This is a genomic window from Labrys sp. Lb11, from assembly GCF_057554225.1.
In genome coordinates this window covers 225,747-447,056 of the sequence record NZ_BAAJOT010000006.1, presented here as the reverse complement: position 1 = coordinate 447,056, position 221,310 = coordinate 225,747, and the positions used below count along the sequence as shown (strand labels likewise).

At 68.1% G+C, this 221,310-nt stretch carries 220 protein-coding genes, 5 tRNA genes, 1 other RNA gene and 1 pseudogene (2 of these 227 running past the window's edge); 117 read left to right on the top strand and 110 right to left on the bottom strand.

Annotated elements, in window-relative coordinates:
- From AC27L4_RS24150 to AC27L4_RS24080, 15 genes are all read left to right on the top strand, one after another.
- Positions 1-60, top strand: the 3' portion of a protein-coding gene (locus tag AC27L4_RS24150; protein ID WP_487145020.1) for an aminotransferase class III-fold pyridoxal phosphate-dependent enzyme. It extends 1,224 nt beyond the left edge of the window; the window shows 60 of its 1,284 coding nt (coding positions 1,225-1,284); its start codon lies off the left edge, out of view; it ends in the stop codon at positions 58-60.
- 10 nt (positions 61-70) lie between these two features.
- On the top strand, positions 71-1,693 hold the full coding sequence (locus AC27L4_RS24145; protein WP_487145018.1) for an ABC transporter substrate-binding protein: 1,623 nt from the start codon (positions 71-73) through the stop codon (positions 1,691-1,693).
- A gap of 18 nt (positions 1,694-1,711) precedes the next feature.
- Complete coding sequence (locus AC27L4_RS24140; RefSeq protein WP_487145016.1) at positions 1,712-2,725, top strand: ABC transporter permease; 1,014 nt, start codon at positions 1,712-1,714, stop codon at positions 2,723-2,725.
- A gap of 9 nt (positions 2,726-2,734) precedes the next feature.
- The gene (locus AC27L4_RS24135) at positions 2,735-3,604 is read left to right on the top strand and encodes an ABC transporter permease (RefSeq protein ID WP_487145015.1); all 870 of its coding nucleotides are present in this window, start codon (positions 2,735-2,737) and stop codon (positions 3,602-3,604) included.
- A complete protein-coding gene (locus AC27L4_RS24130; protein ID WP_487145014.1) occupies positions 3,601-4,599 on the top strand; it encodes an ABC transporter ATP-binding protein in 999 nt (332 codons plus the stop codon). The genes AC27L4_RS24135 and AC27L4_RS24130 overlap by 4 nt, the downstream gene beginning before the upstream one ends.
- Positions 4,589-5,575, top strand: a complete 987-nt coding sequence (locus AC27L4_RS24125) for an ABC transporter ATP-binding protein (RefSeq protein WP_487145012.1) — start codon at positions 4,589-4,591, stop codon at positions 5,573-5,575. The genes AC27L4_RS24130 and AC27L4_RS24125 overlap by 11 nt, the downstream gene beginning before the upstream one ends.
- A gap of 130 nt (positions 5,576-5,705) precedes the next feature.
- Positions 5,706-6,422, top strand: coding sequence for a helix-turn-helix transcriptional regulator (locus AC27L4_RS24120; protein WP_487145010.1), 717 nt, complete (start codon positions 5,706-5,708; stop codon positions 6,420-6,422).
- 313 nt (positions 6,423-6,735) lie between these two features.
- Complete coding sequence (locus AC27L4_RS24115) at positions 6,736-7,419, top strand: hypothetical protein (RefSeq protein ID WP_487145008.1); 684 nt, start codon at positions 6,736-6,738, stop codon at positions 7,417-7,419.
- Between the two features lie 299 nt (positions 7,420-7,718).
- Entirely contained in the window at positions 7,719-8,963 is a 1,245-nt protein-coding gene (locus tag AC27L4_RS24110; RefSeq protein WP_487145006.1) for an MFS transporter, read from the top strand.
- A 151-nt stretch (positions 8,964-9,114) separates the two neighbouring features.
- Positions 9,115-10,578, top strand: a complete 1,464-nt coding sequence (locus AC27L4_RS24105) for an L-lactate permease (protein ID WP_487145005.1) — start codon at positions 9,115-9,117, stop codon at positions 10,576-10,578.
- A gap of 592 nt (positions 10,579-11,170) precedes the next feature.
- The gene (locus AC27L4_RS24100; RefSeq protein WP_487145003.1) at positions 11,171-11,680 is read left to right on the top strand and encodes a hypothetical protein; all 510 of its coding nucleotides are present in this window, start codon (positions 11,171-11,173) and stop codon (positions 11,678-11,680) included.
- A 203-nt stretch (positions 11,681-11,883) separates the two neighbouring features.
- On the top strand, positions 11,884-12,204 hold the full coding sequence (locus tag AC27L4_RS24095; protein WP_487145002.1) for a hypothetical protein: 321 nt from the start codon (positions 11,884-11,886) through the stop codon (positions 12,202-12,204).
- Positions 12,205-12,504: 300 nt separating this feature from the next.
- Complete coding sequence (locus tag AC27L4_RS24090) at positions 12,505-13,257, top strand: COG4705 family protein (protein ID WP_487145001.1); 753 nt, start codon at positions 12,505-12,507, stop codon at positions 13,255-13,257.
- A 149-nt stretch (positions 13,258-13,406) separates the two neighbouring features.
- Positions 13,407-13,577, top strand: a complete 171-nt coding sequence (locus tag AC27L4_RS24085; RefSeq protein ID WP_487144999.1) for a hypothetical protein — start codon at positions 13,407-13,409, stop codon at positions 13,575-13,577.
- Positions 13,578-13,965: 388 nt separating this feature from the next.
- Entirely contained in the window at positions 13,966-14,580 is a 615-nt protein-coding gene (locus AC27L4_RS24080; RefSeq protein WP_487144997.1) for a class I SAM-dependent methyltransferase, read from the top strand.
- Between the two features lie 137 nt (positions 14,581-14,717).
- On the opposite strand, the gene AC27L4_RS24075 is transcribed toward AC27L4_RS24080, so the two are convergent.
- A complete protein-coding gene (locus AC27L4_RS24075) occupies positions 14,718-15,686 on the bottom strand; it encodes a diguanylate cyclase domain-containing protein (RefSeq protein ID WP_487144995.1) in 969 nt (322 codons plus the stop codon).
- Between the two features lie 471 nt (positions 15,687-16,157).
- Between AC27L4_RS24075 and AC27L4_RS24070 the strand changes: the two genes are divergently transcribed.
- On the top strand, positions 16,158-16,646 hold the full coding sequence (locus tag AC27L4_RS24070; RefSeq protein ID WP_487144993.1) for a Ros/MucR family transcriptional regulator: 489 nt from the start codon (positions 16,158-16,160) through the stop codon (positions 16,644-16,646).
- A gap of 408 nt (positions 16,647-17,054) precedes the next feature.
- A complete protein-coding gene (locus AC27L4_RS24065; RefSeq protein ID WP_487144991.1) occupies positions 17,055-17,711 on the top strand; it encodes a phosphoribosyltransferase in 657 nt (218 codons plus the stop codon).
- Between the two features lie 111 nt (positions 17,712-17,822).
- Here AC27L4_RS24065 and AC27L4_RS24060 read toward each other — a convergent pair whose 3' ends face one another.
- Both AC27L4_RS24060 and AC27L4_RS24055 read right to left on the bottom strand, forming a co-directional pair.
- A complete protein-coding gene (locus AC27L4_RS24060) occupies positions 17,823-18,353 on the bottom strand; it encodes a dihydrofolate reductase family protein (RefSeq protein ID WP_487144989.1) in 531 nt (176 codons plus the stop codon).
- A gap of 122 nt (positions 18,354-18,475) precedes the next feature.
- A complete protein-coding gene (locus AC27L4_RS24055) occupies positions 18,476-19,210 on the bottom strand; it encodes an MBL fold metallo-hydrolase (protein ID WP_487144988.1) in 735 nt (244 codons plus the stop codon).
- A gap of 425 nt (positions 19,211-19,635) precedes the next feature.
- On the opposite strand from AC27L4_RS24055, the gene AC27L4_RS24050 reads away from it, so the two are divergent.
- The 6 genes from AC27L4_RS24050 (at position 19,636) to AC27L4_RS24025 (ending at position 23,024) form a co-directional block, all read left to right on the top strand.
- Complete coding sequence (locus AC27L4_RS24050; RefSeq protein ID WP_487144986.1) at positions 19,636-20,067, top strand: transposase; 432 nt, start codon at positions 19,636-19,638, stop codon at positions 20,065-20,067.
- A complete protein-coding gene (locus AC27L4_RS24045; protein ID WP_487144984.1) occupies positions 20,064-20,915 on the top strand; it encodes an IS3 family transposase in 852 nt (283 codons plus the stop codon). Before AC27L4_RS24050 ends, AC27L4_RS24045 begins: the two co-directional genes overlap by 4 nt.
- A 143-nt stretch (positions 20,916-21,058) precedes the next feature.
- Positions 21,059-21,220, top strand: coding sequence for a transposase (locus AC27L4_RS24040; RefSeq protein ID WP_487144983.1), 162 nt, complete (start codon positions 21,059-21,061; stop codon positions 21,218-21,220).
- Complete coding sequence (locus tag AC27L4_RS24035; RefSeq protein WP_487144982.1) at positions 21,220-21,774, top strand: transposase; 555 nt, start codon at positions 21,220-21,222, stop codon at positions 21,772-21,774. Before AC27L4_RS24040 ends, AC27L4_RS24035 begins: the two co-directional genes overlap by 1 nt.
- Before the next feature lie 114 nt (positions 21,775-21,888).
- Positions 21,889-22,185 carry a hypothetical protein gene (locus AC27L4_RS24030; RefSeq protein ID WP_487144981.1) on the top strand — a complete coding sequence of 99 codons (297 nt, stop codon included), beginning with the start codon at positions 21,889-21,891 and terminating at the stop codon, positions 22,183-22,185.
- Between the two features lie 158 nt (positions 22,186-22,343).
- A complete protein-coding gene (locus tag AC27L4_RS24025) occupies positions 22,344-23,024 on the top strand; it encodes a transposase (protein ID WP_487144979.1) in 681 nt (226 codons plus the stop codon).
- A 237-nt stretch (positions 23,025-23,261) separates the two neighbouring features.
- Here AC27L4_RS24025 and AC27L4_RS24020 read toward each other — a convergent pair.
- A tRNA-Ser gene (locus AC27L4_RS24020) sits at positions 23,262-23,352 on the bottom strand.
- 89 nt (positions 23,353-23,441) lie between these two features.
- Positions 23,442-23,876 (bottom strand): GlcG/HbpS family heme-binding protein, encoded by a 435-nt coding sequence (locus AC27L4_RS24015; protein WP_487144977.1) that lies wholly within the window; start codon positions 23,874-23,876, stop codon positions 23,442-23,444.
- Positions 23,877-24,027: 151 nt separating this feature from the next.
- On the opposite strand from AC27L4_RS24015, the gene mazG reads away from it, so the two are divergent.
- Positions 24,028-24,843, top strand: a complete 816-nt coding sequence (mazG, locus tag AC27L4_RS24010) for a nucleoside triphosphate pyrophosphohydrolase (protein WP_487145247.1) — start codon at positions 24,028-24,030, stop codon at positions 24,841-24,843.
- A gap of 18 nt (positions 24,844-24,861) precedes the next feature.
- Here the strand turns inward: mazG and AC27L4_RS24005 are convergent, their stop codons facing one another.
- Complete coding sequence (locus tag AC27L4_RS24005; RefSeq protein WP_487144976.1) at positions 24,862-25,053, bottom strand: hypothetical protein; 192 nt, start codon at positions 25,051-25,053, stop codon at positions 24,862-24,864.
- 139 nt (positions 25,054-25,192) lie between these two features.
- Between AC27L4_RS24005 and AC27L4_RS24000 the strand changes: the two genes are divergently transcribed.
- Both AC27L4_RS24000 and AC27L4_RS23995 read left to right on the top strand, forming a co-directional pair.
- A complete protein-coding gene (locus AC27L4_RS24000; protein WP_487144974.1) occupies positions 25,193-25,351 on the top strand; it encodes a DUF3309 family protein in 159 nt (52 codons plus the stop codon).
- Between the two features lie 210 nt (positions 25,352-25,561).
- Positions 25,562-25,870 (top strand): hypothetical protein, encoded by a 309-nt coding sequence (locus tag AC27L4_RS23995; RefSeq protein ID WP_487144972.1) that lies wholly within the window; start codon positions 25,562-25,564, stop codon positions 25,868-25,870.
- Positions 25,871-25,931: 61 nt separating this feature from the next.
- On the opposite strand, the gene hflX is transcribed toward AC27L4_RS23995, so the two are convergent.
- The 4 genes from hflX to AC27L4_RS23975 form a co-directional block, all read right to left on the bottom strand.
- Entirely contained in the window at positions 25,932-27,308 is a 1,377-nt protein-coding gene (gene hflX / locus AC27L4_RS23990) for a GTPase HflX (protein WP_487145246.1), read from the bottom strand.
- 210 nt (positions 27,309-27,518) lie between these two features.
- Complete coding sequence (gene hfq / locus AC27L4_RS23985; protein WP_307271497.1) at positions 27,519-27,776, bottom strand: RNA chaperone Hfq; 258 nt, start codon at positions 27,774-27,776, stop codon at positions 27,519-27,521.
- A gap of 250 nt (positions 27,777-28,026) precedes the next feature.
- Positions 28,027-28,887, bottom strand: a complete 861-nt coding sequence (locus tag AC27L4_RS23980) for a D-amino-acid transaminase (protein ID WP_487144971.1) — start codon at positions 28,885-28,887, stop codon at positions 28,027-28,029.
- A 102-nt stretch (positions 28,888-28,989) separates the two neighbouring features.
- A complete protein-coding gene (locus AC27L4_RS23975) occupies positions 28,990-29,301 on the bottom strand; it encodes a hypothetical protein (RefSeq protein WP_487144968.1) in 312 nt (103 codons plus the stop codon).
- 374 nt (positions 29,302-29,675) lie between these two features.
- Here AC27L4_RS23975 and AC27L4_RS23970 point away from each other — a divergent pair, with 374 nt between their 5' ends.
- Positions 29,676-30,377, top strand: coding sequence for a fatty acid desaturase CarF family protein (locus tag AC27L4_RS23970; RefSeq protein WP_487144966.1), 702 nt, complete (start codon positions 29,676-29,678; stop codon positions 30,375-30,377).
- Positions 30,378-30,574: 197 nt separating this feature from the next.
- On the opposite strand, the gene AC27L4_RS23965 is transcribed toward AC27L4_RS23970, so the two are convergent.
- Together AC27L4_RS23965 and AC27L4_RS23960 are read right to left on the bottom strand one after the other, a co-directional pair.
- Positions 30,575-30,649, bottom strand: a tRNA-Lys gene (locus tag AC27L4_RS23965).
- Positions 30,650-30,843: 194 nt separating this feature from the next.
- Positions 30,844-32,109, bottom strand: coding sequence for a Glu/Leu/Phe/Val family dehydrogenase (locus tag AC27L4_RS23960; RefSeq protein WP_487144964.1), 1,266 nt, complete (start codon positions 32,107-32,109; stop codon positions 30,844-30,846).
- A gap of 260 nt (positions 32,110-32,369) precedes the next feature.
- On the opposite strand from AC27L4_RS23960, the gene gnd reads away from it, so the two are divergent.
- From gnd to sseA, 4 genes are all read left to right on the top strand, one after another.
- Positions 32,370-33,356 carry a phosphogluconate dehydrogenase (NAD(+)-dependent, decarboxylating) gene (gene gnd, locus AC27L4_RS23955; protein ID WP_487144962.1) on the top strand — a complete coding sequence of 329 codons (987 nt, stop codon included), beginning with the start codon at positions 32,370-32,372 and terminating at the stop codon, positions 33,354-33,356.
- Positions 33,356-34,891, top strand: a complete 1,536-nt coding sequence (zwf, locus tag AC27L4_RS23950) for a glucose-6-phosphate dehydrogenase (RefSeq protein WP_487144960.1) — start codon at positions 33,356-33,358, stop codon at positions 34,889-34,891. The genes gnd and zwf overlap by 1 nt, the downstream gene beginning before the upstream one ends.
- Positions 34,891-35,619: a 6-phosphogluconolactonase gene (gene pgl / locus AC27L4_RS23945; protein ID WP_487145245.1), complete on the top strand. Its 729-nt coding sequence runs from the start codon at positions 34,891-34,893 to the stop codon at positions 35,617-35,619. The genes zwf and pgl overlap by 1 nt, the downstream gene beginning before the upstream one ends.
- 147 nt (positions 35,620-35,766) lie before the next feature.
- Positions 35,767-36,618: a 3-mercaptopyruvate sulfurtransferase gene (sseA, locus tag AC27L4_RS23940; RefSeq protein WP_487144958.1), complete on the top strand. Its 852-nt coding sequence runs from the start codon at positions 35,767-35,769 to the stop codon at positions 36,616-36,618.
- Positions 36,619-36,736: 118 nt separating this feature from the next.
- On the opposite strand, the gene AC27L4_RS23935 is transcribed toward sseA, so the two are convergent.
- A complete protein-coding gene (locus AC27L4_RS23935; protein WP_487144956.1) occupies positions 36,737-38,041 on the bottom strand; it encodes a septal ring lytic transglycosylase RlpA family protein in 1,305 nt (434 codons plus the stop codon).
- On the opposite strand from AC27L4_RS23935, the gene AC27L4_RS23930 reads away from it, so the two are divergent.
- On the top strand, positions 38,019-38,297 hold the full coding sequence (locus AC27L4_RS23930) for a hypothetical protein (protein ID WP_487144954.1): 279 nt from the start codon (positions 38,019-38,021) through the stop codon (positions 38,295-38,297). The genes AC27L4_RS23935 and AC27L4_RS23930 overlap by 23 nt on opposite strands.
- Before the next feature lie 519 nt (positions 38,298-38,816).
- Positions 38,817-39,560 carry a class I SAM-dependent methyltransferase gene (locus AC27L4_RS23925; protein ID WP_487144953.1) on the top strand — a complete coding sequence of 248 codons (744 nt, stop codon included), beginning with the start codon at positions 38,817-38,819 and terminating at the stop codon, positions 39,558-39,560.
- Between the two features lie 440 nt (positions 39,561-40,000).
- Here AC27L4_RS23925 and AC27L4_RS23920 read toward each other — a convergent pair whose 3' ends face one another.
- On the bottom strand, positions 40,001-40,783 hold the full coding sequence (locus tag AC27L4_RS23920) for a hypothetical protein (RefSeq protein WP_487144951.1): 783 nt from the start codon (positions 40,781-40,783) through the stop codon (positions 40,001-40,003).
- A gap of 153 nt (positions 40,784-40,936) precedes the next feature.
- Entirely contained in the window at positions 40,937-41,191 is a 255-nt protein-coding gene (locus tag AC27L4_RS23915) for a hypothetical protein (protein ID WP_487144949.1), read from the bottom strand.
- Positions 41,192-41,499: 308 nt separating this feature from the next.
- Here AC27L4_RS23915 and AC27L4_RS23910 point away from each other — a divergent pair, with 308 nt between their 5' ends.
- Positions 41,500-41,949, top strand: coding sequence for a hypothetical protein (locus AC27L4_RS23910; protein WP_487144947.1), 450 nt, complete (start codon positions 41,500-41,502; stop codon positions 41,947-41,949).
- A gap of 1 nt (position 41,950) precedes the next feature.
- On the top strand, positions 41,951-42,595 hold the full coding sequence (locus AC27L4_RS23905; protein ID WP_487144946.1) for a CYTH domain-containing protein: 645 nt from the start codon (positions 41,951-41,953) through the stop codon (positions 42,593-42,595).
- Between the two features lie 136 nt (positions 42,596-42,731).
- Here AC27L4_RS23905 and AC27L4_RS23900 read toward each other — a convergent pair whose 3' ends face one another.
- Complete coding sequence (locus AC27L4_RS23900) at positions 42,732-43,394, bottom strand: DUF4344 domain-containing metallopeptidase (protein ID WP_487144945.1); 663 nt, start codon at positions 43,392-43,394, stop codon at positions 42,732-42,734.
- Positions 43,395-43,450: 56 nt separating this feature from the next.
- Here AC27L4_RS23900 and AC27L4_RS23895 point away from each other — a divergent pair, with 56 nt between their 5' ends.
- The 7 genes from AC27L4_RS23895 to fabI all read left to right on the top strand — a co-directional run bounded on the left by AC27L4_RS23895 (position 43,451) and on the right by fabI (position 52,046).
- Positions 43,451-43,612, top strand: a complete 162-nt coding sequence (locus tag AC27L4_RS23895) for a hypothetical protein (RefSeq protein ID WP_487144944.1) — start codon at positions 43,451-43,453, stop codon at positions 43,610-43,612.
- 356 nt (positions 43,613-43,968) lie between these two features.
- Positions 43,969-45,435: a DUF3300 domain-containing protein gene (locus AC27L4_RS23890; protein ID WP_487144942.1), complete on the top strand. Its 1,467-nt coding sequence runs from the start codon at positions 43,969-43,971 to the stop codon at positions 45,433-45,435.
- A gap of 10 nt (positions 45,436-45,445) precedes the next feature.
- Positions 45,446-46,360, top strand: a complete 915-nt coding sequence (locus AC27L4_RS23885; protein ID WP_487144940.1) for a DUF2950 domain-containing protein — start codon at positions 45,446-45,448, stop codon at positions 46,358-46,360.
- A gap of 273 nt (positions 46,361-46,633) precedes the next feature.
- Positions 46,634-47,611, top strand: a complete 978-nt coding sequence (locus AC27L4_RS23880; RefSeq protein ID WP_487144938.1) for a phosphate acetyltransferase — start codon at positions 46,634-46,636, stop codon at positions 47,609-47,611.
- A gap of 3 nt (positions 47,612-47,614) precedes the next feature.
- The gene (locus tag AC27L4_RS23875; protein ID WP_487144937.1) at positions 47,615-48,814 is read left to right on the top strand and encodes an acetate/propionate family kinase; all 1,200 of its coding nucleotides are present in this window, start codon (positions 47,615-47,617) and stop codon (positions 48,812-48,814) included.
- A 68-nt stretch (positions 48,815-48,882) separates the two neighbouring features.
- Positions 48,883-51,243, top strand: coding sequence for a DUF3141 domain-containing protein (locus tag AC27L4_RS23870; RefSeq protein ID WP_487144935.1), 2,361 nt, complete (start codon positions 48,883-48,885; stop codon positions 51,241-51,243).
- Positions 51,240-52,046: an enoyl-ACP reductase FabI gene (fabI, locus tag AC27L4_RS23865; RefSeq protein WP_487144934.1), complete on the top strand. Its 807-nt coding sequence runs from the start codon at positions 51,240-51,242 to the stop codon at positions 52,044-52,046. The genes AC27L4_RS23870 and fabI overlap by 4 nt, the downstream gene beginning before the upstream one ends.
- 376 nt (positions 52,047-52,422) lie before the next feature.
- Here the strand turns inward: fabI and AC27L4_RS23860 are convergent, their stop codons facing one another.
- Together AC27L4_RS23860 and AC27L4_RS23855 are read right to left on the bottom strand one after the other, a co-directional pair.
- Positions 52,423-53,577, bottom strand: coding sequence for an IS4 family transposase (locus AC27L4_RS23860; RefSeq protein WP_487142026.1), 1,155 nt, complete (start codon positions 53,575-53,577; stop codon positions 52,423-52,425).
- Between the two features lie 228 nt (positions 53,578-53,805).
- The gene (locus AC27L4_RS23855) at positions 53,806-54,231 is read right to left on the bottom strand and encodes a hypothetical protein (RefSeq protein WP_487144932.1); all 426 of its coding nucleotides are present in this window, start codon (positions 54,229-54,231) and stop codon (positions 53,806-53,808) included.
- Positions 54,232-54,608: 377 nt separating this feature from the next.
- On the opposite strand from AC27L4_RS23855, the gene AC27L4_RS23850 reads away from it, so the two are divergent.
- Together AC27L4_RS23850 and AC27L4_RS23845 are read left to right on the top strand one after the other, a co-directional pair.
- Positions 54,609-55,073: a hypothetical protein gene (locus tag AC27L4_RS23850; RefSeq protein ID WP_487144930.1), complete on the top strand. Its 465-nt coding sequence runs from the start codon at positions 54,609-54,611 to the stop codon at positions 55,071-55,073.
- A 4-nt stretch (positions 55,074-55,077) separates the two neighbouring features.
- Positions 55,078-56,313, top strand: a complete 1,236-nt coding sequence (locus AC27L4_RS23845; protein WP_487144929.1) for an HlyD family secretion protein — start codon at positions 55,078-55,080, stop codon at positions 56,311-56,313.
- A gap of 209 nt (positions 56,314-56,522) precedes the next feature.
- On the opposite strand, the gene AC27L4_RS23840 is transcribed toward AC27L4_RS23845, so the two are convergent.
- From AC27L4_RS23840 to AC27L4_RS23795, 10 genes are all read right to left on the bottom strand, one after another.
- Positions 56,523-57,053: a Spy/CpxP family protein refolding chaperone gene (locus tag AC27L4_RS23840; protein ID WP_487144927.1), complete on the bottom strand. Its 531-nt coding sequence runs from the start codon at positions 57,051-57,053 to the stop codon at positions 56,523-56,525.
- A gap of 425 nt (positions 57,054-57,478) precedes the next feature.
- Positions 57,479-58,594 carry an AI-2E family transporter gene (locus AC27L4_RS23835; RefSeq protein WP_487144925.1) on the bottom strand — a complete coding sequence of 372 codons (1,116 nt, stop codon included), beginning with the start codon at positions 58,592-58,594 and terminating at the stop codon, positions 57,479-57,481.
- Between the two features lie 174 nt (positions 58,595-58,768).
- On the bottom strand, positions 58,769-60,136 hold the full coding sequence (locus AC27L4_RS23830) for a DUF2254 domain-containing protein (RefSeq protein ID WP_487144923.1): 1,368 nt from the start codon (positions 60,134-60,136) through the stop codon (positions 58,769-58,771).
- A complete protein-coding gene (locus tag AC27L4_RS23825; RefSeq protein ID WP_487144921.1) occupies positions 60,133-60,810 on the bottom strand; it encodes a hypothetical protein in 678 nt (225 codons plus the stop codon). Before AC27L4_RS23825 ends, AC27L4_RS23830 begins: the two co-directional genes overlap by 4 nt.
- 63 nt (positions 60,811-60,873) lie before the next feature.
- Entirely contained in the window at positions 60,874-61,665 is a 792-nt protein-coding gene (gene ppk2, locus AC27L4_RS23820; protein WP_487144919.1) for a polyphosphate kinase 2, read from the bottom strand.
- A 20-nt stretch (positions 61,666-61,685) separates the two neighbouring features.
- Positions 61,686-62,171, bottom strand: a complete 486-nt coding sequence (locus AC27L4_RS23815; RefSeq protein WP_487144918.1) for a hypothetical protein — start codon at positions 62,169-62,171, stop codon at positions 61,686-61,688.
- A 31-nt stretch (positions 62,172-62,202) separates the two neighbouring features.
- A complete protein-coding gene (locus AC27L4_RS23810; protein WP_487144917.1) occupies positions 62,203-62,745 on the bottom strand; it encodes a hypothetical protein in 543 nt (180 codons plus the stop codon).
- A 196-nt stretch (positions 62,746-62,941) separates the two neighbouring features.
- Positions 62,942-64,633 (bottom strand): SulP family inorganic anion transporter, encoded by a 1,692-nt coding sequence (locus AC27L4_RS23805; RefSeq protein ID WP_487144916.1) that lies wholly within the window; start codon positions 64,631-64,633, stop codon positions 62,942-62,944.
- Positions 64,634-64,683: 50 nt separating this feature from the next.
- Positions 64,684-65,439 carry a helix-turn-helix domain-containing protein gene (locus AC27L4_RS23800; RefSeq protein WP_487144915.1) on the bottom strand — a complete coding sequence of 252 codons (756 nt, stop codon included), beginning with the start codon at positions 65,437-65,439 and terminating at the stop codon, positions 64,684-64,686.
- 168 nt (positions 65,440-65,607) lie between these two features.
- Positions 65,608-65,922, bottom strand: coding sequence for a hypothetical protein (locus AC27L4_RS23795; protein ID WP_487144913.1), 315 nt, complete (start codon positions 65,920-65,922; stop codon positions 65,608-65,610).
- Positions 65,923-66,052: 130 nt separating this feature from the next.
- On the opposite strand from AC27L4_RS23795, the gene AC27L4_RS23790 reads away from it, so the two are divergent.
- The 3 genes from AC27L4_RS23790 to AC27L4_RS23780 all read left to right on the top strand — a co-directional run bounded on the left by AC27L4_RS23790 (position 66,053) and on the right by AC27L4_RS23780 (position 68,550).
- Positions 66,053-66,604, top strand: a complete 552-nt coding sequence (locus AC27L4_RS23790) for a hypothetical protein (protein WP_487144911.1) — start codon at positions 66,053-66,055, stop codon at positions 66,602-66,604.
- Between the two features lie 99 nt (positions 66,605-66,703).
- Positions 66,704-67,567, top strand: coding sequence for a hypothetical protein (locus tag AC27L4_RS23785; protein WP_487144909.1), 864 nt, complete (start codon positions 66,704-66,706; stop codon positions 67,565-67,567).
- A gap of 245 nt (positions 67,568-67,812) precedes the next feature.
- Positions 67,813-68,550, top strand: coding sequence for an alpha/beta fold hydrolase (locus AC27L4_RS23780; protein WP_487144907.1), 738 nt, complete (start codon positions 67,813-67,815; stop codon positions 68,548-68,550).
- Positions 68,551-68,672: 122 nt separating this feature from the next.
- Here the strand turns inward: AC27L4_RS23780 and AC27L4_RS23775 are convergent, their stop codons facing one another.
- Positions 68,673-69,581 (bottom strand): calcium-binding protein, encoded by a 909-nt coding sequence (locus AC27L4_RS23775; protein WP_487145244.1) that lies wholly within the window; start codon positions 69,579-69,581, stop codon positions 68,673-68,675.
- 42 nt (positions 69,582-69,623) lie between these two features.
- Positions 69,624-70,253, bottom strand: a pseudogene (locus AC27L4_RS23770) (calcium-binding protein); the annotation flags it as partial.
- A 901-nt stretch (positions 70,254-71,154) separates the two neighbouring features.
- Here AC27L4_RS23770 and AC27L4_RS23765 point away from each other — a divergent pair.
- Positions 71,155-72,363, top strand: a complete 1,209-nt coding sequence (locus AC27L4_RS23765; RefSeq protein ID WP_487145243.1) for a transporter substrate-binding domain-containing protein — start codon at positions 71,155-71,157, stop codon at positions 72,361-72,363.
- 123 nt (positions 72,364-72,486) lie between these two features.
- Complete coding sequence (locus AC27L4_RS23760; RefSeq protein WP_487144905.1) at positions 72,487-73,113, top strand: ANTAR domain-containing response regulator; 627 nt, start codon at positions 72,487-72,489, stop codon at positions 73,111-73,113.
- Positions 73,114-73,330: 217 nt separating this feature from the next.
- Here the strand turns inward: AC27L4_RS23760 and AC27L4_RS23755 are convergent, their stop codons facing one another.
- The 3 genes from AC27L4_RS23755 to AC27L4_RS23745 all read right to left on the bottom strand — a co-directional run bounded on the left by AC27L4_RS23755 (position 73,331) and on the right by AC27L4_RS23745 (position 79,501).
- Complete coding sequence (locus tag AC27L4_RS23755) at positions 73,331-74,974, bottom strand: purine-cytosine permease family protein (RefSeq protein ID WP_487144903.1); 1,644 nt, start codon at positions 74,972-74,974, stop codon at positions 73,331-73,333.
- 331 nt (positions 74,975-75,305) lie between these two features.
- On the bottom strand, positions 75,306-77,390 hold the full coding sequence (locus AC27L4_RS23750; RefSeq protein WP_487144901.1) for a hydantoinase B/oxoprolinase family protein: 2,085 nt from the start codon (positions 77,388-77,390) through the stop codon (positions 75,306-75,308).
- Positions 77,391-77,428: 38 nt separating this feature from the next.
- Positions 77,429-79,501: a hydantoinase/oxoprolinase family protein gene (locus tag AC27L4_RS23745; protein WP_487144899.1), complete on the bottom strand. Its 2,073-nt coding sequence runs from the start codon at positions 79,499-79,501 to the stop codon at positions 77,429-77,431.
- A 749-nt stretch (positions 79,502-80,250) separates the two neighbouring features.
- Here AC27L4_RS23745 and AC27L4_RS23740 point away from each other — a divergent pair.
- The 4 genes from AC27L4_RS23740 to AC27L4_RS23725 all read left to right on the top strand — a co-directional run bounded on the left by AC27L4_RS23740 (position 80,251) and on the right by AC27L4_RS23725 (position 84,134).
- Positions 80,251-81,381, top strand: a complete 1,131-nt coding sequence (locus AC27L4_RS23740; RefSeq protein ID WP_487145242.1) for an aminomethyl transferase family protein — start codon at positions 80,251-80,253, stop codon at positions 81,379-81,381.
- 94 nt (positions 81,382-81,475) lie between these two features.
- Positions 81,476-82,081: a dimethylamine monooxygenase subunit DmmA family protein gene (locus AC27L4_RS23735; RefSeq protein WP_487144897.1), complete on the top strand. Its 606-nt coding sequence runs from the start codon at positions 81,476-81,478 to the stop codon at positions 82,079-82,081.
- On the top strand, positions 82,078-83,043 hold the full coding sequence (locus AC27L4_RS23730; protein ID WP_487144896.1) for a PDR/VanB family oxidoreductase: 966 nt from the start codon (positions 82,078-82,080) through the stop codon (positions 83,041-83,043). The genes AC27L4_RS23735 and AC27L4_RS23730 overlap by 4 nt, the downstream gene beginning before the upstream one ends.
- 50 nt (positions 83,044-83,093) lie before the next feature.
- Positions 83,094-84,134 carry a heme-dependent oxidative N-demethylase family protein gene (locus AC27L4_RS23725; RefSeq protein ID WP_487144894.1) on the top strand — a complete coding sequence of 347 codons (1,041 nt, stop codon included), beginning with the start codon at positions 83,094-83,096 and terminating at the stop codon, positions 84,132-84,134.
- A 277-nt stretch (positions 84,135-84,411) separates the two neighbouring features.
- On the opposite strand, the gene AC27L4_RS23720 is transcribed toward AC27L4_RS23725, so the two are convergent.
- Positions 84,412-84,501 (bottom strand) — tRNA-Ser (locus AC27L4_RS23720).
- A gap of 173 nt (positions 84,502-84,674) precedes the next feature.
- A complete protein-coding gene (locus AC27L4_RS23715) occupies positions 84,675-85,100 on the bottom strand; it encodes an organic hydroperoxide resistance protein (RefSeq protein ID WP_487144892.1) in 426 nt (141 codons plus the stop codon).
- A 363-nt stretch (positions 85,101-85,463) separates the two neighbouring features.
- Here AC27L4_RS23715 and AC27L4_RS23710 point away from each other — a divergent pair, with 363 nt between their 5' ends.
- Positions 85,464-85,931, top strand: a complete 468-nt coding sequence (locus AC27L4_RS23710) for a MarR family winged helix-turn-helix transcriptional regulator (protein ID WP_487144889.1) — start codon at positions 85,464-85,466, stop codon at positions 85,929-85,931.
- 98 nt (positions 85,932-86,029) lie between these two features.
- Here AC27L4_RS23710 and AC27L4_RS23705 read toward each other — a convergent pair whose 3' ends face one another.
- From AC27L4_RS23705 to AC27L4_RS23675, 7 genes are all read right to left on the bottom strand, one after another.
- The gene (locus AC27L4_RS23705; protein ID WP_487144887.1) at positions 86,030-86,860 is read right to left on the bottom strand and encodes an alpha/beta fold hydrolase; all 831 of its coding nucleotides are present in this window, start codon (positions 86,858-86,860) and stop codon (positions 86,030-86,032) included.
- A gap of 504 nt (positions 86,861-87,364) precedes the next feature.
- Positions 87,365-88,159 (bottom strand): ABC transporter permease, encoded by a 795-nt coding sequence (locus tag AC27L4_RS23700; RefSeq protein ID WP_487144886.1) that lies wholly within the window; start codon positions 88,157-88,159, stop codon positions 87,365-87,367.
- A gap of 11 nt (positions 88,160-88,170) precedes the next feature.
- The gene (locus AC27L4_RS23695; RefSeq protein WP_487144884.1) at positions 88,171-89,034 is read right to left on the bottom strand and encodes an ABC transporter permease; all 864 of its coding nucleotides are present in this window, start codon (positions 89,032-89,034) and stop codon (positions 88,171-88,173) included.
- The gene (locus tag AC27L4_RS23690; protein WP_487144883.1) at positions 89,031-90,131 is read right to left on the bottom strand and encodes an ABC transporter ATP-binding protein; all 1,101 of its coding nucleotides are present in this window, start codon (positions 90,129-90,131) and stop codon (positions 89,031-89,033) included. The genes AC27L4_RS23695 and AC27L4_RS23690 overlap by 4 nt, the downstream gene beginning before the upstream one ends.
- A 137-nt stretch (positions 90,132-90,268) precedes the next feature.
- On the bottom strand, positions 90,269-91,294 hold the full coding sequence (locus AC27L4_RS23685; RefSeq protein ID WP_487144882.1) for an extracellular solute-binding protein: 1,026 nt from the start codon (positions 91,292-91,294) through the stop codon (positions 90,269-90,271).
- Positions 91,295-91,425: 131 nt separating this feature from the next.
- The gene (locus AC27L4_RS23680) at positions 91,426-93,120 is read right to left on the bottom strand and encodes a thiamine pyrophosphate-binding protein (protein ID WP_487144881.1); all 1,695 of its coding nucleotides are present in this window, start codon (positions 93,118-93,120) and stop codon (positions 91,426-91,428) included.
- Positions 93,121-93,187: 67 nt separating this feature from the next.
- Positions 93,188-94,675, bottom strand: coding sequence for an aldehyde dehydrogenase (locus AC27L4_RS23675; RefSeq protein ID WP_487142112.1), 1,488 nt, complete (start codon positions 94,673-94,675; stop codon positions 93,188-93,190).
- A 263-nt stretch (positions 94,676-94,938) separates the two neighbouring features.
- Between AC27L4_RS23675 and hutC the strand changes: the two genes are divergently transcribed.
- Genes hutC through AC27L4_RS23635 form a run of 8 tightly spaced genes read left to right on the top strand, consistent with a single transcriptional unit; the run spans position 94,939 to position 101,751 of the window.
- Positions 94,939-95,727: a histidine utilization transcriptional repressor HutC gene (gene hutC / locus AC27L4_RS23670; protein WP_487142111.1), complete on the top strand. Its 789-nt coding sequence runs from the start codon at positions 94,939-94,941 to the stop codon at positions 95,725-95,727.
- The gene (locus tag AC27L4_RS23665) at positions 95,724-97,043 is read left to right on the top strand and encodes a UbiD family decarboxylase (protein WP_487142110.1); all 1,320 of its coding nucleotides are present in this window, start codon (positions 95,724-95,726) and stop codon (positions 97,041-97,043) included. Before hutC ends, AC27L4_RS23665 begins: the two co-directional genes overlap by 4 nt.
- Positions 97,044-97,055: 12 nt before the next feature.
- Entirely contained in the window at positions 97,056-97,673 is a 618-nt protein-coding gene (locus AC27L4_RS23660; RefSeq protein ID WP_487144879.1) for a UbiX family flavin prenyltransferase, read from the top strand.
- A 27-nt stretch (positions 97,674-97,700) separates the two neighbouring features.
- Positions 97,701-98,441, top strand: coding sequence for an aspartate/glutamate racemase family protein (locus AC27L4_RS23655; protein WP_487144878.1), 741 nt, complete (start codon positions 97,701-97,703; stop codon positions 98,439-98,441).
- The gene (locus AC27L4_RS23650; RefSeq protein ID WP_487144877.1) at positions 98,442-99,557 is read left to right on the top strand and encodes an NAD(P)/FAD-dependent oxidoreductase; all 1,116 of its coding nucleotides are present in this window, start codon (positions 98,442-98,444) and stop codon (positions 99,555-99,557) included.
- Positions 99,541-99,852 (top strand): (2Fe-2S)-binding protein, encoded by a 312-nt coding sequence (locus AC27L4_RS23645; protein ID WP_487144875.1) that lies wholly within the window; start codon positions 99,541-99,543, stop codon positions 99,850-99,852. The genes AC27L4_RS23650 and AC27L4_RS23645 overlap by 17 nt, the downstream gene beginning before the upstream one ends.
- Complete coding sequence (locus AC27L4_RS23640; RefSeq protein WP_487144873.1) at positions 99,845-101,254, top strand: FAD/NAD(P)-dependent oxidoreductase; 1,410 nt, start codon at positions 99,845-99,847, stop codon at positions 101,252-101,254. The genes AC27L4_RS23645 and AC27L4_RS23640 overlap by 8 nt, the downstream gene beginning before the upstream one ends.
- Positions 101,251-101,751, top strand: a complete 501-nt coding sequence (locus tag AC27L4_RS23635) for a TIGR02444 family protein (RefSeq protein WP_487144871.1) — start codon at positions 101,251-101,253, stop codon at positions 101,749-101,751. Before AC27L4_RS23640 ends, AC27L4_RS23635 begins: the two co-directional genes overlap by 4 nt.
- 18 nt (positions 101,752-101,769) lie before the next feature.
- On the opposite strand, the gene gcvA is transcribed toward AC27L4_RS23635, so the two are convergent.
- On the bottom strand, positions 101,770-102,657 hold the full coding sequence (gene gcvA / locus AC27L4_RS23630) for a transcriptional regulator GcvA (protein ID WP_487144870.1): 888 nt from the start codon (positions 102,655-102,657) through the stop codon (positions 101,770-101,772).
- Between the two features lie 174 nt (positions 102,658-102,831).
- Here gcvA and AC27L4_RS23625 point away from each other — a divergent pair, with 174 nt between their 5' ends.
- The 7 genes from AC27L4_RS23625 to AC27L4_RS23595 all read left to right on the top strand — a co-directional run bounded on the left by AC27L4_RS23625 (position 102,832) and on the right by AC27L4_RS23595 (position 108,981).
- Positions 102,832-103,800 carry a DMT family transporter gene (locus tag AC27L4_RS23625; RefSeq protein ID WP_487144868.1) on the top strand — a complete coding sequence of 323 codons (969 nt, stop codon included), beginning with the start codon at positions 102,832-102,834 and terminating at the stop codon, positions 103,798-103,800.
- A 569-nt stretch (positions 103,801-104,369) separates the two neighbouring features.
- Positions 104,370-104,798 carry a hypothetical protein gene (locus AC27L4_RS23620; protein ID WP_487144867.1) on the top strand — a complete coding sequence of 143 codons (429 nt, stop codon included), beginning with the start codon at positions 104,370-104,372 and terminating at the stop codon, positions 104,796-104,798.
- A 143-nt stretch (positions 104,799-104,941) separates the two neighbouring features.
- Complete coding sequence (locus tag AC27L4_RS23615) at positions 104,942-105,721, top strand: calcium-binding protein (RefSeq protein WP_487144865.1); 780 nt, start codon at positions 104,942-104,944, stop codon at positions 105,719-105,721.
- Positions 105,722-106,261: 540 nt separating this feature from the next.
- The gene (locus AC27L4_RS23610; protein ID WP_487144863.1) at positions 106,262-106,795 is read left to right on the top strand and encodes a sigma-70 family RNA polymerase sigma factor; all 534 of its coding nucleotides are present in this window, start codon (positions 106,262-106,264) and stop codon (positions 106,793-106,795) included.
- The gene (locus AC27L4_RS23605) at positions 106,792-107,565 is read left to right on the top strand and encodes an anti-sigma factor family protein (RefSeq protein ID WP_487144862.1); all 774 of its coding nucleotides are present in this window, start codon (positions 106,792-106,794) and stop codon (positions 107,563-107,565) included. Before AC27L4_RS23610 ends, AC27L4_RS23605 begins: the two co-directional genes overlap by 4 nt.
- Positions 107,566-107,587: 22 nt before the next feature.
- A complete protein-coding gene (locus AC27L4_RS23600; protein ID WP_487144860.1) occupies positions 107,588-108,304 on the top strand; it encodes a Bax inhibitor-1/YccA family protein in 717 nt (238 codons plus the stop codon).
- A 137-nt stretch (positions 108,305-108,441) separates the two neighbouring features.
- Entirely contained in the window at positions 108,442-108,981 is a 540-nt protein-coding gene (locus AC27L4_RS23595; RefSeq protein WP_487144858.1) for a DUF2076 domain-containing protein, read from the top strand.
- 249 nt (positions 108,982-109,230) lie between these two features.
- On the opposite strand, the gene AC27L4_RS23590 is transcribed toward AC27L4_RS23595, so the two are convergent.
- Positions 109,231-109,306, bottom strand: a tRNA-Ile gene (locus AC27L4_RS23590).
- A 132-nt stretch (positions 109,307-109,438) separates the two neighbouring features.
- Here AC27L4_RS23590 and AC27L4_RS23585 point away from each other — a divergent pair.
- Entirely contained in the window at positions 109,439-110,158 is a 720-nt protein-coding gene (locus AC27L4_RS23585) for an SIMPL domain-containing protein (protein WP_487144856.1), read from the top strand.
- Between the two features lie 58 nt (positions 110,159-110,216).
- Here AC27L4_RS23585 and AC27L4_RS23580 read toward each other — a convergent pair whose 3' ends face one another.
- On the bottom strand, positions 110,217-110,597 hold the full coding sequence (locus AC27L4_RS23580; RefSeq protein ID WP_487144855.1) for a glyoxalase superfamily protein: 381 nt from the start codon (positions 110,595-110,597) through the stop codon (positions 110,217-110,219).
- 150 nt (positions 110,598-110,747) lie between these two features.
- Here AC27L4_RS23580 and AC27L4_RS23575 point away from each other — a divergent pair, with 150 nt between their 5' ends.
- The gene (locus AC27L4_RS23575) at positions 110,748-111,227 is read left to right on the top strand and encodes an Lrp/AsnC family transcriptional regulator (RefSeq protein ID WP_487144853.1); all 480 of its coding nucleotides are present in this window, start codon (positions 110,748-110,750) and stop codon (positions 111,225-111,227) included.
- 35 nt (positions 111,228-111,262) lie between these two features.
- Here AC27L4_RS23575 and AC27L4_RS23570 read toward each other — a convergent pair whose 3' ends face one another.
- The 4 genes from AC27L4_RS23570 to AC27L4_RS23555 form a co-directional block, all read right to left on the bottom strand.
- Positions 111,263-111,760, bottom strand: coding sequence for a hypothetical protein (locus tag AC27L4_RS23570; RefSeq protein WP_487144852.1), 498 nt, complete (start codon positions 111,758-111,760; stop codon positions 111,263-111,265).
- A gap of 48 nt (positions 111,761-111,808) precedes the next feature.
- A complete protein-coding gene (greA, locus tag AC27L4_RS23565; protein WP_487144851.1) occupies positions 111,809-112,282 on the bottom strand; it encodes a transcription elongation factor GreA in 474 nt (157 codons plus the stop codon).
- Between the two features lie 107 nt (positions 112,283-112,389).
- Entirely contained in the window at positions 112,390-115,707 is a 3,318-nt protein-coding gene (gene carB, locus AC27L4_RS23560; RefSeq protein ID WP_487144849.1) for a carbamoyl-phosphate synthase large subunit, read from the bottom strand.
- Between the two features lie 131 nt (positions 115,708-115,838).
- Positions 115,839-116,756: a LysR substrate-binding domain-containing protein gene (locus AC27L4_RS23555; protein WP_487144848.1), complete on the bottom strand. Its 918-nt coding sequence runs from the start codon at positions 116,754-116,756 to the stop codon at positions 115,839-115,841.
- A gap of 156 nt (positions 116,757-116,912) precedes the next feature.
- On the opposite strand from AC27L4_RS23555, the gene AC27L4_RS23550 reads away from it, so the two are divergent.
- Entirely contained in the window at positions 116,913-117,113 is a 201-nt protein-coding gene (locus tag AC27L4_RS23550) for a hypothetical protein (RefSeq protein ID WP_487144846.1), read from the top strand.
- Between the two features lie 58 nt (positions 117,114-117,171).
- On the opposite strand, the gene AC27L4_RS23545 is transcribed toward AC27L4_RS23550, so the two are convergent.
- The 3 genes from AC27L4_RS23545 to carA all read right to left on the bottom strand — a co-directional run bounded on the left by AC27L4_RS23545 (position 117,172) and on the right by carA (position 121,335).
- Entirely contained in the window at positions 117,172-118,863 is a 1,692-nt protein-coding gene (locus AC27L4_RS23545; RefSeq protein ID WP_487144845.1) for a methyl-accepting chemotaxis protein, read from the bottom strand.
- 173 nt (positions 118,864-119,036) lie between these two features.
- Positions 119,037-120,086 carry an extensin-like domain-containing protein gene (locus AC27L4_RS23540; RefSeq protein ID WP_487144843.1) on the bottom strand — a complete coding sequence of 350 codons (1,050 nt, stop codon included), beginning with the start codon at positions 120,084-120,086 and terminating at the stop codon, positions 119,037-119,039.
- A 10-nt stretch (positions 120,087-120,096) separates the two neighbouring features.
- On the bottom strand, positions 120,097-121,335 hold the full coding sequence (carA, locus tag AC27L4_RS23535) for a glutamine-hydrolyzing carbamoyl-phosphate synthase small subunit (RefSeq protein ID WP_487144842.1): 1,239 nt from the start codon (positions 121,333-121,335) through the stop codon (positions 120,097-120,099).
- Between the two features lie 202 nt (positions 121,336-121,537).
- Here carA and AC27L4_RS23530 point away from each other — a divergent pair, with 202 nt between their 5' ends.
- The 3 genes from AC27L4_RS23530 to rpoD all read left to right on the top strand — a co-directional run bounded on the left by AC27L4_RS23530 (position 121,538) and on the right by rpoD (position 126,245).
- The gene (locus tag AC27L4_RS23530) at positions 121,538-121,993 is read left to right on the top strand and encodes a GatB/YqeY domain-containing protein (RefSeq protein ID WP_487144841.1); all 456 of its coding nucleotides are present in this window, start codon (positions 121,538-121,540) and stop codon (positions 121,991-121,993) included.
- 191 nt (positions 121,994-122,184) lie between these two features.
- Entirely contained in the window at positions 122,185-124,089 is a 1,905-nt protein-coding gene (gene dnaG / locus AC27L4_RS23525) for a DNA primase (protein ID WP_487144839.1), read from the top strand.
- Between the two features lie 155 nt (positions 124,090-124,244).
- Entirely contained in the window at positions 124,245-126,245 is a 2,001-nt protein-coding gene (rpoD, locus tag AC27L4_RS23520; protein ID WP_487144838.1) for an RNA polymerase sigma factor RpoD, read from the top strand.
- A gap of 80 nt (positions 126,246-126,325) precedes the next feature.
- Here rpoD and AC27L4_RS23515 read toward each other — a convergent pair whose 3' ends face one another.
- A complete protein-coding gene (locus tag AC27L4_RS23515) occupies positions 126,326-126,934 on the bottom strand; it encodes an SH3 domain-containing protein (RefSeq protein WP_487144836.1) in 609 nt (202 codons plus the stop codon).
- A 214-nt stretch (positions 126,935-127,148) separates the two neighbouring features.
- Here AC27L4_RS23515 and AC27L4_RS23510 point away from each other — a divergent pair, with 214 nt between their 5' ends.
- Positions 127,149-127,436 (top strand): HlyU family transcriptional regulator, encoded by a 288-nt coding sequence (locus tag AC27L4_RS23510; protein ID WP_487144834.1) that lies wholly within the window; start codon positions 127,149-127,151, stop codon positions 127,434-127,436.
- 19 nt (positions 127,437-127,455) lie between these two features.
- Here the strand turns inward: AC27L4_RS23510 and AC27L4_RS23505 are convergent, their stop codons facing one another.
- On the bottom strand, positions 127,456-128,073 hold the full coding sequence (locus AC27L4_RS23505; RefSeq protein WP_487144832.1) for a DapH/DapD/GlmU-related protein: 618 nt from the start codon (positions 128,071-128,073) through the stop codon (positions 127,456-127,458).
- 95 nt (positions 128,074-128,168) lie between these two features.
- On the opposite strand from AC27L4_RS23505, the gene AC27L4_RS23500 reads away from it, so the two are divergent.
- The 3 genes from AC27L4_RS23500 to AC27L4_RS23490 all read left to right on the top strand — a co-directional run bounded on the left by AC27L4_RS23500 (position 128,169) and on the right by AC27L4_RS23490 (position 132,458).
- Entirely contained in the window at positions 128,169-129,455 is a 1,287-nt protein-coding gene (locus AC27L4_RS23500; RefSeq protein ID WP_487144830.1) for an MFS transporter, read from the top strand.
- A 224-nt stretch (positions 129,456-129,679) separates the two neighbouring features.
- Complete coding sequence (locus tag AC27L4_RS23495) at positions 129,680-130,912, top strand: MFS transporter (RefSeq protein ID WP_487144828.1); 1,233 nt, start codon at positions 129,680-129,682, stop codon at positions 130,910-130,912.
- Between the two features lie 163 nt (positions 130,913-131,075).
- On the top strand, positions 131,076-132,458 hold the full coding sequence (locus AC27L4_RS23490) for an MATE family efflux transporter (RefSeq protein ID WP_487144827.1): 1,383 nt from the start codon (positions 131,076-131,078) through the stop codon (positions 132,456-132,458).
- Positions 132,459-132,482: 24 nt separating this feature from the next.
- Here AC27L4_RS23490 and AC27L4_RS23485 read toward each other — a convergent pair whose 3' ends face one another.
- Positions 132,483-133,910 (bottom strand): caspase family protein, encoded by a 1,428-nt coding sequence (locus AC27L4_RS23485; protein ID WP_487144826.1) that lies wholly within the window; start codon positions 133,908-133,910, stop codon positions 132,483-132,485.
- 179 nt (positions 133,911-134,089) lie between these two features.
- On the opposite strand from AC27L4_RS23485, the gene AC27L4_RS23480 reads away from it, so the two are divergent.
- The gene (locus AC27L4_RS23480) at positions 134,090-134,281 is read left to right on the top strand and encodes a hypothetical protein (protein ID WP_487144825.1); all 192 of its coding nucleotides are present in this window, start codon (positions 134,090-134,092) and stop codon (positions 134,279-134,281) included.
- A gap of 60 nt (positions 134,282-134,341) precedes the next feature.
- Here the strand turns inward: AC27L4_RS23480 and AC27L4_RS23475 are convergent, their stop codons facing one another.
- Complete coding sequence (locus AC27L4_RS23475; protein ID WP_487144824.1) at positions 134,342-134,614, bottom strand: hypothetical protein; 273 nt, start codon at positions 134,612-134,614, stop codon at positions 134,342-134,344.
- A gap of 439 nt (positions 134,615-135,053) precedes the next feature.
- Here AC27L4_RS23475 and AC27L4_RS23470 point away from each other — a divergent pair, with 439 nt between their 5' ends.
- Positions 135,054-135,527, top strand: a complete 474-nt coding sequence (locus AC27L4_RS23470; protein ID WP_487144822.1) for a DUF992 domain-containing protein — start codon at positions 135,054-135,056, stop codon at positions 135,525-135,527.
- A gap of 4 nt (positions 135,528-135,531) precedes the next feature.
- Here AC27L4_RS23470 and AC27L4_RS23465 read toward each other — a convergent pair whose 3' ends face one another.
- From AC27L4_RS23465 to AC27L4_RS23430, 8 genes are all read right to left on the bottom strand, one after another.
- A complete protein-coding gene (locus AC27L4_RS23465) occupies positions 135,532-135,993 on the bottom strand; it encodes a molybdenum cofactor biosynthesis protein MoaE (RefSeq protein ID WP_487144820.1) in 462 nt (153 codons plus the stop codon).
- Position 135,994: 1 nt separating this feature from the next.
- A complete protein-coding gene (gene moaD / locus AC27L4_RS23460) occupies positions 135,995-136,246 on the bottom strand; it encodes a molybdopterin converting factor subunit 1 (RefSeq protein ID WP_487144819.1) in 252 nt (83 codons plus the stop codon).
- Entirely contained in the window at positions 136,243-136,842 is a 600-nt protein-coding gene (gene pgsA, locus AC27L4_RS23455) for a CDP-diacylglycerol--glycerol-3-phosphate 3-phosphatidyltransferase (RefSeq protein ID WP_487145241.1), read from the bottom strand. The genes moaD and pgsA overlap by 4 nt, the downstream gene beginning before the upstream one ends.
- Before the next feature lie 121 nt (positions 136,843-136,963).
- The gene (locus AC27L4_RS23450) at positions 136,964-138,850 is read right to left on the bottom strand and encodes a M10 family metallopeptidase C-terminal domain-containing protein (protein ID WP_487144818.1); all 1,887 of its coding nucleotides are present in this window, start codon (positions 138,848-138,850) and stop codon (positions 136,964-136,966) included.
- Between the two features lie 74 nt (positions 138,851-138,924).
- Positions 138,925-139,149 carry a hypothetical protein gene (locus tag AC27L4_RS23445; RefSeq protein WP_487144816.1) on the bottom strand — a complete coding sequence of 75 codons (225 nt, stop codon included), beginning with the start codon at positions 139,147-139,149 and terminating at the stop codon, positions 138,925-138,927.
- A gap of 245 nt (positions 139,150-139,394) precedes the next feature.
- The gene (locus tag AC27L4_RS23440; RefSeq protein WP_487144815.1) at positions 139,395-139,814 is read right to left on the bottom strand and encodes a DUF1489 family protein; all 420 of its coding nucleotides are present in this window, start codon (positions 139,812-139,814) and stop codon (positions 139,395-139,397) included.
- 94 nt (positions 139,815-139,908) lie between these two features.
- Positions 139,909-140,553, bottom strand: coding sequence for a glutathione S-transferase family protein (locus AC27L4_RS23435; RefSeq protein WP_487144813.1), 645 nt, complete (start codon positions 140,551-140,553; stop codon positions 139,909-139,911).
- Between the two features lie 188 nt (positions 140,554-140,741).
- A complete protein-coding gene (locus AC27L4_RS23430) occupies positions 140,742-141,161 on the bottom strand; it encodes a hypothetical protein (protein WP_487144811.1) in 420 nt (139 codons plus the stop codon).
- 587 nt (positions 141,162-141,748) lie between these two features.
- Between AC27L4_RS23430 and AC27L4_RS23425 the strand changes: the two genes are divergently transcribed.
- The gene (locus AC27L4_RS23425) at positions 141,749-142,441 is read left to right on the top strand and encodes a DUF599 domain-containing protein (RefSeq protein ID WP_487144809.1); all 693 of its coding nucleotides are present in this window, start codon (positions 141,749-141,751) and stop codon (positions 142,439-142,441) included.
- 5 nt (positions 142,442-142,446) lie between these two features.
- A complete protein-coding gene (locus tag AC27L4_RS23420) occupies positions 142,447-142,710 on the top strand; it encodes a DUF3253 domain-containing protein (protein WP_487144808.1) in 264 nt (87 codons plus the stop codon).
- Between the two features lie 113 nt (positions 142,711-142,823).
- Here AC27L4_RS23420 and AC27L4_RS23415 read toward each other — a convergent pair whose 3' ends face one another.
- Both AC27L4_RS23415 and AC27L4_RS23410 read right to left on the bottom strand, forming a co-directional pair.
- Positions 142,824-143,642, bottom strand: coding sequence for a glycoside hydrolase family 25 protein (locus AC27L4_RS23415; RefSeq protein ID WP_487144806.1), 819 nt, complete (start codon positions 143,640-143,642; stop codon positions 142,824-142,826).
- A 161-nt stretch (positions 143,643-143,803) separates the two neighbouring features.
- Positions 143,804-144,595 carry a DeoR/GlpR family DNA-binding transcription regulator gene (locus AC27L4_RS23410; RefSeq protein WP_487144804.1) on the bottom strand — a complete coding sequence of 264 codons (792 nt, stop codon included), beginning with the start codon at positions 144,593-144,595 and terminating at the stop codon, positions 143,804-143,806.
- Positions 144,596-144,982: 387 nt separating this feature from the next.
- Between AC27L4_RS23410 and AC27L4_RS23405 the strand changes: the two genes are divergently transcribed.
- The 4 genes from AC27L4_RS23405 to AC27L4_RS23390 are packed head-to-tail and all read left to right on the top strand — an operon-like array spanning position 144,983 to position 149,577.
- The gene (locus tag AC27L4_RS23405; RefSeq protein WP_487144803.1) at positions 144,983-146,494 is read left to right on the top strand and encodes a sugar ABC transporter ATP-binding protein; all 1,512 of its coding nucleotides are present in this window, start codon (positions 144,983-144,985) and stop codon (positions 146,492-146,494) included.
- Positions 146,491-147,462, top strand: coding sequence for an ABC transporter permease (locus AC27L4_RS23400; RefSeq protein WP_487144801.1), 972 nt, complete (start codon positions 146,491-146,493; stop codon positions 147,460-147,462). Before AC27L4_RS23405 ends, AC27L4_RS23400 begins: the two co-directional genes overlap by 4 nt.
- Before the next feature lie 10 nt (positions 147,463-147,472).
- Positions 147,473-148,417 (top strand): ABC transporter permease, encoded by a 945-nt coding sequence (locus tag AC27L4_RS23395; protein WP_487144799.1) that lies wholly within the window; start codon positions 147,473-147,475, stop codon positions 148,415-148,417.
- A 56-nt stretch (positions 148,418-148,473) separates the two neighbouring features.
- Positions 148,474-149,577 carry an autoinducer 2 ABC transporter substrate-binding protein gene (locus tag AC27L4_RS23390; protein ID WP_487144797.1) on the top strand — a complete coding sequence of 368 codons (1,104 nt, stop codon included), beginning with the start codon at positions 148,474-148,476 and terminating at the stop codon, positions 149,575-149,577.
- A 63-nt stretch (positions 149,578-149,640) separates the two neighbouring features.
- Here the strand turns inward: AC27L4_RS23390 and AC27L4_RS23385 are convergent, their stop codons facing one another.
- Entirely contained in the window at positions 149,641-150,555 is a 915-nt protein-coding gene (locus tag AC27L4_RS23385) for a CmcJ/NvfI family oxidoreductase (RefSeq protein ID WP_487144795.1), read from the bottom strand.
- Positions 150,556-150,771: 216 nt separating this feature from the next.
- Between AC27L4_RS23385 and AC27L4_RS23380 the strand changes: the two genes are divergently transcribed.
- Genes AC27L4_RS23380 through AC27L4_RS23370 form a run of 3 tightly spaced genes read left to right on the top strand, consistent with a single transcriptional unit; the run spans position 150,772 to position 153,349 of the window.
- Positions 150,772-151,725 (top strand): sulfonate ABC transporter substrate-binding protein, encoded by a 954-nt coding sequence (locus tag AC27L4_RS23380; protein WP_487144793.1) that lies wholly within the window; start codon positions 150,772-150,774, stop codon positions 151,723-151,725.
- Between the two features lie 23 nt (positions 151,726-151,748).
- The gene (locus AC27L4_RS23375) at positions 151,749-152,543 is read left to right on the top strand and encodes an ABC transporter permease subunit (protein WP_487144791.1); all 795 of its coding nucleotides are present in this window, start codon (positions 151,749-151,751) and stop codon (positions 152,541-152,543) included.
- Entirely contained in the window at positions 152,540-153,349 is an 810-nt protein-coding gene (locus AC27L4_RS23370; protein ID WP_487144789.1) for an ATP-binding cassette domain-containing protein, read from the top strand. Before AC27L4_RS23375 ends, AC27L4_RS23370 begins: the two co-directional genes overlap by 4 nt.
- A 14-nt stretch (positions 153,350-153,363) precedes the next feature.
- Here AC27L4_RS23370 and AC27L4_RS23365 read toward each other — a convergent pair whose 3' ends face one another.
- Positions 153,364-153,963: a hypothetical protein gene (locus AC27L4_RS23365; RefSeq protein ID WP_487144788.1), complete on the bottom strand. Its 600-nt coding sequence runs from the start codon at positions 153,961-153,963 to the stop codon at positions 153,364-153,366.
- 191 nt (positions 153,964-154,154) lie between these two features.
- Here AC27L4_RS23365 and AC27L4_RS23360 point away from each other — a divergent pair, with 191 nt between their 5' ends.
- Positions 154,155-154,661 carry an OsmC family protein gene (locus AC27L4_RS23360; RefSeq protein WP_487144786.1) on the top strand — a complete coding sequence of 169 codons (507 nt, stop codon included), beginning with the start codon at positions 154,155-154,157 and terminating at the stop codon, positions 154,659-154,661.
- 301 nt (positions 154,662-154,962) lie between these two features.
- Here the strand turns inward: AC27L4_RS23360 and murD are convergent, their stop codons facing one another.
- The 9 genes from murD to rnpB form a co-directional block, all read right to left on the bottom strand.
- A complete protein-coding gene (murD, locus tag AC27L4_RS23355) occupies positions 154,963-156,345 on the bottom strand; it encodes a UDP-N-acetylmuramoyl-L-alanine--D-glutamate ligase (RefSeq protein ID WP_487144785.1) in 1,383 nt (460 codons plus the stop codon).
- A gap of 7 nt (positions 156,346-156,352) precedes the next feature.
- Positions 156,353-157,438, bottom strand: a complete 1,086-nt coding sequence (gene mraY, locus AC27L4_RS23350) for a phospho-N-acetylmuramoyl-pentapeptide-transferase (protein ID WP_487144783.1) — start codon at positions 157,436-157,438, stop codon at positions 156,353-156,355.
- A 143-nt stretch (positions 157,439-157,581) separates the two neighbouring features.
- On the bottom strand, positions 157,582-159,042 hold the full coding sequence (locus tag AC27L4_RS23345; RefSeq protein ID WP_487144781.1) for a UDP-N-acetylmuramoyl-L-alanyl-D-glutamate--2,6-diaminopimelate ligase: 1,461 nt from the start codon (positions 159,040-159,042) through the stop codon (positions 157,582-157,584).
- A complete protein-coding gene (locus tag AC27L4_RS23340; RefSeq protein WP_487144779.1) occupies positions 159,039-160,859 on the bottom strand; it encodes a peptidoglycan D,D-transpeptidase FtsI family protein in 1,821 nt (606 codons plus the stop codon). Before AC27L4_RS23340 ends, AC27L4_RS23345 begins: the two co-directional genes overlap by 4 nt.
- The gene (gene ftsL / locus AC27L4_RS23335; RefSeq protein WP_487144777.1) at positions 160,856-161,209 is read right to left on the bottom strand and encodes a cell division protein FtsL; all 354 of its coding nucleotides are present in this window, start codon (positions 161,207-161,209) and stop codon (positions 160,856-160,858) included. The genes AC27L4_RS23340 and ftsL overlap by 4 nt, the downstream gene beginning before the upstream one ends.
- The gene (rsmH, locus tag AC27L4_RS23330) at positions 161,206-162,240 is read right to left on the bottom strand and encodes a 16S rRNA (cytosine(1402)-N(4))-methyltransferase RsmH (RefSeq protein ID WP_487144776.1); all 1,035 of its coding nucleotides are present in this window, start codon (positions 162,238-162,240) and stop codon (positions 161,206-161,208) included. Before rsmH ends, ftsL begins: the two co-directional genes overlap by 4 nt.
- Before the next feature lie 116 nt (positions 162,241-162,356).
- Positions 162,357-162,608, bottom strand: a complete 252-nt coding sequence (locus tag AC27L4_RS23325) for a GlsB/YeaQ/YmgE family stress response membrane protein (RefSeq protein ID WP_487144775.1) — start codon at positions 162,606-162,608, stop codon at positions 162,357-162,359.
- Between the two features lie 168 nt (positions 162,609-162,776).
- Positions 162,777-163,034 carry a GlsB/YeaQ/YmgE family stress response membrane protein gene (locus AC27L4_RS23320; protein ID WP_487144773.1) on the bottom strand — a complete coding sequence of 86 codons (258 nt, stop codon included), beginning with the start codon at positions 163,032-163,034 and terminating at the stop codon, positions 162,777-162,779.
- Positions 163,035-163,149: 115 nt separating this feature from the next.
- An RNA gene (gene rnpB, locus AC27L4_RS23315) (RNase P RNA component class A) lies at positions 163,150-163,536 on the bottom strand.
- Between the two features lie 195 nt (positions 163,537-163,731).
- Here rnpB and AC27L4_RS23310 point away from each other — a divergent pair.
- Both AC27L4_RS23310 and AC27L4_RS23305 read left to right on the top strand, forming a co-directional pair.
- The gene (locus AC27L4_RS23310; RefSeq protein ID WP_487144771.1) at positions 163,732-164,301 is read left to right on the top strand and encodes a sigma-70 family RNA polymerase sigma factor; all 570 of its coding nucleotides are present in this window, start codon (positions 163,732-163,734) and stop codon (positions 164,299-164,301) included.
- Positions 164,298-164,942 carry an NrsF family protein gene (locus AC27L4_RS23305; protein WP_487144769.1) on the top strand — a complete coding sequence of 215 codons (645 nt, stop codon included), beginning with the start codon at positions 164,298-164,300 and terminating at the stop codon, positions 164,940-164,942. Before AC27L4_RS23310 ends, AC27L4_RS23305 begins: the two co-directional genes overlap by 4 nt.
- A gap of 124 nt (positions 164,943-165,066) precedes the next feature.
- Here the strand turns inward: AC27L4_RS23305 and AC27L4_RS23300 are convergent, their stop codons facing one another.
- Together AC27L4_RS23300 and AC27L4_RS23295 are read right to left on the bottom strand one after the other, a co-directional pair.
- Entirely contained in the window at positions 165,067-166,176 is a 1,110-nt protein-coding gene (locus tag AC27L4_RS23300) for an NAD(P)/FAD-dependent oxidoreductase (protein ID WP_487144768.1), read from the bottom strand.
- Positions 166,177-166,187: 11 nt separating this feature from the next.
- Positions 166,188-166,970 carry an N-acetylmuramoyl-L-alanine amidase gene (locus AC27L4_RS23295; protein WP_487144766.1) on the bottom strand — a complete coding sequence of 261 codons (783 nt, stop codon included), beginning with the start codon at positions 166,968-166,970 and terminating at the stop codon, positions 166,188-166,190.
- Between the two features lie 193 nt (positions 166,971-167,163).
- Between AC27L4_RS23295 and AC27L4_RS23290 the strand changes: the two genes are divergently transcribed.
- Together AC27L4_RS23290 and AC27L4_RS23285 are read left to right on the top strand one after the other, a co-directional pair.
- Positions 167,164-167,373 carry a hypothetical protein gene (locus AC27L4_RS23290; RefSeq protein ID WP_487144764.1) on the top strand — a complete coding sequence of 70 codons (210 nt, stop codon included), beginning with the start codon at positions 167,164-167,166 and terminating at the stop codon, positions 167,371-167,373.
- The gene (locus AC27L4_RS23285; protein ID WP_487144763.1) at positions 167,373-167,945 is read left to right on the top strand and encodes a Fic/DOC family protein; all 573 of its coding nucleotides are present in this window, start codon (positions 167,373-167,375) and stop codon (positions 167,943-167,945) included. The genes AC27L4_RS23290 and AC27L4_RS23285 overlap by 1 nt, the downstream gene beginning before the upstream one ends.
- Before the next feature lie 21 nt (positions 167,946-167,966).
- On the opposite strand, the gene AC27L4_RS23280 is transcribed toward AC27L4_RS23285, so the two are convergent.
- The 4 genes from AC27L4_RS23280 to AC27L4_RS23265 all read right to left on the bottom strand — a co-directional run bounded on the left by AC27L4_RS23280 (position 167,967) and on the right by AC27L4_RS23265 (position 171,456).
- Positions 167,967-168,854: an SIS domain-containing protein gene (locus AC27L4_RS23280; protein ID WP_487144761.1), complete on the bottom strand. Its 888-nt coding sequence runs from the start codon at positions 168,852-168,854 to the stop codon at positions 167,967-167,969.
- A gap of 129 nt (positions 168,855-168,983) precedes the next feature.
- On the bottom strand, positions 168,984-169,844 hold the full coding sequence (locus tag AC27L4_RS23275; protein ID WP_487144759.1) for an MBL fold metallo-hydrolase: 861 nt from the start codon (positions 169,842-169,844) through the stop codon (positions 168,984-168,986).
- A gap of 6 nt (positions 169,845-169,850) precedes the next feature.
- Positions 169,851-170,804 (bottom strand): shikimate dehydrogenase family protein, encoded by a 954-nt coding sequence (locus AC27L4_RS23270; RefSeq protein WP_487144757.1) that lies wholly within the window; start codon positions 170,802-170,804, stop codon positions 169,851-169,853.
- 28 nt (positions 170,805-170,832) lie between these two features.
- Complete coding sequence (locus AC27L4_RS23265) at positions 170,833-171,456, bottom strand: glucose-6-phosphate isomerase (protein ID WP_487144755.1); 624 nt, start codon at positions 171,454-171,456, stop codon at positions 170,833-170,835.
- Between the two features lie 283 nt (positions 171,457-171,739).
- On the opposite strand from AC27L4_RS23265, the gene AC27L4_RS23260 reads away from it, so the two are divergent.
- The 9 genes from AC27L4_RS23260 to AC27L4_RS23220 all read left to right on the top strand — a co-directional run bounded on the left by AC27L4_RS23260 (position 171,740) and on the right by AC27L4_RS23220 (position 182,790).
- On the top strand, positions 171,740-172,708 hold the full coding sequence (locus AC27L4_RS23260; protein ID WP_487144753.1) for a sugar ABC transporter substrate-binding protein: 969 nt from the start codon (positions 171,740-171,742) through the stop codon (positions 172,706-172,708).
- A gap of 61 nt (positions 172,709-172,769) precedes the next feature.
- Positions 172,770-174,278, top strand: coding sequence for a sugar ABC transporter ATP-binding protein (locus AC27L4_RS23255; protein WP_487144752.1), 1,509 nt, complete (start codon positions 172,770-172,772; stop codon positions 174,276-174,278).
- A complete protein-coding gene (locus AC27L4_RS23250) occupies positions 174,275-175,267 on the top strand; it encodes an ABC transporter permease (protein WP_487144750.1) in 993 nt (330 codons plus the stop codon). The genes AC27L4_RS23255 and AC27L4_RS23250 overlap by 4 nt, the downstream gene beginning before the upstream one ends.
- An 18-nt stretch (positions 175,268-175,285) precedes the next feature.
- The gene (locus AC27L4_RS23245; protein ID WP_487144749.1) at positions 175,286-176,788 is read left to right on the top strand and encodes a xylulokinase; all 1,503 of its coding nucleotides are present in this window, start codon (positions 175,286-175,288) and stop codon (positions 176,786-176,788) included.
- A 30-nt stretch (positions 176,789-176,818) separates the two neighbouring features.
- Entirely contained in the window at positions 176,819-177,577 is a 759-nt protein-coding gene (locus tag AC27L4_RS23240) for an SDR family NAD(P)-dependent oxidoreductase (RefSeq protein WP_487144748.1), read from the top strand.
- A 417-nt stretch (positions 177,578-177,994) separates the two neighbouring features.
- Positions 177,995-179,122 carry a glycerol dehydrogenase gene (locus AC27L4_RS23235; RefSeq protein ID WP_487144746.1) on the top strand — a complete coding sequence of 376 codons (1,128 nt, stop codon included), beginning with the start codon at positions 177,995-177,997 and terminating at the stop codon, positions 179,120-179,122.
- 152 nt (positions 179,123-179,274) lie between these two features.
- Complete coding sequence (locus AC27L4_RS23230) at positions 179,275-180,789, top strand: FGGY-family carbohydrate kinase (protein ID WP_487144744.1); 1,515 nt, start codon at positions 179,275-179,277, stop codon at positions 180,787-180,789.
- Position 180,790: 1 nt separating this feature from the next.
- Entirely contained in the window at positions 180,791-181,789 is a 999-nt protein-coding gene (locus AC27L4_RS23225) for a sugar-binding transcriptional regulator (RefSeq protein ID WP_487144742.1), read from the top strand.
- 35 nt (positions 181,790-181,824) lie between these two features.
- Positions 181,825-182,790 carry a squalene cyclase gene (locus AC27L4_RS23220; protein ID WP_487144741.1) on the top strand — a complete coding sequence of 322 codons (966 nt, stop codon included), beginning with the start codon at positions 181,825-181,827 and terminating at the stop codon, positions 182,788-182,790.
- A 155-nt stretch (positions 182,791-182,945) separates the two neighbouring features.
- On the opposite strand, the gene AC27L4_RS23215 is transcribed toward AC27L4_RS23220, so the two are convergent.
- The 9 genes from AC27L4_RS23215 to AC27L4_RS23175 all read right to left on the bottom strand — a co-directional run bounded on the left by AC27L4_RS23215 (position 182,946) and on the right by AC27L4_RS23175 (position 193,672).
- Positions 182,946-183,764, bottom strand: a complete 819-nt coding sequence (locus tag AC27L4_RS23215; RefSeq protein WP_487144740.1) for a hypothetical protein — start codon at positions 183,762-183,764, stop codon at positions 182,946-182,948.
- 450 nt (positions 183,765-184,214) lie between these two features.
- A complete protein-coding gene (locus tag AC27L4_RS23210) occupies positions 184,215-185,090 on the bottom strand; it encodes an SMP-30/gluconolactonase/LRE family protein (protein ID WP_487144739.1) in 876 nt (291 codons plus the stop codon).
- Positions 185,091-185,125: 35 nt separating this feature from the next.
- Positions 185,126-186,004 carry an SMP-30/gluconolactonase/LRE family protein gene (locus AC27L4_RS23205; RefSeq protein WP_487144738.1) on the bottom strand — a complete coding sequence of 293 codons (879 nt, stop codon included), beginning with the start codon at positions 186,002-186,004 and terminating at the stop codon, positions 185,126-185,128.
- A 10-nt stretch (positions 186,005-186,014) separates the two neighbouring features.
- Positions 186,015-186,959 (bottom strand): 3,5-dioxohexanoate:acetyl-CoA acetone transferase, encoded by a 945-nt coding sequence (gene kce / locus AC27L4_RS23200; RefSeq protein WP_487144737.1) that lies wholly within the window; start codon positions 186,957-186,959, stop codon positions 186,015-186,017.
- Between the two features lie 21 nt (positions 186,960-186,980).
- Positions 186,981-187,928 (bottom strand): 3-hydroxyacyl-CoA dehydrogenase, encoded by a 948-nt coding sequence (locus AC27L4_RS23195; RefSeq protein ID WP_487144736.1) that lies wholly within the window; start codon positions 187,926-187,928, stop codon positions 186,981-186,983.
- 45 nt (positions 187,929-187,973) lie between these two features.
- On the bottom strand, positions 187,974-188,774 hold the full coding sequence (locus tag AC27L4_RS23190) for an SDR family oxidoreductase (protein WP_487144735.1): 801 nt from the start codon (positions 188,772-188,774) through the stop codon (positions 187,974-187,976).
- Between the two features lie 16 nt (positions 188,775-188,790).
- A complete protein-coding gene (locus AC27L4_RS23185) occupies positions 188,791-190,863 on the bottom strand; it encodes an ABC transporter permease (protein ID WP_487144734.1) in 2,073 nt (690 codons plus the stop codon).
- Positions 190,860-192,401 carry a sugar ABC transporter ATP-binding protein gene (locus AC27L4_RS23180; protein ID WP_487144733.1) on the bottom strand — a complete coding sequence of 514 codons (1,542 nt, stop codon included), beginning with the start codon at positions 192,399-192,401 and terminating at the stop codon, positions 190,860-190,862. Before AC27L4_RS23180 ends, AC27L4_RS23185 begins: the two co-directional genes overlap by 4 nt.
- A gap of 140 nt (positions 192,402-192,541) precedes the next feature.
- Positions 192,542-193,672, bottom strand: coding sequence for a sugar ABC transporter substrate-binding protein (locus AC27L4_RS23175; RefSeq protein ID WP_487144732.1), 1,131 nt, complete (start codon positions 193,670-193,672; stop codon positions 192,542-192,544).
- 193 nt (positions 193,673-193,865) lie between these two features.
- Between AC27L4_RS23175 and AC27L4_RS23170 the strand changes: the two genes are divergently transcribed.
- The 5 genes from AC27L4_RS23170 to AC27L4_RS23150 all read left to right on the top strand — a co-directional run bounded on the left by AC27L4_RS23170 (position 193,866) and on the right by AC27L4_RS23150 (position 198,959).
- Positions 193,866-194,522, top strand: coding sequence for a GntR family transcriptional regulator (locus AC27L4_RS23170; protein WP_487144731.1), 657 nt, complete (start codon positions 193,866-193,868; stop codon positions 194,520-194,522).
- 55 nt (positions 194,523-194,577) lie between these two features.
- The gene (locus AC27L4_RS23165) at positions 194,578-195,405 is read left to right on the top strand and encodes a polysaccharide deacetylase family protein (protein WP_487144730.1); all 828 of its coding nucleotides are present in this window, start codon (positions 194,578-194,580) and stop codon (positions 195,403-195,405) included.
- Positions 195,406-195,436: 31 nt separating this feature from the next.
- Positions 195,437-195,751, top strand: a complete 315-nt coding sequence (locus tag AC27L4_RS23160) for an EamA family transporter (RefSeq protein ID WP_487145240.1) — start codon at positions 195,437-195,439, stop codon at positions 195,749-195,751.
- 309 nt (positions 195,752-196,060) lie between these two features.
- Positions 196,061-197,239 (top strand): diguanylate cyclase, encoded by a 1,179-nt coding sequence (locus AC27L4_RS23155; protein ID WP_487144729.1) that lies wholly within the window; start codon positions 196,061-196,063, stop codon positions 197,237-197,239.
- A 205-nt stretch (positions 197,240-197,444) separates the two neighbouring features.
- On the top strand, positions 197,445-198,959 hold the full coding sequence (locus AC27L4_RS23150; protein WP_487144728.1) for a calcium-binding protein: 1,515 nt from the start codon (positions 197,445-197,447) through the stop codon (positions 198,957-198,959).
- Positions 198,960-199,163: 204 nt separating this feature from the next.
- Here the strand turns inward: AC27L4_RS23150 and AC27L4_RS23145 are convergent.
- Both AC27L4_RS23145 and AC27L4_RS23140 read right to left on the bottom strand, forming a co-directional pair.
- Positions 199,164-199,248: transfer RNA gene (locus AC27L4_RS23145), tRNA-Leu, on the bottom strand.
- 115 nt (positions 199,249-199,363) lie between these two features.
- Positions 199,364-199,612: a FliM/FliN family flagellar motor switch protein gene (locus tag AC27L4_RS23140; RefSeq protein ID WP_487144727.1), complete on the bottom strand. Its 249-nt coding sequence runs from the start codon at positions 199,610-199,612 to the stop codon at positions 199,364-199,366.
- 79 nt (positions 199,613-199,691) lie between these two features.
- Between AC27L4_RS23140 and lipB the strand changes: the two genes are divergently transcribed.
- Positions 199,692-200,414, top strand: coding sequence for a lipoyl(octanoyl) transferase LipB (lipB, locus tag AC27L4_RS23135; RefSeq protein WP_487144726.1), 723 nt, complete (start codon positions 199,692-199,694; stop codon positions 200,412-200,414).
- Between the two features lie 86 nt (positions 200,415-200,500).
- Here lipB and AC27L4_RS23130 read toward each other — a convergent pair whose 3' ends face one another.
- Positions 200,501-200,794 carry a GYD domain-containing protein gene (locus tag AC27L4_RS23130; RefSeq protein WP_487144725.1) on the bottom strand — a complete coding sequence of 98 codons (294 nt, stop codon included), beginning with the start codon at positions 200,792-200,794 and terminating at the stop codon, positions 200,501-200,503.
- Positions 200,795-201,219: 425 nt separating this feature from the next.
- On the opposite strand from AC27L4_RS23130, the gene AC27L4_RS23125 reads away from it, so the two are divergent.
- Both AC27L4_RS23125 and AC27L4_RS23120 read left to right on the top strand, forming a co-directional pair.
- Positions 201,220-202,587 carry an NfeD family protein gene (locus AC27L4_RS23125; protein ID WP_487144724.1) on the top strand — a complete coding sequence of 456 codons (1,368 nt, stop codon included), beginning with the start codon at positions 201,220-201,222 and terminating at the stop codon, positions 202,585-202,587.
- Between the two features lie 109 nt (positions 202,588-202,696).
- The gene (locus AC27L4_RS23120) at positions 202,697-203,461 is read left to right on the top strand and encodes a slipin family protein (protein ID WP_487144723.1); all 765 of its coding nucleotides are present in this window, start codon (positions 202,697-202,699) and stop codon (positions 203,459-203,461) included.
- Here AC27L4_RS23120 and AC27L4_RS23115 read toward each other — a convergent pair whose 3' ends face one another.
- The 9 genes from AC27L4_RS23115 to AC27L4_RS23075 form a co-directional block, all read right to left on the bottom strand.
- Positions 203,462-203,863 carry a cytochrome C oxidase subunit IV family protein gene (locus tag AC27L4_RS23115; RefSeq protein WP_487144722.1) on the bottom strand — a complete coding sequence of 134 codons (402 nt, stop codon included), beginning with the start codon at positions 203,861-203,863 and terminating at the stop codon, positions 203,462-203,464.
- 8 nt (positions 203,864-203,871) lie between these two features.
- The gene (locus tag AC27L4_RS23110) at positions 203,872-204,594 is read right to left on the bottom strand and encodes a heme-copper oxidase subunit III family protein (protein ID WP_487144721.1); all 723 of its coding nucleotides are present in this window, start codon (positions 204,592-204,594) and stop codon (positions 203,872-203,874) included.
- Positions 204,595-204,604: 10 nt separating this feature from the next.
- Positions 204,605-205,327, bottom strand: coding sequence for a cytochrome c oxidase subunit 3 (locus AC27L4_RS23105; protein ID WP_487144720.1), 723 nt, complete (start codon positions 205,325-205,327; stop codon positions 204,605-204,607).
- 9 nt (positions 205,328-205,336) lie between these two features.
- Entirely contained in the window at positions 205,337-207,097 is a 1,761-nt protein-coding gene (locus tag AC27L4_RS23100; RefSeq protein ID WP_487144719.1) for a cbb3-type cytochrome c oxidase subunit I, read from the bottom strand.
- A 68-nt stretch (positions 207,098-207,165) separates the two neighbouring features.
- Positions 207,166-207,996 (bottom strand): cytochrome c oxidase subunit II, encoded by an 831-nt coding sequence (locus AC27L4_RS23095; RefSeq protein WP_487144718.1) that lies wholly within the window; start codon positions 207,994-207,996, stop codon positions 207,166-207,168.
- 33 nt (positions 207,997-208,029) lie between these two features.
- Positions 208,030-208,845, bottom strand: coding sequence for a DUF2189 domain-containing protein (locus tag AC27L4_RS23090; RefSeq protein ID WP_487144717.1), 816 nt, complete (start codon positions 208,843-208,845; stop codon positions 208,030-208,032).
- A gap of 163 nt (positions 208,846-209,008) precedes the next feature.
- Positions 209,009-209,470, bottom strand: coding sequence for a DUF805 domain-containing protein (locus AC27L4_RS23085; protein ID WP_487144716.1), 462 nt, complete (start codon positions 209,468-209,470; stop codon positions 209,009-209,011).
- Between the two features lie 197 nt (positions 209,471-209,667).
- Entirely contained in the window at positions 209,668-210,342 is a 675-nt protein-coding gene (locus AC27L4_RS23080) for a Crp/Fnr family transcriptional regulator (protein WP_487144715.1), read from the bottom strand.
- 66 nt (positions 210,343-210,408) lie between these two features.
- Positions 210,409-211,182, bottom strand: a complete 774-nt coding sequence (locus tag AC27L4_RS23075) for a class I SAM-dependent methyltransferase (protein ID WP_487144714.1) — start codon at positions 211,180-211,182, stop codon at positions 210,409-210,411.
- A gap of 87 nt (positions 211,183-211,269) precedes the next feature.
- On the opposite strand from AC27L4_RS23075, the gene AC27L4_RS23070 reads away from it, so the two are divergent.
- Both AC27L4_RS23070 and AC27L4_RS23065 read left to right on the top strand, forming a co-directional pair.
- Positions 211,270-211,545 (top strand): hypothetical protein, encoded by a 276-nt coding sequence (locus tag AC27L4_RS23070; RefSeq protein ID WP_487144713.1) that lies wholly within the window; start codon positions 211,270-211,272, stop codon positions 211,543-211,545.
- Between the two features lie 192 nt (positions 211,546-211,737).
- The gene (locus AC27L4_RS23065) at positions 211,738-212,634 is read left to right on the top strand and encodes a hypothetical protein (protein ID WP_487144712.1); all 897 of its coding nucleotides are present in this window, start codon (positions 211,738-211,740) and stop codon (positions 212,632-212,634) included.
- Between the two features lie 12 nt (positions 212,635-212,646).
- On the opposite strand, the gene AC27L4_RS23060 is transcribed toward AC27L4_RS23065, so the two are convergent.
- Positions 212,647-214,662, bottom strand: coding sequence for an acetyl-CoA carboxylase biotin carboxylase subunit (locus AC27L4_RS23060; protein ID WP_487144711.1), 2,016 nt, complete (start codon positions 214,660-214,662; stop codon positions 212,647-212,649).
- A 160-nt stretch (positions 214,663-214,822) separates the two neighbouring features.
- Positions 214,823-215,689: a hypothetical protein gene (locus tag AC27L4_RS23055; RefSeq protein ID WP_487144710.1), complete on the bottom strand. Its 867-nt coding sequence runs from the start codon at positions 215,687-215,689 to the stop codon at positions 214,823-214,825.
- A gap of 257 nt (positions 215,690-215,946) precedes the next feature.
- Here AC27L4_RS23055 and AC27L4_RS23050 point away from each other — a divergent pair, with 257 nt between their 5' ends.
- On the top strand, positions 215,947-216,924 hold the full coding sequence (locus AC27L4_RS23050) for a ring-cleaving dioxygenase (protein ID WP_487144709.1): 978 nt from the start codon (positions 215,947-215,949) through the stop codon (positions 216,922-216,924).
- A gap of 66 nt (positions 216,925-216,990) precedes the next feature.
- Positions 216,991-217,620, top strand: coding sequence for an alpha/beta hydrolase (locus AC27L4_RS23045; RefSeq protein ID WP_487144708.1), 630 nt, complete (start codon positions 216,991-216,993; stop codon positions 217,618-217,620).
- Positions 217,621-217,688: 68 nt separating this feature from the next.
- Here AC27L4_RS23045 and AC27L4_RS23040 read toward each other — a convergent pair whose 3' ends face one another.
- Entirely contained in the window at positions 217,689-217,934 is a 246-nt protein-coding gene (locus tag AC27L4_RS23040; protein ID WP_487144707.1) for a hypothetical protein, read from the bottom strand.
- 211 nt (positions 217,935-218,145) lie between these two features.
- On the opposite strand from AC27L4_RS23040, the gene AC27L4_RS23035 reads away from it, so the two are divergent.
- Complete coding sequence (locus AC27L4_RS23035; protein ID WP_487144706.1) at positions 218,146-218,652, top strand: hypothetical protein; 507 nt, start codon at positions 218,146-218,148, stop codon at positions 218,650-218,652.
- 39 nt (positions 218,653-218,691) lie between these two features.
- On the opposite strand, the gene AC27L4_RS23030 is transcribed toward AC27L4_RS23035, so the two are convergent.
- The 3 genes from AC27L4_RS23030 to AC27L4_RS23020 form a co-directional block, all read right to left on the bottom strand.
- Positions 218,692-220,224: an acyl-CoA carboxylase subunit beta gene (locus AC27L4_RS23030; RefSeq protein ID WP_487144705.1), complete on the bottom strand. Its 1,533-nt coding sequence runs from the start codon at positions 220,222-220,224 to the stop codon at positions 218,692-218,694.
- Positions 220,225-220,326: 102 nt separating this feature from the next.
- On the bottom strand, positions 220,327-221,133 hold the full coding sequence (locus tag AC27L4_RS23025; protein ID WP_487144704.1) for an ATP12 family chaperone protein: 807 nt from the start codon (positions 221,131-221,133) through the stop codon (positions 220,327-220,329).
- Positions 221,130-221,310: the end of an HAD-IA family hydrolase gene (locus AC27L4_RS23020; RefSeq protein ID WP_487144703.1), read on the bottom strand. It continues 503 nt past the right edge of the window; only the last 181 of its 684 coding nucleotides appear in the window; its start codon lies off the right edge, out of view — the gene reads right to left on this strand; its stop codon occupies positions 221,130-221,132. Before AC27L4_RS23020 ends, AC27L4_RS23025 begins: the two co-directional genes overlap by 4 nt.

The following is a 221,310-nucleotide window of genomic DNA, read 5'->3' as shown; positions in this document are numbered from 1 at the left end:
ACGCCGGCGCAGCTCGCGGCCCCGCCGACGCTCAATCCCTTCACCGGCAACCCCTACTGAGGACAGAGAAATGCTCGATCGCGATCATCGGCACGTCCGCCGGTCCGCCGGCCGGGGCTTGGCCCACGGCGTTGCCCTCGCCGTGCTCATCGGTCTTTCGACCCACGCTGCGCCCGCCAGGGCGGACGGAGCGTCCATCGTCGTCGCCCGCGCGATGGACTTCAATTCGCTCGACCCCGCCCGCGGCTGGTGCGATTCCTGCCAGATCTATCTGACGGCGGCCTACGAGCAGCTCGTGACGCTCGGCCCCGACAACAAGACCATCGAGCCCCGCCTTGCCAAGTCCTGGGAATCCAACAAGGACTTCACCGAGTTCACCTTCAAGCTCGATCCCGACGCCAGGTTCGCCGACGGCTCGCCCGTCGAGGCCAAGGACGTGAAGTGGTCGCTCGAGCGCTTCCAGAACATCAAGGGCAGCGCCGCCTTCCTCGTCGATTCCATCGCCTCGATCGAGACGCCCGATGCCTCGACGGTCGTCGTCAAGACCAAGTCGCCCAATTCCGAACTCGTCAGCCTGCTGGGGGTGCCCTATGCGAGCATCCTGAACAGCGATCTCGCCATCGCCCATGGCGCGACGGCCGGTCCCGATGCCGCGGCGACCGATACCGCCGACAAGTGGCTGTTCACCGAGTCGGCCGGCAGCGGCCCCTATACGCTGGTGTACTACAAGGCCGACGATGAACTGCGCCTGCAGCGCAACGAGGCCTATTGGCGCGCCAAGCCCAAGACGGCCACCGTCATCATGAAGCAGGCGTCGGACGCCGTGACCCAGCTCCAGATGCTGCAATCGGGTGCCGCCGATATCGCCATGCAGGTCGATCCGGACACGTCCAAGACGGTGAGCGATCCCAATATCGTCTTCGAGGTCGTGCCTTCGTTCAATTTCGTCTATGCCGCGCTCAGCCCGGCGGCAAAGGACGTGCCGGTCGAGCTCAACAAGGACATCCGCGAAGCCATCGCGCTCGCCATCGACTACAAGGGCATGATCGACTTCACCATCGGCGGACAGGGCAAGTACCAGCCCGTCGCCATCCCCAACGGCTTCCCGGGCACGGAAGGCCTGCCCGAGCCGCAGGAAAATCTCGAGCGGGCCAAGGAGCTCCTTGCCAAGGGCGGCCAGCCCGACGGCTTCACCATCGACGCCCGGTTCGCCACGGGCAACGCTTATGGCGTCGACATCTCGCTCGCGATGCAGAAGCTGCAGCAGGACCTCGGACGCATCGGCGTGCAGCTCAACCTGCTGCCCACGACCTACAATGTCTGGATTTCCGAGGTGGACGATCCCGGCATCCCGCTGACCATCGCCTACTATGCCCCCGACTACTATGGCACGGGCCAGTACATCCAGTTCTTCTCCATGCTCAAGGACATGCCGTGGGGCAAGCGCGCCGGCGTCGGCAAGACCCCCGGGCTGGACGGAGACGCCCAGGAGGCCCTGTTCAGGACCGCGCTCTCCTCCTCCGGGGAACAGCAGACCGAGGCCTATTCCAAGCTCGCGCGCATGATGATCGACGACCGGATCGTGCTGCCGTTGGTCAGCCCCGACCTCGTGCTGGCCTATCGCAAGGGCGTCCAGGGCGTGCGCTACAGCGCCTGCTGCAACCTGCCGCTCTCCGAACTCGACAAGAACTGACCAACGGACTGCCGGTCGATGCTGCAGTTGATCCTCCGACGACTGGTGATGATGCCCTTTCTCATCCTGGGCATCGTCACCGCCACTTTCGTGCTGGCGCAGTATACGAAGGGCAATCCGCTCGTCTCCATCATCGGCTCGCGGCAGCTCGGCAATCCCGAGGCCGTCGCGGCGGCCAAGGCGCGCTGGGGCCTGGATAGATCGGTTCCGGAACGCTATGTCATCTATGTCCGGAACCTGCTCACCGGCGATCTCGGCACCTCGTTCCGCACCAAGCAGCCGGTCTTCGACGATCTGGCGACCCGCCTGCCGGCGACGATCGAACTGGTGATCGCCGCCATGATCGTCGGCACGCTCGGCGGCCTGGGCCTGGCCCTCATATCGGCTCAGTTTCCCCATTCGGGCTTCGACTACGCGGCCCGCTTCGTCGCGCTGCTCGGTTCCTGCGTGCCGGTCTTCTGGTTCGGCCTGCTGGCGCTCTACGTGTTCTCCGTTCAGCTCGGCGTGCTCCCAGGACCCGGCCGCCTGGACATCCGCTCGCTGGCGCCGCCGACCGTCACCGGCTTCATGATCCTCGACAGCCTGATCGCAGGGCGCCTCGACCTCTTCCGCGAAGCGGTTTCCCATCTCGTCCTGCCGGCCTGCGTCCTCGGCTGGTCGGTCATCGGCATCGTCACGCGCATGATCCGGGCCAGCCTGCTGGAAGTCCTGGCGCTGGACTACGTCAAGCTTGCGCGGGCCAAGGGCGCCGGCAGCCTGCGCGTCCTGCTCAATCATGCGCTGCGCAACGCCTTGATCCCGACACTGACCATTCTCGGCTTCACCTTCGCCTACCTGATCACGGGCTCGGTCCTGGTCGAGACGATCTTCTCCTGGCCGGGCATCGGATCATACGCCGTGGATGCCTCTCGCGGCCTCGACTACCCTGCCATTACCGGCGTGACGATCGTCGGCGGCCTCGGCTTCCTCATCGCCAACTTGCTGACGGACATCGCCTATGCAGCAGCCGACCCCCGTATCAGGCTCCGGTGAGGCAAGGCCATGACGCTCTTCGCCCAATCCGCGCCCACGAGCCGCCGAACGTTCCGCCCGCCCTTCCTCCGGGGCGGATCGGCGGCCGCCTATGTCGGCTGCTTCGTGATCCTGGCCTTCGTGCTGGTCGCGCTCACCATCGATCTGTGGACGCCGTACAATCCCGTCGGCCTGGCGGGCCCGCGCCTGCGCCCACCGAGCCTGTCCCATTGGCTCGGCACCGATTCACTCGGCCGCGACGTGCTGATCCGGACGCTCTACGGCACACGCTATTCCCTGCCGCTGGCCGCCCTCGTCCTCGGCGTCAGCGTCAGCGTGGGGGTGATGCTCGGCGCCGTCGCCGGCTTCGTCGGCGGCTGGGTCGACGGCGCGGTCATGCGGCTGGCCGACATCACCTTGTCCTTCCCGCCCATCCTGCTGGCGATGGCCATCGCCGCGTCCCTCGGCCCCGGCCTCGTCAACACCGGCATCGCCCTGATGATCGTCTGGTGGCCGATCTATGCACGCCTCATGCGCGCCCAAGTGCTGAACGTGAAGGCGCTCGAGCATGTCGAGGCTGCGGTGGCCTGCGGCGCCTCGCCCCCGCGCATCCTGTTCAAGCACGTCATGCCGCTTTGCCGGGCGCCGATCCTCGTCAACGCCAGCATCGACGTCGGCCAGGTCGTGCTGCTGGCGGCCGGCCTCAGTTTCGTCGGCCTCGGAGCCAAGCCGCCGACGCCTGAATGGGGACAGATGATCGCCGAGGGCGCCCAGGCCTTCTACCAGTGGTGGATCGCCCTCGGGCCCGGCCTTGCCATCCTCCTCATCTCGCTGTCCTTCAACTTCCTCGGGGACGCCTTGAACGACGCGGCCGATCCGCGCTCGGGCAACCGGGCATGACGGGGAACATCCTCGAGATCCGGGGCCTGTCGATCTCGTTCGAGACGAACGGCCGGCACCTGCCGGTCGTCACGGGACTCGACCTCGATGTCGCCCATGGCGACGTGGTCGGCATCGTCGGCGAATCCGGTTCCGGCAAGAGCCTGTCCATGCTGGCGGTGATGGGCCTGCTGCCGGACAATTTCCATGCCTCTGGTTCGATCCGCTTCGCCGGCGAGGAGCTGGTCGGCAAGCCCGAACGCGCCCTGCGCTCGCTGCGGGGCCGGCGCATCGCCATGATCTTCCAGGACCCGATGACGGCGCTCAATCCGGTGTTGACCGTCGGCGCCCAGATCGCCGAGGCCCTTCGCATCCACAACCCCTCGCTCACCCGGCGCCAGCTGCGCGACAAGTCGATCGAGCTCCTGGAGCTGGTCGCCATTCCGATGCCGGTGCGGCGCTTCCAGCAATATCCGATGGAGCTTTCCGGCGGCATGCGCCAGCGCGTGGTCATCGCCATCGCCATGGCGAACGCGCCGGAGCTGCTGATCGCCGACGAGCCGACCACCGCGCTCGACGTCACCATCCAGGCGCAGATCGTCGACCTGCTGCAGAAGCTGCGCGAGGAGCGCCGGCTGTCGGTCCTGCTGATCACGCACGACCTCGGCCTCGTCGCCACCCTCGCCAACAAGGTGACCATTCTCTATGCCGGTTCCACCATGGAACAGGGGACCGTCGACGCCATCTTCGAGGAGGCCCGCCACCCCTACACCCTGGGTCTGATCGGGGCGACGCCGGAGATCGAGGGCGATGCCAGGCTCGTCGCGATCGACGGGTTGCAGCCGGCGATCGGCAGCAGGGGCCCGGGATGCCCGTTCCAGCCGCGCTGCCCGATGGCCGTTCCGGTCTGCGCCGAACGCCCGGCGCCGGTGCTGGACGTCGTGCCGGGCCTTGCCACGGCGTGCCACCGGGCCTCCGAACACCTGTCGCGAGAAAGGGTCGCCAATGGCCTCTGACGCACAGCCCCTTCTCGCGCTCGAGAACGTTTCCGTCGAATTCCCAATACGGCGAGGCCTGATCTTCGAACGCACGGTCGGCCACGTCAAAGCCGTCTCGGACCTGTCCCTGACGCTCGAAGCCGGCGAAACCGTCGGGCTGGTCGGCGAGTCCGGCTGCGGCAAGTCCACGCTCGCCCGCGCCATCGTCGGCCTGGTTCGCACCGCGCGGGGGCGGATCCTGTTCGAGGGGCAGGATCTCGCCGGGCTGAGCGCCGGGGCGATGCGCCCCTACCGGCGCCACCTTCAGTTCGTCTTCCAGAACCCCTATGCCAGCCTGCATCCGCGCATGACGGTGCATGACATCATCGCCGAACCGTTGCGGATGATCGGCGGCGACCGTGCCGAGCGCGATGCGCGGGTGCGCGAGGCCATGCGGCGGGTCCAGCTCCTGCCCGAGTACGGCGGGCGCTATCCTTTCGCCTTCTCGGGCGGCCAGCGCCAGCGCATCGGCATTGCCCGCGCCCTCGTCGTCGACCCCAGGGTCGTGGTGCTCGACGAATCCGTTTCGGCCCTCGACGTCTCCGTCCAGGCGGGCATCCTCAACCTGCTGAAGGACCTGCAGGCGCAACTGGGCATGTCCTACCTTTTCATCGCTCATAACCTCGCCGCGGTGCGCTATGTCTCCGATCGCGTCGCGGTGATGTATCTCGGCAGGATCGTCGAACTGGCCGGCCGCGACACGCTCTATCACCAGCCGGCGCATCCTTACACCCAGGCCCTGCTCTCCGCCGTGCCGCCGGCCAGCCCCAGGGCCGCCCGGAGCCAGCGCCGCATCGTGCTGGGCGGCGAGGTGCCCAGCCCGGCCGATCCGCCGAGCGGCTGCGGGTTCCGCACGCGCTGCCCGCGCGCCAAGAAGATGTGCGCCGACATCGTTCCCCCGCTCCTGGCGGTCGGCGACGGCCATTACGCCGCCTGCCACTATCCCACCCGCTGACTTCGGCCGCGGCGCAACACATGGCCGTGATTGAAAGGCATTTTAGTACATTCCTTGCTTGTCAGAAATCCGTGGGCGACTAGCATTGCCGCTCCCAGTGGACTGGACGCGGTCACGGGCAAGAGACGACATGGATACGGACATCGAGGAAACTCAACGCTTTACGTTGGCGGCGTTCCGCGCGTCGGCGGCGGTCTTCTATTGGATCAATGATGATCTGGCGATGCATGACGAGGTCCTGACCGGCCTGCCCGAAGACCATATTCTTCGCTACCACGCCGGCATGGCCGATCTCGATCCGCTGAGCGTCAAGCGCCTCGTCTCGGCCGGCAGCACCATCGGTGTGCTATCGCGCGACCGGAACGGCACGACGGATGCACAATTTTCGGTCTATGCCGACTATCTGCTCGACAGCGCGGTCACGGACGTGATGGACCTGATCTTCTACCATGACGGCTTTCCCTTCGCCGGCCTCGGCATCCACAAGACCCGGGCCGATCCGCCCTTCTGCCCGGAAGCCCTGCGCCTCGCGCAGACCATGCAGCCTTATATCGAGTTCAACCTGCGCACCCATTCGCGCATCAGGCCGCGCTACCTGCGCCATGTCCTGATGAATCGCTGCCGCCTGACGCAGCGCGAGATCGAGGTGGCCGAACTGGTGCGGCAGGGCTGCACCAATCACGACATCGCAGACGGACTCGGCATCGCGCTGGGCACGGTGAAGGCGCATCTGTTCCGCGCCTTCGAGAAGCTCGGCGTGGAGAACCGGGCGGCCCTGGTCGCACGTCTCAACCTGATGGAGAACGACAGGCGGATCCGCGAAGCGAGCCCCGCACTTTCTACCTGAGCGCGAGCCATCACGATCATACAACAATTTAACATTCATCTATAAATTTTTGATATTATTGATATTTAGCGCAACATAAGACAATAATTCGATTGCCTGGTACGGCATGGCCGGCGCAGGCCGCGCGGCATGGACCCGCGCTGGCCCGTGCCACCGAAATTGCCAGGCTCGTTCACCCCGATGACGAAGATCGCCTCCCCTGCGGAGCCCAGGTGCGGGCGGAGCACGTGACGCGGCCTGCTGTCCGGGGCTAAGCTGAGCCGTCGACAATCGTATCGCGGCCGGAACGGCCCCGGGACACAACGGCACCGACATGATGAAGCTGCTTCCCGGCATTCTTGCCGGCCTGGCGTTCGCCAGTTCCGCGCTGGCCCAGTCCTGGCCGGGTGATTTCACCGGACGGGTCCAGGCGCTGGCCGTGCTGCAGAGCCTGAACAGCGAGTTGCTGAGCCATGACAGCGCGACGCTCACCCTCGACCGCTGGTGCGACGACCATCGCCTTGCCACGCCCGCCAAGATCGTGGCCCGGCGGCAGACCGATATCGTCAAGCCGATCTCGCAAGAGCAGCGCCGGCTTCTGGACATCGGGCCGGACGAACCCGTGCGCTATCGCCGGGTGCAGCTGATGTGCGGCGAGCGCGTGCTGTCGGAGGCGGACAACTGGTATGTTCCCGCGCGCCTCACGCCGGCGATGAACCAGGCGCTGGACACCTCGAACATCGCCTTCGGCCGCGCCGTGCAGAGCCTGCGCTTCCAGCGCCGGACGATCTCGGCCGAAATGATGTGGTCGCCCCTTGCGAAGGGCTGGGACATGCAGGCGGCCGCGCCGCGTCCCGACTGCTCGCCCCTGGCCATCCCGCCGCAGGTGCTGCAGCATCGCGCCGTCCTGACCCTGCCCGACGGGACCCCGTTCAGCGAAGTGATCGAGACCTACACGTCGGACGTCCTCGCGTTCGAGCCGCCGGCCCGCGCATCCCTCGATCCCGAATGCCGATGAAGATGGGCGCGCAACGGCGCCCGCGGTGTGACGGGACGAAAACGCGGCAGGCGCCGGCACTCGATCCCGGCAAGCTTCGACAGGCCCAAGAATTGTCGCAGGCGGAACCCGGGCGTGTCCCGGGTATCGCCGGCGCGCGCTTCGTCGGTCTGCCGCGCGCGCAACTCGTCGGCCGGCGTCGATGGTTCGATTTGCCGACTGGACCACGCCGTTTGCCGCCGACTGGCTATTCTCCATAGGCCAGTGTGACGATAGCCTGAGGCAAGATCCCGCGAACCGCGAAGCCGACGCCCCCCGAAATGACCCTCCAGTTGAATCCCTCCCGATCCTCCGCCACGCAACCGAGGACATATATGGCCGTTCTGGTCGTCCTCAGTTTGACGCATCTGCTGAACGACCTGATCCAGTCGCTCATCCCGGCGGTCTACCCGATCATCAAGGACGCCTACGCGCTCGATTTCGTTCAGATCGGGATCATCACCTTCACCTTCCAGATCGCGGGCTCGCTGTTGCAGCCGGTCGTCGGGTACGTCACCGACCAGCGCCCGATGCCGTATTCCACCATCATCGGCATGACCTTCACCCTCGTCGGTCTGGCCAGCCTCGGCTTCGCGTCGAGCTACGGCCTCATCCTCGTCTCCGTGGCCTGCATCGGCATCGGCTCGGCGATCTTCCACCCCGAGGCGACCCGCATGGCGCGCCATGCGTCCGGCGGCCGGCAAGGCTTTGCCCAGGGCATCTTCCAGGTCGGCGGGCAGGCCGGCGGCGCGCTCGGCCCGCTCCTGGCTGCCTTCATCATTGTGCCGCACGGCCAGGCGAGCCTCGCCTGGTTCACATCGGTGGCCCTTCTCGCCATGGTGCTGATGGTGTGGACGGCCGGGCAGCACACCGCAATCCGCAAGCATTTTGCGACCACAAAGGCCTCTCTTTCGGGAAGCGCCGCAAGCGGCCGGCCGCACTCGACGACGACCGTCATGGCCGGGCTGGTGATTCTCACACTGCTGATGTTCTCGAAGGTCGCCTATGTCGAGAGCTTCCGGTCGTTCTATACGTTCTACCTGATCGAACGCTTCGGGGTGTCGATACCGACCTCGCAGGTGATGCTGTTCGTCTTCCTGCTGGCACAGGCGGTGGGCGTGCTGATCGGCGGCATCGCCGGGGACAAGATCGGCCGCTATCGCATCATCTGGATTTCGGTCCTCGGCCCGCTGCCGCTCACGCTCCTGCTGCCCTATGCCGATTTCTTCTGGACCGGAGTGCTGACGGTTCTGATCAGCCTGATCATCGCGAGCGCCTTTGCATCGATCCTGATCTACGCCATCGAACTGATGCCGGAGCGCATCGGTCTCATCGGTGGGCTGTTCTATGGCCTCAACTTCGGGCTGGCGGGGATTGCGGCCGCCGTCCTCGGCGGACTGGCGGACAGCTTCGGCATCGAATCCGTCTATCGGATTTGCGCTTTCCTGCCTCTGGCCGGCCTTCTGACCTGGTTCCTGCCTCGTATCGAAGACGGCGCCGCCGCCGGCAAGCCAAAAGGCGGGTGAAGAGCGGCGCCCCCCGGATACCACCCGACAGACATATGCCGGCACGCGCCAGCGCCCCGGAGCGAACGCCGGGCGGGGCTCGCGGATCGGCTGTCCCGACCGGAACGCGACATGCGGCCGGAGCGAGGCAGGGCGCAGGAGGCGGACCCGATTGACCTATCTTCTCTGGACGCTGCCGGCGCTCGCGGTCATTGCGGCGATTGCGAGCGGCCGGCTCGGCACGCTGGCAGCCTCGCTCCTCGGCCTCGCCGCTGCCCTGGTCGTCGCGCTGACCGCCGCGCCACGCGATTTCCACGCAGCCGACGCGATTGCCTCCCTGACGCGCGGCGCCTGGATCGGCTGGATCGTCGTGCCCTATATCCTCGGCGGGCTTCTGTTCTGGCAGATGGCCATCCGGCCGGGCGACGCCGCCATGCCGGTCGAGACCGCATTGCCGGATGCCCGCGCCAGACGCCGGCTGCTGTTCACCGCCTGCTTTCTCATCGGTCCGTTCGCGGAATCGGCCACCGGCTTCGGCGTCGGGATCATCGGCACGATGATGCTGGTCAAGCGACTGGATGTGGCGCCGGTCTATCTCCTGGCATTCAGCCTGCTCAGCCAGACCATGATCCTGTGGGGCGGGATGGGCAGCGGCGCCATCGTCGGCGCCGCCTTTGCACATACGGACCCGACCGAGCTCGCGGTCCATTCCAGCTTCATTCTCGCCATCTTCAACGCGCTCTGGCTGCCGCTCTACTGGCGCCTGGCGGACGAGGCCGGTATCGGCGCCGGCGGACGTGAAAGGTTCGGCGAGGCTGCCTGGCTCGGTGTCAGCCTCGCTTTCGTGATCGGCGCGACGGCACTGCTCGGCCCGGAAACCGCGATGCTCGCGGCCTATGGCCCGATGATCGTGCTGCGCTGGATGGCGGATGAACGCCCCGATCATCGCTCAGTCAGCCTCGCCATCCGGCGGATGGCGCCTTTCGCGCTGCTGATCGGCTGGCTCGTCCTGACCCGGCTTCTACCGCCGCTGAAGCAAGCCCTCGAACATGTCGGCCGCATGCAGCTGTTCGCAGGCGCGCCCGGATGGTCGCCGCTGTTTCATGCGGGCACATGGCTCGTCGTCGGCGCGATCCTGACCGGCCTGGTGCGCGGGCACACATCCGCCTTTCCGGGTGAGATCAGGGCAGCCTGGAAGACCGGACGCCTGGCGGTCCTGACCATCATCACCTTTTCCATGATGGCCGAGCTTCTCTCCGGCTCGGGGATCGCCGAAGGGGTGGCGCGCGGCATGTTCACGGCGCTGGACCGTTGGGCCATCGTCGCGACGCCGCTGATTTCCGCAATGTTCGGGGCCCTGGCCAACAGCAGCAATGCCGCCAACGGATTGTTCATGGCCTCGCAGGTCAGCCTCGCGACGGAAGCCGGCCTCGACGTCGCCGCCGTGATCGCGCTGCAGCACACCGCAGCCCTCTCGCTGAACATGGTCTCGCCGGTGCGGATGTCCATCGTCTGCGGCCTCGCCGGAACGCCGGGGAAAGAGCGCGAGGCCTATCGCATCATGCTGCCCTTCGCGGCCGCGGTCGTCGTCGTGCTGCTGGTCTCCTCCCTTCTCGTCGCCACCCGCCATTTCTAGAGCAAAGCGCGTTTCGGCTGAAACGCGTTTTGCTCCAACTCCTTGTTTTCGACGCGTCTTTGCGACTTGACGCGATTCCGTCAAATCGCAAAACGCTCCAGGCAATCACCGTTTTCCGGCCGCGGGCTCGAGCGGCTGCGGCGCGTCGGCAAGGAGCCGGCCGGCCCTGGGCCGGCCGCCGTCCAGATCGAGCACCGGCACCGTGGCTCAGGATGCATTGTGGCAAGCCAACCGAGCTCCCGGCGTAGTCGAAAGACGGGTTTCGGCATGGCGGATGAAGCTTACAATCCGCTTACACAGGCTATCAGGGTGCCGCAACGCACGAAGCAGTAAGTTGCGGGCATGATTCGCCGTGATCCTTCAGCTGCGTGGCGGAAGTGTGATCTGTTATCTTCCTTGGGTCCTGTGCCGCAGCGCCTGACGAGGGTTCCAGGTTCTCCCGCCTGCCCCTTTCCCCCCTGTGCCATGGGACGTGGTGCGGCTGGGCCGGTCGGTGGGCGGCGTTTCGCGGGACTGCCCCCATCGGTCGATCCAATGCCGGGGGGACACCTTGAGACCTGACAGCGAAAGGCCGGCTCAACACCGGCAATCGATGGCGGGGACCGCGGCGGTCACGCTGGACGCTCTCATCCACCGGGTGGATCTGCCGACGAAAAGCCTCGCCGGCTGGTCGGTTCGATATCGACGCGGCAGGCAGAAATTCCATTTCCTCCTGCAGGACAGGGATTTCGGCGGCGAGGCACCTGCCTATGAGGCCGCGAAGGATCTCGTGGACCGGATTCCATCGGACCGCGACGAGGCGCTTTCGCTGTCCCGCAAGCTCCTGGTCCGCAAGTCCTCCAAGTCGGGAATCCCGGGTGTCACGCGTTATGTGCAGAAGGGGAGCCGGTCCGTCGTCTGGCTCGCCTATTGGACCGACGCCCAGGGCCGGAAGCGGATGAAGAAATATCGGGTCAACCGATTGGGCGAGGACGCGGCCCGGGCGATGGCGATTGCAAAACGCGAGTCGGAGATGGCGTGGTGCTCGATCCGCCTTCGCGAAATACTCCTCGCCCATCAGGAACTGGCGGCGCATTTCAAGGGGTCTCCCGAGACGGTCTGAGGGCGATGCGCCTTCGGGCACCGGCCATGTCGGCGGCACCGGTCCGCAGCTTCGTCCGCCGCCCTCCCGCCGCCGGCCGTCGAAGGCGCCGACGGGCGGCGGCGGCGGAAGGGGCGGGCTCTCATCCCCGTCTCATTCGCCTGCGTTAAGACGGCGCCTCGTGCGTCCACCCAGCATCCCGCAACCTCGTGGAGGACGGAAAAATGCCCCAATCGCCGAAGGAGCAGCCCCGCTCCGCCGCACCACCGCCGTCGGGACTGGCCGGCACCGTCCGGCGCTTGCCCGCGGCCCTGGCCGTATCAGTCGGCGGATGGGCGATCCTCCGTCTCATCGACACCGATGCCGGGCGCAGCGGGGGCTACGGCCATCTCTTCATGCTCGGCTTCCTCGCCGTCGTCACGCTTCCATGGCTCCTGTCGCCGGCGCTGGATGCGCGGCGCCGTCAGATCCGATACGCGCTCGCCGCCGAAAAGCAGGCGGTCGAGGCAGGCCGTCGTTCGCCGGCATCCGGGCGCTTCCCCTGATCGCGTCCGCCGGGACCGGGCACCGGACAGGATGATCCCTCGGCCGGACGGGACGCGCGCAAGGCGCCCGCGAGGCTGCGGCATCACGCGGTCCCCATGCGGGCTCCCTCCCCCGCCGCGGGGCGGCGGGGCGCGAGCGCCGGCCGCCTCCGCCCATCTCAGCCCCAGCTAAGTCTTCGCCCATAACGTCGCGGCCCGATGCTGCCGCGGCTCCCCCTCGAGCCCGTGCGGCCCCGCCTCCAGCAAGGGTCCGACTTGATGAAAGATACAAGCCCAACCGATCCCGGACATGCGCCCCGCATGCACAACAAAGTCCCGGAGGTCACGGCATATTTCTGGATCATCAAGATCATGGCGACGACGGTCGGCGAAACAGCCGCCGATCTCCTGGCCGTCCGATTCGACATGGGCCTTACGATCACGTCCGCGATCGTCACCGCCATGTTCCTCGCAGCCCTGGCCTGGCAGATGAAGCTCGACCGCTATGTTCCGCCGGTCTATTGGCTGACCGTCGTGTTGATCAGCGTGGTCGGCACCCTGATTTCCGACAATCTGGTCGACGGGTTCGGCATCAGCCTGGTCACGACGTCGATCGCTTTCTCCATCTGCCTCGCAGCCGTGTTCGCCGCCTGGTTCGCCTGCGAACAGACCCTTTCGATCCATACGGTCTTCACCAGCCGGCGCGAGGCCTTCTATTGGGCGGCGATCCTGTTCACCTTCGCCATGGGCACGTCGGTCGGCGATCTCCTGGCCGAACAGCTCGACCTCGGCTACCTCCAGGCCGCGATCGTGTTCGGGCTCGCCATTCTCCTCGTCGCCGGCCTGTACGGCGTCGTCGACCTCAGCGCGATCCTGTGCTTCTGGACCGCCTACATCCTGACCCGTCCGCTCGGCGCCTCCATCGGCGACTGGCTGGCAAAGCCCGGGCTCGCCGGCGGACTCGGGCTCGGCACGGTGACGACGAGCATCCTGTTCCTCGGCATCATCCTGTTGACCGTGCTCTATCTGACCGTCTCGAAGGCGGACAGAATTCCGCAACCCGCAGCGGAATGACGCGCGGCCGCCGGCTGTGCCGCGGCTGCAACTTCCCCCCTCGCTCGTGAAGGAGACCCATGATGACTTGCGCACTCAAGACCATTCTTCTGTCGGCCGCCATCTGCGGCGCGGTGGCCGGAGCAGCGCGCGCCGACTGCGAGAGCGACATGATCCAGCTCGAGGACGCGCTCAAGGCGCCCAACCTGAAGCCGGACGCCAAGGCCGCGCTGGATGCCGCCACACCGAAAGCCGTGGCCGCCATGAAGGCGGATGACGACGCGACCTGCCACACGGCGATCGCCAAAGCGCTCGCCAAGGCGGGCATTCCGATGAAATGAGCGCGCTCCAGGAAGGCCGCCGGCCCCTGCAGCAGAAATCGGCGCCCCGGAGGGCGCCGACGACCGATCCGGGGAGGCGCCGTGGGACCGCGAAACGCGGAATGGCAAACCGCTGCGGCGGAGGGAGGCCGAGCCGATGAATGATCAGGATCGCGCCGGGAGCGGGCCCGGCCTGTCGATGGGCACGGAGCCGGCAGCGGCCTTCGCAGGCCGGGCCGGAGCGGGGCCGGAGGAGGCGGAGCCCCGGGCCGACGCCCTGCCCTCCCCGCAGGCTGCCGATGCGGCCGGCTATCGCAGCAGCCATCAGACGGAGGGCTATGGCGCTCACTACGACAGGACCTTCCAGACCGGCTACTACGCCGCCCTATGGCGGAGCGTCGAGAGACCCTTGCTCGAGACCGTCCTTCGTCCGCTCGGAGGAACGGACCGGACGTGCCTCGACTTCGCCTGCGGAACCGGCCGGATCGCGACCGTGGCCGCCACGTGCTTCGGCTCTGTCGTCGGCGCCGACATATCAGCCTCCATGCTGGCATGCGTGCCGAGAGCGCCGAACATGCGCCTGCTCAACATCGACCTGACGCGGGAACGCCTCGGCGAGACCTTCGATGTCATCACCGCCTTCCGCTTCTTCCTCAATGCGGAGGAGCATCTGAGGCGGGAGGTCCTGCGGGCCCTGCACGCGCACCTTGATCGGAACGGACGCTTCGTCTCCAACATCCACGCGAATGCGAGCTCGCCGGCCGGGCTGGCCGCGCGGCTCCTGAATCACGTGCCCGGCATGACGCTACGAAACACAATGGGCGCGCCGGCCTATGAGGAACTCCTGCGGGAAGAAGGGTTCTCGATCGAACGAATGATCTTCTACGGCTACCTTCCGCGCCCCGGCTCCCTCCTGCCCAAGCTCTGTGAAGCCCTGGTCGCACCCACCGAAAGGGCGTGCAAGGCCATCGGGGCACCCGCGGGACTGGCCGAGAATTTCCTGGTGGTCGCGCGCAAGCGCTAGAGCAAAGCGCGTTTTGGTGGAAACGCGCGTTGCTCCAGCTCCTTGTTTCGACGCGTCTTTGCGACTTGACGCGAGTCCGTCAAATCGCAAAACGCTTTAGCGGGACGCTATCCCGACATTCGATCCGTCCCGCCGCCTCAGGCGGCAGGAGGATGGCGGACCGCCAGCGGGACATGCGCCAGCGCTTCACTCTCCCCGAACACCCGCGCCATGTTCCGGCCGCCGGCCTTGGCGGCATAGAGCGCCGCATCGGCTTCGGCGAACAGGCTCTCCGCCCGGGACTGCGGCCTGTTCCGCGCCGGAGCCAGGCCGATGGAAGCGCCGACGTCGATCCGGGTGCTGCGCCAGAACACGGGGCGACACAGCATGTGAAGCGCCCGCGCAAGATCGACATCCGGGAGGCCGGCGCCGAACGGGCCGGTGAGAAGCACCGCGAACTCGTCACCGCCGATCCGGGCGATCAGCGCGGCGCTCTCGAAGGCCTGGCGCAGCCGCGCCGCGGTCTGGCGGAGGCATTCGTCTCCCGCCGCATGCCCGAACCGGTCGTTGATCTGCTTGAAGCCGTCGAGATCGACGAGCGCGAGAGCGCACAGGCTGCCGTCGTCGGATTTCATGAACTCGCCGTAGCGCGCCTCGAATATGGCGCGATTGGCGAGCCCGGTGAGAGCATCATACTCGGCCAGCTGCCTCAGGCGATCCCAGAGCGCCTTCTCATGGGTGATGTCCTGCTTGGTTCCGAACAGGCGGACCGGACGGTCGCCGACGCGTTCGACGGCGGCCGTCACGCGCACCCAGCGCGTCGCATGGCGTTCCGTCTGGATGCAGGCGTCGAACGAGAAGCCCTGGCCGCAGCGTATCGCGTCCTCCCGGATGCTCTCCAGCTCGCGGCGCGACTGACTGGAATACATGTCGACGATCGCCGGACGGTGCAGCCGCGAGCCCCTCGGCAGATCGAACAGGTCGTAGACACCATCGGTCCAGATCAATGCTTCATCCTCGAGGTCGCATTGCCAGGCGCCGATCCGCGCAAGCTGCGCCGCTTCGTCGTAAAGCTGCTTCAAGCGTCGGAGCGACCTGTCGCCCTTGTCTGAAACGATGCGCGCCATGGCCCAGCCTACCCGTCCGAACGAAGCGTCACCCACCCTCGCCTATCGGTAACGGGGAAAAGTTAAGCATCGATTTGGAGCCGCCCGCGCCAGTGAACACGTAGCAGAACCATTCGCTAACCATATGGGCCGCCAGCCGTTTCAAGCGGACAGGCGACGAGACCGGCCGCGCTCGACCCCTGCCCGGCACGCCTCCTTCCGTCCACGCGCACGGCGCGCAGGCCAGGACGTGACGCGGGACACTCGGGCGGAGAGGCGGTGGTGAGAACCGATCATCTGGATCTGCGGAGGCGAAACCGAACAGCTAAGCCACTCGGTCGCCACTTTCAATTTCATGACGCCCATAATTCATCTGCCCTATACTTTTTTCCGGCATTGAAATATAATCACTTGCCACGTCGGATGGTCCTGCGATGCATGACGAGCATGCATCGCGATTAAACGGCCATCTATTGGAGATCAGGGGCAATCATGGACGCGCATTCTCACGGGGACCCGATCGACTTTCTCGATCTGACGGCCCACATCGTCTCGGCCTATGTCGGTAACAACTCGCTCGCTTCGTCCGATCTGGCCGAGCTGATTGACAGCGTGCACTCGGCCCTCAAAAGGCTCACGGTCGGCGAGCCGTCGCCTGCCGTCGAGGCGCCGAAACCGGCGGTTCCTGTTCGGAAGTCCGTCACACCCGACTATATCATCTGCCTCGAGGACGGGCGGCAGTTCAAGTCCCTGAAACGCCACCTCAGGACTGCCTATGACTTGAGCCCTGCACAGTATCGCGAGAAGTGGGACCTGCCGCACGACTATCCGATGGTCGCGCCAAACTATGCGGCCGCACGTTCGCAACTGGCGAAGTCCATCGGCCTGGGGCAGGCAAGGGCCAAGGCAGCCACCGCGGCGCCGAGCGTCGTGGAGGTCGCGAAGCCGGTGCGGGGCAAGAGGAAGGCCAAGGTGGCCTGAATTCGGACCGGCGACGAGCGTCGCCGTGCTCGCGAAGCCGTCGGCCCTTGCGATGGGATCCATCGCGCGGGCCGACATCGCGCAGGGTGCGTTCGAGACCGGCCGGCCCTCGACGCGCGCCGGATATGTTCGCCTATCCTTGCCGGGCTCCCGGGCATGAGGCCCGCCGAAGGCGCGTGCGCAGGTGGCGGCCGGCGAATTCCGGCGGCATCGGGCAGCGGTCGTGCCGCAACCGTGCCTGCGACAGCATGCAATCGCGCCTCGCCCCATTCCCGGGCAGGCCCGTTCCCTCAAAATTTTCCGATCGGAACGCGGAACTCGCAAGTCCTGCATGGGTTGCCGTTGTGCGGCCCCGATCGTTCCTTCGAGCGTGGATCGGGGCGTCCGGATGCAATCGAGCCAAGGACCATGGCAGCCGTCTTCTCGGATCGTCGCGAGGCCGGACGGCGACTCGCCCGCCTCCTCCGGTCCTATGCGGGACGCGACGACGTCGTCGTCCTCGCCTTGCCTCGCGGCGGGGTGCCCGTCGCCTATGAAGTGGCGCGCGCGCTGAAAGCGCCTCTCGACGTCTTCGTCGTGCGCAAGCTCGGCGTTCCCGGCCATGAGGAACTGGCCATGGGGGCGATCGCCGCTTCGGGCGTGCTCGTCCTCAACGAGGAGGTCGTCGACAGCCTCGATCTGCCGCCTCACGTCATGGAGGAGGCTGCCGCCAGAGAGGAAAAGGAACTTCTCCGCCGCGAGCGCCTTTATCGCGGCAAGCGGCCGACGCTCCCGCTTCGCGGGCGGATCGTCCTGCTCGTCGACGATGGACTCGCCACCGGCTCGACCATGCGGGCGGCAATCGCGGCGCTTCGGGAGAAGCAGCCGGCCCGTGTCGTTGCCGCCGTTCCCGTGGGCAGCCGCGACACCTGCCGGGCGGTGGCGGACCAGGCCGACGAGGTCATCTGCGCCACGATGCCGGAGCCCTTCGTCGACGTCGGACGCTGGTACCGCGATTTCTCCCAGACCAGCGACGACGAGGTTCGCGCGCTCCTGGCCCTCTCGCGGGACCATGCCGACGGTTGAACCCGGGCGAAGCCCGCCGAGGCGCAGCACCTCTATACGTGACGTCAGCCGGCATCCTTGGTCCGCGGTCACCAAAGGCGCCGGCCCTCGGGCGGTTTCCGCTCCACCTGATCAGGCTGGGACGTATGTCAACCTGATCACGTCCTCGCCGATCAAATCACTGGCCGCAAGGCGGAGAGGCGGCCGGGGCCCGGCGAAGAACGGCTTGCCGCGACCAAGCACGACGGGGTGGAAGTAGAGTCGATACTCGTCGACAAGACCATGCTCGGTCAGGCTTCGCGCCAGGTCTGGTCCGGCAACCGCGATCTCCCCAGCGAACCGGGCCTTCAGGTCACATATCGCCGTCCTGACGTCCCCCTCGACAAGCGTGGCGTTGGGACCGACCGTCTCCAACGTGCGCGATACGACCCACTTCGGCTGGCTTCGCCATGCCGTCGCGAATTCGCGCTCGTCCCGTGTCCACTCAGGATGGTCTTCGTCCCAATAGCGCATGACCTCGTATATGCGGCGGCCGTACACGCTGCCGGACAGGCCGCGCACGTGCTCTATCCAGTGACGAAAGAGGTCGGGATCCGGCGCGAATTCCCCTTGGTCGACATAACCGTCCAGGGACTGGTTCATTCCGAATACGAGCTTGGCCATGTCCTTTTTCTCTCCCAAGCGTCGCGCGACCGAGGCGCAATGCAAGACGATCCGTGCCTGGGCACGGTGATATTTGAGTTATGTGCTTGCCTCGCCCCGCTAGGGAGCGCCGGCATGATGCCTTATACGGCGCGGGGGCGCCACGGCTCGTGCTCGTGCGCGAGCCAGACCAGATCGGGGTCGAGAGCGCGCACCCGCAACTGGCCTTCGGAATGCGGCTCGTCAAGCTCGCCGAACCAAACCGCCACGTCGCCGCCAACGACGACCGGGCGGCGCCCGCCCATCTCGACGACGACGACCTGCATGCCGGCTGTGTGGCCCGGTGCCGGGACGAGCCGGAGCCCGGGAAGCAGCTCGAGTTCGCCATCGACCGGCACATACCGCACGCCGGGCGCATCGACCCACTCGCGAATGGTGTAGTCGACATCGCCGCGGGCGTCGTCGAGCTCGCGACGCTGAACGTAGATCGGCTTGTCGGCGAAGAGGTGGTTGCCGCCGCAATGGTCGGCGTGCAGGTGCGTGTTGACGACGATATCGATGCCGGCGAGGTCGAAGTCCTGCTCGCTCAGTGGATGGAGGCGGGGATCAAGGTCAGCCAGCGCCGGGTGCAGTTCCGTCATGCCGGTATCGACCAGTATGCGCGCATCGGGATGGTCGATGACGTGCACATAGACCGGCATCCGCTCGCCCTCGGCGAGCAGGTCGGCAACGAGGATCGGCGTGATGGCGATTGAGGCGCCGGCGCTCATCTTTTCATCTCCGTCACCATTTTCTTGCACGCTGCCGGCCAGGCCGCACACGTCCGCGATGAAGCGGCGGAAGAGCGCGGGTTGGCTCGGGCGCCATATGGTCCACATGGCCGTCCGGGGACGCGTTCATTCCGGACACGAGCTTCGCCATGCCACGCACATCCGCTTGCAATTTACAATCACTATGGCTTGTATGCCATCTGCTTGCGTGACGCAAGTTGTTTTGGAAAATCGAACTCTTATGGATCACCGCTCGGGCTGACCGGAATTCCCGAATTCCGGTGACTTTGGGGTGATGGCAGGCGCGTGTTAGGCGCCTGCCTTGCCGGAGCGTTCGAGGCGCTTTCGGCGATGTCCCCCGAGGAACCGAGGAAGCGATGCGAGTTTATGCCGGATTGGACGTGTCCCTCAAGTCGACGCACATCTGCGTGGTGGGCGAGGATGCCAAGATCGTGTGGCGCGGGGTTTGCGCCTGGACTGCCCCCCTCTTGTGAGACTCAGGAATTAGGGTGACAGGGCTTATCGGAGGCAGAATGTCTGACAAGCCCAGGACTCCGACCCGGAGTTTCTCCCCCTCATTCAAGCAGGCGGCGATGGCGCGCCTGGACGCCGGCGCGGCGCTGGCGGCGGTTGCCCGCGACCTCGGTATCAGCCGCAAGGTGCTCTATGGCTGGCGCGCGCTCTGGCGGGCGGAAGGAGCCGCCGGGCTCTGCCACAAGCGCGGCCCGAAGCCGGGCCTGCGCGAGCGGCGCCTGGCGGCGGCTCTGGCGCCACCGCCGGAGCCGGCCGCACCGGATCCGGCCGAGGCCCTGGCCAAGGCCGAGGTGCGGATCGGCGAACTCGAACGCATCATCGGCCGCCAGCAGGCGGGCCTCGATTTTTTTCAACGTGCCTTGCAGGCCTTGGACGCGGGCAAGACGCCCGATCCGTCCGTGCCCGGCTCTACGCGGTCGTCCAAGCGATGACCGGGAACGGCACCCTGCAAGGCGCCCCCGCCGTCGACCAGCTCTGCCGCCTCGCCGGCGTGTCGCGCGCCGGCTACTATCGCTTTCTCGAGCGCAAGGCCCCGGCCAGAGCCGACACCGATCTGCGCGATGCCATTCACCGCATCGCCCTCCAGCACAAGCACTACGGCTATCGCCCCATGACCAGGGAGCTCAAACGCCAGGGCATCGAGGTGAACGCCAAACGGGTGCTGCGCCTGATGCGCGAGGACAATCTGCTCGTCCTGCGCACCAGGGCCTTCGTGCCCCGAACCACCGACAGCAATCACGGCTTTCGCATCGCGCCCAACCTCATCCGCTCGCTCATCCCCACCGGGATCGATCAGATCTGGGTGGCCGACATCACCTATGTCCGCCTGGCCGAGGCCTTCGTCTATCTCGCCGTCATCCTCGACGCCTTCTCCCGCCGTGTCATCGGCTGGGCGCTGGAGGATCACTTGCGCGCCGAGCTCGCGCTCGCCGCCCTCGACATGGCCCTTCACCACCGCAGGCCGCCGCCCGACAGCCTGATCCATCATTCCGACAGAGGTATCCAATATGCCTGCGGCGACGACACCAAGCGTCTCGAAGACCGGGCCATCCGTCTCAGCATGAGCGCGCCGGGCAATCCCTACGACAACGCCAAGGCCGAGAGCTTCTTCAAGACGCTGAAGAAGGAGGAGGTCAACGCAAAAACCTACTCGTCAATCGACGAAGCCAGGAGCAATATTGCTACCTTCCTGGAGACAACCTACAACCGCCAGAGGCTCCATTCCGCCCTCGGCTACAAACCCCCGACCGAATTCGAAGCCGACCTCTCAAACCCATAACCCGACTGGACCCGTCAACACACATCCCCTGTCACCTAAACTCCACTGTCTCATTTCAGGGGGGCAGTCCACGCCTCCGATCCGGGCATTCCGGTGACAGTGCAGTCAATTGACAGGACCCCGGTCCTGCCGCAGGATGGGGCATGGCTCGCCTCCCCCGTGTCGTCATCCCCGGCCTGCCGCACCACGTCACCCAGCGTGGCAATGGCCGCCAGCGCACCTTCTTCGGCGACGCGGACTACCAGGCCTACATGGCCTGCCTGGCCGCGGGCTGCCGGGCGGCGGACGTGCAGGTCTGTGCCTGATGCCCAACCACGTGCATCTCATCCTCGTGCCGTCCGACCCTGACGGCCTGCGGCGGGCCCTGGCGCCGGCCCATCGGCGCTATGCCGGCTACATCCATGCGCGCCGCCGGCGCACGGGCCATTTCTGGCAGGGCCGGTTCGGCGCCGTGGTCATGGACGAGGCGCATCTGGCCGCGGCGCTGCGCTATGTCGCCCTGAACCCGGTGCGCGCCCGTCTGGTGCCGACGGCGCAGGACTGGCCCTGGTCGAGCACGCGCGCGCATCTCACCGGCCTCGACGACGGCCTCACCACGCCGGCGCCGATCCGCGAGCGCTTCCCGGATTTTGCCGGACTTCTCGACCTCGGACCGGACAAGGCGCTGTTCGATCAACTGCGCAAGGCCGAGAGCATCGGCCGCCCCCCCTCGGCAGCGAGGCGTTCCTGGAGCGCATCGAGGCCAGCACCGGACGGCGTCTGCGCCGCGGCAAGCCGGGGCCGCGACCCGGCACGGACAGGGGTGACGACAGCGGATAAATGGAGTGTCACCGGAATCATATTATACGCAGTCCGGTAATCCGAACGGATACTTGTCAGAGGCTTTTGCCGAAAGTTTTGCTAACTATTTTGGAGGAAATGCACAATATGGAATAAATAATCCAAATTTGAATTCTTATTGGAGCGGAGCGCAATGGCATTATTAAAAGTCATATTGGCTTGCCTTTTTATGACGATTTCACAGCCGTGTTTCGCTGCTGAAAGTGAGGTTGATAAGATGTCTAAAGAAGATATCGTTGCTGCGGTCGAGATGACTAATAATAGGTCGATAATTATTCGTTTTCGTGCGAGATCAATCGAAGGTGTTGAGGCGGAGGTGTATAAAGAATATAAGGTTGATGATCCTTTTTACGGAAAGGCACTGGAATATGTTGGCGATATTTCGCCGGGACAGAGTAAGGTAATTGTTAAAAAGCAGATGAATCCGTAATTCAAATCAGTATTACGAGTATTATGGTGACTTTGGGGTGATGGCAGGCGCGTGTTAGGCGGAGCTTCTTTCTTTCGCAGAGCGCAAGCATTTGATCTGGGAATCTCGGTGACAGTGCAGTCAATTGACAGGACCCCGGTCCTGCCGCAGGATGGGGCATGGCTCGCCTCCCCCGTGTCGTCATCCCCGGCCTGCCGCACCACGTCACCCAGCGTGGCAATGGCCGCCAGCGCACCTTCTTCGGCGACGCGGACTACCAGGCCTACATGGCCTGCCTGGCCGCGGGCTGCCGGGCGGCGGACGTGCAGGTCTGGGCCTGGTGCCTGATGCCCAACCACGTGCATCTCATCCTCGTGCCGTCCGACCCTGACGGCCTGCGGCGGGCCCTGGCGCCGGCCCATCGGCGCTATGCCGGTTACATCCATGCGCGCCGCCGGCGCACGGGCCATTTCTGGCAAGGCCGGTTCGGCGCCGTGGTCATGGACGAGGCGCACCTGGCTGCGGCGCTGCGCTATGTCGCCCTGAACCCGGTGCGCGCCCGTCTGGTGCCGGCGGCGCAGGACTGGCCCTGGTCGAGCACGCGCGCGCATCTCACCGGCCTCGATGACGGCCTCACCACGCCGGCGCCGGTCCGCGAGCGCTTCCCGGATTTTGCCGGACTTCTCGACCTCGGACCGGACAAGGCGCTGTTCGATCGACTGCGCAAGGCCGAGAGCGTCGGCCGGCCCCTCGGCAGCGAGGCCTTCCTGGAGCGCATGGAGGCCAGCACCGGACGGCGTCTGCGCCGCGGCAAGCCGGGGCCGCGACCCGGCACGGACAGGGGTGACGACAGCGGATAAATGGAGTGTCACCGGAATCCGGCGGAACGCGTAGATCTTCCAGGACCGTGGCCGCGTCGACCATTGGCAGCTTGCGCCGGGTGACATGCGGGGAGCCTTTCGGCGATCGCCGGCCTCGCTGCCCCGGATCGAAGGTCCAATGCGCCGAACCGATCCGCCCATCCCGCAGCCGCTCCCCGCTACGACGCCGGACACAATTTCCCTGAATTCTCGTCTAATCTCAAAAACTTAAGTGATTGGCGGAGACGGAGGGATTCGAACCCTCGATACCCTTGTGGGGTATGCTCATTTAGCAAACGAGTGCCTTCAGCCTCTCGGCCACGTCTCCATGGTGTGCCCGGATAGACAAAAGCCGCGGGCTTGGCAAGGGAAGGGCACGCTTCTTTCGCAAATTCGTGCGGCAAGCGTGCCTGAGGCTCAGGGCAGGACCGCCAGCCCGGCCCGGGCGACCTGGGCGTCCTGGGCCGAGCTCATGCCGGAGACGCCGATCGCGCCGATGATTCGGCCGTCCTCGATCACCGGCAGGCCGCCCTCCAGAGGCAGGACGTCGGGCATGGCCAGCAGCCGCAAATGCATGCCGCCCTCGGCGACGAGGTCCTGGAACGCCCTGGTCGGCCGGCGGAATCGCAATGCCGTCTCGGCCTTCTGCCGTGCGACGGCAATGCTGCCGAGCTGGGCCTGGTCCATGCGGTGCAGCATCACCAGATTGCCGCCGGCGTCGACGATGGCGATCACCATCGGCCAGCCCTCGCGGGCTGCCTCGGCCTCGGCGGCCTCCATCACCGCCTTGGCCCGGTCCAGGGTGATCGGCGGACCATAGGGCAGGAAAGCGGCGGGCTGCGTCGTGGTCATGGTCTCTGTCTCCGGACGAAGGGACGAGGGCCATACCATATTTTCCGCGGCGGACGGCCGGGATCCGCAAAACGTCTCCCGTCGCGCGCCGGGATCGGATAGAAGGGCGGCCCGGAGACCCGCCATGGATGACGCCACGCCCCCGCAACCGATGCAGCCCGGCCGGGACATCACCCGCCTGATCGCGATCATGGCGGCGCTGCGCACGCCGGTCACCGGCTGCCCCTGGGACCTGGAGCAGACTTTTTCCACCATCGCGCCTTACACGATCGAGGAGGCTTACGAGGTCGCCGACGCGATCGAGCATGGCGACATGGCCGACCTCGCCGAGGAGCTGGGGGACCTGCTGCTGCAGGTGGTGTTCCATGCCCGCATGGCCGAGGAGGCCGGCGCCTTCGCCTTTCCCGACGTGGTCGAGGCGATCACCCGGAAGCTGATCCGGCGCCATCCGCATGTGTTCGGCGATGCGCGCAACCTGGAGCCGGACGCGGTGAAGGCGTTGTGGGCCTCGATCAAGGCCGAGGAGAAGGCGGAGCGGGCGGCGCGCCACGGCGGTGCGCCCACGGGGAGCGGCACTCTCGCCGGCATTCCCGTCGGCATGCCGGCTCTGACCCGTGCGGTGAAGCTGCAGGAGAAGGCCGGCAAGGTCGGCTTCGACTGGAACGACATCCGCACCGTGCTGGCCAAGGTGCGCGAGGAGGCCGACGAGATCGAGGCGGCCCTCGACCAGGGCGCGTCGCAGGACGCCGTCGCCGCCGAGATCGGCGACCTGCTCTTCGCCGTCGCCAACGTCGCCCGCCACGCCAGGGCGGACGCGGAGGGCGTGCTGCGCGGCGCCAATGCCAAGTTCGAGCGGCGCTTCGCCTTCATCGAGGCGGCGCTCGCCCGCCGCGGCCGCACGCCGGCGCAATCCTCGCTGGAGGAGATGGACGGGCTATGGACCGAGGCCAAGCAAGCCGGCCTCTGAGAGCCTGATCCGAGCGGGCTATTTCGCCAGCGCGTCGCGCTCCTGCAGCAGGGCGGCCAGGCTCGCCTCCTGATCGGCGATGCGGTCGGCGATCAGGGTCTCGCTCGCCGCGCCGGAGACGGCGGCAGCCTGCTCGGTCAGGTCGCGGATGTTCTGGCGCAAGGTCGCGATACGGGCGTCGAGCTCTGCGAGGGCTTCACGGTCGACCATGACACCTGCCTTCCTCTGCTGCACACCGGCAAAACTTGCACCTTTCGACCTGTGGTGTCGAGGCCTTCCATCGGATGGAACATGTCGCCGGCCGGGGCGTCCTATTCCAAGTCGGACTGCGAGAAACCCGGAGCAAACCATGAGCTGGATCCTGATCGTCATCCTGCTGATTCTGCTGATCGGCAGCCTTCCGACCTGGCCCTATTCGGCGGGCTGGGGCTATGGCTACTACCCTTCCGGGGGCCTCGGCCTCATCCTGATCGTGCTGCTCGTGCTGGCCCTGATGGGACGCATCTAGGCGGCCAACCGGCCTGATATCGGCCGACCCTGGAACCGGACACCGTCCGGCGCGTTTCGCCGACAGGCCGGCAGCACGGAGGCGGCCGGTCTTCCTCCCATCTCCGGCGGTCTCGGCCGCCGTCTCTTTGCGTGCTTCCGGCCGAGATCGTCCGTCCACCGGAACGGCCGCCGCACGCCGGACAAGGCTTCCAGCCACGAGGAGAGGAGAATGACGGAAACGGTCTTTGAAATCGTCGGTTCCGGTCCGGTCTGGATCTTCGAGCACGACGGCGAGGAAAGCTCCACCTACCCCAGCGCGCGGGCAGCCTTCGAAGCGGCCGCCGATGCAGCCGCGGCGGCCGTCCGCGACGGGCAGGATGTCACGCTTCGCCTGTCGCGAACGGCGGATCCCGGCGAATCGGCCGTCGCCGACGCGCCGGCCGGGAGCGACCGGGGGCAGCCGGGCCTGCAGCGGCCCGAGACCTCTCCCATTTCAGGGAGAAGCGCCCGGATCACGTCGGGCCGGATGTCCGCCTGAGCCCGCTGTCTCGGCTCGATGAACCGGCCATCTCTCCGGGAAACCCGCCCGCCGGCCCTGCTCAGGCCGCCAGGCCGAACCGGCGCCGCACTTGGTCGGCCCGCTCCGGCGCGACGCGCACGCGCACATGCACGGTGCCTTCGTCGTCGGCCTCGCGCGAGAGCACGTCGCAGGTCTGGTGCAGCCAGGCCAGGCCCGCGCCGTCGGAAGGCGGGACGTCGATGTCGAGCGTCAGGCGCCCGGCCGAGACCAGGGCCTCGACGCGTTCGAGCAGCAGGCCGGTCCCCTCCCCGGTCAGGGCCGAGACCACGACCGGCCGGTCGGCGCCATCGCGCTGCGAGGCGTTGACCAGGGCCTCGCGCTCAGCCGGCTCGACCAGGTCGACCTTGTTCCAGACCTCGACGACGACACGCCCCTCCTCCCGGTCGACGCCGAGGCCGGCCAGGATCGAGCGCACGTCGGCCGCCTGGGCGTCGGTGTCGCCATGAGAGATGTCGCGCACATGCAGGATCACGTCCGCTTCCAGCACCTCCTCCAGCGTGGCGCGGAAGGCGGCGACCAGCATGGTCGGCAGGTCTGAGATAAAGCCGACCGTGTCGGAGAGGATCGCTTTGGTGCCGTGCGGCAGCCGGAGCGCCCGCAGCGTCGGGTCGAGCGTGGCGAAGAGCATGTCCTGCGCCATCACCTCGGCATTGGTCAGCCGGTTGAACAGGGTCGACTTGCCGGCATTGGTGTAGCCGACCAGCGCCACGATCGGGAAAGGCACCTTGCGTCGGCTCGATCGGTGCAGCGCTCGGGTGCGCTTCACCTGCTCCAGCTCGCGCTCCAGCTTGACGATGCGGTCCTGCAGCAGGCGCCGGTCGGACTCGATCTGCGTCTCGCCGGGGCCGCCGAGGAAGCCGCCGCCGCCGCGCTGGCGCTCCAGGTGGGTCCAGGAGCGCACCAGCCGGCCCTTCTGGTAGTTCAGATGCGCCAACTCGACCTGCAACGCGCCCTCCTTGGTGCGGGCGCGGCGGCCGAAGATCTCAAGGATCAGGCCGGTGCGGTCGATCACCTTGGCGCCCCAGGCCTTTTCGAGGTTGCGCTGCTGCACCGGCGAGAGCGCCGCGTCCATCAGGACGAGCGTCACCTCCTGCGCCTTCACCAGGCCGGTGATCTCCTCGACCTTGCCCTTGCCCAGATAGGTCGAGGGCCGGATCTCGGAGAGCTGCACGAGGCCGGAGCCGACGACCGCAAGGTCGATCGCGGCGGCAAGGCCTACCGCCTCCTCCAGCTTGGCGGCGGGCGAGCGCGCCGGCTCGCTCTCGGCCGGCCGGCGCGTCAGCACCGGCACGACCACATAGGTGCGCGTGCCCGAGGCAACCTCGAGCTCGTGCGCATCGATGCGTTGAGCGACCTTGGCGGCCGCTTCGGACTTCGATGAGTCAGGCTTCACGATGAACCTTTCCGACGGATTTGCCACCGCCGGCCCGGCCCCTGCCGCTGGCTCGAAGTCCACGATGGCCCTGCCGGCCGGCTCGCGCGAGGGCACACCCATCCGACATGCCGCCAGCGCCACCGCTATCGACGACAGCGGCGGCGGCAGGCATGAGCCGAAACGATGAAACCCCTTCTGCGATCCTCAGCCGTGGACCTCCCGGGTGGACGTTCAGAGCTTGTCGGCGCCCTCGATCTCTCCGCCTTCGAAAAGCTGGATCGGATGGCCGGGCATGATGGTGGATATGGCGTGTTTGTAGACGAGCTGGGAATGCCCGTCACGGCGCAGCAACACGCAGAAGTTATCAAACCACGTCACGACTCCTTGAAGCTTCACGCCGTTTACCAGAAAGATCGTCAACGGCACTTTGTTTTTGCGGACATTGTTGAGAAACGTGTCCTGTAGATTTTGTGCTCGTTCCGCCGCCATCAAGACCCCCGAAATTTCCAGGCCGCAGTTGTCCCGCGAACCTGACGCCATAGCCGCATGCGCCGGCCTCCGGCACACGCGACGAAGCATGAATCCATGCAATCGTCCCCATAGTCGGCGGGGACGTGCGCACACGCAAGCAAAAGTTTCCCCCAGGGCCCGCGCCGGACGCAGGCCGGCCGCCCGGGAGCCGCAGGCCCCACCCCGCCGAAGCGCGTGGCGGACCGGCGCAGGCCGGCTCCGCCTGCCGTCAGGACGCGGCCTCGGCCACCTCATGGAAGGCGGCGCGCATCTTCCCGGCCAGCGGACCGGGCTTGCCCTCGCCCACCGGGTCGCCGTCGATGCGCACCACCGGCATGACCACGTTGGTCGCGGCGGTGATGAAGGCCTCCTTCGCCGCCTTGGCCTCGGCCAGGGTGAACGGGCGCTCGGCCACTGTCAGGTTCAATTCCCGGGCGAGATCCAGCAGCGTGGTGCGGGTGATGCCGCGCAGGATGCCGAACTCGGCCGGGCGCGTCACCAGCGTGTTCTCGTGGGTGACGATCCAGGCGTTGCTGGCGGCGCCCTCGGTCACATAGCCCTCGGCATCGACGAACCAGGCCTCCCGCGCGCCCTGCTCCTTGGCCGCCTGGCGCGCCAGGGCGTTGGGCAGCAGCGACACCGACTTGATGTCGACGCGCTCCCAGCGATTGTCCGGCAGGCTGATCACGGCGATACCGGCGACGGCGACGGCCTCGGTCCGGCTGCGGTCGATCCGGCGGGCGATGACGACCAGAGATGGCGGCGTGCCTTCGGCCGGAAACACGAAGTCGCGCTTGGCGGCGCCGCGGGTGACCTGCATGTAGACCATGCCTTCGGCAACCCGGTTGCGCCGGACGGTCTCGCGCAGGATGACCTTGAGCGCCCGCTCCGACACGGGCAGTGCCATGCGCAGCTCGCGCAGGGAGCGCTTGAGCCGCTCGAGATGGCGCGTCTCGTCGATCAGGCGGCCGAGATGCACCTCGCACACCTCGTAGACGCCGTCGGCGAACTGGAAGCCGCGATCCTCGATGTGCACGCAGGCCTGGCGCAGCGGGACATAGAGGCCATTGACATAGGCGATACGGCTCATGGGTGATCCGGCAATCCCGTCGACGACATGATGAGGCGGCCGGGAGGAACCCTTGCCCGGCCGGCGAGCCCCCCGAGCGAGAGCGGGAGGCCGCCCGTTGGTTCAGCGCCAGCCGCAGACACGGCGGCCGTTGCGCCACCAGCAGGTCCAGCGGCGCTCGCGGCAGATACGACGGCCGCGATGCCACCAGCAGTCCCAGCGGCCCCTGCTCCGGCGGGAGGAGGATACGAACTGGGTCCGGCTCGCGCCATCCCGAATCTCCGCGTCCAAGGCCTCGGGCGTGACGGTGCAGGCCTTGTCGGCTGCTGGCGACGCCGCCTCCGCCGCATCAGGCAGGAAGACCGACCCGACGGTTGCGACGACCGCGCCGCCGAGCAGGCCGGCAAGCATGGTCCTTCGATCAATCGCTGTCATGCTCCTCTCCTTCCGGAATGCCGTGATCCCGGCGGCGTGCCGTCGCCCGGCGAGAAAGCCCGGCGACGGCACGCCGCCGGGCTATAGAACACGAGGAGCCCCCGCGGCGGAAGCCCTCCCGAGAGCCGTCCGGGTGGCTGCGGAGCCTGCCCTCGATCCTGCCCGAGCGCTTTCTCCTCGCCACCATGGCCGGGCATCCCCCGGCAGCGGGCCGAACGCAGCCACGGCCAGGATCGTCGTGGCTCGGACGATCCTCCGTTCGGCCGCCGCTACGGGCTTCGCGCCATCTCCGGGGCTCCACCATTTTCCTCTGGCGCGCGCGGACATATGCTATCGTCCGGCGTCGCCGCCGAAAGACAAGGCACATCCCTCCGATGAAGACGCGCCTGGCCCTGCTTCTCTTCGTCATCTCGCTCCTGGCCAATTGCGCCTGGCTCGTCGGCCCATTCGACTGGCGCATGCCCGTTGCGGCACTGGCGGCCTGGTATCTCGCCGATCTCGCGTCCGGCCTGGTCCACATGTACATGGACTATCGGCCGTGCCCGCCGGGCTCGGGCTTGGCGGAGGTCTATTTCTACAAGGGCTCCCGCGCGTCCGAGCATTATCAGGTCCTCAGGCGCGAGGCCCTCGCCCGTGTCGGCCTGATCGATCGGCTCGCATTCGATTTCAAGTTTCATCACCCCAGGCCCGAGGTGCTCGGCCGGCGCAGCCTGATCTACCAGGTCAAGTCGACGATCCTCGTCGGCACCCTGCCCGCCTCGCTGATGCTGAACGGCGCGCGCCTGCTCTGGCCGGTGCCGAGATGGCTGCTGCTCGGCGCTATCGTCCTCATCGGCGCCTCGAGCCTCAGCCAGTATTTTCACGGCACGCTGCATCGCGACAAGAATCCCTGGTTCATCGGGCTGATGCGCCGGGTCGGCCTGCTGATGACGCCGCAGGCGCATGCGATCCACCATCGGACGCTCGAAAGGGACTTCAGCGTGATCAGCGGCTGGTCGAACCCCCTCGTGAACGTCATCTTCCGGTTCCTGCTGCACCGGGGCGTTCTCAAGGAGGACGGGCTGGAGCCGACGTGACCGGCAGGCGGACGCCGCCGCCGCGGGCAACGGATTACCGGAGTCGCGACGCCGGCGCTCCGGCCTTGGGCGCATGACTGGAACGAACGTCGCACGTGCGGCCTGTGCGATCCTTCTTCCGGAGCGGAAACGGGTCCCAGATCCTCGTCCGGTTTCCGCGCTCCCGGCGCGTATGCCTTGATTTTCTTAGAAATTCTTGGTGAGCCGGGAGGGAATCGAACCCTCGACCACATGATTAAAAGTCACGTGCTCTACCGCTGAGCTACCGGCCCGCACCAAGCAACCGTTCCTGACCCGCAGCGAAGAAGCGCGATCGCCTGGCAGGCCTCGCGTCCCCGCGGTCAAGACACCGCATGGCGGCTGTCTCTAAGCGCCGGGGCGAAGCCGGTCAAGACGGATGTTCCGGGTTTGCCGCCCGGGTCCTGCCGCGGTGCCGCGACAGGATCGCTTGTTCGCCGGGACAGCCTCAGCTCACGAAGAAGCTCTGCGTCCCGTGCGCCTCGATCGCCTCGGCCAGACGGCCGAGCGCATGGACGTAGGCGGCGGTGCGCACCGTGGTGCCCTTCTCCCGCGAGAGGCTCCAGATCGCGCGCCCCTCCCGTTCCATGATGGCGCGCAGGCGCTCATGGATCTCCTGTTCCGTCCAGTAATAGCCCTGGCGGTTCTGCACCCACTCGAAATAGGACACGGTCACGCCGCCGGCATTGGCCAGGATGTCCGGCAGCACCACGACGCCCTTCCCGGCCAGGATGCCGTCGGCATCCGGCGTCACCGGGCCGTTGGCGAGCTCGAGCACGAGCCTGGCCTTCACCGACGGCGCATTGCGCTCGTCGATCATGTTTTCGAGCGCGGCCGGAACCAGGAGGTCGCAATCGACCGTGACCAGCTCGTCGGCCGGCAGGACTTCGTGCCCCCCCTCGCCGGCCGTGCTGGAGACCGGCCGGCCGCCTGCCTTGGCGGCGACCAGCCTGCCGACGTCGAGCCCGGCCTCGGCCTTCACCGCGCCCTCCGAATCCGAGACGGCGACGATCCGGTGGCCGTCGGCGGCCAGGAGGCGCGCAATGTGCTGGCCGGCATTGCCGAAGCCCTGGACGGCGACGCGCATGCTGCGGGCAAGGCCGAGATCCTCGGCCAGATGGCGCACGAGATAGTAGCCGCCCCGCGCCGTCGCGTCGCCGCGGCCGAGCGAGCCGCCGAGCGTGATCGGCTTGCCGGTGATCACCGCCGGCTCGACCTGCCCGACGATCTGGGCGTATTCGTCGGCCATCCAGCCCATGATCATGGCGTTGGTGTAGACGTCCGGAGCCGGGATGTCGCGATCCGGCCCGATGATGCGGGCGAAGGCCTGGATATAGGCCCGCGACAGGCGCTCCAGCTCCGCCTTCGACAGCTTGCGCGGGTCGACCTGCACGGCGCCCTTGCCCCCGCCATAGGGCAGGTTCATCACCGCGCACTTGAACGTCATCCAGAACGCCAGCGTCTCGACTTCGTCGGCCGTCGAATCGGGATGGAAGCGGATGCCGCCCTTGGTCGGGCCGCGGGTGTCGTCATAACGGCAGCGCCACGCCAGGAAGGATTTTCGCGATCCGTCATCCATGCGGATCATCAGGCGGACCTTGGTGGTCTCGCGCGCATATTTCAGTTTCTCGATCACATCCGGGTCGATGTTGAGATGGGCTGCGGCTTCGTCCAGGCGGACGAGGGCATGACCGAGAAGACTCTCTTCCGGCATCGTGGCTCCTGAAAGGTCGGGCATTGCACGCCGTCTGCATAGAAGGCAGGCAGATGAGCTGCAACAGCGAGCGGCATTGCTGATCCTTTTTTGAGCAACTGCCTGCAAACGCGGCAGTGGCGCGCCGCGGCAGGCCGGCCGGGCGCTCCATCGCGGTCGGGCCGGCCGGACCTATCGCATTGACGGGGCTGCGGGAGGCGTTACACCAACCGTGAGCATCGCGCTGTGCGACTGGCGCCCTGCGGACCAGGAGATGCATTATGCAGCTAGGAATGATCGGCCTCGGGCGGATGGGAGGCAATATCGTCCGCCGCCTCATGCAGCACGGGCATGAAGGGATCGTCTTCGACCGCAATCCGCAGGCGACGCAGGCGCTCGCCGCCGAGGGCGCCGTGGCCGCAGACGGCCTCGCCGCCCTCGTCGCCCGCCTGACGCCGCCGCGTGCCGTCTGGGTGATGCTGCCCGCCGGAGCCATCACCGAGGCGACGATCCGCGACCTCGCCGGGCTGCTCTCGCCCGGCGACGTCGTCATCGACGGCGGCAACACCTTCTGGAAGGATGATGTCCGCCGTGCCCGCGAGCTCGCCGCCAAGGGCATCGACTATGTCGACGTCGGCACCAGCGGCGGCGTCTGGGGCCTGGAACGCGGCTATTGCATGATGATCGGCGGCAAGGCGGAGACCGTGAACCGGCTCGACCCGATCTTCGCGGCGCTCGCCCCGGGCCTCGGCTCCGTGCCGCGCACCCCCGGCCGGGCGGGGCGCGATCCGCGCGCCGAGCTCGGCTATATCCATGCCGGCCCGAGCGGCGCCGGCCACTTCGTCAAGATGGTCCACAACGGCATCGAATACGGCCTGATGCAGGCCTATGCCGAGGGCTTCGACATCCTCAAATCCGCCGACATCGAGGAGCGCCCGGCGGACGAGCGCTTCGACCTCGACATCGCCGACATCGCCGAGGTCTGGCGGCGCGGCAGCGTCATCACCTCCTGGCTGCTCGACCTCACGGCCTCGGCCCTGGCCGAGGACGCCAGCCTCTCGGGCTATTCCGGTTACGTGGAGGATTCAGGCGAGGGCCGCTGGACGCTGCAGGCCGCCATCGAGCAGGCGGTGCCGGCCGAGGTGCTGTCGGCGGCGCTCTACACCCGCTTCCGCTCGCGGCAGGAGAGCACCTACGCCGAAAAGATCCTGTCGGCGATGCGCAAGGGCTTCGGCGGCCATGTCGAGCCCAAGAAAGCGGAGCAGTGATGGCCTCCCTGAAGAACGGGAAGGCCGGCAAGCCCGATCCGTGCAGCTTCGTGATCTTCGGCGCGACCGGTGACCTCACCAAGCGCCTGCTGATCCCGGCGCTCTACAATCTGGCGGCCAGCGACCTCATCCCGGACAATTTCTCGATCGTCGGCTTCGTGCGCACGCCGATGACCGACGAGGCTTTCCGGCAGGTGCTGGCGGACGGCCTCAAGCAGTTCGCCACGCGCGCGGTCGACCAGGCGGTTGCCGACCGGCTCTTCGGCTGCGTCAGCTGCGTCGAGGGCCAGACCGAGGACCCCGACAGCTTCCGCCGGCTCGGCGAGCACCTCAAGCGCGTCGAGGCGACGCGCCATATCCGCGGCAACCGCCTGTTCTACCTGGCGACGCCGCCGAACGCCTTCGGGCCGATCACCCGGCAGCTGGCGCAGGCCGGCCTCACCCAGGAGGGCGAGGGCACCGGCTGGCGGCGGGTCATCATCGAAAAGCCCTTCGGCACCGATCTCGCCTCGGCCAAGGCCCTCAACCGCGAGCTCCTCAGCGTGCTCACCGAGGACCAGATCTTCCGGATGGACCATTATCTCGGCAAGGAGACGGTCCAGAACATCATGATCATGCGGTTCGCCAACGGCCTGTTCGAACCGATCTGGAACCGCAACTTCATCGACCACGTGCAGATCACGGTGGCCGAGACGGTCAATGTCGAGCGCCGCGGCAAGTTCTACGACGCCACCGGCGCGCTGCGCGACATGGTGCCGAACCATCTGAGCCAGCTCCTGTCGCTGGTCGCGATGGAGCCGCCCTCCCATTACGACGCCCACTCCGTGCGCCTGGAGAAGGCGGAGGCGCTTGCCGCCATCGACGTCTACACCCCGGAGGAGGCCATCGCCAACTCGGTGCGCGCGCAGTACGGCGCCGGCCGGGTCAAGGACGCCGACGTCGTCGCCTATCGCGAGGCGCCGGACGTCAATCCCGAAAGCACCACCGAGACCTATGCGGCGATCAAGCTCGCCATCGACAACTGGCGCTGGGCCGGCGTGCCGTTCTACCTGCGCACCGGCAAGGCGCTGGCCCGGCGCAAGACCGAGGTGGCGATCAAGTTCAAGGAGGCGCCGATCTCGATGTTCCGCGACTCGCGCCTGGGTGCGGCCGCCGAGGGCGCCATGAGCCAGAACTACCTGGTCCTGAACATCCAGCCAGAGGAAGGCATCACCCTGCATTTCAATGCCAAGGTGCCGGGACCGGCCGTGTCGCTGGCGCCGGTGGCCATGACCTTCAACTACAAGGACTATTTCGAGAGCTCCCCGAGCACCGGCTACGAGACGCTGATCTATGACTGCATGATCGGCGACGCCCTCCTGTTCCAGCGGGCCGACGGCGTCGAGGCCGGCTGGCGGGCGGTGCAACCCTTCCTCGACGCCTGGAGCGCCGCCGGCAGCAACGGCGTCACCACCTACGCCGCCGGCTCGGAAGGGCCGGCAGAAGCCGAAGCGCTGCTCGCCGCCGACGGCCGCAGCTGGCGCAAGCTGGGATGATGCCCATGGCCGAGATCATCGCCTCGCCCGATGCCGATGCGCTGGCCGACCGGGCGGCCGACTGGCTGGTGGAACGCCTCGCCGCCGCCCCCGGCGAACGCATCGCCCTCTGCCTCTCCGGCGGCTCGACGCCGAAGCGGCTCTATGAGCGCCTCGGGCGGGAGCCGCGGCGCGCGAAGCTGCCCTGGCCGCGGCTGCACTGGTTCTTCGGCGACGAGCGCGTGGTGCCGGCCGACGACCCGCGCAGCAACCAGTTGATGGCGCGCCAGGCCCTGCTCGATCACGCGCCGGTGCCCCTCGAGCAGATTCACGCCGTGCCGGTCGCCGGCCTCGACCCCGACGCCGCGGCGGCCGCCTACCAGGCCCTGCTGGAGCGCTACTACGGCGCCGCCACGCTCGACCCGGCCCGCCCGCTGTTCGAGGTGATGCTGCTCGGCCTCGGATCGGACGGCCACACCGCCTCGCTGTTCCCGGGGTCGCCGGCGCTGCAGGAGACGCGGCGCTGGGCCGTGGCCGGGCCGCCAGGGCTGGAGCCCTTCGTGCCGCGCGTCACCCTGACCTTCCCCGCCCTCGCCGCCAGCCGCGCCACGGCCTTCCTGGTCGCCGGCTCCGACAAGCGGCCGGTGCTGGCGCGGGTGCTGGCCGGCGAGGATCTGCCGGCGGCGCGCGCGGCGGCAGCTTCCGGCGTGCGCTGGTTCGTCGACAGCGCGGCGCTGGGCGAGAGCTGAACCGCTCCGGAGCGGGCAAGGGCGCGCGAAGCCCTCTCCGCCGAAGGCGGAAGGGGTGAAGCCGTGCCGGACACCCGCGGCCTGCGCGCAACCCTATCCATGGCCTATGGCAGCCTCTAGAAGGGGATCCGAACAGGAGCCTGCGCCATGCCCTCGCCTCATCTCGTCCCGACCGACTGGCTCGCCCGACGCCTGGGCGATCCCGGCCTCGCCATCGTCGACGCCTCCTGGTACCTGCCGGCCCAGAACCGCAACGCCGCGCAGGAGTTCCAGGCGGCGCATATTCCCGGCGCAGTGTTCTTCGACATCGACGCCATCGCCGACACCGGCAGCGGACTGCCGCACATGCTGCCCTCGGAGGCGGCCTTCGCCGAGGCGGCCGGTGCGATGGGCATCGCCGACACCATGGACATCGTCGTCTATGACGGCGTCGGCCTTTTCTCGGCCCCGCGCGTGTGGTGGACATTCCGGGTGTTCGGCGCCAAGCGCGTCTTCATCCTCGACGGCGGATTTCCCGCCTGGACGGCGGAGGGACGGCCGACCGAGGCCGGGCCGGTGCGCAAGGCCCCTGCCCGCTTCGAGGCCTGGTTCCATGTCGGCGCGGTGGCCACCGCCGCCGGCGTCGCGGAGGCGCTGCGCACGGGCGACGCCCAGGTCGTCGACGCCCGCCCGGCGGACCGCTTCACCGGCGAGACGCCGGAGCCGCGCCCCGGCGTGCGCTCGGGCCACATGCCCGGCGCGCGCAACCTGCCCTACGCCGCCCTGATCGACAATGGCCGCCTCGCCCCCAAGGAGAAGCTGGCGAGCGCCTTCGCCGCCGCCGGCGTGGACCTGAAGCGTCCGGTCATCACCAGTTGTGGCTCGGGCGTCTCCGCCGCCATCCTGGCGCTGGCGCTGGACAGCCTCGGCAAGCCGGAAGTCGGGCTCTATGACGGGTCCTGGGCGGAATGGGGCTCGCGGGCGGATCTGCCGGTCGTCACCGGCAAGGCCGAAGGCTGAGGCGCCGGCCGGCAGCCGCAGAACGGCCGGAACACAACGCAAAAGGCCCTCTCCGTCACGGCGGAGAGGGCCTTTTGCGTTTCATGCATCCGGTCGGCCGGTTCGGCGAACCGCCCCCTCACTCCATCACGTCGGCGCCGGCGGCACCAGCGCTGCGGGCCATGGAGACGATCGCATCCGCCTCGGCGCGATCGGTGAAGGGGCCGGCCTGCACGCGCCAGACGGTCTTGCCGTCGCGCTCATAGGACAGCAACTGCACCTCGCCGGCCTGCGACAGCACCCAGCGCATCTGCTCGGCGCTGGCCTGATCGCGATAGACGCCGGCGTCGATGAAGAGATCGGGGCCCTGCGGCGCAGGCACCGCCTCGGCATAGGCCAGCGCCGGCATGACCATCGGCGTGTCGCCCAGAGTGGCCGCCGTGCCGACGATGTCGGCGATGCGCAGCTTCATCGGCATGGTCTTGATCAGGCGGGCGCCGGCGTCGGCGTTGACCTGCGGCAGCTTGCGCTGGATCTGGGTCGGCTTGGCCTTGGAGGGGATCGGCGTCGCCGCGTTGGGGATGGTTTCGAGGTCGAGCGGCGGCGCCACATTGGCCTGGACCGGCGCGCCGGGCGCAACCACGGGCAGGACCTGAACGGCCTGGTCGATCTCCGGCGGGCGCTCGGGCGGCAGCGGCAACACGCCGGACTGATAGGCCAAGGTCTCGGCGGCGAGCGTCTCGGGCTGGGCGATGGCCGGCGGCACGGCCTGCGCCACCACAGTCGGGGCCGCAACCACCGGCTGCGGCGCCTGGTAGGAGGCCAGCACCACCGGAGCGGCGGGGGCGGCCGGCTGCGGCGCGGCTGCGGGTGCCTCGGCGATCATGGTGTTGGGGTTGCCGGTGCCGTTCAGCATGGCCGGCGAGCCGTCGGTGCGCAGCGAGGCCAGCAGCATGGCATTGTCGGAGCCGGTACGCTGGGCCGGGCCGACATATTCGACCTTCACCCGGCCGGTGCCCTGGGCCTTGAAGGCCAGGAGATCGGCGGCGCGGCGGGATACGTCGATCACCCGGCCGCCATGATAGGGGCCGCGATCATTGACGCGCACGATGATCGAATTGCCGTTGCTCAGATTGGTGACGCGCGCATAGCTCGGCAGCGGCATGGTCTTGTGAGCCGCCGAGATGTCGTGCATGTCGAACACCTCGCCATTGGCGGTCAGGCGACCGTGGAAGGAGTCGCCGTACCAGGACGCGGTGCCGACCGCGGCATAGTTCTTGTTCTCGCTCGGCACATAGCGCTTGCCGGCGACCATATAGGGCTTGCCGACGAGATAGACGCCGCGGCGCGAGACGGACGGGTCGATCGGCTCGGCGCCGGCCACCACCCGCGGGCTGGCATAGACACCGTATTTGGGATCCTTGGAGCGCCCCGTCTTCGTCATCGAGCTGGAAGAGCAGCTGGCCAGCGCCACGCACCCCACCGCCGTCACCGTCATCTTGAACAAGGCCCCCGGAAAAGCCGGTACCGGCGACGCAAACGCCTCGACCTTGGCCCGTAAGGCCCGGACGCCATTCGTCATCGCAAAATCCCTTCCCACGTTCGATAAGACCGGCACGCTGGCCTCGCGGCCCACATGCCACCCGTCTCTCGACGCCGACCCGTTTCACCTGCGCCGCAAGTTATCCCTGCGTGCCTAGCACAATGCCCGACGCGATTGGTCGGACATAGTTGCCTGAATGCGTCAAGAATACGCCGACGCTTCAGTATGGTGAACGGATTGTAATCAAAATCCGGCCGACGGGAAGCAAAAATTTGCCAGGCAAAAGCCTGCGACCAGATCACGCAGATCAGCGTATCCTATTGGAATAACTGGACTTTGCTCTCAAGGCCCAGTCTATCCCAGATCGGGACGAACCATGGTTGCGCGCCGATTCCGCCGCAATCGCCGCCGATTCGAGCCATCGGCATTGTGGAAAAACTGTGCCGTTCAGGTAGAAAAATACCGTCGATACTTTGAGCCCGATTGCCGAGGGGCCGGGAGGCTGCGGCGCCCTCGTCGCAGGGCGGCCGCCGCCGCGACGCTCGGACGAGAGAGGATCGATCCGCCCATGGCCCGCGCGCAACGCACCGTCGGCGCGGGTGCGCGCAAGGCCGCTGCGGCCGCAGGAGGCCAAATGCCTGGACAGGCCGCGCGTCCAGGCTGCACATTGGCCGTCATGAGCAGCGACGACATCTGGGATACCGAAGCCGCTGAAAGCTACGACACGCCGGGCACGGGGATGTTCCCGCCCGACGTGCTGCGGCCGACCGTCGAACGCCTCGCGGAACTCGCGGGGGGCGGCCGGGTCCTGGAATTCGCGATCGGCACCGGCCGCGTTGCGATCCCGCTCGCGGAGCGGGGCGTCCCCGTCAGCGGAATCGCGCTGTCGCCGGCGATGATCGCCCGGCTTCGCCGGAAAGCCGACGAGGCGAGGATCCCCGTGGTCCAGGGCGATATGACCGCCGCCGCCGCGCCAGGGCGATATTCCCTGGTCTATCTGGTGTTCAACACCATCTCGAACCTGCTGACCCAGGCCGAGCAGGTCGCCTGCTTCCACAATGCCGCGCGCCACCTCGCGCCCGGCGGCCGCTTCGTCATCGAGCTATGGGTGCCCGAGCTCCGCAAGCTGCCGCCGACCCAGCAGGCGGTCGTCTGGCAAGCCGAAGCCGGCTCCGTCGGACTGGACGCCTATGATGTGCTCCGCCAGCACGTCGTGTCGCACCACTTCACATTCGGCGAGAACCGCCAGGCACGGCTGTTCCGCTCCTCGCACCGCTACATCTGGCCGGCGGAGCTGGACCTCATGGCGCAACTGGCCGGATTTGAGCTGGAGATCAGGCACGCGGATTGGCAGGGCTCGGAATTCACCGCGGACGCGCGTTCGCACGTATCCGTCTACCGCCTCGCTGCCAGGCCCTGAGCGCTCTGCCCCTTCGCAAGGACGTGCCGATGCCGTCGACGGCACCGGCCGTCCGCGGCGGAACAACGCCGAGATGCGACGGCTCATCCATCCGGCGACCATCGCCCTCGCCGCCGTCGGCCGCAGCCCCTCGGAAAGCGCCGGTTCCTTGCCGGCCGGTCACAGGCGCGGCGGCACGGCGCCTTTTCGCCCGGCCCACGGAGCGGGCCGGCGGCCCGGACCGCGCTCGACTTCGCACTGGAACAGGCGAAAATTTGATCTCCGCAATGATAACCAAGTTTTAATTTGTCTCGCGCCAGTTCCCCCGGCTATGAAACCTCCGTCAAAGGCGCCCCCAAAGCCTGCGACCAAACCCCAGAAGAGGGGTCAACTTCGACACGATGGTGACTAACCTCGCACCATCGTTTTTCGACCCCCCGCTTCGGCGGGGTTTTCGATTTTCAGCATACATACAGTAGGTATCGCGACAGCGAACAGAACTCTCCTCCCCCTGCGAATGCCTGCCTGCCGAGCCGGGAAGAGTGTTTCAAGACCGAGCCGGGCAAAGCGGCCGGCCGCTCGGCAAACATCCTGGCCGCGCAGCATTTGCGCCGCCCCCACGCGAAAGGCACGGTGAAAGCAGTGGGGCCGCCTCGGTTTCCCGAGGCGACCTGCGTGCAGGCCTTGGGCTGGAGCCGACCGAGAGCCAGCCTGCACACCCAGGCAAACGGTCGGCGACGGCAAGTGTTCCGCACCGTCTCGGCCGCAGCGCCCATGCACGTTCGTCGCGCCGCAGCAGCGACCGCACCCGACATCGCCACGCGCCGCCACCTGCGGACATTTGAAGACAGTCCGCTCAGGCCAACGCTATCCGCCGCCGAGGAGCGGCAGCGAGCGCAAGGAGCGCGACAACTCGATCGCGTTCCAGGGCAGGTACTCGGTGATGGCCAGGTCCCCGGTGCAGCCTGGGGATCACGGAACAGGACGAAGCCGCAGAGCGAGGGATCGAGCAGCACGTCGACGTCGAAGTGAACCGCCACCTTCGTCGCGCCCGAGGCGCGCAGCCATTCCAGCACGCGGTCCGGCGCGCCTGCCAGCTCTTCCGGATCGAGCCGGGCAATCGCACGCTCCCGGAGGACCCCGGTCTCGAACAGCGTCGTCCCGGTCAGGCCGACATGGAGGATGCGGATTGATGCGAGGGGACGGCGCACCGTCGCCGTGAAATCGGCATCGCCTTCGCCCATGAGCATCGCAAGGACATGAGCGTGGGCGCACCGGGTCTGGGCCGCCCCATGATGTCCGGATGGGCATCGATCCACAGCACCGCCAGGTCGTCGCCATAGCGCTCGCTGAGATCGGCGATGGGAGCGAGGTCGACGTGGCAGTCCCGCCCAGCGTCACGACGGCGCGTGCCGGTCGATGGCGGCGCGAGCATCGGCGAGTTGCCGGAGCAGGGCCTTTCGCGAGACGATGCCGCCGTCGATGGGCCGCTCGCCGTCTCCGGCCCCGGGCACGGGGACGGTCTCTTCCGGCCCCAGCGGGTCGGGAGCGATCGCGGCAAGCACCCGCCCCCCGATCCGGTAGTTGGGTCGGTCGCCGCCTTGCCACTGCGGCATGTTCAGGCGCAGGATGTTGCGCGGATCAATCGCCATTGTTCGACACCGGTCCTGGTTCGCGGGGCTTGGATGGGGATCGACCTGCGAGGGTAGCCTCCGGAACGGCCGATGTCAGCTCCCGACCACCCCGTACACCTTCGGCGGCGGGGCCGCGGGACTTTCCGCGTTCATGACGGCCAAGGCCAAGCATCCTCGACGGTCGGCGCCGGACGACGGCGCAGACTTTGCCGGATCTTTGATCCAACGCAAGTTTGCGCTGCGGCATTCCTGTTACGCCTTTATCGGCCGCGTCGCTGCAGGCCGCCACCGCCGAGCGATCGCCAGGCCGGAATGGGGAAGGATCCATGCGCGCCATGAAGACGATGACGAGTTTCCTCGCGGGGCTTTCGCTGGCCCTTCTGGTCTCGCTGCCCGGTCAAGCCCAGGAGCAGCTCCGGCGCTCCGGCACCGTCACCATCTCGCAGGGCCAGGCCGGCTTCATCATCACCGCCGGCTATGGCGGCGGCGCGCTGAAGTTCAAGGGGAGGACCTACCCCTTCAAGATCGGCGGCCTGGGCCTCGGCGGCATGGGCGCGTCCTCGGTCGAGGCACGCGGCACCGTCTACAACATGAACTCGGCCCGGCAGTTTCCCGGAACCTATATCGCGGCGCGGACCGGCATGGTCGTCGGCGACAAGAGCGTCGGCAAGATGTGGCTCAAGAACGACCAGGGGGTGGTCATGGCCCTCGTAGCCAAGCGAAGGGGCCTGATGCTGTCGATGGGCGCCGATGGCGTGGTCATCAGCATGCGCTGAGATGAGGCGGGACGGCACCGTCGGCACGAACGAGATCGAACTCAAGTTCGCGCTCGACGCCGCCGCCGCTGCGACGGCGAAGCAGCATGGCCTGCTCGCCGGCAAGCAGCCGTCGACCACGCGTTTCGTTTCCGTCTATTTCGACACTGATGATCACGGGCTGCGGAAGCAGCGCGCGTCCCTGCGGCTGCGCAAGACGGGCGACAAGGTCGTCCAGACCGTGAAGCAACGGATCGGAGGATCGCACGGGCTGTTCATCCGGGATCAGCTCGAAATCCCGATCACCGGGGACAGCCCGGATCTGGCCCCCTTGCGAGCGCGCTTGTCCGGGCCGCTGCAGCAGAGATTGGCCGAGCCGCTGCGGCCGCTCTTCCGCGTCGAGATGGAGCGGACCGAGTGGCGCTTCGTCTGGAACGGCAGCATGATCAGCGTTGCGATCGACGAGGGCTTCATCACCGACGGATGCCGGAGCGAGCCCCTCCACGAGCTCGAAGTGGAGCTTCGCGCCGGCGAGATCGGCTCCCTCTTTGCCGTCGCCCGCCTGCTGGCGGAAGCGGCTGCGCTCCGACCCGAGCCGGAGAGCAAGGCGGACAGGGGCTACAGGCTCGTTCGAAGCGCGGCGATCGAGCCGAGGATCGCGGGCTGAGGATCGGGGGGCTGCGCGTGCCGGTCGTCGGAGGGCTCGCTGCGGCCCCGGTACTCGGGCAGGTGAGCAACGCCCGGGCTCGGCCCGAAGCCGTCATGGCAGATTCAGGCCCCTCCCGGCCGGCCGGCGCCTCACGTCATGAGGCCGCTCGACGCCGGTGCTTGGCGTTGCCGACCTTCTTCCATGCCGGAGCGATCAGGCGGGCAATCGCAAACTCGACCTGCCGGTACTCGTCCTCGCAATGTTCGGCGCGCTCTGCCGGGAGAAAGCTCTTGACCATGTCGCCGAAGGCTCGCGGATCCTTCCCGCAGCCGATGCAGAGGAGGTTGAAGAAGCGCTGCGCCGGCACGCCGTGCTCATCGGCAAAATCCCTGAGCTTCGGCGGCGCCTCCTTCGCCTCGCTGGCATACATGGCCGCGATGCTGGCGACGGCCCTGCGCGCCTCCTGCTCTCCCAGGCGAAGCACCAGGCAGGCCGCGAGCTGATCGGCCGCGTCCTCCTCGCGCCCAAGGATCGGCACCTTGTTCAGGTCGAAGATCGCGTGTGCGACCTCATGCAAGACGACATCGAGAAAGGCGCCCGCGACGTAGTTCTCGGGCGTCAACCCGTGAGCCGCGGCCGCCGGTGGAATATTGCGGGAAAGCTCCTGAATATAGGCGAGATATTCATAGCAGAAGCTCACCGTGGCCTCCTCGGCGTCGTAGGACGCGTCGATGTCCCCGTCGCATCCCTCGGTCCTGATCAGCAACGTCCGGGGGAGCTGCAGCCCCGAGAGGCCGCCGCGGATCCGCTCCAGCACCGCTTCTCGCGCAACATTCGATAGATCGGCTCGTGCGCCCGGTCCTTGGGCGGCACATGGGCGACGCGAACGGAGGCATGCCCGGCCGCAACGGCCGCACCGGCCGCACCGGCCGCAACGGGACCGATCAGGCTCGGCAGCAGGACGACGAGCGGCGCGATCCGGAGCGGCAATTTCCAATCCATGAAGGTCCCCGCCGCCCGTATGAAATCGAATGAGCCGAGCGGTCGGAGATCGGACGAGAGTCGTCGACGCTCGTCAAGATCGAGGCGCCCCGGCCGGATCTTCCGGCCGTTCCTTGCCGCCGGGTTCGCCCCGGTCGAGCGGAGCGGCGAGGTTCGTCCGGCTGCTGCGATCACCTCGAGCGGCTTCGGTCGGAGCGAGGCGGACAGGGGCTACGGGCACGTTCGAAGCGCGGCATCCGTCCCTTGATGTGGATCAAAGACTCGAAACCCGAGATGCGCTCTGCTGATAATGGTTGGGCGCGCCTGCTGCCGGCGACGGAAGCAGGCGAGCACGGCGCAGGCGTCTCATGCCGACCGCTGTAATGCCCTTGGATGATTGAGGTGCGGTCATGGCGCTGAGGATCGGTGGCTGCGCGTGCGGGGTCGTCGGCGCGCTCGCCGCGGCGCTGGTGTTCGGGCAGATGAGCAACACCCGGGCGCAGGACGGGGCCAAGCCGCCGGCCCAGGCGCCCGCTGGTGCGGCCATCCCGGCAGCCACGCCGGCGCCGGCCGCGACCCCGGACAACCCCTCGACGGCCAGCGTCTTCAGCAAGGAAGAGCTGACCAAGCTGCTCGCGCCCTATGCCCTCTATCCCGACGAACTCCTCGCTCAGTTGCTGCCGGCTTGCGCCTATCCCATCGACATCGTGCAGGTTTCGCGCTGGCTCGCCAAGAACAAGAGCGCCGTGGCCAAGAAGGACTTCTCCGGCCTCGACAAGCAGGACTGGGATCCGACGGTCAAGGCGCTCGCGCGCTTTCCCGACGTCATCGAAAAGCTCAATGCCGACCTCGACGCGACGACCGACCTGGGCGATGCCTTCGTCAACCAACCGGACGACGTGGCGGCCGTGATCCAGGAGCTGCGCCGGAAGGCACAGCAGGCCGGATCGCTCAAGACGACGAAGCAGCAGCGGGTCGACGTCTCCAAGCAGGGCGACAAGGAATACATCGTCATCCAGTCGGCGGATCCCGGCGTGATCTACACGCCGACCTATGACCCGAGCACCGTGTACACCGTCGGTGCCGGCCTCATCGGCTTCGGACTCGGCGTCGCCGTCGGCGCCGCCTTCGACAACAATTACTGGGATTGGAACAACGGCTGGGCCTATCCGCCGCGCTGGCCCGGCTATCCCGGCTATCGCCCGGGTTATCCGGGCTATCGGCCGCCGGGCTACGGGCCGGGCAACGGCCTGCGCCCGACCCATCCCATCGCCGGCGGCGACATCAACATCGGCAACGACATCAATATCGGCGGCGGCAACGGCAACAACATCGGCGGCGGCAATCTGCGGCCGTGGCGGCCCGATCCCGGCCGCTATCGCCCGGGCCAGGGCAGCAAGCCCGGCCTCGCCGGCGGTGCCGGCCGGCCGCGCCCGGGCACGCTTCCGGCGACCGGCAATCGTCCAGGCGGCGGGGCGATCGACCGTCCGCAGGCCGGCGGCGGCCCTGCCGGAGGCGTGGCCCGGCCCGGAGGCGGCAAGGCGCAGCGGCCGGGCAAGACCCCGCCGCGCGCGGCGCAGCGGCCTGCGACCAAGCGTCCGGCCGCGCAGCGGCCGGCGGCGAAGAAGCAGGCCCGCAATTCGGCCTTCGGCGACGCCCGCCTCAACGGCGCGTCCAATGCCGCGGCGAAGCGCGGCAAGGCGAGCCGCTCGAGCCCCGTCCGGTATGGCGGCGGACCTTCCTTCGGCGGCGGCGGGTTCCATGGCGGTCCTGCCTTCAGGGGCGGGGGCGGACCCGCGTTCCGCGGCGGCGGCGGTGGTGGCGGAAGAGCCTTCCGCGGCGGCGGCCGCGGTGGCGGCGGCCGGCGTGGACGGTGAGGAGGTGGTCATGCGCAGCGCTGCCAGAACAGTTTGCGGTCTCTTCGCCGGCGCCCTCGTCCTGGCCATGGCCGGCAAGGCTCCGGCGCAGGAGACCTTCACGTCCCCGGAGGATGCGGCCCACGCGCTGGTCGACGCGGCCCATCAGCCGGGCGAGGGACGGCTCGATCAGATCTTCGGTCCCGGCGGCAAGGATCTGCTCAGCTCCGGCGACGAGAGCGTCGACCATCAACGCATCGAGGATTTTCTCGACCTCGCGGCGAAGGGCAGCTCGGTGACCGATGGCGACGACGGCCTCAAGGTGCTCATGTTCGGGGATCAGGGCTGGCGCTTCCCGGTGCCGCTGCGCCAGAAGGACGGAAAGTGGACGTTCGATCTGGCGGCCGGCCGGCAGGAGGTCATCGACCGCGCCGTCGGGCGCAACGAGCTCGCAGCGATCGGCGCCTGCGCCGACTATGTCGATGCGCAGAGGGAGTATTTCGCCTCCCTCCACGACGACCAGCCGGTCCAGCAATATGCCCGCCGCTTCATCAGCTCGCCGTCCCTGCATGACGGGCTGTGGTGGGAGCCGAGCGGCCCGACCGACATGAGCCCGCTCGGGGACAGGATCGCGCCTGCCGCCGCCGAGCAGGCGAGGACGACCGGCAAGCCGACGCCCTATCTCGGATACATCTACCGCATCCTGACCAGGCAGGGCGCCGCCGCGCCCGGCGGAGCCTACAACTACGTGGTCGGCGGGCGCCTGCTGGCCGGCTTCGCGATGGTGGCCTATCCGGCAAGCTGGGGCGAGACCGGCGTCATGACGTTCCTGTGCAGCCAGCAGGGACGGGTGTACCAGCGCAACTTCGGCAAGGAGACCGCAAAGGTCGCCCCCTCGATCGACAGCTTCGATCCCGGAAGCGGCTGGACCGAAGTCACCGAGTGAGGCCCTGCCGATCGGCGGCGGACGCGGGCGGACCGCGCAACGATATCGGGCCGGACAGGAACGCTCTGACCCGCGTTGCCGCACGAGACCCAAAAGCGCAGCATCCACAGAATAATATCCTGTTTGACATAGTTTCGTCATGCAAAACCTGCAATAATAGCAGCAAGCGTCTGTGAAAATTCTCGCCATAGTCGGCGACTTGAGATGTTGATTTGAATCAAGAAACCTCCCGATTCCGGACGCTATTCTCATCGCATCTCGGTAGGAGGGACAATGCCGATTACAACCGCAGCCCAGGACACGCCTGCCCCCGCGCGTCCTGGTGAAAAATACGAAAGGCTCATAGCAGCCGCCAAGGCCCTGCCTCGCCTGAGGACGGCGGTTGTCCATCCCTGCGACGCCGTCTCGCTCGAAGCGGCGCTCGAGGCAGCCGATCTCGGCCTGATCGAGCCGATCCTCGTCGGTCCACCCGGCAAGATCGCGGCGGCCGCATCGGTCCTGGGCAGGGACCTCTCGGCCATTCGCATCGTCGAGGCGCCGCACAGCCACGCGGCGGCCGAACGCGCCGTCGAGCTCGTCCGCGCCGGCGAGGCCGACGCGCTGATGAAGGGCAGCCTCCACACCGACGAACTGATGGGAGCGGCCGTGCGGCGTGACGCCGGCCTCAGGACAGCACGGCGGATCAGCCATTGCTTCGTGCTCGACGTGCCGAGCCACGACAGCGCGCTCATCATCACCGATGCGGCGATCAACATCACGCCGACGCTGGAGGACAAGGTCGACATCGTCCAGAACGCCATCGACCTCGCCCAGGCCTTGCGGGTCGACGCGGTTCGGGTGGCGATCCTGTCCGCCATGGAGACGGTCAACCCCAAGGTGCCGTCGACCATCGAAGCCGCAGCGCTCTGCAAGATGGCCGACCGCGGCCAGATCAAGGGCGGCATCCTCGACGGCCCGCTGGCCCTGGACAATGCCATCGACCTGGGGGCCGCGAAGCTCAAGAACATCGATTCACCGGTGGCCGGCAAGGCCAACGTCCTGGTGGTTCCGGACCTGGAGGCGGGCAACATGCTCGCCAAGAGCCTGACCTTTCTGGCCGACGCCGACGCGGCCGGCATCGTCCTCGGCGCCCGCGTGCCGATCATCCTGACCAGCCGGGCGGATTCGAAGAAGACCCGCCTCGCCTCCTGTGCCGTCGCCTCTCTGGTGGCCGCGTGGCAGCGCTCCAGGCTCGCAGTCCAGGAGGTCTGAGCGATGGCGCCTGTCTACGTGGTGCTCAATGCCGGCTCGTCGAGCCTGAAGTTCCAGGTCTTCGCGGGTCGGGAGCACGGCGACCCCGCCGTGGTCTTCACGGGGCGGTTCGAAGGCCTCGGAGGCAATGCCCGCTTCGTCGCCAAGGACCCGGAGGGGACCACCCTCGACACCGTCGGGTTCGAGGCGGGGGCGGCGCTAGGCCACGAGGATGCCCTGGTGCACCTGGTGGCGTGGTTGCGCCGACATCAGGCCGGTTACACGCTGGCGGCGGTCGGGCACAGGGTCGTGCACGGGGGCGAGATGTTCGCCGGCCCGGTGGTCGTCGACGATGCGGTGATCGCGTCGCTGGAAACGCTGGTCCCTCTCGCTCCGCTGCACCAGCCCCACAATCTCGAGCCGATCCGGATCATCCGCCGGCGCCTGCCCGACATCCCCCAGGTCGCCTGCTTCGACACCGCCTTTCACCAGGGCCAGCCGGAGCTGGCGCGGATGTTCGCGCTGCCGCAGGCGATGTGGGACCGGGGGGTGAAGCGATACGGCTTCCACGGCCTCTCCTACGACTACATCGCCTCGGTCCTGGGCCGGCATGACCCACGGCTGCCGCAGGGCCGAGTCGTCGTCGCCCATCTCGGCAACGGCGCGAGCCTGTGCGCCCTGAAGGCGGGCGCGAGCATCGCGACGACGATGGGCTTCTCGGCGCTCGACGGCCTGCCGATGGGGACGCGGTGCGGCGCGCTCGATCCGGCCGTCGTGTTCTACATGCTGCGGGAGATGAAGCTGAGCCCTGCCGAGGCCGAGCGCATGCTCTACAGCCAGTCGGGCCTCCTCGGCGTCTCCGGGCTCTCCAACGACATGCGCACGCTGCGCTCCGCCGCGGCGACCAATCCCGATGCGCGCCGCGCGATCGACCTCTTCGTCTATCGCATCGTCCGGGAAATCGGATCGCTCGTGTCGGCGCTCGGCGGCCTCGACGGGCTGGTCTTCACCGCCGGCATCGGCGAAGGCGACGTCAGGACCCGCGCCGAGGTGGTCGCCGGCCTCGCCTGGGCCGGGCTGACGCTCGACGAGTCCGCAAACGCGTCCGGAGGACCGCGGATCTCCACGGCCGGCAGCGCCGCCGCAGCCTTCGTCATTCCGACCAACGAGGAACTCGTGATCGTGCGCCAGATGCAGGCGGCGCTCGCGGCGGGCGCGTCATGAGCCCGCGCCATCCAGCGGAGCGGTCCGCCGCTGCGCAGCACAGACGTCTTCAAACCGGAAGCTCATCCATGGATCAGTCCGACGCCACGAGCAAAGAGGGCCGAAGCGACGCTCTCGACGCGTTCCAGCATCTCCTCGGCGCGCACGCGAAGATCGCCGAAATTTATCGCGAGCGATGCTCGGCGGCGCTGAAGCGCTACGGGCAGGCGGCCGGGGACGCCCGCGAGGACTTGCGGCCGCCGGCCGCCCATCCGGCGACGCCCGCGCAGCTCTGGTCGGAGGGCACAGCCTATTGGCTGGACTTCGCCCAGCGGTCGGTCCTGTTCTGGGACACGCTACGCCAGCGCGGCAACAATTGGATCGAGCACGAGAAGGCGGGCAAGCCGCCGCTGCTCGACTTCGAGTGGGAGATCGTGGCGGATGCGCGCCGCTACGAGAACCCGTGCAACTACGCCCTGGCGCGCATCATCCCGCCGGAGGGCGTCGTCACCGTCCCGAACCGCCGGCCGTTCGTCGTCATCGACCCGCGGGCCGGCCATGGCCCGGGCATCGGCGGGTTCAAGCAGGACTCGCAGGTCGGGGTGGCGCTGAGGGCCGGACATCCCGTCTATGTCGTCATCTTCTTCCCCGAGCCGGTCCCCGGCCAGACCATGGCGGACGTCTCGCGCGCCGAAGCGGCGTTCATCCGCCTGGTCCGGGAGCGCCACCCCGGGACCCGCAAGCCCGTGGTGATCGGCAATTGCCAGGGGGGATGGGCGGCGATGCTCGTCGGCGCACTCGATCCCGACCTGCCCGGCCCGATCGTGATCAACGGCGCGCCGATGTCCTACTGGGCCGGCAACGACGGCGAGAACCCGATGCGCTACGCCGGCGGCATGCTCGGCGGCATCTGGCCGGCGCTGCTGGCCAGCGATCTCGGCGGCGGCAAGTTCGACGGCGCCAACCTCGTCGAGAATTTCGAGTACCTCAACCCCGCCAACACCTGTTTCAACAAGTATTACAACCTCTTTTCGAAGATCGACACCGAGCCGGCGCGCTTCCTCGAGTTCGAGCGCTGGTGGGGCGGCTTCTTCATGATGAACCGCCAGGAGATCAAGTGGATCGTCGAGAACCTGTTCGTCGGCAACCGGCTCTCCGCCGGCAAGGCGGAATGGTCGGAAGGCCGCGCCTTCGACCTCCGGGCCATCCGCTCACCGATCATCCTCTTCGCCTCGCTCGGCGACAACATCACGCCGCCCCAGCAAGCCTTCAACTGGGTGGCCGACCTCTATCCGACGACGGAGGCGCTCAAGGCCAATGGGCAGGTCATCGTCGGCATGATGCATGAGAGCGTCGGCCATCTCGGCATCTTCGTGTCCGGCCAGATCGCCAAGAAGGAACACACGCAGATCGTCGACCTGATCGACTATGTCGAGAGCCTGCCGCCGGGGCTCTACGGCATGCAGATCGAGGAGCGCCGGGAGGACGGCGCGATCCGCTACGACGTGATGCTCACCGAGCGCCGGGTCGAGGACCTGCAGGTCCTGCAAAAGCACGGGCGGCGGGATGAGATCCCCTTCGAAGCCGTCGAGGCCACCTCCGAAAAGCTCGCGTCCGCCTACGAGGCGCTGGTGCACCCCGTCCTCGCCGCGACGGTCACGCCCGCGGCCGCGCAGGCGGCGCGCTTCCTCCATCCGCAGCGAGCCCAGCGCTGGCTCCTGTCCGATCTCAACCCGCTGCTGTGGCCGCTCAAGGGCATGGCCGAAGCCGTGCGGGCGAACCGGACGCCACGGGATGCGGACGGACCGTACGCCGCCGCCGAGCGATGGACCGCGGGGATGACCTCCGCCGGCTGGGATCTCTACCGCGACCTGCGGGACGCCTGGGTGGAGACCCTGTTCTTCCGGACCTATGGGCCGGCCGGCTTGCTGGCCCGATCGGACGACGAGGCTTCCGGCCATGCCCCCGACGCCCGGGACACGGCTGCGGTCAGGACCGCCCTCGCCCATATCGAGGACGGCGACCGCACCAGCGGACTGGTGCGCACGGCGTTGCTGGTCATGAAGGCGGGCACCGGCCGGCGAAGGCTCTCGGCGATCAAGCGGGTACGCGAGCTGGTCGGGCGTGACGCCGGCCTGCAGGCCCTGCCGCCGGACACGGCGCGGGACCTCATCCACAGGCAGTCCTACGTGGTCGAGTACGAACCGGACCGAGCCCTGGCGACGCTGCCGCGACTGCTTGCCGGCCCGGGGGACCGGCGGCTCGCGCTCGAACTGCTCGACCGGCTCGACGGCGAGCTCGAGCTCACCCCGGAGCAGGTCTCCCTTCTCGGGAATATCCGCCGGCTGCTCGAGGAGCCTTCGGGTCTCGACGATGCGCCGACGCCCCTCGCCCGTCTCGGCTCGGCACGGGCCCACTCCACCCCGGGCAGCAAGAGGCGAAGCGCATGAGCGGACAGGCTGAAACGCAGGCGACGGCGGAGTTCGGATCGAGAGTGCTCGAAGGCAAGCGCGCATTGATCGTCGGCATCGCCAACGAACACTCCATCGCCTATGGCTGCGCCAGGGTGTTCCGCCGGCTCGGAGCCGAGCTGGCGATCACCTATCTCAACGACAAGGCGCGGCCCTATGTCGAGCCGCTCGCCCGGGACCTGGGCGCGACCATCTTCGCGCCCTGCGACGTCGGCCGGGAGGGCGAGCTCGAGGCGGTGTTCGGGCAGATCGCGAGCGAATGGGGCGGCCTCGACATCGCGCTCCATTCGATCGCCTTCGCCCCGAAGCAGGATCTGCAGGGGCGCCTGGTCGACAGCTCGGGCGAGGGCTTCAAGGTTGCGATGGATATTTCCTGCCACTCCTTCATCCGGATGGCTCGCCTGGCCGAGCCCCTGATGAAGGACGGCGGGACGCTCCTCGCCATGAGCTATCACGGGGCCAACAAGGTCGTGCCGAACTACAACCTGATGGGGCCCGTGAAGGCCGCGCTCGAAAGCGCCGTGCGCTATCTCGCCTTCGAGCTCGGAGACAAGCAGATCAGGGTCCATGCCGTCTCCCCCGGTCCGCTCAAGACCCGCGCCGCCTCCGGACTGAAGGATTTCGACCTGCTCCTGGCTGAAGCAATCGAGCGGGCGCCGGTCGGCGAGCTCGTCGACATCGACGATGTAGGCCTGACCGCGGCCTACCTCGCCACCCCGTTCGCCCGGCGGCTGACGGGAATGACAACCTATGTCGACGGCGGCTTGAGCATCATGGCGTGAGCGACACGAGCCCAGCGAGGCCGGTTCTTCCGGGCGCCCCGTCCGTCCACTGACGGGCCTCGCGGGCGCCCGCGCCGTCATCGCGGCGCAGCTTTTTTCAAGCCTCGTCCGCGAACACGTGCTTCGTTACTCGTGGGGCGCCTCTTCTCAACCGTCATGGCCGGACTTGATCGCATGGGCGCTAAGTTGGCGCCGAACCATGCTGCTGCTGGGAAAGGCGGCGTCCTATCGGCCGTCATGGCCGGACTTGATCCGGCCATCTCGACGAGATCGCATGCGATCTCGTCAGGGAACACGGCGATTGGGGGCTGGCGTCGCCCGATTCTGCATCGTTGCGTGCGCGTGGATGGCCGGATCAAGTCCACGGCTGTCCGGTTCATGTTGGGAGTAAGTCCAGATGGAATTGGCGAGGGTCGCTTTTTGGGATGGTGGGCGGCTTGAGCAATTGGTCGATGCTGCGACGGTGCATGATGTTGGCGCGGACGAGCCTGGCGAAGGCGAGTGGGCTGTCGACGATTTTGACGGCGTCGTTGGCGATGCGCAGCAGCAGGTAGGCGATGAGGGCGACGGCGATCTGGATGCGCACGGCGTTCTCCGATTGCCCGATGAAGTGCTTGATGCGGAGGGTCTGCTTGACCCATCGGAAGAAGAGTTCGATGGCCCAGCGGCGCTTGTAGAGGTCGGCGATCTCCTGGGCTGGGGCGTCCAGGTCGTTGGTGAGGATGCGCAGTGTTTTGCCGTCATCGAGAACGACGCCGATCTCGCGCACGGGATCCTGGAAGGGGTTGATGCGCGTCGTCGTCAGGCGTTCGGGCAGGTGGCCGATCCGATCATAGAGCAGGGTCGATCCGGGCGGCAGAGGCTGTTCGGCGACCGGAGCCAGGGGCGTATTCTTCTTGAGCCGGGTGACGATCCGGCAGCCGGCTGCGTTCAGGCGCTCCCACCAACCGTAATGATAATAGCCGAGATCAAAGACATAAGTGGCGCCGGGCTCGATGGGCATGGCGTGCGCGGCCGTGATGTCGTTGACCTTGGCGGGCGTGACTTCAAGGTAGAGCGGCCGGTCGGCGTCCGGGTCGTAGATGATGTGCGCCTTGGCGCCGACGGCGCTGCGGGAGAAGCGTGCCCAGGCCGCAGCAATCCCCGACAGCCGCAGGCTCGTCGAGTCGATCAGGCGCACCACCTCGGCGCTCGACCGACGAAAGCCCCGGCTGGTCTGGGCCGCCATATGGGCGAACAGGCCCGAGAAGACCTCGTGCGTTCTCAGGGCGTTGGCGTCGGCCAAGGTCGAGCGCGACACCTGACGCACGCCCAGGTGATAGAGCCTGCCCGCGTGGCTGGACATCGCCGTTTCGATCTCGCGCAGCGAGGCGGCGCCGGAAAGCTGCGCGTAAAGCAGCGCCACAAACTGACTCTTGGTGCTCAGCCGCCGAACCCGGGCATCCGTTCCCTGTTCATCCACAAGCCGATCGAACACCGACCACGGCACATGCTTCAGAAGCCCGTGCAATACGCTATTGTGGTGACGCATGGCGTTGGCTCCTTCTCGTGTCCAAAACACCGGCAAGTGCTTGGAAACAAGTAGAATCAATGCCATGCAACCTGTCTACCAAAACCAACCGGACAGCCGTGGATCAAGTCCGGCCATGACGCTCCTGAGAGGTCGAGCCCGTTCCTCCGACGATCGCTTATCTTAGCGCTCATGCGATCAAGTCCGGCCATGACGGCGAGGTTGCGTCACGGATCGACGAACGGCCCCTTACGGAGTGCAGCGCTCATACCGGGTTCCGACGCCGTCGTCCGGGCGGGAATGACGCAGGAGCGCGCCATCGGCGGAAATCGAGAGGATTTCCTTCTTCGGCGTGAACTTCAGCGGCGTGGAGCAGGTCAAGGAGAGCATTCGCCGATCCTGCGTTCCGGACATCGAGCGGATCCGGCAGGACGCCTTCACGGTCGCGATGGACTTCGGCGTGACGATCAGGGCGGGGACATCGAGACGAAGGGGCTTTCGGAACGAAGCCCCCTTCTTTCCCCAGACGAAGATGTCGGCACAGGACACGCCAGGTTTCAGCCAGGCGCCCTCGAATGCAGAAAAGTCGGCGGTCTCGGCTCTGCCCGGGGAAGACATGCCAAGCATCAGGCAGAAGCCGATGCCGAGCACCGGATACGCGCGTACTTTGATCACGGGCAGGCCTCCCCCACCAAGAACCCCACTTCATATCAATGGTGTGCCAAAAAACTTGCGTCATGCAACATAATTCTCCGAATCCACTTTTGCGATGATAAGAGGCAAAGGTCTCGTCAAGTCTCGTCACCAGTGTTATCCTTGACATATAAAAGGCGCCCTCTGCCGCGACGTTCGGGCAAAGCTCGACAGCAATCCTCGAAAGGGGCCGCCGAGGTGAGAGGTACCGGAGGAATGCGTACCTCCCTCACAGGCCGGCGTCGCAGGCATCGAACATCAGGCAGAAAGGCCGCCGTCCTGTCGGCGTGCGAGGCGTTGCGACGGTCGTCGCCCGCGGTCGCGCCGACGGGCGACGAGACATCCAGGAAAGGACCGGTATGACAGCGTCTCTCAATCCCGCCGCCCCGCACCACTTGCCGGTCTTCATCACCGCGCCCGGCGAGACCGACGTGCTCATGGTGGCGATGGCCATCTTCCTGCTTGCCGCGGTGCTGGGCGTCGGCCTCCTCTTCCTGCATCTGCACACGCTGCCGGAGAGGATCGCGCATCGAGGGCACAAGCTTCAGTTCGAGATCGTCGCCGTCCTCGGCCTGCTGGCCCTGTTCACCCACATGCACATCTTCTGGGTCATCGGCCTGCTCCTGGCCCTGATCGACCTGCCCGATTTCAGCGGCGTCTTCGGACGGATGGCGGGCGCCCTCGAGCGGATCGCCGGCCTGCGGTCGGGTGCGTCCCCCGAGGCGGCCCGGCGCGAGGCGGACGGCGGCGACGCCCCCGCCGGCCAGAGCCTGCCGCCGCCTCGAACTTCGCCGGACGCCGTTCCGGCCGTGACGGAGGGATGACCCCATGCTCGAGATCATCCTCTGTTCCATGATCACCATCCTGCCCGACTACCTCTACCGGCGCTACGCGCAGGGCAAGCGGATCGGCAAGGAGATCACCCTCTTCTCGATGTGGTTCGAGCTGCGGTGGGGCATCGTCACCTGCCTGATGCTCACGATCGGGCTGATCACCGTGATCTTCTACAACCACCCCTCGACGAGCAGCGTCACGGCCTTCTTCCGCACCATCCCGATCGTGCCCGAGACCAATGGCCGGGTCGCGGAGATCTACGTCAAGGGCGTCAGCAGCGCGGTCAAGCAGGGCGATCCGATCTTCCGGCTGGACAACTCGGCCCAGCAGGCGGCCGTGGAAACCGCCCGCCGCAAGATCGCCGAGGTCGATGCATCGATCATTGCCGCCCGTGCGGACGTGGCCGCCGCCGAAGGCAAGATCCAGGAGGCGAGGAGCGCCTACCAGCAGGCGCTTGACGAGCTGGACACCAAGAAGGAGCTCAACCGGCGCAACGCCGGGATCGTGGCCACGCGCGATATCGAGAAGCTCCAGGTGGCCGTCCAGGGCCGGCAGGGCACGATCGATGCCGCTGTCGCGGCCAGGGAGCAGGCGGAGACCCGCATTTCGACCCTGCTGCCGGCGCAGCGGGCCAGCGCCGAGGCGGCCCTGGCCCAGGCCGAGGTGGACCTGCGCAAGACCACCGTGCTGGCCGGCGTCGACGGACGGGTGGAGCAGTTCACGCTGCGCGTCGGCGACGTGGTCAACCCGCTGATGCGGCCGGCGGGAGTCCTGATCCCGTCCGGAGCCGGACGGGAGGTGCTGCAGGCGGGCTTCGGGCAGATCGAGGCGCAGGTGATGAAGGTCGGCATGGTCGCGGAAGCAACCTGCGTCTCCAAGCCCTGGACCGTCATCCCGATGGTGGTGACCAGCGTCCAAGACTATATCGCCGCCGGCCAGTTCCGCGGCGGCGAACAACTGATCGACGCCCAGCAGGTCAGGCAGCCGGGCACGATCCTCGTCTTCCTGGAACCCCTGTACGAGGACGGGCTCGACGGCGTCACGCCGGGGAGCAGCTGCATCGCCAACGCCTACACCAGCAACCACGACCTGATCGCCTCGGGCAAGCTCGGCACCGTCCATGGCGCGGCCCTCCACGCGGTCGATGCCGTCGGACTCGTGCACGCCGCGATCCTGCGGATCCAGGCGCTGCTGCTGCCGATCCAGACGCTCGTGTTCAGCGGGCACTGATGAACGGGCCGAGCCCGGGCAGGCTCCGCCGCCGCCCCCCGCCCCGCGTCACGGCAGGCGGGGGAAGGCCCGGTGCGCCAAAGGTCGGCGCCGGCCCCCGGAGCCTGGCTCGAAAATCGGTCGGGCCAGGCTCCCGCCGCGCGGCTTTCGATGAATCCTCGCCGGCCGGCGGAAAGGCGGGCGGCGGGGCGCCGGTCGCGGGCAGCGGCTCACTCGCCGCCTTCCATCTCGTCCTCGAACAGAATGCGCTCTTCGAGGCCGTCCCTCATCTCCCGGAACGCGAACAGCGCCACGAGACCGAGCCGCATCTTCTGGTCCGCATTGAGGGTCTGGCGCAAAGGCTGCCATGCGTCGGCGAGACGCGTCAGCTCCGCGGCCCTTTGCGCCAGGGTGTCGGCGCGTCGATGCAGGAATTCGACCGGATCGCGCTGGATCAGGATCTCGACCGCGTCGCGGTCGCGCAACTCATGGAGCCGCGCCGCGACGTTTGCCAACCGCGCCTGGCGCCCCGCCGCCCGCGAGCGAATGGCCTGCTCGACGGCGGGCCAATATTTTTCCTGCTCGGGCGTCAGCTGCAAAGCCGCCCGGATGATCGCAAGCCGCGCCTCGGTGAGGCTCTGAAGCTCCACGGCGCTGGGCTGCCCCCGTCCCGACTCCATGAGGGGCCCTTCGGCGTGGGCCAGACAGGGCAACCCGGCGATGCAGAGCGCAGCAAAGCCGACACGCAAAATCTTCGTCATGACGATCTCCAATGCGTGAGATGTGAGGAAGGCACCAATCACAGCAAGATCCGTCAGCCGTGTTACGACGGCCGCCGAACCGGTATCGACGACAACAGATGCCAAGCGACATTGGCATCTGGAATAATAGCACTTTATGATGTACTTAACAAGTAAAAATTAAAGTTTATCAAAACTATCGTGGAAATTACCATGATTTTTCGTACACTTCCCCTCAACTCATTTCACATATACGGACAAACAAGATGTTAACAGAAATACAATAGCTCACATCTTCATTTTGTATTTGCAAAAAATCGTGAGCCAACGCCTGCCCAGCCGAACAGGTGTTTCCCCAGTCCGGGCCGATGGCCTCGCCGCCTGGGTTCCGAAGGGAACGGCCGGCGATCGAGGGCGGGCACGCCGAAAGCCCGGGTGGCCGTCGGTCATGGCCCGGGATCGGCCCGTCGGTCGGACAGCCCCGTGCGCCATGCCTGCAGCAGGACGAAGGCCACGGCGAGCAGAGTCGGCCCGACGAACAGGCCGAGGAAGCCGAAGGCGATGAAGCCGCCGAAGACGCCCAGAATCGTCAGGGACATGGGCATGCGGATGCCGAGGCCGATCAGCCACGGCTTGAGGATGTTGTCGACCATGCTGACCAGGACGCCCCAGCCGATGAGGAAGCTGCCCCAGCCGACCTGGCCCTGCCCGAACAGCCACCACGCCGCCCCGCCCCAGATGAGCACCAGCAGGGGCCCGCCGATCTGACTGATGGACAGCAGCAGCCCGACGAAGCCGAGAGTCGTGGCCCCCGGCACCCCGGCGAGCGCCAGGCCGAGCGCCAGCAGCGCCGCCTGGGCCAGGGCCGTGCCGATGACGCCGTAGGAGACGCTGCGTACCGCGCCGGCCGCCGCGAGCAGGCTGGCGCGCGCCGTCGCACCGCCCAGCCGGCCGACGATGTCGTCCAGCTCCCGGACCAGCGCGCTGCCGTTGACCCAGAACATGGTCGCCACGATCAGCGCCAGGATGATCTGCACGACGCTGTCGCCCAGGGCCCGCGCCGCCGCGAGCAGCGACTGCTGCAGGGTCTCGGAATGGGGGGCGAGCACCGTGGCGACATCCCCCTTCGCCCGCAGCAGGCCGTCCCATGCGGAAGCAAGCCTGTCGCCGACGAGCGGCACACCTTCGAGCCAGGCGGGACGCGGCGGCGTTGCGGCGAAGTAGGCCTGGACCCTTACCGCGAAAGCCTTCAGCTCGTCGGTCAGGACCGGAGCCATGATCAGCGCCGGCAGCACGATCACCAGGAGCGAGAGCAGGAGCAGCAGCACCGCCGCGAGGCGGCGCCCGAGACCCCGTCGGACCAGCCATTGCCGGAAGGGCCATGCGGCGATCGCCAGGGTCGCGCCGAACAGGATGGCGGCGGCGAAGGGCCGCAAGATCGCAAGCACGCCGACGAGCAGGACCACGACCAGCAGCAAGGTGATGCTGCGCTCGATCAGGCCGGCGGTGCCGAGCCCGGGCGGGGACCGCGTGTCGCCGGCGTCGGGCGTGTCATCCGGCATCTCGATCTCCGGTCAGGGAGGACGTGGAAGCCGGGAAGCCACGGTCGTTGCAGGCTCCGGCCACCACGGTTCGGACGGTCCGCCGGACCGCGACGGCGCACGGGAAGCGCGCAGCTGAACGCTGCGCTCGCAGACAGCGAAATCGGCCCGCGACGGGACGCGCCTCGCTCCGGCTCATTCCGCCTTCTCCACCCCGGCTGCCGTTTTCGACTCCGCCTCGGCGACGTCGGCCGCGCCGGCAGAGGGATGATCCGGGCGATGCCTCCGGTGGCCGGCCTCCCGCCGGGGAGCATCCCTGCTGAGGCCGAGCCCCTGCGGATCGGCCTGCCGGGCCGTCAGGCGATCCAGGGTGTCGAACTCGGAATTGCGGATCATCCGGTCGAGGTGCGAGCGATAGCGCTTCACGGCCGTGCGCCTGTCGGGGTCGGCAACGACCGCCTGGAGACTGTCCAACGCCGTGCCGAGCCGCCGGACGAGCTGCACGGACTGCATGCCGAACTGGCGCGTCTCGTCGAAGGCGAGCGACAGGTAGTCGTTCCATGTCGGCATCGGCAGGAAGACCCGCGAGCGGCCTTGCCCATCGCCGAGCCACAGGCTTCCCAGCTCCCGCCGCCCGAGGTGGCGCAGCAGATCCTCGATCTGGTCGATCGCCTGGACCGCCGTGGTCGGGTCGTTGATCGCGGGCGAGAGAGCCCTGATCGAGATGTCGACGAGGAGCCGGATGGCGTATTTCGGATCCTGCTCGAAGGTCCTTTCGCGCCCCAGCCCGATCGCGCGGCGCAGCTCCGCTTCGGGCACCGGGGAGACCGCGGTCTCGGCAAGCAGCAGGGTGCTGCCCTCCATGACGGTGTCGCCCACCGCCGCCGTCACGACGAGGACGGCGTCGTGGTCGCGGGCCAGCCGGAGGAGCGCCGGGATGTCGACGGATGTCACGCTGCAGGGCGGCCCTGCGTATGACAGCGATTGCGGGGGCCTCGCCCCGGGGAGCCGCCCCTCCCCCGGCGCCGCGACCCGGTTGGCCCGAGGCTGGTCGAACATCTGCTGCTGGGCCGCGATGACGCGCCGCCCCTCGTTCCCGATCAGGCGCAGCACCTCGGTTATCTGCAGTTGCGACAGGCTCTGCACCAGCCGGGAGAAGATGAGCATGCTGGCGATCAGGAGGATCAGGACCAGCATCGTCGAGAAGAACGGCACCGAGCCCGATCCGTGGCGATCGGTCCACAGCAGGGTCGCCAGGGCATAGGTGAAGGTGGCGATGAAGATGCCGAGGGCATGATAGAGCTGGGGCCGGTTCGCGAACCAGATGACGAGGCGGGGCGAATAGGCGACCGTGCTGAACTGCACGATGACGAAGGCGATGGAGACGACGATCGCCGTGAAGGCCATGATGCCCGAGGACACCGCCGACAGGAACGCCGTCGCCGACGCGACCGACATGCCGTGCGAATAGCCGGGCAGCAGGCTGTCCTCGAGCCGCGGCAGGATGAAGGCGGCGAGGATGCTCGCGAGGGTGTAGATCGTCGGGACCGTCCAGCGCCTCATGGCTCGCCCCCCGCAATTTCCCGGCGCCGCGGCTCGGCGGTCGCCGGCGGGGTCTTCGGCCGCCGGAACTCCTCGAACAGGATGTTGGCGCTGACCACGAGGACCCAGGCCGGAAACACGAAGAAGGTCCAGTCCATGACCTGGCTGCCGATCAGGATCACGGCCGCCGCGAGATAGCCGGCGACCGCCGTCCAGCGGGCGGTCATGCCGGTCCGCAGAACGATGGTCGAGGCCGTCATCAGAAAGACGCCGGCCATCTTCAAGGCGTAGATCGTGGTGAGATGGTAGGCGAGCGAGCGCGCCAGGATGAACGCCGCCGAGCCCCGGAACTCCGTCGGCGCGCTGGCATAGGCGATGAGGATCGCCCCGATCGCCGAAGCCGACACGAACAGCAGGCCGACGAACAGGAGGCCGCTGCCGAGGAAGACCGTCGCGAACAGCTTGTCCTCCGCCCTGCCGAACCGATCGCGCAGCACCCCGATGAACCACAGGAAGGCGATGCCGGCGAACGGCACGAGGTTCAGGGCGAGCGCCACTTTCCAGGACTGGGGACCGAGCCATTCGCCCGGATCCGTGGATCGGTTCTGGATCGAGTTCAGCAGCAGCAACAGGGACGCGAGCAGCAGGACCGAAAACAGGATGCCCGCGATCGCGGCCGCTTTCGGCGTCTTCAAGCCAGCGGGCGGATGTCGATCGGGGGGCACGTCTCTGCCCTTCGGGTCCGCGCTCGCGGCGCGCTAGTGAACTTCCGGCACCCAATGATGGGCAAACCGGTTCTCCTCGTAGTCGTCCGGCTTCTGGCGCTTGGGCAGCTTGATCTTCTCCCGCTTCACCTTCTCGTAGGGGACGGAGGACAGGATGTGCGAGATCACGTTGAGGCGCGTGCGCCGCTTGTCGTCCGAGCGCACGGCAAACCATGGCGCCCAATCGCTGTCGGTCGCCCGGAACATGTCGTCGCGCGCGCGGGAATAGTCGTACCAGCGACTGTACGACTTCACGTCCATCGGCGACAGCTTCCAGATCTTGCGCGGATCGGTGAGACGCTCCTCGATCCGGCGCGTCTGTTCCTCCGGGCTGACTTCGAGCCAGTATTTCAGGAGGATGACGCCGGAATCGACGATCGCCCTCTCCACGGCGGGAACCTGGGCGAGGAAGCGCTGCGTCTGCTCCTCGGTGCAGAAGCCCATCACCCGTTCGACGCCGGCGCGATTGTACCAGCTGCGATCGAAGATCACGATCTCGCCGCCCGCCGGCAGATAGGGCACATATCGCTGAATGTACATCTGCGAGCGCTCGCGGTCGGATGGCGGCGGCAGCGCGATCACGCGAAAGGTCCGCGGGCTGACGCGCTCCGTCATCGCCTTGATGACGCCGCCCTTGCCGGCGCCGTCCCGCCCCTCGAACAGGATGCAGACCTTCGCCCCGGTCTCCTTCGCCCATTCCTGCAGGTTGACCAGTTCGCCGTGCAGCTCCCGCAGCTTGGCTTCGTAGGCCTTTCGCTTCAAACGCTCTCCAACTTGGGCTTCCATCGGCCGCGGCCTCCCCTCCCTCAGGACCAGCTCAGGAAGAAGGCCACGTCCCCGGGCAGGCCGCCCGGCCAGTCGATGATCATCGCCTTCAGCTTGTACTTCTGGGGCTGCAGGTGCTCCTTCCAGAATTCATAGGCCTGGCGCGGCCGGCCGGTGAGCGACTCCGGCCAGTCGCTTTCGGCATTGTTGATCGCCCGCCCGTGGTCGCTGCAGAGCGAATTGGGAAAGCGCATCACCATGACCTCGGTCTCGCCGCGCGAGGCGGCCGCGCGGGTCTTGATGGCGAGGCTCTGCTTGATCTCCCCGATCTTCTGCGGCGTGAGATCGACGCGCTCCCGCAAGGTCCGCTCGAGCTCCTGGCGAGCCTGCTCGGCCTTGTCCATGGCGGTGAACTCTTTCGACATCCGCGCCATTTCCATGTCGGTCATGTATTTGCGCAGGGAGTCCGCCGACATGAAGCTCTCGTCGCTGAGATCGGCAGCATTCGAAGTCGTTGGTGACGCCATGTCGCTTCCTCCGTTGAAGTCCAATACAAACTTATGACCCGCAGCGCCGATACTGCCTGCCGGTCCTGTCCTCGCTGTCGGAGAAGCGGGTCAGCACACCATCCTGTCCCAGCGACATTTCCGTCTTGACGGGGGCGGTATCGACGGCGGTCGTGCAGGACAGGGACAGCTTCATCCGTTCGCCCGCACTCGATACGGAACGGATCCGGCAGACGGCCCCGGGCGTCCGCAGCCGCTTTCCCGAGATGATGAAGCCCTGGGCGAAGACATCCGTCGGATCCTTGAACACCATGCCCTTCTTGCCGGCGACGAAGGTCTCCTTGCAGGCATCGCCTTGCGCCCACGCGCCCTGGAACGCCGCGGCATCGCCCGACGCGCCCCAGACCGGCGATCCGCAGGCGAGGACGAGAGCCAGGCAGAGAGCCCCCTTGGACAGGCTCGACCGGATCGCGTCCATGGCGACCTCCGATCCCGGACACCGTCTCGACGCCCCCAGGCTGTCGACCGAAGCGCCTCGCCGCATGTTCCGCCCCGCTTCCCCTTCGGCCGCAGGATGCAACTCCGGCGGCGCCATGACCGTCCTGAAGCCCCGCCGTTCCGACGGGAGAATCGTCCTCCCCACAGGACAAGGGCAGGTTCCGGTTCCTTCGTGACAATGGCATACGGCGGCGCCAGCGCGTTTGCGGTGGATCAAACTCCCAACCCGGGTTCGCGCCGGCCGCGACGCGCAAGTCCCCTCCCGCAGCGGCGCAGGGGGAAGGCTGCCACGGTCATCGCTGCGACCGCCATTTCTCATAGGCCGGCATGACCTCCCCGAGGTCGGCGAAGACCATCGTCCCGCCGATCTCGTCGAGCACGCCCGCGCGCCTGAAGATCGCGGCGGGTTCGCTGTGCAGCTCGGCGATGCCGAGTTGCAGGCCTCGCTCCGACAAGGTCTTGCGAAGCGTCTCCAGCATCGCGGCGGCGGTGGAATCCACCTGGGTGACCGCGCTGGCGTCGAGGATGAACCAGTCGGTGCCGGCGGGCAGCCCGGCGAGGATCGCCTCCAGGCGGGATTTCACATAGTCCACGTTGAAGAAGAGCAGGCTGCCCTGGATGAGGCACACCGCCAGCCCCGGAACCGGCCGCGCATCCGGGGATCGATGCAGCTTGTGGAAGCCGTCGCGACCGGGAATCCGCCCCAGCAGCGCGTCGCGCGGCCGCATGTCCTTCAGCAGCACGTAGAGCAGGGTCGCGCCGACCGCGAGGGCGACGCCGCTCAGGGCGCCGAGGCTGATGGCGCCCCACATCCCGATGAGAGCGAAGGCGAACTCCATGCGGCTGATGCGCCAGAGCTCGCGCAGGCTGGCGATGTCGATCAGCCCGAGCGCGGCCGAGACGAGGATCGCGCCGAGGGCGGGCGTCGGGAGAAAGCGCAGGGCCTCGTTGAGGAACAGGAGGATCACCGCCAGGGCGGCGGCTGCGACGAGGCCGGCGACCTGGGTCTTGCCCCCCGCCGAAAGATTGACCGCGGTGCGCGAGTCCGACGCGCTGATCGGAAAGCCGCCGAACAGCGCGGAGGCCAGATTGGCCGCGCCGAAGCCGACGAGCTCCCTGTTGGCGTCCACGTCGGTCTTGGTCAGGGCCGCAAAGCTGCGCGCGGTGACGACGCCGGCACCGAAGCTCACCAGCCACACCGCCATGGCGCCCAGGACGAACTCGCGCAGCGGCAGGGCGGAGATCGCCGGCACCGCGAAGGGCGGCAGACCCGGCGGAATCTCGCCGACCATCCTGATGCCCATCCCCGCCAGGTTGAAGACCGCCGACAGCACGACCGCCACCACCACGACCACGACGGGCCCCGGCACCGGCAGCCGCCAGGCCCTCGCGGCCTGCAGCAGCCCGAACATGGCGACGCCGAGCACCAGGGAGGGCCAATGGATCATGTCGGCCTTGCGCAGGAGCTCGACGAGCGGCGGCACCAGCCCGTCGGAGTCGATTTTCACCCCGGTCAGCCGGTTGATCTGCCCGACCATGATCGACAGCGAGATTCCGCCCATGAAGCCGATCAGGATCGGCCGCGACAGGAAGCTCGCGATGACGCCAAGCCGCAGGAGGCTGGCGGCGAAGCAGCAGACGGCGACGCCAGCCGCCAGCGCCGAGGCCGCCATGACGCGGTCGACCGGGGCAATCGCCATGATCGCCGCCAGGGCGGCGGCAAGCGCGGTCATCGTCGCGGCATCCGGACCGACGATCAGCGTCCGCGACGGCCCGAACAGGGCATAGCCGATCAGCGGCAGCAGGCTGGCATAGAGGCCGGTCTCCGGCGGCAGGCCCGCGATGGCCGGATAGGCGATCGCGCTCGGCAGGGCGACCGCGGCGATCGACAGGCCGGCGGTCGCGTCGCTGCGCAGCCATTGCAGCCGGTATGTCGCAAGGGCCCTCGCCAGCGGGACTGCGTCGATAACTTTCCTGAGGGGCATGGCGGCAATGTTCCCGCTCTCGTTCCCGACCTGCCGGGCCATGTCAGCCCCTAGCTCGTCGCGCACCACTCCGGCAGCGAGCCCTCCCTGAGCCTGCACAGCACGGCCTTGTTGAGCAGCACGATGTCGCGCCGCGCTGCCGGCAGCGAAATCACGCACTCCTTGGCAAACTGGGTCAGCGTCCGCGATACCGTCTCGATCGTCAGTCCGAGATAGTCGGCAATGTCGATCCTCGGCATCGGCAGGTAGAAGGAATCGCTCCGGACGCGTTCCGACACGTCGAGCAGGAAGGTCGCGACCCGTTCGGGCGCCGATTTCCGGCCGAGCAGGGTCGCATGCCCCCGCGCGCGGTCGAGGTTGAGAAGCGCGGACGAGACGATGTTGCGCGCCAGCCAGCCGTTGGCCGGTGCGGACGAGACGATGTTGCGCGCCAGCCAGCTGTTGGCCGGCTCGGAGGAGTCGACCGGCTGGCGTGGAAACGACACGACCTTGGCCCTGCTGACGGCTTCCGCGCCCAACTGATGCTCGCCGTAGAACTCGATGCCGAAGAACTCGCCGGCAACGTGGTATTCCGCGATCTGGCGGCGGCCGTCGCCCAGGAACTTGCAGGAGCGCACCGTTCCCGAGGCGACCCTGTAGTAGCTCGTCGCGGCATCCCCCTCGCCGAAGATGACCTCGTTCTTGGCGCAGAGGCGCTCAATTCCCGTCGGCGCCAACCGTTCGTCCACGCGCGCCGTGGTGGCCGCCTTCACCCGATCCGGGCCGGACCGGGCGAGTTCCGTAAACAAGTCAGCCGGTGTGAACATCGAAATCCTCGTTTCGATCCTGGTTCCCGGTCGCATGCATGTCTCGTCCCGCAATGAGCGGGACTCCCCCCGAGATGTCGCAGCGGCCTCCTTTAGACCGCACAGGCGCTGCTCGGCGCCTGCGCCAGGGCGAACCGGCCCCATCGTCGGCGCCCTCCGTCGTGCCGATCAGAGCCTCGGATATTGCTTGCACGGCTTCATCGGGATGACGTTGGCGCGATACAGCGCCTCCTCGATCTCCGCGGTCAGGCGCAAGCTCCACGGCTTCCATTCGAACACGGCTTGCTCGGAGTGCCGCAGGGGCATGACATCGGCCTCCGAGATGGCTCGGTCGATGTCCGCAAGCTCCTCACACATCTGACAAAAGTTCTCATCCTTTTTGAGAAGCTCGTCAATGATCGTACTCATTTCCGGGAACCTGCGCTTGGCTGCACGCTCGCTTGCCGCCCGCCGCTCCGCATCCGAATCCTGTATAGACGTCATGGCCCCCGCCCCGCCCAGGCTCCCGGTCAAATCCCTTGCTTTCCAGACTGCCTCCGCGGCATGCCATCCGAGCCTTTTCTCTCTGCGTAATTTGCGTGGACAATACGCGTAGCCGGCGACGCGAACGTTGATGGGGTCCTTTCCGACGATGCGGTTCAGGCGTGCCGGCGCCAGGCTTCAGACCGCTGCCAGCCCCGGTCCGCCTGAAGCGGAGGACCTCGACGCCGAGAGCATCAGGGGGCAGTTGCAGCGTATCGTCGGCAGCAGCGACTTCAACGCGACGGACCGCATGCGGGCCTTCCTCGCCTATGTGGTGAACGAGACCCTTGCCGGCCGGGCCGATCGCATCAAGGCCTTCACCGTCGCGACCGATGTCTTCGGCCGGGACGCGTCGTTCGACGCGCATTCCGATCCGATCGTGCGCGTCGAGGCCGGGCACCTGCGCCGGGCGATGGAGCACTATTGTCTGACGGCGGGGGTCGGTGATCCCGTCGAGATCACGATTCCGAAGGGTGGATGCGCCCCGCCCCTCCGGCGCAGGGGGCCGCCGCGGGAGACGGCGGCTGCGCCCCCTGCCGCGAGGCGGGACGGCGTCCTTGCCGCAATGATGGCGGCGCCCGTCCTGTTCGCTTTACGCCGGGCATACGGCCGTCCGCGCCCGACCTCCCGCGCCTCCTGGTGATGCCCTTCGACGACCTCACGAGCCAGGGCGGCTCGAAAGCCATCGCGCAGGGCGGCCTGACCCAGGAGGTCATCGGGCAGCTCGTCAAGTTCAAGAACATTGTTCCGGTCGAGGGGACTGCGCCAGCCCGAAGATGCGGGCGAGCGCCCCATCCGCTATGCGCTCGCCGGCCCCCTCAACATCACCGACGACCGCATCCGCCTGCAGGCGCGCGTCCAGCGGCTGTCCGACGGAGCCGTCCTCTGGGCCAGCGACTATGACCGCGACCTCAGCGCCTCGAAGGCGATGGAGATCGAGGTCGATATCGCACAGCAGGTCGCGACCACCCTTGGACAGCCCTATGGCGTGATCTTCCAGGCGGACGCCGCGCAGACGCCGGCCAACGCGCCTGACGGCTGGACGGCCTATGCCTGCACCCTGTCCTGCTATGCCTATCGGACGAACCTGGATGCCGGCGCCCGCGCCAGCGTCCGCAAATGCCTGGAGGCCGCCGTCGCGCAATTCCCGCTCTATGCGACCGCCTGGGCGCTGCTGTCGCAGACCTATGTGGACGAGCTGCGCTTCGGCTTTACCGGCGGCGCGTCGTACCCGGCATCCCTGGAGGATGCTTTAACGGCAGCCAGGCGCGCCATTGCCCTCGCCCCGACAACATCCGCGGCCTGCAGGCGGAAATGCTGGCTGTATTTTCGCGGCGACCAAAAGGCCGCCCTGGAGGTCGGCAGGCGCGCCGTCGCGATCAACCCCAACGACGCCGAGCTCGCCGGCGAGTACGGCGTCCGCGTCGCGGTGGCCGGCGACTGGGCGCGCGGCTGCAGCATGATCGAGCAGACGCGGAACCGCAATCCGGGCTCCCTCGCCTATTTCGAGGCCGCCCTGGCCCTCTGCTCCTATTTCCAGGGGGACTATTCGGCAGCCACGATGTGGATGCCGGTCGGACGTCCGCCCGTTCCGGCAAGCGAATGAAGCGCTTCGCGATTTGACGGAATCGCGTCAAGTCGCAAAGACGCGTCGAAACAAGGAGTTGGAGCAAAGCGCGGTTCCTCCGAAACACGCTTTGCTCTAGAGACAGCCCGGCTCGCTTCGTCTCAGGGGCCGTTCAGCCAGGGTCTGACAACAGCAGCGACGGCCATCGGAATCGACAAAGGCCGCGCGCCGCAATAGCTGAGGGTGCCTCGCCGCCTCCGGTCGGCACTCTTCCGGGAACAGTCATGCGCTTCGTGCTGGTTCTTGTCCTCGCCCTGTTCGCCTGGTCCCCGGCAATCGCCGGAGAGTGTGTCGTGCTTCTGCACGGCCTTTCCCGAACCGACACTTCGCTGCTGGTGATGGAAGAGGCGCTTCGCTCCTATGGCTACAAGGTCGTCAACGACGGCTATCCGTCCAACGATGCCCCGCTCGATCAACTGACCGGCTATGTCGACACCGCCGTGGCGTCATGCGGCGAGGCAACGAAGGTGCATTTCGTCACGCACTCCATGGGCGGCATCCTGGCCCGCCTCTGGCTGTCGAAGAACCGCCCCGCAAATCTCGGGCGTGTCGTCATGCTCGCGCCGCCGAACCACGGGTCCGAGCTGGTCGATGCTTTCGGCACCCTGCGATTGTTCGAGTATTTCAACGGACCGGCGGGCCTGCAACTGGGCACCGGGCCGGACAGCCTGCCGAACCGCCTGGGGCCGGCGGATTTCGAGCTTGGCGTCATCGCCGGCGAGCTTTCGATCAATCCCTTCCTCTCATCGATGTTTCACGGACCGAATGACGGCAAGGTGTCGGTGGAGAGCACCCGCCTCGACGGGATGAAGGATCACATCGTCCTGTCGACGACGCATACGTTCATGATGAACAACCCGCTGGTGATCGCGCAGACCTTGGAGTTTCTGCAACGCGGGACGTTCGACCACGATCTGACGATCGGCCAGCTGTTCCAGAAAGTGCTTCCGAAAGCGCCGTAGCCGCGCATGCCGGCCGCCGGTTCGTCGTCGCGCGCAAGTCCCGGGCCGCTTCGGCGTCGACACGCCGCGCGACCTGGCGCCGGAGCAGGGCGAGAAAGTCCGCCTGCCGAACGGATCGACGGTCAGCCCGAGCCGAGCAGGAAGTCGTCGGCGTGGAGCACGGCGGTCTTGTCGACGATCACCGAGAAGTCGAAGCGGGCGTCGCCGTTGGTGTCGCCGTAGAGGTAGAGCTTGTCGCCGATGACGCGGTAGCGCAGTTCGCCGGCATGGCGCGTGAAGCTCTCCGTGCCGATGAAGGTGAAGTGCTGCTGGCCGTCCAGCGTGCTGTCGGCGTCGAAGGCGGAGAGGTCGATCCTGTCGCCCTCCGCGGCGTTGAAGTCCACGATCCAGTCACGGTTGGCCGTCGACATGGTGCTTTCGGCGAGGGAGCGGAAGACGAAGCTGTCGGCGCCGGCGCCGCCGAGCAGCCGGTCGCCGCCCGTGCCGCCGGTCAGGACATCGTCGCCGGCGCCGCCGATCAGCGTGTCATTGCCGGCGCCGCCGTCGAGGATGTCGTTGCCGCCGCGGCCGTCGAGCCGGTCGCGGCCGTCCAGGCCGCTGAGATGGTTGACCGCGTTGTTGCCGGTCAGGCTGTTGTCGAGAGCGTTGCCGGTGCCGTCGATCGCCACGGTGCCGTTCAGCACCAGGGTTTCGACGTCGCCGACGACATGCGACGAATCCGACAGATCGAGCGTGACGATCGAGTAGACCTTGTCGATGCCGCCGGCGGGGGTGAAGACGCCCGGCGCCGTTCGGCTCTCGTTGACCACGTCTCCCGCGTCGTAGACGTAATAGGTGTCGTCGCCACTACCGCCCCACATCGCATCGGCGCCCGCGCCGCCGACGAGCTTGTCGGCCCCGGCGCCTCCAAGAAGAATATCGTTGCCGTCGTCTCCCCAGAGGCTGTCCTGCCCGTCGCTGCCGGCGATGCGATCGTCGCCGTCGCCGCCATGGATCTGGTTGCCGCCGGCATCGCCCGTGATGGTGCTCAAGGCGCCGCCATAGAGGTCATCAGAGCCATCCCCGCCATAGATGCGATCCGCACCATTGCCGCCGTCGACCGTGTCATTGCCGGAATCGCCGAACAAGGCATCGTTTCCGTCACCGCCATGGATCGTGTCGACGCCGGTGCCGCCGGATATGAAATTGTCGAGGCCGTTGCCGGTGATGACGTCGTTGCCTTGCTCGCCCAGGGCATCGAGGCCGGCACCGATCGCAAGGGTGTCGTTGCCCGATCCGCCAAGGATGCGCTCGCCCGCTGCGCCGGTGTAAGTGTCGTCGCCCGTCGTCAGGAGATGGTTCGTCGCAGCGACGCCGGTGACGTCGATCGACCAGGACCCGACGCCGTTCGCTATGTCAAGAATGGCGACAAAATACGTTGCCGTTATCGATATCGTCGCGGTGAAAAAAGCATTCTGGCCAACGCCGCCGCTGAAGGAGTTGGCAACCGGCCTTCCAACGAAATCGACGAGTGCGAATGCGGCATGAGCGCCAGCTCCGGTGTCGACATGCGCATAGAAGCTGTAGGTGACGCCTGCGGTGAGTTGAATCTGCACCGCATCCTGATCTCCGGAGACTTCAAAGTCACTTCCAAATGAAGCCCCGCTGTAAACGGGCTGGGGAAATACGGCTGTCGTACCAGTATCTCCGGGAATATCGACCATGTTTCTTCCCCTTATATTATATTCTTTTGATTGCGCTCACGCAACACGCCGAAAATCATGTCAACAATTCCGCAGCGTTAATAGAGCAAAAATAAGAGACAATGTCTAGTCGAATCGTACGAGGCGCCTCGCCAAGATGCCGGCCCGGCAGGGCCCAAGTGCCGCCGTTGCTCCCGGATTGCAAACACGACCTTGAGGTGGCCAGGCACCGAAACCGGCCGTGCCGCTCCGGCCGAAGCGGCGACCAGTTCCAGATCGAGCAGGCCCAATCCGACAGAAAGAAAGAGCCGCAGTCGCGGCTCATGAACGATGGAATGTCATAGGGCTGGCGCCCGTGCCCGTCAGCGCCAGCCCGCGGCGGACATGCATGGCTCTGTTCGGCGCGGGCCACTCAAGGGCGTCGCGGAGGTTCCCTGGAACGAGGCCAGACACTTGCCCACCTGCGATGCAACATATTGAACTTGCAGGGAATTGTCAAGAATTGCGCCGGACCGGCGATCATCCGGCGGAACCATCCGCGCCGGTCGCGTGCGTCGGCATTGCCGGAATATGCCGGGCACGCCGAAAACGGAGCGGACACTGCGTTGCGCCGGCACGGTCGATTTTACGGCCGGCGCCGGCCAAGCTGTGAGCGTAGGATTATATCCGCACGAGCTGAAGTAGTTGGCGCATTGAGCATCTCCACCGCCCCACTCGAGCCCGAGGCGGCGATTTGATCAAGTCAAGGACATTTGACATGAACCGTGATTCATAAGCATTCGTATATAATCGAAGACGGCCAGCCTCGAACAAATCATTGACCGCCTAGGTTGGTTCATCTAGCGTTTAAGACTGTCTGCGACGATAGTGCGGCTGGAATGGCGCGTTTCTGCCTAAAAGCGGCTTGCCCCATTCGGGTGTGATGGAGTCTTGCGCAATAATGACAAGTGATCGACCAATCCATATTGGGGTGCTGTTCTCGAAAACGGGTTGGACGGCAGCAACCGAGCGCAGCATGCTGTCCGCAACCGAATTCGCCATCGACGAAATCAATGAAGCGGGGGGAATAAATGGGCGCCGGATCGTTCCGATCTATGGCGACCCGGAAGGAAAGCCGTCAGCATATCAGGATATGGCCCGTGAACTTTTGTCGGAAAGAAAGGCGAGCATTATTCTTGGATGCTACACGTCCAGTCAGCGCAAGGCAGTCTTAAGTGTTCTTGACAAAGAGCACGGATTGTTGTGCTATCCCGCGCAATATGAAGGCTTTGAGTATTCAAGAAATGCTGTCTATTTTGGTGCAGTTCCCAATCAGAATAGTTTCTTTCTTGGATCGTATCTTCTAGCGAACTTTACACCGAGATTGTACATTGTCGGATCGGATTACGTGTGGCCGCGTGAGTCCGGGAGGATAATGGCAGATCTTATCAGTTCCCGCGACGGCGAGATCGTCGGCCAACGCTACCTTCGACAAGAAGCGTCATTTGAAGAGTTCGACGCTCTGATCAAGGACATGAAAAGCCGCAAACCGGATATCGTGTTCAACAATTTCGTCGGCGACTCGAACGTGAAATTCTACAAGGCCTATGCGGAGAATGGCCTCGACGCACATCAGATGCCCGTAGCGAGCTTGACGACCAGCGAAACCGATATACGCGAGATTGGCATCGGCGCAGCATCGGGCCATATTACCGCCGCCACCTATTTCCAGTCACAGACCAATTCGACCAACCGATCGTGCCTTGAACGATATCAGGCCGCGCGCGGCGAACAGCCCAATGCGAACATGGGCTGGGAGGCCGCGTACACCCAGGCTCATGTGGTTGCCCAGGCGATGAGGCGATGCGATTCGGACAACATCAACCTCGTGCGCGCGCAAATCCTTGGTTCGACCTTCGACGCCCCTCAGGGCGTGATCACGATCGACCCGTTGAATGCCCACGCGCATGTCTGGCCAAAGATCGGAGTCGTGCGAGGCGACGGGCAATTCGAGATCGTTGCCGAGACCAGCCACGCCGTCCCCCCCGACCCGTATCGGGCTGCCTATTTCCTGGATGACGAGGACACGCCATTGCAGACCACCGACCTGCCAAAAACGCTTCGAGCTGACTCGTTCGGCACCCAGGAGTGATCCAGTGATGCCGGAGGGTCCCCACACGCGTCGGCAGGCAAGCCGCTCGCCACAAACGGATGCCGGTGGGAGGGTATGATCATGCGGGGTCCCCATTCTTCCAGTGGCAAGGAGAGGGATCAAATGATTTTGGTCAAGGACTTGCGATCCTTGCGTGTCCTGCTCGTACAGCCGAAGAACAGCGAAGGTGCGGCTCTGCGCTCTCACCTGATGCGCATCGGCTGCCATGTGGAAGAAATCTGGCCTCCTCCGGAAACTTTCAAGAACATCGATATCGTTTTCGCGATGTTCGACCAAATCATAGAACATAAGATGACATTTGGATGGCAGGCTGACGATCCCCCTGCGGTCTTGATTGGAGTCATCGATTATGAAAATCCGCTTGCGATCGACAGATTGCTGCGAATGCGAGCGAATTCGGTCATCGGACTGCCGATCCGGCCTTTCGGAATTCTTACCAATCTTTTGGTGACGGTTAACAACTTCCGGCGCGAAAAACGGCTCAACGCAAACCTCAATCGCCTGCAGGCCAAGCTCGAAACCTGCCGGACGATTGAGCGCGCCAAGCTTGCGATGATGCTTACAAACAGTCGCTCGGAGCAGGAAGCCTATGGCATGCTGCGGCAGCTGGCGATGAGACGGCGCACCACGGTGGAGGTCGTTTCCAGCGAGATTTTGAACGCACTCGACTGGTGCGACGAAGACGAGCAGACGGCCTCCAAAGAATGGTGCGATCGTGAATTTCCGTAACGGATACGGACGGAGCCCGGCAGGGTCCGGCAAAGATATATGGAAGATGCCGCCGTGGAGCACCGTACCAGAAGCCGGGCACCGGCATTCAAAAAAACGATGTGACAACAAAGGCCTGTAGCATCAGGTCCGATCTTGAACCGGATCTGATGCTATCGCTCCCCGAGGGGAGGCATGTAGGTCGGGCCGCGCCGAGGGCGCAGCCCGCAATCATGTTCTACGTCATCGAAGTGCGTCGAGAGCCGAGCGTGACCGGCTCGCAGCGTCCGGCATAGGCTCTTGCCTCCGCCCGGGCTGCGAGCAGGAATTCGCGGCGGTCGGATGCGCAAGCCAGGCAAATCGGTTCATGACGGAATGAAGGATCGCGATCCATTTCGTGGGCAATATAGGCCTGGGAACAATGACTGCAGCGGATCCTCGCAGCCCATGGATCGGCGACTTCGCTTCTGGGATCGTGTGGCCGCTCCACGATATACCAGTTCGCGCGCGCGATCCCCAGAGACGCCGCATAGATGACGACGGCTATCGCCAACGTGATCGGCGGCGCCCAGATGCCGCCGAAGCTGCCGCCAAACACCAGGAGAAGGCAGCCGACCACCGATGCGACCACCCAGGCTCCAAGTCCGCCCGGGTTGACCAGCGGAACCCGACCGGGACGAAACTCCAGCATATCGGCCTTGATCCCGCGCATATAGCACCAGCCGATATGGGTAATGGCGACACCAACCCAGGCGACGATGATCACGCCCTGGAACTGGAGCGTCTGCAGAAGGTAGCCGAAGACATTCGTGAGCATCACAAGAAATATCACGACCGACATGATCGCCACCCACACGGTGCGGGGCAATGAGATCTTGAATGCCCGCGCAAAGAAGTTCTGCATGTTCGTGGATGAAAGATAGAAGTTGATCGTGTTGATTCTCGTCTGGCTGACCCAGACCAGGAGCACTCCGAAGGGCCCCATCAGTGCCACGATGCCGATGATCGCCGAAGTCTCCGACAACGGTCCCACGATCGGAATGGTTTCGGCGATGAAGATCCCGACCGCACCGTTGATCAGCAATGTGACGACATAGAAGGGAATGCCGAAGCTCGTATTGCCGTTGGCGACGGCATCCTCCTTGCGGCCGAAGCGAGCCACGTCCCACGTCATCATCACCACGACCCACACGCCCATGTAGACCGTGAAGGCGAACCACCAGCCGGGAACACCCATGTCAGCATTTTTTACTGGAAGGTGATTCAGCCAGTTGTTTGAATAACCGTGCGTAACAATCGCCCAGACGACACAGGCGACAAGACCAAGGACATACAAAGGAAGCAGTACCCCATTGATCCGATCCAGCCAGGTGCGGACACCACGCATGACCAGAGGGGCGCTGTAGCAGCAGACGATGAAATACCACAGGCTCATCGGTCCACCGAAATAGTCCTGAAGAGCGATGGCGACGATGGTGCCCTCGGCAATGGCATAATAGGTGATTGTCACCCCGAACAGCAGCGCGGCGAACGTCGCGCCGACCTGTCCGAAAACCGCTCGGGAAAACAGCGCCACGTTCGTGCCGCTTCGTGCCGCAAAGCGAGCGGCGACATTACACAGAATCCCGTAAACCACCGTCGATAACGCAATGCCGATCAGCGTATCGATCGTGCCGACCGACAGTGCGACGGTACTGCCGACGACGACCCAGAACATGGCGCTCATCAGGCCGAACCAAGCCATCGCGAGCGAAAAACGCGAGCTCCGCCAGGTCGGAGGCACGATATGCAGCGAGAAATCCTCGGCCGCGGCCTGGCGCAAGACGCCAGGTTCGTCCTGATAGATGATCTCCGGTTTTGGAATGGTACTGGCTGTATCCACGGTGTCCCCTCCTGTGGTCGCGGTCGTACCAATGTCAGCTGGGCAACCAGGCTTCAGTGGCCGGTCCGCAGGATGCGAAGTGCCAACCGTCTTTCGTCGCGGATGGCTATTGGCCTACATGTGAGAGCCGCCTTGAACAGGTTCATGCGCGAGTGTGCTCCTGGCCCAAAGGGCAACCGGAGGAGAGCCGGCATCATCGAGAATGCGCATTGCCCCGAACGCGATGGCATTGGCGTTTGCAGCCAATCCATCGCCATTGCAGGCCGCCTCGCCTGGCGGCACTGGTCCGGAGGCGGTGCGTTCGGCGCTCCGCCTCCCATCCACGACCGCCTCAGGCGGCCCGGGATCTCTGGGTTGCTTCCTGGCCTAGGACTGCCAGCGTCTTGCCCCAATAGGGCACGACCCTGCGCCTGAGCATCTGGCGAAACTGACTGGTCGTGTTGGGCAGGAGCGTGCCATCACCCCAATCGAGGATAACGCCGTATTGCCGGATGCAATCCATCTCGTTGAGCTTGCCGGCGCGGTAGTCTGCGGCGATCCTTTCGGCATCTTCGTCGAGCCAGCCCAGGCGAGCCGCAGCGATGTGCTGGCGTTCCCTCTCGGTTGCCTCGACATCGACCTCGTACTGCGCCAGATCGCGGTCGATCACCCGGATGACGACACCGTAGTCGATCCTTGCCCGCTCGACGCTGACATATTCGTCGGCCACGTCCTCGCAAACGAGCTGCGGGTCGCGCAGCAGGGGGTCGCCGACGCCGCCGCCGCCGGCGGATGGACGCGTGAACACGTCGTCCAGCTCAATCGGCAGATTGGAGAAGATGGACCCGAGATAGCGCTCCTTCTCCGTCCCCTTGTTGAGCCAGACGCCGTGCGGGATCGAGGGCAGGCCGCCCCACATGCCCCATGTGACTGAGCGCTCGCGATCGCAGCAATAGGACACCACGATACGCTCGCCTTCGAAGACGGAACCGCCCTTCTCGGCGCCGAGCCCGCCTCGGGCCTCCCCGGGGCCGGCCGAGTCCTGGACGAAATCATGGCATTTCGTCAGCACGGGAGCGAGGCGCTCCTGGCCCTCGAGTGGCTGAATGCCGTATTGGGCGCCGAACACCGGGGCCGTGGCATTGAAGCCGTCTCGACCATTGCGGCCGCCCCAGCCACCTGCCATCCAATCATACCACATGAAATAGGGACGCCCCTTGATCCTGGTATCGCGCCCTCCAACGAGCAGATATTCGAGATTGAAGGCGCATCCCATGGTTCGTTCGGGCAGGATTTCGGCCCAAAGGCCGAACACCGAGTTCATGAGCTTTTCGAACGGGCCTGAACAAAAACCGGCACAGGGGCTCGGCCAATCGGCGTTGACGACGGTCCCCGGTTCCCCGACGTTCACGGTTACCGCTCGGTAGAGGCCGGAGTTCAGCGGCAGATCCGGGAACTGATATTTGGTTCCCGCCACGATGCCCGCGAACGAGCCGCCATAGGCCGCATTCAGGAAGGTGGAAATCTGCGGATGCGATCCCGACAGATCGTAATGGGCGTGATTGCCGTCGATCGTGAACTTGATCTTGATCGGGATCAGGCCCTCCTCGAGCTTGGGATCCTGATCAATATAGTCTTCGGCGTACCAGGTACCGTCCGGCAACTCGGCAAGCCGGGCGCGCATGAGCACTTCGACGTAGTCCTGCACTTCCTGGAACGCGGTCTTGATCGTCTCGACGCCGTACTTGTCGCAAAGCCGGACGATTTCGCGCTCGGCCACGGCGGTCGCCTCGGCCTGCGCCTGCATGTCGCCGATGACATCGCCGGGATTGCGCGTGTTGGCGGCGATCATGCGGGCCACGTCTTCGAGCCAGACGCCCTTGCTCCAGACCCGCACCGGCGTGATGCGCAGCCCTTCGCCCATGTGGTCGAGCGCCGTGATATTGAAGGACCCTGGCGCCGCGCCCCCCATATCGGCCCAGTGGCCGTTCGCCTGCGAGTATCCCACCAGTTCGCCCTTGTAGAACATCGGGCGCAGGATCCGCGTGTCGTTGAAGTGACTGCCGCCGCGGAAGGGGTCGTTGATGATGAAGACGTCGCCGGCGTGGATATCGTCGCCGAACGCCTCGATCACCGCCTTGCAGGTATAGTGGAGTGTTCCCACATGCGCGGCGATATCGCCGGTTCCCTGCATCACCAGGTTACCCTGGGGATCGCTCAGCCCCGACGAGAAATCGCGGCAGTAGATCACGAACGAATAGCAGGTCCTCAGCAACTGCTCTGCCATCTGATCGACGATATTGACGAAGGCGTTGCGTAGAACCTCGAATGTAATCGGATCGAGTGTGGTCTTGAACACCGTCTTCCGATCCGCAGGGAGCGGCGGATGCTGGATGCCCTTGTCGGAAAGTCCTGCATATTTGCTGGAGTTGCTCATGCTGTTCTTCCTCTCCATGTTCCTATGCCAGGCATCGCTTATGCGGCATCGAGCTTGATCTGGATGTTGAGCCACTCGTCGATATGGGCGACGCAATCCGGCGGGATGACGGTGGTCGAGTCGAGCTGGTCGATGATGGCGGGCCCCTTGATCGTGACCCCTGCCGCCAGATGATCGCGATCATAGAGGTTGGTGGTCATTGCCTCGGACCGTCCATGGAACCACACGTCCCTCGTTCCCTTGGGCGTCGCCTGGGCACCCTTGTCGATCTTGACTTTCGGGAAGGACGGTTTGGGGGTGACGCCGATCGCGCGAACGGTCAGACGATAGATCTCGACCGGGAAGTCCTCGCGCCGGAAGTTGTGCGCCTTCTGATATTCATTGTGGAAGATCGCGATCGCCTCTTTCATCGATTTGATCTGGCCGGAAACCGGCACCGCCAGCGAGCGCCACTGGCCGCGATAGCGCATGTCGACAAGACGCTGGAACGTCATGTCCTTCCCGTCGACGCCGTCGGTTTCCAGCCGCTGGCGCCCTTCGGCTTCGATCTCCCTGAACGCCGCCTCGATGTCGGCCGGATCGGCCTCGACGGCGTCCTTGAAGAACATCCGGGTCACATCGTGCTGGACGTCGACGAGCATGCAGCCGACCGCGGAGGTCACACCGGGGTTTGGCGGAACCACCACGACCGGAATGTTGAGCTCGCGCGCGATGTCGACGCCGTGCAAGGGGCCGGCTCCTCCAAAAGCCACCAGCGCGAAATCACGAGGATCGTGGCCCCGGGCAATGGAGATCAAGCGAACTGCATCGGCCATATTGGCATTTGCGACCCGGAGCGTCGCGAGCGAGGCATCGATCACATTGAGCCCGAGCGGTTCGGCGATTTTCGCCATTGCCACCAGGGCGGCATCACGATCGAGCTTCATCGTGCCGCCGGCCAGTTCGGTACCAACGCGCCCCAGAATGATGTTCGCATCGGTGTTGGTCGGTTCGGTTCCCCCAGCCTTGTAGCAGGCGGGACCGGGCACGGAGCCGGCCGATTGCGGACCGTTACGCAGCGATCCCGCCTTGTCGAGCCAGGAGAGCGAGCCACCGCCGGCGCCAATGGTGAGAACCTCGACCGAGGGGAAGCAGATCGGGTGGCCCCAATCGACCTCCCATTTGTCGGTCATCCGCAGATGTCCGTCTGCCGCGAGCGAAATATCGGCCGACGTTCCACCCATATCCAGACCGATGGCATTCTTGTAGCCGCACAGGCCGGCAAAATGCCTGCTCGCGATCGCCCCTGCCGCGATGCCTGAAGCCGCGAGCCGCGCCGCATATTTCTCCGCCGTCGCCGGCGTTATCACCCCACCACCGGAATGCAGGAGCAGCACGTCGGCTTCATAGCCGGCTTCGCTGGTTCTGCGGTCGATATCGCGCGCATAGGGGCGGATGATCGGCGCCAATATCGTATTGGCGACAGTCGTCGAAAATCGGTCGTCCTCGAAGATCTCCGGGTGTGTTTCGTGCGAGGTCGTGATTGCGACATCCGGCCCAAGTTCTTCGGCAAGAATTTCGGCCATTCGCAGTTCATGAGCGCCGTTGACATAGGCGTTGATGAAACACACCGCGACCGCGGTCACCTTCCGCTTGCGCAGGATGCGCGCGACTTCGCGAGCCTCGGCCTCGTTGAATGGCTCAATGACCTCGCCGCGATAGTTGATGCGCTCGGTAACAGCGAAACGATCGCGCCGGCGAACATAGGGCGGAGTGCCTTCCTTGTATGCATCCCAGGGGTCTTCTCTGGTACCGCGCCCGATTTCGAGAACGTCACGAAAGCCCTTGGTCGTCACCATTGCCGCGGGCTTGAAATTGCGGGTTATCAGCGCATTCGTGGCGATCGTCGTGCCGTGGGTAAACAGTTCCACGTCATGCCAATCAATCCGAGCCGCAGCAGCTCCGTTCATGACAGCGTCAATCGGATTGGTCGTGCTTGGGACTTTTGCAACGGTTTGATTGCCGTTGGAGTCAAGAATGAAAACGTCGGTGAATGTTCCTCCAACGTCGATGGCAACTCGAACACGTGCCCCCTTAGACGCAGAGCTGCTTAGTCTTCCGTCTATATTCATAGGCGGACTCCTCCAAATTTACGTTGGACAGTGTGATCCGGACAGCACAACGCATGTCGTGCAGTGCGATTATCTTTTATGTTGGGAGGGATGATCACGCACCATACCTACTGCGCGCTGCGCAATGGGCCGTGACCGCGTTCTCTGTTGAACGTAACCGGTAGCATAGGCACAAAATACTGAATCCGCCAAACGGTTTTTTTGCGTGGGCAGCGGTGCGCATGCCCGAAGCCTTTCCTCGGGCATGTTCTTGGCGAAGACGGGCAATAGTCCACAGGCGGGGGCGATTGAGCGCCAAGGATCGCCTTCAGGCGCCGTTTTTGGCTTGTTGGCTGCCCAATCTAATTTTATTTAAAATTTATAATTTTTATATAATCAAAAGTTCCTGCGCAAAAAATGCCGCCATTGACCAATTTTCTCACTAGACAAAAATCTTGAACACAGGGAGAGTGGCGGGCGGTCGCAAGGTCAAACAGGCCTGAGACTGAACCATTCAAAATCCTCCGCTGTCGTCACCCAAATGTGGGGGATCGAGCCGTTCTGTGAACTCGGTTTCGAGCCGTTCCGAATCCTGAGCTCAGCGAATGGCAAAAGGCCTTACCAGCCGAGGGCATGCGCTGTCCCCATTACGCCTCCTGACAAGAGCGGTGAGGATGGAACCAAACCCGGCTCCCCGGGCCACACGGGCCTGACCAGAATTGGTCCGAAGACCGGCCACCAAATCACAGAAGGGAACATCCATGAGTGTCATGTCCTGGCGGCGTTCGCCGCTCGCAGCCCGTCACCGAGCCCTGGGCTCCACCCTGGAAGACTGGAACGGGATGGAGACCGCCTGGACCTATACCGCCAGCACTCTCCCCGACGAGCACGAGGCGATCCGCACCAAGGCGGCGCTGATGGACGTGTCGGGCCTGCGCAAGGCGCATCTGGTCGGACCGCATTCGCACCAGGTGCTGCAGCGCCTGACCACCCGCGACGTGCGCAAGATCTATCCGGGCAAGTCGGTCTATGCCTCCGTGCTGACCGACGGCGGCAAGTTCGCCGACGACTGCATCCTCTATCGCACCGGTCCGAACTCCTGGATGACGGTCTACGGCTCGGGCACCGGCCTGGAGGACATGGGGCGCGAGACCATCGGCAAGAACGTCGCCGTGCTGTTCGACGACGACCTGCAGGATCTGTCGCTGCAGGGGCCGGAGGCGGTGAACTACCTCGCCAGGCACGTGCCGGGCATCCGCGACCTCAAATATTTCCATCACCTGCAGACGACGCTGTTCGGCAAGCCGGTGATGATCTCGCGCACCGGCTATACCGGCGAGCGCGGCTACGAGATCTTCTGCCGGGCCGAGGATGCCGTCGAGATCTGGGATACGATCCTGGCCGAGGGCAAGGCGATGGGCATCGTGCCCGCCTCCTTCACTGCGCTCGACTGGCTGCGGGTGGAGAGCTACCTGCTGTTCTACCCCTATGACAATTCGCAGATGTATCCGTTCGAGAACGAAGGCCCCGGCGACACGCTGTGGGAGCTCGGCCTCGACTTCACGGTCTCGCCCGGCAAGACCGGCTTCCGCGGCGCCGAGGAGCATGCCCGCCTGAAGGGCAAGGAGCGCTTCAAGATCTTCGGCGTCCTGGCCGACACCGACAAGGTGCTCGACGCCGGCGACGAGCTCTGGGCCGACGGCAAGAAGGTCGGCATCGTCACCTGCGGCATGTATTCGCGCCTGACCAAGCGCTCCATGGCGATCGCCCGCATGGCGGTCGACGTCGCCCGCATGGGCGCCAAGCTGGAGGTGAAGGGCAAGGGGGGCGCGTGCTCGGCCATCGCCCATCCCATCAACTTCGACGACCCGCAGAAGAAGAAGCGCACGGCGGTGGGCTGAGGCCCGCGGCGCGGCGGGCCCCGGCCCGCCCCGCCGGCGCCAGGTCACGGGCGGCGGCGACGCCGCCCGGCAATTCGGAGACGAAGACAGTTCCATGCTCGTTCACGGCATCAAGAGCCGGCCGGTCTACGGCACGCTGAAGGCCAGTCCGGTCGGGACATTGCACCTGATCATCGCCGACGCGGAAGGCGCGCAGGCGATCCTCGACATGGCGGCAACCGCGCCCGAAGGATTCTTCGACAAGGCGCATATCATCTACGTGCCGGCCGGGGCGGCGCCCAAGGACTACGGCGCCAAGCTGCAGGCGCTGGCGCCGAACCAGTTCTACCAGGGGCCGACGATCGCGGCGGCGCTGCCGCGCCTCGCCCAGACGCTGGCCACCGCCCATATGGGCACGCAGATCTACCTCGCCGGCACCGAAGGCCTGATCGGCCAGGCGATGCGGCTGGCGATCGAGGCCGGCGTCGACCATGCCTCGATCCAGACCGAGCATCGCGGCTCGGAAGCGCGCCGCGTGCAATGCGTGCATTGCAAGGGCATCACCGAGGATGTCCGCACCCAGCCGGCCGTCTGCGCGCATTGCGGCCTGACGCTCCTGGTCCGCGACCACTACTCGCGCCGCATCGCCGCCTTCCAGGGCGTGCGCATCGACGCCGAGGAGCCGGGCGTCATCCCGCCGACCGAGGAGCTCTTCCCGTGAGCGACAAGACGCCGAAAATCGCGGTGCGCGTCACCGAGATCACCGACATCACCCCGCTGATCAAGCGCTTCCGCTTCGAGGCGCGCGACGGCGCCAGCATGCCGGTCTTCTCGGGCGGCGCCCATGTGGTGGTGGAGATGCGCGACGGCGACACGCTGCGCCGCAACCCCTATTCGCTGATGAGCCCGCCGCAGCAGACGCAGAGCTACACCATCAGCGTGCGGCGCGACGACGTCGGGCGCGGCGGCTCGCTGTTCCTGCACAACAAGGTCCGGGAAGGAAGCGAGCTGCTGATCAGCCATCCCGTCAACCTGTTCCCGGTCGACCATCGCGGCCGCAAGCACCTGCTCTTCGCCGGCGGCATCGGCATCACCCCCTTCCTGGCGATGATGGCCCAGCTCGCCGCGGAGAACCGGTCCTTCGAGCTGCACTACGCCGTGCGCTCGACGGCGCACGGCGCCTATCTGCAGGAGTTGGCGGCGCTGTACGGCCAGCGCCTCCACGTCTATTGCGATGACCAGGGCGAGGCGATCCCGCTGCAGCGGCTGCTCGGCACCCAGCCGCTCGGCACGCATCTCTATGTCTGCGGCCCGGCCGGCATGATCAACTGGGTGCTGTCGACCGCCCGCGCCTGCGGCTGGCCGGAGCAGGCGCTGCATTCCGAGCAGTTCCTGGCGCCGGCCTCGGGACAGCCCTACGAGGTGACGCTGGCGCTGTCCGGCCGCACGGCGCATGTCGGTTCGCACCAGAGCATGCTGGAGGCGATCGAGGCGGCGGGCGTCGACGCGCCCTATATGTGCCGCGGCGGCGCCTGCGGCCAATGCGAGGCCAGGGTGCTGTCCTGCGACGGCACGCTCCTGCACAACGACCACTACCTCACGGCGGAGGAGAAGGCGTCGGGCACCAAGATCATGCCCTGCGTCTCCCGCTTCGAGGGCCGCAGCCTGGTGCTCGACCTGTGACCGCGCCCGCGCGCCATTGTCGACACGCTTGATGAGAAGGATGGGATAAGATGGGCATCGAATTTCGCCAGGAAACCTTCCGCGACGACTTCACCTTCCGCAACAGCCCGGCGGCGATCCAGCGGTTTCCGTTTCCGTTCGACAAGGACAACTACATGTATGCCGTGAACATCGAGCCCCATGTGCTGGGGCCGAAGGGATCGGTCTACGAGAACCTGATCGACGTCGACGAGCACTACGTCTCGGAGATGCGGGACCGGGCCATCGTGCTGAAGGAAGACCCGCTGCGCTGCCAGTCGCTGCCGCACATGACGCTGGCGGGGTGGGATCTGCTCGAGCTCCTGATGGAGCAGCAGGCGCTCGGCTATCCCGAGCATTTCGAACTGCACCGCGACGGCGACACATGGCGCTGGATCAACCGGCCGCTCGGCATCGACGACACCTTCACCTTCGGCGACGTCTCCACGCTGCCCTATGGGCCGATGGAGTACATCACCCGCCAGTCCCAGGGCGATTTCTGCCTGCTCGACCAGCGCGACGGCAATCTGTGGATGGACGCCGGCATCGTCACCACCCAGGCCGACTGGTCGCTCGACTTCGACATCGGCATGAACTTCATGGAATGGCACGGGCCCGTGCCGCTGGCGCACCAGATCGGCGTGTTCGAGCGGGCGCTGAAATTCATGCTGAACCTGCGCCAGGGCTCGCCGGTGCGCCGCTTCAACTGGACGATGACGGTCAACCCGCGGCTCGACACCAGCCCGGAGAACTATCACAAATGGGGCGTCGACCGCATGTCGGTGACGCCGGAGAATGTCGGCGACAAGGTGCATCTGCGGGTCGAGCTGCAGACCTTCTTCCGCCTGCCCCGCTCCAACGCCATCGTCTTCCCGATCCGCTGCTACCTGATCAAGCTGGAAGAGCTGGTGACCGTCCCGAAATGGGCCCGGCGCATGCACCGCGTGCTGCGCGACCTGCCGCCCGAGCTGATCGACTACAAGGGCCTGACCCGCTGGCGGCCGATCGCGCTCGACTACCTGTCGCAATTCGACGATGGGGCAGAGACCTCGCCGGGCACCTGGCCGGATTGAGGCGGGGAGCGCGGCCTTCAGCATCACCGTATTCGGGCGGATTGTCCTGCGCGGTCTGCCGCGTCCGCGCGTCCTTCAACTCCTCGACCATACGCGACCACTCGCGCAGCTCGACGACGAGGGGATCGAGATGGACGACTGGCCGGAGGACGGCCACGATGCGGAAGAGGTTGACCACCTTTAGGGGGCGAGCGTCGGACGCCACCAATCACCGAGATTATGACGAGCGGCAAAATTTTCCACTTTTCGTCGCAAATCATTGATTTTATTAGAGAATTGGCGGAGAGGGTGGGATTCGAACCCACGGTGGGCTTGCACCCACGGCGGTTTTCAAGACCGCTGCCTTAAACCGCTCGGCCACCTCTCCATCCACAGCCATTTGCGGGAAGTGGCGGCGCTTTGCAAGAGGCGCGGAGCAAAACGGCCTGTCGGCGGGCGGGCTGGAAGGATGATGGCGGGCATCCGCCGGCCGACAGCGCTCGCAGCCTCCGGGCGGGAGACGGGCGCGAGGCTGCAGGCGCTCGCGCCCGGACAGGCGGATCAGACGACGGAGAGCTTCACGTCGACATTGTTGCGGGTGGCGTTGGAATAGGGACAGACCTGATGGGCCTTCTCCACCAGGGCCTCGGCCTGGGCCCGCTCCACGCCCGGCAGCTTGATGGCGAGCGCGATCTCGAGGCCGAAGCCGCCGGCCGAACGCGGCCCGATACCCACCGTGGCCGTCACGGTGGCGTCCGCCGGGACCTTGGGGCCGCCCTGCGAGGCGACGAACTTCATCGCCCCGAGGAAGCAGGCCGAATAGCCGGCGGCGAAGAGCTGCTCGGGGTTGTTGCCGGCGCCGCCCGCGCCGCCGAGCTCATTGGGCGTCGCGAGCGTCACTTCGAAGGCGCCGTCCTCGGTGCGGGCGCGACCGTCGCGGCCGCCGGTCGCTGTGGCGGTGGTGCGGTAGAGAACATTGACCGACATGTCGGGTCTCCTGTGGTTGAGGGCTGGAGAAGATGTCAGCGGGCCGGGGCGCGTTCGCGGAGCGCCGAAGCCTTGGCGGGCGTGCGGGCCCGCGTCTCCCCTCCTCTCTCCGGCGGCCGTTCGTGCCGAGGGCCCATCCGGACCATCGACCCGATCGGCGCCGGCGTCCAGGGGGCTCGCCGCGCAAACCGGCGGATGACCCCGCACGGCGCCGCGGAGGCGAAGACCATTGCCATGGCATCTTCCGAAAGTTTTATATCGTCCACGATCAGATCGTCTGCGCTTAAAATACCTCGATCGAGCCGACTGTCAAGCGCTTGCGTTTAAATCGTGCGCGATTTATTTATGACATGAGGAGGCGCCATGCCCGACGACACCACGCCCACCAGGCTGAAGCTGGAAGACTTCCTGTGCTTTGCCGTCTACGCGGCGGGGCACAGCTTCAATCGTGTGTACAAGCCGCTGCTCGACCCGCTCGGCCTGACCTACCCGCAATACCTCGTCATGACGGCCCTCTGGGAAGAGGACGACCAGACCGTCGGCGAGCTCGGCGAAAAGCTGTCGCTGGAGTCCAACACGCTGACGCCGCTGCTGAAGCGGCTGGAGGCCCAGGGCCGGATCCGCCGCGCCCGCGACACCCGCGACGAGCGCCAGGTGCGCGTGCGGCTCACGGCGGAAGGACGCGCGCTCTCCGAGCCGGCGGCGGCGGTTCCGGCCTGCATCCTCGCAGCCTCCGGGCTGACGCCGAATGAGCTCAAGCGCCTGCAGGGCCAGATCATGAAGCTGCGCGACGCCCTGCAGGCCTGCGCGCCCGCGCCGCCGGCGGCCTGAGCCGACACGGCGAAGCCGCGCACGGCGGAAAGCCGCAGGCCCATGAGAGGTCCGCGGCCGTGAGGTATCTTGCCTCTTGCAAGCGGCCCGGAGCCATGTCAGCCGCGGATGAAGGCCAGAAGGTCCGCGTTGATGATCTCCGGATGGGTCGTGCACATCCCATGCGGCAGGCCAGCATAGGTCTTGAGCGTGCCGTTCCGCAGGAGCTTGACGGAAAGGGGCGCGGAGTCGGCATAGGGCACGATCTGGTCGTCATCCCCGTGCATGACCAGGACCGGAACCTCGATGGCCATCAGATCCTCAGTGAAGTCGGTCTCGGAAAACGCCTTGATGCACTCGTAATGGGCGATGGCGGCGCCCATCATCCCCTGCCGCCACCAGTTGCGGATGATCCCTTCCGAGACCTTCGCGCCGGGCCGGTTGAAGCCGTAGAAGGGCCCCGACGGCAGGTCGAGGAAGAACTGCGCGCGGTTGGCGAGCGAGGCGGCCCGGAGCTGGTCGAACACCTCCAGCGGCGTGCCGCCCGGATTCGCCTCCGACTTGAGCATGACCGGCGGCACCGCGCCGATCAGCGCCGCCTTCGCCACCCGGCCGGGCCTGGCCCGCGCGACATAGCGTGCCGCCTCGCCGCCGCCGGTCGAATGGCCGACGTGCACCGCCCCCTTCAGGTCGAGCGCATCGGTGAGCGCGGCGACGTCGGCGGCATAGGTGTCCATCTCGTTGCCGGTCCAGGTCTGGCTCGAGCGGCCGTGCCCGCGCCGGTCATGGGCGACGACGCGGAAGCCCCGGGCCAGGAAGAACATCATCTGGGCGTCCCAATCGTCGGCGCTGAGGGGCCAGCCGTGATGGAAGACGATCGGCTGGGCCTCCCTGGGCCCCCAATCCTTGTAGAAGATCTGCGTGCCGTCTCCGGTCGTGATGAAGGACATCCGCGTGCTCCCATGAGGTCGTTGTCGACGTCGCTGAGCCGACGCCCGGTCCGGGGGGCGCCGGCTGGAGGGCCGGCGGGCACGAGAGGGTGACGGACCGCACGCCGGCGACCGCCCCGGAGGATCGTGTCCGGCACGGTGCATCCTTGTACCGCACCGCCGCCCGCGCCGTCTGCGCGCGCGGGAGGTCGGCTTCGAAATCCGCGCCATCGCGCCGGCTCCCGCCATCACATTCGGGTGAACCGCGTCGCAATTGCCGGAGGCCGCGGCTTCTGAGATGCTGGGTCGGCGATGAGGCGATCGCCTGATCGACTGGCCGGACGCGACCGCGGTCTGTCTCGAGATCGGCTCGCGCCGGCCGGCCGACGCCGCCACCCGCTCCGATATCGATACGACAAGCGCCAACGCCGACGGCCGCTTCGTGCGCAAGGACGGCACGCCCTCTCCCTGGTCGCGCCGACGCGCCCGCAAGGCCCCTGCCCGACCTTCGGGCTCGGGCGCCCCTCAGCGCTGCATCACCCGCCGCAGCCCGGCCAGGCGGTCGACGATCACCATCGCCACGGCGGAGATCAGGATGAGCGAACTCGCGAGCGCCGCGCCGACCGCGTCGTACTGGTACTTGATGTAGGAGAACAGCTCGACCGGCAGCGGCGTCCAGCCCGGCGGGGCGAGAAACACCGAGATCGGGAAGTCGTTCCAGGAGAGGACGAAGCAGAGCACGAAGCTGGAGATGAGGCCGGTGCGGATCACCGGCAGGGTGATCGACACCATCGTGCGCAGCGGCCCGGCCCCGACATTGCGCGCCGCCTCCTCCAGCGACAGGTCGAAGTTCTGCATGCTCGCCGTCAGGATGCGGACCGCGAAGGGCAGCACGTGGATGGAATGGCCGATGACCAGCACCGTGATGCCGCCGCCGAAGCCGAGCTGGGCGAAGAAGACGTAGAGCGCCAGGCTGAAGATCGTCGTCGGGATCAGCAGCGGCGACATGATCAGGAGGTTGATGAAGGCCTTGCCCCTGAAGTCGTAGCGCACCATGGCGAGCACGGCGAGAAGGGCGAGCGTGTTGGCGATGACGGAGGCCGTGAGGCCGAGCGTCAGGCTCACGCCCATCGCCCGCACGAAGCTGTCGGACGTCCAGGCCGCCTTGAACCATTCCAGCGTGAAGCCGGACGGCGGCAGGATGAACTCGCGCGGGTTCACCGACACCATCAGCGTGATGAGAATCGGGAAGAACAGGAAGGCCATCGCCAGATAGGTGAAGAGGCGCAGGGCCAGGGTGCCGGTGTCGAGCGTACGCATGTCTGGCGGCCTTATCGGGTGGCCTGGAGCCGGTTGAGGATCAGCTTGCCGAAGATGAAGGCCATGCCGCTCAGGATGGTCGCATTGGCGGCGATCATGATCACCGACAGGCTCGAGGCGAAGGGCAGGTCATTGTTCAGGAGCGCCTCGGTGTAGATGACGAGGCCGATCATCTGCGTGTCGCTGGCGCCGACCATCAGCGGCACGGCGAAGGCCGAAAAGTTCAGGGTGAAGACGATGACGAGGCCGGCATAGAGGCCGGGCAGGGTCAGGGGAAAGGTGATGCTCCAGAACGCCCGCCAGCGGCTGGCCCCGACATTGCGCGCCGCCTCGACGAAGGAGGGATTGAGGCGCTCGATCGAGTCGAGCAGCGACAGCACGACATAGGGCATGCCGATATAGACCAGCAGGATGACGACGCCCTTGAGGTCCCACATGTAGCGCACCGGCTCGTCATAGACCCGCAGGGCGATCATCAGCGAATTCAGCAGGCCGCCGCCGCGGAAGATGACGATCCAGCCGTAGACCAGCGTCACCAGCCCGATCAGCAGCGGCGAGAGCACCATCGTCACCAGGATGCTGCGCTGCAGGCCGCGGGTCTGGGCGATGGACAGCGCGACGGGATAGCCCAGCAGCACCGAGATCAGCGTGGTCACGACCGCGATGCGGATCGAGAACCACAGCGTGTTGACGAGGTACCAGCCGGAGCCGAGGAAGCGCGTGTAGTTGTCGAAGGTGAAGGCCGACACCATGTAGGCGCCGTCCACGGTCTGGTTGAAGCTGGTGCGCGCCACCCACAGCAGCGGCAGGACGACGAAGATCGTCAGCGCGACGAGGGCGGGAGCAAGCAGGAGGGCGGCGTTGCGCGATTTCATGACGCCGACGCTCCCCGGCGGTCGATGAGCCGGAAATGGTCGGGCTCGATGCCGAGCCAGACCGTGTCGCCGATGCCGGCCGCTCCGTGGATGGCATGGCTCTCGACATGCAGGCTCTCGCCGCCGGCCAGCACCACGGTGTAGCGGACCGTCGGGCCGTAATACTCGATGAAGTCCACCCGCGCCGACACGACGTTCGGTCCCTCCCGCCGATCGGGCAGGATGCGGACGCGCTCGGGCCGCAGCAGCACCCGCACCTCGGCGCCCTTGGCCAGGCCGGCCCGGCGGCCGACATCCAGCATCAGGCCCTTGCCGACCCGCACCGTCGCCGCGCCGTCGGCGAGCTCGGCCACGACGCCGTCGAAGAAGTTGGTGGTGCCGACGAAATCGGCGACGAACTCCGACTGCGGATCCTCGTAGACCTCGACCGGGCGGGCGATGCGGGCGATCCGGCCGCCGCTCATGATCACCACCCGGTCCGACATCGACAGCGCCTCTTCCTGGTCGTGCGTCACGTAGAGCGTCGTCATGTCGAGGCTCTGCTGCAGCTTCTTCAGCTCGCGGCGCATGGCGACGCGCAGCGCCCGGTCGAGGTTGCTCAGGGGCTCGTCCATCAGGAGCAGTTGCGGCTCGAGCGCCAGCGCCCGCGCGAGCGCCACGCGCTGCTGCTGGCCGCCGGAGAGCTGGCGCGGCAGGCGGGCATCGAAGCCGGAAAGGCCGGTCACCGCCAGGGACTCCTCGACCTTGCGCCGGATGAACGCCCTGTCACGCCTGCGCAGCTTCAGGCCGAAGGCGACGTTCTCCGCCACGGTCATGTGCGGCCAGAGCGCATAGTTCTGGAAGACGAAGCCGACCTCGCGCTTCTCCGGCGGCAGCCGGGTGACGTCGCGGCCGTTGATGCGGATGCGCCCCTCCGATGCCGGGACGAAGCCGGCGATCATGCGCAAGGTGGTGGTCTTGCCGCATCCGCTCGGCCCGAGCAGCGACACGAACTCGCCGTGACGCACGTCGAAGGACACGTCGCTCACGGCCGCGGCCTGGCCGTAACGCTTGCAGACGCCTTCGACCGCGATGGCTTTGCGGGCAGGTTCGGTCATCGTCGGAGGTCTCCAGGCTGGTCGGGGCGCGGACGGCCGGGCCGCGCGTCGCCGGTCGAAGCCGTTCCGGGTCGGCGCCGGCATCGCCCGCGCCCGCGGGAGGCCGGACGGCGCCGGCCTCCCGCCTTGCGCTCGTTCTACTTGCTCGTCAGCTTGTTCAGGTCTTCCACCCACTTCGCCTTGTTGGCGGTGACCTTCTCCTGGTCGGGCAGGAAGAGGCGCTTGAACTGCTCGTTCTGCACCAGGAGGTCCTTGTAGGCGAAGTCGGCGGGGATGGTGACGTTCTGCACGGTCGGCGCGTAGAGGTTGCGGGTGGCGAAGGCCAGCTGCACCTCGGGGCTCAGGATGTAGTTGACGAAGGCGAAGGCCTTGTCGGGGTTCTTGGCCGCCTTGGTGACGTTGACGCTGGTGATCAGCGGGAACGTGCCTTCGGCCGGCCGGGCGAACTTGACGTTGGTCGTGCCCTTCTCGAGCAGTTCCTTCATGCGCCCGGTCGCCAGCATGCCGAGCCAGGCGTCCTCGGTCTGGAACAGCGACACCATCTGGCTTTCGACATCGAGCGCGCCGATGAGATTGCCGCTCTTCACCAGCGCCGCCATCTTCTCCAGCCCTGGCTGGATGGCGTCGATGCTGCCGCCGTTCTTCTGGGCCTGCAGCACGGTGAGGCTCAGGGTCGGAATGTGCTGGAAGCCGTAGATGACGACATGGTTCTTGTAGTCGGGCTTCCAGAGCTCGTCCCAGCTCGCCGGCGCCTCCTTCACCTTGTCGGTGTTGTAGGCGAGCACATAGTCGCCGACATTGGCGAAGATCGTATAGGGCGAATAGACCGCATTGGCGTAGAGGTTGGCCATGTTCGGGATCTTGCTCTTGTCGAGCTCCATCCACAGGCCTTCCTTCTCGCCGGCGATCGAGTTCAGCAAGGTGTTGGTGGCGACATCCACCTGGCCGAGCCGGGACTTGATGAGATGGTCGGGGCTGGCGCCCACCACCCACTGGATCTTGCAGTTCTCTGCGTCCTCGAAGGCCTTGGCGACGGTCTCGTAGGTCTTCTGATAGGTGCCGCCCCAGGTCGTGACCCGCAGCGTGCAGTCCTCGGCGAGCGCCGGCGAGGCGGCGGCTGCGAGGGCTCCGGCGAGGAGCAAGGCCGGCAATGACGTCTTCATGATCTGGTCCCTTTTCTGGATTGCGCTGGGCCGTTTCGGTTTCTTTTCCGTGACCTCCCTCTTCTGCGGAGGGATGGGACGACCGGCATCGACAGCCGGTGCGCCGCCGCCGTCCGGCGGAGACGATGGAGTCAGAGCCGCGCCTTGCGGCGGTTGCGCAGGTCGGTCAGCGAATAGCGCGAATGGATCGCCTCCTGGTCGATGCTCATCTCGATCAGGGCCGGCTTGCCCGCGCCGAGGCAGCGCTCGAAGGCTGGGCCGAACTCCTCGGTCGTCCGCACCCGCTCGGCATGGGCGCCATAGGCCCTCGCCAGCGCGTAAAAGTCCGGATTGACGAGCTGGGTGCCGTTGACCCGTCCGTCCAGCCGGTTCTCCTCGTGGATGCGGATGGTGCCGTACATGTTGTTGTTGAACAGAACGACGATGATGTTGGCGCCGTACTGGACGGCGGTGATGAGTTCCTCGGAGCTCATCTGGAAGCAACCGTCGCCGACGAAATCGACGACCACCCGGTCGGGATGGAGAAGCTTGGCCGATATGGCGGCCGGCAAGCTGTAGCCCATCGAGCCGCTGATCGGGCCGAGCTGGGTGTGCAGCCGGTAATGGGCGAAGTAGCGCTGGCTCCAGGTGGCGTAGGCGCCGACGCCGTTGGTGACGATGGCGTCCTCGGGCAGACGCTGGCGCAGCCATTTCATCACCTGCGGCAGGTCGATCAACCCCGGACACGGGCCGGGCCGGGTCTCGGCCTCGAAGGTCTGGCGCAGCGATGCCGTCCAGGCGTCGCGGGCCGCATGCGCCGCCGGCGCGTGCCGGCCCAGTTCGCGGCAGAATGCGTCGTTGTCGGCCAGCAGCGCCAGGTCGACCTGGAAGACGCGGTTCAGCTCGGCGAAGCTGCTGGTGACATGGACGAATTTCTGCTTCGGCGCTGGGATGCCGAAGAGCGTGAACCCTTCCATATAGCCGGCACCGATCGTGTTCACGTCGCTCAGCGCGTCGTTGCACATGATGACGAAGTCGGTGTCCCTGATATGCGCCAGCAGCGCCGGGTTCGAGCCGATGCCGATCTCGCCGACATAGCAGGCCAGGCGATGGTCGATGATGTCGCGCCGACGGAAGGTGGTGACGACGGGCACGTTGCTCGCCGCCGCGAAGGCCTGGATGTCGTCGCGCGCCGCCTCGGTCCAGCCCGAGCCGCCGACGATCAGCAGGGGCCGCTCGGCGGCGGCGAGCATGGCGAAGATCGCCTCGACCTGCTCCGGCGACGGGCTGCCGGCGCGCGCCGGCACGCTGGGCTTGCCGGGCGGGACGGTCGCCTCCTCCTCCAGCACATCCTCGGGGACGACGAGCACCACGGGTCCCATGCGCCCGGTCATCGCCGTCTGGTAGGCGCGCTGGACGAATTCCGGGATGCGGGCGGGATCGTCGATCTGCGCCACCCATTTGGTCATGGGCGAGAACATCGTGCGGAAATCATAGGCCATGAAGGCCTCGCGCTCCATCAAGGCGCGCTTGACCTGGCCGACGATCAGGATCATCGGCGAGGAGTCCTGATAGGCCGTGTGGACCCCGTTGACGGCATTGGTGGCGCCGGGGCTGCGGGTGACGAAGGCGACGCCGGGCCGCCCGGTCAGCTTGCCATAGGCCTCGGCCATCTGGGCAGCGCCGTTCTCATGCCGGCAGCTGACGGTGCGGATGACGGGATGGCGCACGCCCAGCGCATCGAGCGCGCACAGAAAGCTCTCGCCCGGCACGTGATAGACGATCTCCGTGCCGTTGAGCGCGAGCTCGTCGGCCAGGATTTCACTGCCTTTGCGCTTCGCCAGCATGCCTGAAACCTTCCTGGGGTCGTACGGAGCCGGGCGGAGCGGCGGCCGCCGCCCGGTGCGGTCCTGCTCACCCGATGACGAACGGGTTTGCGATTTCGTGAGCTGTGGAGAGCCAGACGGCCTTTGTCTGGAGGTATTCGCGGACGCCTTCGAGGCCGTTCTCGCGGCCGATGCCGCTCTTCTTGTAGCCGCCGAAGGGGGTGGTGTAGGAGACGTCGCGGTAGGTGTTGACCCAGACGCTGCCGGCGTCGAGGAGCTCGGTCATGCGCAGCGCCTGCTTCATGTCGGCGGTCCACAGGCCGGCGGCGAGGCCGAACTCGGTGTCGTTGGCGATGGCGACCGCCTCCTCCATGGTGTCGAAGACGATGGTGGAGAGCACCGGGCCGAACACCTCCTCGCGGGCGATGCGCATGCGGTTGTCGACGCCGGTGAAGATGGTGGGCTCGACGAAGAAGCCCTCGGCGCATTCGGCCGCGTCCGGGCGCTTGCCGCCGAGCACCAGCTCGGCACCCTCCTGGCGGGCGATGTCGATATAGCCGAGCACCTTGTCGTACTGCATGCGGTTGGCGATCGGGCCGATCTGGGTGGCGGGGTTGCGCGGATCGCCGATGCGGGCCGACTTGCTGAAGGCGGCGAGCTTCTCGACGAAGGCGTCGTGGATGCCGCGCTGGACCAGGAGGCGCGAGCCGGCGATGCAGGTCTGGCCGACGGCGCCGAAGATGCCGCCGACCACGCCGCGCACGGCGTTGTCGAGGTCGGCGTCGTTGAAGACGATGTTGGGCGACTTGCCGCCGAGCTCGAGGCTGACGCGCTTCACGTCCCGGGCCGCCAGGGCGTAGAGATGGGCGCCGGTGGCGGTCGAGCCGGTGAAGCCGACATGGCGGGTCAGGGGATGGGTGACGAGCGGCTCGCCGACCTCCTTGCCGTAGCCGGTGACGACGTTGATGACGCCGGGCGGGAAGCCGGCCTGCTCGACCAGCTCCATCAGCTTGAGGGCGGTGGCGGAGGTGTGCTCGGCCGGCTTGAGCACCAGGGTGTTGCCGGCCGCCAGCGCCGCCGGGGCCTTGAGCGACAACAGGAACAGCGGCGCGTTCCAGGGCACGATGCCGACGCAGACGCCGAGCGGCTCGTGGCGCGAGAAGCTGAGCGCCGGCTTGTCGCAGGGGTGCACCGCGCCCTCGATCTTGTCGGCGAGGCCGGCATAGTAGAAGTACCAGTTCGGGATGTAGCGGATCTGGTGGCGCATCTCGGCGAGCAGGCGGCCATTGTCGCGGACCTCGATCTCGGCGAGGGCGTCGGCATGCGCCTCGATCAATTCGCCGAGGCGGTGGATGATGCGGCCGCGCCTGGAGGGGTGCATCCGGCGCCATGGCCCGTCGGTGAAGGCCTTGTGGGCGGCGCGCACGGCGCGGTCGGCATCGGCGGCGCCGCCGCGGGCGACGAGGGCCCAGGGCCTGGCGGTGAAGGGGTCGACCGTCTCGAAATACGCGCCCGAGGCCGGCGCGACCCAGGCGCCGTCGATGTACATGTCCAGCTTCGGCAACGCGCCCGCCATCATCCGGTCTCTCCATGATCCGGCGCGGCCGCCGGGGTGCGGCGGCAGGCGCAGGGGCCGCGGCCGACAAATGTCTATGTTTTTTCGTGGATAATGATATTCGTTTGCTGGGAATGGATAGGATTATCCCGGGCCTGTCAAGCGGACTCTTGCGGGTTCTGGCGGGATTTCGCGGCATTTGCCGCATCCGAGGCTGGACAGCGCCGCGCAAGGCCGCGTATCCTGGCGAAAGTGATATTCATTTGTCATCCGACCGAGGCTCCATGAGCGGGACACTGCCGGTTGCCCAGCCGCTGTACGGCCAGATCAAGACGGCGATCGAGAAGCGCATCCGCGCCGCCGAATGGCCGGCCGACTTCCAGATCCCGCGCGAGGAGGAGCTGGCGGAGGAGTTCGGCGCCTCGCGGCTGACCGTCCGCCGCGCCCTGCGCGAGCTGCAGACCGAGGGCGTGCTGGTGCGCATCCAGGGCCGCGGCACCTTCGTCATCGGCCCGCGCATGCAATGCGCCATCTTCGACCTGCCCGACGTCTCCGAGGAGATCGAGGGCGACGGCGGCGTGCACGCCAGCGAAGTGATATCACTTTGCGCGCTCGCCCCCGACGACGCCCGCGCCAAGCTGCTGGCGCTGCCCCAGGACGGCGTCGTCTTCCACTCGCGCCTCCTGCACAAGGAGGACGGCACCCCCATCCAGCTGGAGGACCGCTTCGTCAACGCCGAGGAGGCCCCCGGCTATCTCGACCAGGACTTCACCCGGATGACGCCGCACGCCTACCTCTTGCGCGAGACGGAGGTGACCTATGTCGACAACACCATCCGCGCCATCCGCCCGGACGAGGAGAGCCGGGCGGCGCTGCAGATCGACGCCGGCCAGCCCTGCCTGCTGCTCGACCGCCGCACCTGGCGCGGCGACGTGCCGGTGACGCGCAGCCGCTTCCTCTATCCGGGCGACCGCTACCGCCTGCGCAGCGCCCACGAGGCCAGCTCCGGCGGCCCCCGGCCCGGGCCCGCGACGCCGCCCCCGACCAACCCTTCCCCCCGGAGAATCCGATGAGGACCTATCTTGCCCGCCTGCGCGAGCGCGGCGACCTTCTGGTGGTCGACAAGGCGATCGACCCGTTCCACGAGCTGGCCGCCGTCACCCATGCGGCGCAGAAGCGCTGGGGCAAGCCGATCCTGTTCACCAACGTCAAGGGCACCCGCTTTCCCGTCGTCACCAATGTCTACGGCTCGCGCGAGCGCCTGGCCGAGGTCATCGGCATCGACGCCCGGGACTTCTGCCGGCAATGGAGCAACCTGGCCCATCTCGGCAGCCAGGGCGGCGCGCCCTTCGTGCCGGCCGGGGACGACGGCCTGACCGAGTGCACGCTGTCGGACCTGCCGCTGATCACCTATTCGGACCGCGACGCCGCGCCCTACTTCACCTCGGCGATGTTCATCGCCAAGGACCCGGAGACCGGCGTCGGCAACCTGTCCTACCACCGCTCGATGTATGTCAGCGACCGCGAGCTGCGCTGCCGCCTGGCGCCGCGCCACCACCTGACCCTCTACCACGAGAAGGCGGAGAAGCTGGGCCGGCCGCTGGAGGCGGCGATGCTGATCGGCGCCCCGGCCACCGCCTTCCTGACCGCGGCCGCGCCGCTGCCCTACGACGTCGACGAGCTGGAGGTGGCCGCCCGCCTCAAGGGCAGCCCGATCGCCATGCGCAAGTGCCGCCACATCGACCTGGAGGTGCCGGCCGACACCGAGATCGTCATCGAGGGCCGCTTCCTGCCGAACGAACGCCGGCCCGAGGGCCCGTTCGGCGAGTTCATGGGCTATTATGTGCCCGAGGGCCCGAACGCCGTGTTCGAGGTGCTCGGCGTCACCGTCCGCCGCGACGCGGTGTTCCACTCCATCCTGTGCGGCTCGGCCGAGGAGGTGCTCACCCTGGAGCTCTCGGTCTCGGCCAACATCTACCAGCGCCTGAGCGCGGCCCTGCCCGGCATCCTCGACGTCACCTGCCAGCCCTTCGTCACCCACGCCGTGGTCAAGATCGACCCGCAGTTCGAGGGCCATGCCCGCCAGGTCATGCTGGCGACGATCGGCGCCGAGCCGATCTGGGCCAAGGTGATCACCGTGGTCGACGCCGACGTCGACATCTACGACATGGACGACGTCATGTGGGCCATCCTGACCCGCTGCCGCCCGGACAAGGACATGATGATCATCCCCGACACCCCCTCCTTCTACCGCGACGAGCAGAAGGACCATTGGGGCCGCCTGCTGATCGACGCCACCAAGCCGTTCCACCGCCGCGCCGAGTTCGAGCGCAAGACAATCCGCCTCGCCGACACCGTCGACCTGGCGCACTGGTTCCCGGGCGCCTGAGCGGGCCGCGCCATGACCCCAACCCCAACCCAGCAGCGCCCGCGCCTCGTCGTCGGCATCAGCGGCGCCTCGGGCGCCGTCTACGGCGTCCGGGCGCTCGAGCTCCTGGCGGCGGCGGGCATCGAGACCCACCTCGTCGTCACCCGCTCCGCCCACCTCACCCTGTCGCACGAGCTCGGCCTCAGCCCTGCCGACGTGGCGGCGAAGGCCGGCGTCGTCCACGCCGTCGCCGATGTCGGCGCCGCCATCGCCAGCGGCTCCTTCCGCACCCTCGGCATGCTGATCGCCCCCTGCTCGGTCCGCACCATGTCCGAGATCGCCACAGGCGTCACCTCCAGCCTGATCAGCCGCGCCGCCGACGTCGTGCTCAAGGAACGCCGCCGCCTGGTGCTCATGGTCCGCGAGACCCCGCTCCACCTCGGACACCTGCGCACCATGACCGCCCTCGCCGAAATGGGCGCCGTCCTCATGCCGCCCGTCCCCGCCTTCTACGCCAGGCCCGAAACCCTCGCAGACATGGTCGACCACTCCGTCGCTCGCGCCCTCGACCTCTTCGACATCGATACAAACGCCTGCCACAGATGGAACGGCATCGCCGCTGCCCGAAAAGCCGGCGCCGATCCGGCCTGACGCGCCCGGCATGGAAAGAGCCCCCGCATGACCCCGCCCCGCACGCCGCGTCCCCGGCCCGTACACGGCACCATGATCGGCGTCATGGTGCTGGACACGCGCTTCCACCGCCTGCCGGGCGACATCGCCAATGCCGAGACCTGGCCGTTTCCGGTGCAGTTCCGCGTGGTGCGCGGCGTGCGGCCCCAGGACGTGATCGAGGGCAACCCGGCCGAGGCCCTGGCGCGCTTCCACGAGGCGATCGACGACCTCGTCGCCCTCGGCGTCGAGGGCATCACCACGAGCTGCGGCTTCCTGGCCGCCGTCCATCCCGAGCTGCGCCGCTACAGCCCGGTTCCGATCGCCACGTCCAGCCTGATGCAGATCCCGCTCGCCCTGAGCCTGCTGCCGGAAGGCCGGACCGTCGGCATCGTCGTCTCCGACAAGGCCGCGCTCCACGAGGCGCATTTCCGCAATGTCGGCGCGCCGGTCGGCCTGCCGCTCGGCGAGCTGCCCTTCGACGGCCCGATCCGCTCGCACATGCGCGCCAACGCTCCCCTGGCCGACCCGACGGCGCAGGAGCGCGAGGTGCTGGAGGTCGTCGGGCGCATGCTGGACGAGACCCCGTCCATCGGCGCGATCGTCGCCGAATGCGCCAACCTGCCGCCCCATTCGGCGGCGATCCGGCGCACCTTCGGGCTTCCGGTCTACGACATCGTCACGCTGGTGGAATGGATGCATGCGGGCCTGCGGCCGCGGCGCTTCGGCCTTGCCGGGGACGGGCGCTAGATGGCGCGCCCGGCGCCTCACGATCTCCTCGTCGTCGGCGGCGGCCTGATCGGCTCGGCGATCGCCTGGGGGGCATGCCGCGCGGGCGCCGACGTCGCGCTGCTCGACGAAGGCGACGTCGCCTTCCGGGCGGCACGCGGCAATTTCGGCCTGATCTGGCTGCAAGGCAAGGGCGTCGGCAAGCCCGCATACATGAACTGGTCGCTGCAGGCCGGGCATCTCTGGCGCAGCTTCGCGCAAGCCCTGACGGCGGAGACCGGCATCGACATCGGCTGGAGCCAGCCTGGCGGGCTGCACTTCTGCTTCTCCGAGGCCGAGCTGGACAAGCGCCGGCGCGTCGCGGCGCAGACCCGGGCCGACGGCGGCGACATCGCCATCGAGATCCTCGATCGACCGGCGCTGCGCGAACGCGTTCCCGGCATCGGCCCGGCGGTCGTCGGCGGCTCCTATTCGCCGATCGATGCGCATGTGAGCCCGCTCTATCTGCTGCGCGCCCTGCAGCAGGGCCTGCAGGCGCGCGGCGGCGCCTATCGGCCGGGAGCCGGGGTCACGGCCTTGCGCGCGGCGGCAGGCCTGTTCACCGCCGAGACCGCGCGCGGACCGGTGCAGGGCCGGCGCGTCGTCGTCGCCGCCGGGCTCGGGGCGGCTCGCCTCGCCCCCGAGCTCGGCCTGTCCATGCCGGTGCGGCCGGAACGCGGGCAGATCGTCGTCACCGAGCGGGTGAAGCCGTTCTTTCCCTATGTCGGCAGCGGCGTCCGCCAGACGGCCGAGGGCTCCGTCCTGATCGGCAGCAGCCACGAGGAGGCCGGCTTCAGCGAGGCGACGGATGTGGCGACCGGGGCCGGGCTCTGCGCCTCGGCGATCCGCGCCTTTCCGCAGCTGGCGGAGGTCGGCGTGGTCCGGACCTGGGGCTCGCTGCGGGTGATGACGCCGGACGGGCTGCCGATCTACGAGGAATCGCCACGCCATCCCGGCGCCTTCGCCGCCACCTGCCACAGCGGCGTGACGCTCTGCAGCGTCCATGCGCTGGTCCTCGGCCCGGCCATCGCCGCCGGCGCCCTGCCGGAGGCGGTTTCCAGCTTCAGGAGCGACAGGTTCGATGTTCAGGCGCATTGACGGCGCGGATGGCGACCAAGCCGGCACGCTGACCTTCGAGGAACGCGAGGTCCCGTTCCGGCCCGGCGACAGCGTCGCCGCGGCCCTGCTCGCCGCCGGCGTCGCCTCCTTCCGCGACGGCCCGGCCGACGGCTCGCCGCGCTCGCCCTATTGCATGATGGGCGTGTGCTTCGAATGCCTGGTGGACATCGACGGGCGGCAGAACCAGCAGTCCTGCCTGATCGCAGCCCGACCGGGCATGGCGGTCCGCCGCCAATCCGGCGCCCGGCTGATCGCGGAGACCGGCAATGTCTGAGCGGTGGGACGCCCTGGTCGTCGGCGCCGGCCCGGCCGGCATGGCGGCCGCGGCCACCCTGGCGGAGGGCGGCGCCCTCACGCTCGTCGTCGACGAGCAGCCCGATCCCGGCGGCCAGATCTATCGTGCCATCGAGCGCAACCGCGCCGATCCGACCCTCGGCCGCATCCTGGGGCCGGACTATCTCAGGGGCGCGGCGCTGGTCGATCGCCTGCGCGCCAGCGGCGCACGGCTGGCGCTGCGGACCCTGGCCTGGCGCATCGACGACGACCTCGCCGTCTGGACACGGACGGACGGCGTCGTCGGCCGCCACGTCGCCAGGACGATCGTCATCGCCACCGGCGCGATGGAACGGCCAGTGCCGATGGAGGGATGGACGCTGCCGGGGGTCATGACCATCGGTGCTCTGCAGATCCTGCTCAAGTCGGCGGCCCTGGTGCCGTCCGGCCGTCTCGTGCTCGCCGGCAGCGGTCCCCTCTTCTACCTGTTCGCGCACCAGTGCGTGACGGCCGGCGTCCGGGATCTCGTGCTGCTCGACACCGCCCCGGCCCGCGGACGCTGGGACGCCCTCCCCCTGCTGCCCGGCGCCCTCGCGGGCCAGGGCTGGCGCTACCTCGCCAAGGGGCTGAAGCTCCTGGCCGCGCTCCGCCGCGCCGGGGTGCTGGTCCATGCGGGGGTACGGGACATCGCCGTCGAAGGCGAGGCCCGAGCCGAGATCGTGCGCTTCAGCCATCGCGGCCGCACCTATCGCCTGCCCTGCGACACGGTCGGCCTGCACGAGGGGATCATTCCCCACCAGCAGATGACGCGATCGCTCGACTGCGCGCATGACTTCGACACGGCCCAGGCGTGCTTCCGGCCGCGGCGCGACGCCTGGGGTGGCACCTCGCGCCCGGGAATCGCCGTGGCGGGGGACGCCGGCGGCATCATCGGGGCCGAGGCCAGCCATCATGACGGCACGATCGCGGGACTTGCCGCGCTGCACGCGCTCGGGCGCCTCGCCCCGGACGAGCGCGACCGCCGCTTCGCGGCCGCCGAGCGGGCGCGCCGCGCCCACCTTGCCGCCCGTCCCTTCATCGACCGCCTCTACCGGCCGCGCCCGGAAGTGCTCGACCCGCCGGACCCGGTCCTGGTCTGCCGGTGCGAGGCGGTGAGCGCCGCCGCCCTGCGCGGCGTCGTCGGCAAGGGCGTGCTCGGCCCGAACCAGGCCAAGGCGTTCCTGCGCTGCGGCATGGGGCCGTGCCAGGGGCGGCTGTGCGGCCCGACCGTGACCGGCGTGATCGCCGGCGCGGCCGGCCTCCCCCCGGCGGATGCCGGCTATTATCGCATCCGCAGCCCGCTGAAGCCGATCACCGTCGGCGAACTCGCCGCAGCAGCAGCCGACACGAAAGCCTCGCCATGACCGCATCGCTCTGGGACTTCGCGCTCGATTTCTACGGCCGGCCGGGCATCTCGGCCGCCTGCCTGACGCTCCAGGACGAGGGCGGCCTCGACGTCGTGCATCTCATCACCGTCGTCTATGCCGACCGGATCGGCCGGCGGCTCGACGCCGCGGAAATCGCCGACCTCGGCGCGGCCATGCTGGACTGGCGCGCGGGAGCGGTCCTCCCGCTACGGGCGGCCCGCCGCTTCCTGAAGGCGCCGCTCCCCGGGCTCGACGCCGACAAGGAGGCGCTGCGCCAGGCCGTGAAGGCGGCCGAGCTCAAGGCCGAGCAGCTGCAGCTGGCGATGGGCCGGGCCTGGCTCGAGGCCCGCCCGCCCAGGACCGGCGGGCTGCCGCCGGAACGGGCGATCGAGACCCTGCTCGGGCTTCGGCCCGGCGCCGCAACAGCCAGCGAGCGCGTGCAGCAGGCGGTTGCCGCGATCCTGTCGACCTGGGCGGGCCTGGGGCCGGCCTGACCGAAGGGCGCCGGCCGCTCATCGCCGCCCTGCCTCCGCCAGCAGCCAATCCCGGAACGCCGCGACATTCGGCCGGTCGAGAGCCGTTGCCGGATAGACCAGATGGTAGGCGAGCTCGCTGGCGATTCCCTGCCTGAAAGGCGCGGTCAGGACGCCGGCCGCAAGCTCGCGCTCGACCAGGGAGACGCGCACCAGGGCGATGCCGAGGCCGGCCTTGGCGGCCTCGATGGCGCCGTTGCCGTCGGCGAAGACCGTGCCTCGCGCCGCATCGACCTGCCGCACTCCCGCCGCCTCCAGCCACAGCCGCCAGTCATGGCGGTGTTCGTCGTGCAGCAACGGCACGCCGGCGAGATCGGCCGGCGACGACAGGCCGCCGGCCTGCCGCACCAGCTCGGGATTGCAGACCGGCACCAGTTCGTCATCGAGCAGGCGTTCGCTGACCAGGCCGTCATAACGGCCCATGCCGTGCCGCACCGCCAGGTCGATGCCGTCGCGGCCGAAATCCGCCACCCGGTTCGAGGCGCTGATCCGGACATCGACGCCGGGCCGCATCACCTCGAAGCGACCGAGGCGCGGCAGCAGCCATTGCACCGCAAAGCCCGAGGTGCAGCTCACGGTCAGGACCGAGGAGCGCGCATGGTCGACGATCGCCGCCGTCGCCTCGCGCACCAGCCGGAAGGCCGTGCGGAGCGTGGCAAAATAGTCCCGGCCCTGCGGGGTCAGCGACAATTGCCGCGGCCGTCGCAGGAACAGCGGCACGCCGAGCGCCCTCTCCAGCTCCCTGATCTGCAGGCTCACCGCGCCGGGCGTCACGTTCAGCTCCCGCGCCGCGAGCGTCACGCTGAGATGGCGGGCGGCCGCCTCGAAGGCGCGCAGGCCGCCGAGCGGCGGGAACGGGGTCGCCATGATTTAGCCATCCTCAATCATCCGGCGAGAAACACTCGATTGTCGCCGCATCCCATCTGTCCTATCCACATCGGCCGGGAGCTCGGAAAATTCCAGGGCAAGTTAGAGAGTTTCCGGCGGGCGGCAAGATGCTATGCGCCGAGCACAACTCAATCATTGGATGGAGCAGGCGACATGGCGACCCCAAGGGCGATGGGACCGGCGGAATGGGGCATGCTCGTGGTGCTGTCCGTGCTGTGGGGCGGCTCCTTCTTCTTCAACGGCATCGCCGTGAAGGCCTTGCCGCCGCTCTCCATCGTCACCCTGCGCGTCGGCCTGGCCGCGATGGCGCTGCTCGTGCTGATACGCGCCCTGGGCCTCGCCATGCCGCGGGATGCACGCGTCTGGGCGGCCTTCGTCGGCATGGGCATCCTCAACAACGTCATTCCCTTCTGCCTGATCGTCTGGGGCCAGACCCGGATCGGCAGCGGCCTGGCCTCGATCCTGAATGCGACGACGCCGCTGTTCGGCGTGGTGGTCGCCCATGTCCTGACCGCGGACGAGAAGATGACCGGCAACCGGCTCGCCGGGGTGGTCGTCGGCTTCCTCGGCGTCGCCGTCATGATCGGGACGAACAAGCTCTCCGGCCTCGGCTCGAACCTGTGGGCGCAACTCGCCGTGCTCGGCGCCGCGCTCTCCTACGCCTTCGCCGGCATCTTCGGCCGGCGCTTCAAGGCGATGGGCGTGCCGCCGCTGGCGACGGCCGCCGGCCAGGTCTGCGCCTCGACCGTGCTGATGGCGCCGATCGCCCTCGTCGTCGACCGGCCCTGGACGCTCGCCCTGCCCGGCCCGGCGACCTGGGCGGCCGTCGCCGGCCTCGCCCTGCTCTCCACCGCCCTCGCCTATGTCCTGTTCTTCCGCATCCTGGCGACGGCCGGCGCCACCAACCTGATGCTGGTGACCTTCCTGATCCCGGTCAGCGCCGTCCTGCTCGGCTCCCTGGCCCTCGGCGAGCAACTGGAAGCCCGGCATGTCCTCGGCATGGCGCTGATCGCCTGCGGCCTCGCCGCCATCGACGGCCGGCTGACCGCCATGCTGCGGCCACGCCGGAAGCCCCTGGCGGCGGCCCCGGGCGACATGCCCGGGCAGGATGCGCGGGGCTGATATTGCCGCTTCGTAAACGTGACGCCGACCGGGCGGACAGCGGCGCACCGTCAGAGCCGTTCTCCACGCCGCGCGCCCGGGTGATGATCTCGAACGCGATCACGGCCCATGAAGCTTCGATCGCCCCGGCCGATATCGCCGCGCCGGCGGCCGGGCTGCCGACGCCGGCCCGTGCCCGGCAGTTCGCTGCCGCGCGCCCAGCCTCTTTTCTCCAGGCCCGGTCCGGGGGACTGCACGGTGGAAGGCGGGCCGTTCGCGGCCGGCGGACGGCACCGGGCCGGATGCGCAAAGCCGGCCTCGGGGGGCAGCGGATCGACGCGCCGATGCCGCGGCATTCGCCGGCTGACGCCAGGCTCGCCGGAGCGGCTTGCCGGACAGACTTCCGGTGGGAGAGCTGGCGCCCTCGCAAAACTTTTGGAACGAGTAGGGCCCCTGCGCGTTTCCGGATCCGGGAGACCAGCCCCGCCGCCGGGCCGCCAATGCGCGGCCGCGCCCCGCGAGATGGCGCTTGCGAGCCCGGTCGAGCCGCTTCGGCTCTCTCCCGATCGCCAAGCCCCCAGGAGGCTGTCATGAAGCACGAATCGTTGGAGGACCTGAAGCTCAAGGCCGATGTCGCCCCGCTGCTCGACGAACCGTCGTTGTCCCGGCGCGAGCGCCTCGAGCGTTGGGCCGCGGTGCTGGAGCACCATACCGACTCGCTGTCGCCGTTGCTGCGGGTCGAGCATTATTCGCGCCAGGACCGCAGGGCCCTGCGCGGCGACCGCTCGCCCATCTCCGTCGCCTTCGCCGATCCGGTTCTGCGCGCCGACGGCCTCAACGGCGACACCTTCGGTGATGCGCTGACCTTTTTCGGCCTGAACGACCGCACGGCACATCGACTGCTGTGCGATTGCCACTATCGGGGCACCATGACCGGCGCAAAGGTCGCCAGCCGCCTGCGGGCGGTGGCGCGGGGTGGGATGTTGCGTCAGATCTGGGACTGGGTCCGACCGCTCTGACGGCGGAAACAGCATCGGCGCCGGCAGCGGCCGTCTTGGCGCGAAGCGGCCACGCCGGCGCCCTCAAATTGCCATGCGACGCAGTTGAGCTAGGCCATCTCGCCGGCGGGACCGGCCAAGGGTAAGTATGGAGTAACGGACCGATGGTCACGATCGTTGCAGGCAATGTCACGGGCTTCGATCTGCGCGACATTGACTTCACCAATCTCCTCTACGGCGACGACTACTATCGCACCAGCACGACGTTCTCGGTTCTCTATCCGACGGGTGCACAGGACGTCTTCACCGGCAGCAACCTGCGTTATGACATTTATGGCGATCTCTATTCCGGAACAGTCAAGACCTACCAGTTCCTGGACCAGTACGATCGTAGCGTCTTCAAGATAAGCGGCCTGTCGATCGATGCCGGCGCCATCACCAGGGCCGCCGACACCTATTCGCTGGCCGACGATTTCGCGCTGCTGCGCAACGCCCTGCGGGGCGCCGACGTGCTCATCGGCGGCAGCAAGAACGACTATCTCGAGAGCTTCGGCGGCAATGACCGCCTCAACGGCGGCGCCGGCAATGACGGCATCGACGGCGGGGCCGGCCATGACACGCTGACCGGCGGCACCGGCTCCGATTCCTTCGTCTTCCGTTCCTTCAGCGCCGCCGACAGCGACACGATCAAGGACTTCACCCACAATGTCGACGTGATCGACCTCCAGCGGACGGCATTCAAGGCACTGCCCCTCGGTGAGCTCGCCGCCAGCGCATTCTATGCCGGCACCCATGCCCACGACGCCAGCGACCGCATCATCTACGACAAGACGACCGGCCAGCTGTTCTACGATCCCGACGGCACCGGCGCGCAGCAGCAGCACCTGGTCGCGACGCTGACCAACCACGCCGCCGTCACGGCCAGCGACATCTTCGTGTTCTGAGAACGCCCCGAGAGCCGTCGCCCTGCCATCGGGCCCGCGCCGCTCGGCGTTTTCGGGGAACAAGGGCGCCAACCCGATCGCCACGGACAGGCCTGCCCTGTCCATCCCGACGAGGTCGCATGCGATCTCGTCGGGATGGACACGACTGTTGGGTGCCGCCGTCACCCGATTCCGTGCGGTAGCGTGCGCGTGGATGGCCGGATCAAGTCCGGCCATGACGGCTGAAAGGGCATCGCCTTTCCCCGGAGCAACGTGGTCCGGCCCTATCTTGGCGCCTATGGGATCAAGTCCGGCCATGATTGATTGAGAGGCCGCGCCCGATCGACAGCCGGAGCACGTGTTGCCGGACGATCCCTTCCGCCCGACGGCACAGGCGTCTCGCGCCGATCGAGGCAAGCGATATCCACAGCCTGATCGCCCGGATGCGCCTGCCCCGGCGCGACGCCTGGATCGACGGCGGCCATTGCCTCGTCCGGCGGCGTCGATGAAAAAATCGCGGCACCGCGGGATGAACCCCGGCCACGGCTCCGTATACGCAGCATGGACAAGTCAAGATCCCGCTTCGACGTGCTCGGCCAACTCGGCTCGCTGCGGCGCTATGCCCGTTCGCTGGCGCGCGACACCGCCGAGGCGGAGGATCTCGTGCATGACGCGCTGGTGCGGGCCTATGAGCGGCGCGGCAGCTTCCGTGCCGGCGGCAACCTGCGCGCCTGGCTCCTGTCGATCCTGCACAACGTGTTCATCGACCGCAGCCGGTCCCGGCACGCGGAGGCCGCACGCGTCAGTGCCGCCGAGCATCTGGTCGAGCCCTTCGCCGAACCGACGCAGGAGCATGTCCTGCGCCTGGCGCAGATCCGGCGGGCCTTCCTCGCTCTGCCGGAGGAACAGCGGACGGCGCTTCACCTCGTGGCGGTCGAGGGCCTGACCTACCAGCAGGCAGCCGACACGCTCGGCATCCCGCCGGGCACGCTGATGTCGCGCATCGGCCGGGCCCGGGCGAGCCTGCGCGAGACGGAGGGGACGGCCCCCTCCCAGCCGCGCGGCCATCTCAGGATCGTCAGGGGGACGGAATGAACGAGCCGCGCGACCCTATCCTGGACGCCGACCTCGACGCCTATGTCGACGACCAGTTGGACACGCCCCGCCGCATCGAGGTGGAGGCCTATCTGTCCGCCCATCCGAACGTCGCTGCCCGGGTGATGACGGATCTGCGTATGCGCGACGAGTTGCGCCTCGCGCTGGCCAGCGCCACCGGCATGCCGCGGCCCGCCACGGGCGACGTCGCCCGCCGGCTCGAGCGGGGCCTTGCCCGCGGCTGGCTCCTCGGCAAGGTGCAGCGCGTGGCCGCGGTCGGCCTGTTCGTCGCGGCCGGATGGTTCGCCCACGACGTGGCCGGCCCGCTGACGGTGACGCAAAGCGTCGCCTCCACGCCCTCGCCCTCCTATGTCGGCGATGCGATCCAGGCCCACAGGACCAGCCTGGTCCGGGCGTCGATGGCGTCGCAGCCGGCCATCCGGACCTTCGACCCGGCGGAGATCCGCGCCGCCACGGCCATCGTCCTGCCTGCCCTGCCCAAGGGCTGGAAGGTCCGGGACGTGCAGGTCTACCCCTCGCAGTTCGGCCCCAGCGTCGAGATGGCGCTCCTGTCCGAGCAGCAGGGCAGCCTCTCGCTCTTCGCCGTCCGGCCGGGGAGCTTCAACGTCATCCCGCCGACGGTGGCCAGCACCGCGGAGGCCACCGCCGCCTACTTCCAGATCGGCGAGGTGGCCTATGTGCTGGTCGGCCAGCCCGGCACCGAGCATCTCGACCGCATCGCCGGGAAACTCTCGGCCTCCCTGTACTGATCGTTCCACCAGGACAAACCCGATGAACACGCCTGCCTACGGATATCGGACCGGCACCGCCCAGTCCGCCGCCCTGTTCGACCAGGGCCTGCGCCAGCACATGCTGCGCGTCTACAACTATATGGGCCTCGGCCTGGTCCTCACCGGCATCGTCGCCTTCATCGTCGGCTCGACGCCGGCCCTCTACGTACCGATCTTCTCCACCCCGCTCAAATGGGTGGTGATGCTCGCCCCGCTCGCCTTCGTGTTCCTGTTCTCCTTCCGCATCGAGTCGATGTCGGCGGCGGGCGCCCAGGGCATGTTCTGGGCCTTCTGCGCGGTGATGGGCCTGTCGCTCGCCTCGGTGTTCCTGGTCTTCACCGGCACCAGCATCGCCCGCACCCTCTTCATGGCCGCCGCCATGTTCGGCGCCACCAGCCTCTACGGCTACACCACCAGGCGCGACCTGACGCAGCTCTCCTCGTTCCTGATGATGGGTCTGATCGGCGTGGTCATCGCCAGCCTGGTGAACCTGTTCCTCGGCTCCTCGGCGCTGCAGTTCATCATCTCGGTGGTCGGCATCCTGGTGTTCGTCGGCCTGACGGCCTGGGACACCCAGACCATCAAGGAACGATATGCCGAGAACCTCGGCGCCGAGTCCCAGCAGAAGATGGCGGTGTTCGGCGCCTTCTCGCTCTACCTGAACTTCATCAACATCTTCCAGCTTCTGCTGCAGCTCACCGGCGAGCGGGAAGAGTAAGCAGCCCCGGACAGCATCGCACGGCTCTCGCCACGACCGGTTTTGCATGTCCGGCGCGGGACCGATGCCGTCCAGGCGCATGAATGCGGGCAGGCTCGAGAGAACCTGCCCCGACACCCAGCGGAGTTCCCACGGCAATGGACAGAAACGACCAGCAAGCGATCGAGGGCCTGTTCGGCAGGCTCGCCGAGGTGGAGCGGCAGGCGCCGCACCGCGACGCCGGCGCCAGCGACTTCATCCGCGACCGGATCGCGCAGCAGCCCGCCGCCCCCTACTACATGGCCCAGACCATCGTCGTGCAGGAGCAGGCGCTGAACGCGGCGCAGGCCCGCATCGAGGAGCTGGAACAGCAGGCGGCCCGACCGGCCGGTGGCGGCGGCTTCTTCTCCAGCCTGTTCGGCGACAGCCGCCAGGCCGCGCGCCCGGCCGGCGCGGCGCCGATCCAGGCCCCGCCGATGCAGCAGCCCTTCGGCCAGCCCCAGCCGGCGCAGCGCGGCGGCGGCTTCCTCGCCGGCGCCGCGCAGACGGCGATGGGCGTGGCCGGCGGCGTCCTGCTCGGCAACGCCATCGCCGGCATGTTCGGCGGCGACGAGGCGAAGGCTTCCGAGCCGAAGGCCGAGGAGCAGTCGCAGGATGACGGCGGCGACGACAGCGGCTTCGACCTGAGCGAGCTCTGAGCGACGATTCGGACGGGTGGCTGTGTCAAGCCGCCACCCGTCTGCGGGGAAGAGCGGCGGCGCCTGCCGGAGCGGCCGGAACAGCCGTCGGCGGGATCATCAAGGCGCAGACGGCAAGCAGACATGAACGCGGTCCTGCGCGCCTATGTCGAAGCGCGGCGCAAGCGGCCACAGGTGCGCCGACCCGGCCGAAACGTTGCCGTGTTCGCAGTGTGCCCGTGAGCAATCTGCGTGACATATTGAAATCGTTGGTGGGCCCGGAGGGACTTGAACCCCCAACCAGACCGTTATGAGCGGCCGGCTCTAACCATTGAGCTACAGGCCCGTAGCGCAACGCATCCCTAGCGTTTACGCGAGAGCGCGGCCCCCCGCAATCCCGGCGGAGCGCGCCTTCGCCACGATCCGGCCGCGATGCGATGCCACCCAGCGCGCCGGCACATTGCCCATAGGAGAGATCATGCTGTTTCGCTTCCTCGCTCCCCCGGCGCTCGCCCTGTTCGCGTTCGCCGTGCCGGCGGCCACCCTCGCCGTCGCGGCGGATCGCGACGATTTCACCATTTCCGTCGTCGGGGACGGCACGGCCAGCGCCCGGCCGGACATGGCGGTGATCACCGCCGGCGTGGTGACCCAGGCCGCGACGGCGCGCGAGGCGCTCGACGGCAATTCCCAGGCCACGGCCAAGGTCATCGCCCTGTTCAAGGCCGAGGGCATCGACGCCAAGGACATCCAGACCTCCGACTTCTCGCTGCAGCCGGTCTACGTCTATCCCCAGAACGGCGAGCAGATGCCGCCGCGCATCACCGGCTATACGGTCAACAACAACGTCGCGGTGCGCATCCGCGATCTCGGCAAGCTCGGCGCGGTGATGGACAAGGCGGTGGGCGCCGGCGCCAACGCCGTCAACGGCATCCAGTTCCGGGTGTCGCGCCAGTCCGAGCTGCTCGACGAAGCGCGCAAGGCGGCGGTGGCCGACGCTCGGCGTAAGGCCGAGATCTACGCCACGGCGGCCGGCCGCAAGCTCGGCCAGGTAACGCGCATCGTCGAGGGTGCCTCGCGCGAAGCCCCGGTGCCGATGGCGGCATTCGCCAAGCGGGCCGGCGATTCGGCGCCGGTGCCGATCGAGGCCGGCGAGAGCGAGCTGCACGTCGAGGTCAACGTCACCTTCCAGGCCGACTGACGGGCTCGGCCCCCTGCCCCGCGCCGGCCGCGCCCTCGGGCGCGGCCGATGCCCAGGCTCATTCCTCGTGGCCGCGCGCCTGCTCGAAGCGGATGCGGTTGCCGAACGGATCGATCACCTCCATCACCTGCGCGTTCCAGGGCGCCTCCTCCAGGCCCGGGCGCATGAAGCCGTAGCCCTTGGCATTGACCTCGGCGTGAAAAGCTTCGATGCCGCTCATGCGTACGAACACGATGGTGCCGGGCGTGCCGTCGCCGTGATGCTCGCTCAGATGCAGCGCCAGGCCGCCGCGCGACACCTGCATGTAGAGCGGCGCGGCATCGTCGAAGCGATGCTCCCAGTCCACGGCGAAGCCGAGAAAGCCGACATAGAAGGCCTTGGCCTTCTCCTCCGAGAAGATGCGGAGGATCGGAATGGTCTCGTGAAAGGCAATCGGCATCGATGGGTCTCGCGATTTCGTACTGGGGCTGCGCGCAAGCTTATGTCGTGGATGGCTCGTCCCGCGCCATAAAGATGCTTGCCTTGCTTCCATGACCCGGTCTAGAGCCTGTCAGGGACCGGAACCCCTGTTCGCAACGGAAAATCGCCAGTGCGTGCACGCCTTGATACCGTCGACTGGAAGATCCTGCGGGAATTGCAGGCCGACGGCCGGATGACCAATGTCGAACTGGCGTCGCGCGTCGGCATTTCCGCCCCGCCCTGCCTGCGCCGGGTGCGGGCGCTGGAGGAGAGCGGCGTCATCAAGGGCTACCGCACGCTGCTGGATGCGAGCGCGCTCGGCTACGAGGTGACGGTCTTCGCCATGGTCAACCTTGTGGCGCAGGCAGGCCCCGCCCTGGCGGCCTTCGAGGAATATGTGCGCGGCCAGCCGCTGGTGCGCGAATGCTGGATGCTGTCGGGCGATGCCGACTTCGTGCTGAAATGCGTGGCGCCGGACCTCAAGGCGTTCCAGGCCTTCGTGGTCGAGCTGACCGCCGCCCCGTCCGTGCGCAACGTCAAGACGGCGCTGACGCTGCGCCCGGTCAAGGACGAGGCGATCGTCCCGGCCGAACTGCCGCTGCCGGACTGACGCAGCTTTCGCCTGGCCGCGGATGACGCCTCGACTCAGGCGAGCTTGACCACGATCCAGTGGGCGTAGGTGCGGGCCAGGTTCCTGAGCCGGCGTGGATCAGGATAGATGTCCATGATCGAGCCGAAGACCTGGCCGGTGCTGGCCAGCAGCGGGAAGCTCGCATAGGCCTCGCCGCGCGGCCCCACCAGTTCCACCCGGCCATCGAGCTGATCGACGGAGTCGAAGCCAATGCGGAAATCGTCCCGTCCGCCGCCGTCATCCTCGAGGACGACCGTCTTCAGCTGAACGATCAGGGTCGACCCGCCCTTCGCTCCCGGCACGTAGCGCGGGCCTAGCTCGACGGCGAGCGCCTCGGCGACCATGGGCGCGAGCTGCGCCAGGGTGACGTTGGCCGAGCCGCTGGCGCGGATGGCGCCGATCGGCCGGTTGCGCGCCTCCAGCGGCAGCGGCACCGGGGTGGCGCAGCCGGCGGCGAGCGCGGCGAGCAGCGATGTGCCCGCGAGGCCCAGCATGGCGCGACGGTCGAGCATGTCGGTCCTCCGGACGGATGGGCGGCGGCGGCCGCCGCCCGGCTCGTCTCAGCCCCAGGCGACGTTGGCGATCTCGTAGGCCTTCGGGCCCTTGGGCGTGTTGACCTCGACCGAGACGCCCTGCTTCTTGCCGACCAGGGCGCGGGCGAGCGGCGAGCCGATCGAGATCTTGCCCGAGCGCACGTCCGCCTCGCTCTCGCCGACGATGACGTAGGTCTTTTTTTCTTCGGTGTCCTCGTCGATCAGCGTGACGCGAGCCCCGAACTTGACGATGTCACCCGACAGCTTGGAGACGTCGATCACCTCCGCGCGGGCAAGCATGTCCTCCAGCTCGGCGACGCGGCCCTCATTGTGGCCCTGCGCCTCCTTGGCGGCATGATATTCCGCGTTCTCGGACAGGTCGCCATGCGAGCGCGCTTCGGAGATCGCCGCAATGATGCGCGGACGCTCGACCTGCTGGCGCTGCTTCAGCTCCGCTTCGAGCGCCGCGTGACCCGCGGGGGTCATCGGGATTTTGTCCATCGTCGTTCTTCTCTACCAAGACGCAAAAAACTCACGCGGCCGGCATGGAATCCGGCCCGCGGTCGGTTGCACTGTCGGACTTCACGCCCGGCGCCGCCGTCTGCCCGTCAGGCAGCGGCCCCGAAATAGGATTGCAACGAGCGCACTTCCAGATCGCCGCTCCTGAAGGCCTTGATCCCCTGCGCCGCCGCAATCGCACCGGAGAGAGTGGTGTAATACGGCACTTTATGCAAGAGGGCCGCACGGCGCAGCGACCGGGAGTCGCTGAGCGCCTGGGCGCCCTCGGTGGTGTTGAACACCAGTTGCACGCCGCCGTTCTTGATGGCGTCCACGATGTGCGGACGCCCCTCCAGCACCTTGCTGACGCGCGTGGCGGCGATGCCGTTCTCGGCCAGGAAGCGCTGCGTGCCGTCGGTGGCGAGGATGGTGAAGCCGAGCTCGACCAGGAGCTTCACGGTCTCGACGATGCGCGGCTTGTCATCGTCCTTCAGCGACACGAACACGGCGCCCTCCGTGGGAACCTTGGTGCCGCTGCCGAGCTGGCTCTTGGCGAAGGCGACGCCGTAATCGGTGTCGAGGCCGATCACCTCGCCCGTCGAGCGCATCTCCGGCCCGAGCACCGTGTCGACGCCGGGGAAGCGGGCGAAGGGGAACACCGCCTCCTTCACCGCGATATGGCCGAGCGGCTTCGACACCAGGCCGAAGGCGGCGAGGGTCTCGCCGGCCATGATCCGAGCCGCGATCTTGGCGATCGGCTCGCCGATCACCTTGGCGACGAAGGGCACGGTGCGGGACGCGCGCGGATTGACCTCCAGCACGTAGATGGCGCCGTCCTTGATGGCATATTGCACGTTCATCAGGCCGCCGACGCCGAGCGCCAGCGCCATGGCCCGGGTCTGGCGCTCCAGCTCGGCGATGATCTCGGGCGACAGCGAGCGCGGCGGCAGCGAGCAGGCCGAATCGCCGGAATGGATGCCGGCCTCCTCGATATGCTCCATGATGCCGGCGATGAAGGTGTCCTTGCCGTCGCTGAGGCAGTCGACGTCGACCTCGACCGCGTCGGAGAGATAGCGGTCGAACAACAACGGGTTCTTGCCGAGCACCATGTTGATCTGGCCGGTCTTGTCGTTGGGATAGCGCGCCTTGACGTCCGGCGGCACCATCTGCGGCAGCGTGCCGAGCAGGTAGTCGTCGAAGGTGGCCTCGTCGCGGATGATCGCCATGGCCCGCCCGCCGAGCACATAGGAGGGCCGCACCACCAGCGGCAGGCCGAGATCGGCCGCCACCAGGCGCGACTGCTCCACCGAATAGGCGATGCCGTTCTTGGGCTGGCGCAGGGCCAGCTTGTCGATCAGGCGCTTGAAGCGGTCGCGGTCCTCGGCGAGGTCGATCGCATCGGGCGAAGTGCCGAGGATCGGGATGCCGGCCGCCTCGAGCGCGGCGGCCAGCTTCAGCGGCGTCTGCCCGCCGAACTGGACGATGACGCCGTGCAGCGTGCCTCTCGACTTCTCCGTCTCCAGGATCTCCAGCACGTCCTCGCCTGTCAGCGGCTCGAAATAGAGCCGGTCGGACGTGTCGTAGTCGGTCGACACCGTCTCCGGGTTGCAGTTGATCATGATCGTCTCGAACCCGGCGTCCGAGAGCGCGAAGCAGGCGTGGCAGCAGCAATAGTCGAACTCGATGCCCTGCCCGATCCGGTTCGGCCCGCCGCCGAGGATCACCACCTTGCGCCGGTCCGAGGGGGCGGCCTCGTCCGCCGGCGCGCCGGCGAAGGGCGCGGCATAGGTCGAGTACATGTAGGCGGTGGGCGAGGCGAACTCGGCGGCGCAGGTGTCGATGCGCTTGAACACCGGGCGCACGCCGAGGCCGCGCCGCGCCGCCGAGGCCGCGCCGTCGGCGAGGCCGGCCAGGGTCTCCAGGCGCCGGTCGGAGAAGCCCATGGCCTTCAGCGCCCGGAAGGCGCCCGGCGTCGACGGCAGGCCGAGGCGGCGGATCTTCTGCTCGGTCTCGACGATGCCGCGGACCTGGGCCAGGAACCAGGGATCGATCTTGCACACGGCGTGGATGTCGGCGTCGCTGAGGCCGAGGCGCATCGCCTGCGCCACGCGCAGGAGCCGCTCCGGCGTCGGCTCGCCGAGCGCGGCGCGGATGGCGTTGCGATCGTCGCCCTTGCCCAGGCCCTCGATCTCGATCTCGTCGAGGCCGCTCAGCCCGGTCTCCAGCGAGCGCAGCGCCTTCTGCAGGCTCTCCTGGAAGGTCCGGCCGATCGCCATCGCCTCGCCCACCGACTTCATGGCGGTGGAGAGGATCGGCTCGGCGCCCGGGAACTTCTCGAAGGCGAAGCGCGGGATCTTGGTGACGACGTAGTCGATGGTCGGCTCGAACGAGGCGGGCGTGGCGCCGCCGGTGATGTCGTTCTCGATCTCGTCCAGCGTGTAGCCGACGGCGAGCTTGGCCGCGACCTTGGCGATGGGAAAGCCCGTGGCCTTCGAGGCCAGGGCCGAGGAGCGCGACACGCGCGGATTCATCTCGATGACGACGAGACGGCCGTCGGCGGGATTGACCGCGAACTGCACGTTGGAGCCGCCGGTCTCGACGCCGATCTCGCGCAGCACCGCGATCGAGGCGTCGCGCATGACCTGGTATTCCTTGTCGGTCAGCGTCAGGGCCGGGGCGACGGTGATCGAATCGCCGGTGTGCACGCCCATCGGGTCGATGTTCTCGATCGAGCAGACGATGATGGCATTGTCCGCCTTGTCGCGGACCACCTCCATCTCGAACTCCTTCCAGCCGAGCACGCTCTCCTCCACCAGCACCTGGCTGGTGGGCGAGGCGTCGAGGCCGCGCTCGATGATGTCGATGAACTCGGCCCGGTTGTAGGCGATGCCCCCGCCCGTGCCGCCGAGGGTGAAGGAGGGGCGGATGATCGCCGGCAGCCCGATGGTCTCCAGCGCCTCCAGCGCCTCGACCAGCGAATGCGCCATGGCCGAGCGCGGCGTCTCCAGGCCGATCCTGGTCATGGCGGCGCGGAAGCGATCGCGATCCTCGGCCTTGTCGATGGCGTCGGCCTTGGCGCCGATCATCTCGACCCCGAACCGCTCCAGCACGCCCGACGCCGCCAGCGCCAGGGCGGTGTTGAGCGCGGTCTGGCCGCCCATGGTCGGCAGGAGCGCGTCGGGCCGCTCCTTCTCGATGATCTTGGCGACGATCTCCGGGGTGATCGGCTCGACATAGGTCGCGTCGGCCAGCTCCGGATCGGTCATGATCGTCGCCGGATTCGAGTTGACCAGGACGACACGATATCCCTCTTCCTTCAGGGCCTTGACCGCCTGCGTGCCGGAATAGTCGAACTCGCAGGCCTGGCCGATGACGATCGGGCCGGCGCCGATGATGAGGATCGAGGAGATGTCGGTGCGTTTGGGCATTGCTCGTCCGAATAGCGGGAGACCGGCATGAAAAAGCCGCGGGGCATCACACCGCGGCGCCGGACGGATCGAGCCGTGGGATTAGAGCATTTTGGCGTCCGGGGGAAGGATGATGTTGCCGATCGGCGCGCCTATCCCGCCCCGCGGCCGGTCTGGGCCTTCGCGGGCAACAGGCTGCCGGCGGCCGCCTCGGCCATGATGAAATCCCGAAATGCCCGGACCTTCGGCACCTCCAGGGCGCCGGGCCGGTAGACCAGGTAGTAGCCGCAGTTCCCGATGGCGAGATCGGTCACCTCGACGAGGTGCCCCGCCGCGATCTCCTTGGCGACCAGGCCGGCCTCCACCAGGGCCAGCCCCTGTCCGCCCAGGGCCGCCTCGACCAGAACGTGCTCGTCGTCGAAGACGAGCCCCTGCTCCGCCAGCCGCGGATCGAGCCCGGCCATGGTCAGCCAGTCCGCCCATTCCTCCCGGGTCTCGGAGTGCAGCAGCGCCGCCCCGCCGATGACGGACCGCACGTCCGGGCCGAGCCGCCGGACGAGCTCGGGCGCTGCGACCGGCGTCAGGTCCAGCGAGAACAGCCGCTCCGCCTCGACGCCCGGCCAGCGCCCACGCCCGCTGCGAATGGCGAGGTCCAGCCCTTCCGACGCCAGGTCGAGCACGGTCTGGGTGTGGCGCACCGAGACCTCGATCTGCGGATGGCGTCCGGCAAAGCGGCGCAGCCGCGGCGCCAGCCAGCGCCCGCCGAAGAAGGGACTGACGGTGATGCCGAGCATCGCCCTGGCCCGGCCGAGGTCGGCGATAGCGCGCTCGAGCATCGAAAAGGCCGAGGAGGCCGCCGGCAGCAGCATGCGCCCCGCCGCCGTCAGTTGCAGGCGCCGGGTGCTGCGCTGGAACAAGGCTTGCCCGATCTGGTCCTCCAGCACGCGGATCTGGTGGCTGACCGCCGCCTGGGTGACGTGCAGTTCCTCGGCGGCGCGGGTGAAGCTCAGCAGGCGGCCGGCAGCCTCGAACACCCGCAGGGCTGGCAGGGAAGGCAGGCGCTCGCCCATGGCGGCCTCCGCTCATTCATGAGCAGAACTTCTTAATAGCAAGTTCGATGAAAGAAAAGCTCGTTTGCGGACAAGTCCGGCATGGCCTTCAATCCAAAGCATATTTCCCGAAACCGGCGCAGTGTCGCCGCATGGGCAGCAAGACGGAGGGCCGTCATGTTCCAAGATTCGCTCATGGCCGGATGGAGCCGTGGCCTGACCCTGGCGGTCCGGATCCCGCGTGACGCGCCGCCGGCCGAGCCACCGCGCCGGCGCCGGCGGCTTCTCGGCCATGCCGCCATGCGGCTCGGCCGCGTCCTCGTCGCCTTCGGAGAGCGGCTGGCCGGGCCGGGCGAGGCGGCCGCACGGCCGTGCTGAACGGAAAGGCCCGGCCGCCGACCTTTCGGGTCGCGGGCCGGGCCGCTCGGAGAGGCTCTCAGGCCGTCCGGATCTGCCCGACGAAGCCTTCGACTTCGTGGTTCAGCCGCTCGGAGTCGCGCGACAGGTTGCTGGCGGCCGCGAGGATCTCGACCGCGGCGGCACCGGTGCGGGCCGAGGCCGCGCTCACCGAGACGATGTTGGCGCTGACCTCCTGGGTGCCCAGCGCGGCCTGCCCGACATTGCGGGCGATCTCCCGGGTCGCCGCATCCTGCTGGCCGACGGCATCGGCGACCGCGGCCGAGATCTCATTGATGCGCTGGATGGTCCGGTCGATGCCGGCGATCGCTCCGACCACGCCCTGGCTCGCGCCCTGCACGGCGTTGATCTGGTGGGCGATGTCCTCGGTCGCCCGGCTGGTCTGCGCCGCCAGCGACTTGACCTCCGAGGCGACCACCGAAAAGCCCCGGCCGGCCTCGCCCGCCCGGGCCGCCTCGATGGTGGCATTGAGAGCGAGAAGGTTGGTCTGCGCCGCGATGTCGTTGATCAGCCTCACCACCTCGCCGATCTTCTGGGCCGAGACGGCGAGGCCGTGGGCCAGGGCCTGCGCATCCGCCGCCTGGCCGGCCGCGTCGCCGGCGATGCCCGAGGCCTCCTCCACCTGGCGGGCGATCTCCCGGATCGAGGCGGTCAGCTCCTCGGCCGAGGCAGCCACGGTCTCCACGTTCGAGGACGCCTCTTCCGAGGCGGTGGCGACGACGCTGGAACGCTGCCGGCTGTCGTCGGCCGAGGCCTCCATCGCCTGGGCGCTCTGCTCGAGCTGGCGGGCCGCTGCGCCGAAATTCTGGATCATGCCCTGGACCTCGGCCGAGAACCTGTCGGCGAGGCCGGCCATGGCGGCGCGGCGCTCGGCTTCGGCCTCGGCCTTGGCGCGGCCCTGCTCGGCTTCGAGCGCCTGCACCTTCATCGCGTTCTCGCGGAAGGTGGCAAGGCTGCGCGCCATGGCGCCGATCTCGTCGCGGCGCCCGGCCCCTTCGACCGCGACGTCGAGGTTGCCGTCGGCGAGGCGGCTCATCGCGGCCGAGAGGCGCACGAGCGGCCGGGATGCGGTGGCGCGAACCAGCAGCACCAGCAGCAGCACCAGCACGAAAACGCCGGCGGCAGCGCCGCCGACCATGATGCGCAAGGCGTTCGCCTGCTCGACCCGGCTCGCCTCGCGGTCCGCCGCCATGCGCTTGCCGCTCGCCTCGACCAGTTCCTCCAGCTTGCGCGTCACCCGGCGGATCGCCGGCGACAGTGTCTGCTGCGACGTCGCCAGGGCATCGGCCCTGGCGCCGCCCTTGGCCTGCGCCAGGGTCTGCTCCATCGCCGGCTGGACCTTGTCGCCGAACTCGGCGAGCAGCTCGTCGACCTTGCCGGCGATCTCCGGCGACGCCGAGCGGGCGGCCGTGAACGCGCCCTGCGCCCGCGCGCGCACCTGGGCAGCGCCCTCGGCCAGGACGATGATCTTGGCCTCGTCCGTCTCGGCCACCGCCTGGAAGATCAGCCGGTTCATGTCGGCGATGCGCTGGGCGGCGCCGGTGAGCGACAGCATGGCGGTCGCGTCCTGATCCAGCAACTGCGTGTAGGTCTCCTCGGCGTTGCGCAGCGTCGTCGCCGCCAGGCCGACCAAGGCCCCTGCTCCCACGGTCACGACGACCGCCAGCGGAACAGCGATCTGGGTGATCAGCTTGAAGTCGGTGAAGCGCATGAATACGATCCGGTCGGGCCCTGCCTGGGTGCTCGACAGTCACGAGAAAGCAATGCGCTTAATGTTCGGCTAATGCCGGTAACGCGCGTCGACAAAGTCCCGTGAAGTGGCCGCAGCGACATACCGTCGCCGCAGGCATCTGCCCTGCCGACATGACAGGCAAGGATCGCGCGCTAGCGGCAGGCCTTCCAGCGGCCGAGATCCATGTGCAGGTGGTTCTCGTGCATGCCGTCCGAGCCCGGGCCGAGCACCACCTGGAACACGTCGCAGGTGTCGGCATGGACCAGCTTCAGGAAAGCGCCGCTGGCGCCGCGGCTGTGGAAATCACGCTCGACCGTATACTCCTTGCCGCTCGCCGTGACGAAGGCGGCGATGTCGACGGCATTGGCATGCGAATGCTCGCTGAGGCGGGCGCGGCGACGATGATTCATGGTGCGGCAGTCATAGGAGGCGGCGACCTTCATGGCCACGATCGGCTCGCCCAGGGTCTTGGCGGCTGCCGCCTGCACCTCCGCCTCCCATCGGGCCAGCCCCTGCACCATGCCGACGTCGAGCGTCGCCGGCGGCACCAGCGAAGTGCGGCCGTTGGGGCCGAGCGCCGTGACCTTGTAGGGCCGTGCGACGCTGCAGGCCCCCTTGACGATCGGCGGCAGCGGCTCCATCCGCGCCAGGGCATTGATGGCCATGCCCGCCCCCGGCATGCCGCCGAGCATCGCCACCTTGGTCTCGGGCGCCGCGGACCTGGCATCCGGACGGAGCACCATGCCGTCCTTGGCCGGCAGCGGCGGGATGACGGCGGCGGGATCGGCCGGAGCGGCGCGGGGCAAGGGCGCCGCAGGGACCGGCACGGGCGCGGCCGCCTGCGCCGCCTCGTCCTGGTCGATGACGCGGGGCCGCGGCACCGGCAGCGGCACGGAGATCGCCTCCGGCACCGGCCGGGACAGCGCCACGTCCGGCGACAGCGAGGCATAGGCGGCGGCGCCCGGCGTCACCACCGGCCGTTCCGGCGGCGTCGGCACGCCGGCGAGCATGATCGGCGGCAGGTCGCGCGCCACCCCGACGATCGGCCGGGCCTTGGGAGAGGGCGCCGGATAGGTCGCCAGCGGCTCGGCCGCCACCACATCCCAGCTCGCCTCGAAATAGTCCGGCAGAGGAACGGCGTCGCCCGCCACGGCGGCACAGGGCCCCAGGAGCACCAGGCCGGTGGCGATCGCAGCACGCATCAGCATTCCCTCAAGCCGCCTTCGCGGCGCGCCGTTTATCCATCATCGCGACAAAACGATCGAACAGGTAATGGCTGTCGCGCGGCCCGGGAGACGCTTCCGGGTGGTGCTGCACGGAAAAGGCCGGGCGGTCGGTCAGAGCCAGGCCGCAATTGGAGCCGTCGAACAGCGAGACATGGGTCTCCACCGCATTGGCCGGCAGGCTGCCGCGATCCACGGCGAAGCCATGGTTCATCGACACGATCTCCACCTTGCCGGTGGTCAGATCCTTGACCGGATGGTTGGCGCCGTGATGGCCCTGCTTCATCTTGGTGGTCCGCCCGCCGACGGCAAGGCTGAGCATCTGGTGGCCGAGGCAGATGCCGAACACCGGCACCTCGCGCTCGAGCAGGGCCCGGATCACCGGCACCGCATAGGCCCCGGTCGCGGCCGGATCGCCCGGGCCGTTGGACAGGAACACGCCGTCGGGCTGCAGCGCCAGGATTTCGTCGGCCGTGGCCGTGGCCGGCACCACCGTCACGGCGCAGCCGGCATTGGCGAGCAGGCGCAGGATGTTGCGCTTGACGCCGTAGTCGACCGCCACCACGCGATGGCGCGACGCCTCCTGGCGGCCATAGCCCTCGTTCCACCGCCAGACGGTCTCGTCCCAGTCGAAGCGCTGGGCCGAGGTCACGGGCGGCACCAGGTCGAGGCCGTCCATCGAGGGCAGCGCCGCGGCCTGGCGCCTCAGCGCCGCGATATCGAAGATCCCGTCCGGCGCATGGGCGATCACGGCGTTGGGCATGCCCTTGTCGCGGATCAGCGCGGTCAGCGCCCGCGTGTCGATGCCGGCGATGCCGGGGATGCCGCGCGCCTTCAGCCAGGCGTCGAAATGGCGGGTCGCGCGGTAGTTGGCCGGCTCGGTGATCGGAGCGTACACCACGACGCCGCGCACGCCCGAGGTCGCAGCCATGTTGACGGTCTCGATGTCCTCGTCGTTGACACCGACATTGCCGATATGAGGAAAGGTGAAGGTGACGATCTGCCCGGCATAGGAGGGATCGGTGAGGATCTCCTCATAGCCGGTCATCGCCGTGTTGAAGCAGACCTCGCCGGCGGCCTCGGTCTCGGCGCCGAGCCCCTGCCCCTCGAGCACGGTCCCGTCCGCCAGCACCAGCAACGCCGTCACCTTCGGCTCGACCCAGGCGTCCGGCGCCTGCGCAGCAGTGAGGGATGCCTGGCCAGGGGCCGCGACTTGTGTGCCGGTCATTTTCGTCCTAAGTCCCCGTTGCGCGGGCGGCGGTGTGCCGAAATGGGGCAATCGCCGGTGTGGCGCGGAAAGTAAGGGGGCGGCCGCGACGCGTCAACCCCGGACACTTTCAATAAAGATACGGCATATCAGATACTTAGTGGAGCGCTTGCAAAATGCCTTCGGCATGCGGCGCTCGTTCCGGACGAGTGAGGAAAGCCAGATGTCCCTGCGGGAAACGTTGAGCGCCGCGGTCAAGGAATCGATGAAGGCGGGCGACAAGACCCGTCTGTCCGTCGTCCGCATGATCCAGGCCGGCCTGAAGGACCGGGACATCGAGGCGCGCGGCAACGGCAAGGACCCGATCCCGGATGCCGATATCCTGTCCATGCTGCAGAAGATGATCAAGCAGGCGCAGGAATCGCGCGAGACGGCCGAGAAGGCCGGCCGTGCCGACCTCGCCGACCAGGCCAACGCCGAGATCGGAGTGCTGTCCTCCTTCCTGCCCCGGCAAATGGACGAGGCCGAGGTCAAGGCCGCCATCGCCGCCATCGTCGCAGAGGTCGGCGCCGCCGGCCCCAAGGACATGGGCAAGGTCATCGGCGTGCTGAAGGAACGCTTCGCCGGGCAGATGGACTTCGGCAAGGCGAGCCCGCTGGTCAAGCAGGCCCTGGCCTGAGGCGGCCCGAGGGCGGCAGCTCAACCGCGGCGGCCGGGCCCTCTCGCCCCGATCTCAGCCCCCGTCCGGTCGGGGGATAGCGGGGATAACCGACCGGCGCCGATCCCCGGCGCCATAGAATTGCGACGAAGCGCCGCGATCCTGGGGACCGCGGCGCTTGCCAAGCTTTGTCGCCGCCTCACATTAGAGCCATGAAATTCTCGCCGTCCCTGCTCGATGAGATACGCGCGCGCCTGCCGGTCTCCACGGTGGTCGGGCGGCGGGTCAAGCTGAAGAAGCAGGGGCGGGAATGGCGCGGGCTCTCGCCGTTCCAGGCCGAGAAGACGCCCTCCTTCTATGTCAACGACCAGAAGGGCTTCTACCACTGCTTCTCCTCCGGCCAGCACGGCGACATCTTCCGCTTCCTGATGGAGACGGAGGGCCTGCCCTTCCCCGAGGCAGTCGAGCGCCTGGCCGGGGAAGCGGGCGTCGAGCTGCCCAAGAGCACCGCCGAGGACGTGCGCCGCGAGGAGCGCCGGGCCACGCTGCACGAGGCGATGGAGATGGCGGCGAAGTTCTTCCAGAGCCGGCTGCATGCCCGGGAAGGCGCGGCTGCGCGCGGCTATCTGGCCGATCGCGGCCTGACGCCGGCGATCCAGGCCGAGTTCGGCCTGGGCTTTGCGCCCAACGAGAAGTTCGCGCTGCGCGACCATCTCGCCGGCAAGGGCGTCGATCGCGACACCATGATCGAGGCCGGCCTGCTGATCCACGCCGAGGACATCCAGGTGCCCTATGACCGCTTCCGCGAGCGGATCATGTTCCCGATCCACGACGCGCGCGGCAAGACCATCGCCTTCGGCGGCCGCGCCATGGCGAAGGAGGCGCAGGCCAAGTACCTGAACTCGCCCGAGACCTCGCTCTTCCACAAGGGGTCCTGCCTCTACAACCACCACCGCGCCCGCGAGGCCGCGCACAAGAAGGGCGGCGTGATCGCGGTGGAGGGCTATGTCGACGTCATCATGATGAGCGCGGCGGGCTTTTCCAACACCGTCGCCCCGCTCGGCACCGCGCTCACGGAGGACCAGCTCGAGCTCCTGTGGCGGATGAGCGAAGAGCCGGTGCTGTGCTTCGACGGCGACAAGGCCGGACGCCGCGCCGCCTGGCGCGCTCTCGACGTCGCCCTGCCCCATGTCGGCCCCGGCAAGACGCTGAGCGTCGCCCTGCTGCCGGAAGGCCAGGATCCGGACGAACTGGTCCGCTCGGCCGGCACGGGCGCGGTCGAGGATGTGCTGCGCGCCGCCCGGCCGCTCTCCGACATCCTCTGGGCGCGGGAGACCGAGAGCGGTGACATCACCACCCCCGAGCGCCGCGCGGCGCTGGAGCGCCGGCTGATGGAGGCGATCGCTCCGATCAAGGACGAGACGGTGCGCCGGCACTACCGCGCCGACATGGAGGGGCGGCTCAAGGCGCTGTTCGGCCCGCCGGCCCGCCAGGGCCTTTCGCCCGCCGGCGATGGCCCCCGCAAGGGCCGCCCGCGTGAGGGGCGCGCGGGCCCCTCACCGCCGATTGCCCAGCTCGTCACTCCCGGCGTGCGCGAGGGGGCGCTGATGCGCGGCGGCCGCAGCGCCCTGCCGGCGCGCGAGGCCCTGATCCTGGCCGTGGTGGTCGGCCACCCCTTCCTGCTGGAGCGCCATTGCGAGGCCCTGGCCGAACTCGAATTCGACAATGCCGACGCCGATCGGCTGCGCCGCTGCCTGGTCGACTGCGCGGCCGAAGACATCCGCGAGACCGCCTCCCTCCTGCCCCGGCTCGAGGCGGAGGGCTTTGCCCGCATCCTCGAGCGGCTGGCGGCCGACATGCATTGGTGGGTGCGGCCCGATGCCGCTGAAAACGATGTCGAGCAGGCTTTTGCACATGTCGTCACCTTGCATCGCAAGGCGCGAACGCTACATAGGGAGTTGAAGCTCGCCACTGCTGCGCTCGAACGGGATTTTACCGACGAGAACTTCGCTCACCTGGCCGCCATCAAGGCACAGATCGCCACGATGGAAGGCGTCGAGGCAACGATCGAAGGTTTCGGCGCATCGTCCGGCCGCGGCAGGCGCGGATCGGTATGAGACGATGTCGATGTGACGCAGACTTCGTAGGGTTAAGGGCGGTTTAATTTTTGACCGTCTAAGTGTATAGGCACCACGCGGGCGGCTCCGGGGGACGGGTGCTGCCCTTTTTGGCGTAGGCTCGTTCAGCGTCGAAGGACTTGAGGAGACACGGAATGGCGACAAAGCCCCCCGAGAAGGACGAGACGCCGGAAGGCGACGAGCCGCACAAGGACAGCCCGCTTCTCGACCTTTCGGACGCTGCCGTTCGCGCCATGATCAAGCGCGCCAAGAAGCGCGGCTACGTCACGCAGGAAGAGATCGCCAACGTCCTGCCTTCCGACAAGGTCGATCCCGACACGATCGAGGACGTGCTCGGCATGTTCTCGGAGATGGGGATCAACGTCGTCGAGACCGAGGAGACGGACGACGACGAGCGCGAGCGCGAGGAGGCCCCCGGCGAGGAGGAGGAGGCGGAGGGTGGCGACCTCGTCGAGGCGCAGCAGACCCGCACGCCGGCCCGCACCGAGACCACGACCAAGGAACCGGCCGACCGCACCGACGATCCCGTGCGCATGTACCTGCGCGAGATGGGCACGGTCGAGCTGCTGTCGCGCGAGGGCGAGATCGCCATCGCCAAGCGCATCGAGGCCGGCCGCGAGGCGATGATCGCCGGCCTGTGCGAGAGCCCGCTCACCTTCCAGGCCATCATCATCTGGCGTGACGAGCTCAACGACGGCAAGATCCTGCTGCGCGACATCATCGACCTCGAGGCGACCTATGCCGGTCCCGACGGCAAGAACGCCCCGGTCTCCTCCGGCGAAGGCGCAGAGGCCGCCGCCGAGGGCGAGACGGACGACGCCATGCCGCCGATGGACGGCGAGATGGACGAGGACGACATGGAGAACAACGTGTCGCTCTCGGCCATGGAGGCGGAGCTCAAGCCGAAGGTGCTGGAGACCTTCGACAACATCGCCGACAACTACAAGAAGCTGCGCCGCCTGCAGGACGTCAATGTCGAGCAGCGCCTGCAGAATGCCCGGCTGAGCCCCGCCCAGGAGCGCAAGTACAAGACGCTGAAGGACCAGATCGTCTCGGACGTGAAGTCGCTGTCGCTCAACCAGGCCCGCATCGATGCGCTGGTCGAGCAGCTCTACGACATCAACAAGCGCCTGATCGGCTATGAGGGCCGGCTGATGCGACTGGCCGAGAGCTATCGCGTCGAGCGCACCGACTTCCTCAAGACCTACCAGGGCTCCGAGCTCGATCCCAAGTGGATCCTGCGCGTCTCCAAGCTCGGCTCCAGAGGCTGGAAGGAGTTCGTCGCCGCCGAGCTCGACACGATCAAGGCGATGCGCGAGGACATCCACAACCTCGCCACCGAGACCGGCCTCGAGATCATCGAGTTCCGCAAGATCGTGCACATGGTGCAGAAGGGCGAGCGCGAGGCACGGCAGGCCAAGAAGGAAATGGTGGAGGCCAACCTGCGCCTCGTCATCTCCATCGCTAAGAAGTACACCAATCGCGGCCTGCAGTTCCTCGACCTGATCCAGGAGGGCAATATCGGCCTGATGAAGGCGGTGGACAAGTTCGAGTACCGCCGCGGCTACAAGTTCTCGACCTACGCCACCTGGTGGATCCGGCAGGCGATCACCCGCTCGATCGCCGACCAGGCCCGCACCATCCGCATCCCCGTGCACATGATCGAGACGATCAACAAGATCGTACGCACCTCGCGCCAGATGCTGCACGAGATCGGGCGCGAGCCGACGCCGGAGGAACTGGCCGAGAAGCTGGCCATGCCCCTGGAGAAGGTGCGCAAGGTCCTGAAGATCGCCAAGGAGCCGATCTCGCTGGAGACCCCGATCGGCGACGAGGAGGATTCGCATCTCGGCGATTTCATCGAGGACAAGAACGCGATCCTGCCGATCGATGCGGCGATCCAGAGCAATCTGCGCGAAACTACGACGCGGGTTCTGGCTTCTCTCACGCCCCGCGAGGAGCGCGTGCTGCGCATGCGCTTCGGCATCGGCATGAATACGGACCACACGCTGGAAGAGGTCGGCCAGCAGTTCTCGGTGACGCGCGAGCGCATCCGCCAGATCGAAGCCAAGGCGCTGCGCAAGCTCAAGCACCCCAGCCGGTCGCGCAAGCTGCGCAGCTTCCTCGACAACTGACGTCCGGCCATCGCGATGGTCAAAAGGCGGGGCTCGCGCCCCGCCTTTTTCATGTCATGGACGGCGCGTCGCGGGGGCCGTCAGGTGTTCGGCGCGAACGCCGGGCGCGATGGGCGCGGGCGCACCACGGGGGGCTTTGGCCGAGGCGGGTGCACGCCTGGAGGCTTGGGCCGCGGCGGCCGGGCGATCGGCGGCTCGGGCCGCGGTGGGCGCACGACGGGGGGCTTCGGCCGCGGCGGGCGGTTCCAGTCGGGCGGCGGCTTCCAGCCCGGAGGCCTGTTCCAATGCGGCGGCGGCCGGTTCCAGTTCGGCGGCCGGTAATGCGGCGGCCGGTAATAGGGCGGCTCGACATAGATCGGCGGCGGCGTCACCACCACCGGCGGCGGCACGACCACCGGCGGCTGGACCACGATCGGCGGGCGATACCCTCCGCCGAGATAGCTCTGCGACACCCAGCCGACGGTGCGGCCGGCGAGCACCCTGCACCAGCCGCCGGTGCAGGTCTCGACATCGACGGCGGTGCCCTCCGGTAAAGTCACGATCCGGGCGTAGCCGGTGCCGGGCCCGGTGCGGAGATTGACGTCGCCGGTCGTGAACGCCTCGTCCGCCGCGGCGGACGAGAGACCCGACATCAACACCCCGATCGCCAAAAGCCCCGAGCGGATCCAGCTCGATCCAGGCAAATCCATCAAGAAAACCTCCTGTTCCCGCCAATCGGCGGCGGCGCCTGCCGCCCGTCCGGTCCGGGCCGACGGTCCGTTTTCGCATGCCGAAGATGACTGCCGGCTGAACCGGTGATCGGCGGCAGCATCCGGCAACAGCGCCATTGGCCCGCCCCTCGCAAGCCGCTATTCTCTCGCGAGATCGTCGGATTCCGACACCACACCACGAGCGAGCCGCACCATGTCCTTCCTCAAATCCCTGTTCGGCGGCGGCAAGAGCGCCAGTCCCGCGGAGCCGGCCGTCAAGGCCGAGATCGAGCACAAGGGTTTCGTGGTCCGCGCCACGCCCTTCAAGGAGAACGGCCAGTTCCAGACCGCCGGCCTGATCACCAAGGAGATCGACGGCGTGAAGAAGGAGCACAAGTTCATCCGCGCCGATCGCCACGCGTCCCAGGAGGATGCGGTGCAATTCTCCTTCTCCAAGGGCCGCCAGATCATCGACGAGCAGGGTGACCGGCTGTTCGGCTGAAAGCCGTAGAGGCGGGCGTTCAGCGCTCGTACCGCTCCAGGAACCCCTCCACGGGCAGGCCCCGGAAATCCGGCAGCGCCCGGCGCAGGCGCTCGTGGTCCCAGTTCCACCACGCCAGCCGCTGCAGCCGCCCGGCCACGGCCTCGTCGAAGCGACGCCGGATCGGCCGGGCCGGGTTGCCGCCGACGACGGCGTAGGCCGGGACATCCTTGGTGACCACCGCGCCGGCGGCGATGACGGCCCCGTCGCCGATCGACCGGCCGGCCAGCACTACGGCGCCGTGGCCGATCCAGACGTCGTGGCCGATGGTCACGGCGTGGGAGCGGCGCCAGTCGAAGAACGCCGCCTCGTCGGCTTCGCCTTCGAAATAGACTGATGCGCGATAGGTGAAATGGCTCTGGCTCGCCCGCTGCATCGGATGGTTGCCCGGGTTGATCCGCGTGTGCGCGGCGATCGAGCAGAACTTGCCGATGCGGCTGTAGATGATGTCGGCGTCGCTCGCTACGTAGGAATAATCCTCCATCGAGCTTTCGATCACGCGGGTGCGCGCCCCGACTTCGGTATAGCGGCCAAGCTCGCAATCGAGCACGGTGGCGGTCGGATCGATCGAAGGCTGGAGGCCGAGCTTGGCGGTCATGGCGGGCGTCCCGTCGACGGTTGCGGGGAAACGCGCCATCTCCCATGCAGCGATGACGCCCCGGTGACAGGCCGGCGGGTTGCGCGTCCGGGGTGATGCGCCTAGAAACGGACCGCCTGTCCTTCTCGTCTCCCCCAGCCCGCCATCGGACGATACACGACGCCTCCACGCCGCGCGCCGGCGTCTTCCGCCATCGCGGCTTCGCTCGCTACTGGGCCTCCCGGTTCCTCGCCAGCTTCGCCGTGCAGATCGTAAGCGTGGCGGTGGGCTGGCAGGTCTACGACCTGACGCGCGATCCCTATGATCTCGGCATCATCGGCCTGGTGCAATTCCTGCCCGGCTTCCTGCTCGTGCTGGTCACCGGTGCCGTGGCCGACCGTTTCGATCGCCGGCGGATCATGACGCTGTGCCTGGCCGGCGAGGCGCTGTGCGCGCTCGGGCTGCTCGCCTTCACCATCGCCGGCGGCCAGGACGTGCTCGTCATCTTCGCGCTGCTGATCCTGCTCGGCGTCATGCGCGCCTTCTTCGGGCCTGCCCAGCAATCGCTGCTGCCCAACCTGGTGCCGCAAGAGGACCTCGCCGGCGCCATCGCCTGGAGCACTTCCTCCTGGCAGATCGCCACGGTGGTCGGCCCGGTCGTCGGCGGCCTGCTTTACGGCCTGTCCGCCGACGCGGCCTACGGCACGGCGCTGGCCATGCTGACAGTCTCGACCGGGATCGCCACGCTGATCCCCAAGCCGGCGCAGCGCAGCCTGAAGGAGAAGCCGACGCTGGAGACGATCCTGGCGGGCTTTCGTTACATCTGGGGCCAGAAGATCGTGCTCGGCGCGATCTCGTTCGACCTGTTCGCGGTGCTGCTCGGCGGCGCCAGCGCGCTGCTGCCGGTCTATGCCCGCGACATCCTCGAGGTCGGCCCATGGGGCCTCGGCCTGCTGCGCGCCGCCCCGGGCATCGGCGCCATCGCCGTGGCGGCGCTGCTGCTGCGCCATCCCATCCGCGATCATGCCGGCGTGGCGATGTTCGCCTGCGTCGCCCTGTTCGGACTGTTCACCGCCGTGTTCGGGGCCTCCAGCCTCGTCTGGCTCTCGGTGCTGGCCCTGGCGTCGATGGGCGGCTTCGACATGGTCAGCGTCTATGTCCGCGAAACCCTGATCCAGGTCTGGACGCCGGATGCGGTGCGCGGCCGGGTCAATGCGGTCAACGGCGTGTTCGTCGGCGCCTCGAACGAGCTCGGCGAGTTCCGGGCCGGCATCTCGGCCGGGCTGATCGGCGCCGTGCCGGCGGTGGTGCTCGGCGGCGTCGGCACCGTCGCGGTGGCGGTGCTTTGGTGGTTCTGGTTCCCGGAGCTGCGCCGCACCCGCCGCCTGGACGGCCGATCCTGAACAACCGAGCGTCCCCCCGGCCGGTTTTCTCGCGGCCGCGGCTGCCGATCACCGCTTCTCGTCCAATCGATCAAAAAACCTGATGGACGGCATCACGGAGATCCGGTTTGCGGGATCGCCGGCATCGGATAGATGAGATGATGGCGCGGAAGGCTCGCGCTTCCTCGCAATGCACCGCGCCACGCGGTCCGTCGCCTGCGCAGCCCCGCGGGCCTGGTAATCCGATGACGTCCAAGGCCGCCCTGAGCCACCCCGTTTCCTCTGCCGGCGCACAGGGAACCGTTTACGCTATTCTTGCCGCCATCAGCGTCTCGCACATGCTCAACGACCTCATCCAGTCGTTGATCCCGGCGATCTACCCGATGCTGAAGGAAAACTTCTCGCTGACCTTCGGACAGATCGGGCTGATTACGCTGGCGTTCCAGCTGACCGCCTCGCTGCTGCAGCCGCTGGTCGGCCTCTACACCGATCACCGGCCCAAGCCCTATTCGCTGACCATCGGCATGGGCCTCAGCCTCACCGGCCTGGTGCTGCTCGCCTTCGCTCCCAACTTCATCACGGTGCTGCTGGCCGCCGCGCTGGTCGGCGTCGGCTCCTCGGTGTTCCATCCTGAGTCCTCGCGCGTCGCCCGCATGGCCTCCGGCGGCCGGCCGGGCTTCGCCCAGTCGGTCTTCCAGGTCGGCGGCAACATGGGCTCGGCGATCGGCCCCTTGCTCGCCGCCTTCGTCGTGCTGCCGCTCGGCCAGCACTCGATCGCCCTGTTCTCGCTGGTGGCGCTGCTGGCGATGCTCATCCTGTGGCGGGTCGGCAACTGGTACGCGGCGCACCGGCGCGCCAATGCCGGCAAGCCGCGCCCCGTCCTGGCCGCGCCGAACGTGTCGCAGACCACCGTGGTGATCGCCATCACGGTGCTGATCGCGCTGATGTTCTCGAAGTTCGTCTACCTCGCCTCGCTGTCGAGCTACTACACCTTCTACCTGATCGACCGTTTCGGCGTCTCGGTGCAGTCGGCGCAGCTGCACCTGTTCGTCTATCTGTTCGCCGTGGCGGCAGGCACGATCCTCGGCGGCGTCATCGGCGACAGGTTCGGCCGCAAATACGTGATCTGGGGCTCGATCCTGGGCGTGCTGCCGTTCACCCTTGCCCTGCCCTACGCCAACCTGTTCTGGACCAGCGTGCTGGCGGTGATCATCGGCTTCATCCTGTCCTCGGCCTTCTCCGCGATCGTCGTGTTCGCGCAGGAGCTGGTGCCCGGCAAGGTCGGCCTGATCTCCGGCCTGTTCTTCGGCTTCGCCTTCGGCCTGGGCGGCCTCGGCGCCGCCGCGCTCGGCGAGCTGGCGGATCACACCAGCATCGATTTCGTCTATAAGGTCTGCTCGTTCCTGCCCGCGATCGGCCTTCTCGCCGTCTTCCTGCCCAACATCGAGCACCGCTCGATCCCGGCCAAGACGGCATAGCTTTCGTCGGACGGCCTGCCCGGGGCAGGCCCGGCCGTCCGGCCCCGAAGATCCCGGCAGGATCGTTTCTCCCCCGGCGCGGAGGCCTCCACGCCGGGGCATTCGCGTCTCCCGATCCCGGCACCCCATGCAGGAAACCAAGGTCCCGATGTCCGATATCGCCATGTCATCGCCCGGACGCAATGGCGCGTGGCGCAGCGAGATCGCCGCGACCTTCGCGCTCGGCTGGCCGATGATCCTGACCACGCTGGTGGAGGTCGCCCTGACCACCACCAACATCATGCTGATGGGACGCCTCGGACCGCAGGCCCTGGCGGCCGGCACGCTGGCGACCAACCTCTATTTCGCCTTCATGATCTTCGGCATCGGCCTGGTCGCCGCCGTGGCGCCCATGGTCGCCTCGGAGATCGGCCGCATGCCCCATTCCGTGCGCGACGTGCGCCGCACCCTGCGCCAGGGCCTGTGGGCCGCCGCGACCGTCTCGATCCCGGCGCTGATCGCCCTGTGGGCGACGGAGACGATCCTGCTGGCGCTGCGCCAGGAACCGGCGCTGGCGCGCGAGGCGGCGCGCTACATGCGGGCGCTGCAATGGTCGCTGCCGCCGTTCCTCGGCTATATCGTGCTGCGCGCCTTCGTGGCCGCGCTGGGCCGGCCGCGCCCGGCGGTCTGGGCCGGCGTCGTCGCCATCCTGGTCAATGCGCTGCTCGCCTGGAGCCTGATCTTCGGCAAGCTCGGCCTGCCCGCCCTCGGACTGGTCGGCGCCGGCATCGCCACCTCCATCGCCACCTGGGTGATGTTCGGCACGCTGGCCCTGGTGATCGCGCTCGACCGGCGCCTGCGCCGCTACCACGCCTTCGGGCGGCTGTGGCAGGCGGACTGGCCGCGCTTCCGCAAATTGTGGCGCCTCGGCCTGCCGATCGGCGTGACCCTGACCTTCGAGGTGACGGTGTTCAACGCCGCCGCCTTCCTGATGGGCCTGATCGGCGAAGCCCAACTCGCCGCCCACGCCATCGCCATCCAGATCGCCTCGGTCTCCTTCATGGTGCCGCTGGGCCTGGCCCAGGCCGCCACCGTGCGGGTCGGCCTGTTCTACGGGGCCCGCGACCCGGAGGGCATGCGTCGCGCCGGCTGGACGGCCTATGCTATGGCCGTGGGCGCCATGACCCTCACCGCCCTGACCATGCTGGTCGCGCCGCGGCTGCTGATCGGCCTGTTCGTCGACCTCGCCGATCCCGCCAACGCCGCGGTGATCGCCTACGCCACCGTCTTCCTCGCCTTTGCCGGCATGTTCCAGATCGCCGACGGCGCCCAGGTGGCCGGCGCCGGCATGCTGCGCGGCCTGCACGACACGCGCGTGCCGATGATCTTCGCCGCCCTGGGCTATTGGGGCCTGGCCATGCCGCTGGCGCTGGTGCTGGCCTTCCCGCTCGGGTTCGGCGGCGAAGGCATCTGGATCGGCCTCGCCAGCGGCCTCGCCGTGGTCGCGGTGCTGCTGACATGGCGCTGGATGCGGCGCGAGCAGCTTGGCCTGCTCAAGCACAGATGAGGGCCGGCCGAACGGCGACCGCCGTCACCGCGCCCCGAAATCCGCCAGGCGCTCGCGGTAGCGCGCCGCGATGCAGGCTTCGTCCCGGCAGGCGTTGCGCCGGGCGACCCAGCGCTTCTGGTCCGCGGCCAGGCCCTTGCGGCCGGAGCCGTCAAGGCCGGCTGCCTGCCCGCCATAGGCGGAAGCCAGGCGGCGGTCGAGGTCGGCCAGCGACGGGTTGGCGCAGATCCGCGCCTCGACCAGGGTAAGCCGGCCGTCGCAGGGGAAGCTCGGCCCGGGGTTGCCCGCCGACGCCGCGTCGAGCCCGAGCGCCGGAAGGCCCGATATCCTCAATCCCAGCGCCGCCACGCGCTGGCGATAACGCTCCTCCAGGCAAGCGGCATCGTCGCCGCAGGCATCGCGTTCGGCGATCCAGCGCAACTGCCCGTCGGCGAAGCGCTTGCGCTCCAGGCCGGCGAGTTGCTGCCACTGGCTCGAATAGGCGTCGGCCATGGCCCGATCCAGCGTCGCCAGGGCCGGACTGGCGCAAATCCGGCGTTCGATCGGGTTGAGGCGCCCGTCGCATGGAAAGCTCGGAGCGGCGGGGACGGCCATTGGGGCGACGGCCACCTGCTTCAGCCCGGGCTCGAGCGGGGGCTCGGTCGACGCCTGCAGGGCCACGGGCCGGGGCTGCGCCGGCGCGGCCGTACCGGAGAGGGAGAAGGAGCCGATGATGGCCTCGTTCACCCACGGTGTCTGAGCGCCCTGGGTGGCGACGTCGACATCCTCGCGCACCTTGCCGAACAACAGCCGGATGTCGAGGCCGGGCGCCTCCATATGGGCCAGCAGCGCGTGGGTGAAGGGCGAGTTGCGGCCGTCGCCGTCACGGGCGACCGAGCCCGGTGCGGTGGCGAAGGCGACGAGCGTGCCCTTGGCCGAGGCGGCGTCGAGATCGATGCGCGCCAGCCCGCGGCTGCCGGCGCCGCGCACCAGCGTGCGCGCCAGCGGATTGTCGCGGCAGGAATCGAGGATGACGACGCGCACCTTCGGCCCGGCCCTGTCGAGGAGGTCGATCAGCTTGTCGAGCGACAGCGCCTGGGTGTCGAGGTCGAGCTCGTCGGCGATGCTGGCCGTGACCGGGATGAGATAGTTGCGGCCGTTCACCTGGACGCCATGGCCGGAATAGAACACCAGCGCCGCGTCGGCCCGGTCGGCGTTGCGCAGGAAGGCGCGCAGGCCGTCGTTCATCGCCGCGAGGTCGCCGTCGCGCACCAGGGTGACGGCATAGCCCATGCGGCCGAGCGAAGCGGCCATGTCCTCGGCGTCGTTGGCCGGGTTCACCAGGGGCGTCACATTGCGATAAGCGCCGTTGCCGATCACCAGCGCCGCCCGGCCGGCCGCCTCGGCCACGCCTGCCAGCAGGACGAGGCCGAGAAGGGCGACCATGCACCGCAATGTCGCACCGTGGCTCATGCCGGCACCTCCCTCGCTCCGGCCAGACCTAGCACTGCCGCCACGCCGGCGGAACAGCAAGGCCTTCGCCCCGTGCGATGTCGCACGGGAGCAAGCGGCGACAGGTGCAAATGCAGGTGGCGTCTGCACCGTCCATTAACCCCGGCATGCGAAGACAACATCCTCAGAGGAGCCGCGCCATGCGTCTTTCCAACATCTTCGGCGCATCACCGGCCAACAAGTCCGACGATTCGGCCGGCGTCACCATCGACGTCATGACCGGCATCGTCGCCGGCGTGGCCCTGGTCCTGGCCATCCTGCTGCTAGCCTCCTCGCTGAAGCCGGCCCAGGCCGGGCATGCCGCAGCGCCGGCCGCGATCGAAGCCCGATGACGCGCCGCCGCCGCGGGCAGCCCCGCGGCGGCGCCCGGGTTCGTCTGCGCCGGTCCGGCGTCAGGAAGCCATCTTGTTCTTGATCAGGCCGGCGATGATCTGCAGGATCACGCCGCCGGCGCCGCCGCCGACCAGCTGGCCGACGATCGAGCCGAGGTCGAGGTTGCCGCTCTGCAGCACCGGGATCAGCGCGGTGAGGATCTGGCCGAGCACGCCGCCGCCGACCGCCCCGGCGATGGTGTTGAGCAGAGCCCCCATGTCGAACTGCTTGAGCGCGGCGCCCGAGGCGTTGCCGCCGATGGCGCCGGCGATGAGATTGATCAGAATATCCATGACTGCTTCCCCCTGTCAGCGCGGCCACGGGCGTGGCGGCCCTGTCCGCCCACCTCAGCATGGACGCAATCCCCGTCGCTTTCAATCCGCGGTGATTCCCGCCGCCTGACGCAAGGGACGATGACGCCGCCAGCCCGCCGCGGCGGGCGGGGACCTGAACCCGCGGCGTCGCCGGCCGCCGCCGTCCTGCGGTCGTCCGTATCGATCCCGGGTGCTCGGCGTCGCGGCTTGCATGGCGGCTGCATCGCCTCAGGGGCGCCGGGGCGCAATCCGTGCTCGGCGCGGACAGGAGGGACCGCATTTTGCCGGCCCTTGTGGACCAGAAGCAAAGCGTCGGAATCGACGCGCGGAACACCATGATCCCGTCGCGTTTCGACCGTTCCTTCGGTAGAAATGCCGACGGTCCGCAGGCGCGGGCCTTGCAAGTCCGGAGAATGCCATGACGCCTTTCGCCAAATCCGCCGCTCTCGCCGCCGTGCTCGCGGCCACCACGCTTACCGCCGTCCCGGCGGCCCAGGCCCGCGTCAAGACCGGGACGCTGGTGTGCGACGTCTCGGCCGGCATCGGCCTGATCATCACCTCCAAGCAGACGCTGACCTGCACGTTCAAGCCGGGCAGGGGCAGGCGCGAGACCTATACCGGCTCCATCAGGAAGTTCGGCCTCGACATAGGCGCCACCAAGCGCGGCACCCTGGTCTGGGCGGTGTTCGAGCCGGGCAGGCACCGCCAGGGCCTGAGCGGCACCTATGTCGGCGCGACCGCCCAGGCGACGCTGGTGGCCGGGCTCGGCGCCAACGTGCTGGTCGGCGGCTCGCAGAACTCGGTGGCGCTGCAGCCCCTGTCCGTGTCGGGCCAGACCGGCCTCAACATCGCCGTCGGCGTCGGCGAGATCGCGCTGCAGCAGGTGCGATGATCCGTCAGGGCCTGTCCCAGCGCGCCGCCGCCTCGTCGTCCGCATCGCGGGCGTCGACCCAGGCGGCGGCCTCCCCGTCCGCCCGCTCCTCCAGCTTCCAGAACGGGGCGCGGGTCTTGAGGAAATCCATCAGGAACTCCGCCGCCTCGAACGCCGCCTGGCGGTGCGCGGAGGCGGTGACGACGAGAACGATGACCTCGCCCGGCGTCAGCCGGCCGAAGCGATGGATGACGCGCGCGCCCTGCAACGGCCAGCGCTGCAGGGCCTCGGCCTCGATCCGCTCCAGCTCCGCCTGGGCCATCGCCGGATAATGGTCGAGCGTCATGGCGGCGATGCGCGCGTCGCCCGTGCCGGCCCGGCAGATGCCGGTGAAGGTGACGACGGCGCCGATATCGGTGCGCCCCGCCGTCAGCGCGGCCACCTCGGCGCCGATGTCGAACGCCTCGCGCTGCAGACGCACGGACATCTCAGCCTCCGGTCATCGGCGGGAAGAACGCCACCTCCCCGGCTCCGGCGATCGGCGCGGCCGGCTTGACATGCACGCGGTCGATCGCCGCCCGCACCACCTTCCGGTTCTCGAAGGCGTGGGCGTGGGCCTCGCTGCGGCCGGCGAGCCATTGCATCAGCTCGGCCACGGTCTCGACGCCGGCCGGGGGATCGACCATCTCCTCGCCGAAGCCGACGCGCTCGCGCAGCCAGGCAAAATACAGGATCTTCACGCTCCGTCCTCGATCAGGTGCCGCACGCCGCTGCGGAAATAATCATAGCCGGTATACAGCGTCAGCACCGCGGAAATCCACAGCAGGACGAGGCCGATCATCGTGGTGCCGGGCAGCACGCGTTCGCCGGCCGGGCCGGCCAGCAGGAAGCCGAGCGCCACCAGCTGCGCCGTGGTCTTCCACTTGGCCAGCCAGGTCACCGGCACCGAGACGCGCAGCTCCGCCAGGAACTCGCGCAGGCCCGAGACCAGGATCTCGCGGCACAGGATGATCAGCGCCGCCCAGAGCGACGAGCCGGCGATGGTGCCGTCGGCGGCCAGCATCATCAGGCTGGCGGCGACCAGCAGCTTGTCGGCGATCGGATCGAGCATCCGCCCGAGGGAGGATTGCTGTCCCCAGGCCCGGGCGAGATAGCCATCGAAGTAGTCGGTGATCGCCGCGGCGGCGAAGGCTGCGAACCCCACCCAGCGGACCCACAGATCCGTCGGCCACAGCATGCAGAACACCACCACCGGCACGGCGGCGATGCGGCCATAGGTCAGAATGTTCGGCAGCGAAAGCGGGTTCGCGCGGCGCTTGGCCTGGGGTGTCATCATAGGCTCAAGGAACATGCCTGACGCTGCGCCGTCAATATGGCCGGGTGCGAAGCGGGCCATGGCCCCAACTCCAGCCGAAACGGCCGGGCCGGGCAAGGCCGGTCCGGCCGCTGGCCGCGGCCTACAGCAGGAAGTCGGATGCGGTCAGCGTCACCGCGCCCTTGATCAGCACGGCGAAATCCGCCGTGCCGTTGCCGTCGAGGTCGGCCTCGACGACGCGGTCGGCGCCGCTGGCCACGACATGCACCTGGCCGGCCGCATGGGTGAAGTCGCCGGAGATGACGTGGAGCGTGCCGGCATAGAGACCGGTGAGGTCGATCTTGTCGGTGCCGTGGACGAAGTCTGTGATGGTGTCGCGTTGCGTCGGCGTCGACTCGCTCGCCCTGGCGAAGATGAAGGTGTCGTTGCCGGTGCCGCCGGTCAGGGTGTCGACACCGGCCCCGCCGACCAATCTGTCGTGTCCCCCGCCGCCGTTCAGCGTGTCATTGCCGAGGCTGCCGTTGATGAGGTTGTTGCCGGCATCGCCGGTGAGCGTATCGTTGTACTTGGAGCCGAGGAGGTTCTCGATCGAGACCAGGGTGTCGGTGCCGGCACCGAGCGTGTTCTGGGCGGCCGTGATCGCCAGGCTGACCTTCACCGCCGCGGTCGCGGTGGCGTAGCTGGCCGTGTCGATGCCGGCACCGCCATCCAGCCGGTCGTTGCCGGCGCCCCCCGTCAGGGTGTTGGCGGCGCTGTTGCCGGTCAGCGTGTCGTTGAACTTCGAGCCGATCAGGTTCTCGATCGAGACCAGGGTGTCGGTGCCGGCACCGAGCGTGTTCTGGGCGGCCGTGATCGCCAGGCTGACCTTCACCGCGGCCGTGGCGGTGGCATAGGTGGCGGTGTCCGTTCCGATGCCGCCGCTGAGATAATCGTTGCCGGCGCCCCCGTTGAGCGTGTCATTGCCCTCGAAGCCGTAGAGCTTATCGTTGCCGGCGTTGCCGGTCAGGACGTTGGCGACCTGATTGCCCTTGATCTGGTCGCTGCCGCTGCCGCCGATGGCATTCTCGATCAGCGACGCCTTGTCGCCGTGGAACATCAGCGCGTTGAAGACATTGGCGCGGGCGTAATGGCCATCGCCCAGATTGGCGATCTGGAGGTTCGAGAATTTCGACCAGTTGCCGGCGCGCAGGTCGATGGTCTGGGCGTTCGCATAGTTGGAGAAGTCGTAGGTGTCGACGCCGCCGCCGTCCCAGATGGTGCGGAAGACGCGGTTGGACGAACCGCCATTGCCGTTGCCCGGCCTCCCCTGCCCGACGCCGTTGATGAACATCTCACCGGTGGTGGCCGAGAACGTGTAGGTGGTGTTGCCGGCATTGCTGGTGTAGTCGGCGCCGTACATCTCCTGCAGCGCGGCGATGTCGTACATCATGTAGCTCTGGGCATAACCGAACTGCTCGTTCTGGTAGCCCGCAGTCGAGTCCGCGCCGACATAGGACTTGTAGGTCATGACCGAGAACTCCATGGAGTCCCGGTCCGTCGTCAGCGCCACATTGGCAGGGCCGCCCGTCTCATGCCCGTGCTTGAGGCCGAGCGCATGGCCAAGCTCATGCCAGATCGTCAGTTGCCCGTAATCGCCGAGCTTGGGCGAGCGATATTCGGCATAGTTGGTGCTGAACCAGGCGTCGCCGCTCTGGGGCTGCCCGTTGGGATAATAGGCATAGGCAGTGGGATACGCCGGTTTTGATTCGGCAAAGCGCAACTGGGCCGTGCCGGGGTCGGAGGTCAGCGTGAAGTTCAGGTTGGTGAAAGACGAGATTGCCGCAAAGGCCTTGAGCACGCTCTGCTGGGCGGCGTTCGAGATTGGGCCGACCCAGTTGCCGGGCAGCGTCTCATCGCCGTAGTTGGGGCCATATTGCGAGGCCAGGGTCGGAAAGGCGTAGGCTAGGGTCGTAATCCCCCATTTATAGCCGCTCAATACCCCATTGATGTTGCGGTCGCCGGTCGCACCCTGGGTCGTGGTCAAAGGCATGTCTCGGGCTCCTGAATCGCCGCGCGTTCATTCATGGATGTGGCTTGAGATCCGATCGGACGAGGCGACAGGGGTCATCGACCGCTCTGCCGCAGCTTGTGCAGCGCCCGCCGCGCCTCGGCGGCAAGAGGACTGTCCGGATGCCGGCGGATGAAGAGATCCAGCGCCGCCGCGGTGCCCGACCGCATCGCGGCGTCAAACTCTTCCTGCACCGCGATCGCTGGATCGCGGCGTGGCGCCGCCTGGAGCTGGGCCTGGACGATGGCCGGGGGATTTGGGGGATCTGCAGGCAAGTCCATGGCACCCCGGAACCAAACCGAACGGAGGCTTCGAGACTAGCAATGCTCCCGGCGGTTCCGCAAGCACGATCTGGCCGCATCGACCGCCATCACGCAGAGAAATGCTCCTCAACTCTGCGCATTACAGAGCTGCCACACAGATTCAACTACCCCATCGATAATTTATTGGTAATAAAATACCGTATCGATCGTTGAATGACTGCGCTGCACGAGTCACGCGCCCCGACAAGTCCGAGCTTGCCGGCTCACAGCACCCCGATCATCCGCAGCTCGCGCTGCAGCTCGAGCGGCAGGTCGTCGGGCGTCCCGGCCGGGCCGACGAGGTCGGGCGGCGCATCCTTGGGTTCGAAATAGCGCCATCCCTGGAACGGACCGCGCGGGCGCGGATGGACGGGAACCACGGCCGGGTCGAGCACGATCTCGCACCGGGAGATGCCTTCGGCATCGACGACGGCCCGCAGGTCGAGGATCGCCTGCCGGCAATTGAGCTCGCCCTTGATCACCCAGTAGAGCGAGCCGCCGGCCAGGATATCCTCGCGGCGCTTGGGCATCATCCTCGTGGTGTGGATCTGCTCGCCGGCCAGCGCCACGCGCTCGGCGACCCATTCCTCCAGATCGGCGATCGACTCCGCGCCGACGCAGAGCTTGATGAGATGCAACGCCATGATCCCGGACCTCGTGCAGCCCCCCGCTTCCCACGATCGACGGGCCGGATCAAGCAGGCCCGGGCGATGTCCAGCGGTTTCGGCCGGCTCGCCGTCAGCAGACCGCGTCGGCGTCGGCGATGACGTGAGCCTCGGCCAGCGCCGCCCTCTCCCACTCCTGCCAGGCCGGCGTCGCCATCACCGCGTCCATGTAGGCACGCACGACCGGCGGCACCGGGACGGCATAGGCGTGCAGGCGATTCACCACCGGTCCGAACATGGCGTCCACATTGGTGAAGCGACCGAACAGGAAGTCGCCGCCCTCGCCGAAGCGGGACCGGCAGTCCACCCATATCGCCACGACCCGGTCGACATTGGCCTGGACATCGGGCTCCAGGGCGATGGCTGCGGGCTTGCGCTTGATCGACATCGGGCAGCGGCTGCGCAGCGGCACGAATCCCGCATGCATCTCGGCGCAGATCGAGCGGGCGTGGGCGCGCGCCTCGCGGTCGGACGGCCAGAGCTCCGGCGCCCGCTCGGCGAGATATTCGAGAATGGCGATCGATTCGAAGACGACCAGTCCGCCGTCGACAAGAGCCGGCACCCGGCCGTTGGGCGATTGGGCACGGATACGGCTCGATGTATCGGGCTGGCGCAGCCAGACCATCTCTTCCTCGAAGGGGATCCCCGCCATCTTCGCCGCCAGCCAGGGCCGCATCGACCAGGACGAATAATTCTTGTTGCCGATCAGCAGCTTCACCGCGTGTCCTCCAGGCTCGGCCGCAGCCCGGAAGGGGCCGGCCCCGCGCCGCCGGGCCACGACATCTCAGCGGCCGCCGGCCTCTCAGGACGGAGGCCCGGCCGCAGCCCCGGCGCGGGGCGCACCATGACCCGGCGCCGCCGCCGGCACAAACGACAATTCTCGATGGACGGGATCAGCGGCGTGCATCACGCATTGCAACGGCGCAGCGGCGTATCCGGGTGCAGCACGACGCCGACGATCTTGGCGCCGTCGATATTGCAGCGCAGCATATAGGTGGTACCGTGCTCGGCGAGCATGATGCCGTTGGCGTCCAGCAGCCGCCAGAGCACGTCGATCACCGCATGGTCCCGCGACAGCCGATTGGGGACGACCCATTGGGCTTCGACACGAGCCACGCCCATGTCATCGTAGAACATGCGGAACATGTCGTAGATTTTCTCGGCCGCCGTCGGCTCCTCGATCACCGTGGTCTGGCCGCCGACGACGATGTTGAGCGGAAAGCTGCACTGGTCAAGCAGGGTGTAGACGTCGTCATTGAGCAAGGCGTTGCGAATCTTGGTGCAGAAGCGCTCGATCGTGACCGACGTCTGAACACGAATGTTCATGCTACCACCCCAAGGCCCGCCCCCCACCAGGGCTTTCGAGATGTCACGGCGGCGTCCACCGACAAGGACGCAGCACCGTAGCCCAGTTCACCACCGTCCGCGGCCGGCTTCCGGACACGGTCGCCGGGCCGGCGCAACGACACCGGCAAAACGCCATGCCCTCCTGGCTCCGGCAGGTTGACCCGGTCGCTCAGCACGCAGGCACCGTAGGGAAACATCGGGACAGGACGCATGATGGCGCCAACAATAGCTCTGGCCACCGCGTCCGTCCATACGTCGTTTCCGGATATGATGCAGTTCGCGGTCGCCAAACACGCGAACTATCCTGCTACCCCTCCTAGACTGGTTCGGCGTCACTAACACTGATCTGCAGACGGAGTCATATTCGCAAGACTATTATACCTCTTGCCCACAATCGACGACTTCGGCGCCCAAGACTTTCCCCTCCATCCCCGGCAGGGCGCGGCCTCGTCCCTGCGGCAAACCGTGATCGGGCTCTGAAGCCGGCCGTTGCGGGCGGGCTTCGCCCTGCCGCATAAGGGCCCGGGGCAAGACGGCGGGCGTCCGTCCATGGGGAGGAGCGACGGATGACGAACGTCTTCACGACAGCCGACTTCATCGCCGCCGGCTGGTTCGTGGCGGTCTGGCTCGGCTACGGCCTGGTCATCGAGCATCCGCGCCTGTCGCACCGGACGCTGAACGGCCGGATGGACGGCTACCGCGAGCGCTGGATGCAGCAGATGATCGAGCGCGAGGTCCGCATCCTCGATTCCACCGTAATGGGCTCGCTGCAGAACGGCACGGCCTTCTTCGCCTCGACGGCGCTGCTGGCGCTCGGCGGCAGCGTCTCTCTGCTGCGCTATTCCAACGAGGCGGTCGCGGTGTTCGCGACGCTGCCCTTCGCCGAGGCGACGACGGCCTCGGCCTGGGAGGTCAAGGCCATCGGCCTCAGCATCGTCCTCGCCTATGCCTTCTTCAAGTTCGCCTGGGCCTATCGGGTGATGAACTATGTGGCGATCCTGATCGCGGCGACGCCGAACACGACCGATCCCACCGATCCGGAGGCCCAGGCGATGGCGCGCCGCGCCGCGGCCATGAACAAGGCCGGCGGCGGCCATTTCAACCGCGGCCAGCGCGCCTTCTTCCTGGCCCTCGGCTATCTCGGCTGGTTCATCAGCCCCTATGTGTTCCTGGCGTCGACGGCCATGGTGCTGTTGATCATGGTGCGGCGGCAGTTCGATTCGTCGGCGCTGCACGCCCTCGACACCGCGAAGGATTGACGCTCATGACCGACCCCGCCCTGATCGAGGAGACGATCCTGCGCCTCCTGGCCGAAAGCGGCCCCGACGGGATCGTCAGCCCCACCGAGGTGGCGCGCCGGATCGCCGGCGATGCCGGCGACCAATGGGGGCCGGTGATGCAGCCGCTGCGGCGCGTCGCCGTCCGGCTGGCCAAGGAGGGCCGCCTCGTCATCTATCGCAAGGGCAAGCCCGTCGATCCCGACGACTTCAAGGGCGTCTACAAGCTCGGCGTCGCGCGGCAGGACTGAAGGCTGCGGCCAAAGCAGCTTCCGGTGGCTCTCGCCACGCTTGATTTGGCATTTTCAATGCGAAATCAATGCTGCTCAAACTTGCAAGTGTAAGCAGGTTCGAGAGAACCTGCTTAGTCGACGATGCTCACCGGCATGATCGTCTCGGTTGGGTTCGGCGTCTGGTTGATGAAGGCCTGCCAGTCCTTCTCCGAGCCGGCGAAGACGTTGCGGTCGACCTTGCCGCGCACGCCCGGGACGGAGCCGGTTGCGGTGTACTGCCAGAAGGCCCAGCTGCGGCCGCTGTAACGCGCGGACGGATGGGCCTTCACCGAGCGCACCCAGTAGGGATACTCGTTCAATTCGCCCGGCAGCACGTCGCGATGGAAGTCGACCGTGGTGTAGATGATCGGCTTCTTGCCGTAGAACGCCTCCATCTCGCGCAGGAACACCCGCATCTCCGACCGGATCTGGTCGGCAGGGGGGCGGATCTTGCAGGTCGGCGAGTCCGGGTTCCACTCCATGTCGAGCACAGGCGGCAGCGCGTCGCGGGCCGGCGGCACATGGGTCTTGAACCAGGCGACCTGGTCGGCCGCCGGACGGCAGAAATAATAGAAGTGGTAGGCGCCGGTCGGGATGCCGGCCGCACGGGCGCCGTCCCAATTGGTGCGGAACATGTCGTCGTTGCGGTCGCCGCCTTCGGTGGCCTTGATCCAGGCGAAGCGCACGCCGCCCTTGGATGCGGCGGCCCAGTCGATCTTGCCCTGGTACTTCGAGACGTCGATACCGTGCACCGGGAACTGGTGCGGCTCGTCGCCGCCGAGCCCGGCGCCAGCGTAGTCGCCCCGGGCGCTCTGCATGCCGGCATTCTCGATGGAGGAGCAGGAGGCCAGCGCCAGCAGCGCCGCAACCATCATGGCAGGACGGAAAAGGCGGCGTGTCGGGCGCGGCATCCGGGTCATCCAGAACGGCAGACGCCGTTCCTCCGGCGCCTCACATGCATAGCAAACTAAGCGGTGAAACTTAACGGGTGCTAACCGGATTTCCGCTTGGGTGTGTCCCGGCAGCCGCACCCGCGCGACATGGCCGTCCTCCGGCGAGACCGGAGGATCGCTCAGCCCTGCCCGTCCGGCGGACCGGCGATGATCACCTTGACGCCGGCCGCGATCAGCATGTCCCGGTCCGCAGCGCTCAAGCCCCGGTCCGTCACCAGCGTGCCGACGCGCGACAGCGACAGCGCGATGTGACGGGCCCGGATGGCGAACTTGGTCGAATCGGCCAGCACCACGACCTCGTCGGCCTGCTCGACCAGGCGGGCGACGGCGCGCACCGTCAGCGGATGAGATTCCATCAGGCCGTCGGCGCCGATGCCTTGGGCGCCGACGAAGAACTTGGAGGCGTAGAAGTCCGCCTCGCGGTCCTGGTGCGGGAAGACGATGCCCGACTCGCGATGCAGTTCGCCGCCGGCCAGCACGAGATGGCAGATGCCGTGATCCCACAGCGTCGAGGCCACCGGCATGGAATTGGTGTAGATCTTGAGACTGCGCTCGGCCAGCCGCTGCGAGAACAGGAAGCAGGTGGTTCCGCCATGGATGATGATGGAATCCCCGTCGCGGCACAGCTTCTCGGCCTCGGCCGCGATCGCCTTCTTGCGCTCGACGTTGAGGACGCTGTTTTCCTGGAAGGGCTTGGCCGACAGCCGCTCCGAGACCGGGCTGGCGGCGGCGATGCCGCCGAACACTTTCCGGATCTCGCCGCGCTCGTGCAGCTTGGCGATATCGCGCCGCACCGTCGCCGGCGAGACGTCGAGCACCGCCATCAGGTCGCGCACCGTGGCGAAGGGGCGCCCGCGTAGCGTCTCGACGATCAGCCGATACCGCTCCCGCTCGCCGGCCTCCACCCGCATCGCCGTCCCTCCCCTCCCGGCCGCCCCGGTCGCATCCCGCGGGGCATCGCTCATCCCAGCGTATGCGGACAGTCATGGCTCTGCTCCCGACCATGACCGTCCAGGCACCCTAGCGTCGGCGTCGGATCATCCGCAACCATCGCGCGGCGGACGGTTGACCTCGATCGTCGCACCATGATTACTCTACACCATAAGGGCACCGAGAGAGTGTCCACGGTGGCAACCGCAAGAAAACGATTGCGGTTCCGGGGAGGAACAGTGCAATGCACAATATTTCTTGCTGCACGACGGCAAGATCAGGGGTCGCTGCCGATCGCCGGTCGGCCGTGCGCGTGATTGCAAATCCGCTGGCCCTGACGAAAAATGATCATCCTCGCCCGAGCCGCCATGACCGCCATCATTGAACTCGCCGGCGTCTCCAAGTCCTTCGCCGGCGTGCGCGTCGTCGACGGGGTCAGCCTGTCGGTGATGGCCGGCGAGGTGCATGCCGTGCTGGGCGAGAACGGCGCCGGCAAGTCGACGATCATCAAGATGATGGCGGGTATCCATCGGCCCGACGGCGGCGAGATCCGCGTCGCCGGCGAGCCGGTCAGCTTCTCGTCGCCCCGCGATGCCCAGCGCGCCGGCATCGCCACGGTCTACCAGGAGCTCCTGCTGTTCCCCGAGCTCAGCGTGGCGGAGAATATCCTGCTGGGCCACGCCCCGCGCACCGCCTGGGGCGGGCTCGACTGGCCGGCGATGCGCCGCAAGGCGCGCAAGCTCCTGGACTCCCTCGACAGCAGCGACCTCGACGTCGACGCGCGCGTCGGCAGCCTCTCCGTCGCCAACCAGCAGCGTGTCGAGATCGCCAAGGCGCTGTCGCAGGAGGCACGGGTCCTGATCATGGACGAGCCGACGGCGGCGCTGACGGAAGCGGACGTGACCCGGCTGCTCGACGTGGTGCGACGCCTGCGCGAGCGGGGCGTGGCCATCGTCTATGTCAGCCACCGCATGCCGGAGATCTTCGCCCTGGCCGACCGCGTCACCGTGCTGCGCGACGGCGCCCTGGTCGGCACCCGCGCCATCGGCGAGGTCGACGAGCCGGCGCTGGTGGCGATGATGGTCGGCCGTGCGATCGACCGGCTGTTCCCGAAGGTCGAGGTCGAGCAGGGGCCGGTGGTGCTCGAACTCGACCGCGTCTCGCACGGCACCAAGGTGCAGGGCATCTCGCTGTCGCTCAGGGCCGGCGAGATCCTCGGCATCGCCGGCCTGATCGGCTCGGGACGCAGCGAGCTCGCCCACACCATCTTCGGCATCACGCCGGCGACGCAGGGCGAGATCCGCATCGACGGCAAGCCGGTCGTCATCGACAGCGCCCGCACCGCCCGCGACCTCGGCATCGCCTATGTGCCGGAGGACCGCGGGCGTGAAGGGCTGGTTCGGCCCATGACCATCCGCGAGAACATCTCCATGGTCATCCTCGACCGCATCGCCCGCGCCTCGATCATCCCGCGCCGGGCCGAGACGCGGCAGGCCCGCGCCGGCATCGAGCGCTTCGGCATCCGGGCCCGCGGTCCCGAGCAGGTGGTGCGCCAGCTCTCGGGCGGCAACCAGCAGAAGGTGGTGCTGGCCAAGTGGCTGGCAGCCGAGCCGCGCATCCTGATCATGGACGAGCCGACGCGCGGCATCGACGTCGGCGCCAAGGCCGAGATCCACGCCCTGATGGGCCAGCTCGCCCGCCAAGGACTGGCGATCCTGATGATCTCCAGCGAGCTGCCGGAGGTGCTGGGCATGAGCGATCGGGTGCTGGTGATGAGCGGGGGGCGCATCGTCGACAGCTTCGAGCGCAGCGCCGCGACGGCGGACGCCGTCGGCGCCGCGATGATCAAGGCGCGCCAGCCGGCGGAGGCGACACCATGAACCAGCCGGCAGCCTCCCTCCCCGCCCGCCGCTCGCGCCCGCGCTGGGCCTTCGGCCAGGAAGCCGTGGTGCTCGTCGCCATGCTCGTGCTTTTCCTCGTCGCCAGCCTGATCAATCCCCGCTTCATCAGCCCCAACAACCTCAACACCATCTTCGCCGGCAACGCCTATATCGCGGTGGCGGCCATCGGCATGTCGATGATCATCATCGCCGGCCATATCGACGTCGCCGTCGGGGCGCTGATCGGCGTGCTCGCCGTGGTCGCGGGGACGCTGGCGGTCCAGGGCTACCCGGTCTGGGTCGCCTGGGGGGCGCCGCTGGTCCTGGGGGTCCTGGTCGAGGCCTTCATCGGCGTGCTGGTGGCCTATGCCCGCATCCCTTCCATCGTGGTGACGCTGGGCATGCTCTCCATCCTCAAGGGCGGGTTGATCAGCGCCACGGGCGGGGCCTGGATCTCCAACCTGCCGCCGGAGTTTCTCCTGGCCCAGTTCCGCCTGTTCGGCGTGCCGGCGCCGGTCTACTTCATGGTGGTGCTGACGCTGCTGGTCGCGGCCTGGATGCGCTATTCCGCCTTCGGCCGCTCGATCTACGCCATCGGCGGCAATGTCGAGGCGGCGCGCGCCGTCGGCCTGCCGATCCGCCCGCGGACGGTGGCGATCTTCGCCCTGCACGGCCTGTTCGCGGGCCTGGCCTCGGTGCTGTTCGCCACGCAGCTCCAGGTCATCCAGTCGACCGTCCCGCCCAACCTGGAACTGACCGTGATCACCGCCTCGGTGATCGGCGGCGTCTCGATCCTCGGCGGCACCGGCACGGTGATCGGCTCGACCCTGGCCGCGATCCTGTTCGCCGCCATCGGCTCGGCGCTGATCTTCGTCGGCGTCTCCGCCTACTGGCTACGCGCCGTGCTCGGCGTGCTCATCCTGGTGACGGTGCTGGCCGACATGGTCCGCCGCCATCGCTCGACATGACGGAGCGACGATGTCTCTGCGCAGTCTCCTCCGCCACGAAGTCATCCTGGCCGTCATCGTCGCGCTGGTCCTCGTTCTGCTGGCGCGCCAGTCCGACCGCTTCTTCACCGTGGACAACCTGCTGAACCAGGCCCGCCTCATGGCCGAAGTCGGGCTGGTGGCGCTGATCATGACCTTCGTCATCGTCACCGGCGGCATCGACCTCTCCGTCGGCTCGATCCTCGGCCTCGTCGCCATCCTGGTCGGCGTCCTGTGGCAGAATGCCGGCCTGCCGCTGCCGATCGCCGTCCTGGCGGGGCTGGCGGCCGGCACGCTGGCAGGCCTGTTCAACGGCCTCGTCATCACCCGCTTCGGCGTGCCGCCGCTGATCGCCACGCTCGGCACGCTGGCGCTCTACCGCGGCCTCGCCGAGGGCATCAGCCAGGCCCGCTCGGTGCGCGGCTATCCCGACTGGTTCTACGTGCTGGGCCAGGGCGAGGTCGCCGGCGTGCCGACCCAGGTCTGGCTGCTCGGCGCCGCCACGCTGGTCGCCGCCGGCGTGCTCGGCCTCACCACCTTCGGGCGATCGACCTATGCCATCGGCTCGAACGAGACGGCGGCGCGGTTTTCCGGCATCGCGGTCGATCGCACCAAGCTGGCGATCTATGCGGCGTCGGGCTTTGCCGCGGCGCTCGCCGCCGTGATCTTCGTCTCGCGCGTCTCGACCACGCGCTCCGACATGGGCACCGGCATCGAGCTCGACGCCATCACGGCGGTCGTCCTGGGCGGCACCTCGATCTTCGGCGGCCGCGGCACGGTGATCGGCACGGCGCTCGGCCTGATCCTGACCCAGGCGCTGAAGAACGGCCTGTCGCTGGCCGGGATCAAGGGCGACGGCACCATCGTGGTGATCGGCACCATCCTCATCCTGGCGCTTCTCGCCAGCAACCTGTTCAACCGCGACGGCAACGGGTGAACGCCGACAATAAGACGCCTTGCCGTACCATCGAACACGCCAAGAAGGAGGAAACCATGCTTCGCCTTTCAACCTGCGTCCTGGCCCTGTCGCTGTCGCTGACGCTCGGTGCCAAGGCCGCGAGCTGGACCGGCGGCGACGACCTGCCGACCAATCCGCTCGCCTGCGACGCCACGCCGGCCGAAGCCAAGGCCGCGCCCTATGACGGCGGCCAGCCGACCAACGCGCCCGATCTCAAGGGCAAGAAGATCACCGTGGTCGACGTCCCCAAGCTGATCGGCATCGGCTATTTCAACGCCACGTCCAAGGGCATCGCCGAGGCTGCCAAGGAGCTCGGCAATGTCGACGTCAAGACCGACGGCCCGACCAAGGCCAACATCGACGAGCAGATCACCTTCATCGACAACTACATCACCTCCGGCGTCAACGGCATCCTCTTCGCCGCCAATGACCCGGTGGCGATCGCGCCGGTCTTGAAGAAGGCGCTGTCGAAGGGCATCCACGTCGTCGGCTACGACGCCAACTCGACGCCGGACGCGCGCGAATGGTTCGTCAACCAGGCGCAGTTCAACGGCATCGCCAAGGCGCTGGTCGACACCATCGCCGCCGAGATCGGCGAGGACGGCAGCTTCGCCATCGTCACCTCCACCTTCACCACGCCGAACCAGGCCCGCTGGATCGCGGAGATGGAGGCCTACCAGGCCAAGTGCCATCCCAAGCTGAAATGGCTGGAGACGGTGGAGGCGCAGGAGGACAACATCCTGTCCTTCAACCAGGCGACCACGCTGATCAACAAATATGGCGACGACCTCAAGGGCATCTTCGGCATGACCAGCGTCGCCACGCCCGCCTCCGCCGAGGCCGTCACCCAGGCCGGCAAATGCGGCAAGATCAGCGTCGTCGGCCTCGCCACGCCGAATGCGATGAAGCCCTATGTCAACTCGGGCTGCGTCAAGTCGGTGGTGCTGTGGAACCCGGTCGACCTGGGCTATGCCGCCATGCACGTGCTGCGCGCCGCCGTCGACGGCACGCTGAAGCCGGGCGACACCTCGGTGAAGGCCGGCAGGCTCGGCGAGCTCAAGGTGATCAACGGCAGCGAGATCCTGCTCGGCTCGCCCTTCACCTTCACCAAGGACAATGTCGGCCAGTTCGACTTCTGACCTTCGACGGCGGCATGGGCCGGAGCCTCTCCGGTCCATGCCGCCGGCATCCCTCCCCGCGACTCAGGCGTCGTAGAAGGCGAACAGCCTGACCTCGACGCTGGCGCGGCCCGGTGCGTCCGGCGGGCAGCTCGGGTCGCGGAAGGCGGCATGCATGGCGCCGCAGCGGTCGGGCTCGGAGAAGTCGTAGCCCAGGAACAGCAGCACCTCGTCGGTGCGCATGTCCGAATAGCTGTACCAGGCGTGATGCGGATTGTAGCGGCACAGCGACAGCTCGCCGCGATAGGCCTCGGTCCCCTCCACCTCTTCGATGAAGTCCGCCCGGCGGACGTCGGCCGGCGCCAGCGAATCCCGGGCGCAGACCGCCAGCGGGTAATCGTGCGGCGGATCGGAGATCGTCCGCCAGCAGTTGAGGGCGATGACGCGGCCGTAGCGGCGACGCTCCGGCGACGGGCAATCGACGGTCTCGGCGATCAGGCGGGCCGTGTCGGCGAGGCCGTCCTCGGCGCTCAGCCTCTGGTCCCAGCATTCGGCGATCAGCTGGCGCGCCGAGGCCGGCGTGAAATCGCAATGCACGCGCAGCACCGGCACCTGGAAGGCATCCGGCCCAGGCAGGCGCAGGACCGACGTGTTGGCGATCACCTTAGCGGCGCCGAGAGCCTCCCGGACGAGATCCTGCACCATCAGGAGATAGGGGCCATCGCGCATCGAGGCATCGCGCAGATCCATGTCCGGCAGGGGCTGGCGCACCAGCTGGAAGCCTTCCCGATCGAGCGAAGGCGCGGCCAGCGCGCGCGCATCGCGCACGGAGACGATATGGGGATCGACCACGAGGCGTGACTGCCGCTGGTCGCTGGTGTGGAACAGCGGCTTGTCCGCCTGCTCGCCGAGATAGTTCATCTCGGCCTGCACGTCCGGCCGCACGCCGGCATGCACAGCCCCGCGCCGAGCCGCTGCCCCTTCGAATGCCTGCCCCATACCCGTCCTTCCCTCTCGCAGCCCCGGCGCTTCGAGAGCGCCGACAATCCCGGCGCGAAGATAGGATGCCGGCCGGAGTCCGTCCACGCCGCCCTGAGCCGTCCGTCGCCATTCTCCGTTCACGCATTTTAGTTGACTTATTTTATATACTATACAGAATTATTAGATCGCTTTCCCAGAGGCCCGCCGGGCCGACGCCGAAGAGGGGAATTTTCCATGAGATCGCTTTTCGGGCGCCTGGCCCGCGTCACCGCCGCCGTCGCCCTCGCAACCGCATTGGCCGCCGGCACCGCCCAAGCGGCCGACAAGGTGGTGCGCGTCGGCTACCAGAAATACGGCACCTTCCTGCTGCTGAAAGCCCGCGGCCTCCTGGAGAAGAAGCTGGAACCGCTCGGCTATTCCGTCGCCTGGACCGAATTCCCCGGCGGGCCGCAGCTCCTGGAAGCACTGAACGTCGGGGCACTCGACGTCGGCATCACCGGCGAGGCGCCGCCGATCTTCGCCCAGGCTGCCGGCGCGCCGCTGGTCTATGTCGCCAACGAGCCGGCCGCGCCGCTGAGCGAGGCGATCCTGGTGCCCAAGGGCAGCCCGCTCAACAGCGTCGCCGAGCTCAAGGGCCGGAAGGTCGCCCTGAACAAGGGCTCGAATGTCCACTACCTGCTGGTCAAGGCGCTGGAGAAGGCCGGCCTGAGCTATGCCGACATCACGCCGGTGTTCCTGCCGCCGGCCGATGCGCGCGCCGCCTTCCAGAACGGCAATGTCGATGCCTGGGTGATCTGGGATCCCTTCCAGGCCTCCGCCGAAGTGACCCTGGAAGCCCGAACCCTGGCCAGCGGCGAGGGGCTGGTGTCCAACCACCAGTTCTATCTGGGCGAACGTGGCTTCGTCTCCGCCAACGGCCCCGCGGTCGATGCCATCGTCGCCTCGATCAAGGAGATCGACGACTGGGCCGGGACCAATATCGACCAGGCCGCGACCGAGCTCTCGCCGGCCGTCGGCATCCCGGTCCCGGTGCTCAAGCTCGCCCTTGGCCGCCAGTCCTGGGGCGTCAGGCCGATCTCGGCCGAAGTCGTCGCCGAACAGCAGAAGATCGCCGACACGTTCCACGCGCTGAAGCTGATCCCCAAGCCCCTGACGGTCCAGGACGCGGTGCGCGGCAACGGATCCTGAGCCATTCCCGGAAAGGTGCGGCCATGACCGCCTCCTCCCTTCGTCTCCCGCGCGGCGCCGCCGCCTGGCTGCTGCCGATCCTGCTGCTGGCCGGCTGGGAGATCGCGGCCGACACCGGCCTGATCTCTGCCCGCACCCTGCCGGCGCCGAGCGCCGTGGCGCTGGCCTTCCGGCAGGCCCTCGACGACGGCACCCTGCTGCACGCGGTGGCGATCAGCGGCCTGCGGGCACTGCAGGGCCTCGTCATCGGCGGGCTGATCGGCTTTGCCTTCGGCGTGCTCAACGGCCTGTGGAAGCCGGCCGAGCTCCTGCTCGATTCGACCCTGCAGATGCTGCGCAACGTGCCGCACCTGGCCATCATTCCGCTCGTGATCCTGTGGTTCGGCATCGGCGAGGAGGCCAAGGTCTTCCTCGTCGCCCTCGGCGTGCTGTTCCCGGTCTATCTCAACACCTATCACGGCATCCGCACCGTCGATCCGGCGCTGGTGGAAATGGCCAGGGTCTACGGCCTCGGCCCCTTCGCCCGCTTCTTCCGGGTGGTGCTGCCGGGCGCCCTGCCCTCGATCTTCGTCGGCCTGCGCTACGGCCTCGGCCTGATGTGGCTGACCCTGATCGTGGCCGAGACCATCTCCGCCTCCTCGGGCATCGGCTACATGACCATGAACGCCCGCGAGTTCATGCAGATCGACATCGTGCTGATGGGCATCATCGTCTATGCGCTGCTCGGCAAGCTCTCCGACGTGATCACCCGGGCGCTGGAACGCTCCACCCTCTCCTGGCATCCGAGCTATGCCGCTGCAGCGGAGGCACGCGCATGAGTCTCACCGCCGAATTCCTCGAAGATCCCTATTTCGGAGCCGCCCTGCTGCCGCAGGCGCGCAGCGAGGAGGTGCCGGCGCCGCGCAAGCCGGCACGTGCCGGCCTGGCGGTCGAGCTCAGCGGCGTGACCAAGGCCTTCGGAGCGCGCGACGTGCTGCGCGGCCTCGACCTCGGCATCGCCGCCGGCGAGTTCGTTGCCGTGGTCGGACGCTCGGGCGGCGGCAAGTCGACGCTGCTGCGCCTGCTGGCCGGCCTCGACCGGCCGAGCAGCGGCATGGTCGCCATCGGCGGCGTGCCGATCCGGGGCATCCCCGCCACCGCGCGGCTGATGTTCCAGGACGCGCGGCTGCTGCCCTGGCAACGTGTCGTGGCCAATGTCGGCATTGCCCGCGAACCGGGATGGCGCGCCAACGCCCTTGCCGCGCTAGAGGCGGTCGGCCTGGCCGATCGAGCCGACGATTGGCCGGGCACGCTGTCGGGCGGCCAGCGCCAGCGGGTGGCGCTGGCCCGCGCCCTGGAAAGCCGGCCGAGCGTGCTGCTGCTGGACGAGCCGTTCGGAGCGCTCGATGCCCTGACACGCCAGGAGATGCACCAGCTTCTCTGCCGACTCTGGCGCGAGCGCGGCTTCACCGCCGTCCTGATCACCCACGACGTCGGCGAGGCGGTGGCGCTGGCCGACCGCGTGCTGGTGCTGCGGGAGGGCACCATCGCCCTCGACCAGCGCGTGACGCTGCCGCACGGTGATCGGAGCGGCGCCGATGCGGCGGCCGCCGAGCTGAAGGCGCGGATCCTCGCCGCTGTCTGACCCGGCCGCCGGCGTCACATCAGCGGCTTGACGCCGTCCTTCTCCGCCTGGATCGAGCGGGCCGTCAGGCTGCCGTCCGCGGCGCGCGTCACGAAGACGGACACGGCCGCACCGGGCTTGAGCAGGCTCCGGTCGCCGGGGATGAGGGAGACGATCCGCACGCCGGGGTCGACCTGGATCGCCTGCGTGCCGCCCTTGTAGGCCAGTTGCAGCGTCCGCCCCTTCGGCGCGCTCGCGACCGTGGCGACTGTGGCGTTGGTCATGGTCTGCCCGGGCCCCGACATCGGGCGATGGCCCTCGCCGGTGCCGCGCATCGCCTCCGGGAAGATGTGGACCTCCTGAGCGTGCAGCTTGCCGTCGGGCCCTTCGACGGCGGCGGAGCCGACGAAGTCCCCGGCCTTGATGTCCTCGAGCTTGCGATCCGCGACCGCGCCAATCCTGACGCCCTCCGGCAGGGCGATGCTCGCCTCCCCGCCATCCGATTGCCTGACCGTGAGTTTGTCTGCGGCAACGGCGACGATGGTGCCGGAAATGCGGTTGGACGGGGTCTGCGCCGATGCCGGCGCAAGGCCGAAGGCCAGCGCCAAGCCGACGATGAGGGTGGTCGATCGCATGGGAGCCGCCTTTGTCGGGCCGTCCGTCAGGATACGGCCGGAACCTTAGCGCCGCTTCCCGCACCGGCGTCATCACGCCTCATCACGATGCCGCGCGCGGCGCCGCCAACGTCGGAATTGCGTTGCGGCCGGGCCCGGAGGAATGTCGGATTCCGCCGGGCGCCACCGGCGGAAGCTCAGGATCGACGGCCATGGATGCAACCGAACTGAAGGCGCTGCAGGCGCCGCTGAAGCAGGCCTATCGCGACGATGCGGCGCAGGCCCTGGTGACGCTGCGGGCGAAGGGCGCGATCGACGACCGGGCGATCGCCTGCAAGGTCGAGACCGGACGGGCCCTCGCCGTCGCCGGGCTGCATCCGGCCACGGGCGGAACCGGCCTGGAGCTCTGTTCCGGCGACATGCTGCTGGAGGCGCTGGTCGCCTGCGCCGGGGTGACGCTGAAGGCGGTGGCGACGGCGCTCGACTTCCGCCTGAAGGCGGCGACGGTCGAGGCGGAGGGCGACCTCGACTTTCGCGGCACGCTGGGCGTGGCCCGGGACGCGCCGGTCGGCTTCCGCGCCATCCGCCTGCGCTTCGCCCTCGACACCGACGAGCCGCAGGAGCGCGTCGATGCGCTGCTCAAGCTGACGGAGCGCTATTGCGTGGTGTTCCAGACGCTCAACACGCGGCCCGAACTGTCGGTGGCGATGAAGGAATGAGGGGCAGGCCCCCATAGGCGCTAGGATAAGGCCTGACCACGCCGCTGCTGGGAAAGGCGACGCCCTCTCAGCCGTCATGGCCGGACTTGATCCGGCCATCCACGCGACCATTGTCGGCGCAGAAAAGGGCAGCGGCCAAGGGTATGCCAAACCGGCTGCCGTTGCGTTCGCGTGGATGGCCGGATCAAGTCCGGCCATGACGCTACTGAACGGGCGAGCCCATTTCTCCGACGATCGCGTATCCTAGCGCCTATAGGGCAGGCCCCCTTCACCTCGCGTGCCGTGTCCCGGGAGGACGGCCTCAGGACCGTCCCACAACAGCCCGCACCGCCGCCTCGAACGCCTTGCCTCGTTCCTCGAAGTTGCGGAACTGGTCGAAGGAGGCGCAGGCCGGCGACAGCAGCACGACCGGCTCGGCGAGCCCCGAGGCCGCCGCGTCGGCGGCAGCGAGTTCCACCGCCCGCTCGATCGTCCCGGCGCGGACATACGGCACCCGGCCCTCCAGCGTCGCCGCGAACGCCTCGGTCGCCGCGCCGATCAGGTAGGCCTTGGCGATCTTGGGAAAGAAGCCCTCGAGCGAGACGATGCCGCCGGTCTTGGCCTTGCCTCCGGCGATCCAGAACATCGTGTCGAAGGAGGCCAGCGCCTTGGCCGCCGCATCGGCGTTCGTGGCCTTGGAATCGTTGACGAACAGCACCGGTCCCAGGCGGCCGACCTGCTGCATGCGATGCGCCAGCCCGGGGAAGCTGCGCATTCCCGCCTGGATGCGCCCGGCGTCGAGGCCGGCCGCAGTGGCGGCGGCGAAGGCGGCACAGGCGTTCTGGGCATTGTGGGCACCGCGCAGCGAGCCGATGCCGGCAAGGCTCGCCACCGGCTCGGCCGTGCTGCCGCGGGCACGATAGAGCGTCTCGCCCTCGGCATAGACGCCGTCGGCGAGCGGCCCGAGCACGGAGATGCGCACGACGGTTCGGCCCTCGGCCTCCAGCCGGTCGGCGATGGTGCGCGAAAAATCGTCGTCGACGCCGACCACGGCGGTTCGGGCGCCGGCCGCCAGCCGCGCCTTGATCGCGGCATAGGCCTCGATGCTGCCGTGCCGGTCGAGATGGTCCTCGGTGACGTTGAGCAGCACGGCCACCGACGGGTCGATGGTCGGGGCGAGATCGATCTGGAACGAGGAGCACTCGATCACGTGCACCCGCTCAGGCGCCGGCGGCTCCAGCGACAGGATCGCCGTGCCGATATTGCCGCCGAGTTGCACGTCGCGCCCGGCGGCGGCGAAGAGATGGGCGATCAGCGCCGTCGTGGTCGACTTGCCGTTGGTGCCGGTGATGGCGATGAAGGGCGCCTCGGGCGCGGTCGCCCGGCGCTGGCGTGCGAACAGCTCGATGTCGCCGATCACCTCGACGCCGTGCGACCTGGCAAGCCCGACCGTCCAGTGCGGCTCGGGATGGGTGAGCGGCACGCCGGGGGACAGCACCAACGCGGCGACGCCGGCCCAGTCGAGGGTGTCGAGGGCCTGCGCCGCAAGGCCCTTGGCCTGCGCCTCCGCGACCCTGGCCGGGCTGTCGTCCCAGACGACCGGCCGGGCGCCGCCGGCCTGGAGCGCCAGCGCCGTGGCAAGGCCGGAGCCGCCGAGCCCGAACACGGCGAGCGTGCGGCCGGCGAAGACGGTGATCGGCGTCATGACGGACCTATCGCAGCTTCAGCGTGGCGAGGCCGATCAGCGCCAGCACCACCGAGATGATCCAGAAGCGCACCACCACTTGCGGCTCCTTCCAGCCGAGCTGCTCGAAATGGTGGTGGATCGGCGCCATGCGGAACACGCGCTTGCCGGTGTAGCGGAAGGAGATCACCTGGATGATCACCGAGGCGGCCTCGAGCACGAACAGGCCGCCGATCACCGCCAGAACGATCTCGTGCTTGGTGGCGACGGCGATGGTGCCGATCATGCCGCCGAGCGCCAGGGAGCCGGTGTCGCCCATGAAGATCTGCGCCGGCGGCGCGTTGAACCACAGGAAGCCGAGCCCGGCGCCGATGGTGGCGCCGCAGATGATGGCGAGTTCGCCGGTGCCCGGCACGAAATGGATCTGCAGGTAGTTGGAGAAGACCGCGTTGCCGGCGAGGTAGGAGATAAAGCCGAAGCTCGCCGTGGCGACCATCACCGGCACGATGGCGAGGCCGTCGAGGCCGTCGGTCAGGTTGACGGCGTTGCCGGCGGCGACGATGACGAAGGCGGCCAGCACCACGAAGAAGATCGACAGGTTGACGAGCAGGTCCTTGAAGAAGGGGAAGGCCAGCGAGGTGGAGAAGGGTGGCGAGCCCGCGACATAGGCGATGCCCACGGCCGCCAGGCCCGCGATAGCCGCCTCGATGCCGAGCCGGGCCCGGCCGGAATAGCCGTTATGGCTCTGCTTGGTCACTTTCAGGTAGTCGTCATAGAAGCCGACGGCGCCGAAGCCGAGCGTCACCAGGATCACCACCCAGACATAGGCATTGGTGAGATTGGCCCAGAGCAGCACCGAGACCATGAGGCCCGACAGGATCATCAGGCCGCCCATGGTCGGCGTGCCCTTCTTGGACAGGTGCGACTGCGGCCCGTCCTCGCGAATCGGCTGCCCCTTGCCCTGCTTGATCCTGAGCCAGGAGATGCTGGCCGGGCCGAAGAAGAAGACGAACAGCAGGGCCGTCGCGATCGCTCCGCCGGTCCGGAAAGTGATGTAGCGAAAGACGTTGAGCAGTTCGACGTGTTCGCTGAACCGGCTGAGCCAATAGAGCATGGGAAACCCTTCGAGCAGTGGGGACGGCACATCGGCCGCCGCCCTCGCTTCATGCCGATGATGGGAAAGGGCGGAGAGCCTTTGAGATCAAACCTGTGCCGGTTTCAAGGTGGCGGTGGGCAAAAAATGCGGCTTGTCCCGGGTCAGGCATCCGACACCGCCGCAATTGCCGCCCGGGCGACGTCATGGTCGGAAAAGGGCAGGACCTCGGCGCCGACGATCTGGCCGGGCTCGTGTCCCTTCCCGGCGATCAGCAGGGCATCGCCTTCGGCCAGCCCGGCGACGGCCGTGCGGATCGCCTCGGCCCGGTCGCCGATCTCCACCGCGCCCGACGCGGCGGCCATGATGGCGGCGCGGATCGCGGCCGGGTTCTCGGTGCGCGGATTGTCGTCGGTGACGATGACGCGGTCGGCCAGGCGGGTCGCGATCTCGCCCATCATCGGCCGCTTGCCGGGGTCACGATCGCCGCCGCAGCCGAACACCACGACCAGATCGCGGCGGACGAAGGGGCGCAGCGCCTCCAGCGCCTTCTCCAGCGCATCGGGCTTGTGGGCATAGTCGACGAAGACGGGCGCCCCGCGGGCCGAGCCGACGAGGTCGAGGCGCCCCTTGGCGCCCTCCAGCGTCTCCAGCGCCGCGAAGACCGCGGCCGGGTCGGAACCGCTGCCGATGCACAGCCCGGCCGCCACCAGGGCGTTCTCGACCTGGAAATGCCCGGCCAGCGGCAGACGCACGGCATGGGCCTTGCCGGCATGCTCCAGGTTCAGCTTCTGAGAGAAGCCTTCCACATCGGACGACAACAGCTTGATGGCGCTGCCGTTCTTTCCGACGGTCAGGACATCGAGCCCGTGCACCGTCGCGGCGGCTATAAAGGCGGCCGCCTCGGGATGATCGGCCTCGATCACCGCGGCGGCGCCCGGCGGCAGGAGCTCCGAGAACAGCCGCAGCTTGGCGTCGCGATAGGCTTCCACCGTCGGGTGATAGTCGAGATGGTCGCGCGACAGGTTGGTGAAGCCGCCCGCCGCCAGCCGGACCCCGTCGAGCCGATGCTGGTCCAGCCCGTGCGAGGAGGCCTCCATGGCCAGGTGCGTGACGCCGCGGCCGGCGATGTCGTCGAGCAGGGCGTGCAGCGCCACCGGATCGGGCGTGGTCAGGGAGCCGTAGGTCTCGCCCCAGGGTGCGACCAGCCCGACCGTACCGACCGAGGCCGCCTGCAGACCGAGGCTCGCCCAGATCTGGCGCACGAAGGCGGCGACGGAGGTCTTGCCGCTGGTGCCGGTGACGGCGGCGATGGTCGCCGGCTGGCGCGGGTGGAAGGCGGCGGCGACCGCGCTCAGCGCCTTGCGGGCATCGACGACCCTGGCGAAGGCGACGCCGTCCGGCAGCGGCGCCTCGTGCTCGCCGAGCACGGCGACCGCGCCATTGGCGACCGCCTGGGCCGCAAAGCTCATGCCGTCGACCTTGGTGCCCGGCATGGCGCAGAACAGCCAGCCAGGGCGGGCGGCGCGGGAATCGACGGTGATGCCGGCGATGGCCGTCGTCGCAAAGCGCGGATCGAGCGCCGCATCCTCCGGCAGCAGGGAGGCGAGCGGGCGGATGGTCATTGCGCCGCCGCCAGCTTTGCCGTCGGGCCGATCGGCGGCGGGTTGTTCGGCACCGGCTCGAAGCGCGGCTGGACGCCGAGCAGCGGGGCGATGCGCTCGATCACCTTGCCGGCGGTCACGCCGGCATTCCAGGCGGCGGTGGTGTAGCCATAGCTTTCGGGCACGGGCTTGGGCTCGTCATAGATGGTCAGCACGAGGTATTTCGGCTTGTCGAACGGGAATACTGCCATGAAGGTGGTGAAGTTGAAATTCTTGTTCTTGGAATAGCGGCCATTGATGATCTTCTCGGCCGTGCCGGTCTTGCCGCCGACCTGGTAGCCGGGGATGTCGACCTTCTTGGCCGAGCCGTTGGTAGCGTTGAGGCGCAGGAGGTAGCGCATCACGTCCGAGGTGCGCTGCTGGAGCACGACGGGCGACTCGGCCATGGCGGTGGCGGCGTCGCGCTTGAGGAAGGTCGGCTTGACGAGGTGGCCGCCGTTCATCATCGCGGCGACGGCCATGAGCGCCTGCAGCGGCGCGACGTTGAGACCCTGGCCGAAGGCGATGGTGGCGGTCGAGAGCTCGACCCAACGCGCGGGCAGCAGCGGCGCCGCGTTCTCCGGAAGCTCCGTCACCAGCCGGTCGAGCTGGCCCATCTTCTTCAGGAAGGCCTTGTGATAGGGGACGCCGAGCGCCAGGGCGATGCGGGCCGAGCCGATGTTCGAGGAATAGGTGAACACTTCCGGCAGGGTCAGGATGCGATGCTGGGCGTGGTAGTCCGGGATGAGCCAGCGCCCGAAGCGTAGGCTGGAGCGGGCGTCGAGCCGCGAATTGGTGTTGAACTTGCCGGAATCGACGCCCATGGCCAGCGTCAGGGCCTTGAAGGTCGAGCCCATCTCGTAGACGCCGACATTGATGCGGTTGATCCGGTCATGGTCGAGCGCGTCGGCCGGGTTGTTCGGGTCGAAGTCCGGCAGCGACACCAGCGAGATCATCTCGCCGGAGTTGACGTCGATGACGGCGCCGGCCGCCGCCTTGGCGCGGAAATGCGCCATGCCCTGCACCAGTTCGTCGCGCAGCACGTTCTGGGCGCGCAAGTCGATCGACAGTTGCACCGGCTTGAGGTCGTCCGGATTGGTCGGCGCGTAGCCGAGCGCCGCCAGTTCGCTGAGGCCGCGCTTGTTGTCGATGTACTTCTCGATGCCGGCGATGCCCTGGTTGTCGATGTTGACCGAGCCGAGCACGTGGCTCACGGTCGGGCCGTTCGGGTAGATGCGCTTGTTCTCGGTCAGGAAGCCGACGCCGGGCAGGCCGAGCTTGTAGATGTCGGCGCGCTGCTTGGGCGTGATCTCGCGCTTGAGCCAGACGAAGCCCTTCTTCGACGCCAGCTTCTCGCGCAGGTCGCGCGCATTGAGCTCGGGCATCGCGGCCGACAGGAGCTCCGTGGCCTCGTCGACGTCGACGAGCTTCCTCGGCTCGGCATAGAGCGAGGCGACCTTGACGTCGGTCGCCAGGACCTCGCCGTTGCGGTCGACGATGTCGGGCCGCGCCGCGGCGAGCTGGCCCTGGGCCGAGAGCTTGGCGCTGTACTGGTCCTCCGGCCCCATGCCCAGCATGGTCAGCCGTCCGATGATGGCGACGTAGAGGCCGGCAAAGGCGAGCATGATGAAGAGGATGCGGCTGGCGCTCTTCTCCAGCTTGCCGGCCCTGCGCCGCGGCAGCGGCTCGGGCTTGCCCGGCAGCACATGGTCCTGCGCGCTCCAACCGGCCTCGTCCGCCGGCTGCTGCGCCGCGGCGTCGCGCTCGAGAATGTCGTCCGGCGTGGACAGGTGGGTCATTGCGTCGATCCCGTGACTTTCGGCGCCCCGAGGCCGAGCCCTTCAAGCTTCTTGGCGATCAGGTCCTCCTGCGAGGACTTTTCCGGCAGCTCGGAGGGCTTGACGATCTGCTCGACCTCCATGGGCTGGAGGTCGAGATGCTTGCGCGCCAGCGCGGTGATGCGCTCGGGCTGGGTCAGGTAGGCCCACTCGGCCCGCAGCGCGCCGATGGCGACGCGCTCGACCTCGATGTCGCGCCGCAGCTTGGCCACCTTCTCGGCCTGGCGGGTGGCCTCGTACTTGATCGAATAGACGCCGATGGCGGCGGCGATCAGCACGCCGAACAGGATGAGGTTGAGCAGGCGGGTCATCGACGTCTCCCGGCGCTGAGCGCGAGATCGGGCAGTCCAAGAAAATCCGTGCCAGTGTCGCGGGCAGGCGCGGCGGTGCGGATCGCAGCGCGCAGCTTGGCCGAGCGGGCGCGCGGATTTGCCGCCGCCTCCGCCGCCGAGGCAGCGACGGCGCCGCGATGCACGAGTTCGAAGGTCGCGGGCGCGACGCTCTGCTGCGGCTGATGGCGCGAGCCGCCGGCATCGCGGCGCGAGCGATCGGCCAGGAAGGTCTTGACGATCCGGTCTTCCAGCGAATGGAAGGTGACGACCACCAGCCGGCCGCCGGTCCGCAGGATGCGCTCGGCCGCCAGCAGGGCGTCGGCGAGCTCGTTCAGCTCGCGGTTGACGGCGATGCGCAAGGCCTGGAAGGCACGCGTCGCCGGGTGGATGTCGCCCGGCTTGGCGCGGATGACGCGTCCGCACAGCTCCGCCAGGTCGCGCGTGCGCAGGAACGGCGTCGCGGCCCGGTCGGCGACGATGGCGCGCGCCAGGGCGGAGGCGCGGCGTTCCTCGCCCAGCGTCCAGAACAGGCGCGACAGGTCCGCCTCGGGCAGCGTGTTGACCAGGTCGGCGGCGCTGGGACCACGCCCCTCCATGCGCATGTCGAGCGGGCCGTCCTGGCGGAAGGAGAAGCCGCGCTCGGCCTGGTCGAGCTGCATGGAGGAGACGCCGATGTCGAGCATGACGCCGTCCACCGCCTCCAGGCCGAGCCCGCGCGCCACGCCGTCGAGGTTGGAAAAGCGGTCCTCGACCAGGGTGAGCCGGCCCTGCATGGCCGAGACCAGGCCCATGCCGTCGGTGATCGCGGTGGGATCGCGGTCGATCCCGATCACCCGCGTGCCGGGCTCGGCCAGAACGGCGCGGGTGTAGCCGCCGGCGCCGAACGTGCCGTCGATGATGGCGTCCCCCGCCTTGGGCGTGAGCGCCGCCATCACCTCGGGCAGCATCACGGGGATATGCCGATGATCCTGCCGGGCGTCGTCGGACGGGGGGGGAGGCGAGGCAGGCATCGGGGTCTCGAACGGCGGCGCGGCCCGAGATTTCGGGCAAAATGATCCGAGCCCATTAACGGCGAGGAAGGGTTAACGAACCGTGTCCGCAGCCCCCTCGTCCCCTGCCCCGCCGCTCAGGCGCGGCGTGCGATGACACCCCAGACCAGCAGCAGGATGACGGCGCCGACGACGGCGCCGATGAAGCCGGCGCCCTGGCCGGCATGGTACCAGCCCAGGACCTGGCCGAGCCAGGTGGCGACGAAGGCGCCGACGATGCCCAGCACCGTGGTGAGGATAAAGCCCTTCGGCTCGTTGTCGCCCGGCATGAGGAACTTGGCGACGACGCCGGCGAGAAAGCCGATGATGATGGTCCAGAGGATACCCATGGCAGCTCCGATGCAAGGCATTGCCCGCAATGCAACCGGATGCGGCCGCCAATGTTCCCCAAGGCCGCGACGAATGCGGCGTGGAGCCGGGATGGGCGCCGGCTGCTCCGCCTCCTCGCTTCGACGCGTCCTTGCGATTTGACGGGATCCGTCAAATCGCAAGGCGCTTCAGGCTGCGGTGCTGCGCACGTAGAGGCGCCAGCCGAGCAGGACGATGATCGCGCCCACCACGGCGCCGACGAAGCCGGCCTTCTCGCCCGGCGCGTAAAGGCCCATCTCCTGGCCCAGCCAGGTGGCGACGACGGCGCCGATCACCCCGAGCACCGTGGTGAGGATGAAGCCCGTCGGATTGGTGTTGCCGGGCGTGAGCATGCGGGCCAGCAGCCCGGCGACGAAGCCGATGAGGATGGTGCCGATGATCTGCATGCTTCCCTCTGCGCCAGGCCGCCGCCGCGGCGGATACCTTGCCGGACTGTGGCCCGGCGGGACGACTCAGGCAAGAGGCCCGGCCCGCATGGCCGCGTCGGTCCCCGAGGGGAGAAATGCCAGTCGGCCTATAAGCCGGGTTCTGTAGGGCCCGCATCGCTGCGGACGTGGCGGCCATTCCTCTGGGGCCGCCGTCGCCGGCGACCTCGATGCGACCAACCCGGACGGCAGCGCGGAAACGCGCTCCGGCGCGTCCGAAGACCGCCGCGGCCATCCCTATTCGGTCTTGCTCCGGATGGGGCTTGCCATGCTGCTCCCGTTGCCGGTCGCACGGTGCGCTCTTACCGCACCCTTTCACCCTTACCCCGGCACGCCGGGGCGGTTTGCTTTCTGTGGCGCTATCCCTGGGGTCGCCCCCGCCGGACGTTATCCGGCATCCTGTTTCCGTGGAGCCCGGACTTTCCTCCATTCCCGAGGGAACAGCGGCCGCCCGGCCAACTGGCGCGGCTGGTGTGACGCAGCCGCGCCCCGCCGTCAACAAAAACAGGCGATCGCCGGGCCGGGAGCCGCCGCGCCGCGCGACCGGAGAGCCGAGCGGCGCCTGCGGCCTCACCGCTTCGTGATGGCGCTCCGGCCCGGCTCTGCGCCTATGACAGGGCCGGACGTAACCTTTGTCGGCTCCCCGGCGAACAGGACCATGTCGAACGGGCTGGACACCATCGAAGCACGGCTGGGCGGGCTGATGCGGGCAGCCCTGGCGGGCGACGCGGCGGCCTACCGGACGTTGCTGCGCGAGCTCGGCGCCCATCTGCGCCGCTACTTCCTGCGGCGGCTCGGATCGGACCGCGCGGCGGATGCGGAGGATCTGGTGCAGGAGACGCTGATGGCCGTGCATGCGCATCGCGCGACCTACGACGCCGGACGGCCCCTGACCGCCTGGGTCCACGCGATCGCGCGCTACAAGCTGATCGACCATGTCCGCCGCGGCCGTACGGCGCTGCCGCTCGAGGATGCCGAAGCGGCGCTGGCCGCCGATTCCCTGCTGGCGGGCGGGGACATCGAGGCCGCCCTGCACCGCCGCGACGTGGAGCGCGTGCTGGCGACGATCCCAGAACGCCCGAGGGAGCTGATCCGCAGGGTCAAGCTGGAGGGACATTCGATCGCCGAGACCGCCGCCCGGAGCGGCCTTTCGGAGAGCGCGGTCAAGGTCGGCATCCACCGCGGGCTGAAGGCGCTCGCGGCACGGTTCGGAGGGCGAGGCAGGTGACGAGCACCGAAGACCTCATCGAGCGTCTGGCGGGAGACCTGGAGCCGGTCGCATCCGGCGCGGTCCTGCGCCGGCTCGCCCTCGGCATCGGCGCCGGCGCGCTCGTCTCCGTCGCGATCATGCTCGCCGGGCTCGGCGTCCGGCCGGACATCGCCGCCGCAGCCGCAACCGGTCCATTCTGGATCAAGCTCGGCTACACCGCCGTGCTGGCCGTCGCCGGTCTGCAGGCGGTGGAGCGGCTCGGGCGGCCGGGCGGCCGGGCGGCGGGCGCCTTCGGCCTCGCCGCGCTGGCGATCGTCCTGGCGGGCCTCGGCGGCGCGATCGAGCTCGGCCTGGCGCCCCAGGACGAACGCGGACGCCTGCTGACGGGAGCCTCGGCCGCGGTCTGCCCCTGGCTGATCCTCGGCCTGTCGGTGCCGATCCTGGCGGGCGCGGGCTGGGCGCTGCGCGGCCTGGCGCCGACGCACCTGCCCCTCGCCGGCTGCGCCGCCGGGCTGGCCTCGGGCGGCCTCGCAGCCGCGATCTACGCCTTCCACTGCAACGAGACGGCAACCGCGTTCCTGGCGAGCTGGTATACGGCGGGCATCCTCGGCGCCGGCCTGGTCGGCGCCCTCATCGGCGGACGGCTGCTGCGCTGGTGAAGAGCCCCTCCCGAAGAAGAGGCGGGCCCCGAAGGGCCCGCAAGTCGATCTTGGGAGGGAGAGACGGGAGCAACCCGTCGAGGCCGATAAGACCCCGGATCTCCCCGCCGTGCCGTGCGAAAAATCACGCGGCGGTCGGCTCGGCCTTCAGCCAGCGATCCAGCAGGGCGACGTCGCCGGTCTCGACCGCGGCCGCCACGCGCCGCCCCACCGCCGCGCCGAACTTGTAGCCATGGCCCGAGCAGGCCGACACGACCAGGGCGCAGCCGCGCTCGGCCAGGAAGAAGCGCTCGTCGGCCGTGAAGGTGTAGGCGCAGGTGACGACATCGGCGATGGCGTATTCCTCGATCCGGGCGATCGGCGGCGAGAACCAGCGGCGGATCGCCTCCCCTTCCCCCGGCCGCGGCGTGCGGTCGGCATCGGCGTCGTCGGTCCGGACCTTGTGGCGACCGGTCCCGAACTTCAGGCCGCCCTCCGCGCTCGGCGGCACGACATAGCCGTCGGCATCGCCGCCGACATCGAGGATCACCGGCGCCCGCGCCCAGGCGGCGGCGAGGTCGGCCGGCGGCGTCACATAGGCGAGCGCCGTGCGCCAGGGCTGCAGCGACGCGGCTAGATCGGGGAACAGGCGCAGGACCCAGGCGCCGGCGGCGACCACGACGCGGTCAGCCTCGACGACCTCGCCGGATGCGGTGGCGACGCGGCCATCGTCGACATCGACGGCGACGACATCGGTGCCGGTGCGCAGCACCGCGCCGCGCTCGCGGAGCCAGGCGGCGAGGTCGGCGGCGATGCGCCGGCAATGCAGCGCTCCGCCCTCGGCGCTGAAGTAGGAATAGCGCAGGCTCGCCGGATCGAGGAAGGGATAGCGCGCTGCCGTCTCGGCCGGATCGAGCAGGCTGTAGGCATAGCCGCCGCGGTCGAGCCCTTCGCGGAAGGCCTCGGCCTCGTCGCCGGGCCGCTGCGACACGCACAGCACGCCGACGGCGTCGAGATGGCTGCGGCCGAGGTCGCGCCACATCTCGTCCCAGGCTTCGAAGGCCTCGGTGATGGTCCGCGCATAGCCGTCGGCGCCGCCATAGGCGCGGCGGATGATGCGGTGGTGGTCGCCGGAGGCGGCGAGCGGGTTGGGCAGCGGGCCGCGCTCGAACAGCGTCACCGCGTGACCGCGCTTGACCAGCGACCAGGCCGTGGCAAGGCCGGCAATGCCGCCGCCGATGATGGTGATGCGCATCGACAAACTCCTCATCGATCGCCGGCCGCCCCGGCACCGGCCAGCTTCAGGGCCGCGACGTCGCGCAGCGTCTCGATGGTCGAGGCATCGGCGATGCCGTCGACCCGTTCCTGGCGGAAATGGCGCTGGAACGCGCGCACCACCGCCGCCGTCAGGTCGTCATAGCGGCCGGTGACGGCGATGCCGTAGCCCAGCATGGCGAACATGGCCTGCAGCGCCTCGACCGGCTGGCCTTCGTCGCCGGGCGAGAAGAAACGGCCACCGCGGATCGGCGCCGGCGGCACCCACAGCCCGGCGCCGGCCTCCGCCAGCCGCCGCCAGTCGAACAATTCGCCCGGGTCCTCCTTGCGCAGCGGCGCGATGTCGGAATGGGCGAGCACGAACTCGGGCCGGATGGCCCAGCGCCGCACGATATCGGCGGACAGCGCCGTCACCGCCGCCATCTGCGCCTCGGGAAAGGCGACATAGCCCCATTCATGACCGGGATTGACGATCTCGATGCCGATCGAGCGCGAGTTGATGTCCTCCAGGCCGGCCCAGATCGACCGCCCGGCATGCCAGGCGCGCCGCGCCTCCGGCACCATCTGCAGCACGCGCCCGTCCTCGAACACGAAATAGTGGCAGGACACCTCGGCCAGCGGGTCGGCGAGCTTGCGCAGCGCCGAGGCCGCATCCGGCATGCCGGTATAATGGAGGATCAGCATGGACGGCGCGAGGCCGCCGGCCCGTTCGCCATGATTGGGCGAGGGATGGACTTTCGCGGCGATCGGACTGTCGGGTGCGGGCAAGGCCATGGCGTCATGTGCCGCGAATGGCGGCTGATGACAACGGGGATGTGATCCGGTCGGGGGAAGCAAGAGCCGTGCCCAAAGGCCCCGCGCTCGTTGACATCTTGCATTTGGCTCATTGCAGCCGCCATTATGGGATACCGTGATGCCACGATACCGATGGCCATCGCCCGGCTCACGGAGACCCGACCGAGGACATATGAAGAAGACCATTGGGGGACCAAAGTCTGGCGAGGCCGGTTACGTGCTCGGGCAGCGCGCGTTCGCGGCGATCACGGCTGTTGAAGGAATCAGCCTCAGCGCGGCAAGCCGCAAGCGACTTGCCGACATGAAGAAACGCGAGCTTTCACCCAGCGACCAGCGCCTCGAGGTGATCCGCGCCTATCGAGACGCCAAGTCGCGCGGGTGATGTCGCTCGACTACGACGCCTTCGACGACCCATACGCCTACAAGGGTACGACGACTCTCAAGAACAAGCTCGGTCTGCGCGATCCCGCTTTGCTCGAAGCGTTTGAGCTCGAGATGACGACATTGCGCGCCAGCGAGGCTCTACCGCGTGGCCGATACGATCCACATCACTATCGTCGCATCCATCGACATCTGTTCCAGGACGTGCACAGCTGGGCGGGCAAGTACCGCACGGTCCGCACGGCAAAAGGCGGGAATGCCTTTTGCTTTCCGGAATACATCGACGGTGAGATGAACCGGCTCTTCGCCACGCTCCCGGCGGCGCTCGAAGCGGAGACCGCCGAGCAGTTCCTCGCTGAAGCGGCACGTTTCCTTGCTGAGCTGAACGCCATCCACCCGTTCCGGGAAGGCAATGGCCGCTCGCAGCTCGCCTTCATGGCAGTGCTCGGCGAAGCTTCCGGATTTCCGCTCGATTTCGCGCTTGTCAGACGCGACACATTCCTTCCGGCGATGATCGCGAGTTACACGGGCGATCTTGCGCCATTGATTGTCGAACTCAGGCTTCTGCTGTGACGCAGCCGCCCCGCCCCGCCCTCACCCGCCCTCGTCCAGGCGCAGGCGGTTGAGCTGGCGCTTCATCGCCTCGAAGCGCTGCAGGTGGCCATCGCGGCGGCGCAGGGCGACGGCGGTGGAGAGCACGTCGATCACCACCAGGGCGGCGATGCGCGAGATGGTCGGGGTGTAGATGTCGGTGTTGTCGAGGGTCTCGACGATCAGCGCCACGTCGGCTTCGGCGGCGAGCGGCGAGTCCGAGCCGGTGATGGCGATGACCGCGGCGCCGCCGGCCCGCGCCGTGCGGGCAACGTCGAGGATGGACAGCGTGCGGCCGGTGTTGGAGATGACCACGGCGACGTCGCCGGGCCGCATCATCGAGGCGGCCATGACCTGCTGGTGCGAGTCCTGCTGCGCCCCGCATGGCACGCCGAACAGCGGGAACTTCTGCTGGGCGTCGTGGGCGACGACGCCGGAGGCGCCGAAGCCGAAGAACTCGATGGCGCGCGCCGCCTCGAGCAGGGCGATGGCCCGGGCCAGCGCCGCCTTGTCGAGATGGTGGCGGGCCCAGTCGAGGCTGGTGATGGTGTAGTCGAAGATCTTCTCGACGATCGCCTCGGGCCCGTCCGTGCCGAGCAGGACGGAATGGGTGGCCGGGGTGCCCAGCGCCAGGGCGTGGGCGAGCCGGAGCTTGAAATCTTGGAAGCCGGTGCAGCCGACGGCGACGCAGAAGCGGATCACGGTCGGCTGGCTGACATCGGCGAAGGCGGCTGTGTCGGCCAGGGTGGCGCTCGGCACCCGGTGGGGATCGGCGAGCACGGCCTCGGCGACCTTGCGCTCGGACTTGCGCAGGTCGGCGCTGGCCATGCGCACGACCTCCAGGATGTTCTGGGTGGTGACGCGCGGCGCGGAGTGGTCAAGCAACGACATCGTTCGATCCCCTCACCCGGATCAGGCCCATGCGGCGCCCGCCTTTGCGCATTGATTCGGGCTCGCGACGCAACTCCCTGAAAGGAAATGCCTTTCAGCCGGAAATCCGACGCGGCTTCAACCGAAACATTAATCCCGATGCAGGGTGTAAGCCATCTGCGTCCGCGCACGCGCCAGCGCGAAGGGCGCGGCTGCGACGGCTGCATCGATGGTCGCCGGGTCGGCGGTGTTGAAGGCGAACAGGCCGTAATGATGGGCGATCATCGCCGGGATGCGGCAGGCCGCGCACAGCGCCACGGCCTCATCCAGGGTGAAGTTGCCGGCAAAGCCGGCCTGCCGCAGCCTGTCCGAACGGCCGTTGACCGGAAGCAGCGCCAGGTCGGCGCCGAGCGCCGCCACTTCCTGGCGCTGGCCGTCGAAGGGCATGGTGTCGCCGGAATGGAAGACCGTGAAGCCGCCGGCCGTCAGGGCATAGCCGAGGAAACGGTGTCGCCCGTCCTCGTCCCGCTCCAGCGTCTCGTGGGCGGCGCGCACCGCCCGCACGCGCAGTCCCGGCAGAGGCTCGGCCGCCGCGCCGGCATCGAGCGGGATCAGCCGATCCTCGCCGACGCCGATGCGCTCGCGCGCCTGGGCCAGGGCGGCGGCGGGCACGACGAAGCGCAGCCGCGGGTGCAGGCGCGCCAGCGGCGCCAGCGTCCCCGGGTCCATGTGATCGGTGTGCTGGTGGGTGCACAGCACGAGGTCGAGGCCGGCGAGGCCTTCCGGGGTGACCGGCGGCGGCATCATCCGCTCGTGCGGGAAGGGCGTGCCGGCATATTTCCGGGCCAGCGAGTCGGAGAGATAGGGATCGATGACGACACGGTGTCCGCCGGCGTCGAGGATGAAGCCGGCCTGGCCGAGCCAGTGCAGCACGGTTCCCGCCCCGGCTGGCGCCGCCAGCCGGGGGGCCAGGGGGCCGCCGAACGCCGTCTCGACCAGCCCGATCCCCATCGCCGCTCAGCTCCTGGACGCTTCGGCGGCGATCGCCGCGATCGCGTCGAAACGCGGGCCGGAGGTCGGGATGTCGATGTGGAACACCTCGGCGATCACCTGGGTCCAGCCATGGATGAAGTAGGTCCAGCCGTCCTCGATCTGCAGGTTGCGCTCGGCCTGCTGGCGCCGGGCCTGGTCGAGGAAAACGAGGTCGCCGCGGTAGTTGAGGTCCCAGGCGATGCCGTCCCGGGGGAAGCGCGCCGCGTCGGTCAGGGGCGAGCCCGGCGCGTCCTTGCCCAGGCCGGTGGCGTTGATCACCAGCGAGCCGGGCTTGAGGCCGGCCAGCACCGCGTCATTGTCGGCTGGCGTCGGTGCCAGCACGTAGTCCACCGGGACGCGGGCGCCGAGCGCGGCATGGATGCGGCGGATCTCGTCGAGGCGGTGCTGGCTGCGGTTGGAGACGATGATGCGCGAGGGCACGTCGGCGCCGCGCTCGGCGCGCATCATGTGCCAGGTGAGCGCGATGGTCGAGCCGCCGGCGCCGATCGAGAACAGCTCGGCGCCCGTGCGGGCGAAATGCTGCGGCGGCAGGAAGCTGTCGAGCGCCAGGCCGGAGGAGATCGGGTCCTTGGCGTGGCAGACGAGGCGCCCGCCCTGCTTGGACAGGCAGCTGGTCTCGTCCATGAAGCGCGCATGCGGGTCGATCTCGTCGAACAGGTCGCGGCAGGCCTTGTAGAGATCGATCTTGTGGGTGGTGACGAGGGCGCCGAGCGAGAGCGGATCGGCCTTGATGAAGGCCACCGCCTCGCGATAGGCGGCGGGATCGGCGTGCAACGGAAAGTCGATGCCCTTGATCACGGCGCCGTCGAGGCCGAGATGGGCGGCCCAGGCCGGGAACACCCGCATGATCGAGCTCTTCGTCGTGGTCACGCCGATGAAATAGAAGGTCGGCTGAGTGGCGGGCGTGTAGCGGGTCATGGGCGGCTCTCGCGGGATCGGGATCAGGTCACGCTTGGGCCAGGATGCTGTCGACCAGCGCTGCCGGCCGGAAGCTGTAGGAGGCGTTGTCGACCGCCGTCCAGCCGCCGCGGCCGTCGTCGACGATGCGGCTGCGCATGCCGCCGGCCTTGGCGATGATGTCGTAGTCCTGGCCGGAGTCGGCGGGATAGGCGAAGGTCATGACCAGCTCGGTCGTGCCGGTGTTGACCGAGCGGTGGATCCAGTAGGGCGGCACGTAGCACAGGGTGCGCGGGCCGATCTCGACCGTGCGGATCTCGCCGGCCGGCGACTCCAGCAGCATCAGGCCGTGGCCGCTCTCGCCATAATACATTTCCGGGCGGTTGGCGTTGGCGTGGATATGCCCGCGGGTGAGGAAATATTCACGGCCGACCTTGCCGGGCAGCATGCGCGTCACGCCGATGATCATGTCGCCGGCATCGTTCGAAGGCTTGTAGTCCGTCACCTCGTAGACGACCGTGTCGCCCATCCGCTCGCGCAGGGCGCGATAGGCAGCCTCGTCCTCGTAGAGGCCTTCGAGGTCGGCAAGCGTCTTGGTGTAGCGGTTGGTCGCTCCCTTGAGCTCGCCGCCGGCGACGTCGACGAGGCAGATTCCCGGCTCGCGCAATGACATTCAGGCCTCCGATCGCTGTGGACGGCATGGCGACAAGGCCATGCCGAATTTGTAGCAATGCTACATCGACCTAACCCCAATATCAAGCGCAGTGCCGAAATCGTGTGCAAAATCGCGATTTTCGTTGCAAGGTCGGCAATATGACACCACTAAATTTTCACGAATGTTATTTCACTTCAAATTCGTATTGAAAATCACGCTTGACCGGCTTAAGATTTTGTATCTATGCTACAAAACAGGGCCGACAAAGAGCGCCCGTGACCGACGATTGGTGGAGGAAACGATGACCAGAGCCCTTCCAGCCTGCGTGCTGGCGGCCGCCCTTGCGGCGGGCAGCCTTGGCGCGGCCCAGGCAGCCGACTGCAAGGTCGGCGTCGCCATGTACACGCTGAACGCGCCCTACTTCGCCGCCCAGGAGGCAGCCGCGGTCGATCAGGCCAAGAAGGCGGGCTGCGACGTGTCGACGGCCGACGGCCAGAACGACATGGGCAAGCAGATCTCCGACGTCGAGGACATGGTCGCCAAGGGCATCAACCTGCTGATCCTCAATCCGCGCGATCCCGAAGGACTGGTGGCGGCCGCCAACGCCGCCTCGGCCGCCGGCGTCAAGGTCGTGGTGATGGATTCCAGCATCAACACCAAGGCCAACGTCATCACCCAGGTGCGTTCCTCCAACGACCAGAACGGCTTCCTCGTCGGCCAGTGGCTGGCCAAGAAGATGCAGGGCAAGCCGGTGAAGATCCTGCTGCTGTCCGGCGCCCAGGGCAACGAGGTCGGCCGCGACCGCCGCCTCGGCGTGTTCCGCGGCCTGGTCGAGGGCCAGCTCGTCAACGAAGGCAAGTCCGGCTTCCAGGTGCTCGGCCAGGGCTGGGGCGGCTGGTCGCACGAGGGTGGGCTGAAGGCGGCGGAGGACCTGCTCCAGGCGCATCCCGACACCACCGTCATCCTCGGCGAGAACGACTCCATGGCCCTCGGCGCCATGAAGGCGCTGGAAGCGGCCGGCAAGGGCGACGTGCTGGTGCTCGCCGCCGCCGACGGCCAGAAGGAGGCGCTCGCCCTGATCAAGGACGGCAAGTACGGCGCCACCGGCCTCAACGACCCCGACCTCGTCGCCCGCACCGCCGTGGATATCGGCCTCAAGGCGCTCAAGGGCGAGCTGCCGGCCGACTTCCCGAAGCTGGAGCTGACCAAGCCCGACGTGATCACCCAGGAGAACGTCGACAAGTACTACCGCAAGGACGCGGTGTTCTGAGCGAGACCGGGGCCGGCGGCCGTCGAGGCTGCCGGCCCGCCGCATCGGGCCGGGGCCACCAATGACCGAACTCGCCAAGCTCACGGGGATCACCAAGTCGTTCGGCGGCGTGCACGCGCTCAAGGGCGTGGACTTCGACGTGCAGGCCGGCGAGGTCCACGCCCTTCTCGGCGAGAACGGCGCCGGCAAGTCGACCCTGATGCGCGTGCTCGGCGGCGAGATGCTGCCGAGCAGCGGCGCGGTGGTGATCGGCGGCGAGACCGTGCATTTCCGCGACCCGCGCGACGCGCGGGCTCGCGGCATCGCCGTCATCCACCAGGAGCTGGCCCTCGCCCCCGACCTCACCGTGGCCGAGAACATCTTCCTCGGCGAGCTGCCGGGACTGATCTCGTGGCGCGGCCTGAAGCAGCGCGCCCGCGAGCTGATCCAGCGGCTCGGCTTCGACATCGACCCGGGCCAGCGCGTCGGCAGCCTCGCGGTCGCCTACCAGCAGGTGGTGGAAATCGCCAAGGCGCTGTCGCGCGAGGTCCGGATCATCGTCTTCGACGAGCCGACCGCCGTGCTCTCCACCCAGGACGCCGAGCGGCTGCACCGCATCATCGCCACGCTGCGCGGCCAGGGTGTCGGCGTCGTCTACATCTCCCATCGCCTCGACGAGGTGTTCAGCATCTCCGACCGCATGACCGTGCTGAAGGACGGCCAGTTGGTCGGCACAGTCGCGGCCCGAGACGTCGGTGTCGACGACATCATCCGTATGATGGTCGGACGGCCGCTCGCCGCCCTGTTCCCGCCCAAGAGCGAGCGCCGGCTCGGGGCCGAGCTGCTCAAGGTCGAGGGCCTCCAGGCCGGGCGCAAGGTGCAGGACGTCAGCTTCAGCGTCCGTGCCGGCGAGATCGTCGGCCTCGGCGGGCTGGTCGGCTCCGGCCGCACCGAGGTGGCCCGCCTGATCTTCGGCGCCGACCGGCTCGACGCCGGCTCGATCACGCTCGAAGGCAAGGCCGTGCGCCTGCGTTCTCCCAGGGACGCGGTGGCCGCCGGCGTCGCCCTGGTGCCGGAGGACCGCAAGCAGCAGGGCGTCGTCCTCGACAAGGCCATCCGCGTCAACGCCACCATGGCGCGCATGTCGGCGGTCTCGACGGCGTTCGGCGTGCTGCGCCAGGCCGTCGAGCGCAAGGCCGTCAACGAGCTCGGCCGCAGCCTGCGGCTCAAGGCCGCCAGCATCGAGGCGCCGGTCTCCAGCCTTTCCGGCGGCAACCAGCAGAAGGTGGTGCTGGCCAAGTGGTTCCATGCCGGCGGCAACATCGTGCTGCTGGACGAGCCGACCCGCGGCGTCGACGTCGGCGCCAAGACCGAGATCTACACCCTCGTCAACCAGCTCGCCGAATCCGGCAAGGCGGTGCTGGTCATCTCCTCCGAGCACCAGGAGCTGTTCGGCCTGTGCGACCGCATCCTGGTGATGGGCGAGGGCCGGCTGCGCGGCGAGCTGCGGCCGGAGCGCTACAGCGAGGAGAACCTCCTGTCCCTGGCCATGCGGCGCGCCCACGAACCTCAAGGCGGTGAAACACCATGACAGTCGCGAGCGAAACCAGCACCGAGACGCGCAAGCGCAAGCTCGACCTCGCCGACGCGCTGCAACGCTTCGGCACACTCGGCATCTTCGTGGTGCTGGTGGTGGTGGCGAGCCTGTGGTCGGACAGCTTCCTGACCAAGGTCAACATCCTCAACGTGCTGCGTCAGGTCGCCGCCGGCGCCGGCATCATGGCGGTCGGCATGCTGTTCGTCATCCTGACGCGCGGCATCGACCTGTCGGTCGGCTCCGTCTCGGCGCTGGGCAGCGTGCTGTCGGCCTATTTCATCGCCATCTCCGGCTACGGCGTCGCGACCAGCATCATCCTGGTGGTGCTCGCCGGCGCGGCCTGCGGACTGGTGACCGGCTTCTTCACCGCCTACATGCGCCTGCCTTCCTTCGTCATGTCGCTGGCGATGATGGCGATCGCCCGCGGCCTGTCGCTGATCATCTCCGAGGGCCGGCCGATCCCGCTCGGCGACGGCGGCGACGCGCTCGCCGCCTTCGGCTCGGGCTTCCTGTTCGGCATCCCCCAGCCGGTGGTGCTGATGTTCGTGGTCTTCATCGTCGCCGGCGGCGTGCTCAACTTCACCCGCTTCGGCCGGGTGATCACGGCGATCGGCTCGAACGAGGAGGCGGTGCGCCTGTCGGGCATCGCCCTGCCGCGCTACGTGCTGGCGGTCTATGTGATCTCCGGGGCGCTCGCCGCGGTCGCCGGCATCATCTCCTCGGCCCGCACCGGTGTCGGCTCGGCGCAGGTCGGCGTCGGCGCCGAGCTCAACGTCATCGCCGCGGTGGTGATCGGCGGCGCCAGCCTGATGGGCGGGCGCGGCGGCGTCATCAACACCCTGCTCGGCGCGCTGGTGATGGGCATCATCGCCAACATCATGAACCTGGCCGGCGTGCCGGGCTATCACCAGCAGGTCTATATGGGCTTGATCATCGTCGTCGCCATGCTGATCCAGTACGGTACCGGCTCCCTGAAGCACTGAGCCGCGCCGGAGACGCCGATGGCCCGCGACCTGACCCTCTCCATCGATGTCGGCACGGGCAGCGTCCGCGCCGCCCTGGTCGACGGCAAGGGCGAGATCCTGCACATCGCCAGCCGCGAGCACGACCAGATCGTGCCGGCCTTCGGCTGGGCCGAGCAGCGGCCGCTCGACTGGTGGGCCGGCGTCGCCGCCGCCATCCGCGCCAGCCTCGCGGCGGTCGAGGGCGCGCGCGAGCGCATCGCCGCCGTCGCAGCCTGCGGCCAGATGCACGGCACCGTGCTGGTCGACGCGGCCGGCCGGCCGACGCGCGACAGCGTGCCCCTGTGGAACGACAAGCGCACGGTCGACATCGTCTCCGCCTTCGAGCGGGCCAACCCGCCGCAGACCTACCTTGCCGAAAGCGGCAACCCGCCGACGCCGGCCTGGCCGGGCTTCAAGCTCGCCTGGCTGCGCGATCACGACCCGCAGGCCTATCGCGCCGCGGCCGCGGTGATCATGCCCAAGGACTTCATCAACCTGCGTCTCACGGGCGAGATCGCCATGGACTCGGGCGATGCGTCCTGCAGCTTCCTGATGAACCCGGGCTCGCGCGCCTGGTCGGCGGCGATGATCGAACGTCTCGGCCTCGACGCGGCCAAGCTGCCGCCGATCCGCGAGCCGCTCGACATCCTCGGCCGGGTGACATCGGCCGCCGCGGCCGAGACGGGGCTCGTCGAGGGTACGCCGGTCCTGGTCGGCGGCGCCGACTATCCCGTGGCGCTGCTCGGCTCGGGCGCCTGCCGGCCGGGCCTCGCCTCCGACGTCACCGGCACCTCCTGCATCCTGACCCTGATCGCCGACGCGCCGCTGCTCGACCCGGAAATCTCCAACGTCGCCACCGTGGAGGGCCACTGGGGCCCGTTCGTGCTGCTGGAGACCGGGGGCGACGCCATGCGCTGGGCCCGCCGCGCGCTGCACGAGAAGGGGCTCGGCTATGACGAGATCGTCAAGCGGGCGTCCGAGGCGCCGGCGGGCGCCGCCGGCCTGTTCTTCATGCCCTATCTCACCGGCGAGCGGCTCGGCGCCCATCGCAACGCCCGCGCCCAGTTCTTCGGCATCGGCGCGGCGCATGGGCTGCCGCATCTGCACCGGGCGGTGCTGGAAGGGGTCGCCTTCGCGGCCGCGCGGCACCTGCGGATCATGGAGCGGGCCGCCGGCACCCGGCTCGAGCGGGTGATCGCCTCGGGCGGCGGCGTCAAGACGGCGCTGTGGCTGAAGATCAAGGCCAGCATCTACGGCATCCCGGTCGTGGTACCGAAGGAGGCCGAGTGCGGCGTGATCGGCTGCGCCGCCATGGCCGCGACCGCCACCGGCCGCTTCGCCCGCATCGAGGACGCGGTGGCCGCCTATGTCCGCCACACCGAGGAAATCCAGCCCGACCCCGACTGGGCGCGCACCTATGCGCGGATGCAGCCGGTGTTCGACCGCCTCTACGCCCACAGCCAGGCGCTCTACGACGACCTCGACGCCCTGGCGCGCTGACGTCGGCTTCCGCTACCAAGAGAGAGACCCATGCAAGAGATCATCGCCACCTTCCGTCCCGACCTGTTCGCCGGCAAGCGCGTCCTCGTCTCCGGTGCGTCGAGCGGCATCGGCCTCGCCATCGCCCAGGGCTTCGCCCGGCTCGGCGCCGAGGTGATCGCCACCGGCACCTCCGAGGACAAGCTGACGGCGGAGCGCGCCGACCCGGCGAACAAGGGCATCCGCTTCGCCGTGCTCGACGTGCGCGACCGCAAGGCGGTCGACGCCTTCGTCGGTGCGCTGCCGGGCCTCGACGTGCTGGTCAACGCCGCCGGCGTCGCCCGGCCGGAGGCGGAGTATGAGGAGGAGGCCTATCTCCACGTCATCGACGTCAACCTCAACGCCGCCATGCGGCTGTCGATGGCGGCCAAGCCGCTGCTGACCAAGTCGAAGGGCGCGATCATCAACATCGCGTCGATGCTGAGCTACCTCGCCGACGACTCGGTGCCGGCCTATTGCGCCAGCAAGACCGGCATCGTCGGCCTGACGCGCGCCCTCGCCCACCGCTTCGGCCCGGACGGCGTGCGCGTCAACGCCATCGCCCCCGGCTACCACAAGACCGCCATGACCAAGGCGCTCTGGTCCGACCCGGATCCGGCGGGCAAAATCGAGCGCAAGGCGGCGCTGAAGCGCTGGGGTACGGTCGACGACCTCGTCGGCACGGCGCTGTTCTTCGCCTCCCCGGCCTCCGTCTTCGTCACCGCGACCACCCTGCCGGTCGATGGCGGCTACGTCGTCAGCGGCTTCTGAGCTCCGGAGCAGGAACGCGCGCCACCCCGATCGTCATGGCCGGACTTGATCCCATGGGCGCTAAGATAAGTAATCGGCGGGGAAATGGGCTTACCCGTTCAATCGCGTCATGGCCGGACTTGATCCGGCCATGACGGCTGAGAGGGCGTCGCCTTAGCAGGCTGCTGAAAAACTGCTTTGTTCACGGGACGTGCCGCAATCGGAATGAGTCCGAAGCCGAATCGAACCGGGTACATCGGGGACTTTTTCAGCAGCCTGTTAGAGCGGTTTTCCGAATCGTGCGGATCGGAAACCGCTCTAGCCGCGATATCCGCCATGGACGGGAAGATTGACAGGCTCCCGCCCCTGAGCGTAATTCGTCACACAAATACACTGAATTCACTTTTGTGAATTTCCCAACGGATCGGGGAGGCCGACATGGCTGAGACACAGGGCTGGCGCAGCGCCACCGGGCGCGCCTTCGGCGGACCGGGCAAGTACATCCAGCGCGCCGGCGAGATCGGTCGCCTGGCCGACCACCTGGCCAGCCTGGGCCGGAACGCCTTCCTGCTGGTCGACGGCTTCGTGCTCGACGCCATGGGCCCGGCGATCCGCACCAGCCTGGAGAGCGGCGGCCTGGCGGTCAGCGTCGAGCGCTTCGGCGGCGAGTGCTGCACCGAGGAGATCGAGCGGGTCACGGCCCTGGTGAAGGCGGCGGGCGCCGACATCGTCGTCGGCATCGGCGGCGGCAAGACCGCCGACACCGCCAAGGTCGCGGCCGTCGCCAACCAGGCGCGCATCGCCATCGTGCCGACCATCGCCTCCACCGACGCGCCCTGCAGCGCCATCGCCGTGCGCTACAACAGCCACGGCGTCTTCCAGGAGGCGATCTCCCTGCCGCGCAACCCCGACATCGTCGTGGTCGACAGCGCCCTGATCGCCAAGGCGCCGGTGCGCTTCCTGGTCGCCGGCATCGGCGACGCGCTCTCGACCTGGTTCGAGGCGCGCTCGAACCTGGAATCGCGCTCCAACAACTATATCCGCCCCGGCCTGCCGGCCCCCGAGGCCGGTGTCGCCATCGCCCGTGCCTGCCACGAGGTGCTGATGCGCGACGCCCTCGCCGCCAAGCTCGCATGCGAGCGCGGCGCGCTGACGCCGGCGGTCGAGGCCATCATCGAGGCCAACACGCTGCTCAGCGGCCTGGGCTTCGAGAATTGCGGCGTCTCGGCCGCGCACGGCATCCATGACGGCCTGACCGTGCTCGACGAGACCCACGGCTTCTACCACGGCGAGAAGGTCGCCTTCGGCGTGCTCTGCCTCCTGATGCTGGAAGGCCGGCCGCTGGCCGAGATCGAGGCGACGGCCCGGTTCTGCCGTTCGGTCGGCCTGCCGACGACCCTGGCCGACCTCAGGCTCGGCCAGGCGAGCGCCGCCGACATCACGCGCGTCGCGGAAGCCTCGCTCAAGCCGGGCTCCTCCACCTGGCGGGTCGCCGTGCCGCTCTCGGTCGAGATCGTGCGCGACGCCATCCTGGCCCTCGACGCCTTTACATCCCGCCTGAGCTGAGGGCGGGTTCGCGAAGAATCGTATCAGACGCGACGCCGGCCGATTCCCTCCCCCTTGCGGGGAGGGAAGACTCAGGCGTCGCGGCAAGACCGGAACCGTGGCATCTCGCACTGCCGCAGGCAAAACAGACAGGCCCGGCATAGGTGGACCAAATGACGCTCCTCCTCGGCCTCGACTTCGGCACCGGCGGTATCCGGGCCGGCGTGTTCGACCTCGAGCGTGCTGCCATGCTCGGCGAGCGCGAGGTGCAATACGCCACGCGCTATCCCCAGCCCGGCTGGGCCGAGCAGTCGCCGGCCGAATGGTGGGAGGCGCTCGGCCGGGCGGTGCGCGCGCTGATGCGCGACCTCGGCACGCCGTCCATCGACGGGGTCTCGCTCGCCACCACCGCCTCCACCGTGGTCGCCTGCCGGCGGGACGGCACGCCGCTGCGTCCGGCGCTGCTGTGGATGGACTGTCGCGCCGCCCGCGAGGCGGATCTGACGGCCCGCTCCGGCCATCCGGTGCTCGCCTATGCCGGCGGCGGCGATGCGGCGGAATGGCTGGTGCCCAAGGCGATGTGGCTCGCCGCCCACGAGCCGGAGGTCTATACCGGGGCCGACATCATCTGCGAGTGCCTCGACTATATGAACTTCATGCTGACCGGCCGCTGGGTCGGCTCGCGCATGAACGCGACCTGCAAGTGGAACTACGACACCGTCGCCGGCCGCTTCCACGAAGACCTGTTCGCTGCCCTCGGCGTGCCGGACCTTTCGGCGAAGCTGCCGGCCGAGATCTTTCCGGTCGGCGCGCCGGTCGCGCCGCTCAGCGCCGCGGCGGCGGAGCATCTCGGCCTCGCCAACCGGCCGATGCTGGCGCAGGGCGGCATCGACGCGCATATCGGCATGGTCGCCGCCGACACCATGGCGCCGGGCGAGCTCCTGATGATCGGCGGCACGTCGGTCGTGCACCTGTTCCAGCTGCCGGCGCAGGCGCCGGTCACCGGCTTCTGGGGCCCCTACCCCAACGCCCTGGTCGACGATCACTGGCTGGTCGAGGCCGGGCAGGTCTCCGCCGGCTCGGTGCTGTCCTGGTTCTCCAAGGAGCTGTTCCGCCTCGACGCCGCGGGCCTGGAGGCGTTGTGGCAGGAGGCCGAGGCGCTGCCGGTCGGCGGCGCCGGGCTGCTGACGCTCGACTATTTCATGGGCAACCGCACGCCCTACCGCGACCCGCTGCTGCGCGGGGCGGTGCTGGGCCTGTCGCTCGGCCATGACCGGGCCGCCCTCTACCGCTCGGCCGTCGAGGGCGTGGCGCTCGCCTCCGCCCATGTGCTCCGGCGCATGGGCGAGCTCGGCGTCTCCTGCCGGCGCATCGTCTCGTCCGGCGGCTATGCCAGGAACCGGCTGTGGCTGCGGGCCACCGTGGACGCGATCGGCCGGCCGGTGCAGCTCATGCCCGAGGCGAACCTCACCATCATCGGCGCTGCCGCCTGCGCCGCGGCCGGCGCCGGCCTGGCAGCCGACCTGTTCGCGGCGGCGAAGGCCGTGGCCCAGCCGGCGGTGACCATCGAGCCGGACATGGCGGCGCATGCCCGCTACAACGAGCTGCTCGACGATTATCTCGAGGCGACGACGCTGCTGACGCCGCTGTCGCACCGCCTCGCGGCCCGCCAGCTCGGGGGTGCCTGACATGACGACCGATTCCCCCGATCGCGACGTCCAGTTCCGCGGCCTCTCGGCCGAGCAGCGCGAGAACCTGATGATCCAGGTGGCCAAGCGCTATTACGAGCTCGAGATGACCATGGGGGATCTCGCCAAGGAGCTCGGCCTGACCCGCTGGCAGGCGAGCCGCCTGCTCAGCGATGCGCGCGAGAGCGGCATCGTGCGCATCGAGATCGTGCCGCGCGCCCCGCGCAGCCCCGAGCTGGAGAGCCGCCTGCAGCGCCGCTTCGGCCTCAAGGAGGCGGTGGTGGTGCCGCAGAACGCCGAGGAGGACGACGGCCTGCTGCTCGACAGCGTGGCGCAGGCCGCCGCCCGCCTGATCGCCGGCCTCGGCAAGGCGCCGCTGATCGGCGTCTCCTGGGGCCGCACCATGAGCGCCGTCGCCCGGCACCTGCCGCCCTTCTGGAACGAGGGCGTGGAGGTGGTGCTGCTGAACGGGGCGATGAACATCCGCTCGCCCTCGACGCGCACCAACAACACGGCGGAACTGTTCGCCCGCACCGCCAACGGCATGGCGACGCTGCTGCCGGTGCCCGCCATCCTCGGCCACGCGGCAACGCGCATCGCCCTGGAGCAGGATCCGACTATCGCTACCGTACTGGCCCTCGGCCGCCGCGCCCCGGTGATCTGCTTCGGCATGGGCGCGGTGGTGCCGGATTCCGTCCTGCTGCAATCGGGCTTCGTCACCGAGGCCGACCAGGCGGCGCTACGCGCCAAGGGCGCGGTCGGCGACATCCTCAGCCGCTACATCGACGCCCACGGCAACATCGTCGACCCCGACCTGGACGCGCGCACCATCGGCCTGGACCTGCGCTTCTGCGCCGAGCGCGAGTTCTCCATCGGCGTCGCCGCCGGCCGCTCGAAGCACCCGATCGCCCTCGCCTGCCTGCGCGCCCACTATCTCAACGTGCTGGTCACTGACGAGCAGACCGCGCTGTTCCTGCTCGACGAGGCGCATCACGGGTAGGGGCGGGAAGCCGGGGCTTGTCGAGGTATGTCCAGATGAATGAATCTGTCTCTGCAATTCAATGGCTCGTCGCGTCCGATCCGTCGATCCGATGGCAGGTCATGCGCGATCTCCTCGACGCTCCAGTGTCTGATTGGATGGCCGAGCGGGCGAAGGTGGAGACCGAGGGCTGGGGAGCCAAGCTCCTTTCCTTGCAGGACGAGGACGGCCAATGGGCCGGCGGATCCTTTTTCCCGCGCGACTTCCCCCGACGCGAATGGCAGGAGGCCGGCCAACCTTGGACAGCCACGTGTTTTGCCTTGCAGCAACTTCGGGAGTTCGGCCTTGATCCTGTGTCGGATCGCGCAAAACGAACCGTCGAATTGATCGGCGCCAATTCACGTTGGGACGAAGGCGGCCAACCGTATTGGCAGGGCGAGGTCGAGGAATGTATCAACGGGCGAACCGTTGCCGACGGCGCCTATTTCGGCGTGGACGTCTCGCCTATCGTCCGAAGGCTGGTCGAGGGCCGACAGGGCGACGGCGGCTGGAACTGCGAGAGAACCAACGGATCGATCTGCTCTTCCTTCCACAGCACAATAAATGTGCTGGAAGGCTTCCTGGAATTTGAGAAGGCGACCGGCGGCACGCTCGAATCGCGGAACGCCCGCAAATCGGGCGAAGAGTATCTCCTGCAGCGCGGCCTTTTCCGCCGTCTATCTACCGGGCAGCCCGCAGACGAGCGTTTCCTGAAATTCGTACATCCGAACCGCTGGCGATACGATGTCCTGCGTGCGCTCGACTATTTCCGCTCCGCGGCTGTCTTCACCGGCGCTCCTCCCGATGCGCGTCTTGGTGACGCAATCGACCATATTCGCTCCAGGCGCCTGAGCAATGGCACATGGCAGCTCGACTGGATCGCGCCCGGTCGGACGTGGTTTGAACTTGACGATGGACCTGGCAGGCCCTCGCGGTGGGTGACTTTACGGGCGATGAGGGTGCTCAGATGGTGGGACGGCTAAACGGAGCTTCTTTCTTTGGCGCGTAAGAGGGGCAAAACCTCGGGGCGGCTCGAGCCCCTCCATGCCGGCGGCGAAGCCGAGCCGCGCCCTTGCACGACGCATGACGGTGAACTTCGGCATTGCGGGAACGGGCTGACCGCTCCGTGGCGGTCACACTACGGCGTCGCGTAGTCCCAGACATCCGGCGGCAGTCTGTCCTTGAGCGATGCATACATGGCGTCGCGGAACAGTTTCACCGCCGGATACGGTCGAAGGGCAATCGTGCGCTCCACGATCAGCCCCCGCTCGTTGTCCACGATGACCTCCAAGCTCTCGATCTTGTGGCCGTCCATGGTCCCCTCCCATCGCAAGAAGGTGGTACGCTCATCGAGCTTGAACTCGGCCGTATAGGTGCCGGAACCACGCGTCGAGCTCGACTGGGCGAATATCGCCGCGATGACGTCACGCCCCTCGATCGGCCGTACCAGGATCGGGCTCTTGAACACGATGTTTTCGGCAAGGAGCGCGCTCACCTGGGCAGGTGTCGCGTTGCCGGATTCCCGTAGCTTGCGTAAGGGATGCATTGCGATTCCTCCTTTTGCGTGAAGGCGAGAAGGGCGTCGCCGACACACCGACGTACGATTGATAGCCGTAAACGTACGCGACGATAAAAAGGACGGGGCGTTGATGCGGCGAATTCTGACGGTCTGCACGACCGTTTGTTGCCGTCGTAGAGCGACTCTACACAGCCGCCTCGCGGGCAACAAGACGGTTCGACGCAAAGCCTCGTTTCGGTTTCGGCAAGAAGGCCCCTGGGCATCAAAGGGGCCGATCGTCCCTCCGCCACGCGCCACGAAGACCGGCACCGCGACATAGGTCGGGCGGGCGGGCACGGCCACGTGCAGCGCGATCATCCGTTCCATCGCGTCGACACCGGCCTCCGGCAACTGGTAACGAGAGACCTCCCGGTCCCCGTGCAAAGAGCGTGCGTCCATGCCAGGGTCTGTGACCACGCGGAGCCGGTCTCACACTTGCAATCCCGCGTGCGACCGTCTCGCCTTCCGCCGGACAGACGGCGTCGGCGCTCCGACTGGTCCTTTCGCGGCTGTCGAGTAGAGATGCCGATTGCCCGGCACCTCCCCTACAGATCCCGGCGCACGAAATCACGGTGACAGTGCATTGAATAAATTTCAAATGCACCGATGTTCAATATTTAGCTGAATCATCAATATTATTTTGGAGCAAAAATCGCTGATTTTCAACTTGTTGAAGCCATAGAACCCAATCATCCCGCAATCAATCGTTCGGACGCACCACGGAACTGCCATCCTTTACTTCGACAACTGTCAGTGTTCGCGTGGATGGGCGGATCAAGTCCGCCCATGACGCTGGTTGGCCGATGAGCCCGCCCTTTCGACGCCGGCTCCGTCTCAAGCCCCCTTCCCTCACCCGGCGAAGCGGGGCTCGGGGACGCCGCGGATGCCGAGGCCGTGGATGGCGAACAGGCTGCCGCGCAGCACGCCGTCGCCGGGGAAGCGCGGCAGCGGCGGCTTGGCCATGGAGGTGACGAACAGGATGTCGAGGTCGGGGCCGCCGAACATCACGCTGGTCACCTTCTTCACCGGCATGTCGATGACGCGGTCGACCGAGCCGTCCGGGGCATAGCGGATGACCTTGCCGTCATAGACCTGGGCGTTCCACAGGAAGCCCTCGGCATCGACGGTCGAGCCGTCGGCGGCGCCGCCGGTCGAGCGGTCGATCGCGGTGAAGGTGCGGCGGTTGGAGACCGCGCCTGTGTCGAGGTCGTAGTCGTAGGCCCAGATCTCGCCCGACCAGGAATCGGCGAAGTAGAAGATGGTGCCGTCCGGGCTCCAGCACGGGCCGTTGGAGACGATGATGCCGCTGTCGAGCTTGTGCAGCGACAGGTCCGGGTCGAGCCGGTAGAGCGTGCCGTTCGGGCCGGCCTCCATCGTGTCCATCGAGCCGGCGACGAAGCGGCCGCGCTTGTCGACCTTGCCGTCGTTGATGCGGGTGGTGGCATCGTCGGGCTCGGGATCGACGATCAGGCTGGTCTCGCCGCTCTTGAAGTCGAGGAAGTGAAAGCCGGTCTGCAGCGACAGCACCGCCCCGCCCTGGCGGCGCAGGGCCATGGAGCCGATCTTGGCCGGCACGTCCCAGGCCCGCACCTCGCGCCCGTCGGCGGTGGCGCGGAAGACGTTGCAGCCGAAGCTGTCGATCCAGTAGAGGCGCTGCTCCTCCACGTCCCAGAGCGGGCCTTCGCCGAGGATGGTCTTGACGTCGACCAGGACTTCGATGCGCATGGTTGTTCCTCCCAGATCTCGTGTCGTTCAGGCTCTCAGCCGGCGAACCGCGGCTCGGGCAGGCCGCGGACGCCGAGGCCGTGCACCGCGAAGAGGCCGCCGGCCTCCCGCTCGCGCGGCCAGACGCCCTTCACCTGCCGGGCCATCGAGGTGACGAAGGCGATGTCGAGGTTCGGGCCGCCGAAGCTGAGGCTGGTGGTGCTCTCGACCGGCAGGCCGACGACACGGTCGAGCCGGCCGTCCGGCGCGAAGCGCACCAGCTTGCCCTCGTAGACAGAAACACTCCACACGAAGCCGTCGGCGTCGACGGTGGCGCCGTCCGGCAGCCCCCTCAGCCCGCAGGCGGGGAAGGAGACGAAGACGCGCCGGTTCGCGGCCCGCCCGGTGCCGACGTCGTAGTCGTAGGCCCAGATGTCGCGGGTATAGGTGTCGGCGAAGTAGAACACGCGTCCGTCCGGGCTCCAGCACGGGCCGTTGGAGCAGACGATGCCGTCGTCGAGCCGCTCGACCGCGCCGCCGGGATCGAGGCGGAAGACGGAGCAGAGCGGATCGCTCTCCTCATAGTCCATGTAGCCGGCGACGAAGCGCCCCTGGCGATCGACCTTGCCGTCGTTGAGGCGGATGCGCGGCTTGCCCGGATCGGGATCGACGAGCTTCGTCGCCGCGCCCGTGGCGAAGTCGAAGCCGTAGAAGCCGTCGCGCAGCGCCAGGACGGCCCCGCCGCCCCGGCGCAGGGCCAGCGAGCCGATATGCTCGGGCACCGGCCAGGAGCGGGCGTTGCCGCCATCGGCATCGCAGGCATGGATCAGCCGGCCGAGGCTGTCGATCCAGTAGAGGCGCTGCACCTCAGCGTCCCAGAGCGGCCCCTCGCCGAGCTCGGCCCTGACGTCGCCGAGACGTTCGATCCGCAGCATGGCGCCCTCCTCAGAACGCGACCTGGTCGCCGCCCTTGAGCCCGAGGATGGCGCGCGCCTCGTCCGGCGTCGCCACGGCGAGGCCGAGCCCCTCGATGACGCCGCGCACCATCCGCACCTGCTCGGCGCTGGCGGTGGCGAGCTTGCCCTTGCCGGCCCACAGCGAGTCCTCCAGCCCGACGCGCACATGCCCGCCCATCGACGCCGACATGGCGGCGATGCGCAGCTGGCTCGCACCCGCGCCGAGCACCGACCAGCGATAGGCGTCGCCCAGCAGCCGGTCGGCCGTCCGCTTCATGTGCATGACGTCCTCGGGATGGGTGCCGATGCCGCCGAGGATGCCGAACACCGACTGGACGAAGAACGGCGGCTCGACCAGGCCCCGGTCGATGAAATGGGCGAGGTTGTAGATATGGGCGATGTCGTAACACTCGAACTCGAAGCGGGTGCCGTTGTCGCGCAGCGTCTTCAGGATGAACTCAATGTCCTTGAAGGAGTTGCGGAAAACCAGGTCGCGCGTGTTCTCCAGGTGCTGCCGTTCCCAGTCGTGCTTCAGCTGCGTGTATTTCTGCAGCAGCGGGAACAGGCCGAAATTGATCGAGCCCATGTTGAGCGAGGCGAGCTCGGGCCGGTAGGTCTTGGCCGGCAGCACCCGCTCCTCGACGGTCATGAACGGGCTGCCGCCGGTGGTGACGTTGACCACGGCATCGGTGCCCTGGCGGACCCGCGACAGGAACCGGCCGAAGGCTTCCGGCGTCTGGTCGGGGCGGCCGGTCTCGGGATTGCGCGCGTGCAGGTGCAGGACGGCGGCGCCGGCCTCGGCCGCCTTCAGGCCGTCGGCGATGATCTCGTCCGGCGTCACCGGCAGGTACGGCGACATGGACGGGGTGTGGATCGCGCCGGTGACGGCGCAGCTGATGATCACCTTGCCGGCGTGGGGTGCGGGCGTGGCCATGGCCTCGGCCTCCTTCATCTGTCAGGGCTTGTCGGTTGCCGCCACGCGGCGCTTGTGGGCGGCGAGCGCCATCAGCCGGCGGTCGCGCCAGGCCTGCCGCACGGGCAGGTCGGCGGCGGGCACGCGGGCCCGGCGCTCGGCCTCGACGGTCTCCAGCACCGGCCCGGCCCAGTCGACCCGGCGCTGCGTCGACGGGAACAGCCGCTCGTAGATCGACTGGTAGCGCAGGACATAGTCGCGCACGCCGCCGGGCGCGTTGAGGTCGATGGTCTCGAACGGGCCGATGAACGACCAGCGCAGCGCCAGCCCGTCGCGCAGGCCGACATCGATGTCCTCGACCGAGGCGACGCCGTCGGCGACCAGCCGGAAGGCCTCCTCGAGCAGCGCGCCCTGCAGCCGGTTCATCACGAAGCCGTCGATCTCGCGCTTCATCACGATCGGCGCGTGGCCCGCGGCGCGCAGCAGCGCGGCGGTGCGCTCCACCACGGCCGGGTCGGTCCAGGGCGCCGGCACCACCTCCGCCGCCGGGATGAGATAAGGCGGGTTGATCGGATGGACGACGAGGCAGCGCGCCCGCCCGGCGAGATGATCGGTGAAGGCCGAGGGCAGCAGGGCCGAGGTCGAGGAGGCGAGCACGGCGCCGGGCGGAGCCAGCCGGTCGAGCTCGGAGAACACCGCGCGCTTGGTTTCCAGCACTTCCGGGGTGTTCTCCTGGACGTGGTCCGCGCCGGCGACCGCCTCGGCCAGCGAGCCGGCCGCCGTGATGCGCGCCAGCACCGTCTCGGGCGAGGCGCCGTCGAGCAGGTCGTTGGCGGCAAGATCCGGCAGGAGGCCGGCGATATAGGACAGCGCAGCCTGCGGCGCCTCGGCGACGGCATCCCAGAGCCTGACGGCATGCCCGGCCCGCGCAAAGCTGATCGCCCAGGCGCGACCGATGAATCCGGATCCTATGACGGCGATATTCGCCATGATCGACCTCACCTCGTTGGGGGGACGGGCCCGAGCCGGACCGCGTCAGAGACGTTCGACATTGCCGCACACGCCGAGCGACTGGCCGGAGATGTTGCGCCCGGCCGGCGACACCAGGAACAGCACGGTGCCGGCCACATCCTCGGCCGTGACCATGCGGCGCAGCGAGACGCCCTCCAGATAGGTCGCCTCCATCGCCTCGTAGGTCACGCCGACCTGGGCGGCGCGGTCGCGGATCACGCCGGTCATGCGCGGGCCCTCGACGATGCCGGGCAGGATGGCGTTGACGCGGATATTGGCCGGTCCCAGTTCCTTGGCCAGGCTCTGGGTGAAGCCGATCACGCCCCATTTCGCCGCCGAATAGGGCGAGCGGTAGGCATAGCCGAAGCGCCCGGCGGCCGAGGACATGTTGACGATAGCGCCGCCGCCGGCCGTCTTCAGCATCGGCACGGCGTGGTGGGCGCACAGGAACTGGCCGGTGAGGCAGATGTCGATGGTGCGGCGCCACTGCTCGGGCGAGATCGCCTCGACCCCGCCGGTCGGGCCGGCGATGCCGGCATTGTTGACGAGCACGTCGAGCCCGCCGAGATGACCGGCGACGTCGGCGAACAGCCGCTCGACGTCGGCTTCGCTCGACACGTCGGCGCGCGTCGCCCCCGCCGCGCCATGGGCGGCGCGGTAATCGGCGAGGTGGCGCTCCTCGACGTCGCAGATATGCACCCTGGCGCCATGGGCGATCAGCAGGTCGGCGATGGCTCGCCCGATGCCGGAAGCGCCGGCGGTGACCAGCACGCGCTGGCCGGCGACCGCGGCGGCGCCGAAGGGAGAGGCTGGGGATGACGTCATGGATGGCTCCGCATTGTCAGGCCCGCCGCTCGCGCAGCGCCAGCACGGCGCCGAGAACGACGAGGCCGAAGAGGATGGCACGGATCGCATAGGGCAGCGTGGTTCCGGCCAGCAGGGTCTGCAGGGCGGTGAGCAGGAAGACGCCGCCGAGCATGCCGAGATAATGCCCACGGCCGCCGGTGATCAATGCGCCGCCGACCACGACCACCGCGATGGAGGGCAGGAGATAGTCGTCCCCCATGCCCAGGCTCGCCTGACCGGAGAAGCCGGTGAGGAGCACGCCGACCAGGGCCGAGCACAGGCCCGACAGCATGTAGACCCCGACGATCGTCGGGCCGACTGCGATGCCCGACAGGGCGGCGACGCGCTCGCCGTTGCCGATGCCGTAGACCCGCCGGCCGAACGGGGTGCGGCCGAGCAGCAGCACCGCCGCGACCACGAACAACACGAGGAACGGCACCACCGGCGCCACGCCGAAAATGCGGCCGGTCATGAACTCGCGCAGCAGCGGCGAGGCGAAGCCGTCCGGCGTGCCGTTCGAGTAGACCAGGGCGATCCCCTGCAGGATGCCGTTGGCCGCCAGCGTCACGACGATCGGCGACAGGCCGAGCACGACGACGCCGACGCCGTTGAGGAAGCCGATCAGGCAACCGACGCCGAGCACCAGCGGCAGGGCGTAGACGAGCGCGCCGTCGGAGCCCTTGACCATGCCGGCGAGCAGGATGCCGCTGAGGCCGATGGTCCAGGGCACGGAGAGGTCGAGCCCGCCGGTGAGGATCACCGTGCCCTGCCCGAGCGCCAGGATGGCGAGGAAGGAGGAGAGCACGATCAGGGAGTTGTAGTAGCTCCAGTTCAACAGCGTGTTGCCGAGCGCGAGCTGGGTGACCAGCAGCATGGCGGCGAAGCAGGCATAGGCCGGCACCGCGTAGCGCAGGGTCTCGGCATGGCGCGCCAGCAGGGACGGCGCCGGGGCGGCCGCTGCCGGGCGCGGCGGCCCGTCCGGCAGGACGAGGCGGCGCGACGGCCCGCGGCGCTGGGACGGCAGCAGGCCGGCACTGCGGGCCCGCAGTCGGCGCAGGCCCGCCCGCAGCAGCTTCGCCAGCCGCGAGTGACGGCTGACCGAGGCGCCCAGCACGGCGAGGATCAGGATCGTCCCCTCGGCCACGGTGGAGAAATAGGCCGAGACGTTCAGCACCAGGAGGATGTTGACCACCATCATCAGGATGTAGGCGCCGAACACCGAGCCGAGCGGGCCGCCGCGGCCGCCGCCGAGCATGGTGCCGCCGACCACCACGGCCGCGAAGATCTGCAGCAGCATGGGATTGCCGATCAGCGGGTCGCCCGACCCGGTCTGGGCGCTGATGAACACCCCGGCAAGGCCGTAGCAGCCGCCGGCCAGCACATAGGTGACGAACAGCGTCAGGCGGGTGTTCACGCCGGCCGCCCGCGCCGCTTCCGGGTCGCCGCCGACGGCGAACAGGCTCGCGCCGAAGCGGCTGCGCTTCAGCCACAGCCACAGCACCAGGAGGCCGGCGATCAGGGCCACCGGGATCGGCAGCAGGTCCGGCACGGCGTCGCCGATGAAGAGTTCGGAGAGGCCGGGGTCGACCGCGCCGCCCGGCTTGTCCTGCACGAGCAGGGTCAGGCCCTGCAGGATGAACATGGTCGAGAGCGTGACCACGATCGGCTGCAGCCGCAGCACGGCGATGAACAGGCCGTTGAAGGCGCCGGACAGGCAGCCGATGCCGATCCCGACGGCGATCCACACCGGCACGGGCAGCGCCACGTCCGGCATGAAGCGGGCGAGGACCACGTTGACCAGCGAGACGACCGCGCCGGCCGACAGGTCGAAGCCGCCGGAGATGATCACCAGCGTCTGGCCGGCCGCCGCGATCGCCAGCGTCGCGCCGTTGGTCGCCATCTGCGCCAAGTCGTAATAGGCGAGCGGGGCCGCGCTCACCAGGGCGATGATGCCGAGCAGCGCCAGGAACACCATGACGGCCAGGACGAGGCCGCGCCGGCGCGCGAGGCCGAGGCGCAGCCGCCGGCTCCGGCCTCCGGCCGGCGTTTCGGTCGCGGCCGCCATCATGCCACCGCCCTCCCCGGCTCGAGCGCGCCGAGCGCCGCCTGCAGGATCGCCTCCTCGCCGAGGTCGGCGTGGTCGATCTCGGCGGCGACGCGGCCGCCGTAGAAGACGAGCGCGCGATCGGCCAGGTGCACGATCTCCGGGATCTCGGTGGAGTAGAACAGCACCGCGCCTCCGGCATCGGCGAAGGCCCGGATCAGGCGGTAGAGCTCGTTCTTGGTGCCGACGTCGATGCCGCGCGTCGGGTCGTACAGCAGCAGGCAGCGGCTCTCCGCCAGCAGCCATTTGGCGATGGCGATCTTCTGCTGGTTGCCGCCGGAGAAGGCCGAGACGCGCGTCCACAGGGCGCGACGGTCCACCTCCACGCGTTCGAAGACGCGGGCGATGGCAGCCGTCTCGGCGGCGCCGTCGATCAGCCCGAGCCGGGTGAAGCGGTCGATCACCGGCAGCGAGGCGTTGTGGCCGCCGCTGAGCCGCAGGAACAGCGCCTCGCTCTTGCGGTCCTCCGGCACCAGGCTGATGCCGATGTCGGCGCGCACCGCCTCCCGCGGGCTGGTGATCTCGACCGGCTGCCCGTCGACGGCGAGCCGGCCGCGCACGATCTCCGTCATGCCGAAGCAGGCGAGGAACAGGTCGAGCTGGCCCATGCCCTGCAGGCCGGCGACGCCGAGGATCTCGCCGGCATGCAGGCGGAACGAGGCCTCGGCCAGCTTGCCGGCTGTGCCGATCGCGTCGGCGCGCAGCACCTCCGGCCCACGCTCCTGGCGCCCGGCGGCGCGCGGCGGGAAGGAGTGGGCCAGGGAACGGCCGGCGATCATGCCGATGATCTCGGCGTCGCTGTGGTCGCCGACCCGGCCGGTGACGATGTGGCGGCCGTTGCGCAGCACGGTGACCCGGTCGCAGAAGTCGCGGACCTCGCGCAGGCGATGCGAGATGAAGACGGTGGTGGTGCCGCGGGCGCGCTCGCGCTCGATCAGCGCGCCGAGCCAGTCGACGTCGCGGCCGGACAGCGTCGAGGTCGGCTCGTCGAGCAGCAGGACCTTCGGCCGGCGAAAGAGCGTGCGCGCCACCTCGATCTTCTGCTGGACGGCGAGGTCGAGGTCTCCGACCTCCTCGTCGGGATCGACGTGCTCCAGGCCGATGGCGGCAAAGTGCTCCTCCACCAGCCGCGCCGCATGGCGCCGACGCATCAGCCCGAGCGCGTTCACGGGCGCATAGGGCATCAGCATGTTGTCGAGCACGGTCATGCTCTTGACCAGGGTCATCTCCTGGAAGGCGGTCTGGACGCCATGGGCATGGGCGATGCGGGGGCTGGAAAGCCGCACCGGCTCGCCGAACAGGCGGAAGGCGCCGCTGTCGGGCACGACCAGCCCTGACAGGAGCTTGACCATGGTCGACTTGCCCGCGCCGTTCTCGCCGAGCAGCGCATGGGCGGAGCCGGCCTCGATCGCGAAGCCGACATCGTCGAGGGCGACCGTGGCGCCATAGGCCTTGCGGACATGGTCCACGGCCACGGCCGGTACGGCGGTGTTCGATGGCAAGCGCGGCTCTCCCGCTGGACTGTCGATGCCGGGGCGGAAGACCGCCGCCCGGACGGGGATCGGGGCGACAAGGCCCGACGCCCGGCGCTCCGCCCCCCTGGGGGGCGGAGCAGGGCACCGGGCCCGGGCCTGCCCGTCCCTCAGTTCTCCGGCTGCCCCACCAGGGCCGCGTTGAGGCCGATCTCCGGCGTCTGGTCGGAGAAGATCGAGGCGAACCAGCCGGGATTGGGCACGATCGAAGGCTTGAAGGCATTGCAGCCGGCCTTCATCTCGGCCCAGCTGCCTTCCTCGCACAGCTTGATGGTCTCGTTGGTGACCAGCGGCAGCGGCAGGGTGGTGAGCTTGGGGATGTCCTTGCCCTCCAGCTTCTCCACCGCCAGCTTCAGGGCGAGGCCGCCGGAATAGGGCGGCGAGGCATAGGAGATGCGCGGCGCCCCCATCGGCACATAGGTGCCGTTCGCCCCCTCGACCTCGGTGCCGACCGGCAGCATCTGGACGCGGCCTCCGTTGGAGCCTTCGCCGGCGCAGGGCTTGAGGTCCTTGATCTGCTTGCCGGCCTCGATCTGCATGCTGTTGGCGGTGTAGCAGCCGACCTGCATCCACAGGCCGTCGATCTGGTCCCAGTTGCGGGTGGCCAGGATCTTGGAAAGCTCGGTGCGGGCCACGGCCTGGCTCCACATGCCGACCGCCTCGCCGACGATCTTGATGTCGGGGTGCTTGGCGAAGACCTCCTTCGCCGCCTTGGTGCGCAGCGTGTCGACGGAGGTGCCGGGCACGCCGGTGATCAGCACGATGTTGCCCTTGCCGTCCAGCTTCCTGGCCAGCCATTCGGCGGTGACGCGGCCGGCCTCCTCCTGGTCGATGGTGACGTTGTAGGCGCAGGGCTCGGTGATGGCGCCGTCATAAGCGATGATCACCACGCCCTTGGCGCAGGCGTTCTTCACCGCCGCGTTCAGGGCCGTGGGCGAGATCGGATAGACCACGATCGCCTGGGCGCCGGCCTGGACCATGGCGTTGATCTGCTGGATCTGGCGCTGGGCGTTGGGGCCCGCCACCTGGACCTGCAGGTCTACCTTGTCGGCGAGCGAACCGTGGGCGGCCATGGCCTTGACCATGTTGGCGGCCTCGGCCTGCCAGTCATTGCCGATATAGCTCATGCTCAGGAAGACCTTGAACTTGCCCGCGGCAGCCGCGGGATGGGCGCCCAGCGCCAGGACGCCCGCCAGCGCCGCTCCCCACAGGCCGCGACGCATCGTCGACCGGATTCCCATGTCAGTCCTCCCTTCGTGTGGTGCCGCCGACGCGGCGCCGTCATGCGGTTCATCGTCCGCTTACTTTTGATCATAGATCATTGATTGAAAAATCCGCAAGTGCGAGGATGCGATTGATCCGCGTTTGCCGGCGGTGCATTGAAGGCCTCCCCCACGTCTGGACCGGTCCGTGCCGAAATCGATTCCCCTACCCGTGAGCCTCGTGCCCAAGGCGACGATGCAGGAGCAGGTCTACCGGCGGCTGTCCGACCTCATCCTCAACGGCGAGATCGCCCCCGGGCAGACCGTGACCATCCAGGCGGTGTCGGACGCGTTCGGCGTCAGCGCCATGCCGGTGCGCGAGGCCCTGCAGCGCCTGACCGCCGCCGGGGCGCTGACCGTGATCTCCGGCCGCTCGATCGGCATTCCCCGCCTCAGGCGCGAGCGCCTGCTCGACCTCAAGCGCGTGCGCCTGGAAGTGGAAGGGCTTGCCGGCGAATGGGCCGCCGCGCAGGCGACGCCGGCCGACATCGCCATCCTGGAGCGGGAGTGGCACGCGCTCGTCGACACGGCCGCCGCCGGCGACGTGAAGGGCTATGTGCGGGCCAACCGGAACTTCCACTTCGCCATCTACCGGGCGGCGGGGTCGGATGTGCTGCTGGCGATGATCGAGAGCCTGTGGCTGCAGATCAGCCCCTATTTCCATGTGCTGCACGCCAGCGGCAACTACACGGCTTCCAACCGCGAGCATGCCGAGATGCTGCGGGCCATGCGCGAACGCGACGGCAAGGCGGTGCGGGCCAGCATCGTCGCCGACCTCGGCAACGCCGCCACGCTGCTGCTCGACTGCCTCGACGAGACCATGGCCTGATGGCCGGACTCCGGAGCGTCTCGACACGGTCGCAATCGCGTGCCAGAGGGGCGCGATGAAACGCTTCCTCCTCGCCGGCCTGCTGGCCCTGCTCGCCTCCTCTGCCCTGGCCTGCGGCCCGGACGCGCTCGGCGTCTCGCGCGTGCTGCCCGTCGGCACGCTCGGCGGCGGCTCCGTCGGGCTGAAGACCTATCCGCGCACCTTGAAGCTGGCGCCGGGCGAGGTCGTCCTGACCTTCGACGACGGACCGATGCCGGGCAAGACCGAACGCGTCCTGGCGGCGCTCGGCACCGAATGCGTCAAGGCGACCTTCTTCATGATCGGCCGCAACGCCGCCGCCGCCCCCCGCCTCGCCGCCCGCGTCCAGCGCGAAGGCCACACCGTGGCCTACCACTCGATGACCCACCCGCTGATGCGCCGCCTGCGCCCCGACGCCGCCAAGGCCGACATCGAGAGGGGCTTCGAGGCCGTCGACCGCGCCGCTTTCGGCGCGGCCGGCACGCAGCCGCATACGCCCTTCTTCCGCTTCCCGGGCTTTGCCGACACGCCCGATCTCGATGCCTGGCTCGCCAACCGCGACGTCGTCGTCTTCGGCGCGGATCTCTGGGCCAGCGACTGGGAGCCGCAGACACCGCAGGAGGAATTGCAGCGACTCCTTGCCCGCCTCGACCGCGCCAAGGGCGGCATCGTGCTGCTGCACGACATCCAGCCGCGCACCGTGGCCATGCTGCCGGACTTCCTCAAGGCCCTGAAGGCGAAAGGCTACCGCATCGTCCACCTCGTGCCCGGCCCCGGCTCGCTCGAAACCAGGCCGGCGCCGGCGGGTTGGACATCCGAGACGGAGCGGATCCTGTCCTCGCACCGGACGGCGCCGAAGAGCTGAGCGGCATGACGGTCCGGGAGCGGCGGTTCGCCTGGGCCTCGACGCCCTGCCCTTCGGCGCGCACGACGCCGGCGCGTCGCTGCTCGACATCGGCCTGCTGCCGCTGGCGCTCGGCGTGGCGGTGCTGTCGAGCGCGGTCCCGTTCTCGCTGGAAATGTTCGCGCTGCGCCGGCTGCCGGCCCGCTCCTTCGGCACGCTGATGAGCATGGAGCCGGCAATGGGAGGCTTGGTCGGCCTGTTCCTCCTGCGCGAGACGCTGGCCTCGACGCAGTGGCTGGCGATCGGCCTGATCGTCACGGCCTCGGTCGGCACGGCGCTGTCCGCCCGTCCCGCCGAGGCGGGCTGAGGCGCTCGGGTTCTTCCATCCGAACCGAGGGCGCCATCCGGGCCCCGCACAAGCGACGTGAAGGCCGGGATCGTCGCCACCGGACACGGTCTCGGGGACATCGGGCTGGACTTCGGCACGTTCAACGCGAAGCCGGCTTTCGAGACGGTTGCTTTGGGCCGCCGTCGCCGCAAAAGTGCGGGCAATCGTGGTTTGCCAAGGCGCTCGCCAGGTGTTTGTATTTCCTTAATGACGCCATGCGAGCCGGAAAGGATGGAACCCTTTCTTAGGCGACGATACGGCTTCTGCGGGGGGCGACAGGGATACCCCATGCTCAACGAGACCAGGACCTTCAGCCTGCCGCGGTGGCGTTTCACCCGATGGCTGGCCGATGCCGGCCCCGACGTGCCCGACGCCATCCGCGTCTCGCTGATCGCGAGCCTGTTCGGCACCTTGCCGGTCTTCGCCGGCGGCATCGTCAACACTCTCGCCGTCTCCGGCGTGCTCGCCTGGCGCGTGCCCACCGCGCCGTTCCTGGCCTGGCTGGCGCTGGAGAGCATGGTCTGCCTCGCCCGCCTCGCCGTGCTGGTCCTCGCCTATCGCCGGGCCCGGGCCGGCCTGCCGACGCCGACCGACATCTATCTGGTCCTGGCGCTGTGCTGGAGCGCCAGCGTCGGCTATGGGGCTCTCATCAGCATGGCGAGCGGCGACTGGGTCGCCGCGACCCTGGCGTGCGTCTCCGCGGCCGCCATGGTGGGCGGCATCGCCTTCCGCAATTTCGGCGCGCCCCGCCTCGTCGCCCTGATGATCCTCCTCAGCCTGGGACCGTGCGGCCTGGGCGCGGCGCTGTCGGGCGAGCCGGCGATGCTGGTGGTGTTCATCCAGTTGCCCGCCTATTTCATCGCCATGAGCCTGGCGGCCGTGCGCCTCAACAAGATGATGGTCGCCACCATGCGGGCGGAGCGCGAGAACGACCACCGCGCCCGCCACGACGCGCTCACCGGCCTGTCGAACCGTTCGGGCCTCGCCGCGGAGATCGCGCCGCGGAACCGGGAGGCGGCCGGCGTCGAGCCGCTGGCGCTGCTCTATCTCGACCTCGACGGCTTCAAGACGGTCAACGACACCCATGGCCATCCCGTCGGCGACCGCCTGCTGCGCCTGGTGGCGGAGCGCCTGCGGGGCGTGCTGCGCGCCGGCGACTCAGCCGCGCGCGTCGGCGGCGACGAGTTCGTGGTCGTGGCGCGGGGCGTCGACGCGACCGGAGCGACCGAGTTCGGCCAGCGGCTGATCGGCGTCATCGCCGTGCCCTACGATCTCGACGACGCCATCGTCGCGCGGGTCGGCGTCAGCATCGGCATCGCCCTGGCGCCGGAGCACGGCGGCGACGTCGACACTCTCCTGGCAGCGGCCGACGACGCCCTCTACAAGGCCAAGTCCTGGGGCAAGGGCCGTTGCGCCGTCGCTTCCGCGCCGGACGGGACCGCCCGTATCGCACATCGCGCGGCTTGACCTTCGATTGTCCCTCCGCCTCGGCGCAGCACGGCGCCGCGTTCCGGTCGCGGCAAAGCCGGGCGTTCGATGACGCCGGCGCGGAAGCTGGCCTCGCCGCGAGACGACATGACGCAGGGATCAGTTGACATAACGTAAGATGAGATGGCATCCGTGAGTTCGGGGCCCCCAGGCAAGGGCCTTCGATGACCGGAGTGCACAGCCCATGGTCGACCTTCCCAACAACACGACCACGACCGCCACATTCCAGGGCGATGTCCAGACAGTCGCCTCATATTCGGGATCGTTCGAGCGGTTGGGAGACAGCGACTGGATCAGGCTCGACCTGGTCGCCGGCACCACCTATCGCTTTTTCGGCCGCGACCTCAGCAGCGCAGGCGTCAGCGGCGGCATCGACCTGCGGCTGTTCGACGCCGACGGCGTCGCGCTCGTCCAGGGCGACGGATCGCTCGGCTTCACCGCCACGACCAGCGGGACCTTCTTCATCGGCGTCAAGGATCTGCACGGCGCCAAGGGCGACTACACGGTCGACGTCGTCAGCAGCAATTTCCACGGCGCGGTCGTCATCGACGGAGAGACGATCGACGAAGGAAGCACCTCCGGGCTTCGTTTCACGTCCGGAAATCCGGGTGACGACGTCATCGACTACGTCGACTTCGTCACGGCGGTCGGCGACATGATCTTCGGCGGAGCCGGCGACGATACGATCTATGCCGGCTCGAATTGGGTCAATCCGAAAGACGGGACAAGCGACGGCGACAACACTGTCCATGGCGGATCCGGCGCAGACCGCATTTTTGGCGGTTACCGGATCGACACCATCCACGGCGACGACGGAAACGACGAGATCGACGGAGGTTTCGGCGACGATTCACTCTGGGGCGATGCGGGCAACGACACCATCTCCGGCAGCTACGGCGATGACGCGCTGAACGGCGGGGCCGGCAACGACACGTTGCTCGGCGGCTACGGCCATGACGCATTGAACGGCGGCGACGGCAACGACACGCTGACCGACAACGCCGGCGCCGGCAACGACACGCTGGATGGCGGCACCGGCGCCGACAAAATGATCGGCGGCGACGGCAATGACACGTACTACGTCGACAATGCCAGGGACGTGGTCGACGAGACCGGCACGAGCGGCGTCGACAAGGTCTATGCGTCGGTAAGCTTCAGCCTGTCCGATCCCTACCACTGCAAGGGCAAGGTCGAGACCCTGGTCCTGGCCAACGTCCACGACATCGACGGCACCGGCAACGCCCTCGCCAACCGGATCTTCGGCAATGCCGGCGCCAACACGCTGAAGGGCCTTGCCGGCAATGACAGCCTCGACGGCCGCGGCGGCAACGACATCCTGGTCGGCGGGGCCGGCGCCGACAGGCTGACCGGAGGCCTCGGGGCCGACCGCTTCGTCTTTTCCGCGCCATCGGAGAGCTCCGCGGCCGCTTTTGGCCGGGACATCATCCAGGACTTCAACGCCGCGGAGGGCGATCGCATCGACCTGAAGGAGATCGATGCCAACAGCGTCGCCTCCGGCAACCAGGCCTTCAAGTTCCTCGGCAGCGCCGCCTTCACCCACCACGCCGGCGAGCTGCGCTACCAGGCTGTGAACGGGAACGCCTATGTCTATGGCGACGTCAACGGCGACGGCAAGGCAGACTTCTCGATCCAGGTCGACCACCTGACATCGCTGCAGGCGAGCGACTTCATCCTGTAGAAGCGCGTATCGGGGCACTCGCCGCGACGCGCAATGCTGCCTTCGAGGCGATCACGGCCGGCTATCGGCCACGGCCTCCACAAGCGGATGGCGCCCGCGTCACGATCGCGAAGCGCGCAAACACCGGGCCGCTGTGGCCTTGCCTCGTGTCCAGACGAAGAAAGGGCGCCGAAACCGTCCGGTTTCAGCGCCCTTCGAATTGGCTGGTGCGGTCAAGAGGACTCGAACCTCCACCCCTTGCAGGACTAGCACCTCAAGCTAGCGCGTCTACCAGTTCCGCCATGACCGCGTCCGCATCACCGGCTGCCCGGCGAAGCGCGGCATCGTCTAACAGATCGATACGGAGGCGACAAGGACGAAAACGCGGGATTCCGCACCATGATCGCGCGGACGCGGATCCGGGCTCAGATCTCGGCGACCGAGGCGGGTTTGCGCAGCAATTCCCGCACCTCGATGGCGATGCGGCTGCCGTTGATCGACACGGTGCCCGTCGCCACCGGCAGGTTGTTGGCGAGAATCAGCACATCCTCGTCCTCGCCCTGGTCGAGCTCGATCACGGCACCGCGGCCCATCCGCAGCAACTGGTGGATCGGCATGGTGGTGGCGCCGAGCACCACAGCAAGTTCGAGGGGGACATCGTCGAGAACGGGCATGGCAATCCTGAGCGCCGGCATTAAATCTGCTCCAGTCGGCGGCGGGCTCCGCGTCAGGTCAGCATCTTATGGTGAACGAGTGGTTAACGGTCGCGGGCATCTCGAAACATCCTTCCTTCCCCTGCCCGGCGCGCCGCCGGCGGAGTGGGTGGTCGCCGAAGGGCTGACGCCCTACGAAGCCGCGGTGGCGGAGATGGAGGCACGGGTGGCGCTGATCGCCGAGGGCGCGGCGGCCGAGCGCATCTGGCTGGTCGAGCACCCCCCGCTCTACACCGCCGGCACCTCGGCCCGCACCGAGGACCTCGTCGCCCCCGACCGATTCCCCGTGCACTGGACCGGACGCGGCGGCCAGTTCACCTATCACGGCCCCGGCCAGCGGGTCGCCTACGCCATGCTCGACCTCAAGCGCCGGCGCGAGGACGTGCGCGCCTTCGTGGCGGCGCTCGAGCAGTGGCTGATCGACACGCTCTGGGCCTTCCATGTGCGCGGCGAGCGGCGGGACGAGCGCGTCGGCGTCTGGGTGCGGCGGCCGGAGCGCGGCGAGGGCGCGGAGGACAAGATCGCCGCGATCGGCATCCGCATGCGCAAATGGGTGTCGTTCCACGGCATCGCCCTGAACGTCGAGCCGGATCTGGAGCATTTCTCCGGCATCGTGCCGTGTGGCGTGCGCGACCACGGCGTCACCAGCCTGGTCGATCTCGGCCTGCCCGTCACCATGGCGGACGCCGATGCGGCGCTGCGGGCGGCGTTCGAGCCGGTCTTCGGCGCCACTGCGGCGATCTCCCCTGCGCCGGACGCATGAGCGTCGACGCGGCCGTCGCGGCGGCGCCCCCGCCTTCCGGCAGGGCATCGCCGGCGTGGCGCCGCGGGCGCGGACGCCGGACAACCCTATGTGAGACCGCGCATGATCTCGCGATAGGCCGCCTCCGGGAAGGCCTTCAGGGTCTGGGTCCGGATATTGCCGAGCATGCCGAGCCGCAGGTTGAAATTCGCCGCCACGGCGTCGTCCGGCGCCTCATAGATCGCGATGAAGTCGTACTTGCCCATGGTGAGGAAGAACTGCTTGAAGTCCCCGCCCATGTCCCGGAGCAACTGCCGCGCCTTGTCGAGACGGTTGGGCGACTCCTTGGCCTGCCGAATCCCCTGGTCCGTCCAGTGCGCGAGCATGATGTAGGTCGTCATGGCCCATCCTCCCGATGGCCCGGCCATCTCCTCGGAGCTGTCGAAGGCGCCATGTCCGGCGCTCCGCGCCGGCAGGGTTTCCCGCGGCCCGGAGCATTCCGTCGGCCACCTTCCGTATTCTACGCCGAAGGCGCGGGCGAGGCCACGGATCAATCCACAGAGGTGAACGGTTCCGCCCGTCACTCCTGCAGGCCCACGGTCCGACTATCCCTGGGCTGGGCTTCGCGACCGGCACGCGACACCCCGGCATCGCCATCGCCATTGCCAGCCTGAACCCGACGAAAAGGCCGTCCCGGTCGTGGCGCTCCGACACCTGATCATCGGCACCGTTGCGTCCATCCCCTATGTCCAATGGCGCAAGGCGGAGCAGGCCTTATGGATTCCGCTTCGCCCGCTCCCCATATCCTCCCAAGGGAGTGTTCGGCGTGATCCTCGCGCGCGCAGCCTTTCTTGCGGCGGCGCTCTTCGTCGCTGCGGCAGCCGCCATCGCCCCCGCCCGTGGCGGCACGGCGGGCGATACCCGGTTTGCGCTGGTCGTCTCCATCGACGGTCCGATCGGACCGGCGACGGCCAGATATGTCCGGGACGGCCTTGCCACGGCGGCCGAGCGCGGGGCCGTGGTCGTGATCCTGCGCCTCGACACTCCGGGCGGCCTCGTCGCCAGCATGCGCGAGATCATCGCCGCGGTGCTGGCTTCGCCGGTTCCGGTCGTCGGCTATGTCGCGCCCTCGGGAGCGCATGCCGCCAGCGCCGGCACCTACATCCTCTATGCGACTCATGTCGCCGCCATGGCGCCGGGCACCAATCTCGGCGCCGCCACGCCGGTCAGCCTGGGCGGCCCCCTGCCCGGCCTGCCGGGCGGCGGAAGCGGCAAGGACGAGAAGGATGGACCGACGGGCGATGCCATGACCGCCAAGATGACCAACGACGCCGCCGCGTTCATCCGCAGCCTGGCCGAGTTGCGCCGGCGCAATGCCGACTGGGCCGAGAAGGCCGTGCGCGAGGCGGCGAGCCTGTCCGCCGACGCCGCCCTGCAGGCCCATGTCGTCGACCTTGTCGCCGTCGACACGCATGACCTGCTCGACCGGATCGACGGACGGACGGTGGAGGTTGCCGGCGGCCCCCGCCGCCTGTCGACGAGGGGAGCGACGGTGGACGCGGTGGAACCGGACTGGCTGACCCGCCTGCTTTCGGTGATCACGGACCCGAACGTCGCGCTCGTCCTGATGCTGGTCGGCATCTACGGCCTGATCTTCGAGTTCTCCAGCCCGGGCGCCGTGGCGCCGGGCGTGGTCGGCACCATCTGCCTGCTGCTCGGCCTCTACGCCTTCAACATGTTGCCCACCGACTATGCCGGGATGGCCCTGATGCTGCTCGGAGCCGTCTTCCTCGCCGTCGAGGCTTACAGCCCGACGGTGGTGCTGGGCCTCGGCGGCGTCGCGGCCTTCCTCCTCGGCGCCGCCATGCTGCTCCGGAACGGCGAGCCCGGCTATCAGCTGTCCTGGACCGTCGTGGGCCCGGTCGCGGCCCTGCTCCTTGGCCTGAGCCTGCTGACGGGTCACCAGTTGCGGAAGGCCCGCCGCACCCCGGTCCGCGTCGGCGCACCGGCGATGCTCGGGCTGCCGGTCCGGATCCTCGACTGGACCGACGACCGAGGGCATGTCCTCGCCGAGGGAGAACGCTGGCTCGCGACCGGGAACGAAGCCTTCCGGCCGGGGGACACAGTCGAGGTGGCCGATGTCGACGGCCTGACCCTGGCGGTACGGCGCCAGGCGCCCTCATCCGGATCCTGAGGACGAAACGCCCGATGCCCCAGGATCTTGCGCCGAGCCTTCGAAGCATCGAGTCAGGCTCGACGGCGAAGCCGCGGCCCCGGGGAACCGCAAGCGACGGAGAATCCCGATGATGCTGAGCTATGTCGCCTATGGCCTGTTCGCTCTCGTCGTGGCCGCCTTCCTCTCCGCAACCATCCGCATCCTGCGGGAGTACGAGCGTGGCGTCATCTTCACCCTCGGCCGCTTCACCGGCGTGAAGGGCCCCGGCCTGATCCTGCTCATCCCCTTCGTGCAGCAGATGGTGAAGGCCGATCTTCGGGTGGTGGTGCAGGATGTGCCGCCGCAGGACGTGATCTCCCGCGACAATGTGTCGGTGAAGGTGAACGCCGTCCTGTACTTCCGCATCATGGATCCCGAGCGGGCCGTGATCCGGGTCGAGGACTTCCTGGCCGCGACCAGCCAGCTGGCGCAGACCACCCTGCGTTCGGTGCTCGGCAAGCACGAGCTCGACGAGATGCTGGCGGAACGCGACCGACTCAACAGCGACATCCAGGAGATCCTGGACCAGCAGACCGATGCCTGGGGCATCAAGGTCACCAATGTCGAGATCAAGCATATCGACCTCAACGAGAGCATGGTGCGCGCCATCGCCAAGCAGGCCGAGGCGGAGCGCCTGCGGCGCGCCAAGGTGATCAATGCGGAGGGAGAGCAGCAGGCGGCCGAGAAGCTCGTCGAGGCGGGACGTATCCTCGCCCGGGAACCGCAGGCCATGCAGCTGCGCTACTTCGCGGCGCTGCACGACATTGCCGGCGAACGCTCCTCGACCGTGGTCTTTCCCCTGCCGACGGACCTGCTCGGGCACTTCATGCCCCGGCCGGACAAGCCTGGGTGATCAGGAGCCGAGGCCGAAGAAGACGATGCGGGTGAGATGGGTGTAGCCCGCCTCCTGCACCATGATCGCCAGGAACACCAGCACCGCCACCGGGGGAACCAGGATGGCGTAGATCAGGGCCAGCCGCTCCCAGGCCATGTGCATGAACACCGCGACGATCAGGCCCGCCTTCAGGACCATGAAGGTCAGGATCAGCGACCAGCGGAGAGTGCCGACAAGGCCGAAATAGTCGACGAGATAGGAACAGGTGCTCAGGACGAACAGCCATCCCCAGACCGCCAGATAGAGCCCGATCGGGTGCTGCTGGCCGCGGGCGTGTGCCGCGTCCGGCTCGGTTCCTGCGTGTCCCTCCCCACGCAGCGGCTCCGGCCGCTCCCCCGACAGTCCTTCCACGCGTGCCATGTCGCGCCTCACCACAGATAGAACAGGGCGAAGATGAAGACCCAGACCAGATCGACGAAGTGCCAGTAGAGGCCGGTGATCTCGACGATCTCATAATGGCCCTTCCGGCTCGTGAAGAAACCTCGCCTGCCCCGGTCGAAGTCACCTCGCCAGACCTTGCGGGCGATGATCAGCAGGAAGATCACGCCGATGGTGACATGGGTGCCGTGGAAGCCGGTGATCATGAAGAAGGCCGAGCCGAACTGGGCCGCGCCCCAGGGATTGCTCCAGGGACGGACGCCCTCGCCGATCAGCTTCGTCCACTCGAAGGCCTGCATGCCGACGAAGGTGGCGCCGAAGGCGGCCGTCGCCAGCATCAGCACGGCCGTCCTCACCCGGTCGCGCCGGTAGCCGTAATTGACGGCCATGGCCATCGTCCCGCTGCTGCTGATCAGGACGAAGGTCATGACGGCGATCAGGAGGAGCGGGACCGAATGCCCGCCGATGCCGAGGGCGAAGACTTCGCTGGTGTTGGGCCAGGGCTCCGTCGTGGAGATGCGGACCGTCATGTAGCCGAGCAGGAAGCAGCTGAAGATGAAGGTGTCGCTCAGCAGGAAGATCCACATCATGGCCTTGCCCCAGGAGACGTCCTTGAACGCCCTCTGGTCGGAGGCCCAGTCCGCGGCAACGCCGCGCCAGCCTTGCGGGTGCGCCTTGCCCGCTCCGGCATCGATCATCGCTTGGTCCGCCATGTCACCATCCCTAGGTCAGCAGTTGACGACAGATGACGACGAAATCGCCCGCCCAGCCCGTGAGCAGGGCGAACAGGATCAGCCAGACGCCGAGCAGGAAGTGCCAGTAGACGGCGCACAGCTCGACGCTCAGCCTGAGGCGCCCCGCCTCGGACCGGCCCCAGGCCCGCATCGCTGTCCGCCCCAGGGCGAGGAGGCCGCCCGCGACGTGCAGCCCGTGCATGGCGGTGATCAGGTAGAAGAACGAGCTGGCGGGATTGCCGGCAAGGAAGTAGCCGGCCGCATCGAGCTCTCTCCAGGCAAGGATCTGGCCGGCAAGGAAGGCGAGCGCCGAGCCGCCGCCGGCGGCAAGGCCGATCCGGACATCCGCCGTCTCGCCGCGGCGCGCGGCGGCCCGCGCCCATTGCAGCGCGATGCTGCTGAGCACCAGCAGGACGGTGTTGAGCCATAGCAGGGCCGGCACCGGCACGGGACGCCAGTCCGCCGCCTGCATGCGCATGGCGTAGGCGCTGACCAGCAGGGCGAACAGGGACCCGACAACGGCCAGGAACACGCGCAGCCCCATTTTCTCAACCGGCACAGCCGGTTCAACCGGCAGCGCCGGTCCGCCGGCCGACGGGGCGACGCCGGCCAGGCCTTCCTCCAGCCAGGGCTTGCTCATCAGCCCCTGGCGCGACAGCCACCATCCGGCAACGGCCGCCATTCCGATCATGAAGAGCGCGATGACGATCATGGCGTCTCCTCAGGCGGGGTTCGGAGCCGGAGGCTGGTTCTGCGGAATGAAATCCTCTACGGCGCCGGGAACGCTGTAATCATAGGCCCAGCGGTAGACCACCGGCAGGTCCTTGCCCCAGTTGCCGTGGGGCGGCGGCGTCTGCGGGGTCTGCCATTCCAGCGTCGTGGCCCGCCAGGGATTGCCGCCCGCCTCCCGTCCCCTGGACAGGCTCCAGATCAGGTTGAACAGGAACACCATCTGGGCAAAGCCCACGACCAGGGCCGCTACGCTGATGAAGGCGTTGAGCGTATAGGCGGAGGCCGGAATGAAGGCGGTGTCGCCCCATTCGAAATAGCGGCGCGGCACGCCAAGCAGGCCGAGATAATGCATGGGGAAGAAGATCGCATAGGCGCCGAGGAAGGTGACCCAGAAGTGAAACCGCCCGAGCACCTCGTTCAGCAGGCGGCCGGTGATCTTGGGATACCAGTGGTAGATCGCCCCGAAGACGACCATGATCGGCGCCACGCCCATCACCATGTGGAAATGGGCGACGACGAACATCGTCTCCGACAGCGGCACGTCGACGACGACATTGCCGAGGAAGAGCCCGGAGAGGCCGCCATTGACGAAGGTGACGATGAAGCCGAGGGCGAACAGCATCGGCACGGTAAAATGGATGTCGCCGCGCCACAGGGTCAGCACCCAGTTGTAGACCTTGATGGCGGTCGGCACGGCGATGATCAGCGTGGTGGTAGCGAAGAAGAACCCGAAATACGGGTTCATGCCGCTGACATACATGTGGTGAGCCCACACCACGAAGCTGAGGGCGCCGATGGCCACGATCGCCCACACCATCATGCGATAGCCGAAGATGTTGCGCCGGGCGTGGGTGCTGATCAGGTCGGATACGAGCCCGAAGGCCGGCAGGGCGACGATGTAGACCTCAGGATGGCCGAAGAACCAGAACAGGTGCTGGAACATGATCGGGCTGCCGCCGCTGTAGTCGAGCCTCTCCCCCGCCGCGACGATGGCCGGCATGAAGAAGCTGGTGCCGAGCAGGCGGTCCAGCAGCATCATCACGGCGGCGACGAACAGGGCGGGAAAGGCCAGCAGCGCCATGACGGTGGCGGTGAAGATGCCCCAGATGCTGAGCGGCATGCGCATCAGCGTCATGCCGCGGGTGCGCCCCTGCAGCACCGTCACCACGTAGTTCAGGCCCCCCATGGTGAAGCCGACGATGAACAGGATCAGCGAGGAGAGCATCAGGACGATGCCCCAGTCCCGCCCGGGGGTCCCGGACAGGATGGCCTGTGGCGGGTAGAGGGTCCAACCGGCGCCGGTCGGCCCGCCGGGCGCGAGGAAAGAGGCCGCCAGCACCAGCACGGCGAGGAGATAGACCCAGTAGCTGAGCATATTGACGTAAGGGAATACCATGTCCCGAGCGCCGAGCATGAGCGGGATCAGGTAGTTGCCGAAGCCGCCGAGGAACAGGGCCGTGAGCAGGTAGATCACCATGATCATGCCGTGCATGGTGATGAACTGAAGGTAGTGGTCGGCGTCGATGAAGGAGAACGCCCCGGGGAATCCGAGCTGCAGCCGCATCAGCCATGACAGCACCAGCGCGACCAGCCCGATGGCCATCGCCGTGCAGGCGTACTGCACGGCGATGACCTTGGCGTCCTGGGAAAACACGTATTTCGTCAGCCAGCTCCGCGGATGGTAGAGCTCGACGTCCGCGACCTCGGCAGGCGGCACCGGTACAGCCGCGCCCAGCGTGGAATCGACCATCAAGACGCCCTCCTCGCTTGGCGGCGGCGAAGCCTCGGGCCCGGGCTCCGTCGCCGGGATCGCCCCGCCTACCCGCCGGTCCGGGGCTGGTTCGCCCTGGCCTGAGCCGGGGCGTAGAGTTGCGCGAAGGTCCGCTGCTGCTGCAGCCAGGCCTGGTACTTGCCGGGCTCGTCGACCACGACGCGGCCGCGCATATAGGGATGGCCGGTGCCGCACAGCTTCGCGCACAGCACCTCGAAGGAGCCGGTCCGGCTCGGCGTGAACCAGTAATAGGTCACCATGCCGGGGATCATGTCCATCTTGGCCCGGAACTGCGGCACGTAGAAATCATGCACGACGTCGATGCCGCGCAGCAGCACCTTCACCGGCTTGCCGACGGGCAGGTGCAGGTCGTCGCCGATGATCACCACGTCGTCCCTGTTGGCGGGATCGCCCGGATCGAGGCCGAGGGGATTGTCGGCGGTGATATAGCGCGTGTCGGCGGCGCCGAGCCGGCCGTCCCTGCCCGGCAGGCGGAAGCTCCACTGCCACTGCTGGCCGACAACCTCGACCTGCGAGGCATCGGCGGGAACCGTGATGAACTGGTGCCAGACGAACAGGCCGGGCACCAGCATGGCGGCAACTCCCAACGCCGTGCCGACGGCAAGCCACCATTCCAGCCTCCTGTTCTCGGGCTCGTAGGCGGCCCGCTGCCCCGGCCGATGGCGGAAGCGCCAGGCGCAGTAGGCCATGAACAGGACGACGGCGCTGAAGACGAGGCCGGTGATCCAGAAGGTGATGATCAGGGTGCTGTCGATGTAACGCCAGTTGGAGGCGATCGGCGTCCCCCACCACGGGCTCAGCACATGGAACAGCACCGAGCCGACTGCGACGAGGACCAGGACGATCGCGATGGGCATGTTCCTGCACCTCCCTCGAGATGCGCCGCCGCCTCACGTTTCCACGACCCGGCGGTAGAGATGCCAGGTCGCGTGCCCCAGGATCGGCATCACCAGGGCGAGGCCCACGAACAGAGTAAGGCTGCCGGCCACCAGCCCTCCGGCGACGACGAGGCCCCAGAGAGCCATCGCCGCCGGACTGACCCGAACGGCCCGGATCGACGTGCGCACGGCCACGATCGCATTGACATCCCGGTCGACGAGCAGCGGAAACGACACGACACTGATCGCCAGGACGAGGAGGGCAAAGAGGAAGCCGACGCCATTGCCGAGGACGATCAGCGCCCACCCGTGCGGCGTGGTCAGGACCTCAAGGAGGAAGCCGGTGACCGTGGCGGGCATGGCATCGCCGAAGGTCCAGCGGTAGAGCAGCATCGCGGCGACCAGCCAGGCGATGTCGATCACCATGAGGAGGCAGCCGAGCTCCGCGATTGCGGCCCTGGACGGCCGGTGGAAAACGTCCAGCGCATGCACCCAGGCGGTGTCGAGGCCCTTCTCGCGCCGTCGGCTGATCTCGTAGAGGCCGACGGCGGCGAAGGGGCCGACCAGCGCGAAGCCGGCGACGAGCGGGAACAGAAGAGGCAGGACGTCGTAGCCGATGGCGAGCCGGCCGAGGAAGACACCGGCCAGCGGATATATGATCCCGAGAAACAGGAGATGGCTCGGCTTCGCCCAGAAATCGTCGATGCCCCTTGCCAGCACCTCCCGAATGTCTGCGGCGCCGATACGGCGGACGTCCAGCGGCAACAGACTGACGCCGGCGGTCGCAGGGATCGTCGCCTTGATGGCATCGGTGTGTCGGTTCGCCATGGCACTCGCCCGACATGACGGGACGGCTCTGGCGAAGATGGCGAGATGCCTGGACCTGCCCGCCGGTGACGCCGAGCCGCCGACGACATATTACACCTGCTGCCGGCGCTTGTCGCGCCGTATGAGACCGTCTGCCGCGAGCCCTGCCCGCGGAGGTCAGGCCTCAGGCGCGAACCGCAGCCGCCACCGGCAGGCGTGCTTCGCGCGAGGCCTCGCCCGGCATGCCGGCGAGCCAGGCGCACCAGCCGATCATCGGCCCGGCGAACAGCGCCGTCATCAGCAGGGCGCGACTCCACGTGCCTTCCGCCGGCAAGGTCAGGACGAAGGGCGAGCCGGTCACGACCAGGATGTAGGCAGCCAGGAACAGGGCGATGGCAAGGCCCGACCAGCCGAGGTCGTGCAGGCGCTTGCGCGACAGGCACCCTGCCGACCAGGCGACGCCGATCACGAACAGGAAGGGGACGATGCCGCGCGGATCGGCCAGCCGCGCCACGACCCGATCCGACAGGGCGGTGATCAGGCAGAGCGCGGCCGCGCCGCCGGCAAAGGCGGACCGGCCGATGGCGCCGGACGGCGAGAGCAGCAGGGCGGCCATGCCCAGGGGGGAGAGAGAGGAGCGTTGCATGGCGGCAGCATGCTCCCGGGATGGTTAACGGGCCCTTGCCGGCGATGCGGCAAACTCGCCCGGCAGGGGATGCCTCGCGGGCGGATCTTCAGCTCTTCGCCACGATCGCTCCCCGCATTTCCGACGCTAAATCAATGCCGTCGGGAGCAATGGCGGCACAGGCGGGTCCGGGAGGTCCCGCCTGGCCGGGCGGTTCCTCACAGGCGCCCGGTGGTCACGCGCATCTTGTCGGCGAGACCGCCGCCGATGCGCCGGTAGAGCGCCGAGGCGATCTGCTGGTCGCGCTTGCACAGGGCATGCAGCTTGTCCTGGTCGAAGGCGAGCACGCGGGCCGGCTCGTCCACGGTCACCGTCGCGGTCGCGGGCACGCCGGTGGTGAAGGAGACGTCGCCGATGAAGGCCCCCGGCCCGACATGGGCGACGACCTGGCCCTTGACGACGACCTCGGTACGTCCCTCGCAGATGAAGGTCAGGTCGGCGACGGGCTCCTCCTCCGCCGTCAGCACCGAGCCGGCGGCGAGCTCGCGCCATTGCGCCGTGCGCAGGAGCTGGGCGATCTGCGCCTTGTCGAGCTGGCCGACGATCGGAGCGATGAAGGCGCGCTGGTCGGCGGTGAGCTTCAGGCTGAGCCGGTCGCGCAGCAGCCGCCCGACCTGGACCAGGTTGATGGCGATGAAGGCCGTGTCCCAGAGGATGCTGGTCCACACCGGCGAACCGCTGAAGAAGAAATAGGCGATCTCGAAGGCGATGCCGACGACGGCGGCGACGCGCAGCCAGAAGATGTTGGTGAGGAGGTAGGAGACGGCGATGATGGCGTAGGCGATATGACCGGGCACCGCGTCCCAGTCGAAAATCTGCTGCAGAATTTCCAAGAAGAGCCCCTTCGTCGCAATCCGGCCCATGGCGGTCGCCCACACCGCCCTGCCATGGTCTCCTGCCTATCGCATTTCAGGGGCGGTCCGGGAAGTTCGCGGCTGGCCGCGCCGTGGTTTTTCCGCCGCTTCCGCGGCCTCCGCTCCCGTCTTGCTGGCGATCACCAGCCAGCGGCGCTTGAAGCCCGAGCGCACCGTCTCGATGCGCTTGAAGGCGCTGTCGCGCGCCAGCAGCATCCGCGCCGCCGTCACGCTCATGAGATACTTGCCGCGGCGATTGATGTAGAGGATCGGCGCATAGGCCATGAACAGAAGATGGAGCGGGGACATGCGCCGCATCAGCACCTCCCGCCAGCCCGGCGAGGCGAGTTCGACGATCAGCCGCTCGCGTGCGATTCGACCGAGCCCCTGCAGCACTGCGATAGGGTCTTCCAGATGATGCAGCACGTTGAGGCAGAGCACGTAGTCGAAGGCCTCATCGCCAAGGCCGGCATTGAGATCGAGCACGGAAAACTCGACGCTGACGCCCAAGCACAGGGCCAGCAGCTTGGCCCGCCGGATGATCGCCGGGCTCATGTCGTAGCCGACGACCCTGCTGGCATTGCGGCGGATGGCCTCGAAGCAGAAATAGCCGTGGTTGCAGCCGAAATCGACGACGGTCTTGCCGGTCAGATCATCCGGGAAGATCCGCGCGGCCGTACCGGAACGATCGTCGCCCGGCGTGTACAGGCCGTGAGGCAGCTCGATCCGCTGATAGCCGAACTGATGCCGGCGCAACAGCGCCTGGACCCGCTCTTTCGTCCAAGTCCCCAAGGCTGGCCCCCTGCAACGTCGATTCACAGCGCATGCTCGTGAATTGAGGCGGAACTACGGACATTCTCTCCAGGACCACAGTCACCACAGGCGTCTTACGGAAGGATCCCCATCATGTCGACTTTCTCGGAACTCTCGGCCGTCATAGAGGCCGCCGCCCGCACGGCCGGCACCGATCTTGCCCGCACGCAGCTGGCGGCCCGCAGCGCCGGCACGCCCCTGGCCTCGGACGACATCATCGGCCTCGCCAACCTGCAGGTCGACCTGACCCTGTCGCGGGCACTGCCGGCGCTGCGCGGCCTGATGCTTGAGGCGGTGCTGCAGGCCTGCTCCGCCCGCACCGACGAGATCATCGCCTCGCTCGGGACAGCCTCGCCCAAGTCGCATTGAGGCTGGCAAAGCGGCGGCGGATCGGCGGGTTGTTGAAACCCCGGCCCCGAACGCCTAGAAATCGCGGGGTATGCCGACTTCCCTCGCGTCACGACTCCGGACGGGGGCGGACGGCCGCAATGGTTGCCGGCCGTCCCGGCCCGCCGTGCGCCCAGCGTGCCGGCGATGGGGGGGCGGCGCAGGGACGTCGATTTGACCGATTCTACGCGTGCCGAGGAAATCTATGCGCCTGTGGCGCCGGCGCACCAGCCGCCGGCGCCCGGCCTTGCCGGGCGCTTGGCGGACTGGTTGCCGCTGCGGCCCTATCTCGGGGCCCGTTTCGGCTTCGCCGGCAAGTTCGACCGTGCGGCGGCCCGGCTCGCGGCAGCGGGCGGCGTCGCCGTGCCGGCACGGCAGGCCGCCTTCTTCTATGGCCGGCGCCTGCGCCTGGAGATCGACCCGCGGCAGCTGACGCATCGGCTGAGCGATTATGTCCAGGACGGCCGGTCCATGCGCTGGATCGGCGAGTTCTTCCTCGACGGCGGCGACTGGAGCCGCATCCTCTCGCCGATCGTCCAGTCGCCGGCGCACCGGGAAGTGGTCGAGATCTGCCAGGCCCGTCACCAGTTCCGCGACAGCCGCATCTACAGGATCTTCGCCAGGCGCATTGCCGAGGGCCAGCCGCGATCGCGCAACGGCATCCGGCTCGACACCGAGGCCAAGCTCGACGCCTATTTCCAATATTACGTCGACCTGGTCGAGAGCATCGAACGCACCGGCATCCTGCCGCGCGACCGGATCGGCACGACCGAGCGGACCGGCCAGTCGCACCGCTCGATGCGCTCGGTCTGGCAGGACATGGCCGAGCGCGAGATCGGCGTGGCGATCGGGCCGGACGGCGCGCTGGTGCGCCACACGTCCGGCAAGCACCGGGTCGCCGCCGCCTTCGCCCTCGGGCTGGACCGCATCCCGGTGGAAATCCGCCTGGTGCATGCGGCCTGGCTGGCCGGGCAGGCGCGGCGGCTCGACCTGTCGCCCGCGCAGGCGCTCGACGTCGCCCTGGACGAGATGCGCGCGAGCCGCGGCCCCGGCACGGCCGCGCCGAAATAGCGGCAAGCGCCGTCAGGCGAATTCCATGATCACCGCATCCACGGCGAGGCTGTCGCCGGGCTTGGCGCGGATGGCCTTGACGGTGGTGTCACGCTCGGCCCGCAGCACGTTCTCCATCTTCATCGCCTCGACCACGCACAGCGCCTCGCCAACCTTGACCTCCTGGCCGACGGAGACGTCGATGGAGCGGACCAGCCCCGGCATCGGGCAGAGCAGCGCCCGGCCGGCGTCGGCGGCCAGTTTCACCGGCATGAGCCGGGACAGGGCAGCCTCGCGCCGGGTGAAGACCCGGGCCTCGGCGCCGGCGCCGCGATGGGTCAGGGCGACGCCGTTCAGGATCGGGCGCACCTGCACCGAGGCCGGCTCGCCGTCGATGAAGCCCCGCCAGACCGGCTCGCCCGGCTTCCAGGCGCTGCGCAGGGTGCGCAGCGCGCCGGCGCTGCCGTCGCAACCGGGGAAGGCCACCTGGATGTCGCCCTGCGCCTCGTCGACCTCGACGTCGAAGCCCTCCCGGTCGAGCATCACCACGCGCTGGCGCTCGAACACCACCGACCGCCAGGCGAACTGGCCGCTGATGCGGCGCTTGCGCTGGTTGTGGATGTGGTCGATGGCGGCGGCGACCGCCGCCAGGCGCATGGCGAGGTCGCCCGACGGCACGGCCGGCGCAAAGCCGGCCGGGAACTCCTCGGCGATGAAGGCGGTGGAGAGCCTCCCCTCGCGCCAGCGCGGATGCTGCATCAGCGCCGCCACGAACGGTATGTTGTGACGGATGCCTTCGATGGCGAAGGCATCGAGCGCGTCCGCCATGGCGTCGATGGCGGCGATGCGCGTCGGCGCGTGGGTGCACAGCTTGGCGATCATCGGATCATAGTGGATCGAGATCTCGCCGCCCTCGAACACGCCGGTGTCGTTGCGCACCGTGATGCCCCGCTCCTGGCGCTCGGCCGGCGGGCGATAGGTGACGAGGCGGCCGGTGGAGGGCAGGAAGCCGCGCGTCGGGTCCTCAGCATAGACGCGCGATTCGATCGCCCAGCCGTTCAGCCGCACATCCTCCTGGCGGATGGCCAGCGCCTCGCCGGCGGCGACGCGGATCATCTGCTCGACCAGGTCGATGCCGGTGACCAATTCCGTCACGGGATGCTCGACTTGCAGGCGGGTGTTCATCTCCAGGAAGAAGAAGCTCTTGTCCTGGCCGACGACGAACTCGACGGTGCCGGCGGAATCATAGGCGACGGCCTTGGCCAGGGCGACGGCCTCGGCGCCCATGCGCGCCCGCGTCTCGGCGTCGAGCAGCGGCGACGGCGCCTCCTCCACGACCTTCTGGTTGCGGCGCTGGATCGAGCATTCGCGCTCGCCGAGATGGATGACGGTGCCGTGCTTGTCGCCCAGCACCTGGATCTCGATATGCCGCGGCTCGACGATGAACTTCTCGATGAAGACGCGGTCGTCGCCGAAGGATGACCTGGCCTCCGAACGGGCCAGCCTGAACCCTTCCTCGACCTCGGCGGCGCCGTGGGCGATTCGCATGCCCTTGCCGCCGCCGCCGGCCGAGGCCTTGATCATCACGGGATAGCCGATCTCGTCGGCGATGCGCACCGCCTCGGCGGGATCGGCGATGACGCCGAGATGGCCGGGCACGGTGGAGACGCCAGCCGCGGCCGCCGCCTTCTTGGACTCGATCTTGTCGCCCATGGCGGCGATGGCCCGGGCATTGGGGCCGATGAAGACGATGCCCGCCGCCGCCAGAGCCTCGGCGAAGGCCTCGCGTTCGGACAGGAAGCCGTAGCCCGGATGCACGGCCTCGGCGCCCGTCGCCTTGCAGGCTTCGACGATGCGCTCGATGACGAGATAGGACTGGGCCGCCGGCGCCGGACCGATGGCGACCGCCTCGTCGGCCATCTCGACATGCAGCGCGTCGCGATCGGCCTCGGAGTAGACGGCGACCGTCCTGATGCCCATGCGTCGCGCCGTCTTGATCACGCGGCAGGCGATCTCTCCGCGATTGGCGATCAGGATTTTCTTGAACATCGGGCACTCGAGGGAGGGATCGGCGGGTGGGAGCCCCGATCAATAGCGCCGCGAGGCGTGCCCGCATAGCCCCGTCCGACAGACCGCCCCGGGAGCAGGCGCAGACAAGAAAACGGCCGGGCAAGCCGGCCGCAAGGTGCTTGGAGGAAGGGGGAAGGCGTCAGGCCATGCGCACGATGGCGGCGCGGGCGGCGGGATCGTCCTGGGGGCCGTCGACGAAGGCCAGCAGCGCCCGCTCGGCGTCGCTGATCTGGCCGTCTCGGTGGATGCGCGACTGCAGCCAGTTGGCGCCGGCCGGATCGATCTGCGTCACCAGGCTCGACCAGTCGCCCTCCGGCCCGAAGACGGGCGCGGCGACGGTCTCGAGGCCGACGGGACGCTTCAGCGGCGCAGCGGCGCCGAGCAGATGGTTGGCGATGGCGCGGACGAAGAGCTGCGACCAGGCGTCGTCATTGGCGGGGCTGGTGCAGGCGTCGGCGATGTCGAACAGGATCTCGGCCTCGGCCCGCGAGATGGCGGCGCCGGCGTGGGAGAGCATGCGGCTGAGCAGTTCGACGTCGGCGGCGTCGACGGTGCGGGAGAAATGCACGCGGCCGCGGGCGGCCGGCCCCTCGCCGGTGATGGCGGCGTGCTTGACCTGCGCCAGCGCGAAGGCCGCCAGGCTGTTGGGGATCTCGTGCGCCTCTTCCATAATGTTGACCAGGAGCTCGAGCTCGGTCGCGGTCTCGACGCAGGCCTCCGGCCCGCCCATCCGCTGCATCAGCCAGTTGGCCTTCTCGGCGGTGATGCGGCCGGTCGGCATCTGCTGATAGACGATGAAATCGGTCAGCGCCTCGACGAACAGGCGGTTGAATTCGGCATAGCGGCCGCCAAGCGCGGCATTGGCCTGGAACAGCGCTTCCGCGTCTTCCTGATGGATGACGCCGTCGCCATAGAACCAACGGCGCAGGGTGACGATCTCGTCCTTCTCGACAGCCTTGTCTTCGACGATGGATCGGATGATCGCGGGAACGGTTTCGCTCGACATATTCGACGCCTCCATGACCTTGTCTTCTTGGCCACGTCTTTGTTTGCTTGACGCGTTAACTCTCGATCCACGCAACCCAAGGCCACGTTAACGTGCAAACCCTAACGCGCGTTGGGGTTAAGAGGATGTGTCGAACGTCACATCCCGATCCCGGCCGCGCGCCTTGCGCCGATGCAAGCCAGACTTGCACGCCTTTTCGGGCGGCAGTGCGGCGGTCATTTGTCGCCACTGAGGGAATTTCCAGCCCGGAGGACAAAATGACCACCGTCGCCCACGAAGCCGCCATCGTTTCGCCGCGCAAGGCCGTCGCCAGCGCCGGCCTCCACCACATCACCGCGATCACGCGCGACGTCAGGCGCAATCTTCAGTTCTACACGGACCTGCTCGGCCTTCGCCTGGTGAAGCGGACCGTCAATTTCGACGATCCCGGCGCGCACCATCTCTATTTCGGCGACACGGACGGCCGGCCCGGCACGATCCTGACCTTCTTCGCCTGGGAGGGCGCCAATCCCGGCCGCATCGGCCTCGGCCAGGCGGTGGAGATCGCCTTCCGCATCCCGCGCGCCTCGCTCGGCTGGTGGACGCAACGCCTGGTCGAGCGCGGCATCGCCTTCGATGCGCCGGAGCAGCGCTTCGGCGAGACCGTGCTCGGCTTCAAGGATCCGGATGGCATCCGCCTGGAACTGGTCGCCACCGCCGCGGCGGACGGCCCCGGCGGCTGGACGGGCGGCGCGGTGCCGGCCGAGCATGCGGTGCGCGGCTTCCACGGCGTGACGCTGTGGCTGGCCGAGACCGAGGGCACGGCGGCGGTGTTGCGCGAGGTGCTCGGCTATGAGGAGGCCGGCACGGCGGGAACGCGCACCCGCTTCGCCGCGCCGGGCGATGCCCTGGGGACGATCGTCGACCTGCGCCATGCGCCCGGCTTCTTCGGCGGACGCATGGGCACCGGCACGATCCACCACATTGCCTTCCGCGCCGCCGACGACGCGGCGCAGGCGGCCATGGTCGAGACCCTCGACGGGATCGGCGGCCGGGCGACGGAGCAGAAGGACCGCACCTATTTCCGGTCCGTCTACTTCCGCGAGCCGGGCGGCGTGATCTTCGAGATCGCCACCGACGACCCCGGCTTCACGGTCGACGAGAGCCTCGAGACGCTCGGCGGGGCCCTGAAGCTGCCGTCGCAGTTCGAGGCGCATCGCCAGGAGATCGCGGCGGCGCTGCCGCCGCTCGACTGATCTGCCCACCGGTGCGGGCACCGCGTCCCGCACCGGCCCATCCCCTCTCAGGACGACAGGACCGTCATGACCAGCCTCGCCCCCATCGCCCTCTCCCACATCCACCGCTTCGTCGACGGGGATCGCGCCCGTCCGCTGCTGCTGCTGCACGGCACCGGCGGCGACGAGGCCGACCTCGTCCCGCTCGGCCAGGCGATCGCCCCCGGCGCGGCGCTGCTGTCGCCGCGCGGGCAGGTGCGCGAAGGCGGCGCCAACCGCTTCTTTCGCCGCCTGGCCGAAGGCGTGTTCGACATCGCCGACCTCAAGGCGCGGACGCAGGCCCTGGCCGACTTCATCGCCGAGGCGCGCGAGGCCTACGGCCTGCCAGCGCCGGTGGCGCTCGGCTTCTCGAACGGCGCCAACATCGCCGCCTCGCTCCTGCTGTCGCGACCGGAAAGCCTGGCCGGCGCCATCCTGCTGCGGGCCATGGTGCCGTTCGAGCCGGACCATGCCCCGGATCTCGCCGGCAAGCCGGTGCTGATCCTGTCCGGCTCGGCCGACCCGATCATCCCGGCCGCGAATGCCGGCCGACTGGCGGCGATCCTCTCCGGCGCCGGCGCCGCGGTGACGCACCAGGTCCTGCCGGCCGGGCACGGCCTGACCCAGGCCGATCTCGCCCGGTCGAGCGCCTGGCTGCAGGCCCTGGCCGCCCGTTGAGGGCGAGGCAGGGCTCGCTCCGTCCCGGCTCCGCCCGGGACGGCGGCGAGCCCCGTCTCCGCCTCATCTTACATGCCGGCGCCCGAACGGCGCTTGATCGTGAAATAGAACGCCACCTCATAGGCACGGGCATCGGCCCGGGGCGTTCCGGCAAGCGCGGCCTTCTCGGCGCAGATGCCGATATCGACGACGCGGAATCCGTTGGCGACCCGGTCGATTCTGGTCCTGGCGCGGACTTTCCATGGCGTCAGCAGCTTCCACAGGCCGAAGAGAGCCGCGGCCAACGCCAGGCCAAGCACCGTGATGGTTGCCATGAGTCCCCCCGATTCAGCCCGTCGGCAGCGCGATGGCCGACTTGTCGCGGCGGGCTAAATTACAAATATTACATCATATTTCACCCGTCAACATGGTTAACGATCTTTCAACGCTGCGACGGCTGCTCAAGTTTCTTGTAAGAAAGGCCGGACCTGCCGTAATCTGGTTCCGCGGTTCCCGGTGACCTGGTCCGGCGGATTGGAGTCCGGCATGAGCGCAACGATTGAGGATGGCTTCGAGCGGGCCGCGCAGACCAGCGCGGGCGAAGCTCGGACCCTGGCCTGGAAAATATCCCTGATCATCAGAGGCTTGCAGGACGTCGACGCCGAGTTCGCGGCGCGGCTGCGCGACGATGTCCTGCAGATCCTGGCGCCCGACGGCCTGCCGCGCCAGCAGCCGGCCACGGGTATGCGGCCGCATATCGTCGCCAGCACCGCCGCTCCTCCCGATGTTCCCCGCGAGCGGCTGCCGGACATCGAATGGTCGATCCTGGACATCGTGAAGGAAAACGAGTCCGGGATGAATCTTTCAGCCATCCACGAACGGCTGCAAGATCTCAACGATTATCCGATCACCAAGGCCAGCCTGTCGGTGCGCCTGCACCGCATGGTCAAGAGCGGCCGCCTGTCCTCGCCGTCGCGCGGCTACTACGAGCTTCCCGGCGGCACGCGCCCGCGCCTCGGTGAACCCGCCGGGGAGATACGGACCCGGCGCTGAGGCACCCGAGCGGCGATCCCCGCCGCCGGCCGATCTTTCTTACAGCGGGATGTTGTCGTGCTTCTTGCGCGGGGCCTCGACGGCCTTGGTGCGCAGCATGGCGAGCGCCCGGGCGACCCGCCGCCTGGTCTGCGAGGGCTCGATCACCTCGTCGATATAGCCGCGCTCGGCCGCGACGAAGGGCGAGAGGAAGCGGTCCTCGTAGCGCTTGACGTGCTCGGCGATGGTCTCCGGCGCGCCCATGTCCTGCCGGAAGATGATCTCGACCGCTCCCTTGGCACCCATCACCGCGATCTGCGCCGTCGGCCAGGCATAGTTGACGTCGGCCCCGACATGCTTGGACGCCATGACGTCGTAGGCCCCGCCGAAGGCCTTGCGGACGATAATGGTGACCAGCGGCACGGTCGCCTGGGAATAGGCGAAGAGCAGCTTGGCGCCGTGCTTGATCAGGCCGCCATATTCCTGCGCCGTGCCCGGCAGGAAGCCCGGCACGTCGACCAGGGTGACGATCGGGATCTCGAAGGCGTCGCAGAAGCGCACGAAGCGCGCGGCCTTGCGCGAGGCGTCGCTGTCGAGCACGCCCGCCAGCACCAGCGGCTGGTTGGCGACGATGCCGACGGTGCGGCCCTCGATGCGGCCGAAGCCGATGACGATGTTGCGGGCGAAGGCGGCCTGCAGCTCGAAGAAGTCACCCTCGTCGACCAGCTTGCGCACCAGCTCCTTGACGTCATAGGGCTTGTTGGCGTTGTCCGGCACCAGGGTGTCGAGCGAGGGCTCGACCCGCTCGGCGTCGTCGAAGGAGGGGATCTCCGGCACGCCAGAGGCATTGTTGGCCGGCAGGAAATCGATGAAGCGGCGCATCTGCAGGAGCGCCTCGACGTCGTTCTCATAGGCGCCGTCGGCCACCGAGGAGCGGACCGCGTGCACGGAGGCGCCGCCGAGTTCCTCGGCCGTCACCGTCTCGTTCGTCACCGTCTTCACCACGTCCGGGCCGGTGACGAACATGTAGCTGGTGTCCTTCACCATGAAGATGAAGTCGGTCATGGCCGGCGAGTAGACGTCGCCGCCGGCGCAGGGCCCCATGATCAGCGAGATCTGCGGGATGACGCCCGAGGCGACGACGTTGCGCCGGAACACCTCGCCATAGCCGCCGAGGGCGGCCACGCCCTCCTGGATGCGGGCGCCGCCGGCATCGAACAGGCCGATGATCGGGGCGCGGTTCTTCAGCGCCATGTCCTGGATCTTGTTGATCTTGGCGGCGTGGGTCTCCGACAGCGAGCCGCCGAACACGGTGAAGTCCTTGGCGAACAGGAACACCTTGCGCCCGTTCACCGTGCCCCAGCCGGTGACGACGCCGTCGCCGGCGATCCGGGTCTTGGCCATGCCGAAGTCGACGGCGCGATGCTCGACGAAGGCGTCGAACTCCTCGAAGGAGCCGGCATCGAGCAGGAGCTCGATCCGTTCCCGGGCGGTGAGCTTGCCCTTGGCATGCTGGGCGGCGATGCGCTTCTCGCCGCCGCCCAGGAGCGCCTTGGCGCGGCGGGAGTCCAGTTCTTCGAGGATGTGCTTCATGCGGCGGGCTGTTGTGCTTGTTGTCCCCGCTCGATAGCACGGGAAAACGCCGTGTCACAAATTGCCGCAGGCGCTTTCGCGCGCCGCGGACGGCCGGGCCCGCTATCGGGCAGCCGCACCCGCGGCGGCGCCCAGCGCCAGGACCTTCGCCGCCGCCTCCATCTCGCGCCAGCGCAGGGCGCGCCGGGCCTGGGCCTCCTCGTCCGCGCCCCACAGTTCGATCTGGAAATCCTCGTCGACATGGGCGGCGGCCCAGGCTGCTTCCGGCTCAAGGCGCCCGTCGGCCACCGCCAACGCCAGGACCGCCGATCCGGTCAGGGTGGTGACGACGTTGAGCGCCGCCAGGCCGACGGCGTCGAAGGGGGCGACCGCCCGGGCGATCGCATCGAGCGCCGCCTCGGGCTGCGCCACGAAGATCACGCCGCCGGCCAGCGTCAGCCGTGCCCCGAATCGCTGCGCCATCCAGTCGAGCAGCGGCGTCCAGGCCTCATGCTGGCGGCGGGCAAGGATCTCCGGTTCCCCGGCCCGGTAGCACAGCATGTCGGAGCCGGCGTAGCGCACCACCTCGGCCGCCACCTCCGCCATGGCGTGGGCGACGCCGTCGATGGCGGAATTGACGATGCGCGTCACGGGCATGGCCGCGGGGTCGATGCGCTCGCCCTGCATGGCCCATTCCCGTGCCAGTTCCTCGGCCAGGGCGCGCTGCGGCACGGCCAGCAGGGCCTTGCCCGGCGTGCGCGCCACCCGCCCGTCGAGCGCCAGGGCATGGAGGCCGTCGCGCTCGACCACGCCCGTCTCCTTGTAGAAGCGCCGCGGCAGCTCGGGCCGCAGCCCTTTCTGCGCCGTGTGCATCGGATCGGGCCCGGAGCTGTCGCGAAACCAGTCGTTGAGGGGGGTCTTGCCGTTCATGACGCCTCGGCCAAGGTCAGACGATCGATCAGCGGCATCAGGTCCTCGAACCGGCCGATGATCCGGTGGGCGCCGGCGCGCTCGAGCGCCTCCGGCGTGTGGTTGCCCCAGGCGACGCCGACGGCGAAGGCGCCGGCGGCGCGGGCCATCTCGACGTCGTAGGTGGTGTCGCCGACC

Excerpts from the sequence above, each read along its gene's own strand:
- AC27L4_RS23090 (WP_487144717.1), bottom strand. The coding sequence starts at position 208,845 with ATGGCGAACCGACACACCGATGCCATCAAGGCGACGATCCCTGCGACC.
- rpoD (WP_487144838.1), top strand. The coding sequence starts at position 124,245 with ATGGCGACAAAGCCCCCCGAGAAGGACGAGACGCCGGAAGGCGACGAG.
- AC27L4_RS23545 (WP_487144845.1), bottom strand. The coding sequence starts at position 118,863 with ATGCGCTTCACCGACTTCAAGCTGATCACCCAGATCGCTGTTCCGCTG.
- AC27L4_RS23360 (WP_487144786.1), top strand. The coding sequence starts at position 154,155 with ATGGATGCAACCGAACTGAAGGCGCTGCAGGCGCCGCTGAAGCAGGCC.
- AC27L4_RS23860 (WP_487142026.1), bottom strand. The coding sequence starts at position 53,577 with ATGCGTCACCACAATAGCGTATTGCACGGGCTTCTGAAGCATGTGCCG.
- AC27L4_RS24090 (WP_487145001.1), top strand. The coding sequence starts at position 12,505 with ATGCACAACAAAGTCCCGGAGGTCACGGCATATTTCTGGATCATCAAG.
- AC27L4_RS24130 (WP_487145014.1), top strand. The coding sequence starts at position 3,601 with ATGACGGGGAACATCCTCGAGATCCGGGGCCTGTCGATCTCGTTCGAG.
- AC27L4_RS23870 (WP_487144935.1), top strand. The coding sequence starts at position 48,883 with ATGGATCAGTCCGACGCCACGAGCAAAGAGGGCCGAAGCGACGCTCTC.
- AC27L4_RS23390 (WP_487144797.1), top strand. The coding sequence starts at position 148,474 with ATGCTTCGCCTTTCAACCTGCGTCCTGGCCCTGTCGCTGTCGCTGACG.
- AC27L4_RS23030 (WP_487144705.1), bottom strand. The coding sequence starts at position 220,224 with ATGAAGCACATCCTCGAAGAACTGGACTCCCGCCGCGCCAAGGCGCTC.
- AC27L4_RS23920 (WP_487144951.1), bottom strand. The coding sequence starts at position 40,783 with ATGGGCGAAGGCGATGCCGATTTCACGGCGACGGTGCGCCGTCCCCTC.
- pgl (WP_487145245.1), top strand. The coding sequence starts at position 34,891 with ATGCCCATGGCCGAGATCATCGCCTCGCCCGATGCCGATGCGCTGGCC.
- AC27L4_RS23635 (WP_487144871.1), top strand. The coding sequence starts at position 101,251 with ATGACCGCATCGCTCTGGGACTTCGCGCTCGATTTCTACGGCCGGCCG.
- AC27L4_RS23530 (WP_487144841.1), top strand. The coding sequence starts at position 121,538 with ATGTCCCTGCGGGAAACGTTGAGCGCCGCGGTCAAGGAATCGATGAAG.
- AC27L4_RS23805 (WP_487144916.1), bottom strand. The coding sequence starts at position 64,633 with ATGCCCCTCAGGAAAGTTATCGACGCAGTCCCGCTGGCGAGGGCCCTT.
- AC27L4_RS23115 (WP_487144722.1), bottom strand. The coding sequence starts at position 203,863 with ATGGCACGCGTGGAAGGACTGTCGGGGGAGCGGCCGGAGCCGCTGCGT.
- AC27L4_RS24040 (WP_487144983.1), top strand. The coding sequence starts at position 21,059 with ATGGCTCGCCTCCCCCGTGTCGTCATCCCCGGCCTGCCGCACCACGTC.
- AC27L4_RS23050 (WP_487144709.1), top strand. The coding sequence starts at position 215,947 with ATGACCACCGTCGCCCACGAAGCCGCCATCGTTTCGCCGCGCAAGGCC.
- AC27L4_RS23225 (WP_487144742.1), top strand. The coding sequence starts at position 180,791 with ATGACGACCGATTCCCCCGATCGCGACGTCCAGTTCCGCGGCCTCTCG.
- AC27L4_RS23570 (WP_487144852.1), bottom strand. The coding sequence starts at position 111,760 with ATGCTCGACCGTCGCGCCATGCTGGGCCTCGCGGGCACATCGCTGCTC.
- AC27L4_RS23270 (WP_487144757.1), bottom strand. The coding sequence starts at position 170,804 with ATGACCCGCTACACGCCCGCCACTCAGCCGACCTTCTATTTCATCGGC.
- AC27L4_RS23515 (WP_487144836.1), bottom strand. The coding sequence starts at position 126,934 with ATGGATTTGCCTGGATCGAGCTGGATCCGCTCGGGGCTTTTGGCGATC.
- AC27L4_RS23795 (WP_487144913.1), bottom strand. The coding sequence starts at position 65,922 with ATGACGTCTATACAGGATTCGGATGCGGAGCGGCGGGCGGCAAGCGAG.
- mraY (WP_487144783.1), bottom strand. The coding sequence starts at position 157,438 with ATGCTCTATTGGCTCAGCCGGTTCAGCGAACACGTCGAACTGCTCAAC.
- AC27L4_RS23440 (WP_487144815.1), bottom strand. The coding sequence starts at position 139,814 with ATGGCGTTGCATCTCATCAAGCTCTGCGTCGGCGCGGAGTCGATCGCC.
- AC27L4_RS23705 (WP_487144887.1), bottom strand. The coding sequence starts at position 86,860 with ATGTCCTTCATCACGACCGGAGACGGCACGCAGATCTTCTACAAGGAT.
- AC27L4_RS23995 (WP_487144972.1), top strand. The coding sequence starts at position 25,562 with ATGACGGAAACGGTCTTTGAAATCGTCGGTTCCGGTCCGGTCTGGATC.
- AC27L4_RS23450 (WP_487144818.1), bottom strand. The coding sequence starts at position 138,850 with ATGCCTTTGACCACGACCCAGGGTGCGACCGGCGACCGCAACATCAAT.
- AC27L4_RS24015 (WP_487144977.1), bottom strand. The coding sequence starts at position 23,876 with ATGACCACGACGCAGCCCGCCGCTTTCCTGCCCTATGGTCCGCCGATC.
- AC27L4_RS23740 (WP_487145242.1), top strand. The coding sequence starts at position 80,251 with ATGTCCTGGCGGCGTTCGCCGCTCGCAGCCCGTCACCGAGCCCTGGGC.
- AC27L4_RS23725 (WP_487144894.1), top strand. The coding sequence starts at position 83,094 with ATGGGCATCGAATTTCGCCAGGAAACCTTCCGCGACGACTTCACCTTC.
- AC27L4_RS23745 (WP_487144899.1), bottom strand. The coding sequence starts at position 79,501 with ATGAATATAGACGGAAGACTAAGCAGCTCTGCGTCTAAGGGGGCACGT.
- AC27L4_RS23465 (WP_487144820.1), bottom strand. The coding sequence starts at position 135,993 with ATGTCCGTGCGTCTGCAGCGCGAGGCGTTCGACATCGGCGCCGAGGTG.
- AC27L4_RS23210 (WP_487144739.1), bottom strand. The coding sequence starts at position 185,090 with ATGCGCATCGAAGTCCTGGTCGACGTCAAGACCATCCTCGGCGAAGGC.
- AC27L4_RS23480 (WP_487144825.1), top strand. The coding sequence starts at position 134,090 with ATGCGTCTTTCCAACATCTTCGGCGCATCACCGGCCAACAAGTCCGAC.
- AC27L4_RS23610 (WP_487144863.1), top strand. The coding sequence starts at position 106,262 with ATGGACAAGTCAAGATCCCGCTTCGACGTGCTCGGCCAACTCGGCTCG.
- AC27L4_RS23130 (WP_487144725.1), bottom strand. The coding sequence starts at position 200,794 with ATGACGACCTACATCATGCTCGCGCACTGGACGGACCAGGGGATTCGG.
- AC27L4_RS23250 (WP_487144750.1), top strand. The coding sequence starts at position 174,275 with ATGACAGTCGCGAGCGAAACCAGCACCGAGACGCGCAAGCGCAAGCTC.
- AC27L4_RS23905 (WP_487144946.1), top strand. The coding sequence starts at position 41,951 with ATGAGGCGGGACGGCACCGTCGGCACGAACGAGATCGAACTCAAGTTC.
- AC27L4_RS23615 (WP_487144865.1), top strand. The coding sequence starts at position 104,942 with ATGGTCACGATCGTTGCAGGCAATGTCACGGGCTTCGATCTGCGCGAC.
- AC27L4_RS23220 (WP_487144741.1), top strand. The coding sequence starts at position 181,825 with ATGAATGAATCTGTCTCTGCAATTCAATGGCTCGTCGCGTCCGATCCG.
- AC27L4_RS23155 (WP_487144729.1), top strand. The coding sequence starts at position 196,061 with ATGCTCAACGAGACCAGGACCTTCAGCCTGCCGCGGTGGCGTTTCACC.
- AC27L4_RS23925 (WP_487144953.1), top strand. The coding sequence starts at position 38,817 with ATGAGCAGCGACGACATCTGGGATACCGAAGCCGCTGAAAGCTACGAC.
- AC27L4_RS23175 (WP_487144732.1), bottom strand. The coding sequence starts at position 193,672 with ATGGGAATCCGGTCGACGATGCGTCGCGGCCTGTGGGGAGCGGCGCTG.
- AC27L4_RS23580 (WP_487144855.1), bottom strand. The coding sequence starts at position 110,597 with ATGCCGATTGCCTTTCACGAGACCATTCCGATCCTCCGCATCTTCTCG.
- pgsA (WP_487145241.1), bottom strand. The coding sequence starts at position 136,842 with ATGATGACACCCCAGGCCAAGCGCCGCGCGAACCCGCTTTCGCTGCCG.
- ftsL (WP_487144777.1), bottom strand. The coding sequence starts at position 161,209 with ATGACCCGCCTGCTCAACCTCATCCTGTTCGGCGTGCTGATCGCCGCC.
- AC27L4_RS24035 (WP_487144982.1), top strand. The coding sequence starts at position 21,220 with ATGCCCAACCACGTGCATCTCATCCTCGTGCCGTCCGACCCTGACGGC.
- AC27L4_RS23680 (WP_487144881.1), bottom strand. The coding sequence starts at position 93,120 with ATGCTGGCGAAGCGCAAAGGCAGTGAAATCCTGGCCGACGAGCTCGCG.
- AC27L4_RS23365 (WP_487144788.1), bottom strand. The coding sequence starts at position 153,963 with ATGCGATCGACCACCCTCATCGTCGGCTTGGCGCTGGCCTTCGGCCTT.
- AC27L4_RS24000 (WP_487144974.1), top strand. The coding sequence starts at position 25,193 with ATGAGCTGGATCCTGATCGTCATCCTGCTGATTCTGCTGATCGGCAGC.
- AC27L4_RS23690 (WP_487144883.1), bottom strand. The coding sequence starts at position 90,131 with ATGACCGAACCTGCCCGCAAAGCCATCGCGGTCGAAGGCGTCTGCAAG.
- sseA (WP_487144958.1), top strand. The coding sequence starts at position 35,767 with ATGCCCTCGCCTCATCTCGTCCCGACCGACTGGCTCGCCCGACGCCTG.
- AC27L4_RS23245 (WP_487144749.1), top strand. The coding sequence starts at position 175,286 with ATGGCCCGCGACCTGACCCTCTCCATCGATGTCGGCACGGGCAGCGTC.
- AC27L4_RS23230 (WP_487144744.1), top strand. The coding sequence starts at position 179,275 with ATGACGCTCCTCCTCGGCCTCGACTTCGGCACCGGCGGTATCCGGGCC.
- AC27L4_RS23800 (WP_487144915.1), bottom strand. The coding sequence starts at position 65,439 with ATGTTCACACCGGCTGACTTGTTTACGGAACTCGCCCGGTCCGGCCCG.
- AC27L4_RS23095 (WP_487144718.1), bottom strand. The coding sequence starts at position 207,996 with ATGCCCATCGCGATCGTCCTGGTCCTCGTCGCAGTCGGCTCGGTGCTG.
- ppk2 (WP_487144919.1), bottom strand. The coding sequence starts at position 61,665 with ATGGAAGCCCAAGTTGGAGAGCGTTTGAAGCGAAAGGCCTACGAAGCC.
- AC27L4_RS23495 (WP_487144828.1), top strand. The coding sequence starts at position 129,680 with ATGACGTCCAAGGCCGCCCTGAGCCACCCCGTTTCCTCTGCCGGCGCA.
- AC27L4_RS24085 (WP_487144999.1), top strand. The coding sequence starts at position 13,407 with ATGATCCAGCTCGAGGACGCGCTCAAGGCGCCCAACCTGAAGCCGGAC.
- AC27L4_RS23060 (WP_487144711.1), bottom strand. The coding sequence starts at position 214,662 with ATGTTCAAGAAAATCCTGATCGCCAATCGCGGAGAGATCGCCTGCCGC.
- AC27L4_RS23815 (WP_487144918.1), bottom strand. The coding sequence starts at position 62,171 with ATGGCGTCACCAACGACTTCGAATGCTGCCGATCTCAGCGACGAGAGC.
- carB (WP_487144849.1), bottom strand. The coding sequence starts at position 115,707 with ATGCCCAAACGCACCGACATCTCCTCGATCCTCATCATCGGCGCCGGC.
- AC27L4_RS24100 (WP_487145003.1), top strand. The coding sequence starts at position 11,171 with ATGGCGGGGACCGCGGCGGTCACGCTGGACGCTCTCATCCACCGGGTG.
- AC27L4_RS24065 (WP_487144991.1), top strand. The coding sequence starts at position 17,055 with ATGGCAGCCGTCTTCTCGGATCGTCGCGAGGCCGGACGGCGACTCGCC.
- AC27L4_RS23500 (WP_487144830.1), top strand. The coding sequence starts at position 128,169 with ATGCGCCTAGAAACGGACCGCCTGTCCTTCTCGTCTCCCCCAGCCCGC.
- AC27L4_RS23600 (WP_487144860.1), top strand. The coding sequence starts at position 107,588 with ATGAACACGCCTGCCTACGGATATCGGACCGGCACCGCCCAGTCCGCC.
- AC27L4_RS23910 (WP_487144947.1), top strand. The coding sequence starts at position 41,500 with ATGCGCGCCATGAAGACGATGACGAGTTTCCTCGCGGGGCTTTCGCTG.
- AC27L4_RS23275 (WP_487144759.1), bottom strand. The coding sequence starts at position 169,844 with ATGGGGATCGGGCTGGTCGAGACGGCGTTCGGCGGCCCCCTGGCCCCC.
- AC27L4_RS23695 (WP_487144884.1), bottom strand. The coding sequence starts at position 89,034 with ATGAAATCGCGCAACGCCGCCCTCCTGCTTGCTCCCGCCCTCGTCGCG.
- AC27L4_RS23165 (WP_487144730.1), top strand. The coding sequence starts at position 194,578 with ATGAAACGCTTCCTCCTCGCCGGCCTGCTGGCCCTGCTCGCCTCCTCT.
- AC27L4_RS23475 (WP_487144824.1), bottom strand. The coding sequence starts at position 134,614 with ATGGATATTCTGATCAATCTCATCGCCGGCGCCATCGGCGGCAACGCC.
- AC27L4_RS23490 (WP_487144827.1), top strand. The coding sequence starts at position 131,076 with ATGTCATCGCCCGGACGCAATGGCGCGTGGCGCAGCGAGATCGCCGCG.
- AC27L4_RS23700 (WP_487144886.1), bottom strand. The coding sequence starts at position 88,159 with ATGCGTACGCTCGACACCGGCACCCTGGCCCTGCGCCTCTTCACCTAT.
- AC27L4_RS23395 (WP_487144799.1), top strand. The coding sequence starts at position 147,473 with ATGTCTCTGCGCAGTCTCCTCCGCCACGAAGTCATCCTGGCCGTCATC.
- AC27L4_RS23585 (WP_487144856.1), top strand. The coding sequence starts at position 109,439 with ATGCTGTTTCGCTTCCTCGCTCCCCCGGCGCTCGCCCTGTTCGCGTTC.
- mazG (WP_487145247.1), top strand. The coding sequence starts at position 24,028 with ATGCAGCCCGGCCGGGACATCACCCGCCTGATCGCGATCATGGCGGCG.
- AC27L4_RS23240 (WP_487144748.1), top strand. The coding sequence starts at position 176,819 with ATGCAAGAGATCATCGCCACCTTCCGTCCCGACCTGTTCGCCGGCAAG.
- AC27L4_RS23780 (WP_487144907.1), top strand. The coding sequence starts at position 67,813 with ATGCGCTTCGTGCTGGTTCTTGTCCTCGCCCTGTTCGCCTGGTCCCCG.
- AC27L4_RS23265 (WP_487144755.1), bottom strand. The coding sequence starts at position 171,456 with ATGTCATTGCGCGAGCCGGGAATCTGCCTCGTCGACGTCGCCGGCGGC.
- AC27L4_RS23845 (WP_487144929.1), top strand. The coding sequence starts at position 55,078 with ATGCTCGAGATCATCCTCTGTTCCATGATCACCATCCTGCCCGACTAC.
- AC27L4_RS23195 (WP_487144736.1), bottom strand. The coding sequence starts at position 187,928 with ATGGCGAATATCGCCGTCATAGGATCCGGATTCATCGGTCGCGCCTGG.
- AC27L4_RS23890 (WP_487144942.1), top strand. The coding sequence starts at position 43,969 with ATGGCGCTGAGGATCGGTGGCTGCGCGTGCGGGGTCGTCGGCGCGCTC.
- AC27L4_RS23425 (WP_487144809.1), top strand. The coding sequence starts at position 141,749 with ATGACGAACGTCTTCACGACAGCCGACTTCATCGCCGCCGGCTGGTTC.
- AC27L4_RS23370 (WP_487144789.1), top strand. The coding sequence starts at position 152,540 with ATGAGTCTCACCGCCGAATTCCTCGAAGATCCCTATTTCGGAGCCGCC.
- AC27L4_RS23375 (WP_487144791.1), top strand. The coding sequence starts at position 151,749 with ATGACCGCCTCCTCCCTTCGTCTCCCGCGCGGCGCCGCCGCCTGGCTG.
- AC27L4_RS24050 (WP_487144986.1), top strand. The coding sequence starts at position 19,636 with ATGTCTGACAAGCCCAGGACTCCGACCCGGAGTTTCTCCCCCTCATTC.
- AC27L4_RS23660 (WP_487144879.1), top strand. The coding sequence starts at position 97,056 with ATGACCCCAACCCCAACCCAGCAGCGCCCGCGCCTCGTCGTCGGCATC.
- murD (WP_487144785.1), bottom strand. The coding sequence starts at position 156,345 with ATGACGCCGATCACCGTCTTCGCCGGCCGCACGCTCGCCGTGTTCGGG.
- AC27L4_RS24055 (WP_487144988.1), bottom strand. The coding sequence starts at position 19,210 with ATGTGGACCATATGGCGCCCGAGCCAACCCGCGCTCTTCCGCCGCTTC.
- AC27L4_RS23345 (WP_487144781.1), bottom strand. The coding sequence starts at position 159,042 with ATGACCATCCGCCCGCTCGCCTCCCTGCTGCCGGAGGATGCGGCGCTC.
- AC27L4_RS24075 (WP_487144995.1), bottom strand. The coding sequence starts at position 15,686 with ATGGCGCGCATCGTTTCAGACAAGGGCGACAGGTCGCTCCGACGCTTG.
- AC27L4_RS23400 (WP_487144801.1), top strand. The coding sequence starts at position 146,491 with ATGAACCAGCCGGCAGCCTCCCTCCCCGCCCGCCGCTCGCGCCCGCGC.
- AC27L4_RS23710 (WP_487144889.1), top strand. The coding sequence starts at position 85,464 with ATGCCCGACGACACCACGCCCACCAGGCTGAAGCTGGAAGACTTCCTG.
- AC27L4_RS23045 (WP_487144708.1), top strand. The coding sequence starts at position 216,991 with ATGACCAGCCTCGCCCCCATCGCCCTCTCCCACATCCACCGCTTCGTC.
- AC27L4_RS24110 (WP_487145006.1), top strand. The coding sequence starts at position 7,719 with ATGACCCTCCAGTTGAATCCCTCCCGATCCTCCGCCACGCAACCGAGG.
- AC27L4_RS23840 (WP_487144927.1), bottom strand. The coding sequence starts at position 57,053 with ATGACGAAGATTTTGCGTGTCGGCTTTGCTGCGCTCTGCATCGCCGGG.
- AC27L4_RS23185 (WP_487144734.1), bottom strand. The coding sequence starts at position 190,863 with ATGATGGCGGCCGCGACCGAAACGCCGGCCGGAGGCCGGAGCCGGCGG.
- carA (WP_487144842.1), bottom strand. The coding sequence starts at position 121,335 with ATGACCGGCACACAAGTCGCGGCCCCTGGCCAGGCATCCCTCACTGCT.
- AC27L4_RS23510 (WP_487144834.1), top strand. The coding sequence starts at position 127,149 with ATGTCCTTCCTCAAATCCCTGTTCGGCGGCGGCAAGAGCGCCAGTCCC.
- AC27L4_RS23190 (WP_487144735.1), bottom strand. The coding sequence starts at position 188,774 with ATGACGTCATCCCCAGCCTCTCCCTTCGGCGCCGCCGCGGTCGCCGGC.
- AC27L4_RS23760 (WP_487144905.1), top strand. The coding sequence starts at position 72,487 with ATGATTTTGGTCAAGGACTTGCGATCCTTGCGTGTCCTGCTCGTACAG.
- AC27L4_RS24060 (WP_487144989.1), bottom strand. The coding sequence starts at position 18,353 with ATGGCCAAGCTCGTATTCGGAATGAACCAGTCCCTGGACGGTTATGTC.
- AC27L4_RS24120 (WP_487145010.1), top strand. The coding sequence starts at position 5,706 with ATGGATACGGACATCGAGGAAACTCAACGCTTTACGTTGGCGGCGTTC.
- AC27L4_RS24030 (WP_487144981.1), top strand. The coding sequence starts at position 21,889 with ATGGCATTATTAAAAGTCATATTGGCTTGCCTTTTTATGACGATTTCA.
- AC27L4_RS23850 (WP_487144930.1), top strand. The coding sequence starts at position 54,609 with ATGACAGCGTCTCTCAATCCCGCCGCCCCGCACCACTTGCCGGTCTTC.
- AC27L4_RS24140 (WP_487145016.1), top strand. The coding sequence starts at position 1,712 with ATGCTGCAGTTGATCCTCCGACGACTGGTGATGATGCCCTTTCTCATC.
- AC27L4_RS23085 (WP_487144716.1), bottom strand. The coding sequence starts at position 209,470 with ATGCAACGCTCCTCTCTCTCCCCCCTGGGCATGGCCGCCCTGCTGCTC.
- AC27L4_RS23665 (WP_487142110.1), top strand. The coding sequence starts at position 95,724 with ATGAGGACCTATCTTGCCCGCCTGCGCGAGCGCGGCGACCTTCTGGTG.
- AC27L4_RS24070 (WP_487144993.1), top strand. The coding sequence starts at position 16,158 with ATGGACGCGCATTCTCACGGGGACCCGATCGACTTTCTCGATCTGACG.
- AC27L4_RS23485 (WP_487144826.1), bottom strand. The coding sequence starts at position 133,910 with ATGAGCCACGGTGCGACATTGCGGTGCATGGTCGCCCTTCTCGGCCTC.
- AC27L4_RS23070 (WP_487144713.1), top strand. The coding sequence starts at position 211,270 with ATGTCGACTTTCTCGGAACTCTCGGCCGTCATAGAGGCCGCCGCCCGC.
- kce (WP_487144737.1), bottom strand. The coding sequence starts at position 186,959 with ATGGCCACGCCCGCACCCCACGCCGGCAAGGTGATCATCAGCTGCGCC.
- AC27L4_RS23205 (WP_487144738.1), bottom strand. The coding sequence starts at position 186,004 with ATGCTGCGGATCGAACGTCTCGGCGACGTCAGGGCCGAGCTCGGCGAG.
- AC27L4_RS23380 (WP_487144793.1), top strand. The coding sequence starts at position 150,772 with ATGAGATCGCTTTTCGGGCGCCTGGCCCGCGTCACCGCCGCCGTCGCC.
- AC27L4_RS23255 (WP_487144752.1), top strand. The coding sequence starts at position 172,770 with ATGACCGAACTCGCCAAGCTCACGGGGATCACCAAGTCGTTCGGCGGC.
- AC27L4_RS23605 (WP_487144862.1), top strand. The coding sequence starts at position 106,792 with ATGAACGAGCCGCGCGACCCTATCCTGGACGCCGACCTCGACGCCTAT.
- AC27L4_RS23405 (WP_487144803.1), top strand. The coding sequence starts at position 144,983 with ATGACCGCCATCATTGAACTCGCCGGCGTCTCCAAGTCCTTCGCCGGC.
- AC27L4_RS23555 (WP_487144848.1), bottom strand. The coding sequence starts at position 116,756 with ATGGGCGAGCGCCTGCCTTCCCTGCCAGCCCTGCGGGTGTTCGAGGCT.
- AC27L4_RS24125 (WP_487145012.1), top strand. The coding sequence starts at position 4,589 with ATGGCCTCTGACGCACAGCCCCTTCTCGCGCTCGAGAACGTTTCCGTC.
- rsmH (WP_487144776.1), bottom strand. The coding sequence starts at position 162,240 with ATGCCTGCCTCGCCTCCCCCCCCGTCCGACGACGCCCGGCAGGATCAT.
- AC27L4_RS23445 (WP_487144816.1), bottom strand. The coding sequence starts at position 139,149 with ATGGACTTGCCTGCAGATCCCCCAAATCCCCCGGCCATCGTCCAGGCC.
- AC27L4_RS23835 (WP_487144925.1), bottom strand. The coding sequence starts at position 58,594 with ATGCCGGATGACACGCCCGACGCCGGCGACACGCGGTCCCCGCCCGGG.
- AC27L4_RS23025 (WP_487144704.1), bottom strand. The coding sequence starts at position 221,133 with ATGAACGGCAAGACCCCCCTCAACGACTGGTTTCGCGACAGCTCCGGG.
- greA (WP_487144851.1), bottom strand. The coding sequence starts at position 112,282 with ATGGACAAAATCCCGATGACCCCCGCGGGTCACGCGGCGCTCGAAGCG.
- AC27L4_RS23655 (WP_487144878.1), top strand. The coding sequence starts at position 97,701 with ATGACCCCGCCCCGCACGCCGCGTCCCCGGCCCGTACACGGCACCATG.
- AC27L4_RS23235 (WP_487144746.1), top strand. The coding sequence starts at position 177,995 with ATGGCTGAGACACAGGGCTGGCGCAGCGCCACCGGGCGCGCCTTCGGC.
- AC27L4_RS23100 (WP_487144719.1), bottom strand. The coding sequence starts at position 207,097 with ATGGTCGATTCCACGCTGGGCGCGGCTGTACCGGTGCCGCCTGCCGAG.
- AC27L4_RS23385 (WP_487144795.1), bottom strand. The coding sequence starts at position 150,555 with ATGGGGCAGGCATTCGAAGGGGCAGCGGCTCGGCGCGGGGCTGTGCAT.
- AC27L4_RS23620 (WP_487144867.1), top strand. The coding sequence starts at position 104,370 with ATGAAGCACGAATCGTTGGAGGACCTGAAGCTCAAGGCCGATGTCGCC.
- AC27L4_RS23035 (WP_487144706.1), top strand. The coding sequence starts at position 218,146 with ATGAGCGCAACGATTGAGGATGGCTTCGAGCGGGCCGCGCAGACCAGC.
- AC27L4_RS24045 (WP_487144984.1), top strand. The coding sequence starts at position 20,064 with ATGACCGGGAACGGCACCCTGCAAGGCGCCCCCGCCGTCGACCAGCTC.
- AC27L4_RS23595 (WP_487144858.1), top strand. The coding sequence starts at position 108,442 with ATGGACAGAAACGACCAGCAAGCGATCGAGGGCCTGTTCGGCAGGCTC.
- AC27L4_RS23915 (WP_487144949.1), bottom strand. The coding sequence starts at position 41,191 with ATGGCGATTGATCCGCGCAACATCCTGCGCCTGAACATGCCGCAGTGG.
- AC27L4_RS23960 (WP_487144964.1), bottom strand. The coding sequence starts at position 32,109 with ATGCCGGAAGAGAGTCTTCTCGGTCATGCCCTCGTCCGCCTGGACGAA.
- AC27L4_RS23320 (WP_487144773.1), bottom strand. The coding sequence starts at position 163,034 with ATGCAGATCATCGGCACCATCCTCATCGGCTTCGTCGCCGGGCTGCTG.
- AC27L4_RS23295 (WP_487144766.1), bottom strand. The coding sequence starts at position 166,970 with ATGGCCTTGCCCGCACCCGACAGTCCGATCGCCGCGAAAGTCCATCCC.
- AC27L4_RS23310 (WP_487144771.1), top strand. The coding sequence starts at position 163,732 with ATGTCGAACGGGCTGGACACCATCGAAGCACGGCTGGGCGGGCTGATG.
- AC27L4_RS24145 (WP_487145018.1), top strand. The coding sequence starts at position 71 with ATGCTCGATCGCGATCATCGGCACGTCCGCCGGTCCGCCGGCCGGGGC.
- AC27L4_RS23750 (WP_487144901.1), bottom strand. The coding sequence starts at position 77,390 with ATGAGCAACTCCAGCAAATATGCAGGACTTTCCGACAAGGGCATCCAG.
- AC27L4_RS23875 (WP_487144937.1), top strand. The coding sequence starts at position 47,615 with ATGGCGCCTGTCTACGTGGTGCTCAATGCCGGCTCGTCGAGCCTGAAG.
- AC27L4_RS23980 (WP_487144971.1), bottom strand. The coding sequence starts at position 28,887 with ATGAGCCGTATCGCCTATGTCAATGGCCTCTATGTCCCGCTGCGCCAG.
- AC27L4_RS23470 (WP_487144822.1), top strand. The coding sequence starts at position 135,054 with ATGACGCCTTTCGCCAAATCCGCCGCTCTCGCCGCCGTGCTCGCGGCC.
- fabI (WP_487144934.1), top strand. The coding sequence starts at position 51,240 with ATGAGCGGACAGGCTGAAACGCAGGCGACGGCGGAGTTCGGATCGAGA.
- AC27L4_RS23885 (WP_487144940.1), top strand. The coding sequence starts at position 45,446 with ATGCGCAGCGCTGCCAGAACAGTTTGCGGTCTCTTCGCCGGCGCCCTC.
- AC27L4_RS23765 (WP_487145243.1), top strand. The coding sequence starts at position 71,155 with ATGGAGTCTTGCGCAATAATGACAAGTGATCGACCAATCCATATTGGG.
- AC27L4_RS23415 (WP_487144806.1), bottom strand. The coding sequence starts at position 143,642 with ATGCCGCGCCCGACACGCCGCCTTTTCCGTCCTGCCATGATGGTTGCG.
- AC27L4_RS23645 (WP_487144875.1), top strand. The coding sequence starts at position 99,541 with ATGTTCAGGCGCATTGACGGCGCGGATGGCGACCAAGCCGGCACGCTG.
- AC27L4_RS23285 (WP_487144763.1), top strand. The coding sequence starts at position 167,373 with ATGTCGCTCGACTACGACGCCTTCGACGACCCATACGCCTACAAGGGT.
- AC27L4_RS23550 (WP_487144846.1), top strand. The coding sequence starts at position 116,913 with ATGTTCCAAGATTCGCTCATGGCCGGATGGAGCCGTGGCCTGACCCTG.
- AC27L4_RS23150 (WP_487144728.1), top strand. The coding sequence starts at position 197,445 with ATGGTCGACCTTCCCAACAACACGACCACGACCGCCACATTCCAGGGC.
- gnd (WP_487144962.1), top strand. The coding sequence starts at position 32,370 with ATGCAGCTAGGAATGATCGGCCTCGGGCGGATGGGAGGCAATATCGTC.
- AC27L4_RS23040 (WP_487144707.1), bottom strand. The coding sequence starts at position 217,934 with ATGGCAACCATCACGGTGCTTGGCCTGGCGTTGGCCGCGGCTCTCTTC.
- AC27L4_RS23410 (WP_487144804.1), bottom strand. The coding sequence starts at position 144,595 with ATGCGGGTGGAGGCCGGCGAGCGGGAGCGGTATCGGCTGATCGTCGAG.
- AC27L4_RS23430 (WP_487144811.1), bottom strand. The coding sequence starts at position 141,161 with ATGAACATTCGTGTTCAGACGTCGGTCACGATCGAGCGCTTCTGCACC.
- AC27L4_RS23810 (WP_487144917.1), bottom strand. The coding sequence starts at position 62,745 with ATGGCGCCGCCGGAGTTGCATCCTGCGGCCGAAGGGGAAGCGGGGCGG.
- AC27L4_RS24135 (WP_487145015.1), top strand. The coding sequence starts at position 2,735 with ATGACGCTCTTCGCCCAATCCGCGCCCACGAGCCGCCGAACGTTCCGC.
- AC27L4_RS23280 (WP_487144761.1), bottom strand. The coding sequence starts at position 168,854 with ATGTCGTTGCTTGACCACTCCGCGCCGCGCGTCACCACCCAGAACATC.
- AC27L4_RS23325 (WP_487144775.1), bottom strand. The coding sequence starts at position 162,608 with ATGGGTATCCTCTGGACCATCATCATCGGCTTTCTCGCCGGCGTCGTC.
- AC27L4_RS23105 (WP_487144720.1), bottom strand. The coding sequence starts at position 205,327 with ATGATCGTCATCGCGCTCTTCATGATCGGAATGGCGGCCGTTGCCGGA.
- AC27L4_RS23895 (WP_487144944.1), top strand. The coding sequence starts at position 43,451 with ATGGGCGACGCGAACGGAGGCATGCCCGGCCGCAACGGCCGCACCGGC.
- AC27L4_RS23880 (WP_487144938.1), top strand. The coding sequence starts at position 46,634 with ATGCCGATTACAACCGCAGCCCAGGACACGCCTGCCCCCGCGCGTCCT.
- AC27L4_RS23675 (WP_487142112.1), bottom strand. The coding sequence starts at position 94,675 with ATGGCGGGCGCGTTGCCGAAGCTGGACATGTACATCGACGGCGCCTGG.
- AC27L4_RS23715 (WP_487144892.1), bottom strand. The coding sequence starts at position 85,100 with ATGTCGGTCAATGTTCTCTACCGCACCACCGCCACAGCGACCGGCGGC.
- AC27L4_RS23290 (WP_487144764.1), top strand. The coding sequence starts at position 167,164 with ATGAAGAAGACCATTGGGGGACCAAAGTCTGGCGAGGCCGGTTACGTG.
- AC27L4_RS23970 (WP_487144966.1), top strand. The coding sequence starts at position 29,676 with ATGAAGACGCGCCTGGCCCTGCTTCTCTTCGTCATCTCGCTCCTGGCC.
- AC27L4_RS23140 (WP_487144727.1), bottom strand. The coding sequence starts at position 199,612 with ATGCCCGTTCTCGACGATGTCCCCCTCGAACTTGCTGTGGTGCTCGGC.
- hfq (WP_307271497.1), bottom strand. The coding sequence starts at position 27,776 with ATGGCGGCGGAACGAGCACAAAATCTACAGGACACGTTTCTCAACAAT.
- AC27L4_RS23650 (WP_487144877.1), top strand. The coding sequence starts at position 98,442 with ATGGCGCGCCCGGCGCCTCACGATCTCCTCGTCGTCGGCGGCGGCCTG.
- gcvA (WP_487144870.1), bottom strand. The coding sequence starts at position 102,657 with ATGGCGACCCCGTTCCCGCCGCTCGGCGGCCTGCGCGCCTTCGAGGCG.
- AC27L4_RS23735 (WP_487144897.1), top strand. The coding sequence starts at position 81,476 with ATGCTCGTTCACGGCATCAAGAGCCGGCCGGTCTACGGCACGCTGAAG.
- AC27L4_RS23640 (WP_487144873.1), top strand. The coding sequence starts at position 99,845 with ATGTCTGAGCGGTGGGACGCCCTGGTCGTCGGCGCCGGCCCGGCCGGC.
- zwf (WP_487144960.1), top strand. The coding sequence starts at position 33,356 with ATGGCCTCCCTGAAGAACGGGAAGGCCGGCAAGCCCGATCCGTGCAGC.
- AC27L4_RS23830 (WP_487144923.1), bottom strand. The coding sequence starts at position 60,136 with ATGAGGCGCTGGACGGTCCCGACGATCTACACCCTCGCGAGCATCCTC.
- AC27L4_RS23300 (WP_487144768.1), bottom strand. The coding sequence starts at position 166,176 with ATGCGCATCACCATCATCGGCGGCGGCATTGCCGGCCTTGCCACGGCC.
- AC27L4_RS23215 (WP_487144740.1), bottom strand. The coding sequence starts at position 183,764 with ATGGACGCACGCTCTTTGCACGGGGACCGGGAGGTCTCTCGTTACCAG.
- AC27L4_RS24095 (WP_487145002.1), top strand. The coding sequence starts at position 11,884 with ATGCCCCAATCGCCGAAGGAGCAGCCCCGCTCCGCCGCACCACCGCCG.
- AC27L4_RS24115 (WP_487145008.1), top strand. The coding sequence starts at position 6,736 with ATGATGAAGCTGCTTCCCGGCATTCTTGCCGGCCTGGCGTTCGCCAGT.
- AC27L4_RS23790 (WP_487144911.1), top strand. The coding sequence starts at position 66,053 with ATGGGGTCCTTTCCGACGATGCGGTTCAGGCGTGCCGGCGCCAGGCTT.
- AC27L4_RS23975 (WP_487144968.1), bottom strand. The coding sequence starts at position 29,301 with ATGACAGCGATTGATCGAAGGACCATGCTTGCCGGCCTGCTCGGCGGC.
- AC27L4_RS23340 (WP_487144779.1), bottom strand. The coding sequence starts at position 160,859 with ATGACCCACCTGTCCACGCCGGACGACATTCTCGAGCGCGACGCCGCG.
- dnaG (WP_487144839.1), top strand. The coding sequence starts at position 122,185 with ATGAAATTCTCGCCGTCCCTGCTCGATGAGATACGCGCGCGCCTGCCG.
- AC27L4_RS24025 (WP_487144979.1), top strand. The coding sequence starts at position 22,344 with ATGGCTCGCCTCCCCCGTGTCGTCATCCCCGGCCTGCCGCACCACGTC.
- AC27L4_RS23625 (WP_487144868.1), top strand. The coding sequence starts at position 102,832 with ATGGCGACCCCAAGGGCGATGGGACCGGCGGAATGGGGCATGCTCGTG.
- AC27L4_RS23110 (WP_487144721.1), bottom strand. The coding sequence starts at position 204,594 with ATGGCGGACCAAGCGATGATCGATGCCGGAGCGGGCAAGGCGCACCCG.
- AC27L4_RS23540 (WP_487144843.1), bottom strand. The coding sequence starts at position 120,086 with ATGCGTGCTGCGATCGCCACCGGCCTGGTGCTCCTGGGGCCCTGTGCC.
- AC27L4_RS23260 (WP_487144753.1), top strand. The coding sequence starts at position 171,740 with ATGACCAGAGCCCTTCCAGCCTGCGTGCTGGCGGCCGCCCTTGCGGCG.
- hutC (WP_487142111.1), top strand. The coding sequence starts at position 94,939 with ATGAGCGGGACACTGCCGGTTGCCCAGCCGCTGTACGGCCAGATCAAG.
- AC27L4_RS23685 (WP_487144882.1), bottom strand. The coding sequence starts at position 91,294 with ATGAAGACGTCATTGCCGGCCTTGCTCCTCGCCGGAGCCCTCGCAGCC.
- AC27L4_RS23420 (WP_487144808.1), top strand. The coding sequence starts at position 142,447 with ATGACCGACCCCGCCCTGATCGAGGAGACGATCCTGCGCCTCCTGGCC.
- AC27L4_RS23935 (WP_487144956.1), bottom strand. The coding sequence starts at position 38,041 with ATGACGAAGACGGGGCGCTCCAAGGATCCCAAATACGGTGTCTATGCC.
- AC27L4_RS23120 (WP_487144723.1), top strand. The coding sequence starts at position 202,697 with ATGATGCTGAGCTATGTCGCCTATGGCCTGTTCGCTCTCGTCGTGGCC.
- AC27L4_RS23505 (WP_487144832.1), bottom strand. The coding sequence starts at position 128,073 with ATGACCGCCAAGCTCGGCCTCCAGCCTTCGATCGATCCGACCGCCACC.
- AC27L4_RS24005 (WP_487144976.1), bottom strand. The coding sequence starts at position 25,053 with ATGGTCGACCGTGAAGCCCTCGCAGAGCTCGACGCCCGTATCGCGACC.
- AC27L4_RS23055 (WP_487144710.1), bottom strand. The coding sequence starts at position 215,689 with ATGTCGAGCGAAACCGTTCCCGCGATCATCCGATCCATCGTCGAAGAC.